The organism is Pseudomonas sp. MF4836 (assembly GCF_002018875.1).
GTDB lineage: Bacteria > Pseudomonadota > Gammaproteobacteria > Pseudomonadales > Pseudomonadaceae > Aquipseudomonas.
In genome coordinates this window covers 339,161-522,340 of sequence record NZ_MVOL01000004.1, presented here as the reverse complement: position 1 = coordinate 522,340, position 183,180 = coordinate 339,161, and the positions used below count along the sequence as shown (strand labels likewise).

Annotated in this window: 175 protein-coding genes, 1 other RNA gene and 6 pseudogenes (1 of these 182 running past the window's edge); 71 read left to right on the top strand and 111 right to left on the bottom strand. The window is 59.9% G+C overall.

Translation table 11 applies throughout. From position 1 onward, the window contains the following. Positions 1 to 127 (top strand): annotated as a pseudogene (locus tag MF4836_RS34720) (IS5/IS1182 family transposase); the annotation flags it as partial. Positions 128 to 694: 567 nt separating this feature from the next. On the opposite strand, the gene MF4836_RS36130 reads toward MF4836_RS34720, so the two are convergent. From MF4836_RS36130 to MF4836_RS12605, 5 genes are all read right to left on the bottom strand, one after another. Then, positions 695 to 961, bottom strand: coding sequence for an antitoxin Xre/MbcA/ParS toxin-binding domain-containing protein (locus MF4836_RS36130; RefSeq protein ID WP_076964232.1), 267 nt, complete (start codon positions 959 to 961; stop codon positions 695 to 697). A 134-nt stretch (positions 962 to 1,095) separates the two neighbouring features. Then, on the bottom strand, positions 1,096 to 1,725 hold the full coding sequence (locus MF4836_RS12620) for an HAD family hydrolase (RefSeq protein WP_033901918.1): 630 nt from the start codon (positions 1,723 to 1,725) through the stop codon (positions 1,096 to 1,098). Between the two features lie 81 nt (positions 1,726 to 1,806). Continuing rightward, positions 1,807 to 2,304, bottom strand: coding sequence for a hypothetical protein (locus MF4836_RS12615; RefSeq protein WP_033901917.1), 498 nt, complete (start codon positions 2,302 to 2,304; stop codon positions 1,807 to 1,809). 98 nt (positions 2,305 to 2,402) lie between these two features. Then, positions 2,403 to 2,720 carry a hypothetical protein gene (locus tag MF4836_RS12610; protein WP_033901845.1) on the bottom strand — a complete coding sequence of 106 codons (318 nt, stop codon included), beginning with the start codon at positions 2,718 to 2,720 and terminating at the stop codon, positions 2,403 to 2,405. Positions 2,721 to 2,796: 76 nt separating this feature from the next. After that, positions 2,797 to 3,531 carry a metallophosphoesterase gene (locus MF4836_RS12605; protein WP_060548093.1) on the bottom strand — a complete coding sequence of 245 codons (735 nt, stop codon included), beginning with the start codon at positions 3,529 to 3,531 and terminating at the stop codon, positions 2,797 to 2,799. Positions 3,532 to 3,707: 176 nt separating this feature from the next. Here MF4836_RS12605 and MF4836_RS12600 point away from each other — a divergent pair, with 176 nt between their 5' ends. Continuing rightward, the gene (locus tag MF4836_RS12600) at positions 3,708 to 4,184 is read left to right on the top strand and encodes a helix-turn-helix domain-containing protein (protein WP_033901843.1); all 477 of its coding nucleotides are present in this window, start codon (positions 3,708 to 3,710) and stop codon (positions 4,182 to 4,184) included. A gap of 52 nt (positions 4,185 to 4,236) precedes the next feature. On the opposite strand, the gene MF4836_RS35800 is transcribed toward MF4836_RS12600, so the two are convergent. Next, positions 4,237 to 5,433, bottom strand: coding sequence for a hypothetical protein (locus MF4836_RS35800; RefSeq protein WP_228386024.1), 1,197 nt, complete (start codon positions 5,431 to 5,433; stop codon positions 4,237 to 4,239). A 124-nt stretch (positions 5,434 to 5,557) separates the two neighbouring features. On the opposite strand from MF4836_RS35800, the pseudogene MF4836_RS12590 reads away from it, so the two are divergent. Then, positions 5,558 to 5,650, top strand: a pseudogene (locus MF4836_RS12590) (transposase domain-containing protein); the annotation flags it as partial. A gap of 37 nt (positions 5,651 to 5,687) precedes the next feature. Here MF4836_RS12590 and MF4836_RS12585 read toward each other — a convergent pair. Then, positions 5,688 to 6,650: an arsenic resistance protein gene (locus MF4836_RS12585; protein ID WP_033901842.1), complete on the bottom strand. Its 963-nt coding sequence runs from the start codon at positions 6,648 to 6,650 to the stop codon at positions 5,688 to 5,690. 93 nt (positions 6,651 to 6,743) lie between these two features. On the opposite strand from MF4836_RS12585, the gene MF4836_RS35960 reads away from it, so the two are divergent. Beyond that, positions 6,744 to 7,178, top strand: coding sequence for a MerR family transcriptional regulator (locus MF4836_RS35960; protein WP_078470575.1), 435 nt, complete (start codon positions 6,744 to 6,746; stop codon positions 7,176 to 7,178). 223 nt (positions 7,179 to 7,401) lie between these two features. On the opposite strand, the gene MF4836_RS12575 is transcribed toward MF4836_RS35960, so the two are convergent. The 8 genes from MF4836_RS12575 to MF4836_RS12540 all read right to left on the bottom strand — a co-directional run bounded on the left by MF4836_RS12575 (position 7,402) and on the right by MF4836_RS12540 (position 16,915). Then, complete coding sequence (locus MF4836_RS12575) at positions 7,402 to 8,235, bottom strand: thymidylate synthase (RefSeq protein ID WP_033897590.1); 834 nt, start codon at positions 8,233 to 8,235, stop codon at positions 7,402 to 7,404. After that, entirely contained in the window at positions 8,232 to 8,738 is a 507-nt protein-coding gene (locus MF4836_RS12570) for a hypothetical protein (RefSeq protein ID WP_078470574.1), read from the bottom strand. Before MF4836_RS12570 ends, MF4836_RS12575 begins: the two co-directional genes overlap by 4 nt. After that, on the bottom strand, positions 8,735 to 10,804 hold the full coding sequence (locus MF4836_RS12565; RefSeq protein ID WP_078470573.1) for a tyrosine-type recombinase/integrase: 2,070 nt from the start codon (positions 10,802 to 10,804) through the stop codon (positions 8,735 to 8,737). The genes MF4836_RS12570 and MF4836_RS12565 overlap by 4 nt, the downstream gene beginning before the upstream one ends. Then, positions 10,801 to 13,149, bottom strand: coding sequence for a site-specific integrase (locus tag MF4836_RS12560; RefSeq protein WP_033897587.1), 2,349 nt, complete (start codon positions 13,147 to 13,149; stop codon positions 10,801 to 10,803). The genes MF4836_RS12565 and MF4836_RS12560 overlap by 4 nt, the downstream gene beginning before the upstream one ends. After that, on the bottom strand, positions 13,146 to 14,252 hold the full coding sequence (locus MF4836_RS12555; protein ID WP_178102935.1) for a tyrosine-type recombinase/integrase: 1,107 nt from the start codon (positions 14,250 to 14,252) through the stop codon (positions 13,146 to 13,148). The genes MF4836_RS12560 and MF4836_RS12555 overlap by 4 nt, the downstream gene beginning before the upstream one ends. A 231-nt stretch (positions 14,253 to 14,483) precedes the next feature. Next, positions 14,484 to 15,188: a thymidylate synthase gene (thyA, locus tag MF4836_RS12550; RefSeq protein ID WP_078470571.1), complete on the bottom strand. Its 705-nt coding sequence runs from the start codon at positions 15,186 to 15,188 to the stop codon at positions 14,484 to 14,486. A 48-nt stretch (positions 15,189 to 15,236) separates the two neighbouring features. Then, positions 15,237 to 16,049 (bottom strand): prolipoprotein diacylglyceryl transferase, encoded by an 813-nt coding sequence (lgt, locus tag MF4836_RS12545; RefSeq protein WP_020295863.1) that lies wholly within the window; start codon positions 16,047 to 16,049, stop codon positions 15,237 to 15,239. An 83-nt stretch (positions 16,050 to 16,132) separates the two neighbouring features. Continuing rightward, complete coding sequence (locus MF4836_RS12540) at positions 16,133 to 16,915, bottom strand: sulfite exporter TauE/SafE family protein (protein ID WP_078470570.1); 783 nt, start codon at positions 16,913 to 16,915, stop codon at positions 16,133 to 16,135. Between the two features lie 123 nt (positions 16,916 to 17,038). On the opposite strand from MF4836_RS12540, the gene MF4836_RS12535 reads away from it, so the two are divergent. After that, the gene (locus tag MF4836_RS12535) at positions 17,039 to 17,785 is read left to right on the top strand and encodes an NRDE family protein (protein WP_078470569.1); all 747 of its coding nucleotides are present in this window, start codon (positions 17,039 to 17,041) and stop codon (positions 17,783 to 17,785) included. A 61-nt stretch (positions 17,786 to 17,846) separates the two neighbouring features. Here MF4836_RS12535 and ptsP read toward each other — a convergent pair whose 3' ends face one another. Both ptsP and MF4836_RS12525 read right to left on the bottom strand, forming a co-directional pair. Further along, positions 17,847 to 20,126: a phosphoenolpyruvate--protein phosphotransferase gene (gene ptsP, locus MF4836_RS12530; RefSeq protein ID WP_020295866.1), complete on the bottom strand. Its 2,280-nt coding sequence runs from the start codon at positions 20,124 to 20,126 to the stop codon at positions 17,847 to 17,849. Positions 20,127 to 20,148: 22 nt separating this feature from the next. Further along, positions 20,149 to 20,628 (bottom strand): RNA pyrophosphohydrolase, encoded by a 480-nt coding sequence (locus MF4836_RS12525; protein ID WP_007927344.1) that lies wholly within the window; start codon positions 20,626 to 20,628, stop codon positions 20,149 to 20,151. Positions 20,629 to 20,772: 144 nt separating this feature from the next. Here MF4836_RS12525 and MF4836_RS12520 point away from each other — a divergent pair, with 144 nt between their 5' ends. Continuing rightward, positions 20,773 to 21,429, top strand: a complete 657-nt coding sequence (locus tag MF4836_RS12520; RefSeq protein ID WP_078470568.1) for an HAD family hydrolase — start codon at positions 20,773 to 20,775, stop codon at positions 21,427 to 21,429. 55 nt (positions 21,430 to 21,484) lie between these two features. Here the strand turns inward: MF4836_RS12520 and MF4836_RS12515 are convergent, their stop codons facing one another. Genes MF4836_RS12515 through ilvA form a run of 4 tightly spaced genes read right to left on the bottom strand, consistent with a single transcriptional unit; the run spans position 21,485 to position 25,200 of the window. After that, complete coding sequence (locus MF4836_RS12515) at positions 21,485 to 21,952, bottom strand: DUF2269 family protein (RefSeq protein WP_078470567.1); 468 nt, start codon at positions 21,950 to 21,952, stop codon at positions 21,485 to 21,487. After that, positions 21,949 to 23,205 (bottom strand): SDR family oxidoreductase, encoded by a 1,257-nt coding sequence (locus MF4836_RS12510; RefSeq protein ID WP_078470566.1) that lies wholly within the window; start codon positions 23,203 to 23,205, stop codon positions 21,949 to 21,951. Before MF4836_RS12510 ends, MF4836_RS12515 begins: the two co-directional genes overlap by 4 nt. Before the next feature lie 18 nt (positions 23,206 to 23,223). Further along, entirely contained in the window at positions 23,224 to 23,646 is a 423-nt protein-coding gene (locus MF4836_RS12505) for a DUF2269 family protein (RefSeq protein ID WP_078470565.1), read from the bottom strand. Positions 23,647 to 23,685: 39 nt separating this feature from the next. Further along, positions 23,686 to 25,200, bottom strand: a complete 1,515-nt coding sequence (ilvA, locus tag MF4836_RS12500; protein WP_020295871.1) for a threonine ammonia-lyase, biosynthetic — start codon at positions 25,198 to 25,200, stop codon at positions 23,686 to 23,688. Positions 25,201 to 25,336: 136 nt separating this feature from the next. On the opposite strand from ilvA, the gene rpiA reads away from it, so the two are divergent. After that, complete coding sequence (gene rpiA, locus MF4836_RS12495) at positions 25,337 to 26,008, top strand: ribose-5-phosphate isomerase RpiA (RefSeq protein ID WP_078470564.1); 672 nt, start codon at positions 25,337 to 25,339, stop codon at positions 26,006 to 26,008. 58 nt (positions 26,009 to 26,066) lie between these two features. On the opposite strand, the gene MF4836_RS12490 is transcribed toward rpiA, so the two are convergent. The 4 genes from MF4836_RS12490 to MF4836_RS12475 form a co-directional block, all read right to left on the bottom strand. Then, positions 26,067 to 26,981, bottom strand: a complete 915-nt coding sequence (locus MF4836_RS12490; RefSeq protein ID WP_078470563.1) for an SdiA-regulated domain-containing protein — start codon at positions 26,979 to 26,981, stop codon at positions 26,067 to 26,069. 117 nt (positions 26,982 to 27,098) lie between these two features. Continuing rightward, positions 27,099 to 28,025 carry an SdiA-regulated domain-containing protein gene (locus tag MF4836_RS12485; protein ID WP_078470562.1) on the bottom strand — a complete coding sequence of 309 codons (927 nt, stop codon included), beginning with the start codon at positions 28,023 to 28,025 and terminating at the stop codon, positions 27,099 to 27,101. Positions 28,026 to 28,203: 178 nt separating this feature from the next. Next, entirely contained in the window at positions 28,204 to 28,869 is a 666-nt protein-coding gene (locus MF4836_RS12480) for a fumarylacetoacetate hydrolase family protein (protein WP_078470561.1), read from the bottom strand. A 40-nt stretch (positions 28,870 to 28,909) separates the two neighbouring features. Next, complete coding sequence (locus MF4836_RS12475; protein WP_078470560.1) at positions 28,910 to 30,304, bottom strand: FAD-binding oxidoreductase; 1,395 nt, start codon at positions 30,302 to 30,304, stop codon at positions 28,910 to 28,912. A gap of 204 nt (positions 30,305 to 30,508) precedes the next feature. On the opposite strand from MF4836_RS12475, the gene serA reads away from it, so the two are divergent. Beyond that, positions 30,509 to 31,738: a phosphoglycerate dehydrogenase gene (gene serA, locus MF4836_RS12465; RefSeq protein ID WP_020295877.1), complete on the top strand. Its 1,230-nt coding sequence runs from the start codon at positions 30,509 to 30,511 to the stop codon at positions 31,736 to 31,738. 60 nt (positions 31,739 to 31,798) lie between these two features. On the opposite strand, the gene MF4836_RS35005 is transcribed toward serA, so the two are convergent. Further along, positions 31,799 to 32,092: a hypothetical protein gene (locus MF4836_RS35005; protein ID WP_153050232.1), complete on the bottom strand. Its 294-nt coding sequence runs from the start codon at positions 32,090 to 32,092 to the stop codon at positions 31,799 to 31,801. A 22-nt stretch (positions 32,093 to 32,114) separates the two neighbouring features. Next, positions 32,115 to 32,552, bottom strand: a complete 438-nt coding sequence (locus MF4836_RS12455; RefSeq protein WP_020295879.1) for a DUF4399 domain-containing protein — start codon at positions 32,550 to 32,552, stop codon at positions 32,115 to 32,117. Between the two features lie 132 nt (positions 32,553 to 32,684). Between MF4836_RS12455 and MF4836_RS12450 the strand changes: the two genes are divergently transcribed. Then, the gene (locus tag MF4836_RS12450; RefSeq protein ID WP_078470558.1) at positions 32,685 to 33,458 is read left to right on the top strand and encodes a transporter substrate-binding domain-containing protein; all 774 of its coding nucleotides are present in this window, start codon (positions 32,685 to 32,687) and stop codon (positions 33,456 to 33,458) included. A 122-nt stretch (positions 33,459 to 33,580) separates the two neighbouring features. Here the strand turns inward: MF4836_RS12450 and MF4836_RS12445 are convergent, their stop codons facing one another. Together MF4836_RS12445 and MF4836_RS12440 are read right to left on the bottom strand one after the other, a co-directional pair. Beyond that, positions 33,581 to 34,069: a DUF523 domain-containing protein gene (locus MF4836_RS12445; RefSeq protein ID WP_078470557.1), complete on the bottom strand. Its 489-nt coding sequence runs from the start codon at positions 34,067 to 34,069 to the stop codon at positions 33,581 to 33,583. A gap of 2 nt (positions 34,070 to 34,071) precedes the next feature. Beyond that, the gene (locus MF4836_RS12440) at positions 34,072 to 34,704 is read right to left on the bottom strand and encodes a 2OG-Fe(II) oxygenase (protein WP_020295882.1); all 633 of its coding nucleotides are present in this window, start codon (positions 34,702 to 34,704) and stop codon (positions 34,072 to 34,074) included. A gap of 159 nt (positions 34,705 to 34,863) precedes the next feature. Here MF4836_RS12440 and MF4836_RS12435 point away from each other — a divergent pair, with 159 nt between their 5' ends. Further along, the gene (locus tag MF4836_RS12435; protein ID WP_020295883.1) at positions 34,864 to 35,616 is read left to right on the top strand and encodes a DUF2059 domain-containing protein; all 753 of its coding nucleotides are present in this window, start codon (positions 34,864 to 34,866) and stop codon (positions 35,614 to 35,616) included. A gap of 174 nt (positions 35,617 to 35,790) precedes the next feature. Here MF4836_RS12435 and MF4836_RS12430 read toward each other — a convergent pair whose 3' ends face one another. Next, positions 35,791 to 36,729 (bottom strand): alpha/beta hydrolase, encoded by a 939-nt coding sequence (locus MF4836_RS12430; protein ID WP_078470556.1) that lies wholly within the window; start codon positions 36,727 to 36,729, stop codon positions 35,791 to 35,793. A 107-nt stretch (positions 36,730 to 36,836) separates the two neighbouring features. Between MF4836_RS12430 and MF4836_RS12425 the strand changes: the two genes are divergently transcribed. Next, complete coding sequence (locus MF4836_RS12425; protein WP_078470555.1) at positions 36,837 to 37,418, top strand: DUF6436 domain-containing protein; 582 nt, start codon at positions 36,837 to 36,839, stop codon at positions 37,416 to 37,418. 105 nt (positions 37,419 to 37,523) lie between these two features. After that, positions 37,524 to 39,935 (top strand): penicillin acylase family protein, encoded by a 2,412-nt coding sequence (locus tag MF4836_RS12420; RefSeq protein WP_078470554.1) that lies wholly within the window; start codon positions 37,524 to 37,526, stop codon positions 39,933 to 39,935. A 17-nt stretch (positions 39,936 to 39,952) separates the two neighbouring features. Here MF4836_RS12420 and MF4836_RS12415 read toward each other — a convergent pair whose 3' ends face one another. Beyond that, a complete protein-coding gene (locus MF4836_RS12415) occupies positions 39,953 to 40,918 on the bottom strand; it encodes a GlxA family transcriptional regulator (protein ID WP_078470553.1) in 966 nt (321 codons plus the stop codon). A gap of 223 nt (positions 40,919 to 41,141) precedes the next feature. Between MF4836_RS12415 and MF4836_RS12410 the strand changes: the two genes are divergently transcribed. Beyond that, a complete protein-coding gene (locus MF4836_RS12410; RefSeq protein ID WP_078470552.1) occupies positions 41,142 to 41,783 on the top strand; it encodes an HD domain-containing protein in 642 nt (213 codons plus the stop codon). Positions 41,784 to 41,847: 64 nt separating this feature from the next. Here MF4836_RS12410 and MF4836_RS12405 read toward each other — a convergent pair whose 3' ends face one another. The 8 genes from MF4836_RS12405 to MF4836_RS12370 all read right to left on the bottom strand — a co-directional run bounded on the left by MF4836_RS12405 (position 41,848) and on the right by MF4836_RS12370 (position 51,102). Next, a complete protein-coding gene (locus MF4836_RS12405; protein ID WP_020295889.1) occupies positions 41,848 to 42,738 on the bottom strand; it encodes an ABC transporter permease subunit in 891 nt (296 codons plus the stop codon). Next, positions 42,735 to 43,616 carry an ABC transporter permease subunit gene (locus MF4836_RS12400; protein ID WP_177326759.1) on the bottom strand — a complete coding sequence of 294 codons (882 nt, stop codon included), beginning with the start codon at positions 43,614 to 43,616 and terminating at the stop codon, positions 42,735 to 42,737. The genes MF4836_RS12405 and MF4836_RS12400 overlap by 4 nt, the downstream gene beginning before the upstream one ends. Positions 43,617 to 43,651: 35 nt before the next feature. Continuing rightward, a complete protein-coding gene (locus MF4836_RS12395) occupies positions 43,652 to 44,794 on the bottom strand; it encodes an ABC transporter ATP-binding protein (RefSeq protein ID WP_020295891.1) in 1,143 nt (380 codons plus the stop codon). Between the two features lie 71 nt (positions 44,795 to 44,865). Beyond that, positions 44,866 to 45,960, bottom strand: a complete 1,095-nt coding sequence (locus MF4836_RS12390; protein ID WP_078470551.1) for a polyamine ABC transporter substrate-binding protein — start codon at positions 45,958 to 45,960, stop codon at positions 44,866 to 44,868. A 254-nt stretch (positions 45,961 to 46,214) separates the two neighbouring features. Then, on the bottom strand, positions 46,215 to 47,312 hold the full coding sequence (locus MF4836_RS12385; RefSeq protein WP_078470550.1) for a polyamine ABC transporter substrate-binding protein: 1,098 nt from the start codon (positions 47,310 to 47,312) through the stop codon (positions 46,215 to 46,217). A gap of 200 nt (positions 47,313 to 47,512) precedes the next feature. Next, positions 47,513 to 48,877, bottom strand: coding sequence for an aspartate aminotransferase family protein (locus tag MF4836_RS12380; protein WP_078470549.1), 1,365 nt, complete (start codon positions 48,875 to 48,877; stop codon positions 47,513 to 47,515). Positions 48,878 to 48,930: 53 nt separating this feature from the next. Then, the gene (locus MF4836_RS12375; RefSeq protein WP_078470548.1) at positions 48,931 to 50,289 is read right to left on the bottom strand and encodes a glutamine synthetase family protein; all 1,359 of its coding nucleotides are present in this window, start codon (positions 50,287 to 50,289) and stop codon (positions 48,931 to 48,933) included. 36 nt (positions 50,290 to 50,325) lie between these two features. Further along, positions 50,326 to 51,102, bottom strand: coding sequence for a gamma-glutamyl-gamma-aminobutyrate hydrolase family protein (locus MF4836_RS12370; RefSeq protein WP_078470547.1), 777 nt, complete (start codon positions 51,100 to 51,102; stop codon positions 50,326 to 50,328). A 278-nt stretch (positions 51,103 to 51,380) separates the two neighbouring features. Between MF4836_RS12370 and MF4836_RS12365 the strand changes: the two genes are divergently transcribed. Beyond that, complete coding sequence (locus tag MF4836_RS12365) at positions 51,381 to 52,757, top strand: glutamine synthetase family protein (protein ID WP_020295897.1); 1,377 nt, start codon at positions 51,381 to 51,383, stop codon at positions 52,755 to 52,757. Between the two features lie 159 nt (positions 52,758 to 52,916). Continuing rightward, on the top strand, positions 52,917 to 53,549 hold the full coding sequence (locus tag MF4836_RS12360) for a TetR/AcrR family transcriptional regulator (RefSeq protein ID WP_020295898.1): 633 nt from the start codon (positions 52,917 to 52,919) through the stop codon (positions 53,547 to 53,549). A 74-nt stretch (positions 53,550 to 53,623) separates the two neighbouring features. Here the strand turns inward: MF4836_RS12360 and MF4836_RS12355 are convergent, their stop codons facing one another. The 10 genes from MF4836_RS12355 to argE form a co-directional block, all read right to left on the bottom strand. Then, positions 53,624 to 53,839, bottom strand: a complete 216-nt coding sequence (locus tag MF4836_RS12355; protein WP_003213899.1) for a TOBE domain-containing protein — start codon at positions 53,837 to 53,839, stop codon at positions 53,624 to 53,626. A 108-nt stretch (positions 53,840 to 53,947) separates the two neighbouring features. Next, a complete protein-coding gene (gene ssuB, locus MF4836_RS12350; protein WP_078470546.1) occupies positions 53,948 to 54,754 on the bottom strand; it encodes an aliphatic sulfonates ABC transporter ATP-binding protein in 807 nt (268 codons plus the stop codon). Next, positions 54,751 to 55,539: an aliphatic sulfonate ABC transporter permease SsuC gene (gene ssuC, locus MF4836_RS12345; RefSeq protein ID WP_020295900.1), complete on the bottom strand. Its 789-nt coding sequence runs from the start codon at positions 55,537 to 55,539 to the stop codon at positions 54,751 to 54,753. The genes ssuB and ssuC overlap by 4 nt, the downstream gene beginning before the upstream one ends. 8 nt (positions 55,540 to 55,547) lie before the next feature. Next, positions 55,548 to 56,696 (bottom strand): FMNH2-dependent alkanesulfonate monooxygenase, encoded by a 1,149-nt coding sequence (ssuD, locus tag MF4836_RS12340; protein ID WP_078470545.1) that lies wholly within the window; start codon positions 56,694 to 56,696, stop codon positions 55,548 to 55,550. Positions 56,697 to 56,721: 25 nt separating this feature from the next. Beyond that, positions 56,722 to 57,687, bottom strand: a complete 966-nt coding sequence (locus tag MF4836_RS12335) for a sulfonate ABC transporter substrate-binding protein (RefSeq protein ID WP_078470544.1) — start codon at positions 57,685 to 57,687, stop codon at positions 56,722 to 56,724. A gap of 99 nt (positions 57,688 to 57,786) precedes the next feature. Beyond that, the gene (ssuE, locus tag MF4836_RS12330) at positions 57,787 to 58,380 is read right to left on the bottom strand and encodes an NADPH-dependent FMN reductase (RefSeq protein ID WP_020295903.1); all 594 of its coding nucleotides are present in this window, start codon (positions 58,378 to 58,380) and stop codon (positions 57,787 to 57,789) included. Between the two features lie 267 nt (positions 58,381 to 58,647). Next, positions 58,648 to 59,286: a peroxiredoxin gene (locus MF4836_RS12325; protein ID WP_020295904.1), complete on the bottom strand. Its 639-nt coding sequence runs from the start codon at positions 59,284 to 59,286 to the stop codon at positions 58,648 to 58,650. A 270-nt stretch (positions 59,287 to 59,556) separates the two neighbouring features. Then, complete coding sequence (locus MF4836_RS12320) at positions 59,557 to 60,948, bottom strand: OprD family porin (RefSeq protein WP_078470543.1); 1,392 nt, start codon at positions 60,946 to 60,948, stop codon at positions 59,557 to 59,559. A 514-nt stretch (positions 60,949 to 61,462) separates the two neighbouring features. Beyond that, the gene (gene argA, locus MF4836_RS12315; protein WP_020295906.1) at positions 61,463 to 62,761 is read right to left on the bottom strand and encodes an amino-acid N-acetyltransferase; all 1,299 of its coding nucleotides are present in this window, start codon (positions 62,759 to 62,761) and stop codon (positions 61,463 to 61,465) included. 134 nt (positions 62,762 to 62,895) lie between these two features. After that, positions 62,896 to 64,053, bottom strand: coding sequence for an acetylornithine deacetylase (gene argE, locus MF4836_RS12310; RefSeq protein WP_020295907.1), 1,158 nt, complete (start codon positions 64,051 to 64,053; stop codon positions 62,896 to 62,898). A 158-nt stretch (positions 64,054 to 64,211) separates the two neighbouring features. On the opposite strand from argE, the gene MF4836_RS12305 reads away from it, so the two are divergent. Continuing rightward, complete coding sequence (locus MF4836_RS12305) at positions 64,212 to 65,579, top strand: CYTH domain-containing protein (protein ID WP_078470542.1); 1,368 nt, start codon at positions 64,212 to 64,214, stop codon at positions 65,577 to 65,579. Between the two features lie 56 nt (positions 65,580 to 65,635). Here MF4836_RS12305 and MF4836_RS12300 read toward each other — a convergent pair whose 3' ends face one another. Further along, entirely contained in the window at positions 65,636 to 66,106 is a 471-nt protein-coding gene (locus tag MF4836_RS12300; RefSeq protein WP_020295909.1) for an Lrp/AsnC family transcriptional regulator, read from the bottom strand. Positions 66,107 to 66,230: 124 nt separating this feature from the next. Here MF4836_RS12300 and MF4836_RS12295 point away from each other — a divergent pair, with 124 nt between their 5' ends. Together MF4836_RS12295 and MF4836_RS12290 are read left to right on the top strand one after the other, a co-directional pair. After that, positions 66,231 to 66,560, top strand: coding sequence for a hypothetical protein (locus MF4836_RS12295; protein ID WP_078470541.1), 330 nt, complete (start codon positions 66,231 to 66,233; stop codon positions 66,558 to 66,560). Positions 66,561 to 66,691: 131 nt separating this feature from the next. Continuing rightward, positions 66,692 to 68,470, top strand: a complete 1,779-nt coding sequence (locus tag MF4836_RS12290) for a GspE/PulE family protein (protein ID WP_078470540.1) — start codon at positions 66,692 to 66,694, stop codon at positions 68,468 to 68,470. On the opposite strand, the gene MF4836_RS12285 is transcribed toward MF4836_RS12290, so the two are convergent. After that, on the bottom strand, positions 68,467 to 69,489 hold the full coding sequence (locus MF4836_RS12285) for a hypothetical protein (protein WP_078470539.1): 1,023 nt from the start codon (positions 69,487 to 69,489) through the stop codon (positions 68,467 to 68,469). The two genes, MF4836_RS12290 and MF4836_RS12285, sit on opposite strands and share 4 nt — an antisense overlap. A 209-nt stretch (positions 69,490 to 69,698) precedes the next feature. Here MF4836_RS12285 and MF4836_RS12280 point away from each other — a divergent pair, with 209 nt between their 5' ends. Next, entirely contained in the window at positions 69,699 to 70,016 is a 318-nt protein-coding gene (locus tag MF4836_RS12280) for a DUF2388 domain-containing protein (RefSeq protein WP_020295913.1), read from the top strand. Positions 70,017 to 70,102: 86 nt separating this feature from the next. Here MF4836_RS12280 and gcvP read toward each other — a convergent pair whose 3' ends face one another. After that, positions 70,103 to 72,976, bottom strand: coding sequence for an aminomethyl-transferring glycine dehydrogenase (gcvP, locus tag MF4836_RS12275; RefSeq protein WP_078470538.1), 2,874 nt, complete (start codon positions 72,974 to 72,976; stop codon positions 70,103 to 70,105). A gap of 187 nt (positions 72,977 to 73,163) precedes the next feature. On the opposite strand from gcvP, the gene MF4836_RS12270 reads away from it, so the two are divergent. Then, the gene (locus MF4836_RS12270) at positions 73,164 to 74,306 is read left to right on the top strand and encodes a DegT/DnrJ/EryC1/StrS family aminotransferase (protein WP_078470537.1); all 1,143 of its coding nucleotides are present in this window, start codon (positions 73,164 to 73,166) and stop codon (positions 74,304 to 74,306) included. 53 nt (positions 74,307 to 74,359) lie between these two features. Here the strand turns inward: MF4836_RS12270 and gcvH are convergent, their stop codons facing one another. The 9 genes from gcvH to MF4836_RS12225 all read right to left on the bottom strand — a co-directional run bounded on the left by gcvH (position 74,360) and on the right by MF4836_RS12225 (position 83,724). Continuing rightward, positions 74,360 to 74,743, bottom strand: coding sequence for a glycine cleavage system protein GcvH (gene gcvH / locus MF4836_RS12265; RefSeq protein WP_020295916.1), 384 nt, complete (start codon positions 74,741 to 74,743; stop codon positions 74,360 to 74,362). A 52-nt stretch (positions 74,744 to 74,795) separates the two neighbouring features. Continuing rightward, on the bottom strand, positions 74,796 to 75,878 hold the full coding sequence (gcvT, locus tag MF4836_RS12260; RefSeq protein WP_078470536.1) for a glycine cleavage system aminomethyltransferase GcvT: 1,083 nt from the start codon (positions 75,876 to 75,878) through the stop codon (positions 74,796 to 74,798). Between the two features lie 154 nt (positions 75,879 to 76,032). Further along, positions 76,033 to 77,649: an ABC transporter permease gene (locus tag MF4836_RS12255; protein ID WP_078470535.1), complete on the bottom strand. Its 1,617-nt coding sequence runs from the start codon at positions 77,647 to 77,649 to the stop codon at positions 76,033 to 76,035. A 136-nt stretch (positions 77,650 to 77,785) separates the two neighbouring features. Beyond that, the gene (locus MF4836_RS12250) at positions 77,786 to 78,787 is read right to left on the bottom strand and encodes an extracellular solute-binding protein (protein WP_078470534.1); all 1,002 of its coding nucleotides are present in this window, start codon (positions 78,785 to 78,787) and stop codon (positions 77,786 to 77,788) included. A 128-nt stretch (positions 78,788 to 78,915) separates the two neighbouring features. Next, entirely contained in the window at positions 78,916 to 80,133 is a 1,218-nt protein-coding gene (locus tag MF4836_RS12245; protein WP_178102938.1) for a 2-octaprenyl-3-methyl-6-methoxy-1,4-benzoquinol hydroxylase, read from the bottom strand. A gap of 9 nt (positions 80,134 to 80,142) precedes the next feature. Next, positions 80,143 to 80,628, bottom strand: coding sequence for a DUF4442 domain-containing protein (locus MF4836_RS12240; RefSeq protein WP_078470532.1), 486 nt, complete (start codon positions 80,626 to 80,628; stop codon positions 80,143 to 80,145). Continuing rightward, positions 80,621 to 81,808 (bottom strand): 2-octaprenyl-6-methoxyphenyl hydroxylase, encoded by a 1,188-nt coding sequence (ubiH, locus tag MF4836_RS12235; protein WP_078470531.1) that lies wholly within the window; start codon positions 81,806 to 81,808, stop codon positions 80,621 to 80,623. Before ubiH ends, MF4836_RS12240 begins: the two co-directional genes overlap by 8 nt. Beyond that, positions 81,805 to 83,139 carry a Xaa-Pro aminopeptidase gene (gene pepP, locus MF4836_RS12230; protein ID WP_078470530.1) on the bottom strand — a complete coding sequence of 445 codons (1,335 nt, stop codon included), beginning with the start codon at positions 83,137 to 83,139 and terminating at the stop codon, positions 81,805 to 81,807. Before pepP ends, ubiH begins: the two co-directional genes overlap by 4 nt. Positions 83,140 to 83,166: 27 nt before the next feature. After that, positions 83,167 to 83,724 (bottom strand): YecA/YgfB family protein, encoded by a 558-nt coding sequence (locus tag MF4836_RS12225; RefSeq protein WP_078470529.1) that lies wholly within the window; start codon positions 83,722 to 83,724, stop codon positions 83,167 to 83,169. Between the two features lie 140 nt (positions 83,725 to 83,864). Here MF4836_RS12225 and MF4836_RS12220 point away from each other — a divergent pair, with 140 nt between their 5' ends. The 4 genes from MF4836_RS12220 (at position 83,865) to MF4836_RS12205 (ending at position 85,331) form a co-directional block, all read left to right on the top strand. After that, on the top strand, positions 83,865 to 84,074 hold the full coding sequence (locus tag MF4836_RS12220) for a TIGR02449 family protein (protein ID WP_007940359.1): 210 nt from the start codon (positions 83,865 to 83,867) through the stop codon (positions 84,072 to 84,074). After that, positions 84,071 to 84,394, top strand: a complete 324-nt coding sequence (locus tag MF4836_RS12215) for a cell division protein ZapA (RefSeq protein ID WP_020295926.1) — start codon at positions 84,071 to 84,073, stop codon at positions 84,392 to 84,394. Before MF4836_RS12220 ends, MF4836_RS12215 begins: the two co-directional genes overlap by 4 nt. Before the next feature lie 23 nt (positions 84,395 to 84,417). Continuing rightward, positions 84,418 to 84,596, top strand: a non-coding RNA gene (gene ssrS / locus MF4836_RS12210) — 6S RNA. A gap of 105 nt (positions 84,597 to 84,701) precedes the next feature. Then, positions 84,702 to 85,331: a 5-formyltetrahydrofolate cyclo-ligase gene (locus tag MF4836_RS12205; protein WP_078470528.1), complete on the top strand. Its 630-nt coding sequence runs from the start codon at positions 84,702 to 84,704 to the stop codon at positions 85,329 to 85,331. A gap of 7 nt (positions 85,332 to 85,338) precedes the next feature. On the opposite strand, the gene MF4836_RS35510 is transcribed toward MF4836_RS12205, so the two are convergent. Then, positions 85,339 to 85,485 (bottom strand): hypothetical protein, encoded by a 147-nt coding sequence (locus MF4836_RS35510; protein ID WP_178102934.1) that lies wholly within the window; start codon positions 85,483 to 85,485, stop codon positions 85,339 to 85,341. Positions 85,486 to 85,679: 194 nt separating this feature from the next. Here MF4836_RS35510 and MF4836_RS12200 point away from each other — a divergent pair, with 194 nt between their 5' ends. From MF4836_RS12200 to MF4836_RS12185, 4 genes are all read left to right on the top strand, one after another. Continuing rightward, on the top strand, positions 85,680 to 86,129 hold the full coding sequence (locus MF4836_RS12200; RefSeq protein ID WP_078470527.1) for an EVE domain-containing protein: 450 nt from the start codon (positions 85,680 to 85,682) through the stop codon (positions 86,127 to 86,129). Positions 86,130 to 86,324: 195 nt separating this feature from the next. Then, entirely contained in the window at positions 86,325 to 87,290 is a 966-nt protein-coding gene (locus MF4836_RS12195; protein ID WP_078470526.1) for an HlyD family secretion protein, read from the top strand. Next, on the top strand, positions 87,287 to 90,016 hold the full coding sequence (gene rbbA / locus MF4836_RS12190; RefSeq protein ID WP_078470525.1) for a ribosome-associated ATPase/putative transporter RbbA: 2,730 nt from the start codon (positions 87,287 to 87,289) through the stop codon (positions 90,014 to 90,016). Before MF4836_RS12195 ends, rbbA begins: the two co-directional genes overlap by 4 nt. Further along, positions 90,016 to 91,134: an ABC transporter permease gene (locus MF4836_RS12185; protein WP_078470524.1), complete on the top strand. Its 1,119-nt coding sequence runs from the start codon at positions 90,016 to 90,018 to the stop codon at positions 91,132 to 91,134. Before rbbA ends, MF4836_RS12185 begins: the two co-directional genes overlap by 1 nt. Before the next feature lie 131 nt (positions 91,135 to 91,265). On the opposite strand, the gene MF4836_RS12180 is transcribed toward MF4836_RS12185, so the two are convergent. Next, a complete protein-coding gene (locus MF4836_RS12180; protein ID WP_020295933.1) occupies positions 91,266 to 91,673 on the bottom strand; it encodes a flagellar basal body-associated protein FliL in 408 nt (135 codons plus the stop codon). 158 nt (positions 91,674 to 91,831) lie between these two features. Between MF4836_RS12180 and MF4836_RS12175 the strand changes: the two genes are divergently transcribed. Continuing rightward, complete coding sequence (locus MF4836_RS12175; protein WP_078470523.1) at positions 91,832 to 92,809, top strand: NADPH:quinone oxidoreductase family protein; 978 nt, start codon at positions 91,832 to 91,834, stop codon at positions 92,807 to 92,809. 17 nt (positions 92,810 to 92,826) lie between these two features. On the opposite strand, the gene MF4836_RS12170 is transcribed toward MF4836_RS12175, so the two are convergent. Then, positions 92,827 to 93,474 (bottom strand): gamma-glutamylcyclotransferase, encoded by a 648-nt coding sequence (locus tag MF4836_RS12170; RefSeq protein WP_078470522.1) that lies wholly within the window; start codon positions 93,472 to 93,474, stop codon positions 92,827 to 92,829. Positions 93,475 to 93,779: 305 nt separating this feature from the next. On the opposite strand from MF4836_RS12170, the gene MF4836_RS12165 reads away from it, so the two are divergent. Continuing rightward, entirely contained in the window at positions 93,780 to 94,259 is a 480-nt protein-coding gene (locus MF4836_RS12165) for a sn-glycerol-3-phosphate transporter (protein ID WP_078470521.1), read from the top strand. Positions 94,260 to 94,289: 30 nt separating this feature from the next. Here MF4836_RS12165 and MF4836_RS12160 read toward each other — a convergent pair whose 3' ends face one another. The 5 genes from MF4836_RS12160 to MF4836_RS12140 form a co-directional block, all read right to left on the bottom strand. Then, entirely contained in the window at positions 94,290 to 95,258 is a 969-nt protein-coding gene (locus tag MF4836_RS12160; RefSeq protein WP_078470520.1) for a CDP-6-deoxy-delta-3,4-glucoseen reductase, read from the bottom strand. After that, the gene (ubiD, locus tag MF4836_RS12155; protein WP_020295938.1) at positions 95,258 to 96,724 is read right to left on the bottom strand and encodes a 4-hydroxy-3-polyprenylbenzoate decarboxylase; all 1,467 of its coding nucleotides are present in this window, start codon (positions 96,722 to 96,724) and stop codon (positions 95,258 to 95,260) included. The genes MF4836_RS12160 and ubiD overlap by 1 nt, the downstream gene beginning before the upstream one ends. A gap of 141 nt (positions 96,725 to 96,865) precedes the next feature. Then, positions 96,866 to 98,125: a transcription termination factor Rho gene (gene rho / locus MF4836_RS12150; RefSeq protein WP_020295939.1), complete on the bottom strand. Its 1,260-nt coding sequence runs from the start codon at positions 98,123 to 98,125 to the stop codon at positions 96,866 to 96,868. A gap of 249 nt (positions 98,126 to 98,374) precedes the next feature. Further along, entirely contained in the window at positions 98,375 to 98,704 is a 330-nt protein-coding gene (gene trxA, locus MF4836_RS12145) for a thioredoxin TrxA (RefSeq protein ID WP_003206727.1), read from the bottom strand. A 120-nt stretch (positions 98,705 to 98,824) separates the two neighbouring features. After that, a complete protein-coding gene (locus MF4836_RS12140) occupies positions 98,825 to 99,529 on the bottom strand; it encodes a FadR/GntR family transcriptional regulator (RefSeq protein ID WP_078470519.1) in 705 nt (234 codons plus the stop codon). A 254-nt stretch (positions 99,530 to 99,783) separates the two neighbouring features. On the opposite strand from MF4836_RS12140, the gene MF4836_RS12135 reads away from it, so the two are divergent. The 5 genes from MF4836_RS12135 (at position 99,784) to ppx (ending at position 104,251) form a co-directional block, all read left to right on the top strand. Continuing rightward, positions 99,784 to 100,569, top strand: a complete 786-nt coding sequence (locus MF4836_RS12135) for a transporter substrate-binding domain-containing protein (RefSeq protein ID WP_020295941.1) — start codon at positions 99,784 to 99,786, stop codon at positions 100,567 to 100,569. Positions 100,570 to 100,590: 21 nt separating this feature from the next. Beyond that, positions 100,591 to 101,259 (top strand): amino acid ABC transporter permease, encoded by a 669-nt coding sequence (locus tag MF4836_RS12130; protein WP_020295942.1) that lies wholly within the window; start codon positions 100,591 to 100,593, stop codon positions 101,257 to 101,259. Further along, the gene (locus MF4836_RS12125; protein ID WP_078470518.1) at positions 101,256 to 101,906 is read left to right on the top strand and encodes an amino acid ABC transporter permease; all 651 of its coding nucleotides are present in this window, start codon (positions 101,256 to 101,258) and stop codon (positions 101,904 to 101,906) included. Before MF4836_RS12130 ends, MF4836_RS12125 begins: the two co-directional genes overlap by 4 nt. Beyond that, positions 101,893 to 102,630 carry an amino acid ABC transporter ATP-binding protein gene (locus MF4836_RS12120; RefSeq protein WP_078470517.1) on the top strand — a complete coding sequence of 246 codons (738 nt, stop codon included), beginning with the start codon at positions 101,893 to 101,895 and terminating at the stop codon, positions 102,628 to 102,630. The genes MF4836_RS12125 and MF4836_RS12120 overlap by 14 nt, the downstream gene beginning before the upstream one ends. Positions 102,631 to 102,748: 118 nt before the next feature. Then, positions 102,749 to 104,251, top strand: coding sequence for an exopolyphosphatase (gene ppx, locus MF4836_RS12115; protein ID WP_078470516.1), 1,503 nt, complete (start codon positions 102,749 to 102,751; stop codon positions 104,249 to 104,251). A gap of 45 nt (positions 104,252 to 104,296) precedes the next feature. Here the strand turns inward: ppx and ppk1 are convergent, their stop codons facing one another. Both ppk1 and hemB read right to left on the bottom strand, forming a co-directional pair. Next, the gene (gene ppk1, locus MF4836_RS12110; RefSeq protein ID WP_078470515.1) at positions 104,297 to 106,525 is read right to left on the bottom strand and encodes a polyphosphate kinase 1; all 2,229 of its coding nucleotides are present in this window, start codon (positions 106,523 to 106,525) and stop codon (positions 104,297 to 104,299) included. An 18-nt stretch (positions 106,526 to 106,543) separates the two neighbouring features. Beyond that, on the bottom strand, positions 106,544 to 107,557 hold the full coding sequence (gene hemB / locus MF4836_RS12105) for a porphobilinogen synthase (RefSeq protein WP_020295947.1): 1,014 nt from the start codon (positions 107,555 to 107,557) through the stop codon (positions 106,544 to 106,546). 207 nt (positions 107,558 to 107,764) lie between these two features. Here hemB and MF4836_RS12100 point away from each other — a divergent pair, with 207 nt between their 5' ends. Then, entirely contained in the window at positions 107,765 to 108,379 is a 615-nt protein-coding gene (locus tag MF4836_RS12100; protein ID WP_020295948.1) for a DedA family protein, read from the top strand. Here MF4836_RS12100 and MF4836_RS12095 read toward each other — a convergent pair. Next, a complete protein-coding gene (locus MF4836_RS12095) occupies positions 108,360 to 109,595 on the bottom strand; it encodes a sterol desaturase family protein (protein WP_078470514.1) in 1,236 nt (411 codons plus the stop codon). The genes MF4836_RS12100 and MF4836_RS12095 overlap by 20 nt on opposite strands. A 113-nt stretch (positions 109,596 to 109,708) precedes the next feature. On the opposite strand from MF4836_RS12095, the gene elbB reads away from it, so the two are divergent. Continuing rightward, the gene (elbB, locus tag MF4836_RS12090; protein WP_078470513.1) at positions 109,709 to 110,374 is read left to right on the top strand and encodes an isoprenoid biosynthesis glyoxalase ElbB; all 666 of its coding nucleotides are present in this window, start codon (positions 109,709 to 109,711) and stop codon (positions 110,372 to 110,374) included. Positions 110,375 to 110,420: 46 nt separating this feature from the next. Here the strand turns inward: elbB and MF4836_RS12085 are convergent, their stop codons facing one another. Continuing rightward, positions 110,421 to 110,876: a YaiI/YqxD family protein gene (locus MF4836_RS12085; RefSeq protein WP_020295951.1), complete on the bottom strand. Its 456-nt coding sequence runs from the start codon at positions 110,874 to 110,876 to the stop codon at positions 110,421 to 110,423. A 92-nt stretch (positions 110,877 to 110,968) separates the two neighbouring features. Further along, positions 110,969 to 112,867 (bottom strand): cytochrome c/FTR1 family iron permease, encoded by a 1,899-nt coding sequence (locus tag MF4836_RS12080; protein ID WP_078470512.1) that lies wholly within the window; start codon positions 112,865 to 112,867, stop codon positions 110,969 to 110,971. A 467-nt stretch (positions 112,868 to 113,334) separates the two neighbouring features. Here MF4836_RS12080 and MF4836_RS12075 point away from each other — a divergent pair, with 467 nt between their 5' ends. The 4 genes from MF4836_RS12075 to MF4836_RS12060 are packed head-to-tail and all read left to right on the top strand — an operon-like array spanning position 113,335 to position 116,565. Beyond that, positions 113,335 to 114,813, top strand: coding sequence for a COG3014 family protein (locus tag MF4836_RS12075; protein ID WP_078470511.1), 1,479 nt, complete (start codon positions 113,335 to 113,337; stop codon positions 114,811 to 114,813). A gap of 12 nt (positions 114,814 to 114,825) precedes the next feature. Further along, on the top strand, positions 114,826 to 115,197 hold the full coding sequence (locus tag MF4836_RS12070) for a YcfL family protein (RefSeq protein WP_078470510.1): 372 nt from the start codon (positions 114,826 to 114,828) through the stop codon (positions 115,195 to 115,197). A gap of 33 nt (positions 115,198 to 115,230) precedes the next feature. Then, positions 115,231 to 115,818: a penicillin-binding protein activator LpoB gene (gene lpoB, locus MF4836_RS12065; RefSeq protein WP_078470509.1), complete on the top strand. Its 588-nt coding sequence runs from the start codon at positions 115,231 to 115,233 to the stop codon at positions 115,816 to 115,818. A 3-nt stretch (positions 115,819 to 115,821) separates the two neighbouring features. After that, entirely contained in the window at positions 115,822 to 116,565 is a 744-nt protein-coding gene (locus MF4836_RS12060; protein ID WP_020295957.1) for a hypothetical protein, read from the top strand. A 57-nt stretch (positions 116,566 to 116,622) separates the two neighbouring features. On the opposite strand, the gene MF4836_RS12055 is transcribed toward MF4836_RS12060, so the two are convergent. The 3 genes from MF4836_RS12055 to MF4836_RS12045 form a co-directional block, all read right to left on the bottom strand. Continuing rightward, positions 116,623 to 117,255, bottom strand: coding sequence for a LysE family transporter (locus MF4836_RS12055; RefSeq protein ID WP_078470508.1), 633 nt, complete (start codon positions 117,253 to 117,255; stop codon positions 116,623 to 116,625). A gap of 195 nt (positions 117,256 to 117,450) precedes the next feature. Next, entirely contained in the window at positions 117,451 to 118,032 is a 582-nt protein-coding gene (locus MF4836_RS12050; protein WP_078470507.1) for a mechanosensitive ion channel family protein, read from the bottom strand. Further along, positions 118,032 to 119,942 (bottom strand): ATP-binding cassette domain-containing protein, encoded by a 1,911-nt coding sequence (locus tag MF4836_RS12045; protein ID WP_078470506.1) that lies wholly within the window; start codon positions 119,940 to 119,942, stop codon positions 118,032 to 118,034. The genes MF4836_RS12050 and MF4836_RS12045 overlap by 1 nt, the downstream gene beginning before the upstream one ends. A 50-nt stretch (positions 119,943 to 119,992) precedes the next feature. Here MF4836_RS12045 and MF4836_RS12040 point away from each other — a divergent pair, with 50 nt between their 5' ends. Continuing rightward, on the top strand, positions 119,993 to 120,457 hold the full coding sequence (locus MF4836_RS12040) for a TIGR02444 family protein (RefSeq protein ID WP_078470505.1): 465 nt from the start codon (positions 119,993 to 119,995) through the stop codon (positions 120,455 to 120,457). On the opposite strand, the gene MF4836_RS12035 is transcribed toward MF4836_RS12040, so the two are convergent. Then, positions 120,454 to 121,626, bottom strand: coding sequence for an AlgP family protein (locus tag MF4836_RS12035; protein WP_078470504.1), 1,173 nt, complete (start codon positions 121,624 to 121,626; stop codon positions 120,454 to 120,456). The two genes, MF4836_RS12040 and MF4836_RS12035, sit on opposite strands and share 4 nt — an antisense overlap. Positions 121,627 to 121,819: 193 nt before the next feature. Between MF4836_RS12035 and MF4836_RS12030 the strand changes: the two genes are divergently transcribed. Continuing rightward, complete coding sequence (locus MF4836_RS12030) at positions 121,820 to 122,485, top strand: FKBP-type peptidyl-prolyl cis-trans isomerase (RefSeq protein WP_078470503.1); 666 nt, start codon at positions 121,820 to 121,822, stop codon at positions 122,483 to 122,485. Between the two features lie 60 nt (positions 122,486 to 122,545). On the opposite strand, the gene MF4836_RS12025 is transcribed toward MF4836_RS12030, so the two are convergent. The 8 genes and pseudogenes from MF4836_RS12025 to MF4836_RS36125 form a co-directional block, all read right to left on the bottom strand. Further along, complete coding sequence (locus MF4836_RS12025) at positions 122,546 to 123,004, bottom strand: Rsd/AlgQ family anti-sigma factor (RefSeq protein WP_078470502.1); 459 nt, start codon at positions 123,002 to 123,004, stop codon at positions 122,546 to 122,548. A 208-nt stretch (positions 123,005 to 123,212) separates the two neighbouring features. After that, complete coding sequence (locus MF4836_RS12020) at positions 123,213 to 123,725, bottom strand: disulfide bond formation protein B (protein ID WP_078470501.1); 513 nt, start codon at positions 123,723 to 123,725, stop codon at positions 123,213 to 123,215. Between the two features lie 159 nt (positions 123,726 to 123,884). Then, on the bottom strand, positions 123,885 to 125,123 hold the full coding sequence (locus MF4836_RS12015; protein WP_078470500.1) for a heme biosynthesis protein HemY: 1,239 nt from the start codon (positions 125,121 to 125,123) through the stop codon (positions 123,885 to 123,887). After that, on the bottom strand, positions 125,120 to 126,256 hold the full coding sequence (locus tag MF4836_RS12010; RefSeq protein ID WP_078470499.1) for a uroporphyrinogen-III C-methyltransferase: 1,137 nt from the start codon (positions 126,254 to 126,256) through the stop codon (positions 125,120 to 125,122). Before MF4836_RS12010 ends, MF4836_RS12015 begins: the two co-directional genes overlap by 4 nt. Before the next feature lie 16 nt (positions 126,257 to 126,272). Continuing rightward, the gene (locus MF4836_RS12005; RefSeq protein WP_078470498.1) at positions 126,273 to 127,040 is read right to left on the bottom strand and encodes a uroporphyrinogen-III synthase; all 768 of its coding nucleotides are present in this window, start codon (positions 127,038 to 127,040) and stop codon (positions 126,273 to 126,275) included. Beyond that, the gene (hemC, locus tag MF4836_RS12000; protein WP_078470497.1) at positions 127,037 to 127,978 is read right to left on the bottom strand and encodes a hydroxymethylbilane synthase; all 942 of its coding nucleotides are present in this window, start codon (positions 127,976 to 127,978) and stop codon (positions 127,037 to 127,039) included. The genes MF4836_RS12005 and hemC overlap by 4 nt, the downstream gene beginning before the upstream one ends. Positions 127,979 to 128,104: 126 nt before the next feature. After that, positions 128,105 to 128,851, bottom strand: a complete 747-nt coding sequence (locus MF4836_RS11995; protein ID WP_078470496.1) for a LytR/AlgR family response regulator transcription factor — start codon at positions 128,849 to 128,851, stop codon at positions 128,105 to 128,107. Next, positions 128,848 to 128,979, bottom strand: a pseudogene (locus MF4836_RS36125) (sensor histidine kinase); the annotation flags it as partial. The pseudogene MF4836_RS36125 and the gene MF4836_RS11995, both read right to left, overlap by 4 nt. Before the next feature lie 499 nt (positions 128,980 to 129,478). On the opposite strand from MF4836_RS36125, the gene argH reads away from it, so the two are divergent. After that, complete coding sequence (gene argH / locus MF4836_RS11990) at positions 129,479 to 130,873, top strand: argininosuccinate lyase (RefSeq protein ID WP_020295971.1); 1,395 nt, start codon at positions 129,479 to 129,481, stop codon at positions 130,871 to 130,873. A 69-nt stretch (positions 130,874 to 130,942) separates the two neighbouring features. Here the strand turns inward: argH and MF4836_RS11985 are convergent, their stop codons facing one another. Next, positions 130,943 to 131,602 (bottom strand): glutathione S-transferase family protein, encoded by a 660-nt coding sequence (locus MF4836_RS11985; RefSeq protein ID WP_078470495.1) that lies wholly within the window; start codon positions 131,600 to 131,602, stop codon positions 130,943 to 130,945. Positions 131,603 to 131,728: 126 nt separating this feature from the next. On the opposite strand from MF4836_RS11985, the gene MF4836_RS11980 reads away from it, so the two are divergent. The 3 genes from MF4836_RS11980 to MF4836_RS11970 all read left to right on the top strand — a co-directional run bounded on the left by MF4836_RS11980 (position 131,729) and on the right by MF4836_RS11970 (position 135,534). Then, positions 131,729 to 132,013 carry a hypothetical protein gene (locus MF4836_RS11980; RefSeq protein ID WP_020295973.1) on the top strand — a complete coding sequence of 95 codons (285 nt, stop codon included), beginning with the start codon at positions 131,729 to 131,731 and terminating at the stop codon, positions 132,011 to 132,013. 254 nt (positions 132,014 to 132,267) lie between these two features. Next, positions 132,268 to 132,513: a TIGR02647 family protein gene (locus MF4836_RS11975; protein WP_020295974.1), complete on the top strand. Its 246-nt coding sequence runs from the start codon at positions 132,268 to 132,270 to the stop codon at positions 132,511 to 132,513. Between the two features lie 174 nt (positions 132,514 to 132,687). Next, positions 132,688 to 135,534 carry a class I adenylate cyclase gene (locus MF4836_RS11970; protein ID WP_078470494.1) on the top strand — a complete coding sequence of 949 codons (2,847 nt, stop codon included), beginning with the start codon at positions 132,688 to 132,690 and terminating at the stop codon, positions 135,532 to 135,534. 6 nt (positions 135,535 to 135,540) lie between these two features. On the opposite strand, the gene rnk is transcribed toward MF4836_RS11970, so the two are convergent. The 3 genes from rnk to cyaY form a co-directional block, all read right to left on the bottom strand. Next, positions 135,541 to 135,954 (bottom strand): nucleoside diphosphate kinase regulator, encoded by a 414-nt coding sequence (rnk, locus tag MF4836_RS11965; protein WP_020295976.1) that lies wholly within the window; start codon positions 135,952 to 135,954, stop codon positions 135,541 to 135,543. A 140-nt stretch (positions 135,955 to 136,094) separates the two neighbouring features. Continuing rightward, a complete protein-coding gene (locus MF4836_RS11960) occupies positions 136,095 to 136,325 on the bottom strand; it encodes a DUF1289 domain-containing protein (RefSeq protein WP_078470493.1) in 231 nt (76 codons plus the stop codon). A gap of 4 nt (positions 136,326 to 136,329) precedes the next feature. Further along, positions 136,330 to 136,662 (bottom strand): iron donor protein CyaY, encoded by a 333-nt coding sequence (gene cyaY, locus MF4836_RS11955; RefSeq protein ID WP_020295978.1) that lies wholly within the window; start codon positions 136,660 to 136,662, stop codon positions 136,330 to 136,332. Between the two features lie 239 nt (positions 136,663 to 136,901). On the opposite strand from cyaY, the gene lptM reads away from it, so the two are divergent. From lptM to MF4836_RS11920, 6 genes are read left to right on the top strand one after another with little or no spacing between them, the layout of a single operon-like run. Next, entirely contained in the window at positions 136,902 to 137,060 is a 159-nt protein-coding gene (lptM, locus tag MF4836_RS11945) for an LPS translocon maturation chaperone LptM (RefSeq protein ID WP_020295979.1), read from the top strand. Positions 137,061 to 137,069: 9 nt separating this feature from the next. Beyond that, positions 137,070 to 138,317 carry a diaminopimelate decarboxylase gene (gene lysA, locus MF4836_RS11940; RefSeq protein WP_078470492.1) on the top strand — a complete coding sequence of 416 codons (1,248 nt, stop codon included), beginning with the start codon at positions 137,070 to 137,072 and terminating at the stop codon, positions 138,315 to 138,317. 3 nt (positions 138,318 to 138,320) lie between these two features. Then, positions 138,321 to 139,151 (top strand): diaminopimelate epimerase, encoded by an 831-nt coding sequence (dapF, locus tag MF4836_RS11935; protein WP_078470491.1) that lies wholly within the window; start codon positions 138,321 to 138,323, stop codon positions 139,149 to 139,151. A 13-nt stretch (positions 139,152 to 139,164) separates the two neighbouring features. After that, entirely contained in the window at positions 139,165 to 139,890 is a 726-nt protein-coding gene (locus MF4836_RS11930) for a DUF484 family protein (protein ID WP_020295982.1), read from the top strand. Positions 139,891 to 139,892: 2 nt separating this feature from the next. Further along, positions 139,893 to 140,792, top strand: coding sequence for a tyrosine recombinase XerC (gene xerC / locus MF4836_RS11925; protein WP_078470490.1), 900 nt, complete (start codon positions 139,893 to 139,895; stop codon positions 140,790 to 140,792). Next, a complete protein-coding gene (locus MF4836_RS11920; RefSeq protein WP_078470489.1) occupies positions 140,789 to 141,484 on the top strand; it encodes an HAD family hydrolase in 696 nt (231 codons plus the stop codon). Before xerC ends, MF4836_RS11920 begins: the two co-directional genes overlap by 4 nt. Before the next feature lie 144 nt (positions 141,485 to 141,628). Here MF4836_RS11920 and sutA read toward each other — a convergent pair whose 3' ends face one another. The 4 genes from sutA to glnK form a co-directional block, all read right to left on the bottom strand. Further along, positions 141,629 to 141,952: a transcriptional regulator SutA gene (gene sutA / locus MF4836_RS11915; protein ID WP_078470488.1), complete on the bottom strand. Its 324-nt coding sequence runs from the start codon at positions 141,950 to 141,952 to the stop codon at positions 141,629 to 141,631. Between the two features lie 102 nt (positions 141,953 to 142,054). Beyond that, positions 142,055 to 142,480, bottom strand: a complete 426-nt coding sequence (locus MF4836_RS11910; protein WP_020295986.1) for a secondary thiamine-phosphate synthase enzyme YjbQ — start codon at positions 142,478 to 142,480, stop codon at positions 142,055 to 142,057. Between the two features lie 210 nt (positions 142,481 to 142,690). Next, on the bottom strand, positions 142,691 to 144,028 hold the full coding sequence (locus MF4836_RS11905) for an ammonium transporter (RefSeq protein WP_078470487.1): 1,338 nt from the start codon (positions 144,026 to 144,028) through the stop codon (positions 142,691 to 142,693). A gap of 34 nt (positions 144,029 to 144,062) precedes the next feature. Further along, positions 144,063 to 144,401: a P-II family nitrogen regulator gene (gene glnK / locus MF4836_RS11900; RefSeq protein ID WP_002555808.1), complete on the bottom strand. Its 339-nt coding sequence runs from the start codon at positions 144,399 to 144,401 to the stop codon at positions 144,063 to 144,065. 417 nt (positions 144,402 to 144,818) lie between these two features. Between glnK and MF4836_RS11895 the strand changes: the two genes are divergently transcribed. The 4 genes and pseudogenes from MF4836_RS11895 (at position 144,819) to MF4836_RS11885 (ending at position 148,468) form a co-directional block, all read left to right on the top strand. Further along, complete coding sequence (locus MF4836_RS11895; RefSeq protein ID WP_078470486.1) at positions 144,819 to 145,079, top strand: accessory factor UbiK family protein; 261 nt, start codon at positions 144,819 to 144,821, stop codon at positions 145,077 to 145,079. 159 nt (positions 145,080 to 145,238) lie between these two features. Continuing rightward, positions 145,239 to 145,442 (top strand): annotated as a pseudogene (locus MF4836_RS11890) (magnesium chelatase domain-containing protein); the annotation flags it as partial. A gap of 169 nt (positions 145,443 to 145,611) precedes the next feature. Continuing rightward, positions 145,612 to 146,913 (top strand): HEPN domain-containing protein, encoded by a 1,302-nt coding sequence (locus MF4836_RS35000; protein WP_153050231.1) that lies wholly within the window; start codon positions 145,612 to 145,614, stop codon positions 146,911 to 146,913. A gap of 640 nt (positions 146,914 to 147,553) precedes the next feature. Then, the gene (locus MF4836_RS11885; RefSeq protein ID WP_078470485.1) at positions 147,554 to 148,468 is read left to right on the top strand and encodes a hypothetical protein; all 915 of its coding nucleotides are present in this window, start codon (positions 147,554 to 147,556) and stop codon (positions 148,466 to 148,468) included. 81 nt (positions 148,469 to 148,549) lie between these two features. On the opposite strand, the gene MF4836_RS11880 is transcribed toward MF4836_RS11885, so the two are convergent. Beyond that, positions 148,550 to 150,160 (bottom strand): hypothetical protein, encoded by a 1,611-nt coding sequence (locus MF4836_RS11880; protein ID WP_238596143.1) that lies wholly within the window; start codon positions 150,158 to 150,160, stop codon positions 148,550 to 148,552. 235 nt (positions 150,161 to 150,395) lie between these two features. Beyond that, a complete protein-coding gene (locus MF4836_RS11875; RefSeq protein WP_078470483.1) occupies positions 150,396 to 152,087 on the bottom strand; it encodes a recombinase family protein in 1,692 nt (563 codons plus the stop codon). Here MF4836_RS11875 and MF4836_RS11870 point away from each other — a divergent pair. From MF4836_RS11870 to MF4836_RS11845, 6 genes and pseudogenes are all read left to right on the top strand, one after another. Beyond that, positions 152,088 to 152,897: pseudogene (locus MF4836_RS11870) on the top strand (YifB family Mg chelatase-like AAA ATPase); the annotation flags it as partial. A 45-nt stretch (positions 152,898 to 152,942) separates the two neighbouring features. Then, positions 152,943 to 154,697, top strand: coding sequence for a recombinase family protein (locus tag MF4836_RS11865; protein WP_078470482.1), 1,755 nt, complete (start codon positions 152,943 to 152,945; stop codon positions 154,695 to 154,697). Between the two features lie 157 nt (positions 154,698 to 154,854). Continuing rightward, entirely contained in the window at positions 154,855 to 155,400 is a 546-nt protein-coding gene (locus MF4836_RS34995; RefSeq protein WP_048402102.1) for a hypothetical protein, read from the top strand. Between the two features lie 94 nt (positions 155,401 to 155,494). Further along, positions 155,495 to 156,040 carry a hypothetical protein gene (locus MF4836_RS11855; RefSeq protein ID WP_078470480.1) on the top strand — a complete coding sequence of 182 codons (546 nt, stop codon included), beginning with the start codon at positions 155,495 to 155,497 and terminating at the stop codon, positions 156,038 to 156,040. Between the two features lie 435 nt (positions 156,041 to 156,475). Continuing rightward, positions 156,476 to 156,841, top strand: a complete 366-nt coding sequence (locus MF4836_RS11850; protein ID WP_078470479.1) for a plasmid mobilization protein — start codon at positions 156,476 to 156,478, stop codon at positions 156,839 to 156,841. A gap of 7 nt (positions 156,842 to 156,848) precedes the next feature. Beyond that, on the top strand, positions 156,849 to 158,717 hold the full coding sequence (locus tag MF4836_RS11845; RefSeq protein ID WP_078470478.1) for a relaxase/mobilization nuclease domain-containing protein: 1,869 nt from the start codon (positions 156,849 to 156,851) through the stop codon (positions 158,715 to 158,717). A gap of 14 nt (positions 158,718 to 158,731) precedes the next feature. On the opposite strand, the gene MF4836_RS34990 is transcribed toward MF4836_RS11845, so the two are convergent. From MF4836_RS34990 to MF4836_RS11835, 3 genes are all read right to left on the bottom strand, one after another. Continuing rightward, a complete protein-coding gene (locus MF4836_RS34990) occupies positions 158,732 to 158,956 on the bottom strand; it encodes a hypothetical protein (protein ID WP_048402097.1) in 225 nt (74 codons plus the stop codon). Between the two features lie 133 nt (positions 158,957 to 159,089). Continuing rightward, positions 159,090 to 159,299, bottom strand: a complete 210-nt coding sequence (locus MF4836_RS11840; RefSeq protein ID WP_078470477.1) for a hypothetical protein — start codon at positions 159,297 to 159,299, stop codon at positions 159,090 to 159,092. A gap of 74 nt (positions 159,300 to 159,373) precedes the next feature. Then, entirely contained in the window at positions 159,374 to 160,954 is a 1,581-nt protein-coding gene (locus tag MF4836_RS11835) for a replication endonuclease (RefSeq protein WP_048402095.1), read from the bottom strand. A 724-nt stretch (positions 160,955 to 161,678) separates the two neighbouring features. Here MF4836_RS11835 and MF4836_RS34985 point away from each other — a divergent pair. Both MF4836_RS34985 and MF4836_RS11825 read left to right on the top strand, forming a co-directional pair. Beyond that, positions 161,679 to 162,140, top strand: a complete 462-nt coding sequence (locus tag MF4836_RS34985; protein WP_153050230.1) for a hypothetical protein — start codon at positions 161,679 to 161,681, stop codon at positions 162,138 to 162,140. Positions 162,141 to 162,232: 92 nt separating this feature from the next. Next, positions 162,233 to 162,784, top strand: a pseudogene (locus MF4836_RS11825) (ATP-binding protein); the annotation flags it as partial. Here MF4836_RS11825 and MF4836_RS11820 read toward each other — a convergent pair. Together MF4836_RS11820 and MF4836_RS11815 are read right to left on the bottom strand one after the other, a co-directional pair. After that, complete coding sequence (locus MF4836_RS11820; protein ID WP_078470474.1) at positions 162,785 to 163,999, bottom strand: aldose 1-epimerase family protein; 1,215 nt, start codon at positions 163,997 to 163,999, stop codon at positions 162,785 to 162,787. A gap of 105 nt (positions 164,000 to 164,104) precedes the next feature. After that, on the bottom strand, positions 164,105 to 164,689 hold the full coding sequence (locus tag MF4836_RS11815) for a TetR/AcrR family transcriptional regulator (RefSeq protein WP_078470473.1): 585 nt from the start codon (positions 164,687 to 164,689) through the stop codon (positions 164,105 to 164,107). Between the two features lie 112 nt (positions 164,690 to 164,801). Here MF4836_RS11815 and MF4836_RS11810 point away from each other — a divergent pair, with 112 nt between their 5' ends. After that, positions 164,802 to 165,707 carry an ABC transporter six-transmembrane domain-containing protein gene (locus tag MF4836_RS11810; RefSeq protein WP_178102933.1) on the top strand — a complete coding sequence of 302 codons (906 nt, stop codon included), beginning with the start codon at positions 164,802 to 164,804 and terminating at the stop codon, positions 165,705 to 165,707. Between the two features lie 93 nt (positions 165,708 to 165,800). Here MF4836_RS11810 and MF4836_RS11805 read toward each other — a convergent pair whose 3' ends face one another. Continuing rightward, positions 165,801 to 167,777 carry a methyl-accepting chemotaxis protein gene (locus tag MF4836_RS11805; RefSeq protein ID WP_078470471.1) on the bottom strand — a complete coding sequence of 659 codons (1,977 nt, stop codon included), beginning with the start codon at positions 167,775 to 167,777 and terminating at the stop codon, positions 165,801 to 165,803. Between the two features lie 190 nt (positions 167,778 to 167,967). Further along, complete coding sequence (locus MF4836_RS11795; RefSeq protein WP_078470470.1) at positions 167,968 to 168,888, bottom strand: LysR substrate-binding domain-containing protein; 921 nt, start codon at positions 168,886 to 168,888, stop codon at positions 167,968 to 167,970. Positions 168,889 to 169,038: 150 nt separating this feature from the next. Here MF4836_RS11795 and MF4836_RS11790 point away from each other — a divergent pair, with 150 nt between their 5' ends. Beyond that, positions 169,039 to 170,448: a NorM family multidrug efflux MATE transporter gene (locus MF4836_RS11790; RefSeq protein ID WP_078470584.1), complete on the top strand. Its 1,410-nt coding sequence runs from the start codon at positions 169,039 to 169,041 to the stop codon at positions 170,446 to 170,448. 45 nt (positions 170,449 to 170,493) lie between these two features. On the opposite strand, the gene MF4836_RS11785 is transcribed toward MF4836_RS11790, so the two are convergent. Next, complete coding sequence (locus MF4836_RS11785) at positions 170,494 to 172,167, bottom strand: putative bifunctional diguanylate cyclase/phosphodiesterase (RefSeq protein WP_078470469.1); 1,674 nt, start codon at positions 172,165 to 172,167, stop codon at positions 170,494 to 170,496. A 267-nt stretch (positions 172,168 to 172,434) separates the two neighbouring features. On the opposite strand from MF4836_RS11785, the gene rep reads away from it, so the two are divergent. After that, positions 172,435 to 174,444: a DNA helicase Rep gene (rep, locus tag MF4836_RS11780; RefSeq protein WP_020295997.1), complete on the top strand. Its 2,010-nt coding sequence runs from the start codon at positions 172,435 to 172,437 to the stop codon at positions 174,442 to 174,444. 71 nt (positions 174,445 to 174,515) lie between these two features. Further along, positions 174,516 to 175,088, top strand: a complete 573-nt coding sequence (locus MF4836_RS11775) for a xanthine phosphoribosyltransferase (protein WP_020295998.1) — start codon at positions 174,516 to 174,518, stop codon at positions 175,086 to 175,088. Between the two features lie 48 nt (positions 175,089 to 175,136). Here the strand turns inward: MF4836_RS11775 and MF4836_RS11770 are convergent, their stop codons facing one another. From MF4836_RS11770 to dadA, 6 genes are all read right to left on the bottom strand, one after another. Then, a complete protein-coding gene (locus MF4836_RS11770) occupies positions 175,137 to 177,059 on the bottom strand; it encodes an acetyl-CoA hydrolase/transferase C-terminal domain-containing protein (protein WP_078470468.1) in 1,923 nt (640 codons plus the stop codon). A gap of 134 nt (positions 177,060 to 177,193) precedes the next feature. Then, complete coding sequence (locus tag MF4836_RS11765) at positions 177,194 to 177,607, bottom strand: c-type cytochrome (protein WP_078470467.1); 414 nt, start codon at positions 177,605 to 177,607, stop codon at positions 177,194 to 177,196. Positions 177,608 to 177,789: 182 nt separating this feature from the next. Further along, positions 177,790 to 178,338 carry a cupin domain-containing protein gene (locus MF4836_RS11760; RefSeq protein WP_020296001.1) on the bottom strand — a complete coding sequence of 183 codons (549 nt, stop codon included), beginning with the start codon at positions 178,336 to 178,338 and terminating at the stop codon, positions 177,790 to 177,792. 127 nt (positions 178,339 to 178,465) lie between these two features. Continuing rightward, entirely contained in the window at positions 178,466 to 179,539 is a 1,074-nt protein-coding gene (alr, locus tag MF4836_RS11755) for an alanine racemase (RefSeq protein ID WP_078470466.1), read from the bottom strand. Positions 179,540 to 179,631: 92 nt separating this feature from the next. Beyond that, positions 179,632 to 179,985: a RidA family protein gene (locus MF4836_RS11750; RefSeq protein WP_020296003.1), complete on the bottom strand. Its 354-nt coding sequence runs from the start codon at positions 179,983 to 179,985 to the stop codon at positions 179,632 to 179,634. After that, a complete protein-coding gene (dadA, locus tag MF4836_RS11745; protein WP_078470583.1) occupies positions 179,957 to 181,258 on the bottom strand; it encodes a D-amino acid dehydrogenase in 1,302 nt (433 codons plus the stop codon). Before dadA ends, MF4836_RS11750 begins: the two co-directional genes overlap by 29 nt. A 157-nt stretch (positions 181,259 to 181,415) precedes the next feature. Here dadA and MF4836_RS11740 point away from each other — a divergent pair, with 157 nt between their 5' ends. After that, positions 181,416 to 181,904, top strand: a complete 489-nt coding sequence (locus MF4836_RS11740; protein WP_007932443.1) for an Lrp/AsnC ligand binding domain-containing protein — start codon at positions 181,416 to 181,418, stop codon at positions 181,902 to 181,904. 49 nt (positions 181,905 to 181,953) lie between these two features. Here MF4836_RS11740 and MF4836_RS11735 read toward each other — a convergent pair whose 3' ends face one another. Continuing rightward, on the bottom strand, positions 181,954 to 182,307 hold the full coding sequence (locus tag MF4836_RS11735; protein ID WP_020296005.1) for a YkgJ family cysteine cluster protein: 354 nt from the start codon (positions 182,305 to 182,307) through the stop codon (positions 181,954 to 181,956). A gap of 147 nt (positions 182,308 to 182,454) precedes the next feature. Between MF4836_RS11735 and MF4836_RS11730 the strand changes: the two genes are divergently transcribed. Next, positions 182,455 to 183,180 carry the 5' portion of an NAD(P)/FAD-dependent oxidoreductase gene (locus MF4836_RS11730; RefSeq protein WP_078470465.1) on the top strand. The gene runs 588 nt beyond the window's last position, so the window shows 726 of its 1,314 coding nt (coding positions 1-726); it begins with the start codon at positions 182,455 to 182,457; its stop codon lies beyond the right edge, outside the window.

Genomic DNA, 183,180 nt, shown 5'->3' with positions numbered 1-183,180 from the left:
TGGCTGGCTGAAAGAAAATCGCAGGATCGGCACTCGCTATGACAAGCTGGCCAAGAGCTTTGCAGCCATGGTCACCTTGGCCTGCAGCCTACGTTGCATGCGGCAATACTTTTCGTACAAAGCCTAGTTCCAGCAAACTAACCAATCGCATATTCATCCTGCTGGCAGCGCTGCTGACATTCCAGTCGCTGGTTATTTCTTCCGTCTCAGTCCACCTACTTGATGTGCTAAAACTGCTTGGCATCGCAACTTCAACAGCACTGGCCATAGGAATGATGATTGGGCCATCTCAAGTCATGGCACGCCTTGCAGAGTTTTCGATTGGGCGAAACCTACACCCTACCTGGTCGGCTCGTATCGCCATCCTGCTATGCGGGGTGGGTATTGCGCTGCTGTTACCGGCCATCCCGTGGCTGGCCTTCGTAGCCTTGGCGCTTTACGGAGCAGGTAATGGAATTCTAACCATTGCTCGCGGAACATTACCCTTGGCTCTATTCGGCGCGGATGGCTACGGAGCACGTATGGGGCTGCTGGCTCGCCCGATGCTGATTGCCCAGGCTGTAGGCCCCATAGCAGCAGCACTTGCTCTAGAAAGATTTGGATCAATTCCGCTGTTAGTTGGAATGTGCATTCTAGTAGCAATAAGCTTTATTACGAGCCTTGCTCTCCCTGCCAAATGACTGGCTAAATGGGATTAGGCACGTATGCCGTGATCAAGCCGCATAATCTCGTCATGGATAATTGTGAATCCCATAGGTGTGCACAGCACCCTGCAGGGTGTCTGACGGCCTACACCTGCTACAGATCTTACAAGCCATCGCTGCGCCTTCTTTCGGCTTCCAAACACTTCAAGTGCGATTGAGAAGACTTGCTCGTAACGCGTCTGAAAACAGCGATGCCTAGCACTCCAGCAGCCAATCGGGGAGCGAACACATCGCCCGACAATCCTAAGCTCATTCATGCTTCACCCTCTGGTGATACTGGTCTGGTCGCCCCTCGTACTCTGTGCAGGGGGCATCCCGGCAGGGCCACCTCGTGGCGCGGCCCTTTAGCTCAGACGCAACGCTTACCATCGAATTGAAGATCTGCTCGCAGCTACCTATCACTCAGCACTGATCGTGCAAAGTGGGAAAGATTGGAAGCCCCGTCTCCATTCCTGCGCAACAGGTAACCCTTGATACCAACCTGGCCAGGCCCATCCCGATCACACCTTTCTGAGTCGCCAATCATGACGATCCGCCTCTGACCACTGAGCTCATTTTCTGGCCGGACATTAAGCAGATCGCAGGTGTGCTGATAGATGCCGGCTTGCGGTTTCATAACACCAATGCGATAGCTGAAACCATAGGCCCCAAGGTGCGGGAAAATCCTTTCCACTACGGGGCCGTAGGCCATTGCCAGGTTTGAACATACGGCCAGTCTCACCCCTGCAGCTTGCAGTAGCCCAACGGCCTCAACCGCGTCTGGATAAGGCTGAATGCTTGCCAGCTCTTCCTCCAAGCATTGATCAAGAAATGCGAGTTGGGAGGGCGAGATCTTGATACCAAAGGCCAGCGCAGCCTCGCTTAGAGAAAGGCAATGGGTCATGATCGTTCGGATGTCATCAGCGCGAGGCAAGCGGCCTTGGCGTCGCCCCTCTCGAAGCAACTGTCGAAACGGATGTGTCGGCTGCTGTATCTCTACCAGCGTTCCGAAGGCGTCAAAGATTACGGCACTGGTCTTCATCTGAGTTTCCTTCGCTGGTCACCGCCCGCAAGACAGCCAGCCACTCTAACGAGAATCAAGCTCAACAACCAAATAACCAATCTACCGAAGAGTAACGCCAAATTTTGAAAAATCATCCACCAGCGTTTTTCGACCCAGCATTTTCGGAAGCTTGAAGACGTTCCTGTACCCATACCACAAAAACATAGGAATAATGACAAGCCCAACTCCAAAGGTGGCCGTTGCAGCAATAATCCCAGCTGGAACCGCTGCTAGCGAAATAACCACACCCTTTACCAAAGTCGACCTTGCAATAATTCGCAGATCATCCAAGTCGCACTCAACTTTCCCACCAGCCTTCTCAAAAGCGACAACAATTATCGATTTCTTTGAGGCATGTTTATAGTACCAAGTTCGCGGAACATCAGTCGCCAAAGCACCATGCTTCGCAAGATACTTCAGCATCACAACCTCCTTGAAATAGAGCGTAGCGCCGTGTTCATCTTCATATCTAACACGTCGATAGAGAGCGTCTAGATCACCGCTCGCTTGAGCATCATAGTTCTTAACAGTCAATGTCAATTTCTTTAACTCGGACATGCTTCTTCCCTTAAACACACATTAACTATTAATGGATTAGATGACGGTGGGGCCTACTGAAGCAGGCTGAGACAGCGGCCTCGACGACGCGGGGGCACTCAAGCGGCGGCAGGCAATCGGCTGACCATGACGTAATGATCGTTGCCTGACACTGTCCGCAATAACGCCATGCCTTCGACCTCCGCTATCACCTCACTAGGGGGTGTGACAATTGTCATCCCATCAACCAGTTGCCCTGAAAGATCGCCATACACATACGCAACGAAACGATCGCCAACTTCAGCTGCATCTACCAGATACGCGTCCACTAGTGCACCCCAATCATGGGCCTGCGCAATCGCCAACTTAGCTGACACCAGACTGGGCAGTCGTATTCCGCCCTCAGCCGTCCAGTCCTGGGAATTCAGACAACTCATGGATTCTCCATCACGTTCGAATTTGAAACCTACTCACTTACTGAAAAAAGCTAAACGCCGGCAGCCCTGTCAGGCTTCATACACTGACAACTAGGTCTGGCCGAAAGCCAGTTTCTTCGGTGGGATAACCACGAGGATTACTCACAAACCGGACGCCATTAACAACCTCATCCACAGCTTCGTGGGTATGGCCAAAGATCCATAGATCGATCTTGAAATCCATCAGGCCATCCCAATTGTTTCCATAGGCTGCTCGCAAGTGAGGATCGGCTCCTTGGTCACTCACGAACTTCATAAGAGGCGGATGGTGAGTCACAACTACACGTTTACCGTTGAATGGCAGAGACAGCTGAGCCTCTAACCACTCCTTCGTCTCTCGATTTCTCGCGATCAGGTCGTCAGGGCGCAAACGCCGATACTGTTCACCGACACGGATAGCGCGAAAGTCATTCAGTGAGTCACGAGCACACCAAGAAGCAGCTACTGGGTCTCCGGTCGCGGCCAGGCTTGTCCAAGCCGTAGCACAGAGAAACTGCACATCACCGTACTCTAAAACCTGATTTTCCAAGACGTGGACGTGCGCCTCAGCAGCGTCAAGCAGCTTGCTGTGAGTTCGATCTATATTCCCGCTGTAGTGCTCATGATTGCCCATGGCGTAGACGACAGGCGTGCTGAAGGCCAGGCTGGCCCATCTGGCCCCCCTGGACTTCACGTGGATGTCGCCGGCTAATACGACCACGTCACAGTCCACCACAGGGGGGACGAAATCGGCGAACTCACAATGTAAATCAGACAGTATGTGAAGCTTCATCCCTAGCCTGCTGACGTCGACTTTCTAATAAATTGATCACTCCCTGGCCGGTCGCCCGGACGCGGCGAGGCTGTCATCTGTAGGCCCACGATAAACGATGGGCGCCATTATTGCCAGCTTTCGATATTTATCGACGCATGACGCTGTGGCCCTATTCTTCGTTTTGAGCGCTCAGCATGCAGAACGAGATAGCAGCAATAGTCCGAGCTCTGCGCGACCTTAGAGGATCGGCCCAGGAGGAGCTCGCCGAGATCAGTTCCCAAGCCAATCTGTCGCGATTGGAGCAAGGGAAAACGCAGGTCTCTTTGGTCAAGCTGAGCAAGATCGCGCGCACCCTAGATTTCGACCTCGTGGCTCTCGTCGCGCTATGCCAGGCTCTCCAGAATGGGTCATCACCTATCGATGTCATGGCGAAGGCTTCGCAGGATTTGGAGGGCTTCATAGCCCTGGGAGGCTTGCAGGGCCTGAAGAAGCACTGGGACGCAGGTGAAGGGCTGGTAAAGCGCACGCGAGGCAAACCCAGCAGCCCAGATCGAATCCGAGCTGTGCTAGAGCTCAAGGCCAGTGGCATGTCGAAGGCGGAGGTGAGTCGAGCGCTGGGTTTGCCTGAAGCGACTGTCAGGCGTTACTGGCTCAAAGAACTGCCTGGTTAGAAAGGGAGTCGTGGGGCACGAGCAAAGAAGCTCTCCACTTGTCCGATTCGATTTAGCGCGGCGGCAGATCCTTGAAGCGCAGCCTGGGATAGATCCGCCTTTCCTCAGCGCATTTGGAAATCTGGAAGAACGCTGACAGCAGTGCATCTTCCGAAGGGCAGTGGCGGGTCATCACCTCGAACTCGTTGTAATCGAAGGCTAGGACGCGGACACCAACCTCATCCATGAACTTCAAAATCATGGTGCTGTATTCATCGTAGTTGTCGATAAAAAACTCTCTGACCACGACAACTCCCACCAGGGGTCGTGCAGCAAGATCAATGTCCAAGGGCGTGCCGCCCACAAGCGCCAAGGCTGGATTGCCTTCTCGCTTGATCGTTGAAATAGCGCCACGTAGTTGCTGAAGACCGTTCTTCAACTGACTTGTAGCCTTCTTTCGCTTTCTCTCAAGCGTTGTGTTCAACGTCGCTGGGGTATTGGGACTGTCCTTCGCCTGCAGCAGTAAAGTCACTTCATCGCCCATTACCACTACGTCAGCCAGCTCCTCGCCATCGGAGACCTTCAAGGGGCCATGGATGATCCGCTCGGAGGTATATGCCCGCTGGAGCAGATAGATGATATCCAGTTCCTGAAACGTACCCGGCTCAGTGCGCTCCAACTGTGTATTGGAAAAGCCTTTGGAGCCTCGAAAGTCCTGGCGGGTCAGGTCGGTGATCAAATAGTCCGAGGGGAACAAATCCTCCCCTAGTAACACCGTTGCGGCACGAGCGTCGTCCTCATAGGTCGTGAGGCTGAACCACCTGTCCGCCTGCTCATACATCTTGGGCCAGTGATCTGCTCCAATTGGGCTGAGTGTACCGAGCTCCTTGCGGAGCTGACCAAGCTTCGCCTGGGCCTTACAACTGAACAGCTCACGGTTGTGCTCGTCGAAAAAGCACACACTGAACTCGTCAGGGAAGCTCTGCAGTGCCTCGGTGAGAGGGTCACCTGGGATGAGTGGGGTTTTGATCAATAGCGGGCTTTGTGGGTCATCAAAGCAGGCAGTGAGAAGCGTAAATCCCGTCGTTTCGTCTACCTTGTATGGCGCCAGGTAAAGCTTCAATTCGCGCCTTTGCTGAGCGGCCAGGATCAGCTCTTTCCCTGCCTTGATTACCAGCACGGAGCCCTCAGGGCCTTCAACGATCCATAATCCACGGGCTAATACAGCGATTTGCTGAAGCGATTGTGGCTTCATGATCGTGAGGTACATGTGAACTCCTTGGTGCCTGATTGCGTCCTGCATAACCTGAAGCCTACGCTGGAGGTCGCCCGAGAGATAGCCGCTCACTGGTATATCAAGATCGAAGTATTCACCTGGAGCAGGCCTGCCCGGCTATGCCTACCTGAAGGATGTGTTGACGCGCCTGCCTACGCAGCGAGCTAGTGAGATTGCCGAGCTGTTACCACACAGGTGGGTGACCGTTTAATCACGCAGGGTGTCTTGGACTTGTGCTTACCAAGCTTCTACATTTTGCGCCAGACCAAAGCAGGAATTGCTCGGATGTAAATTAGCTCGCTGACCAACTCAATCAGCGTTTGAGTGATAACTGCTGCCGCAGCGAGCCCTCTGATTTCTTCGGGCAAAGCCAGTGCCAGGGGCAGAACCACCAATGAATTTCGTGTCGAGCTACTGAACGCCACTGATCTTGCAGTGATGGCCGGCAATTTAAATGCCCGCGCAACCAGCGCACCGACCAGTGGTGCCAAGAGCATGAAACCGAGGTAGACGGGAATAACGGGCAGTAGCTTGTCCATGTCCCTGACCACTGCTGAGATCTGAGAGCCGACCACTACGACCAACACAGCCGCCATAGCTGGCACAGGCATCCAAGCCCATGCATTGTTCCAGCCCTCAACGACGCGTGACCTCTTTGCCCCGGCAGCTGTTGCTACTGCCAAGACCAAGGGTAAAGCGATCAGCACTACGAAGGCCTCAACAAATGGGCCGACCGATATAACCACCGCCGAGTCATTACCCACCATGAAGGCTAGATAGAGGGGCAGTAGCACAAGCTGAAGCAAGAGTAGTAATGGCGTTGCCGCCAGAGTCAGTTTGGAGTCGCCCTTACCGATATGGGTAAACACCACCACATAATCGATACAAGGCGTCAGCAAGACCAATAGTGCGCCCACCAAAATCGCCGGGTGGTCGGCTAGGCCCATCGTCAACGCCCAAACCAACAGGGGGATGGCGACGAAATTGGCGGTCAGCAGCGCGGTCATGAAACGCTTGTTTGCAAGCCCTTCGCGGAGATCCAGGAATGGGATCTGTAGAAACATGGCGTACATCAGCACAGCGATAGCTGGTGTCACCAACGCACCTAACGCTTGAGAGGCATCAGGTGCGAGCAGGCCTCCGATAGCCGCGACAATGACCGCGACGAAGTAAACGGGAATCTGGTTCTTCTCTAGCTGTTCTCTGTCCACGGAATGCCCTTAAAACGCGTGAAATCATTTTTCGATTGAGCAGGTTAATATCTGTAGCTACTACAGGTTCAAGAAAATGCTTGGGGAGTTTGGATGTCAGGAATCGGAGCGCTGTCGAAATCAACGGGTTGCCACATTGAAACGATTCGCTACTACGAGAAAATAGGCCTTCTCCCTCCGGCCCTACGGTCGACAGGGGGGCATCGAATCTATACCGAAAAGCATCGGTCACGACTCATCTTCATCCGGCAGAATCGTGAACTGGGCTTTCCACTCGACGATATCCGCGAACTCATTGCGCTCGCGGCAGATGCTGATCGTCCGTGTGCTGATGCGTTGTCGGTGGTCAAGAAGCACTTGGCAGAAGTGGAATCTAAGGTAGCTAAGCTCCAGCAGATCCGGATAGAGCTGCTCTCAATGGCAGGCACGTGTGAGTCAACATGCCTAGGCTCGAACACTCCAGACTGTACGATTGTTGAGTCACTGTTCGAACCCGCTGCTGGGGCTCGCTCTGGTTGCTGCTCCTAGACGAGTCAAGAGCATAGGGGGAGCAAGCTGCCATCGAAACCGAATAGCGCGATAGTCTCGACAGGGTGTTTCGAGCGTCCGTCTACACCAAGCGGGCTGGTGCAAGATGTGTTGGGCAGACGCTTGCAGGAGAGACGTCTAAAACGATGAGGCTAGGCCTAGACTTGCCATTCGACACCCGCATCCTGGCCAACCAAGATTGGCTAGCCAGGCATCGACTCAGTTAGATCGATACAGGAGCGGGGATATGAGGATGTGGGTCATAGCCCACAACCTCAAAGTCTTCAAATTTGTAGTCGTAGATGCTCTCTGGCTTACGCTTGAACACCAATTTTGGAAGAGGGCGCGGATCACGAGTCAGTTGCAGCTTAACTTGCTCAATATGGTTCAAGTAAATATGCGCATCACCCATGGTAACTACAACTTCGCCAACTCCCAAATCGCACTGCTGTGCGAGCATATGAGTTAGAAAACTAACTCCAGCCAAATTGTAGGGATTGCCAAGCAATAGGTCACTAGACCGAATATATAAGTGCGCGGACAACTTATTATTTGCCACATAGAATTGATAGAGCAAATGGCATGGTGGCAGTGCCATTTTCCCGTTCCGCGCATTCTCTTGTGGGCTTACCGACTCATCCGGAAGGTACTCAACATTCCACCCGTGGAAGAGAATGCGACGACTATTTGGGTTCGTTTTGAGCGTGTTGATGACATAGTCAATCTGATTGATGGTCTTGCCGTCCTGGGTAGGCCAGGCCGTCCACTGCTTGCCGTAGATCGGGCCCAGGTCACCGTCTTCAGTCGCCCACTCATCCCAGATGCTGACACCGTGCTCTTTGAGCCATTTGGTGTTGGTGTCACCGTTCAGGAACCAAATCATCTCGTTGATGATGCTCTTGAAATGCAGCTTCTTGGTGGTGAGCAGCGGGAAGCCATCTTCCAGGTTGTGGCGGAATTGGCGACCAAAGACACTCAGCGTGCCTGTGCCGGTGCGATCGCCTTTCTCGACGCCATTCTCTAGCACGTCGGCCAGCAAATCGTGGTACATCTTCATTTCGGTTCCTCAAGGTTCGCGCTGACCAAATCCAGCGCGTCACGCAATTTCAAAATTTCAGTCTCTTGCTCTTTGATCTTCTGACGCAGCTCATCTGCGACCTGGACGAAGTAGTCCCTAGACTCGCGGACAGTATCCAATCTCTTATCGAGCGTTGCACAAGAGTTCTCAGAGTCCTGATATCTATTGAACCAATAAAGCACTTCCACTCGACTCTTTTCAAGGCGTTGCATCAGAATCGTCTTGGGATCCTGCTTTTTCTCAGCCTTGACCCTCTGAGCAAGCACTGCAATGCGACGGTTGTCCTTGATCGCCTCAAGCCGCTGCGCCGGGAAGTCACGTTGCCGGATAGTGTTGCGATGAATGCCTGTGATGCGGCTCAGCTCCGCCATCGTCGGCTTCAGTTTCGGATCAGAGGCAATCTGCATAAGCCCCTGAGCCAGCAGCTCAGTGTTCCGGTCGTAGTCGAGCTTATTCTTGGCATCAAAGGCCTGGACTGTCATACCTCAACCTCCTCACCCAGATGTTCCAACACACCCTTGGCTTCCTCCATCGCCGCTCGCAATTCCTCCTCCGCGCCTGCTGAGTTCGGAGAGCTCAAGGCCAAGCTGTTCTGCACATAGATCTCCCGCCATTTAGGGGCATGAGCCTTTGTGACAACGGCGTTTTTGCACCGATTCGGATTGCAACGCAGCGATCCGATGCAGGGAAGAGACTCGTCAAATAGCTCGCGCTGACCGCCATAGCAGAAGCCTTGTCCCACATTGATGATCGCCATGCGCTTCTTGGCCATCTGGGCGATGATTTGCTCTTTGGTGTAGCCAGCCGCCATGTACCCGCTGAACACCTTCTTCATCCGCGCCTTGTGGCTCTCTGCATTGGGGCCGGCGTAGTTACCGTCAGGATCGCAGTAGCTCAGGATGTACTCCTCCTCCGCCATTTGTGTCGGCGCCTTACTAGAAGAACGCCCACCCTTGGACAAGATCTCAGCGATTGCTCCGTACCCAAGCGTCACCGCACTGAACGCCTTGTTCTGGCCAGCACTACCGATGAGGTCACCGAAATGCTTCAGCTGGTGAGAGATAAACGGAAGACCAAGCTCTGCCCTGGCCATCTGATAGGCCAGGGTGTGCCGCAACGTGTAAGGTGAGAACTCCAGGCTCTCGAACTCCTCGTCCGTCAGAATCTCCTCAAAAAACGTGCTGAACTGGCGAGTGATGCCGACGGAGGACATCGAGTTCGGTTCAGCCTCCTGATCGACGGTGTCCACACTGGAGAACAGGTAAGGGTTTTGCTTCACCTTAGCGATGAAGCAAGCAGCACGAATCGCGTCACGCACGATCGGAATCGCGATCCATTTGTCGTCGAACAGCTTGGCCAAGCCTTGGCGATGTTTGATCACGTTGCTGATCAGCAACCAGTAATCGCTCTCCTGCTCCATGCACGACTCAACCAGGATCTCTGAAAGCTCTGAAGGCCGCATGCCGGTGTACTGCGCCACAAGATAGCAGGCACTGTACGAGACGAAATTGATGTACCGACGAAACTCATCGTCCAATCTCGCACTGGTGAGCTTGACCAGGGTTTCAGGTGCCTTGAAATCATGCTGACCGATTTGCGACAGGTACTCAGGTCGAACCTCATCCAATGCTTCAGCCATCGCGTCGGACTCGTAGCCTTTCCTGCGGAGCCGCAGAGCCACGTAGAGATCGAAGTTATACCGCGACAGCTCCTGGGCCCTTGCCAACGAATAGCCACTGGCATTTTGGCGGGTCAGGGCAACCAGATCATCTACAGGCTCCCCTAGAGTGCTTAGGAAATCGACGACTGCGAACGACGCCTCGCGGGAAGCCTTCTCGAACACATCGTTCGGCAGAATACGGTATGTGCGCTCGGAATCAGGGACGTGCTTGAGTACCTTGGCCCAGGCCAGCGACTCCAGCTGAACGTACGGCAGTGGCTCTTCGAAAATCTGCTCCTCGAAAAATGGCGACCTGACCAAGGTAAAGAACTTCTTGAGATCAGGGCCAAAGGCGTAGGAGTGAATGGGCGCTGCCTCCCGGTACATACCCGCGTCGAAGTACGTAAGGCCATGGTGCCCAACCTCGAAGAACTCATCCGTCATCAGCTGGCGCGCCTGCCCTGACATCGTATCCAGGAAGCTCAGTCCAGCCTTCATGCATGAAATGGCGGTGTTGGCCTTGATGTTCCTTGGCGAGGCAAACGAGCGCGTTGCCGCCGGCATCTTCAGCCAGCAATACAGGGCCACCTTGACCTCCAAGACCGCCGACTGATTGAGCAATGGGTAGGATTCAAAATTAAGCCGTAGCTTGGCTCCTTGGACGTTCCTGGCGGCGTTCGGATGATCATCGTTGAAGTCCCAGACAGCGTCGCCCAAGACGGATGTCTTACTGACAGGCAACGCCATCAGCGCCTGGTACCAAGAGAGTGCTTCCAGCGACACAGGAGTCGGATCGGCGATGTTCTTGCGCAACTCAAGCAGCAGGGTGTGAGCAGCTGTACGCCACTGTTTGTACGCCGCGAGTTCAGGGATCAGAGCATGGTTCACAGCGTTACCCCCTCGGTCAAAATACTGACCTGCAGGTTTTCAGAGAGGCGCTCAGCCTTCGTCAACTCTTCTACGGAAAAGTCCGATGTCTCAGGATCTAGAAGGTTGTTCAGCACATCAAGGTTGTCCAGGATGACGGCTCCGTAAGGCGTATCGAGCACCCGGTTGACCTCAATCATTCTTTGGTAGTCGCGCCGCATGGCGAAGAGCTCCGGCAGGTGCGATACCGTGATGATGCTGTTGCTGCATGAAAGGCACTTGTTAAACAGCGTGCAGGGCTTGCTGGGGTCGTAGCTTGCCAAAGCCTTGATGAATGCTGGTGGATCAAAGACGTTCATGCAGGTCGCCAGGCCAGAACGCAGCGGCATAGCTTCAGGCGCGGACTCGATAGTCGTGGTCGGGATGAGCTTCGGGGCCTCCTCCAGCGTGTCTTGCTGCATTTCATGGAGAACCTTGTTCAGCATCCGGCGCGCCATGGGGTTGAAGTCCATCTGATCCAGATAGGCCATGGTGGTGCTGAGGCTCTTATGTCCCAGGAGCACCTGAATCTCACGCGGAGAGACGCCGCGCTCGATCAGCTCGCTCACGAAACTTGGTCGGAAACGTGACGGTGATAGTTTGAGAGGATTGCCATCTTCGTCAAGCAGCCCGTGATCCTGAGAGAACTTATCCAGGGTCTTATTGAGCTGGTTGCCACCAGAGTTCTCAAAGGAATCTACAACACCGTATTTCCTGGGAGAGCTTGAACGGTAGATGAAGAGCTTGTTCTGAGCCTCGACAGGCGCATTCAAGCGGATCTCACGGGTCAGATGCTTCACATCGTCAAAGATTTTCTTGACCACACGGCCTTGAGACGTCGTCAGCCAAGAAATTTCCGCATGGAAAATATCGAGATGAAGCATCTTCGCGCCTTCAGAACGCTCTTTCCAATACAGCAAGCAAGGCCGATCGGTTAAGTCATGGCGTTCAATGAAATCATCCAGCTCCAGTCCAAGCAAAGAGTCAGCGTTCATGCCGGTGACCTGGGCAAGCCGAGCGATGTATGGCGCAATGACTCGACCATCGATCTGATACTGCACGCCCCAGCTTTTATAAACCTCGAAGATCGAAATTGACGAAGTCGAAATAATCGACATAAACGCCCGTTGATAGGGGTCGTTTTTATCTACGGATTCGAAGCTCAGGGGCTTGCAGTCGAGTTTGTTCTCAAAAATCCACCGCGCATTATCGAGAGTGTTAAAGCCTCGGCGTACTTTTCCGTCAGGGTTCAGCGGATTTTCCCCTACCTGGCTTGGAACGTAAGGCTGGGCCAAGCGATTGGTTTCCTCAATCTCTTGCTCAATGACTTTCGAGATTCGGTTTCGCACAGCCTGGGGATAAGGCTTGTACTGGTCAGTCTCACGTTCAGTATCAAACCCTGCAGCACCGACGAAACTGGTCAGCCCCAGGCCCTCAATCTGGATAGCGCGTGCCATCATTTTCCGAGCAGAGCTCATAAGGGTACTGCTGTGGCTGGTCGACAGTGAACGCTCAAGGATCTTGTCCTGGAGATATCCCCTGAGCTTAGGAAGGGAGTACGGCGTTACCAGCTCCCGGATATCCTCCTGGCCTGTGTAGTTGGCCTCCATGAGATAGGCTCGGAAGTATTTAAAAGCCTCGATGAAGTTGTTTTGACCAGACGTACTACTGCTCTTCATTGATGAAGCGCTGAATAGGTGCAGCAAGTGCTGGAAGGGATGCTCCGCTTCCGGGCTTGCGAGGTCAGACAGGCGATGGATGTGGACTGAGCGCAAAGCGCTGAAGACGTCTCGCAAAGATTTAGTGGGTTTGCTCTCTGTTTTCGAGGCAACCCGTTGCTCAACAGTTTGGTAGCTGGAATCAAGTACGCCGAGCTTTCGGAGGTCATCGACGATCTCCTCGAATGTCATCCTCACGAGTTCATATCTCGTCCTCGCGCCATTGAAGCCTGATAACTCAGGAATCTCGCTCAAGAAGCCTCGATCCTTGATGCTATTGCCAAACACCGGGATGGCCAACTTCTCCTCCATAGGCATGCCTTCATACCAAGCAAGCAACCTACGGCGCCAATCGCAAGCGTTCGACGAGTGACCTGGGACAATGATGCCTTCGGAGCGCATCGCATCGAAGATCGGCTCAAAGTATGAAGTGCGCTTAGAGATCGCCATTGGGCTGAGGTTGGTCTGTTCAATGACGTAGTTAGGGGCTACGGCCAAGTCCTCCCCCCTACTGAGGCATACCCTAAGCAACGATTCACGATCATCAGTGACGCGGGCCACAAACGATTCAATGACAGCATCTACCTGAGCGCTAGTCAGCCGACTCATTTCATATCTCCCGCATCAATTTTCAGGCGCGTCTGTTGGGAAAGCTCGGCCATCTCGCCTGCTTTCGTCTTGGTTTCAGTTCCGGGGCGTACGAGCTTCTGGTAGAGGTCGTAGGGGATCTGGGTATAGGTTTCCGACGTGCTGAGGCGCGAGTGACCCAGCGTCTTTTGCACGGTCACTAGCCGGTCAAGGTAATCACTACCAATGTCTGGCGTCCTCAACAGGGCATAGGCGTTCCCGTGCCTCAATTTGTGGGGGGAGATCATCCTGTCGATTTTCAGCAGATTCAGCGCTCGCTCGGATGTGCGCTCCAAGAGCTTGGAGATCGAGCGAGGGGTGTACTCACCCCCCTCCGCATTCAGGAAAGCAGGGGTGTTCTCAGCCCCCTTAAATTGACGCTTAGTCATTTTGTACAGCGGCGAAGCATGGTACTTCTTGATGCGCAGCAGCGTGGCGCGGCTGACCAACGTCTGGCGGGGCTTGAAGGAGTCCGCAGGGCCTTTGCTTCCATCAATATGCAGCGGGCAGTAGTCCGCGTTCACCGGTTCTGAGACACCAGGCGAGATGAACAACGTGTCCTGAAATTGAAGGGCATCATCGATGGCCTTGAGGGTCACTCGCGGGACTTCTGAGCGGCGCACGCCTGCGTCGTACATGAACTGGAGCAAGCAACGCTCACGCTCACTCTGCGTGGCCAGGATGAGCTCTCTGAGATTATTCAGGGAACAGGCCACCACCAGGCCCTTGTTAGGACGGGGAGATAGGTACCCGGCAGTGTAAGGGTTAGGCGCGGTACGAGGCGCGGGTACGTCGTCCACTCCCCGGCATAGAGAATCGTTGAAAAACGCCATCAAAGACGAATCCCGGTTGCGCACCGTCTTCTTGGAAAGGCCTTCTGCCTCGCGCAGGTGAGCGAAGTACTCCTCGATCACGTGGGTGCGGATTTCCAAGAACGCTGAGTCACGCTCGCAATCACGGAACTCACGGCGGTTCATCAGGTACTCGCAGGTGTACCCGAGGTTGCGACCATAGGTGATGGCCGTCTGCTGGGATATATCGGCTTCCCGGAGCGCGTAGGATAGGTAACCCGATATCAAGGGCATCAGGCGCTCATCGTCATCAAAGACGGCTGTCCCTGTGACGTTTACGGCTTCCTGAATTGGGGATTCTTCGGATGGGTCGTCCCGCCTGGTTGGGGACTCTCTGAAATCTAGGGGGGCGCCCCTAACTGCGATGACCTTCACGACTTCCTCTCTCTTCAAAGCGGCCCGTACTATACACAATGTGCATTTCGTACTGGGGCACAATAAATGAGCTTGGAAGGTAGAGCCGTACTACGCAGCCATTGCGTACTGTGCTGGTTCTTCGAGGGGGTATAAAAGGCCCAGGTCATTGGAACGGATATAGAGGGTCAGGGAGATTTCCCGAGTCTCGACATTCGGGTGGAACTGATACAGCAGATGGCACGGCGGCAAGGCCATTTCATCGAGCTGAGCGCAGTTCCAGCCGTGGAACAGGATCCGGCGGCTGCCCGGGTCCTTGATGATGGTGTCGACACACTGGCGGATCTGGTCGATGGCCTTGTACAGCACCACATAGGCCTGACCGTTTTCCTCGCCTTCGGCGATCTGCCGATAGCCCTGGGCCAGGGTCTGCTCGATGGCGGCCGGGTTGCTCAGGGCGATCTGCTTGTAGGCCGGCCATTTGCGCCATTGCACGCCATAGATTTCACCCAGGTCGTCTTCGCCCTGGCGGAACGGGTTGGCCAGCCACTGCGCGTTTTCGTTGGCGTTCTGGTCCCAGACCTTGCAGCCCAGGGCACGGAACTCGGCGGCGTTGTTCACGCCACGCAGAAAACCGCACATCTCGCCGATGGCCGACTTGAAGGCCATCTTGCGGGTGGTGATGGCTGGAAAGCCTTCCTTGAGGTCATAGCGCAGCATGGCACCGGGAAAACTGATGGTGTTCACACCGGTGCGGTTGGCCTGCTTGGTGCCGTTGTTGATGACGTGGGCGACCAGATCGAGATATTGCTTCATGAATTACCTGCATCCTTGAACCCGGGGCCAGGGCCCCGGTATTCGAATTTAAAGCGCGGCGCTCGTGTTCGCCGGAGCGCGGTGATAAGCCAGCCAGATCAGGAACAGGCCACCGATGATCATCGGCAGGCACAGTACCTGGCCCATGGTCAGCCAGTTCCACGCCAGGTAGCCGAGCTGGGCATCCGGCACCCGGACGAACTCGACGATAAACCGGAAAATCCCGTAGAACAGGGCAAACATGCCGGAGACCGCCATGGTCGGCCGCGGCTTGCGCGAGAACAGCCACAGGATCACGAACAGCGCCACGCCTTCCAACGCGAACTGGTACAGCTGCGACGGATGCCGCGGCAACTGCGAAGGGTCACTGAACGGCGGGAAAATCATTGCCCAGGGCAGGTCGGTCGGCTTGCCCCACAATTCGGCGTTGATGAAGTTGCCGATCCGCCCGGCGCCCAGGCCGATCGGCACCATCGGCGCGACGAAATCCATCAGCTCGAAGAATGACTTGTTGTTGCGCTTGCCGAACCACAAGGCCGCCAGCATCACCCCGATAAAGCCGCCATGGAACGACATGCCGCCCTTCCACACCTCGAAGATCAGGGTCGGGTTGGCCAGGTACGCGTTCAGGTCGTAGAACAGCACATACCCCAGACGGCCACCGACAATGACCCCCATCGACATCCAGAACACCATGTCGGAGAGCTTCTCCTTGTTCCAGGTCGGGTCGAAACGGTTCAGCCGGCGCGATGCCAGCAGCCAGGCACCGCCGATGCCGATCAGGTACATCAGCCCGTACCAGTGGATTTTCAGCGGACCGATGGCCAGGGCCACCGGATCGATCTGCGGGTAAGGCAGCATTGCGACTCCTCGTAAGAGTAGAAAACTCAAGATTGCGGGCGTGACAGTGGCACGCCGGGATTAAGCCAGGATTGCGGCCCCTTTCAGAGCAGGAAACTCAGCCCTACACCAAACAGCAGCGCGGCGAACAGACGCTTGAGCAGGCGCGGCGACAGGCTGTGGGCCAGGCGCGCGCCAAAGCGGGCGAATACCATGCTGGTCAGCGCAATGCCCAGCAGCGCCGGCAAATACACAAAACCCAGACTATGGGCCGGCAGCAACGGATCATGCCAGCCCAGAATCATGAAACTTAAGGCACTGGCCAGGGCAATCGGCAGGCCGCAGGCCGATGACGTGGCCACCGCCTGTTGCATGGGCACGCTGCGCCAGGTCAGGAACGGCACGGTGAGCGAGCCGCCACCGATGCCGAAAATCGCCGAAGCCCAGCCAATCACGGTGCCGGCCAGGGTCAGACCCACTTTGCCGGGAACCGTTCGGCTGGCCTTGGGCTTGAGTTCAAGGACCATCTGCAGGGCGATCACCAGGGCGAATACACCAATGATCTTTTGCAGGTGGGGACCGGAAATCGCCTCCGCCGTCAGCGCACCAAAGCCGGCGCCGATCAGAATCCCTACGGTCATCCAGACAAAGATCGGCCAGCGCACCGCGCCCCTGCGCTGATGCTCGCGAATCGCATTGACCGAAGTGAAGATGATGGTCGCCAGCGAGGTGCCCACCGCCAGGTGGGTCAACACCAGCGGGTCGAAGCCCTGCGCCTTGAAACTGAACACCAGCACCGGAACGATGATGATCCCGCCACCCACGCCAAACAGCCCGGCCAGCACGCCCGCACAGGCGCCCAACAGCAGATAGAGCAGAAATTCCATGGGTGCACCCCAAAATAAGACCGGCATGGTAACGGATGCACGGCCTTCGGCTCCACTGGATGGCGATGGATACCCGCTTCATCTGTGCGTAGAGTGGGCAAAAACACAAAAGGGATTAGCCCGATGTGCTTGATCGTTTTCGCTTGGCGGCCGGGCCACGCCCAACCGCTGATCGTCGCGGCCAACCGCGACGAATTCTATGCCCGCCCCAGCCTGCCCCTCGCCCAATGGCCTGAAACCCCGGAAATTCACGCCGGACGCGACCTGGAAGCCGGGGGCACCTGGCTGGGGGTCGGCGCCGATGGCCGCTTCGCCGCACTGACCAATATCCGCGACCCTCATCAACCCCCGGCGCGCCGTTCCCGGGGCGAACTGGTGGCACGCTTTCTCGCCGGAAAAATCCCGCTGGATGACTATTTGACCGACGTTGTCGGCCGATCGGTGGAATATGCCGGCTTTAACCTGCTGCTCGGCACCGCCGAAGCGCTGTGGCATCACAACGCCAATGACCTGCAACCCCAGCGCCTGGGAAGCGGCGTGTATGGCTTGTCCAACGCCGGCCTGGATACGCCCTGGCCGAAACTGCTCAAGGCCCGTGCCGCCCTCGGTGAACTGCTGGACGATCCGCAGCCCCAGGCGCTGCTTGCCTTGCTCAGTGATCCGCAGACCGCGCCCTTTGCCGACTTGCCGGACACCGGCGTCGGCCTGGCCACCGAGAGTCTGCTGTCCAGCGTGTTTATCGCCAGCCCCAGCTACGGCACCCGCGCCAGCACCGCACTGATCGTCCACGCCGATGGCACCCGGCACCTGGTGGAGCGCAGTTTCGGGCCCTATGGCGGGCATTTGGGAGAGGTCGAGCTGAAGGTTTAAAACGCCCAGGCCGGATGCTGCGGAGCAGGATCCGGCCGGGTGGTGAGTAGAACCGCGCGGTTTAAAGCGTCTTGGCCGAAGCGGGATTGATCATCCGCGCCAGGCCGAGCTTTTTCAGCGCCAGTTGCAGCGAGCTGTGGATAACTTGCGGGTTGTCGATGGTCATCAGCTCGGCCAGCAGTTCCTTGGCCTTGGTCAGGTTGATCTGACGCAGCATCCACTTCACTTTCGGCAGGTTGGTGGCGTTCATCGACAGACTGTCGAACCCCATCGCCATCAGCAGCACCGCTGCCGCCGGATCACCGGCCATCTCACCGCAAATGCTCACCGGCTTGCCTTCGGCATGGGCGTCGCGCACTACGTTTTGCAGGGCTTGCAGCACCGCCGGGTGCAGGTAGTCGTATAGATCGGCGACCCGCGGGTTGTTGCGGTCCACGGCCAGCAGGTATTGGGTCAGGTCGTTGGAGCCGACCGACAGGAAGTCCACCTGACGCGCCAGCTCCTTGGTCTGGTAGACCGCAGCCGGAATTTCGATCATGACCCCAATCGGCGGCATCGGCACATCAGTGCCTTCGTCACGCACTTCACCCCATGCACGGTGGATCAGGTGCAGGGCTTCTTCCAGCTCGTGGGTGCCGGAGATCATCGGCAGCAGAATGCGCAGGTTGTTCAGGCCTTCGCTGGCCTTGAGCATGGCCCGGGTCTGGACCAGGAAGATTTCCGGGTGGTCGAGGGTGACGCGAATGCCGCGCCAGCCGAGGAAGGGGTTGTCTTCCTTGATCGGGAAATAAGACAGTGACTTGTCGCCGCCGATGTCCAGGCTGCGCATCGTCACCGGCTGCGGATGGAAGGCCGCCAGTTGCTCGCGATAAATCGCCAGCTGCTCCTTTTCACTCGGGAAACGCTGATTGATCATGAACGGCACTTCGGTGCGGTACAGGCCCACACCTTCGGCGCCGCGCTTCTGCGCCCGCGCCACATCGGCCAGCAGGCCGGTGTTGACCCACAGCGGCATGCGGTGGCCATCCAGGGTCACGCACGGCAGGTCGCGCAGCGCATCCAGGCCCTGGGCCAGTTGCCGCTCTTCCTCGACCACCTCGGCGAACTGCTTGCGCAGCACATCGCTAGGGTTGGTGTAGACCTCGCCGTGGTAGCCATCGACGATCATCTGGATGCCGTCGACCTTGGAGTAAGGCAGGTCGACCAGGCCCATCACCGTCGGAATCCCCATGGCTCGCGCCAGGATCGCAACGTGGGAGTTGCCCGAACCCAATACCGACACCAGGCCGACCAGCTTGCCTTCCGGCACCTCGCCGAGCATGGCCGGCGTCAGTTCTTCGCTGATCAGGATGGTGTTGTCGGGGTAGACCAGGGTTTGCTGGCGCTCTTCCTGCAGGTAGGCCAGCAGTCGGCGGCCCAGGTCCTTGACGTCGGACGCCCGCTCGCGCAGGTAGGCATCGTCCATCAGCTCAAAGCGGTTGACGTGATCGGTGACCACCTGACGCAGTGCGCCCTGGGCCCACTGACCGGTCTTGATAATGGTGGTGACTTCACTGCCCAGCGAGGCATCGTCGAGCATCATCAGGTAGACGTCGAACAGGGCGCGCTCTTCCGGGCGCAGCTGGGTCGCGAGTTTTGCCGACAGTGCGCGCATATCGGCACGCACGCCTTCAATGGCGGTCTTGAACAGCCCGAGCTCGGCATCGATATCGCTGATGGTTTTATCCGGCACCACGTCCAGGTCGGCCGGCGGCAGCATGACCACCGCCGTACCCACTGCGGCACCCGGCGAACCCGGGACGCCGACGAACTTGGCTTCCTGAATCCCCTTGCCCTGGCGCCCCAGGCCGCGGATCGAGCCGGTGGCTTCGGCGTGGGCGATAACCCCCGCCAGCTGCGCGCTCATGGTCACCAGGAAGGCTTCTTCGCCCTCGTCGAACTGGCGACGCTCCTTTTGCTGGATGACCAGCACGCCCACGACCCGGCGGTGGTGGATGATCGGTGCGCCGAGGAAAGAGGCGTAACGCTCCTCGCCGGTTTCGGCGAAGTAGCGATAGCGCGGGTGATCGGCGGCATTTTCGAGGTTGAGCGGTTCTTCGCGCGTGCCGACCAGGCCGACCAGACCTTCATTGGGTGCCATGCTGACCTTGCCGATCGAGCGCTTGTTCAAGCCCTCGGTGGCCATCAGGACAAAACGGTTGGTCTCGGGGTCCAGCAGATAGACCGAGCAGACCTGACTGCCCATGGCCTCTTTGACGCGCAATACAATAATCCCTAACGCCGCCTTGAGATCCTTGGCGGAGTTAACTTCCTGGACGATCTTGCGCAGCGTATTGAGCATGGCTCGGGGTCGAACTCCGTCGTCAGTCGCGCGCTAATAGGCGCGGGGCAAGCTCTTTGAGAGCGCGGCGATAAACCTCGCGCTTGAATGTCACCACCTGGCCCAACGGATACCAATAACTGACCCAGCGCCAGCCATCGAATTCCGGTTTACCGGTCAAATCCATCCGCACCCGCTGCTCGTTGGAGATCAGGCGCAGGAGAAACCATTTCTGTTTCTGGCCGATGCACAGCGGTTGGCTGTGTGTCCTGACCAGACGTTGCGGCAAACGATAGCGCAACCAGCCCCGGGTGCAGGCGAGAATTTGCACATCTTCGCGCTCCAGGCCCACTTCTTCGTTCAACTCGCGGTACAAGGCGTCTTCCGGAGTCTCCTCGGGGTTGATCCCCCCTTGAGGAAACTGCCAGGCATCTTGATTGATACGGCGAGCCCATAGCACCTGGCCGGCATCATTCGTCAGAATAATCCCGACATTGGGGCGGAAACCATCGGGGTCGATCACGGCAACAACCTCGCAAACGCATGTCGCCGCATTGTTCCACAAAGGTTGTTAAAGCAGCAACGAGGCGGCTTACCTTATGTGCACTCTTGTGAAAAGACCGTATTCTGGACGCCTTTTTCAGCCTTCTGTGAGCGAGTAACTGCAATGCGCCTGGCTTTATTCGACTTGGACAACACGCTTCTGGGCGGTGACAGCGATCACGCCTGGGGCGATTACCTGTGCGAAAGAGGCTTCCTCGACGCCGTCACCTACAAGGCCCGCAACGACGAGTTCTACCAGGATTACCTGGCAGGCAAGCTCGATAACGCCGCCTACCTGAACTTCTGCCTGGAAATTCTCGGCCGCACCGAGATGAGCGTGCTCGATCAATGGCACCGCGACTATATGCGCGACTGCATCGAGCCGATCCTGTTGCCCAAGGCCCTGGCGCTGCTGGCCAAGCACCGCGAGGCCGGCGACAAGCTGGTGATCATCACCGCCACCAACCGCTTCGTCACCGCGCCGATCGCCGAGCGCCTGGGCGTGGAACACCTGATCGCCACCGAATGCGAGATGGTCGACGGCCGCTACAGCGGGCGCAGCACCGATGTACCCTGCTTCCGTGAAGGCAAAGTGACACGCCTGAACCGCTGGCTGGAAGAAACCGGCCACACCCTGGACGACAGCTACTTCTACAGCGACTCGATGAACGACCTGCCGCTGCTGGAGCAGGTGGCGAACCCGGTGGCGGTCGACCCCGACCCGAACCTGCTGGCCGAAGCCCAGAAACGTGGCTGGCCCGTGCTCAGCCTGCGAGGCTGATGCCGCTGCCCGGTCCGCTTGAGCACGCGGACCGGGGCCCAGGCCACGCCAGCCATCACGCCGGCTTGGCCACCATCAAATAGAAAATCGCCATGAACGCCAGGAACGCCGGCCAGCCCAGGGCAAACCACCAGCGCATGTAGGTGGCGGCCTTGAGCGGCATCGGCGTGCCGTCGCGCAACGCCTGCTCGGCCATGCGGTGGACCCGGATCTGCAACCAGACCACCGGCAACCAGCAAATACCCGCCAGCACATACAAACCCAGGCTCCACATCAGCCAGCTCTGCCCGATCGACCAACCCGCCAGGTGAATCAGCCCCAGGCCACTCAGCGGCTGGAACACCGCCGTGGTCGCGGTAAACGCCCAGTCGGCGAACACCAGGTGCTTGAAGGTCACGGCGATCACTTCGACCTTGCCGCTGCGCCAGGCACGCAGGGCGTAATAGGCCGAGCCGGCGCCCAGCCCGAACAGAATGGTCGAAGACAGGATGTGCAGGGTTTTAAGCAGCAGGTAAACACTCATCGACGCGGTTCGGTCCAGAGAAGCCAAAGGGTCGCCACCATCAGCACCAGGTTCTTGGCGACGGCGGCATAAGGGTCAAACCAGTAGTGCGGCAGTACCAGGCTGATAAACAGGGTGTAACCCAGCATCAACAGCAGCTGCACCTGCAGGGTTCGTCGCCGCCAGCGCTTGAGCAGCAGCCCGACGCCCAACAGCGCATCGCACAGCGAGCCGCCGACCACCGCCAGCATGGCCATGACGCCGTGGACCCCGGCCTCGCCCATGATCCGCAGCCCCCAGTCGTAACCGGGGCCGATGCACACGGCTGCCGTGCCCAGCCAAATCAACACCATCACTGCCAGCATCAGCGGGCGCAGCGCCAGCTGGCTGCTCTGGCTCGCCGTCGGCCAGTCGTGCAAACGCGTCGGCAACGGCGCCGCACGGTAGCCGCAGACCGACTCCAGCACCTGCGGATCGGCCAGGTTGTCGCGCTGCGCCATGCGCAGGCTTTGTCGATTCAGGGCACGCCAGCCCAGGCGCTCCCCCAGCCAGGCGCCAACCGCCAGCAGCCCGGACGGCACTTTGATGTAGCGCCCCGGCGCCCAACCCTGGGCCGCACGCAACTGGTCCAGGACCTGGGCCAAAGTCAGGCACTGCGGGCCCACCAGCGGCAAGACCATGGCCTGCGCCGGCCATTGGCGCAGCAATGCCAGGACCGCGCCACTCAGGTCGTCCACATGCAATGGCTGCGACTGCGCCTTCAGGTCGAGCAGGGCAATCAGCGGCCAGGGCGAGAGCCGGGCCAGCCAGCCACTGCTGGCGCCGCCCTGCCCCAGCACCAGCGAAGGGCGCAGCACCACCGCGTCGATACCCAGTTGCAGCAGATAGTCATCCGCCGCGCCCTTGCTGGCGAGAAAGGCCACGTCCGATTGCGCCGCCGCGCCGAGGGCCGAGATCTGCAATACCCGCACGCCTCGTTGGGCCGCCAGATCAAACAGCGCGCGGGCGCCCCGATCCTGGGTCAGCGCCAGCGCCGCGGTGTCGGTAGTCAGCAGCCCGGCTGCGTTGATCAGCAGGTCGACCTGCTCGGGAAAGGCAAAATAAGTCGGGTCCCGGGCCAGCAGGTCGAGGTCCAGGCAGCGCCACTCAACCCCGGGCAACCCAGGCGCCTGGGGCTGGCGACTGGTGGCGATCAATTGATGGCCAGCGGCGTGCAGCGCCGTCAGCAGATGGCGACCGATAAACCCCGTGGCCCCCACCAGAAGGATTTTCATCAGATTCCCCAGTGCGGCTCAGACCGGCTTGGCGCCCATCAACCCGGCGATGGCGAAAAAACACACAAAGCTGAATATCGCCAACGCCAGGGTGAATTTCAGGCCGCTGGCCGCCTTGGCCAGCCGCAGGCGGTTGAGCCGCACCAGCAACCACAACCAGGCCAGCGCGCCCAGGGTGTAGAGCACGCTGGAGGCGAGGATCCAGGTCTGGCCCAGCGGCCAGCCCACCAGGTGCACCATCCACCAGCCGCTGAAGGGCAGGCTCAGGACGCCCAGCGCCATCAGCAACCAGCCGAACAGCCCCGGCCGACGCAGCACCCGGCTGTAAAAGGTGGCGTCACCCCGGTTGCGCCAGACCCAGACCGCCAGGCCCAGGACGCTGCCCAACAGCAGCACCGTGGCCAGCACATGCAGCAACTTCAGCGTGGTCAATATTTCCATGTCATCTCTTCCTTAGGCCGTGCCCATCAGCGTAGCCGTTCAGCCCAGGAACAGCTGATACGCCGGGTTGTCGCTTTCATCCCAGTACGGGTAGCCGATTTGCGCCAGTGCCGCCGGCACCAGATGACGCTCGGCAGCCGGGACTTGCAGGCCGGCAACCACCCGGCCATCGGCTGCGCCGTGGTTGCGGTAGTGGAACATCGAGATGTTCCAGCGCCCGCCCAGCTTGTGCAGGAAGTTGAACAAGGCGCCCGGGCGCTCCGGAAACTCGAAGCGAAACACCACTTCGTCACTGACCTTTTCCGCATGGCCACCGACCATGTAGCGGATATGCAGCTTGGCCAGCTCGTTGTCGGTCAGGTCGATGACCGGGAAGCCCTGCTCGGTCAGGCTGGCAATCAAGGCGCTGCGCGGGTCGTTTTCCGGGTGAGTCTGCACCCCGACGAAAATGTGCGCTTCGCTGCCTGTGTTGTAGCGGTAGTTGAATTCGGTGATCTGGCGCTTGCCGATGGCTTCGCAGAACGCCTTGAAGCTGCCCGGCTTCTCGGGAATGGTCACGGCGATGATGGCTTCACGGCCCTCGCCCAACTCGGCGCGCTCGGCCACGTGGCGCAGGCGGTCGAAGTTGACGTTGGCGCCGGAATCGATGGCCACCAGGGTCTGGCCGGTGATGCCGCGCTGCTCGACGTACTTCTTGATCCCGGCCACGCCTAGGGCGCCGGCAGGTTCGGTGATCGAGCGGGTATCGTCGTAGATATCCTTGATTGCCGCACAGATCTCGTCGGTGCTGACGGTGATGACTTCGTCGACGTAGTCTTTGCAGATATCGAAGGTGTGCTGGCCGATCTGCGCCACCGCCACGCCATCGGCAAAGATGCCCACGGTCGGCAGCACCACTCGCTCACCGGCGGCCATGGCGGCTTGCAGGCAGTTGGAGTCGTCCGGTTCGACGCCGATGATCTTGATTTCCGGGCGCAGGTACTTCACGTACGCCGCGATGCCGGCGATCAGGCCGCCGCCGCCCACCGGGACAAAGATCGCATCCAGGCGCCCGGGGTGCTGGCGCAGGATTTCCATCGCCACCGTGCCCTGCCCGGCAATGGTGTGCGGATCATCGTAGGGGTGGATGTAGACGTAGCCTTTTTCGTCGACCAGCTTCAGCGAGTAGGCCAGGGCTTCCGGGAAGGAGTCACCGTGCAGCACCACCTTGCCACCGCGCGAACGCACACCTTCGACCTTGATCTCCGGGGTGGTCTTGGGCATCACGATGGTCGCCTTGACCCCCAGGACCTTGGCCGCCAGGGCCAGGCCCTGGGCGTGGTTACCCGCAGAGGCCGTGACCACGCCCCGCGCGCGCTCTGCCTCGCTGAGCTGGGTGAGCTTGTTGTAGGCGCCGCGAATCTTGAACGAGAACACCGGCTGCAAGTCTTCACGCTTGAGCCAGACCTGATTGCCCAGCCGCTCGGAAAGCTGGCGGGCGGTCTGCAGGGGGGTTTCTACGGCAACGTCGTAAACGCGCGAGGTGAGGATCTTTTTGACGTACTGTTCAAGCATCGGAAAGCATCACTGAGCGGGTTGGGCAGGGCCAGGGAGTCTAACCCAGCGTTTGGGCGGGCGACCACACGAAAACAGAGGTTTTGTTGGGTTATACTCGCGCCCCTCTTTACTCCCCGCCCGCTCCGGAGCCCGCATGACCCAGGATCAACTCAAACAGGCAGTGGCCCAGGCCGCCGTCGATTTAATCCTTCCGAAACTCGATGACAAAAGCATCGTCGGGGTCGGCACCGGCTCTACCGCCAACTGCTTTATCGATGCCCTGGCCCAGCACAAGGGCGCCTTCGACGGCGCGGTCGCCAGCTCCGAAGCCACCGCCGCGCGCCTCAAGGGCCACGGGATTCCGGTGTATGAGCTCAACACCGTCAGCGATCTGGAGTTCTACGTCGACGGCGCCGACGAAAGCGACGCGCACCTGAACCTGATCAAGGGCGGTGGCGCGGCCCTGACGCGCGAGAAGATCGTGGCCGCCGTGGCCAAGACTTTCATCTGCATCGCCGACGCCAGCAAGCTGGTCTCGGTGCTGGGCGCCTTCCCGCTGCCGGTGGAAGTGATCCCCATGGCCCGCAGCCACGTGGCCCGCGAGCTGGTCAAGCTCGGCGGCGACCCGGTGTACCGCGAGGGCGTGCTGACCGATAACGGCAACATCATCCTCGACGTGTTCAATATGCAGATCACCAACCCGGTGGAGCTGGAGCGCCAGATCAACGCCATCGTCGGCGTGGTCACCAACGGCCTGTTCGCCGCGCGCCCGGCCGACGTACTGCTGCTGGGCACCAGCGAAGGCGTGAAAACCCTCAAGGCCTGATCCCGCAGTCGCCTGCCGGCGCTGATCCTTGAATGGGACCCGCGTCGGCAGGCTCGCCTTACAATGCGGGTTTCTTGAACACGTAGAACAGGTTCGGCTCGCTCACCAGGTACAGGCTGCCATCGTCATCCATGGCGATCCCTTCCGCCTGCGGCACTGTCGCCCGCAACCCCTGCTGGCCCTTGGTCAGGGACAGGGTGCTCAGCGGTCGCCCGTCGACATCCAGCTCCAGCACCAACCGCGACTCATCCGACAGCGCCAGCAAATGCCCGGTGCGTTCGTCGTACTGCAGGCTGGACAGGTCACGGACAAACATCCCGGCATCGCGCTTGGGGTTGTTGACCACGTGCACCGCGTAGGACTTTTCCGGGTTGTAGTGAGGAAAGCCCTGCACCTCATAGATCAACATCGGATCACGTTCCTTGGCGACGAACAGGCGCTTGCCCACCGAGTCGTACGCCAACCCTTCAAACCCCTTGTTGCTGCTCATGTGCACACCCAGGGTCATTTGCTCGGCATCGGCCGCATCGAGAAACTGCGTATCGTCCTCAAGGTGGATCTTGATCAGGCGCTGCCGGCGCTCGTCCGTCAGCACGTAAGTGTCGGCGCTGATGAACTCCACCGCCTCCGGATCGCCAAAGCCGACCAGGGCCACCCGGCGCAGGATCTGCCCCTCGAGCGACAGCTCGATCAGTTCGGCATTCTTGTTGGTGACGGTAAACAGGCTCTTGCGCACCGGGTCGTAGGTCAGTGCCGACACGTCGTCGTCCAGGCCCGGGATCTGTTGCGCCTCGATCTCCACCCGATAATCGCCCAGGCCGATGGAACGGGCATCGGCCGGTTGCCACAGGCCTTGCACATTGAACCAGGCGCGCTCGAACAATCGGTACTGCTGGGCGGCGACCCCGACCAGCAACAGAGCGACCAGGCACAGCATCAGGGAAAGGGCTTTGGGACGGGCAAGTCGGCGCATTCAGGCAAGCTCGGGATCAGGACGGACGGATGAAATATCACGTCTGACTGAATTTAAACTTAATTGCCCGGGGTGTCTGGCCCGCCTTGCCATCACCGCAGGGCGCAGCCGTGTGACTCAGCGCTTCTCGAAGCGGTAAAAAAGGTCGGGCTCGCTGACCATGTACAACACACCGGCGTCGTCCATGGCCACGCCCTCGGCGCGGGGAATGGTGCTCTTCAAACCGTTGAAACCGCCCAGCAGGGTCATGAAGCTGACCTGCTCACCGGCTTCGTCCAGCTCCAGCAACAGATGGGAATCGGCGGACAGGACCAGGGTGTGACCGGTGCGCGGGTCGATGCCCAGGGCCGACAGGTTGCGCAGGTCCAGCTCGTCACTGGCCAGCTTCTGCTTGTCCCCCTTGAGCACCTGGCTGCCGTCGCTGCTCCAGGTGAACAGCGCCGGCGGCCGCTCCTCGCCCAGCAGCAGCTGCTGCTTGCGCGGGTTCCAGGCGATGGCTTCAAAGGCTTTGTTCTGGTCTTTCGAAGGGCCCAGGTCGTATTTGGGGAAGTCGGCGATGTTCAGTTCGCGGGTGCTGGCGTCGACCTTGACGATGGTCAACAGGTGCTGGCGTTCGTCGACGATGGCCAACAGCCCGTTTTCCAACGCCGCCACGCCTTCCGGATTGCCCCAGCCCACCAGCGGCATCTTGCGCAGCACATCGCCCTGCAGGCTCAACTCCACCAGGAACGGGTTCTTGCCCATCACCGAAAACAGGGTCTTGGTCTGCGGGTTATAGGTCAGGTCGGAGGCCTCGTCCTTCTCCATACCCGGCAGCACCTTGGCATCGATCACCGCACGGTAGTCGGGCAGCCACACGCTTTCCTGGCGCTCCACCGGCGTTTCAAACCCCTCCTGGACCCACAACCAGCCGCGATCATCCCAATGCATGGCGTACGCCAAGCCGTAGACGATCACGCCTACCAGCAGCAACCAAGAATACCAGCGCATGACGAAGCGCGAGCGGTGAGCGGTTTTGAGTTTGGGAAGGGGATGCACGGCCATCAATGACATTCCAGAAAATCAGCCATTTGTAATAGCACACGCAATAACGATTCGCGCACTTTGAGCCGGCATTTATCCAGACAAGATGTGAAAAAAATGCCAAACACCCAGGGCGAGTGCTTGCAGGCTGGCGCGACCCGATCAGGATCGGCCAGCCCGGACGGTTGGCAGCGAAGGCTCAGCGAACGCTGCTGCTGAAGGAGCTGGCACCCGGAAGCTCCAGGACCAACTCGTCACCGACATTCAGCGGACCGACGCCCACCGGCGTGCCGGTCAGGATCACATCGCCGGCCTGCAGCGAGAAGCAACCGGCCATGTGCTGGATCATCGGCACGATGGGGTTGAGCATCGCGCTGCTGTTACCGTCCTGGCGAACTTCACCGTTGATGGTCAGGCGGATGCCGATGTCGGTCAGGTCGGCGAAGGTGCTGCTGACCACGAACGGTGCCAGGACCGCCGCGCCGTCGAACGACTTGGCGATTTCCCAGGGCAGGCCCTTGGCCTTGAGCTCGGACTGCTTGTCACGCAGGGTCAGGTCCAGGGCCGGGGCGAAACCGGAAATCGCATCCAGCACCTCTTCGCGGCTGGGCTTGGTCGACAGCGGTTTGCCGATCAACACGGCGATTTCCGCCTCGTAGTGCACCGAGCCACGCTCGGTCGGAATGCTGAACCCGCCTTCCAGCGCCACCACACAACTGCCCGGCTTGATAAACAGCAGCGGTTCGGTGGGCACCGGGTTGTCCAGTTCCTTGGCGTGCTCGGCGTAGTTGCGGCCGATACACACCACTTTGCCTACCGGGAAGTGGATTTTCGTACCGTCGACGTATTGGTGCTGATAGCTCATTACCGACTCCTGCTCGTTGGATTCTTCAGGGACTGCGGCTTCAAACGGCGAAAATCTTGCCCGGGTTCATGATCCCGTTCGGATCGAACACGGCCTTGACTGCTTTCATGTACTCGATCTCGACCGCCGAGCGGCTGTAGGTCAGGTAATCGCGCTTGGTCATGCCCACGCCGTGTTCGGCGGAAATCGAACCGTTGTACTTCTCGACGGTTTCGAACACCCACTTGTTGACCGTGGCGCACTTGGCGAAAAACTCGTCCTTGCTCAAGTTGTCCGGCTTGAGGATGTTCAAGTGCAGGTTGCCGTCGCCGATATGGCCAAACCAGACGATTTCGAAGTCCGGGTAGTGTTCGCCGACGATCGCATCGATTTCCTTCAGGAAAGCCGGCACTTTCGACACAGTGACCGAAATGTCGTTTTTGTACGGGGTCCAGTGGGAAATGGTCTCGGAGATGTACTCACGCAGCTTCCACAGGTTGTGCAGCTGGGTTTCGCTCTGGCTCATCACGCCATCCAGCACCCAGCCCTGCTCAACGCAGTGCTCGAAGGTTTCCAGGGCGTGGTTGGCCACTTCTTCAGTGGTCGCTTCGAATTCCAGCAGGGCGTAGAAGGGGCAGTCGGATTCGAACGGCGCCGGTACATCACCCCGGGCCATGACCTTGGCCAGGGCCTTGTCGGAGAAGAACTCGAACGCGGTCAGATCGAGCTTGCTCTGGAAGGCGTGCAGCACCGGCATGATCGAGTCGAAATCGGCGGTGCCCAGCACCATCGCGGTGAGGTTCTTCGGCGCACGATCCAGGCGCATGGTGGCCTCGACCACAAAACCCAGGGTGCCTTCAGCGCCGATGAACAGCTGACGCAGGTCGTAGCCCGTGGCGTTCTTGATCAGGTCCTTGTTCAGCTCCAGCAGGTCGCCCTTGCCGGTGACGACTTTCATGCCGGCAACCCAGTTACGGGTCATGCCGTAGCGAATAACCTTGATCCCGCCGGCATTGGTGCCGATATTGCCGCCAATCTGGCTGGAACCGGCAGAGGCGAAGTCCACGGGGTAGTACAGGCCCTTGTCGCTGGCCAGGTTCTGCAACTGTTCGGTGACCACGCCGGGCTGGCAGACTGCCGTACGGTCGGTGAGGTTCACGTCGAGGATCTGGTTCATGTAGTCGAAGGACACCACCACTTCACCATTGGCCGCCACTGCAGCAGCGGAAAGCCCGGTGCGTCCGCCCGACGGCACCAGCGCGATCTTGTGCTGATTGGCCCAGCGCACGATGGCCTGAACCTGCTCGGTGGTCTTGGGAAACACGATGGCCGTGGGGGCCGGAGCGAAATGCTTGGTCCAATCCTTGCCATAAGCATTCAGGGAGTCGGCATCGGTCAGCACTTTGCCAGGCTCAACCAGGGTCTTCAGCTCATCAATCAGGGCAGGATTGGTCATCGACAGAACTCTCGAACAATTCATGGTCATCCTGAGAACGCTTCACGTCGCAGGAATGAGTGTTTAGCGGGGTGCGTATGCTAGCATACCGCCCCCGCAGGGTAGTGCCCAAAGGCGCTCTGCGGTGACGGCTTTCCTGCCGTCCGGGTCAGCTATCGCTGTCCGATTCCCTGCCATTTTTCTCCGGGACACAGGTTTACGCAGATGAGCAAGACTTCTCTCGATAAGAGCAAGATCAAGTTCCTTCTTCTCGAAGGCGTCCACCAATCCGCTGTCGACGTCCTCAAGGCCGCCGGCTACACCAGCATCGAGTACCTCACGGGCTCCTTGCCGGAAGCCCAGCTCAAGGAAAAGATCGCTGACGCTCACTTCATCGGCATCCGTTCCCGCACGCAACTGACTGAAGAGATCTTCGACCACGCGAAGAAACTGGTCGCGGTCGGCTGTTTCTGCATCGGCACCAACCAGGTTGACCTCAACGCCGCTCGCGAGCGCGGGATTGCGGTGTTCAACGCGCCGTACTCCAACACCCGTTCGGTTGCCGAGCTGGTATTGGCCGAGGCGATCCTGCTGCTGCGCGGCATCCCGGAGAAGAACGCTTCCTGCCACCGTGGTGGCTGGATCAAAAGCGCTGCCAACTCGTTCGAGATCCGCGGCAAGAAGCTGGGCATCGTCGGCTACGGTTCGATCGGTACGCAGTTGTCGGTCCTGGCCGAAGGCCTGGGCATGCAGGTGTTCTTCTACGACACCGTGACCAAGCTGCCGCTGGGTAACGCGACCCAGGTTGGCAAGCTGCACGACCTGCTGGCCATGTCCGACATCGTGACCCTGCACGTTCCGGAAACCGCTGCGACCCAGTGGATGATCGGCGAGAAGGAAATCCGCGCCATCAAGAAGGGCGGGATCCTGATCAACGCAGCACGCGGCACCGTGGTCGAGCTGGACCACCTGGCCGCCGCGATCAAGGACAAGCACCTGATCGGCGCCGCCATCGACGTATTCCCGGTGGAGCCGCGCTCCAACGATGAAGAGTTCGAAAGCCCGCTGCGTGGCCTGGACAACGTGATCCTGACCCCGCACATCGGTGGCTCCACTGCTGAAGCCCAGGCCAACATTGGCCTGGAAGTGGCAGAGAAACTGGTCAAGTACAGCGACAACGGTACGTCGGTGTCCTCGGTCAACTTCCCGGAAGTGGCCCTGCCGGCTCACCCGGGCAAGCACCGCCTGCTGCACATCCACGAGAACATCCCGGGTGTGATGAGCGAGATCAACAAGGTCTTCGCCGAAAACGGCATCAACATCTCCGGTCAGTTCCTGCAGACCAACGAGAAAGTCGGTTACGTGGTAATCGACGTCGACGCCGAGTACTCGGACCTGGCGCAAGAGAAGCTGCAACACATCAACGGCACCATCCGTTGCCGCGTGTTGTTCTAAGCGTTCAGCGCTGGACTAAAAAGGAGCCCTTCGGGGCTCCTTTTTTATGGGGCCTGTTTTTTATGGGGCCTGTTTCGGGGATTTTTCCCTGGGCCAGAACACCACGGCCAGGTTGGCGAACAGGCTCAGGAAGAACAGCGGCAGGACCAGATACATGGGCGCCCAAAACACCTCGGGCGCCGTTCCGAACATAATCGCGCCGACGATGACCGATACGAGCGGCAGGACCGCACACAGCGCACACCACCAGAAGAGCCTGGAGCCGATCCTTGCAAGCTTTCTACGCATCCCTGCCCTCTTCAATCGGTCCACAAAAAAGGAAGGCACATTGGCCTCCCCCGTTTCAATTGTCATTACCCAAAGCTGGGAATAACGATTATTTCACCGTCACTGTGATCTTCTTCGACACAATCACTGGCTTGAACGGCACGTGGTTCTTGTCCGCAAGCTCCAGTTGCAAGGTGTGCTTGCCCGGCGCCAGGGTAACTTCGGTTTCAGTCTGGGCCTTGCCGAAATGCAGGTGGTTGGCGTCCATCGGAATCGGCAGGTTTTCCGCCGGCAGTTGGTCGACATCGATCAGCAGGTGATGGTGGCCGGTGTTCGGGGTCTGGTCGCCGGCAGGTGCCAGGGCCATGCCTTCGACACCGAACTTGACCTTGAAGGTCTTGTCCACGGTTGCCCCGTCTTCCGGGGACACGATGCTCACCTGGGCACCGGCAGGCGCTGGCGTACGAGGAATTTCCGCGGCACCGGCGAACATCGAAGCACCCAGCAACAGGCTGGCCAGTGCAGTACGAGAGATGAAGCTTTTCATTATTTTCTCCAGTTTTTCGGCAAAATCTTTACGTTTGTGACAACTTCGGAGCGATTCGTTGTCGAAGGCACTCAACACCATAGCAAAGCGAGCCTGAACGGCGAACCGCACCTATAAATTCAAGGAGTGACCATGCGCTTTCTGCCTGGCCTGATACTTTTGCTACCCCTTGTGAGCACTTACGCTCAAGCCGAACTGATTGATGACATCAATGATCGTGGGGAGCTGCGCATTGCCCTCGAGGCCAACAGCCCGCCCTTCAACTTCAAGGACGACGGCAAACTCAGCGGGTTCGAGGTTGAACTGGGCCAACTGCTGGCCGGCGAGCTCGATGTGCGCGCCGACTTCGTGGTCACCGATGCCGCCGACTTGCTGCCAGGCGTCGAAAGCGGCAAATACGATGTGGCCATCAACCACATAGCAGTGACCCCGGAACTCAAGGATCGTTTCGATTTCAGCGAGCCCTACAGCTACTCCAGCGCACAATTGATCGTGCGCCAGGAAGAACAGCGCCCGCTGGGTACGCTGCAGGCCCTGCAAGGCCAGGCTTTGGGCGTGGCCCAGGGCAGCCAGTTCGTGGACCAGGCGCGGACCGTCGAAGGCATCAACCTGCGCAGCTACCCGGACGCGCAACAGCCCCTCAAGGACGTGGCGGACAAGCAGATCGACGCCGCCATCAGCGACCGCCTGCTGATTCCCTATGCCATTCGCGACAGCCGCCTGCCGGTCAAGGAAGGCGCCAAGGTCGGCCCCACGCTGAGCCTGGCGATTCCGTTTCAGAAAGGTAACCCGGCCTTTCAGGCCAGCCTGGATGGCGCCCTGCAGCGCATCAAGAGTGACGGGCGCCTGATGGCGCTGTCGGAGAAATGGTTCGGCATGGATGCGAGCAAGCCGCCAAAGCCTTGAGCCTGTAGCGGCTGGGCTGCGTTCTAGCCGAAGCGGTGGCTGTCTGGTGTCTTTGCAGTGTTGCAGAGGGCCAGCGCAGCCTCGCCCGCTCGGCAGCGGCTACGGCTTACGGGTGTGCTGTCTTATTCTGCGAGGCTGGCCAGGGCGGCGGCCGCTTCGGGCAACTGCAACTCGCTGAACACCTGCACCCCGTGGCGCGTCAACAGCGCGGCGGTGACGCCCGCGCCCTGGACCTTGACCCCGCTGAACGAGCCATCGTACGTCAGCACATTGCCGCAGGACGGGCTGTGGGCCTTGAGCACCGCGATGCGAATGCCATGGCGCTGCACCAGCGCCAGGGCCTGCCGGGCGCCGTCCAGAAACTCGCCACTGACGTCTTCACCGTCGCTGGTCAGTACCTGCGCACGACCATCGAGCACCTCGCTCCCCTGCCCGCCAGGAATCTCGGCCGCCGCTCGCGGTGTCGGCAAGCCGCCGGCCACTTCCGGGCACAAGGCAACCACCCGCCCCTCGGCCTGCCAATGGGCCAATTGATCGAATGGCCCGCTGGCTCCCCCGTCATAACGTACGCGGTGGCCTAACAGGCAGCGGCTTACCAGAATCTTGTGCATGATCAGAACGGCTCGTTACCGCGCCGCCGGAACCAGCCGGTCAACGACAGGCGATCGCGGGTTGCGGGCATGACTTCATGAGGCACCTCGCCGGATAGAAACACCACCAGCCGGCCTCCCGTGGGGACCACATCGTATTCGACGTCGCCCTTCAGATACATCCGCAGCTGACCACCGTATTCAGGCAGCCACCCCGGGTTGAGGTAGATCACCGCCGACACCATGCGCCGATCATCGTCGCGAAAACGGTCGAGGTGCTTCAGGTAGAACGCTCCCGGCGGGTACAGGGCGAAATGGCTTTCGAAATCCTCCAGCCCCAGGTACAGGCCGCGATTGAGCGCCACGCGCAGGCTGTCCATCAACCCCAGATAAGTGTCGCAAGCCTCGGCCTGGCCGGGTTCGAGCCACTGGATATGATCCCCCCGGATCCCCTCGCGGATCTCCTGGAATGGCCCGCGCCCTACTGCCGCCGGAGCCAGTTCACCTTCGGCTGCACGTTTACGGCACTCAGCCGCCAACTCCAGGGTCAGAGCCTCTGGCAGAAAGATATTCTGCTGCGACCAGCCACAGGCGGCCAAGTCGTCGACGATACGTAACAACAATGGGTGATCAGAGGGTATTTGCATGGCGCGCATAGTATCCAGCCTCAGATGAATCTGACAGAGCCGTGTAGCGGAGGACCGCGCAAAAATTCAACGCACCGGTATCGGACACTTTGCACCCTGATCCTGATACGAATTCTCGACAACCATCGCCTCGCCCCGGAGAATAGTGGGCTGCTGACAGGAGTCCTTATGCGCCGTTTGCTTTTTTCACTGTTGATGTTCTGCGTTTTGCCCGCGTGGGCAGACAGCCTCGACCAGCTGTACAAGGTCGCCGGCTGGCCAGAACAACGCGCGCATTTCAACGATGCCCTCACCGCGGCTCAGCAACGCTACCAGAACAGCCTGCCACCGGCGGTCTACCAGGCGTTGGTGAACAACAGCAACCAACGCTTCGCCCCCCAGGCGATGGATCGGCGCGCCCAGGCGCAGCTGAGGCAGAACCTCGCCGACCCGCAGCCGGCGCTGGCGTTTTTCCAGTCGCCCCTGGGACGCAAAATCACTGCCGCCGAACTGCTGGCGACGCGTCGCGACCAATTGGCCAAGAACGCCCAGGGCCTGCCGAAGATGCAGGCCAGTGACAATCGTCAATTGATCATCGGCCACCTGGCCCAGGCCCTGCCCGCCCGCGAGGCCGGTGCCGAAGTCAGCCTGGCGATTGCCGGGGTGGCCGCCGACAGCCTGAGCCAGATGATTCCCGGGCTGTTGGGCGGTGGCCAGGCCCAGGGCATGCTCAACGGCCAGCGCCAGCGGCTGATGGAGCAGATCGGCGCCGATTTGAACAACACCTTGCTGTACGTCTATCGCGACCTGTCGGATACCGAACTGGAAGAGTTCGCGACCTTCGCCGAATCCACCGAAGGCAAGGCCTACTACCAGGCCGCCCTCGCCGCCATCCGCGCGGGTCTGGCCGTCGGCCAAAGCAGCTCCAGCCTCGCCCCATAGCCCTGTCGCCGCTCTGCCGAAATACATCCGTTACAGGTGCATCGCTTCACAGGGCCTGCGGCAGCGGCTACAGCACGGATGTGTAGCCGCTGCCGACAGGCTGCGTTGTCCCGCACAGACGCCGCAAATTTCCCCCACTGAAACTGCCTCGCCCCAAAGGACCTGCCGCAGCGCCTACAGGTGCTGGTCGAGGAAGGCGAAATACTGCTCGCGAAATTCAGGGGTTTCATTGGCCAGGTGATGTCGCGCACGCGGCAGCATCAGTACCTGGGGCTGATCGAATTTGCCGCAGATCACCTGCAGGTTGTGTCGCCAATCCACCGTCATGTCCTGTTCGCCCTGCACGATCAACGGGCGCCGGGGGCTGCGGGGCGCGGCTTCCAGGCGTTTGATCCAGCGCGACAAGGCGCCGACCCAGGCCGTTGGCAGGCGCTGCGGCTGCAAGGGGTCGGCCTGCAGGAACGGCATGAAATCGGGATCGTTGGTGTTCTCGCTGAAGCGCCGGGCAATCCCGCTGACGAAGGGTTTGAGCAGGTAATAGCTGAGCATCGACCAACCCCAGGAGCGCGGCCGCACCAAGGGTGACAGCAGGATCACCCGGCCCTGGGCAGGACTCTGCTCACCCTGATGCAGCAAATGATCAACCACGATTGCGCCACCGGTACTCTGCCCGAACAGATGCCAGGGTTGGGGCAAATCCAGGGACCGCGCCTCGGCAAACAACCCTTGCACCACCGCCTGGTACACCGCGAAATCATCGATGCTGGCGCGCTCGCCGCTGGACAGCCCGTGCCCCGGCAAATCGCAGGCAATCACCACGAACTGATGCTCCAGGGCCCACTCGATCACGTGCCGGTACAGGCCCATGTGGTCGTAATAGCCGTGGTACAGAAACAGGGTCGCCACCGGATTTTCCGGCCACCAGACCTGACTGACCACTTCAAACCCCGGCACTTCAAACCGCCCCAAGCGGCAACGGAACGGCGTCGCACGCTGGGCAAAATCCAGCCCGTAGAAGCGCTGATAGGCCCGCGCCTGCGCCGACAGTGGCTGCGCGGCAGCCAACGGTTGCAGGCTGGCACGCAATTGATCGGGGTCGAACGTCGCAGGCATAGGGCTTTCCAAAGGTGGCGCGAAGCGCAAAACAGGCTTTATGGGCCTGCGATATTCATCTGTCGCGGCAAGCATGGCAAGCTACGCGACCTCGAGGACCGATCCGCATGCCCAAGCCTTACCGCACGACACTCCTTGCCAGCCTGCTTGCACTCATCTGCGCCGGGGTGCTGTGGGCAGCCTACGACTGGTTCCAGGGCCGCTACCTGCGCGCCTTCAGCGAACACACCGCGGTGTTTTCCGGCGACCCGCTGCAACTGCCCGCCGAACTGGCCGGCCCCGGCGCGATCCGCCTGGTGCACTTCTGGGACCCGGCCTGCCCATGCAATGTCGGCAACCAGCAGCACCTGGGCGAATTGATCGAACACTTCGGCCCCCTGGGCGTGGAGTTCTACGCCGTGCAAAAGCCCGGCAGCCATGGCCAGCTCCCCGCCACCCTGAGCGCACTCAAGCCCATCGCCGCGCTGCCCGGCGCCGAGCAGATCCCCGCCAGCCCGGCCGTGGCGATCTGGGACCGCAACGGCAAGCTGGCGTACTTCGGCCCCTACAGCGAAGGCCTGACCTGCAACTCCAGCAACAGCTTTATCGAACCCATCCTGCAGGCCCTGCATCAAGGACGCGCGGTCGACGCGACCCACACCCTGGCGGTGGGCTGCTATTGTCCATGGCCGGTGAACCCTCTGAACTAGGGCATTCCCGACTTTTCAAGGACAGGGCTGCCCAGCCGTCGACGGGCCGTGCTAAATGTCTGCGGTCCAGCCGGACGGCATTCGAAGATCGAACCAGGAGCCTCCATGAAACGCAGCTTGCGCGTACTCGCCGTGTTGATCCTCGCCCTTGCCGCCGGGGCCGGCGGGTACCTGTACAGCAAGCAGCCTTCACGCCAGGGCCAGGTCGAACTGGCAGGCCTCCAGGGCTCGGTCACCGTGCGCTATGACGAGCGCGGCATACCGCATATCCGCGCCGAGAACGAAACCGACCTGTACCGCGCCCTCGGCTATGTCCACGCCCAGGACCGCCTGTTCCAGATGGAAGCCATGCGCCGCCTGGCCCGCGGCGAACTGGCCGAGGTGCTCGGGCCCAAGCTGCTGGACACCGACAAACTGTTTCGCAGCCTGCGCATTCGCGAACGGGCAGCCAGCTATGTGGCGGCGCTGGATCGGGAGTCGCCGGCCTGGAAGGCGCTGCAAGCCTATCTGGACGGCATCAACCACTATCAGGACAGCCACGCCAGCCCGATCGAGTTCGACGTGCTGGGCATCCCCAAGCGGCCCTTCACCGCCGAAGACACCATCAGCGTCGCCGGCTACATGGCCTACAGCTTTGCCGCTGCCTTTCGCACCGAGCCGGTGCTGACCTATGTGCGCGATCAACTGGGCAGTGACTACCTGAAAGTCTTCGACCTCGACTGGCAGCCCAAAGGCGTGCTGGCAAGCCACAAGAACCCACCGGCCCCAGCCCTTTCCGCCCGCGACTGGCAAGGCCTGGGCGCCCTCGCCCAACTCAGCCGCCAGGCCCTGGAAGAGGCCGGCCTGCCGCAGTTCGAGGGCAGCAATGCCTGGGCGATCGCCGGCAACCGCACCAAAAGCGGCAAGCCATTGCTCGCCGGAGACCCGCACATCCGCTTCTCGGTGCCTGCGGTGTGGTATGAGGCGCAGCTTTCGGCGCCGGGCTTCGAGCTCTATGGCCACCACCAGGCCCTGGTGCCCTTCGCGTTCCTCGGGCACAACCTGGATTTCGGCTGGAGCCTGACCATGTTCCAGAACGACGACCTCGATCTGATCGCGGAGAAGGTCAACCCGGACAACCCCAACCAGGTGCGCTACCACGATCAGTGGGTCGACCTCATCAGCAGCGAGCAACAGATCGCGGTCAAGGGCCAGGCCCCGGTGACCCTGGTGCTGCGCCAGTCGCCCCATGGTCCGATCGTCAACGACGCCCTTGGCGCCAACGCCGGCCAGACACCGATCGCCATGTGGTGGGCGTTTCTGGAAACCCCCAACCCGATCCTCGAAGGTTTCTACCAGCTCAACCGCGCCGACACCCTGGCCAAGGCCCGCAACGCCGCGAGCAAGGTCCAGGCGCCCGGCCTGAATATCGTCTGGGCCAACGCCCGTGGCGATATCGGCTGGTGGGCCGCGGCCCTGCTGCCCAAGCGTCCGCTGGGGGCCACCCCGGGTTTTATCCTCGACGGCAGCAGCGTGCAGGCCGACAAGGACGGCTTCTACCCGTTCAGCGCCAACCCCCAGGAGGAGAACCCGGCACGCGGCTACATCGTGTCGGCCAACTTCCAGCCGGTGTCGCCCAGCGGGATGGAGATCCCCGGGTACTACAACCTGTCCGACCGTGGCCAGCAGCTGGATCGGCAACTCAGTGACAAAACCGTGAAGTGGGACATCGACGCCAGCCAGAAGCTGCAACTGGGCACCACCACCGCCTACGGTCCGCGTTTACTGGCTCCGCTGCTGCCGGAGCTGCGCAGCCTGGTCAGCGATCCCCAGGAACTGAAACTGGTGGAGCAACTGGCGCAATGGCCGGGCGACTACCCGCTGCAGTCCACCAGCGCCACCCTGTTCAACCAGTTGCTGTTCGAGCTGACCAATGCGGTCTTCCATGAAAAATTGGGTGACTCGCTGTTCGACACCCTGCTCACCACCCGCGTCATCGATGCCGCCCTGCCGCGCCTGACCGCCGACGCCAACTCGCCGTGGTGGGACAACCGCCTGACGCCGCAACGGGAAACCCGCGCCCACACCCTCAAGCTGGCCTGGCGCGCCAGCATCGACCACCTCAAGCGCACCCTGGGCGACGATCCGGCGCAATGGCGCTGGGGCGATGCCCACACCTTGACCCACGGCCACCCGCTGGGCACGCAGAAGCCCCTGGAGCGGGTGCTCAATGTCGGCCCGTTTGCCGCGCCCGGTGCCCACGAAGTGCCGAACAACCAGACCTCGAAAATTGGCCCGGCGCCCTGGCCGGTGACTTACGGCCCGTCGACCCGCCGCATCATCGACTTCGCCGACGCGGCCCACAGCCTGACCATCAACCCGGTCGGGCAAAGCGGCGTGCCCTTCGACAAGCACTACCAGGACCAGGCCGAAGCCTATATCGAAGGGGTCTACCAGCAGGCGCACTTCAGCGAAGAAGAAGTCGTCGCCAATACCCGCAGCACCCTGAAACTGCTGCCAGCACGTCCGGCACACTGAAGCCCGGCGCCGGTCACTCAGGCCGGCGCGGCGAAGTTCAGGCGAAACTGCTGCGGCGTTACCCCCAGGCGGCGGTTGAAAACGCTGCGCATGTGCTGGGCATCGCGGAAGCCGCACTGATAGGCCACGGTCTTGAGCGGCGCGCGGGTGCTTTCGAGCATCACCCGTGCCGCGTCCAGCCGTGCGCGCTCGACGAACTCCGCCGGAGTGACCTTGGCCTCCCGGGCAAAGACTCGGGAAAAGTTGCGCGCGCTCATGTTGGCCGCTCGCGCCAGGTCGGCGATGTTCAGGTCGCCATTGAGGTTGGCCAGCACGTAGTGCTGCACCAGCGCCACTGCCGAGGTCGCTTCGGCATGGGGCGTGAGGAACGGACTGAACTGCGACTGCCCGCCCGCGCGCTGGGTGAACACCACCAGGCGCTTGGCCACGCTCAGGGCCACTTCGGCGCCGTGATCACGGGCCAGCAGGTACAGCGACAAATCGATCCCGGCCGTCACCCCGGCCGAGGTGAACAGCTCGCCGTCCTGCACATATAGCCGATCGGCCTCGACCCGGGCCGAGGGACAGAGCGCCGCCAGGGCCGTGGCATCGTTCCAGTGGGTGGTGACCGTGCGCCCCTCCAGCAGACCGGCCCGAGCCAGCATGAACGCGCCATTGCAGATCGAGCCAAAGCCGCCGGCGCCCAGGCTCGCCTGCCGCAGCCAGGCATCGAACTGCGGGCCGAAATCCAGAAACGGCAACTGCGGCCCGCCCGCCGCCAGCAGCAGGTCGTAGTGAGCGTCGGCTTCGCTGAAATGCCGGTGCGCCTGCAGCGTCAACCCATTGGAACAAGCCAGCAGGCCGCGCTCGACGCCGATGACCTGCAACCGGTAGTGGGCCTCGGGGGCCAGGAAACGATTGGCCTCGGCAAACACATCCATGGGGCCGGTGACGTCCAGGGACTGCACCCCGGGAAATACGATGATGGCAACGCTTTTGCCCATGGGATCGATCACCTGCCGGGAGTTGAAGGGCGGACCAGAGGCTGGATGCCAGCCTGGGGCGAAGGGGCATAACCCTAGCGAATCACCGGCCAGTAAGCGAGCTGGCACGAAATGCACGCCGATTGGCCGGGATCGCAGCCATGGCTCGATTGTCGGCCCTGGGGCTCGGGAACAGACTGGATCGATCAGCGCCACACCGGCGCCCGCCCCCGAGGACCACCCCATGAGCAACCGCATCGCCGGCATCCCGATCCCCGACAGCGCCCTGGCCCGGGCCACCACCGAATACATCCGCGACCTCGAGCCCGACCTGCTGTACCACCACTCGCGGCGGGTGTTCCTGTTCGGCGCCCTGAGTGGCGAACGCCGACAACTGGCCTACAACCCGGAGTTGCTGTACGTCGGCGCGATGTTCCACGACCTGGGCCTGGTCCAAGGCCAGCGCAGTGCCGACCAACGTTTTGAAGTGGACGGCGCCAATGCAGCCAAGGCCTTCCTCCAGCCTTACGGCCTGAACGACGATGATCTCGAGCAGGTCTGGCTGTCCATCGCCCTGCACACCACGCCAGGGGTCACCCAGCATTTGCGGCCGAACGTGGCGCTGGTCACCGCCGGTGTGGAGATGGACGTGCTGGGCATCGACTACGCGGCCTTTCCTGCCGCGCAACGCGAGGCCGTGGTTCACGCGCACCCACGGGGCGAAGGCTTCAAGGAATGCATCCTCTGTGCGTTCGCCGAGGGCTTCAAACACAAGCCCTTGACCACCTTCGGCACGGTGAACGCCGATGTGTTGGTGGACAGCGAGCCCGGTTTCAAGCCGCTGAATTTTGTCGAGGTGATCCGCCAGTCGCCCTGGAGCTCTTGAGCAGGGGCTAACGGCAGAAACAAAAACGCCCCTTCGACAGGGGCGTTTATTGCATCGCTGGGGCTTAAACGGCTTCCGGCGCCTGGGCCCGACGGACGTCAGGCTGTTTCCAGGAATCGGCCGCGCTTTCTTCGATGGCCTGCTGGATCGCACGTTTGCGCGCTTCTTCGGCGCGGCGGCTGAAGAACCAGACCAGGAAGGTCACCAGGGACACCGCCAGCAGAATCAGGCTGGCCACGGCGTTGATTTCCGGTTTGACCCCCAGGCGCACCGCCGAGAACACTTCCATCGGCAAGGTGGTGGAACCCGGGCCGGAAACGAAGCTGGCCAGTACCAGGTCATCCAGGGACAGGGCGAACGACATCATGCCGCCGGCTGCCAGCGAGGGCGCGATCATCGGGATGGTGATCAGGAAGAACACCTTCCACGGCCGTGCCCCAAGGTCCATGGCCGCCTCTTCGATGGACAGGTCCAGCTCCCGCAGGCGCGCCGACACCACCACCGCCACATAGGCCGAGCAGAAGGTGGTGTGGGCGATCCAGATGGTCACCAGGCCACGTTCCTGGGGCCAGCCGATCATCTGTGCCATGGCCACGAACAGCAGCAACAGCGACAGACCGGTGATCACTTCGGGCATCACCAGCGGCGCGGTCACCAGGCCGCCGAACAGCGTGCGACCCTTGAAGTGGGTGATCCGAGTCAGCACGAACGCCGCCAGGGTCCCCAGCGCCACCGCAGCGATCGCCGTATAGCAGGCGATCTCCAGGGAGCGCAGGACCGAGCCCATCAGTTGGGTGTTGTCCAGCAGGCCGACGTACCACTTGATCGACCAGCCGCCCCAGACCGTCACCAGCTTCGAGGCGTTGAACGAGTAGATCACCAGGATCAGCATCGGCAGGTAGATGAACAGCAAGCCGAGCACCAGCATCAGGGTAGAAAAACTGAAGCGCTTCATTCTTTGCCCTCCATCTCTTTGGCCTGACTACGGTTGAAGAGGATGATCGGCACAATCAGGATCGCCAGCATCACCACCGCCAGGGCCGACGCCACCGGCCAGTCACGGTTGTTGAAGAACTCTTGCCAGAGCACTTTACCGATCATCAGGGTTTCCGGGCCGCCCAGCAGTTCCGGGATCACGAACTCGCCCACCACCGGGATGAACACCAGCATGCAGCCGGCGATGATGCCGTTCTTGGACAGTGGGATGGTGATCTTCCAGAAGCTGTTGAAGGTGCTTGAACCCAGGTCCGACGCGGCTTCCAGCAGGCTGTGGTCATGCTTCACCAGGTTCGCGTACAGCGGCAGGATCATGAACGGCAGGTAGGAATAGACCACGCCGATGTACACCGCGATGTTGGTGTTGAGGATCTGCAGCGGTTCGTTGATCCAGCCCATGCCCATCAGGATGCCGTTGAGCAGGCCGTTGTTGCTGAGGATGCCCATCCAGGCATAGACGCGGATCAGGATCGCGGTCCAGGTCGGCATCATGATCAGCAACACCAGCACGGTCTGGATCTCTTTGCGTGCCGTGGCGATGCCGTAGGCCATCGGGTAGCCAATCAGCAGGCAGAGGATGGTGCTGAAAAACGCCATCTTCAGCGAGCCGAGGTAGGCGGCGATGTACAGCTCGTCGTCGCCCAGCATCGAGTAGTTGCCCAGGTTCAGCAGCAGCTGCACCTTCTGGTCGACGTAGCTGTAGATCTCGGTGTACGGCGGGATGGCCACATCGGCTTCAGCGAAGCTGATCTTCAGGACGATGAAGAACGGCAGCATGAAAAACAGGAACAGCCAGATGAACGGGACCCCGATGACCAATTGACGGCCACCGGGAATTATTCGATTGAGTCGGCGCTTGAGCTTTCGCATGTTCATGAGCGAAGTACCACGCCGCTGTCGTCTTCCCACCAGACGTAGACCTGGTCACCCCAGGTCGGACGGGCGCCGCGGCGCTCGGCGTTGGCCACGAACGACTGCACCAGCTTGCCGCTCGGCAGTTCGACGTAGAACACCGAGTGTCCGCCCAGGTAGGCGATGTCGTGCACCTTGCCGCTGGACCAGTTGTATTCGCAGGTCGGCATTTCGGCAGTGACCAGCAGTTTTTCCGGGCGAATCGCGTAGGTCACCGACTTGTCCTGCACCGAGGTGCTGATGCCGTGGCCGACGTAGATCTGGCGATCCAGGTCTTTGCAGGTGATGGTTGCGTGGCCTTCGGCGTCGTCGATCACTTCGCCTTCGAAGATGTTGACGTTGCCGATGAACTCGCAGACCAGGCGGCTGACCGGGGTTTCGTAGATGTCGATCGGGCTGCCGATCTGCGCGATCCAGCCCAGGTGCATGATGGCGATGCGTTCGGCCATGGTCATGGCCTCTTCCTGGTCGTGGGTCACCATCACGCAGGTCACGCCGACGCGCTCGATGATCTCCACCAGCTCCAGTTGCATCTGCGAGCGCAGTTTCTTGTCCAGGGCGCCCATCGGCTCATCGAGCAGCAGCAGTTTCGGACGCTTGGCCAGGGAGCGAGCCAGGGCCACGCGCTGGCGCTGGCCACCGGAAAGCTGGTGCGGCTTGCGCTTGGCGTATTGGCTCATCTGCACCAGCTTGAGCATTTCCGCGACCCGGGCGTCGACTTCCGCCGCCGGGATCTTGTCCTGCTTGAGGCCGAAGGCAATGTTCTGGGCCACGGTCATGTGCGGGAACAACGCATAGGACTGGAACATCATGTTGATCGGCCGCTCGTAGGGCGGCATGTCGGTGATGTCCACGCCATCGAGGAAGATTCGCCCCTCGGTCGGCCGCTCGAAGCCTGCGAGCATGCGCAGCAAGGTGGATTTGCCCGAACCCGATCCGCCGAGCAAGGCGAAGATTTCGCCTTTCTTGATTTCCAGGGACACGTCGTCCACGGCAATCGTCTCGTCGAACTTCTTCGTGACCCGGTCGATTTTGACCAACACCTGCTTAGGTGTCTGGTCGCCCTCGAGGGCTTTCTTGTAGGCGCCGGAGGCAACAGCCATTTGCGAAACTCCCAACAAAATTTGCAGCTCGCCCGATACAGGCGAGCCTTGGATAGTTTGAGCCTTTGAAGCTACTTACCCGACTTGACCTTGGTCCAGCTACGGGTCATGAGACGTTGAATCTTGGGCGGCAACTCGGAGTTGACGTACAGCTTGTCGACGATGGCTTGCGCTGGGTAAACCGCCTCGTCGGTTCGTACTGCCTGGTCCATCAGCTCGCCCGCCTTGGGGTTGGGGTTGGCGTAACCGACGGCGTCGCTGACCTGAGCGATGACCTCAGGCTTGAGCAGGTAATTGATAAAGGCATGGGCTTCCTTGACGTTGCCGGCATCCCGCGGGATGGCCAGCATGTCGAACCAGAGGTTGCCGCCTTCCTTGGGGATCACGTAGGCGATTTCCACGCCCTTGCCGGCCTCTGCCGCACGGGCCTTGGCCTGAAATACATCACCGGAGAAACCGGCGGCGACGCAGATCTCGCCATTGGCCAGGTCGGAGATGTACTTGGATGAGTTGAAGTACGTCACGTAAGGGCGCACGGCCAGCAACTTGGCTTCGGCCTTCTTGTAGTCTTCGGGGTTCTGGCTGTTGGGCGACAGACCCATGTAGTTGAGCACCGCCGGCAGCATTTCATCTGCCGAATCGAGGAAGGCCACGCCGCAGCTGGACAGCTTCTTGATGTTTTCCGGCTCGAACAGCATGGCCCAGGAATCGATCTTGTCGACGCCCAGTGCGGCCTTGACCTTCTCCACGTTGTAGCCGATGCCGTTAGTGCCCCACAGGTAAGGCACGGCGTACTGGTTGCCCGGGTCGTTCTTCTCCAGGCGCTTGAGCAGCACCGGGTCGAGGTTGGAATAGTTGCTCAACTGCGCCTTGTCGAGCTTTTGAAAAGCCCCGGCCTTGATCTGCTTGCCCAGGAAGTGATTGGACGGCACCACCACGTCATAGCCGGTATGCCCGGCCAGCAACTTGCCTTCCAGGGTTTCATTGGAGTCGAACACGTCATAGACCGGCTTGATGCCCGTGGCTTTTTCAAAGTCCGCCAGAGTGCTCTGACCGATATAGTCGGACCAGTTATAAATATGCACGGTAGGTGCTGCCTGGACACTGACGGCCAGCGTCAGCCCGGCGCCGACCAGCAAGGCTTTGCGAAATAAAGAAATAGGCAAGTGGAGGTCCTCTAAATAGTTGGGCCCAAGTTGCCCCGTGTCACATGACAGCCCGAAGCTGCCCGGCAACAAAACCGGCGCGCAACTTACCCTCGATAAACCGTTCCAGCAAAACTTTCTGTCATTTAATTACGGCAAAACCGATGTAGCCGCTGCTGGCAGGCTGCCAGCGCTGACGAAGAAAACCCTGCTTTCATCAGCGCCAGGCCCCTTTCGGGGCCATCGCGGCCTTGGGCAGCGGCTACAGGTTTGCGTTATTTACCGGATTTGATCTTGGTCCAGCTGCGCGTCAGGATCCGCTGGGTCGCGGCTGGCAAGTCGGCAATCGCATACAACTTGGCCTGCACGTCCGCTGGCGGGTAGATGCCTGGATCGCTGGTGATGTCTTTATCGACCAGGGCGGTTGCAGCCGCGTTACCGTTGGGGAAACGCACGGCGTTGGTGATCTCGGCCATGATTTCCGGCTTCTGCAGGAAGGTCATGAACTTGTAGGCGCCTTCGACGTTTTCCGCATCTTTCGGGATGGCGACCATGTCGTAGAAGCTGCCAGCACCTTCTTTCGGAATGTTGTAGCTGACTTTCACCTTGTCACCGGCTTCGGCAGCACGGGACTTGGCCTGGTAGATATCGCCCGAGTAACCGACCGCGACGCAGATGTTGCCGTTGGCCAGGTCAGAGATGTACTTGGAAGAGTGGAAGTAGCCGATCGAAGGACGGATCTTCAGGAACAGTGCTTCAGCTTCGGCCAGTTGTTTCTTGTCCTGGCTGTCGGTTGGATAGCCCAGGTAGTGCAGTGCCACCGGAATCATCTCGGTTGGCGAATCGAGGAAGCTGATGCCGCACGATTTCAACTTGGCTGCGTTCTCAGGCTTGAACAGCAGGTCCCAGGAGTTGGTCGGTGCATCGGCGCCCAATGCAGCCTTGACCTTCTCGGCATTGAAGCCGATACCGATCGAGCCCCACATGTAAGGGAATGCGTGTTTGTTGCCCGGGTCGCTGACGGACACGGCCTTGAGCAGGGATTCGTTGAGGTTTTTCCAATTAGGCAGTTTGGAGCGGTCCAACTCTTGGTAGACACCGGCCTTGATCTGTTTGGCCAGGAAGTTGTTGGACGGCACCACGATGTCGTAACCGGACTTGCCGGCCAACAACTTGGCTTCCAGGGTTTCGTTACTGTCGAACACGTCGTACACGACTTTGATACCGGATTCGGTTTCAAACTTCTTGATGGTGTCCGGCGCGATGTAGTCGGACCAGTTGTAAACGTGCAGAACCTTGTCATCGGCCTGGGCTGCGCCAGCGAATGCGCCCATCAGGGAGATCGCGAGGAGGGTCTTGCCAGCTATCTTCATACCTAATGCCTTCATGCGTAATGCTCCAATTATTCTTTTTAACCACATTCTTGTTAACCAAGAGCCGGCGGCCGATTCCCGAGCAACTAAAAACAGCGGGTAGTCTGGCAAGATCCAAGGCAGGCTTTCAAGGAAAGACCCATCCTTTATAACTGCTCAGGGCGAAAGTACCGCTAGATACTCCGCCCAGAGCCTAGCACTTAGCCTTGCAGCGCACTCAAGGTCAGATCCAGGCACTTGCGTGCCTTGGCCACCAGTTCATCGATCTCCGCGTGGCTGATCACCAGCGGTGGAGCGATGATCATGGTGTCGCCCACGGCGCGCATGATCAGGCCATTGTCGAAGCAGAACTGACGGCAGATCATGCCGACGCCCTTGCCCACATACCGCGCCCGTGTCGCCTTGTCCTGAACCAGCTCGATGGCGCCCAGCAGACCCACTCCACGAACTTCGCCCACCAGGGGGTGATCGTTGAGTTCGCGCAGACGTTTCTGCAAATAGGGTGCCGTTTCTGCATGAACGCGTTCGATAATTTTTTCATCGCGCATGATGCGAATGTTTTCCAGGGCCACGGCCGCCGCCACCGGGTGCCCGGAATAGGTGAAGCCGTGGTTGAAATCACCGCCTTCATTCAACACCGCGACCACTTCGTCGCGCACGATCAGGCCACCCATCGGGATGTAGCCCGAGGTCAGGCCCTTGGCGATGGTCATCATGTCCGGCTTGAGGTCGTAGAAGTCGCTGCCGAACCATTCGCCGGTACGCCCGAAACCGCAGATCACCTCGTCGGCGACGAACAGGATGTCGTACTTGGCGAGGATTTCCTTGATGCGCGGCCAGTAGCTTTCCGGTGGAACGATCACGCCACCGGCGCCCTGGATCGGCTCGGCAATAAAGGCACCGACGTTATCCACGCCGATTTCCAGAATCTTCTCTTCCAGCTGGTTGGCGGCCCAGACCCCGAACTCTTCGGGGCTCATGTCGCCACCCTCGCCGAACCAGTAGGGTTGCGGGATGTGGACAATGCCCGGGATCGGCAGGTCGCCCTGTTCGTGCATGTAAGTCATGCCGCCCAGGCTCGCGCCGGCCACGGTGGAACCGTGATAGCCGTTGACCCGGCTGATGATGGTTTTCTTGTTCGGCTGGCCCTTGATCGCCCAGTAGTGGCGGACCATACGCAGCATGGTGTCGTTGCCTTCGGAGCCGGAACCGGTGAAGAACACGTGGTTCATGCCTTCAGGGGCAATGTCGGCGATGGCCTTGGACAGCTCCAGCACCGGCGGGTGGGCGGTCTGGAAGAACAGGTTGTAGTACGGCAGTTCTTTCATCTGCTTCGCGGCAGCATCCGCCAGTTCATCGCGACCGTAACCGATGGCCACGCACCACAGGCCGGCCATGCCGTCGAGGATCTTGTTGCCTTCGCTGTCCCACAGGTACACGCCCTTGGCGGTGGTGATAATCCGCGGGCCTTTCTCTTTCAGCTGCTTGAAATCGCTGAAGGGGGCCAGGTGGTGATCGTTGCTGAGGGCTTGCCATTCACGGGTTTGCGGGTTGTTGCTGGTCATACGGCTCTCCTAGAGTCAGTTGGGCGCCGCTTGCGGCCGCGGCGCCCGGTGTGTCAGACGGCGAACAGCAGGAATTCCCGCTCCCATGAGCTGATCACGCGCTTGAAGTTTTCATGCTCGGCCCGCTTGACCGCGACGTAGCCAGTGATGAATTTTTTACCCAGGTATTTTTCGACGGTGGCGCTGTTTTCCATACGCTCCAGCGCGTCTTCGATGGTCAGCGGCAGGCGCAGGTTGCGGCGCTCGTAACCACGACCGACCACCGGCGCGCTCGGATTGATCCCCTCGACCATGCCGATAAAACCGCAGAGCAGGCTCGCGGCAATCGCCAGGTAAGGGTTGGCGTCAGCCCCCGGCAGGCGGTTTTCCACACGACGGTTCTGCGGGCCGGCATCCGGTACGCGCAGGCCGACGGTGCGGTTCTCTTCGCCCCACTCCACGTTCACCGGCGCCGACGTATCGGGCAGGAAGCGGCGGAACGAATTGACGTTCGGTGCGAACAGCGGCAACAGCTCGGGAATCAGCTTCTGCAAACCACCGATGTGGTGCAGGAACAGCTGGCTCATGGTCCCGTCTTCATTGGAGAAGACGTTCTTGCCGGTCTCGATGTCGATGATGCTCTGGTGCAGGTGCATGGCGCTGCCGGGTTCGCCGGTCATGGGCTTGGCCATGAAGGTCGCCGCTACATTGTGCTTGAGCGCGGCCTCGCGCATGGTGCGTTTGAACACCAGGATCTGGTCGGCCAGGGACAGGGCATCGCCGTGACGGAAGTTGATTTCCATCTGCGCCGTGCCGTCTTCGTGAATCAGGGTATCGAGGTCCAGTTCCTGCAGCTCGCACCAGTCGTAGACGTCTTCGAACAACGGGTCGAATTCGTTGGCGGCTTCAATGGAGAACGACTGGCGGCCGGTTTCCGGGCGACCGGAGCGGCCGATGGGCGGCTGCAACGGGAAGTCCGGGTCTTCGCAGCGCTTGGTCAGGTAGAACTCCATCTCCGGAGCGACGATGGGCTGCCAGCCGCGATCGGAGTAGAGCTTCAGGACTTTCTTCAAGACGTTGCGCGGCGACAGCTCGATCGGGTTGCCTTGCTTGTCGTAGGTGTCGTGGATCACCTGCGCCGTGGGCTCGATGGCCCAGGGCACGAGGAATACGGCGTTCTGGTCAGGGCGGCAGATCATGTCGATGTCGGCAGGATCGAGCAGCTCGTAATAGATGTCGTCTTCGACATAGTCGCCGGTGACCGTCTGCAAAAGCACGCTCTCGGGCAGGCGCATGCCTTTTTCGGCGATGAACTTGTTGGTCGGCGAGATCTTGCCCCGGGTGATACCGGTCAGATCGCCAATCATGCATTCGACTTCTGTGATCTTGTGGTCTTTCAACCAATCGGTGAGCTGGTCGAGGTTGTTACTCATAAATGCCTCTAGGCTGAGTTTCCTGACTCTTATAAGTCAGGCGTTTTGTGACGCATCGGCGTCGCGTTGTGTTGCCCGCTTGCGGCAGGCCTCACCAAAGGCCCGGAAAATGGCCAGGTAGTGAGGGTTGGAGCTTACCTGCCATTCGGGATGCCATTGCACGCCTAAAGCAAAAGCCTTGCCCGCCGTCACGGAAATCGCCTCGATCAAGCCGTCGGGCGCTACCGCCTCGACCCGCAGGCCGGGGGCCGGGCGATCGACGCCCTGGGCGTGGATCGAGTTGACCTGGATCTCGCTCGGCAAGCCCAGGCCGGCCAGCACGCCGCCGGCCTGGATATGCACGGCATGAGCCGGGGCATACTGCACCTCCAGCGGCTGGCTGGGATCTTCGCGGTGGTCCATATAGGGGCCGACCAGATGAACGTTCTGATGCAGGCTGCCGCCGAAGGCGACGTTCATTTCCTGAAAGCCGCGGCAGATGCCGAGCACTGGAATTCCGGCCGCAACGGCGGCACGAATCAACGGGAGGGTGGTGGCGTCGCGTGCAGAATCATGAGCAGTACCCGGCGCACTGGCCTGGCCCTGGTAATGAAAAGGTTCGATATTGGAGGGGGAGCCGGTAAAGAGAATGCCGTCCAGACCGTCAATAATATCGTTCGGGTCGAGCAGCTCTGCCAGGGCTGGCAGAATCAATGGCAAGCCCTTGGCAGCAACAGCAACTGCGCGGACGTACTTATCGCCACTGATATGATAAGCATGCAGACCGACCTGCTTGGTGCAGGCGGTGACGCCGATTAACGGCAGGCGAGACATGAAGCACCCCGGTATTATTGCTGTTATGGGTTTGAATCGAGCTTAGCCTTGTTCATTTTTTTACACAACACCCCCGTAAAAAATACAACACGGCCCGCTCAAGCCTGCGGTACCGGAGGTAGCTGAAGACGGAAAAACGCCCTGTTTTGCCGCGAAAGTGCCGTGCAAGCGCTTTATTAGGGCGTAAAAGGCCTCACTTGACTTCGGCATGCCGTTCGGGTTGACTGAAACCAGAAAAGATCAATGATTGATATTTTTAACAACAAAGGTGTTGCATCATGTCGGTACCCCCGCGTGCCGTTCAGCTTAACGAAGCGAACGCGTTCCTTAAGGAACATCCTGAGGTTCTGTACGTTGACCTTCTGATTGCGGATATGAATGGTGTGGTGCGCGGCAAGCGCATCGAACGCACCAGCCTCCACAAGGTTTACGAGAAAGGCATCAACCTGCCGGCCTCTCTATTTGCTCTGGATATCAATGGCTCGACGGTGGAAAGCACCGGCCTGGGTCTGGACATCGGCGATGCTGACCGAATCTGTTATCCGATCCCCGATACCCTGTGCAACGAGCCGTGGCAGAAGCGCCCCACCGCGCAACTGTTAATGACCATGCACGAACTCGAAGGCGAACCTTTCTTCGCCGACCCGCGTGAAGTGTTGCGCCAAGTCGTTACAAAATTCGATGACCTGGGCCTGACCATCTGCGCCGCGTTCGAGCTGGAGTTCTACCTGATCGACCAGGAGAACGTGAATGGCCGCCCTCAACCGCCGCGCTCGCCGATCTCCGGCAAACGCCCGCACTCGACACAGGTCTACCTGATCGACGACCTCGACGAATACGTCGACTGCCTCCAGGACATTCTGGAAGGTGCGAAAGAGCAAGGCATCCCGGCTGACGCCATCGTCAAGGAAAGTGCCCCGGCGCAGTTCGAAGTGAACCTGCACCACGTCGCCGACCCGATCAAGGCCTGCGACTACGCAGTACTGCTCAAGCGCCTGATCAAGAACATCGCCTACGACCATGAGATGGACACCACCTTCATGGCCAAGCCTTACCCGGGCCAGGCGGGCAACGGTCTGCACGTGCACATTTCGATTCTGGACAAAGACGGCAAGAATATTTTTGCCAGTGAGGATCCCGAGCAGAACGCCGCATTGCGTCACGCGATCGGCGGTGTGCTCGAGACCCTACCGGCGCAGATGGCTTTCCTCTGCCCGAACGTCAACTCGTACCGTCGTTTCGGCGCTCAGTTCTACGTGCCGAACTCGCCGTGCTGGGGCCTGGACAACCGCACCGTGGCGATCCGCGTGCCGACCGGTTCGTCCGATGCCGTGCGCATCGAACACCGCGTAGCCGGCGCCGACGCCAACCCGTACCTGCTGATGGCTTCGGTCCTCGCAGGCGTGCACCACGGCCTGACCAACAAGATCGAGCCGGGGGCGCCGGTTGAAGGCAACTCCTACGAGCAGAACGAGCAAAGCCTGCCGAACAACCTGCGCGATGCACTGCGCGAGTTGGACGACAGCGAAGTCATGGCCAAGTACATCGACCCGAAATACATCGATATCTTTGTCGCCTGTAAAGAGAGCGAGCTGGAGGAGTTCGAACACTCCATCTCCGACCTCGAATACAACTGGTACCTGCATACCGTGTAAACGGTTGCGATAAAAACAACGCCGCAGGCTTCAGCGCCTGCGGCGTTTTTTTATGGGTCGCCACTAGGCGCTTTCATCAGCGGCGGTGCGCGACGGTGTCCTGGCAGACAACACTCCACCCTGCTCGTACAATGCCCGCTGCCCAGTGAGGAGACTTCGATGACCCGCCCCGCCCCCCTTCGCAAACCCCGCGCTCGCAGCCAGGCCCGCATCGACTCGATCCTCGATGCCGCCCGCACCCTGCTGGCCGCCGAGGGCGTGGCCAGCCTGTCGATCTACAGCGTGGCGGAACGGGCGCAGATCCCGCCGTCGTCGGTCTACCACTTCTTCGCCAGCGTCCCGGCGCTGCTGGAGGCCCTCACCGCCGATGTCCACGCCGCCTTTCGCGCCTGCCTGCAAGAACCCATCGAAACCACCCGCCTGCACAGCTGGCGCGATCTCTCGCGCCTGGTGGAGCAACGCATGCTCGCCATCTACAGCGAGGATGCCGCGGCCCGTCAGTTGATCCTCGCCCAGCACGGCCTGACCGAAGTCACCCAGGCCGACCGCCAGCACGACCTTGAGCTGGGCGACCTGATGCACACTCTGTTCGATCAGCATTTCCAGTTGCCGGCGCTGCCGACCGATGTCGACGTGTTCGCCCTGGCCATGGAGCTGGGCGATCGGGTCTATGCGCGCTCGGTGCAACAGCACGGCCAGATCACCCCGCGCATGGCCGAGGAAGGCATGCGCGTGTTCGACGCCTATCTGGGGCTGTACCTGCCGCCGTACCTGGCCAAACGCGAGGCGTGACCCGCCGCTTGCCCGGGCGCCCATAAAAAAGCCCCGAAGGGCTCACACCCGTCGAGGCTGTCTCAACACCGCGATCACAACTTGGCGATCGACACCTCGGTGGATTTCACGAACGCGATCACTTCGCTGCCGATCACCAGCTCCAGCTCCTTGACCGAACGGGTGGTGATCACCGACGTGACGATGCCGGAGGCCGTCTGCACGTCGATTTCCGACAGCACGTCGCCTTCGACGATTTCCTTGATGGTGCCTTTGAACTGGTTACGGACGTTGATGGCTTTGATAGTCATGCGATTTCTCCTAGGGTCGAAAATAAGCGGCAAGTGGCGAGCTTCAAGCAGCAAGTAAAAGCGCCGTGCTCTTGCTTGCTGCTGGACGCTTGCAACGTGCAGCTGCTCTTACTGTGCCCAGCGTAATTGCGTGGGCAAGGGTGAAACAGGTTCCGGCTCCGGGGGTGACCCGGGCAGCGACAGCACACGATTCAGGACTTCGGTTTCCAGCGCCGCCAGGCGATGCGAACCACGGGCCCGAGGGCGCGGCAGGTCCACCAGCAGGTCGAGGCCGACTTCACCGTCTTCGATCAGGATCACGCGGTCGGCAATGGCCACCGCTTCGCTGACGTCATGGGTGACCAGCAACACCGTGAAGCCATGTTTTTGCCACAGGCCTTCGATCAGCTGCTGCATCTCGATCCGGGTCAAGGCGTCCAGGGCACCCAGGGGCTCATCCAGCAACAGCAGGCGCGGCTGGTGGATCAAGGCGCGGGCCAGGGCCACGCGCTGCTTCTGCCCACCGGAAAGCGCCGCTGGCCATTCCTGAGCCCGGTCCGCCAGGCCGACCGCCTCCAGGGCCTGCAACGCCTGCGGACGCCAGTTGCCCTTGAGGCCAAGGCCGACGTTGTCGATGACTTTTTTCCAGGGCAGCAGGCGCGCCTCCTGGAACATCAGCCGGGTGTCTTCAATCGCCTCACTGAGCGCTGCCGACCCCGCCAGCAGCTCGCCGGCCGTGGGCTTGTCGAGACCGGCCAGGAGGCGCAGCAAGGTGCTCTTGCCGCAGCCGCTGCGACCGACCACGGCCACGAACTGCCCGGCCGGAATATGCAGGTCGACCTCGCGCAACACCTGGCGCGAGCCAAAAGTCTTTTGCAGCTTGCGCACTGCCAGCGGAATGCCGCGCAGCAGGCGTGCAGGTTGTTGAGCCGTCATTGCGCACCGCCTTTAGCCACTTGATAGGCCGGATGCCAACGCAACCAGACACGTTCCAGGCCCCGGGCGGCCAGGTCGGCCAGCTTGCCGAGCACGGCGTACAGGACGATCGCCAGTACCACCACGTCGGTCTGCAGGAATTCCCGGGCGTTCATTGCCAGGTAACCGATGCCGGAGCTGGCAGAGATGGTTTCCGCCACGATCAGGGTCAGCCACATAAAGCCAAGGGCAAACCTCACCCCCACCAGAATCGATGGCAACGCACCCGGCAGGATCACCTGGCGGAACAGGCTGAAGCCGGACAGGCCGTAGCTGCGGGCCATTTCCACCAGCGCCGGATCGACGTTGCGGATGCCGTGATAGGTGTTGAGGTAGATCGGGAACAACGTTCCCAAGGCCACCAGGAAGATTTTTGCCGACTCATCGATGCCGAACCACAGGATCACCAGCGGGATCAGCGCCAGGTGCGGCACGTTGCGAATCATCTGCACCGAGCTGTCCAGCAGGCGCTCGCCCCACTTCGACAGGCCGGTGATAAAGCCCAGGGCCAGGCCGATGCCGCCGCCGATCAGGAAGCCGATCGCCGCGCGCCAGCCGCTGATGGCCAGGTGGGTCCAGATTTCGCCGCTGCGAATCAGGCTGACCCCGGCTTCAATCACGGCGCTCGGTGCCGGCAGGATCCGCGTCGATAACCAGCCCGCCGACACCGACAGCTGCCACACCGCCAGCAGCAATACCGGCAAGGCCCACGGCGCCAGCCGATGGAATACGTTTTGACTGTTCATGGCCGCGCTCAGCTCTGGGACACAGCTTTGGGAAGGATGTCGTTGGCCACCATCTCGCCGAACGGGCTCACGTAACCGCTGCTTTTGGGCAATTCGGGACGCTCGATATCCAGGTGCGGGAACAGCAGTTCGGCAACCCGATAAGCCTCTTCCAGGTGTGGGTAACCGGAGAAGATAAAGGTGTCGATGCCCAGGTCCGCGTACTCCTGCATGCGCGCTGCCACCGTCGGCCCGTCGCCGACCAGGGCGGTGCCGGCACCACCGCGCACCAGGCCGACGCCGGCCCAGAGGTTGGGGCTGACTTCCAGCTGGTCGCGGTTGCCGCCATGCAAGGCTGCCATGCGCTGCTGGCCAACCGAATCAAAGCGCGCCAGCGAGGCCTGGGCCCGGGCGATGGTGTCGTCGTCCAGGTGGGAAATCAGGCGCTCGGCGGCTTGCCAGGCTTCGTCGTTGGTTTCACGCACGATCACATGCAGGCGAATACCAAAGCGCACGGTGCGCCCCAGCTTGGCCGCCTTGGCCCGCACCTGTTCGATCTTCTCGGCCACCGCCGCCGGGGGCTCGCCCCAGGTCAGGACCATCTCCACCTGCTCGGCCGCGAGATCCTGGGCCGCTTCCGACGAACCGCCAAAGTACAGCGGCGGGCGCGGTTGCTGGATGGGCGGGTACAGCAGCTTGGCGCCCTTCACACTGATGTGCTGGCCGTCGTAGTCGACGGTTTCACCTTCCAGTACCCGGCGCCAGATGCGGGTGAACTCCACGGAAGCCTGGTAACGCTCTTCATGGCTCAGGAACAACCCATCGCCGGCCAATTCATCCGGATCGCCACCCGTCACCAGGTTGAACAACGCCCGGCCACCGGACAGGCGATCCAGGGTCGCTGCCTGACGCGCCGCCACCGTCGGGGAAATGATCCCGGGGTGCAGGGCTACCAGGAATTTCAGGCGCTGGGTCACGGGGATCAACGAGGCGGCCACCAGCCAGGAGTCCTCGCAGGAACGTCCGGTAGGGATCAGCACCCCGCCAAAGCCAAGACGATCGGCGGCCTGGGCAATCTGCTGCAGGTAACCGTGATCGACGGCCCGTGCGCCTTCGGCGGTGCCAAGGTAATGGCCGTCACCGTGGGTAGGCAGGAACCAGAAAATATTGAGGCTCATGGAGTTGTCTCCTAAGGGGTTCGAGTTACGGCGCTTTGGCAACGGCGGCAGGTGGGGTCCAGATCACATCCTTGATGCTCAACGGCTTGGGAATCAGCTTGAGCTGGTAGAAGCTGTCGGCGATTTTCTGCTGCGCGGCCACCACCTCGGGGGTCAGGAACAACGCGCCGTAGCCCTGGCGCTTGACCGACGTCAGGGTGATGTCGGCGGGCAGGCCCAGCAGCGGCGACACCTGTTTGGTCACCTCCTCGGGGTTGGCCTTGGACCATTCACCGACTGCGCGCACTTCTTCCACCAGGGCCTTGATCACCTCAGGGTGTTGCTCGGCGTAGGGCTTGGTTGCCAGGTAGAACTGGTGGTTGTCGACGATGCCGCTGCCATCGCGCAGGGTGCGCGCTTGCAACTGCTGCTCGGCGGCGGCCTGGTACGGGTCCCAGATCACCCAGGCATCGACACTGCCGCGCTCGAAAGCGGCACGGGCATCGGCGGGTGGCAGGAAAATGGTCTGGATATCGCTGTATTTCAGGCCTGCATCTTCCAGGGCCCGCACCAGCAGGTAATGCACGTTGGAGCCTTTGTTGAGCACCACCTTCTTGCCCTTGAGGTCCTGCACCGACTTGATCGGCGAGCCCTTGGGCACCAGGATCGCTTCGCTGGTCGGTGCCGGCGGCTCGTAAGCCACGTAGAGCAGATCGGCACCGGCGGCTTGGGCGAACACCGGCGGGGTTTCACCGGTCACACCGAAGTCGATCGAACCGACATTGAGCCCTTCAAGCAGCTGCGGGCCACCGGGGAACTCGGTCCACTGCACGTCGACGCCTTGCGCCGCCAGGCGTTTCTCCAGGGAACCCTTGGCCTTGAGCAGCACCAGGGTGCCGTATTTCTGATAACCGATACGCAGGCTTTCAGCCTGGGCTTGGGTGATGGCGCCGAAGGACACAGCCGCAACAAACAGAGCGACCAGACCGCGACGCAAAACTACAGGGCGCATGGCGCTCTCCTTTTGCTGTGGGGTTTTTGGCTGCACCTGCTTGGCCGTTAGCGGCTGAGTAAGGTGAGTACTGCAAAATTCGGGTAAGGCGGTTGCGGCTCAAATGCTCCAGCGAGCACTCAACAAACGTTCATTCAAGATATGCGGATCCAGCGGCTTGGGACGGCGTGCCATGGCGCTGTGGAACTGCTCCAGGGCCTCGCTCAGACGCTGCTCCAGAGCCGGCGCCAGTTGCGCCTGGGCACTGCCTTCGCCGTAGGCGATCTGGCTGTCCTCGGCAAAAATGCCGTGCAGCATTTCCTGGGCCTTGAGCGCCGACAGCACCGGCTTGAGCGCGTAATCCACTGCCAGCATGTGGGCGATGCTGCCACCCGTGGCCATTGGCAATACCACCTTGTGACTCAGGGCGCGTTCGGGCAGCAGATCGAGTACGGTCTTCAACGCGCCGGAGAACGACGCCTTGTACACCGGCGTGGCGATCAGCAAGCCGTCGGCCTGGTCGATCTGTTGCAACAGGTCGATCACTTTCGGGCTGTCGAAGCGGGCGTGCAGCAGATCTTCGGCCGGGAAGTCCCGTACCTGATAGCTGACAACTTCCACACCGTGCTGCTGCAACCAGCGCCTGGAGTGATCCAGCAGCACCCCGGAACGGGAGCGTTGGCTGGGACTTCCACCGAGTGAGACGACCAGCATGCAGAGGTTTCCTTGAGGGCTGAAAGCGATTCGCGGTTTGCGATCTCGCTGAATGGGACAGACCTTAACAGTCAATTTATATATCTATAAATCTTATTTTTTCATTTGTTTATTCTTAAAAAGAATATAAGAAGCAAAATCTTCCAGGCAAAAAAATAGGCCGTCGAGACGGCCTTAAACCCCTGCTTCATGATTCTGCAAAGCCCAGGGGGAGCGGGCATGGCAGCCCATAGTCGGTGGCCGGCGCCGCGGCTCCCCCAGGCGCGATTAACGATTGGGCTGTGGCGTCAGGCGCAGGTAGGGCTTCACTGCGCGGTAACCTTTAGGGAAGCGTTTCTTGATTTCGTCTTCGTCCTTGAGGGACGGCACGATCACCACTTCATCACCGTCTTGCCAGTTGGCGGGGGTCGCCACCTTGTAGTTGTCGGTGAGCTGCAGCGAGTCGATCACCCGCAGGATCTCGTGGAAATTGCGCCCGGTGCTGGCCGGGTAGGTGATGGTCAGGCGGATTTTCTTGTTCGGATCGATCACGAACAGCGAACGCACGGTCAGCGTGTCGTTGGCATTGGGGTGGATCAGGTCGTAGAGGTCGGACACCTTGCGATCGGCGTCGGCCAGGATCGGGAAGTTGACGATAGTGTTCTGGGTTTCGTTGATGTCCTCGATCCACTTGTGGTGCGAGTCCACCGGGTCCACCGACAGGGCAATGGCCTTGACCCCACGCTGGGCGAATTCGTCCTTGAGCTTGGCGGTAAAGCCCAGCTCCGTGGTGCACACCGGGGTGAAGTCCGCCGGGTGGGAAAACAGCACGCCCCAGCTGTCGCCGAGCCATTCGTGAAAACGGATCTTGCCAGCGCTGGAATCCTGCTCGAAATCGGGGGCGATGTCGCCCAGTCTTAGGCTCATGGGTGCTGCTCCTGTGAGTGCGGTATGCAGCTACTCTGCCTGCACTGGAGCTTATTTAAAAAGAATAAATATCGATTTATTCAGATCATAAAGGAATATTAAAAATCTATTCACTGGACCCACAGGCAGGCGAAGACCACCATTCTCATCAGGGTTCGAGAAGGCCTTGAGTGGTTGCAAAGAGGGGATTCGGGAAGGGCTCGCGGGGGTGGGCCCGACTTGAAACAGCACCACGCCCGGCATTGCGCCGGGCGTGGTTTTAACGCGGTATTACAACAGCGGCAGCGAGTAGCTGACGATCAGACGGTTTTCGTCCTGATCGCGCTGGCCCGGTACATCGTTGCGCCACATGGCGTTTTTCCAGGTCAGACCCAGGTTTTTCAGCGGGCCTTCCGGAATAACGTAGGCAACGGTCAGGTCGCGTTCCCACTCGGAGCGGCCAGTCGCATTGATCGTTGGCTGAGGAGTGATCGAACCCACTTTCCCGGAGGTATCAATGTTATCGCCGCGCAGATAAATCACGCCTGCAGTCAGACCTGGCAAGCCAAGTTTCGCAAAATCGTACGAGTAACGAGCCTGCCAGGTGCGCTCACCGGCACGGTTGAACTTGGCGATCTGCATATCGGTGGTCAGGTAAGCCGAAGCGCCATCACCCTGGTTCAGGAACGGGAAATCACTGTTGCCATTGCTGACCTGATAACCGCCACCGAAGGTGTGACCAGACACCGAGTACAGGAACAAGCCGCTGTACAGGTTGTTATCAACCTTACCTTTGGTGATGCCAGTACCGTAATCACCAGTGGTGTAGTAGTTGCTGTCATGACCGTTTGCACCGTCATTACGGCTGTTGAAGTAACGCAGATCGGACTTCAATACACCCGGGCCGATCGACCAGTTATGGGTCAGACCCAGGAAGTGCTGCTTGTAGAAGTCTTCCAGGTTGCCGTAGTAGTACTGGGCAGTAAGGTCTTTGGTAAGTTTGTAGTCACCACCGGCGTAGTAGAACTTGTTGCTGTCACGCCCGGCTGGAGTACGACCGTTGGCGCCCGCAATGGACAGGTTCTCATTGTTGCTGGAGTTACGACCTTTGGCGTGTTCGATCTGACCACCGACCAGGGTCAGGTCCTTGATATCGTTCGAGGTGACCTGACCGCCCTGGAAGGTTTGCGGCAGCATACGACCATCGTTGGTCACGATAACCGGCAGCTTTGGCTGCAGGGTGCCGAGCTTGAGCTCGGTCTGGGAAATCTTGGCTTTGGCAGTCAGGCCCAGGCTGGAGTAGTTATCAACCGCTTCGCCGTTGGACTTGCTAGGGAAAACAGTACCGCCGTAGGAACCGGAGTTTGTACCGGCACGAGCAGTTGCACCATTAGTGCCGCCACCGGAATCCAGTTTGACGCCCAGCAGACCGATGGCATCAATACCAAAACCCACGGTGCCTTGGGTGTAACCGGAAGTGAAGTTGAGCTGGAAGCCTTGGCCCCACTCTTCTGCCTTGCTCTGTGCACCAGCAGCCTTGGTGGCGGAGTCACGGTTATCGTTGTTGATATAGAAGTTACGCAGACCCAAGGTTGCCTTGCTGTCTTCGATAAAACCAGCGGCGCCTGCTTGCTGCGCCAAAACCCCTACGGCCACAGCCAGGGCCAAGGTGGACTTATTCATGTTTCGCTCCTCGTTTCTAATTTTTGTGGTTCTTTGGCCCTGGGTCGTACGCCCGGATCCACAGATGCGCGATTAGCGCCAGACCGTGACTGATAAGTCAATCGCAACTATCGGCGTCTACGACCATGGTCTAATCGTGCTGATTTGGTCCCTGCAGGGTAATGAATTCCTCATAAACCCAAAAAGAATTATTTCATTCTTTTTCATACCATTCAGGAATATGCCTTGGCATGCCGTAAGCCAGCCGAATCATCCACATCGGCTACCGAGCCAATTCCTTAATGGTATTTCCCATAAATGCTTAAGACCGATCTGATTTGGCGCAAGTAAATACGTCAAACCAGGTCAGAAAAGCGACGCCATCATGGCGAAGAGCTCATCCTCCCGTCAATTTGTTACAGTTTATGTGTCGAACAGACTTTTTTTTGCAACATTGCCGCTATACGCCTGACACATGCCGCTGCAGGACAGCGGCGGGTGCGCCCCCGCCGATACGGCGGGGACAAGCAGGGTTTCAGAGTGCTTTTTCGAAGATTTTCGAGTTGCGCTGGTAGTTGTACAGCGAGGCCCGCGCCGATGGCAGGCGCTCGACACTGCTGGGCACAAAGCCGCGCTCGCGAAACCAGTGGGCGGTGCGCGTGGTCAGTACGAACAGGGTTTTCAGCCCTTGAGCCCGGGCCCGGGTTTCAATCCTTTCCAACAGTTCATCGCCGCGACGGCCGTGGCGGTACTCGGGGTTCACCGCCAGGCACGCCAACTCGCCGGCATCGGAGTCGGCGATCTGATACAGCGCCGCGCAGGCAATGATCATCCCTTCGCGCTCGACCACGCTGAACTGCTCGATTTCACGCTCCAGCACTTCCCGCGAGCGGCGCACCAGAATCCCCTGTTCTTCCAGCGGGCTGATCAGATCCAGCAAACCGCCGACATCCTCGATGGCCGCCTCGCGCACCAGCTCGAACTGCTCCTGGGCCACCAGGGTGCCGCCGCCGTCGCGGGTGAAAAGCTCGGTCAGCAGCGCACCATCTTCGGCGTAGCTGACGATATGGCTGCGCCCCACGCCGCCGCGACAGGCTTCGGCAGCGGCATCCAGCAGTTCGGCCTGGTAATTGGCCCCCAGGCGCTGCAAGTGCGCGGGCACCTGTTGCGGCCGCAGCTCGCGCACCAGCTTGCCGTTTTCGTCGATCAGCCCGCGGTCGGCGCCAAACAGCAGCAACTTGTCGGCCGCCAGGTCGATGGCGGCGCGTGTGGCGACGTCTTCGCAGGCGAGGTTGAAGATCTCCCCGGTCGGCGAGTAACCCAGGGGCGACAGCAGCACGATCGAGCGCTCGTCCAGCAGGCGGTTGATGCCCTTGCGGTCGACCCGCCGCACTTCACCGGTGTGGTGGAAGTCCACGCCTTCGAGCACGCCGATCGGCCGCGCCGTCACCAGATTGCCGCTGGCGACCCGCAGGCGCGAGCCCTGCATCGGCGACGAGGCCATGTCCATGGACAAGCGCGCCTCGATGGCAATCCGCAGATGGCCGACCGCATCGATCACGCACTCCAGGGTCGCGGCATCGGTAATGCGCAGGCCGTGGTGGTAATGGGGGGTCAGGCCTCGCGCAGCCAGGCGGGTTTCAATCTGCGGCCGCGAACCGTGCACCAGCACCAGGCGCACGCCCAGGCTGTGCAACAGCACCAGGTCGTGGACGATATTGCCGAAGTTGGGATGATCAACCCCATCGCCGGGCAACATGACGACGAAGGTGCAATCGCGGTGGGCGTTGATGTAAGGAGAAGCGTGACGAAGCCAATTGACGTATTCGGGCATGAACCTGAGCCTTAATAAAAAGCAGCCTATAAAAGGGTGAAACAGAGAACGCACATCGGGCTGATGGTTATCGTCGGAACAGGCTTGGCGACACGCTGACTCTCCTTATAGGTACGGACCTGGGCACCGGCGCTTTACTGGGGTTGGGCCGGCGTCAGGCAATAATGTTCGATCAGTTCACGTAATAGATGCACGGTAGGCTGCAAGCGTGACATTTCGAGGTACTCCCCCGGTTGATGCGCACAGGCGATGTCGCCAGGGCCTAGTACCAGGGTCTCGCAGCCAAGGCGCTGAAGATAAGGCGCTTCGGTGCCAAACGCCACCGCTTCGGCGCGATGCCCGGTCAGTCGTTCGGCCACCCGCACCAGTTCGGCATCTTCTGCCTGTTCAAAGGGCGGCACTTCAGGGAAGAGTGGCGCGTAGTCGATCTTCACCTGATGGCGCTCGGCCAGTGGTTCCAGTTTCTGCCGGATGGCCGCGCGCAGCATCTGCGGGTCCATGCCCGGCAAAGGCCGCAGGTCGAATTCCAGGGAACACTGGCCGCAAATCCGATTGGGGTTGTCGCCGCCGTGGATGCAACCGAAGTTCATGGTTGGCTGCGGCACACTGAATTGCGGGTTGCGAAATTCGCGCTGCCAGGCCAGCCGCAGGCCGCGCAGCTCGCCGATGGCGTCATGCATCGCCTCCAGCGCGCTGTGGCCCAGGCGCGGGTCAGAGGAGTGCCCGCTCTGCCCGAGGATGTCGATGCGTTCCATCATCACCCCCTTGTGCAGGCGGATCGGCTTGAGCCCGGTGGGCTCACCGATCACCGCAGCGCGGCCCAGTGGCCGACCGGCTTCGGCCAGGGCGCGGGCCCCGGCCATGGAGCTTTCCTCGTCACAGGTGGCCAGAATCAGCAGCGGTTGCTTGAACGGCTGGTCCAGCAGCGGCTGGACCGCCTCGATCACCAGGGCAAAAAAGCCCTTCATGTCACAGCTGCCCAGGCCGATCCAGCGCCCGTCGACTTCGGTCAGTTTCAAGGGGTCGGTCTGCCACAAGGCTTCGTCGAATGGCACGGTATCGCTATGACCTGCCAGGACCAGCCCGCCCGGGCCGCTGCCGAAGCTGGCCAGCAGGTTGAACTTGCCGGGGCTGACCTGCTGGATATCACAGGCAAACCCCAGGTCACCGAGCCAGGCGGCAAGCAGGTCGATCACTGCACGATTGGATTGATCCAGCGCCGCCTGGGTGCAGCTGACGGACGGTGCGGCAATCAGCGCGGCGAACTGGTCTTTCATGGACGGCAATGGCATGCGCTGGCTCCCGACGGCAAAGATGAGGCTCATCATAGAGCCATCTTGCGACAGGAATAAACCGGCGCGGCACCTCCAGGCGCCTTGTCCTGTACACTGCACGGCCTTGGCAGCCACACATTCCCCTGGCTGCGCTCCCGATTCTGGATTTTCCGGCCATGCAGAAAGAAACTGAAATCAAACTCCGCGTCAGCCGCGAAACCCTCGCCGCCTTGCGCGAGCACCCGCTGCTGAAAAAACGCAACAAAAGTGGCTGGGAACGCCGTGAGCTGATGAACCAGTACTTCGACACCCCAGAGCGTGACCTGGCCCAGGCCAAGGTCGCTCTGCGCCTGCGTCGCGATGGCGAAGAAGTGATTCAGACCCTCAAGACCCGTGGCCACAGCGTTGCCGGTCTGTCCGAGCGCAATGAATACGACTGGCACCTGGCCAAACCCAAGCTCGACGTGAAAAAGCTCGACGGCGAATGCTGGCCCGAAGAACTGGCCGAGCTGGACAAAAAGACCCTCAAGCCAATCTTCACCACCGATTTCGTCCGCGAACGCGCGGAAATCGCCTGGGGCCGCGGCAAGGCCAAAGTAGTGATCGAGGCCGCCCTGGACCTGGGCCACGTGGTTGCTGGCAAGCAGAAGGAAGAAATCTGCGAGCTGGAACTGGAACTGCGCGAAGGTGAACCGGCCGCGCTGCTGGAGCTGGCCGCAGAACTGGCGGCGACCCTGGCCCTGATGCCGTGCGATATCAGCAAGGCCGAGCGCGGCTATCGCCTGTTCGATGCCAACAGCTACACGCTGAGCCTGCCGGCACCGGAGTTAAGCGCCGAAACCGCACTGGATGACGCCTTTGCCGCCCTGACCTGGCACCTGCTGGGCAGCAGCCAGCGCCTGGCCGAACAGTATCGCTTCAACGGCCACTGGCGCCTGCTGCAGGACTGGGTGGAAAACCTCGCCGAACTGCGCGCCCTGCTCAGCAGCCTGGGCCAGGCCGCACCGCGCCAGTCCACCGCCGAACTGCGCAGCGCCCTCGACGCCCTGCTTGAAGACTGGCGCCCACTGGTGCAAGCCGGCCTGGAAGACGAAGACGTGCGCAAGGCAGCGCCGGAGCAGTTCATCGAAGAACTGGAAGACGTGCGCTGGGGCCTGTTCTCGCTGAACACTTCGCGCTGGTTGCTGGCCCGCAGTTGGACCACCGAGCGCAACACCCGTGGCAACCGCCAGGGCGCCGCGCAACTGGGCAACTGGCTGCCGCGCCTGCTGGCCGACGAGGCCGTGGCCCTGCAACTGCCGCGCTATCAGCAACAGCCTGAAGACCTGGCTGAACAGTTGCCGCGTATCGAACGGATCCAGGCCTGGCTGCACCACGCCCGCAACATCCTGGACATCCCGGAGCTGGACCGCCTGTACGGCGAACTGAACAAGCTGGTGCAACTGGCCAACGAGCCCATCAGCGATGAAGTGCTCGACGCGCGCAAACAGCAAGCCATCACCGTGTTCCAGAGCCGTGCCTGGAAAACCCTGCTGCGCCTGTAACCTGCTCCTCACCGGCAAGCCTGCGGGCCTGTCGGTGAGCGCCCCGCCCTAGAGTTTCAGCGCAGCACCGGCAAACTCGTCGTCGACTTGATTTCGGACAAGGCGACGATCGAGTTCACCTCCTGGATTCCCGGCACCATCGACAGCTTCTCGAAGAAAAACCGCTCATAGGCTTCAATATCGGCGGTGACGATGCGCAGCAGGAAATCCACCGCCCCCATCAGCACATAACACTCCAGCACTTCGGGAAAGCCGCGAATCGCCTCGGTGAACTCCGTAAAGTTGGAGCGCCCGTGGGCGTTGAGTTTGACCTCGGCGAAGATCTGCGTGTTGAGGCCGATTTTCTTGCGATCGAGCAAGGTCACCTGGGCGCGAATCACCCCCTCCTCTTTCATCCGCTGAATCCTGCGCCAGCATGGCGACTGGGACAGCCCGACCTGCTCGGCGATCTGCGCGCTGGACAGCGAGGCGTCCTCCTGCAGCAAGGCGAGAATCCGGCGGTCATAAGCGTCAAGCTCGCTGTGCATAGATATTCCTTAAATAGGCATATACAAGAAATGAATAATTCATTATTCGCCCAATCACGCTCATCTTAGATAAGAAATACCCGGGACCCCATGTAAAAATTTCTCCACTGATCTGGAGAACGCCATGCCCTACCTCGAAGCCGTAAACCGTGAACCTTGCCGTGCCGATGTGTGGAGCCGCGCCAACAGCCACTGCCAGGTGCGCTATCAATTGAGCGCGGAAGCCGAAGCCGACGTGCTGTGCCGGGTGCTCAACCATTTCGCCTTGCAGAGCCTGGTGCCGCAGCAGGTTGCAGTGCTGCAACGGGATGGCCAGTTACACATCGAGGTGGCGCTCGACGGTCTGAGCTGGCACCGGGCCGGAGTGATTGCGGAAAAACTTCGTAACCTGATCAGCGTGGAATCGGTAACGCTCGAGCCCATCGAGCTTTCCCGCCTGCACGCGGCGGGCTGACAGGCTGCCGGCAAAACCCTGCAACCCTTGGACGACGGGCCGTCGGTTACCCGGGACTATTCTTGGCAATTCGCGGTCAGAGGCGCACACCTTGAAACCGCTTGGTGCCCGAATACCCCCAAGGAGCCCGAATGTCTGTTTCCCGCGTTACCCAGGACCGCTGGCTGGACCTCAATGATGTGCTGCGCGACCTGCTCAGCCAGGGCCTGCTCAACCAGGACTCGGCCGAACGCGCACTGAGCAGCCGGCGCAACGCCGCCAACAGCCAGCTGCACCCTCTGGAATTTCTGGCCGGCCAGCAACTCGATGATCAGCGTCGCCCCGGACGCAGCCTGGACCTGGAAAGCCTGACCCTGTGGCTGGCACAACGCGCGGGCCAGCCCTACCTGCGAATTGACCCGCTGAAAATCGATGTCGCCAGCATCACGCCGCTGATGTCCTACGCCTTTGCCCAGCGCCACCAGATTCTCGCGGTGGCCATCGACCCCCATGGGGTCACCGTGGCCAGCGCACAGCCTGATGTGAACGCCTGGGAAGCCGACCTGGCCCATGTCCTGAAACTGCCCATCAAGCGTGTCGTGGCCAACCCGGCGGATATCCAGCGATTCACCCAGGAGTTCTACCGCCTGGCCAAGTCGGTCAGCGGCGCCAACACCGAACGCAAGATGCACAGCCTGGGCAACTTCGAACAACTGCTCAACCTCGGCGCCAGTGACCAGCAGCCCGACGCCAACGACGCCCATATCGTCAATATTGTCGACTGGCTGTTCCAGTACGCCTTCCAGCAGCGCGCCAGCGATATCCATATCGAGCCCCGCCGCGAGCAGGGCACGGTGCGCTTTCGCATCGACGGGATACTGCACAACGTCTACCAGTTCCCGCCCCACGTCACCGTGGCCATCGTCAGCCGCCTGAAGAGCCTGGGGCGAATGAACGTCGCGGAAAAACGCAAACCCCAGGATGGCCGGGTCAAGACCAAGACCCCGGATGGCGCTGAAGTGGAACTGCGCCTGTCGACCCTGCCCACCGCGTTTGGCGAAAAAATGGTGATGCGCATCTTCGACCCGCAGGTGTTGCTCAAGGACTTCGACCAGCTCGGCTTCGGCGCCGAGGACCTGCTGCGCTGGCAGGACATGACCCGCCAGCCCAACGGCATCATCCTGGTCACCGGCCCCACCGGCTCGGGCAAGACCACCACCCTGTACACCACCCTCAAGCAACTGGCGACGCCCGAGGTCAACCTGTGCACCATCGAGGACCCGATCGAGATGGTCGAGCCGGCGTTCAACCAGATGCAGGTCCAGCACAATATCGACCTGACCTTTGCCAGCGGCGTGCGCGCCCTGATGCGCCAGGACCCGGACATCATCATGATTGGCGAAATTCGCGATCTGGAAACAGCGGAAATGGCGATCCAGGCCGCGCTCACCGGGCACCTGGTGCTGTCCACGGCACACACCAACGATGCCCCTGGCGCCATCAACCGGCTGCTGGAACTCGGCGTGCCCCATTACCTGATCAAGGCCACGGTGTTGGGGGTCATGGCCCAACGCCTGGTACGCACCCTGTGCCCGCACTGCAAGGCACCGCAGGAGCTGGGCGCAGATGACTGGCAGGCCCTGACCCACCCCCGGCAATTGCCCCTGCCCGAACATGCCTGCCGCGCCGTTGGCTGTGCGGAATGCCGGGACACCGGCTACCACGGGCGGGCCGGGGTGTACGAGATCATGCAGATGAGCGACAGCCTCAAGGCCCTGATCAGCCGCGACACCGACCTCCTGGCCTTGCGCCGCCAGGCGGCCAGGGACGGCATGCGCAGCTTGCGCCTATCGGGCGCGCAGAAGGTCGCTGCCGGCCTGACCACCCTGGAGGAGGTGTTGCGCGTCACGCCGCAAAGCGAGCAGCCCTAGCCCCCGAACTCCTCCCAGTCGATGACCCCGACCTTGTCATTGGGCTGGATATCCAGCACCGCGCCATCGGCACGCTGCTGCAGAATGGAACGCCCCACGGACAGCTTCTTGCGGGTCTGATGGTTAACCGCGGTGGACTCGCGGGTCGGGCTGAACAGCAGGCGGTCCGGCGCTTCCTGGCGCACCCGCATGCCTGCCGGGTAATGCCATTCCCCGAGGCGCACCGGCTGGGCCAGGACACCCGACCATTGGCGTAACTGTTGGTTTTCATCCAGGTCCAGGGTCAGCGACAGGAACTGCATGCCCTGGTAGGCCACGGGACGCGGCACCTCGCCGTCGGTGCGCACGATAAAGCCGGAGGACTCGTGGAACACCTGGCTGCCCGCGGGCCAGGTGACATCGGCCAAGCGGGCATCCGGGCTCATGTGGCATTCATCGAAGCGCCAGCGGCTGGGAAAGGTCCGGTCTTCGACGGTGCGGTCAAAGCTGACCCAGCCGCCACCCTTGCAGGGCCAGCCGGCGATCTGTTGGTCGCCCACCAGCAACAGTTTTGAAAAGTAGTAATGCGGCGGCATGTCTATGTCGCTGACCTGCAGGCCCAGCACCGACTGCGGCGTCTTGAACGTCGCATAAGCGACGCTTTGCAGGCCCGACAGCTGCGACTCCCCCTTCCAGTCCACCGGGTCCAGGGTATCGAGCTTGACCAGGGTCCCGGCCGGGAAGTGCAGTTCGTCCAGTTGCAGATCCGCTTGCAACCGCGGGTTCAGCGCCTGGGTCCGCTCTTGTTGCGCGACGGAAAGGGCCACCATACCCCACACAAACTTGAGCCCCAGGCCGACGAAAAACAGCATGGCCAGGGTCAGGGGCACGTGCAGCCACAGGCGCTTGCGCAGTCGCTGGCGTTTTTCCGGGTGGCGCAGCGCCATGACCAGGGACACCAACCCTGCCGCGCTGGCGCCGCAGAGGATCAGCAACAGGTACAGGTACATGAACGCGATGGGGCTGGGGCCGAAAATCAAAGGTGAACATCCGTGCTCTGGCAGAAGCCGCGCATCGTGCCAAATTTTCCCCGGCGGGCATACCGCTGGATCACACGCCGGGCAGTTGAAACACGCACTCGCCGGCCAAACACCCACCACAGGTCGAAAACCTTCTTCCCATGCCACGGAACTCCTTCAGGTCGTCTGTAATCAAATTGTTCAGATACCCCCAGTCGGAGTCACCCACCATGCGTCTAAAAATAGCTGTCGCGACACTTGCCTTGCTCTCCCTTCCTGTCGGTTCGGCAATGGCCGACAGCTTCTGGCGTAACGTCATTTCCTCCGGTGCCACCACCGGTTCCACCTACCTGACCTTCAAGGATCACAAACTGATCGTTGCGGCGCAGGACGACGCGGGCAGTTTCGTTGCCAGCGACGGCGGGATCCGTGGCCCGTACCTGGAAGCCGCCATGCAGAAAGTCCGGGCCGATAACCCGGGCCTGCAGGCGACGGACATGGAACTGGCCAACGCCATCCTGGCCAAAAACGCGGTCGCGCAAGAGTGATCGCGGTTGTGAGATAAAAGTTGTGAGATAAAAAATGCCGCTCCCATGAGCGGCATTTTTTTGCCTGTTTTTTGATCAGTCCGCCCTCAGCGATAGGCATCCACCGGCACGCAAGCGCAAAACAGGTTGCGATCGCCATAGACGTTATCGACCCGATTCACTGTCGGCCAGTACTTGTGGCTACGGGTATGGGCGCTGGGCAGCACCGCCTGTTGAATGCTGTAGGGCCGCTCCCAGACTCCGGTGATATCGGCCAGGGTATGGGGCGCACCCTTGAGCGGGTTGTCGTCGGCTGGCCAGTGGCCGTCCTGGACCAGGGCGATCTCCGCGCGAATGCTCAGCATCGCCTCGATAAACCGATCCAGCTCGGCCTTGGACTCGCTCTCCGTGGGTTCGACCATCAGGGTTCCCGGCACCGGAAAGGACATGGTCGGCGCATGAAAGCCGTAATCCATCAGGCGCTTGGCCACGTCCTCCTCGCTGATTCCGGTCTGGGCCTTGAGCGGTCGCAGGTCGAGGATGCATTCATGGGCCACCCGCCCATTGCGCCCGCTGTAGAGCACCGCAAAGGCCCCGCTCAACTGCTCCGCCAGGTAATTGGCCGCCAGGATCGCCACCTCGCTGGCATCCACCAATTGCGGGCCCATCATCGCGATGTACATCCAACTGATGGGCAAGATGCTCGCGCTGCCCCACGGCGCCGCGCTGACCGCATCGTTGCCTGGCAACGGCCCCTCCAGCGGCACCACCGGATGATTGGCGACAAACGGCGCCAAGTGCGCCCGCACGCCGATCGGCCCCATGCCCGGGCCACCGCCGCCATGGGGAATGCAAAAGGTTTTGTGCAGATTCATGTGGGAGACATCGGCGCCGATATCCGCCGGCCGGGCCAGGCCGACCTGGGCATTGAGGTTGGCTCCGTCCATGTACACCTGGCCGCCATGGCTGTGGATAACTTCGCAGATTTCGCGCATGCCCTCCTCGTACACGCCATGGGTCGATGGATAGGTCGCCATCAGGCAGGCCAGGTGCTCGCCGGCGGCCTGGGCCTTGGCCTTGAGGTCTTCAAGGTCGACGTTGCCCGCAGCGTCGCATTCGACAATCACCACCTGCATCCCGGCCATCTGCGCCGAAGCCGGGTTGGTGCCGTGGGCCGAGGCTGGAATCAGGCAGATATCACGCCCCGCCTGCTGCCGGCTGGCGTGGTACTTACTGATCGCCAACAACCCGGCGTACTCGCCCTGGGCCCCGGAATTGGGTTGCATGCAGATCGCATCGAAACCGGTGATCGCACACAGCCAGCGCTGCAATTCGTCGATCATCAGCCCATAGCCCACCGCCTGCTCCAGGGGAGCAAAGGGATGCAGGTTGGCAAATTGCGGCCAGGTGATGGGGATCATCTCGCTGCTGGCGTTGAGCTTCATGGTGCAGGAGCCGAGCGGGATCATCGACTGGTTGAGCGCCAGGTCCTTGTTTTCCAGCTGCTTGAGGTAGCGCAGCATCCGGGTTTCGCTGTGGTGCGCGTTAAACACCGGGTGGGTCAGGTAGCGGCTGCTGCGCAGCAGCTCGGGGGGGATTCCACCGGGCAGCGCCTGGGCATCGAGTTCGGCCACCTGCAACCCGTGGTCGGCCCCCAGGAACAGGTCGAACAAGCGAGCCACGGTGCTTTCGTCGCAGCCCTCATCCAGGCTCAGGCCCAATTGCCCGCGCCCGAGAATCCGCAGGTTGATCTGCGCCGCCTTGGCGCTTTCGATGATCGCCGTCTGGCTCCCGCCCACCTCCAGGGTCAGGGTGTCGAAAAAATGCCGATTGAGCCGGGTGGTGCCATGGCGCTCCAGCCCGGCGGCCAGGATGCAGGTCAGCCGGTGCACCCGTTGGGCAATGCGCTTGAGGCCCTCGGGCCCGTGATACACCGCGTAGAAACCGGCGATATTGGCCAGCAGCACCTGGGCCGTGCAGATATTGGAATTGGCCTTCTCGCGACGGATATGTTGCTCGCGGGTTTGCAGGGCCATGCGCAGGGCCACATTGCCCCGGGCGTCCCGCGACACGCCGATGATCCGGCCCGGCATGGCTCGCTTGTACTCGTCACGGCAGGCAAAAAAGGCCGCATGGGGACCGCCGTAACCCATAGGCACGCCAAAGCGCTGGGATGAGCCGAGCACCACGTCGGCCCCCTGCTCGCCCGGCGGCGTCAACAGCAGCAGGCTGAGCAGGTCGGTGGCGACACAGGCCAGGGCATGCTGCCCATGCAGGTGGTCGATCAGCGGACGCAGGTCGCGTATCTCGCCATGGGTGTCCGGGTATTGCAGCAAGGCCCCGAACACCTGCTGCCCCGGCAAGTTATCCACAGCGTCGACCACCAGCTCGAAGCCAAACCCTTCGGCCCGGGTGCGAACCACGGAAATCGTCTGCGGGTGGCAGTTATGGTCGACAAAGAAGCGGTTGCTGGTGGATTTGGCCACCCGCCGGGCCAGGGCCATGGCCTCGGCCGCCGCAGTGGCTTCATCCAGCAGCGAGGCATTGGCCAGCTCCAGGCCGGTCAGGTCGATGGTCAGTTGCTGAAAATTGAGCAGGGCCTCGAGCCGGCCCTGGGCGATTTCCGGTTGGTAGGGGGTGTAAGCGGTGTACCAGCCGGGGTTCTCCAGCACGTTACGCAGAATCACCCCCGGGGTCAGAGTGGCGTGGTAGCCCATGCCGATCAGGCTGGTCCAGACCTGGTTCTGCTCGGCGTAGCCACGCAACTTGGCCAGGGCCGCCTCTTCGTCCAGGGCTGGCGGCAGTGCCAGCGCTCCCTTGAAGCGAATTCCCGGCGGCACTGTCTGCTCGATCAGCTCGGTCCGGCTGCCCAGCCCCAGGCTCTCGAGCATCGCCTGCTGCTCGGCGGCATCGGGCCCCAGGTGGCGGCGTAAAAAAGCGTTCGGATCGCGCAATTGGCTCAAGGACGGCAACTGGGACATGACGGGCTCTCTCTTAAGTGGCGCTCAACGTCGATGCAACACGGTCAAGCCAGCATAGCAGCCGCTTTCGGGCGTCGACGCGCTGGCGCCGTCGCCGAATCGGTACCATTATGCTGGGCGTCAGCGCGCCAGCCTCGGCGCGCACCCTGCCTGTTTCTACCCTCTGCTTACCGGGTGCACCCTCGTCATGAGCCAACTGCCTTTCCTGCCGTTTTCCAAACCCACCATCGATGAAGCCACCATCGCCGCTGTCGGCGACGTCCTGCGCTCGGGCTGGATCACCAGCGGGCCCAAGGTCCAGGCGTTCGAAGCCCAGCTCTCGGAGTTCTTCGGCGGACGCCCGGTGCGCACCTTCAACTCCGGCACCTGCACCATGGAGATCGCCCTGCGCATCGCCGGCATCGGCCCCGGCGACGAAGTCATCACCACCCCGATCTCCTGGGTGGCCACGGCCAACGTGATTCTGGAAGTCGGCGCCACTCCGGTATTTGCCGATATCGACCCGATCACCCGCAACCTCGACCTGGCCCAGGTGGAGGCGGCGATCACCCCCCGCACCAAAGCCATCATCCCGGTGTATCTGGCCGGGTTACCGGTGGACATGACGCGCCTCTACGCCCTGGCGCGCAAGCACGGCCTGCGGGTGGTGGAAGACGCCGCCCAGGCCCTGGGTTCGAGCTGGGACGGCCAGCGCATCGGCGCCAGCGGTGACTTTGTGTCATTCAGCTTCCAGGCCAACAAAAACGTCACCTCGTCCGAGGGCGGCTGCCTGGTGCTGAACACCCCCGAAGAAGTGCGCCTGGCCGAGAAGTACCGCCTGCAAGGCGTCACCCGCAACGGTTTCGACGGGCTGGATGTGGATGTCCTGGGCGGCAAGTTCAATATGACCGACGTCGCCGCCGCCATCGGCCTGGGGCAGTTCGCCCATATCGAACACATCACCACCCATCGCCGTGAACTGGCCCGCTACTACTTCGACTGCTTCGGCAGCGATTTCGAGGCCACCTACGGCGCCCAACTGCCGCCGGCGGACTTCAGCAACAGCAATTGGCACCTGTTCCAACTGGTGCTGCCTGAACGCCGGGACGGCAAGCCCGCCCGCGCCAGTTTTATGGAGCAGATGCAGGAACGCGGCATCGGGATCGGCTATCACTACCCGCCCATCCACCTGCTGAGCCTGTACCGCAAACTCGGCTTCAAGGAGGGCATGTTCCCGGTGGCGGAACGGGTCGGGCGCCTGATCGTTTCGCTGCCGATGTTCACCAGCATGAGCAAAAGCGACGTCGAGCGCTCGGTGGCGGCGGTCAAGGCCGTGCTGAAAGACGCCTGATACGGCGCCCATAAAAAAGCCTCGAATGATCGAGGCTTTTTCTTTCCAAGGGCTTACTCGCCGATGGCGGCCTTGTAGCCGGCAGCGTCCAGCAGCTTATCCAGATCTGCGGCATTGCTTGGCTTGAGCTTGAAGATCCAGGCGCCATACGGGTCGCTGTTGAGCAGCTCGGGGCTGGCGCTCAACTCTTCGTTGATGGCAATCACTTCGCCCGCCACCGGTGCGTAGATATCGGAAGCCGCCTTGACCGACTCCACCACGCCCGCCTGATCCCCTGCACCGAACACGGTGCCGACTTCGGTCAGCTCGACGAATACCACGTCGCCCAAGGCTTCCTGAGCGTGGTCGCTAATACCCACGGTCACGCTGCCATCGGCTTCCACACGGGCCCATTCATGACTTTCGGCAAAACGCAGGTCGGCAGGGATATCGCTCATATTCTGTGTCCTCAAGAAGAAATGTCAGCGGCTGACTGCCCGCCGGAAAAAGTTAGATCAGGGTTTTGCCATGGCGCACGAAGGTCGGCTTGACCACTCGAACCGGGTACCACTTGCCACGGATTTCCACTTCTGCACGGTCGGCGGTGGCCATCGGCACCCGCGCCAGTGCGATCGATTTGCTCAGCGTAGGGGAGAAACTACCACTGGTGATCTCACCTTCGCCAACATCTGTGATGCGAACCACCTGATGCGCTCGCAAAACACCGCGTTCTTCCAGGACCAGGCCCACCAGCTTCTGCTTCACTCCGCTCGCCCGCTCGGCTTCCAGTGCAGTGCGACCGATGAATTTGCGTGAGGCCGGCTCCCAGGCAATGCTCCAGGCCATGTTGGCCGCCAGGGGCGAAACATCCTGGTGAATGTCCTGGCCGTACAGGTTCATCCCGGCCTCGAGACGCAAGGTATCGCGGGCGCCAAGGCCGATAGGGGAAATGCCTGCGCCCACCAGGTCGTTGAAGAATGCCGGGGCCTGATCGGCCGGAAACATGATTTCCAGACCATCCTCGCCGGTATAGCCGGTACGGGCGATAAACCAGTCACCGTCGAAACGGCCTTCGAATGGCTTGAGCTGGTGGATCAACGCGCCACGGGCCTGGGTCACCAGTTCGGCGATCTTGTGCCGCGCCTGGGGGCCCTGGATGGCGAGCAACGCCAGGTCCGAGCGTTCGCGCAACTGCACCTGGAACGCCCCCAGCTGCGCCTGCATCCAGGCGATGTCCTGGTCGCGAGTGGCGGCGTTGACCACCAGCCGGTAACCGTCTTCGGTGCGGTAGACCAGCATATCGTCGACGATGCCGCCACGTTCGTTGAGCATGGTGCTGTACAAAGCCTGCCCGGGGCTTTGCAGGCGCTCGACATCATTGGCCAGCAGATACTGGAGCCAGGCCTTGGCCTGGGGGCCGCTGATGTCGATCACGGTCATATGGGATACATCGAAAACACCGCAGTCACGGCGCACCTCATGGTGCTCCTCGACTTGCGAGCCGTAATGCAGAGGCATGTCCCAACCGCCAAAATCGACCATCTTCGCGCCAAGGGCGAGGTGAAAGTCATACAGAGGCGTGCGCTGTCCCATGGGTTTCTCCTTCCGGGCGTGGCGAAGGTGCGGACCGCCGCTGCACGAGTGAAAGCCTTGAAATAGATGGCTTTCAGCCGATTCCAGCCAGCAGATCCGAAGATGGACCGCACCGAATGCCGCGCATTGTAGCCGCAAGGTTGAGGACTGGCACCTAACCGATTCGATGAGCCGAGCGGCGGATCAAGCCAATGACCGGCAACAACCCGACCAGAACCAGGGTCAAGGCCGGCAGCGAAGCACGCGCCCACTCCCCTTCGCTGGTCATCTCGAAGATCCGTACCGCCAGCGTGTCCCAGCCGAACGGGCGCATCAGCAGGGTGGCGGGCATTTCCTTGAGCACATCGACGAACACCAGCAACGCGGCGCTGAGGGTTCCGGGCAGCAGCAACGGCAGATACACCTTGCAAAACAGTCGTGGCCCGCTGACCCCCAGGCTGCGGGCAGCTTCCGGCAAGGACGGACGGATCCGCGCCAGGCTGTTTTCCAGCGGCCCATAGGCCACCGCGATGAAGCGCACCAGATACGCCAGCAACAGCGCACAGAGGCTGCCCAGCAGCAGCGGCTTGCCGGCGCCGCCGAGCCAGCTCGACAGCGGGATCACCAGCTCGCGGTCCAGGTAACTGAACGCCAGCATGATTGACACCGCCAGCACCGAGCCCGGCAGCGCATAGCCGAGGTTGGCCAGGCTGACCCCGGTACGGATCGCCCGGGTCGGCGCGAGGCGCCGGGCAAACGCCAGCAGCAGGGCCACGCTCACCGTGATCAGCGCCGCCATGGCCCCCAGGTAAAGGGTGTGCACGATCAACCCGGCATAGCGCTCGTCGAGGTCGAAGCGTCCACGCTGCCAGAACCACACCACCAGTTGCAGCAGCGGAATCACGAAGGCGCAGGCGAAGACCAGCAGGCACCAACTGCTGGCTGCCAGGGCCCTGAGCCCGCGCAGGTGGTACAACGCCTTGCCCCGCGGCCGCTCATTGCCTGCACGGCTGGCGCCACGGGCGCGACGCTCGCCGTACAGCACCAGCATCACCGCCAGCAGCAACAGACTGGCCAGTTGCGCGGCGCTGGACAGGCTGAAGAAGCCATACCAGGTCTTGTAGATAGCGGTGGTGAACGTGTCGAAATTGAACACGGCGACTGCGCCGAAATCGGCCAGGGTCTCCATCAATGCCAAGGCCACGCCGGCGCCGATGGCCGGGCGCGCCATGGGCAGTGCCACGCGCCAGAACGCCTGCCACGGCGACTGGCCCAATACCCGCGCGGCCTCCATCAGGCCCTTGCCCTGGGCCAGGAATGCGGTGCGCGCCAGCAGGTAGACATAGGGGTAGAACACCAGCACCAGCACCAGGATCACCCCGCCGGTGGAACGCACCCGGGGCAGGCGCAACCCGCTGCCGAACCACTCACGCAGCAGGCTTTGCACCGGGCCGGAAAAATCCAGCAGGCCGACAAAGACAAAGGCCAGCACATAAGCCGGAATCGCGAACGGCAGCATCAGCGCCCAATCCAGCCAACGCCGACCGGGAAACTCACAGAGGCTGGTCAACCACGCCAGGCTGACCCCGAGCAGGGTCACGCCGACACCCACCCCCAACACCAGGACCAAGGTGTTGCCCAGCAGCCTCGGCATCTGGGTTTGCCACAGGTGCGACCAGATCTGCTGGTCGACCACCTGCCAGGACAGCAGCAGGACGCTCAGCGGCAGCAGGACCAGGGCGGCAATGGCGAAGACCAGGGGATACCAGCGGCGTTGGGCGGGATGGGCCACAAAAAACTCTCGGGCAGGTGGGACAGGCAAAAAGGCTTGCGGATCTCCGGGGCGAGGAGCGTGCTCGCGCTGGGCGGTATCGCCGCCCCTTTAAAGCAAACGCCCCGCATAGGCGGGGCGCAGTATAACGGCAGGCTCAGTTCCAGCCAGCGCGGTCCATCAGGCGAATGGCTTCGGCCTGGCGCTTGCCGGCCACTTCCACCGGCAGGGTATCGGCGACGAACTTGCCCCAACTGGCCACTTCAGCCGACGGCTGCACTGCCGGGTTGGCCGGAAATTCCTGGTTCACGTCGGCGAAGATCTTCTGCGCTTCCGGGGTGGTCATCCACTCCACCAGGGCCTTGGCGGCTTCCGGGTGCGGCGCATGCTTGGTCAGGCCGATGCCCGACAGGTTGACGTGCACCCCACGGTCGCCCTGGTTCGGCCAGAACAGCTTCACCGCCAGATCCGGCTTCTGCTTGTGCAGGCGGCCGTAGTAGTAGGTGTTGACGATACCGACGTCGCATTGCCCGGCGTTGATCGCTTCCAGCACCGCGATGTCGTCGGAGAACACATCGGTGGACAGGTTGTTGACCCAGCCCTTGACGATCTCTTCGGTTTTCTCCGCGCCATGGGTTTCGATCAGCGTGGCCGTCAGCGACTGGTTGTAGACCTTTTTCGCCGTGCGCAGGCACAGTCGGCCTTCCCATTGCTTGCCCGCCAGGGCTTCGTAAGTGGTCAAGTCACCCGGTTTAACGCGGTCGGTGGAGTAGGCGAGGGTCCGCGCGCGCAGGCTCAGGCCCGTCCAGGCGTGGGCCGAGGAGCGGTATTGCAGGGGGATATTGGCGTCGATCACCTTGGAGGTGAACGGTTGCAGAATGCCCATCTGCTCGGCTTGCCAGAGGTTGCCGGCATCCACGGTGAGCAGCAGGTCGGCGGTGGCGTTTTCACCCTCGGCCTTGATCCGCTGCATCAGGGGCGCTTCCTTGTCGGTGATGAACTTGACCTGTACCCCGGTTTTTTTGGTGTAGGCATCAAACACCGGCTTGATCAGCTCGTCGATACGCGAGGAGTAGACCACCACCTCATCGGCCGCCTGGGCGGTTCCGCCGATAAGGGTGAGTGCCAGGGCAGTCAGTAGACGCTTCGGTGCCAACATGGGAGCGGTCTCTCGATATCAAAGTGAGGCCAAATGATAAGGACTCACATTTACCTTCTCAAACCGAACGTGTCCTTGAGGCGTTACCAGATGTTGCACCGAACGCAATGGGCGCAGAGCCGAGGGGTTCAGGCCTTGGCCAATGCCGGCAGATCGCCGCTCAACCCCAGCGCCTGACGTACAAACAGCGCCTTGGCTTCGGGCATCTGGTCGACGATTTTCAACCCGGTGTTGCGCAGCCAGCGCAACGGCAGCGGGTCTGCCTGGAACAAACGTTCAAAGCCTTCCATCGCCGCCATCAACGCCAGGTTGTGCGGCATGCGCCGGCGTTCGAAACGGCTGAGCACCTTCACATCGGCCAGGCGCTCGCCACGGCTGTGCGCGCGCAGCAGTTCTTCGGCCAGCACCGCCGCATCGAGAAAGCCCAGGTTGACGCCTTGCCCGGCCAGCGGGTGGATGGTGTGCGCGGCGTCGCCGATCAGCGCCAGGCCCTCGGCTACGTAGCGCTTGGCATGGCGCTGGCGCAGCGGCACACAGAGCCGTGGGTCGGCGCTCAGCACCGTGCCCAGGCGACCCTCGAAGGCGCGCTCCAGCTCGCGGCAGAACACCTCGTCGTCCAGCGCCATGAGGCGCTCGGCCTCGCCTGGCGTGGTTGACCAGACAATCGAGCACCAGTCCTGCTGCCCATCGCGCTCCAGTGGCAGAAACGCCAAGGGGCCGTTGTCGGTGAAACGCTGCCAGGCGGTCAGTTGGTGCGGCTGGCTGCTGCGCACGCTGGTGACGATGGCGTAGTGCAGGTAATCCCATTCGCGGGTGGCGCAACCGGTCAGGCGCCGCACCGCCGAGTTGGCGCCATCGGCCGCGATCACCAGGGGCGCGCGCAGCACCCGGCCATCGGCCAGGGTCAGCAGCCAGTCATCCCCGGAGCGCCGCATCTGCTCCAGGCGCGCATTGGCCAGCAGGCCCAGGTCGCATTCGTGCAAACGCTCGAGCAAGGCGTCCTGGACCACGCGGTTCTCGACGATATGCCCCAGCACCTCGGCATGCACGCTGGCCGCCGAAAAGTGGATCTGCCCGGTGCCACTGCCATCCCAGACCTGCATCTGCGCGTAAGGGCTGGTGCGGCGTCGGGCAATCCCCTCCCAGACGCCCAGGCGTTGCAGGATCCGCTGGCTGGCCGCCGACAAGGCACTCACACGCGGCTCGAAGGGCGCCTCGGCAGCGAAGGGTTTGACCGTCAGCGGGCTGCCATCGAGCAGCAGGACTTCCAGCCCACTGTCCTGCAAGGCCAGCGCCAGGGCGCTACCGACCATTCCGGCACCGACAATCAGCAGATCTGCGCGCATTTCCATGCTTTAAGCCTGTCTCGCTTGCGGCTTGAGCCGCACGTAAAGGGTTTTATCGACCCGCGCCACCAAAGTGCCGTCGCCGTCGTGGATATCCACCTGCAACAACGGCAGGTACTTCTCGCCACTGGCGGTGTGCTGACGGATCTGCTCGAGCAGGGCCTGGTCGATCGTGAACCGGGCGAACACCGGGCCTTTGCCCGGGGCGATGAAATCAATGGTGGCGGCCTTGTCCCAGACGATGTACTCGCGGCCGAGGTTTTCCATCAGCATCAACATGAAAAACGGGTCGACCATGGCGTACAGGCTGCCGCCGAACTGGGTGCCGACATAGTTGCGGTTGTACCAGCCCAGGCCCATGGACACCCGGACCTCACGAAAATCCGCGCTGATGTGGCGGACCCGCACCCCGGCACCGAGGTACGGCGGATACAGGCACATGATCCAGCGCAGCAGGCGCGCCTTGCCCAGGCGCTGGTTCAGCCACTTAAGCATCCGGGCGCGTACCCAGGCCCATGGCCTGACGGGCAAACCAGCGCTTGGCCGGAGGCAAGAGATCCAGCCCCAGCAGGCCCATATTGCGCCCCAGGGACACCAGCGGCTGCTTGCTGCCAAACAGGCGGGTGACCTGGTCGGAGAAGCCCACGGTCAGGGTCTGATCCTGGCGCTGGCGTTCGCGATAAGCCTGCAAGGTGGCGAAATCCCCTGGCGAATCCTGGCTGGCCAGCAACGCATCGGCCAGGGCCTGGGCATCGCGCAGAGACAGGTTGAAGCCCTGGCCGGCAATCGGATGCAGGCTGTGGGCGGCGTTGCCGAGGACGGCCAGGTGCGGGCGCACCTGTTCTTCGGCCTCCACCAGTGACAGCGGATAAAGATGCCGCGCGCCCACTTGCTTGAGGGTGCCCAGGCGATAACCGAAGACGCCCTGCAGCTCGCTGAGGAAGCTGCGGTCATCCAGGCTGGCCAGGCGCTGCGCATCCATCCCCAGGCGGGTCCAGACCAGGGCGCAGCGATTTTCCGGCAGGGGCAGCAAGGCCATCGGCCCGTCATCGGTAAAACGCTCGAAGGCCATGCCGTTGTGGGCTTCGCTGGGGGTGATGTTGGCGATCAGCGCGCTCTGGTTGTAAGGGCGATTCTTGACCCCGATCCCCAGCTGCTCGCGCAACCCGGAGCGGCCGCCATCGGCCAATACCGCCAGCTCGCATTCCAGGGTGGTCTCGTCATTCAGGGTCAGGCGGTAGCCGTCCGGCAACGGCTCCATGCGCGTGACTTCAGCCGGGCAGCGCCAATTGATCACGTCCTTGTCCAGGGCCTGCCACAGGCACTGGCCAAGCCAGGCGTTCTCCACCACATAACCGAGGGCCGGAACCCCCTCCTCCATGGCCGACAGGCGCGCGGTGGAAAACCGCCCACGGTCGGAGACATGAATCTGCTTGATCGGCTCGGCGCGACGGGAAATTTCCTGCCACACACCCAGCCGCTGATAAATCTGTCGCGCGCCAAAGGACAGTGCCGAGGAGCGGGCGTCATAGCTGGGCTGGTAACTGTCGCCGGGGGCGAAGGGTTCGATCAGCACGATCTTCCAGCCCCGGGCCTTGGCCCCGGCCTGCAACGCCAACGCCAGGCTGGCGCCGACCAGGCCGCCACCGATGATCGCCAGATTGACCCGGGTCATGCGACCTGGGCCCGTGCGGCGGCCATCAGTGCTTCGATCTCGGCGACCGTCTTCGGCACGCCACCGGTGAGAATCTCACAACCTTGCTTGGTCACAACCACGTCATCCTCGATGCGCACGCCAATGCCGCGCCACTTCTTCGCCACGTTCTGATTGTCCGGGGCAATGTAAATCCCCGGCTCCACCGTCAGCGCCATGCCGACCTCCAGCACCCGCCATTCGCCGCCGACCTTGTACTCGCCGACGTCGTGCACATCCATGCCCAGCCAGTGCCCGGCGCGGTGCATGTAAAACGCCTTGTAGGCTTCGCTGGCGATCAGTTCGTCGACATCGCCTTCGAGCAAACCCAACTGCACCAGGCCCTGGGTGATCACTTGCACCGTGGCCTCATGGGCCTGGTTCCAGTGCTTGTTCGGTGCAATCTCGGCAAACGCCGCTTCCTGGGAAGCCAGGACCAATTCGTAGATCGCCTTCTGCTCCGTCGAAAACCGACCGTTGACCGGCCAGGTACGGGTGATGTCGCTGGCGTAGCAGTCGATCTCGCAACCGGCATCGATCAGCACCAGATCACCGTCCTTGAGCAGCGCGTCATTCTGCTGGTAATGCAGGATGCAGCTGTTGCGCCCGGCGGCGACGATGGAACCGTAGGCCGGCATCTTCGCCCCGCCCTTGCGGAACTCGTAGTCCAACTCGGCTTCCAGACTGAACTCATGCAGACCGGCTCGGCTGGCCTGCATGGCGCGGATATGGGCCTGGGCGGAAATCCGCGCGGCTTCACGCATGACCTTCACTTCTGCCGCCGATTTATACAGGCGCATGTCGTGCAGCAGATGATCCAGGGCAACGAATTCGTTCGGCGGCTGGGCGCCGAGGTGCGCTTTAGAGCGGATGACGTTGATCCAGTCCATCAGGTGCCGGTCGAATTCCGGATTGCTGCCCATGGCCGAATAGACCCGGTCACGCCCTTCGATCAGGCCCGGCAGGATGTCGTCGATGTCGGTGATGGGGAAGGCATCGTCAGCGCCGTAGTCGCGCATCGCGCCTTCCTGGCCAGCCCGCAGGCCGTCCCAGAGTTCACGCTCGGCGTTGCGCTCACGGCAGAACAGCACGTACTCGCCATGCTCGCGGCCCGGCATCAGGACGATGACCGCCTGGGGCTCGGGGAAACCGCTGAGGTATTGGAAGTCGCTGTCCTGGCGGTACACGTGCTCGACATCGCGATTGCGGATCGCCACGGCGGCGGCCGGCAGAATCGCGATGCTGTTGGGTTCCATCTGCGCCATGAGCGCCTTGCGGCGGCGGGTGTATTCCGATTTCGGGATATGGATCATGGGCAGACGGACTTCCCTATCAAGCAGTTAGTGCAAAGACGGCTTGGCAGCCGGTTCAACTTTCTTGTTGGTCTCGGTGAACAACAGCAAGGGGGCGACCCGCAGGTACTCCATCACTTCCATATAGTCGCTTTCGCCGTCATCGGATTCTTCCAGGGCATCTTGCACCTGGGCGATCGCGGCAAGGTCTTGCAACACTTCGGTGGCTTCGGTGCTCAGGGCGCTGCTGTCGCGGGAGTTCAAGCCGAAACCGCTGAGGAAGCCCTGGCACCACTGGCCCAGTGCCGCGGCACGTTCGGTCAGGGGCGCATCGTCGCTGGGCAACAGCAGAACCACGGTCATGTCATCGCTGGTCAGCTCGCCCTTGACCATTTCCTGCAGGCCGATCAAGGCGTTGCGCACGTTGTCTTGTGGTTCGCCTTCGAGCAGTTCGGCGGCGTCGATCAACCAGCCGTCGACATCAAAGCCGGCGCCGGCGCAACTGCGACCGAGCAACAGGCCGTGCAATTCGGCTGGCGAGACAGGGTGACCGCTGCTGGTGAGCAGGGTGGCGAAGGCGTTGTACGGAGAATTCTGAATGGGCATGGGCAGCTAGGCGCCAAGCGGCGCAATGTCTAGAATGGAGGCCTTGTATCGTAGCATCGGCGGACGCGCCAAGACCATCAAGGCCGTCAACTCGTTTGCCCAGCCTGTTGCCACTCATCAGACAAATCCAGTGGGATCCAATGGAAGACACCGACCTGCAAGCGCTGATGGCCAGACTCGAATTGCTAATTACCAGGGTCGAGCAACTAAAGAGTCAAAACGCACTCTTATTAGCTCAGGAAAAGACCTGGCGCGAGGAACGCGCGCACCTCATTGAAAAAAATGAAATCGCCCGGCGTAAGGTCGAATCGATGATTTCGCGCCTCAAGGCCCTGGAGCAAGACTCATGAGTTCAAGCAATAGCGTAACCGTGCAGATCCTCGACAAAGAGTATTCGATCATCTGCCCCCAGGAAGAGCGCAGCAACCTGGTGAGCGCCGCCCGTTACCTGGACGGCAAGATGCGCGAGATTCGCAGCAGCGGCAAAGTCATAGGCGCCGATCGCATCGCCGTCATGGCCGCCCTCAACATTACCCACGATTTGCTGCACAAGCAGGAGCGCCCCGATATACAGGCCAGCGGTTCGACCCGCGAGCAAGTACGCGACCTGCTGGAGCGCGTCGATCTGGTCCTGGCGACCGATCCGGAACAACCCAAAGCTGATTCCTGAAGGCGGTTGCGGTATACTCCCGCCACTCCCTGGGGTGCTTGCCAGTTGACGATGTCCCTGAGCCGATTCGCACTACCCTGGAGGTTGCACGTTGGGCTGGTGTGCATGTCCGCTAGACGGAAAGCCTTAAAGCCTACTGCATCTTCCACCTTGAACTTTCGGGTTCAAGGGCTAAGTCGACAGCGGTTCATCCGGGGAGCCTGAATTGCAAACCAATGCCAGCCATCGTGCTGGCATTGTTGTTTCTGGCGCCGGCCGTTTAGCGGTAGGCTGGGCCATCCGAACCCAGCTCCCACGGCCTGCCCCCATGACCGACGCCCCCCTCTCCCGCCCGCAACTTCGTCGCCTGCTGCGCCGCGCGCGGCGTGCCCTCAGCCCCAGCGAGCAGCGCCAGGCCGCACGCGGGCTGTATCGACAGCTGGCGCAAAACCCGCTGTTCCGCCGGGCGCGGCATATTTCCCTGTACCTACCCACCGACGGTGAAATCGACCCGCGCCTGCTGCTGCGCGCCGCCCAGCGTCGGGGCAAGGCCACCTACCTGCCGGTGCTCAGCGCCTGGCCCAGGACCAAGATGGTGTTCCAGCGGGTACGTCCGGGAGAGAAGCTGCGGCCCAATCGTTTCCGGATTCTTGAACCACGGGTGAATGTCGCACGCCAGCGCAAGGTCTGGGCCCTGGACCTGGTGCTATTGCCGTTGGTCGGTTTCGACGATATGGGGGGGCGCCTGGGGATGGGCGGCGGCTTCTATGACCGCAGCCTGGCGTACCTGGCCCGGCGCCAGAATTGGCGCAAGCCGACGCTATTGGGCCTGGCGCATGAGTGTCAGAAGGTCGAGCGACTGGATCAGGCGAGCTGGGATGTGCCGTTGCAGGCTACGGTGACAGACGGGCGGTGGTATTTTGCAGAGCAGGCGCCACTTGAAGGCAGCGGCGCCTGAGACGGGATCAACGCTTGAAGGGTTGCTGCTGTTGCGCGAGCTCGATCGGGGCATCGGCTTTACTGGCCCACAGGCTCTGCGCATAGCCAGTGGTCACCACACCCAAACCGAACAAAATAACCAAAATCCATAGTAAATCCGGTTTGCGTTTCATCGATTGCCCCCCTAAGGCCTATCACACACGATGACAGCAACGGCTTGCGTAATAGTCCGTGCAGCAGCGTCAAGCTTAAAATCCCGGCATTCTGCGATAACGTGAACCGACACGCAAATGCTGACGTCAACCGACTGTCGGTTTGTCATAAAATTGCCAGACAACTTGCCCACAGCCCTCGAGGAGCGCAAAAAATGGCCTATTGGCTGATGAAGTCCGAGCCCGAAGAACTCTCGATCAAGGGCCTGGAAAAGCTCGGCGAAGCCCGTTGGGACGGGGTGCGCAATTACCAGGCACGCAACTTCCTGCGGGCCATGGCGGTGGGCGACCTATTCTTCTTCTATCACTCCAGTTGCCCGGAGCCCGGGATCGCCGGCATCGGGCAGATCATCGAAGCCGCCTACCCGGACCCAACGGCCCTGGACCCGCAAAGTCCCTACTTCGACGCCAAGGCCACGCCGGAAAAAAATGCCTGGAGTGCAATCACCGTTGCCCATGTCGAGACTTTCTCCCAGGTGTTGCGCCTGGACTATTTGAAACAACAGGCCGCCCTCGACGAAATGCCGCTGGTACAAAAAGGCAGCCGCCTCTCGGTGATGCCGGTGACCGCCGAGCAATGGGCCGCGGTACTGGCCCTGCGCTGATCCACGGCAAGCCGTGCCGCGCACCGCTCGTGGCACGCGCCCACGGCTTTTATCTCGAGAACCCGGCAGTCACTTCGCACAACCATGCATCGTCTGGCCAATAGGGTTAGGCTTACGGCTTTCATTTGACGGGTATCAAGTCGCCTAACGGCGTCTACCGTCAGACTTGGACGCTATAAGCCGCAGGATGCACCTATGTCGACGAACCATCGTTCTTCCCGCCTTTTCGCCATTTCTTTATTGGTCCTGCTGCTCGCTGCCGGCGGCTTCGGTTATTGGAAGTCGCTCAGCGATCGCCTGCCCGAAGGCCTGAGCATGGGCAACGGTCGGCTCGAAGCCACAGAAGTGCAGATCGCCAGCAAGATCCCCGGGCGCCTGGCGGAAGTGCGGGTCAACGAAGGTGACAAAGTCCTGCAAGGCCAACTCCTCGCGCGCATGGACACCCGCACCCTGGAGGCCCAGCGCACCCAGGCGGAAGCGGAAGTGCTGCGGGCGCGGGAAAACTTCGCGGCCGCCGAAGCCAACGTGCAGCTGCGCCAGAGCGAGTTGTTGCTGGCCAACCAGGAATTCAAGCGCTCCCAGGAGCTGTTCAAGCGCGGCTTCGCCAGCCAGCAGATCATCGACCAGCAACAGGCCCGCCTGAACACCGGGAACGCGGCCGTGCTGGCCGCCAGGTCCCAGGTCGCGGCGGTCCAGGCCGCCATCGGCGCCGCCCAGGCCCAGGTTGCCCAGCTCACCAGCGAGATCGACGACAGCAGCCTGCGTGCGCCCATCGACGGCATTATCCAGCTGCGCCTGGCCGAGCCGGGCGAAGTCCTGGGTGCCGGCGGCCGGGTCCTGCTGCTGATTGACCCCAATGACCAGTACATGAACCTCTACCTGCCCGCCTCGGTCACCGGTCGCCTGACCGTTGGCTCGGACGCGCGGATCCTGCTCGACGCCCTGCCCGATCAGCCGCTGCCGGCAAAAATCACCTTTGTCGCGGCCAAGTCCCAGTTCACCCCGAAAGAAGTCGAGACCCGTGACGAGCGGCAGAAGCTGGTGTTCCGGGTAAAACTGCGGCTGACCGAGCCGAGTGCCGTGCCTCAGGCCAAACCGGGCATGCCCGGCGCCGGCTATGTGCGCACCGCGACCGTGGACTGGCCGGCTAACCTGCAATGACCGCCCTGGCGCTGCAAGCCACGGGGATCAACCATCGCTATGGGCAACAGCAGGCCCTGATCGACATTGCCTTCAACCTGCCGGCGGGCACCCGCTGCGGGCTGATCGGCCCGGATGGCGCCGGCAAGTCGAGCCTGCTGGGCCTGATCGCCGGGGTCAAAAAGCTGCAACAGGGCCAGCTCGAAGTACTGGGCGGCCCCATCGAGCAGCGCCGGCACCGCAACAGCCTGTATCCCCGCATCGCCTTCATGCCCCAGGGCCTGGGCGGCAACCTGTACCCCGAACTGTCGATCAGCGAAAACATCCGCTTCTTTGCCACCCTGTTCGGCCTGTCGAAAGCCGAATGCGAGCAGCGCATGCATGGCCTGCTGCTGGCCACCGACCTGCTGCGCTTCGCCGAGCGGCCGGCGGGCAAGTTGTCCGGCGGCATGAAGCAGAAGCTCGGACTGTGTTGCGCCCTGATCCACGAGCCGGACCTGCTGATCCTCGATGAGCCGACCACCGGCGTCGACCCCCTGTCCCGCCGGCGCTTCTGGGAGTTGGTGGAAGACGTGCGCAGCCAGCGCCCGCAGCTGACCCTGCTGGTCGCCACGGCGTATATGGAAGAAGCCGAACAGTTCGAACACTGCCTGATGCTCGATCGCGGCAAGCTGATCGCCCAGGGCCTGAGCTGCGAGCTGGCGGCGGCAACCCCCAGCGGCAAGCTCGACGAAGCCTTTACCCATTTCCAGGGTGACAGCGGCCATAACAATGAGCCGCTGGTGATCCCGCCGCGCGCCGGCGACAACCACGACATCGCCATCGAAGCCCACGAGCTGACCCTGCGTTTCGGCGATTTCACGGCGGTGAACAAAGTCAGCTTCGCCATCGGCCGCGGCGAGATTTTTGGCTTCCTGGGCTCCAATGGCTGTGGCAAGACCACCACCATGAAAGTCCTGACCGGGCTGATGCCGGCCACTGAAGGCAGCGCCAAACTGCTGGGCAACCCGGTCAACGCCAAGGACCTGGCAACCCGCAAACGCGTGGGTTTCATGTCCCAGAGCTTCTCGCTGTACGGCGAACTCAGCGTGCGCCAGAACCTGGTGCTGCACGCCCGGCTATTCGACCTGCCGGCCAGTGAAAGCGCGCCGCGTATCGAAGAACTGATCCAGCGTTTCGACCTCGGCGCCATCGCCGAGCAGCAGTCCGGCGCCCTGCCCCTGGGCCTGCGCCAACGCCTGTCGCTCGCGGTGGCAGTGCTGCATCGTCCGGAAGTGCTGATCCTCGATGAACCGACCTCGGGCGTCGACCCCGCGGCACGCGATGACTTCTGGCGCCTGCTGATCGAGTTGTCGCGCGAGCAGGGGGTGACGATTTTCCTGTCCACCCATTTCATGAACGAAGCCCAGCGCTGCGACCGCATTTCCCTGATGCACGCCGGCAAGGTACTGGCCTGCGACACCCCCGCCGCGCTGCAACAGCAGTTCGCCGGCGATACCCTGGAAGCCGCCTTCGTGACCTGCCTGGAGCAGGCCCAAGGTGCCGCCGACGCCGCACCGACGCCAGCCCCTGCGGCAGAAACCACCCAGGCCCCGAGCAGCGTACCGCCAAGCAAACCCGGTTTCAGCCTGGCTCGCCTGCTGGCCGTGGCCACCCGCGAGGGTAAGGAATTGCTGCGCGACAAGGTGCGCCTGGGCTTTGCCCTGCTGGGGGCGATTTTCATGATGGTGATCTTCGGCTACGGCATTTCCCTGGATGTGGAGAAGCTGGCTTTCGCCGTCTACGACCAAGACCAGACGCCGCAAAGCCGCGCCTACCTGGAGGCGTTTCGCAGCTCGCGGTACTTTCAGGAACAGCCGCCGATCCGCGATTCGGCCGAACTGCACCGACGCCTGCAGCGCTCGGAAATCAAGCTGGCACTGGAAATCCCCCCCGGTTTCGGCCGCGATCTGTACGCCGGGCGCCAACCTGCGGTGGCGGCCTGGCTGGATGGCGGTATGCCGTTTCGCGCCGAAACCAGTCGCAACTATGTCGAGGCCGTGCACCAGGCCAACCTGGAGCAACTGGCCGAACAAAGCAGCCCGGCCTACAACCCGCGCCCTGCGGCCCGGCTGGAAACACGCTTTCGCTACAACCAGGACGTGGTCAGCGTGAACGCCATCGGCCCCGGGGTGATGGCGCTGATCCTGGCGTTTATCCCGGCGATGCTGACGGCGCTCGGGATTGTCCGCGAGAAGGAACTGGGCTCGATCACCAACTTCTACGCCACACCCCTGACGCGCCTGGAGTTTCTCCTGGGCAAGCAGGCGCCGTACCTGGCGGTCAGCCTGATCAACCTCGGCCTGCTGGTGGCGATGAATCGCTGGCTGTTTGGCGTGCCTTTCAAGGGTAGCGGCCTGACCCTGGCCTTCGGCGGCATGCTTTATGTGCTGGCCACCACCAGCATGGGCTTGCTGATCTCGGCATTCACCCGGACCCAGATCGCGGCGATCCTCGGCACCATGATCATCACCAGCCTGCCGACAATCCAGTTCTCCGGGCTGATCGTGCCGCGCTCGTCCCTTGAAGGCGCGGCGGCCTTTATGGGGCAGATGTTCCCTGCCGGCTATTTCCTCGATATCGCCGTCGGCACCTTCACCAAAGCCCTGGACCTGCGCCAGCTGTGGCCGCAGTGCCTGGCGCTGTTCGGGTTCTTCCTCGGCTTCACCGGGCTCAGCCTGGCCATGCTGAAAAAGCAGGAGGTCTGATGCACCAGCTCACCCACATCCTGCGCCTGGGCCTCAAGGAACTCACCAGCCTGCGCCACGACAGCGTACTGCTGCTGTTCCTGCTGTACGCCTTCACGGTGGCGATCTACATGCCTGCGGCCGGCTCGGTCATCGGCGTGCACAACGCCAGCGTAGCCCTGGTGGACGAGGACCACAGCCACCTCTCCCGACAGTTGGCCGAAGCCCTGCAGCCGCCCGAATTCCAGAGCGCGGTGGCGCTGCCCTACGACCAGTTGGACAGGGTCATGGACAGTGGCCAGTACACGTTCGTGATCAACGTACCGGCCAACTTCCAGAGCGATCTGCTGGCCGGGCGCGAGCCCGCGGTGCAGGTCAACGTCGATGCCACGGCCATGAGCCAGGCGTTCATGGGCGCCGGCTATATAGGACGGATCTTCCAGCGCGAACTGCTGACCTACGGCGGCCAGAACGAAGCGACCAGCAAGGCGCCCGCCCTGCTGACCACGCGCGCGCTGTTCAACACCAACCTCGAAGGGGGCTGGTTCCTGGCGGTGATCCAGATCGTCAATAACATCACCATCCTCGCCATCGTCCTCACCGGCACCGCCCTGCTGCGCGAACGCGAGCACGGCACCCTGGACCACTTGCTGGTGCTGCCGCTGACGGCACTGGAAATCATGCTGGCAAAAATCTGGAGCAACATGCTGGTGGTGGTGCTCTGCACCTGGATCTCGCTGGAGGTGATCGTCAAAGGTGCCCTGGGGGTGCCGCTGGCGGGCTCGATGACTTTGTTTTTGCTGGTGACCGCGCTGTACCTGTTCGCCAGCACCGCCCTGGGGATTTTCCTCGCGACCCTGGCCCGTTCCACGCCGCAGTTTGGCCTGCTGGCGATTCCGGTAATCATCCCGATGCTGCTGTTATCGGGCGGCAGCACGCCGCTGGACAGCATGCCGCAGTGGCTGCAATGGGTGATGCAGGGCTCGCCGTCGACGCATTTCGTCAGCCTGAGCGCGGCGATCCTGTTTCGCGACGCCGGGGTCAGCGTGGTGTGGCCGGACCTGTTGGCCCTGGCGGGGATCGGCCTGTTGTTCTTCGCCATTGCCCTGGCGCGCTTTCGCAAAAGCCTGGCCTCATAGCCGCCGGGGTTTAGCCGACGCCGAAAACGACACAGCGCCGGCCCGCCGATTCCTGGAGAGTCATGCCCAGGGGTCGACGTGCAGGCGCTGGAGGCAGGTGCGGCACCTCGCTCGAGATGCCGAGCCGCGGCTTACTGGATGATCAGGTTGTTGAACAGCAGGTCTTCCACCACCGGCTTGCCGGTTTCGTCGTTCATCACCTGCTGGGTCTGCTTCAGGGCTTCCTGGCGCAGTTTTTCCTTGGCTTCGACGTTGTTCATGGTCTCGGTGGTCTGCTGGGCGAACAGCGCCACCAACTGGTTGCGGATCAACGGCTCATTGGCCTTGACCGCCTTGGCCGCTTCATCGCCCGTGACCCGCAGGGCGACGTCGGCCTTGTAGACCTTGAGCTTCTGGGTGCCATCGAGGCCGTAGTTACCCACGAACGGCGGGCTCAGGCTGATGTAGCTGACTTTCGGTGCTTCGCCTTCTTTGGCTTCTTCAGCCATGGCTGCCATGGGCAGAGTCAGGGCCAGCATCAACATGATCCACGCTTTCACAGTTCGCTCCTTATCCGGTTTGCGGCCTAGCATAAAGGCCCCACTGCCTGAGCCCAAGCACAAAGCTTATGGGCGGCTATCAGGACGGGGCATGCTCGTTGACCGCGTTATTCACACACCTACACTTATCGGCCACCACTCCCAAAGGAATAGCCCTGATGAAAGCCGTGCTGTGCAAAGCCTTCGGCCCCGCCGAAACGCTGGTGCTGGAAGACGTCGCGAGTCCTGTGCCGAAGAAGAACGAAATCCTGCTTGAGGTGCACGCGGCCGGGGTCAACTTCCCGGACACCCTGATCATCGAGGGCAAATACCAGTTCAAGCCGCCCTTCCCGTTTTCGCCGGGCGGTGAGGCAGCCGGGGTGGTCAGCGCGGTTGGGGAGAAAGTCAGCCACCTCAAGGTCCGCGACCGGGTCATGGCCCTGACCGGCTGGGGTAGCTTTGCCGAGCAGGTGGCGGTGCCGGGCTACAACGTGCTGCCAATCCCGCCGAGCATGGACTTCAATACCGCCGCTGCCTTCAGCATGACCTACGGCACGTCGATGCACGCGCTCAAGCAGCGCGGCCACCTGCAACCGGGCGAGACCCTGCTGGTGCTCGGCGCCTCGGGCGGCGTGGGACTGGCGGCAGTGGAAATCGGCAAGGCCATGGGCGCCCGGGTGATTGCCGCCGCCAGCAGCGCAGAGAAACTCGCGGTGGCCAAGGCCGCCGGAGCCGATGAGCTGATCAACTACAGCGAAAGCAACCTCAAGGACGAGATCAAGCGCCTGACCGACGGCAACGGCGCCGACGTGATCTACGACCCGGTAGGCGGCGATCTGTTCGACCAGGCCGTGCGCTCCATTGCCTGGAACGGCCGCCTGCTGGTGGTGGGCTTCGCCAGCGGACGCATCCCCGAGCTGCCGGTGAATCTGGCGCTGCTCAAAGGCGCAGCCGTGGTCGGGGTGTTCTGGGGCTCATTCGCCCAGCGCCAGCCTCAGGACAACGCGGCCAACTTCCAGCAGCTGTTCGGCTGGTTTGCCGAAGGCAAGCTCAAGCCGCTGGTATCCCAGGTCTACCCCCTGGCACAGGCCGCACGGGCGATCGACGATCTGGGCCAGCGCAAGGCCGTGGGCAAGGTGGTGGTGCAGGTGCGCTGAGGCGCAGCAAACCGGGCTTAATGCGCTGCGGACTTGCAGCGCTTGAGCCGCGCTTCCAGGTTGCGATCCGGCATCGCGTGGCTACGCAAGGCGTGCACGGTCTGTTCGACGTAATCACGCGTGGTGCCGTAGCGCCCGCTGGCGCTTTCAAACACCTGGCTCAGCACATGGTCCGGCAGATTGCCGGCATAGCTGGGCAGGTGCCGTTCCAACACAAAACCCAGGGCCTGGACCTGACTGCCATCTTCGAGTCGACAATTGAGCCAGTGCGGGCGATAGGACGGATAAGGCATCTCACGCTGCCACAGCGCAAACAGCGAAGCGTCGAGCTGTTCTTGGGGCAGGCGATAAGCAAAGCCGCTGCAGGAGCCGCCGCGATCCAGGCCGAAGACCAGCCCGGGCAATTCCGGCGTGCCGCGATGCTCGTGGGACCACAGGTACAAACCCCGATGGTAGCCGTGCACCCGGCCACGCATGCGCTCGACAGCAGAGCATTCCGGGCGCCAGATCAGCGACCCGTAGGCAAACAACCACACAGGGCCGCCCTTGTGGCGAGCCATGGTCGATTGCATTGAGCTGAGCAATTGTTCGTGAGTCAGCTGCGGCCCCAGATCGAGCTGCGGAGGATAAGCAGGATTCAAACAAGCAGATTCAATGGCGGTCATAACGGATGATGTTCGGCCCCGCAAGTATTACGAGATGCAATCGAGATTAACGCCCTGAAACATATCGCAATAAGAATAAAACGAAAAGTGCTTAAAGACGTATGACTCAATTACCTGGCAACAATGGCCAAACTCGGTGCCGCAGGCCACTTGCATATAGCTTAATACTACTTAGGAAATGTCTTAAATATCAGAATGAAATATGCATAAGCCTAATGTTTGACTAGGATGTGCCCTCATCTCTCTGAAGTACCGCCACTCTTGGCCGTCCCCAGGCATATACAGCACGCCTAAAGAGGCCCCTCATGAAAAAACTTCGACTCAGCGGCCTGCTATTACTGGCCCACGCCGGTGCAGCACTGGCAAGCGGCGACACTCAGGCAACAGACCAGGGTTTCTGGTACCTGCAAACCAGTGTCTTTACCAAACACTATTCCCCCGACCCGGATCACAATAACAACCAGGACTTATTGGGCCTGGAACGCAATGAAGCGTCGGGCTGGGTATATGGCGCGGCAACTTTTCGCAACTCGTTCAGCCAGCGCTCCTATTACGCCTACGCCGGCAAACGTTATCAAAGTGCCAACTATCCGCTGTACCTGAAACTCACGGGGGGATTACTGGAAGGCTACCGCGGCAAATACCAGAACAAGATCCCGCTCAACCGCTTCGGTGTAGCGCCGGTGATTATCCCGTCGCTGGGCACTTACTACGGCCCGGTGGCGGCGGAGCTGGTGCTGTTGGGCGCCAACGCCGCAATGATCACCACCGGCGTGCGTTTCTAGAGCCGACGCCCTGCGCAGCCTGGGCCCGACTCAGGGCCGCGGGGCATAGGCGAAGACATCGGCGCGCATCTGGTGCGCATCCATCCCCGCATTGACCAGCGCATCGAGCGTCGCATAAATCATCGCCGGCGAGCCGCTGGCGTAGACGTACACCGCGGACAGGTCAGCAATGTCTTCGCAGACCGCTTCGTGCAGCATGCCGCAGCGCCCCTCCCAACCGCACAGATCACTGACGACCTGATGCAGGTAGAGATTGGGCAGTTGCTGCCACTGTTCCCATTCGTCGATGCGGTAGAAATCTTCAGGCCGGCGTACGCCCCAATACAGGTGTACCGGGTGCTTGAAGCCGCTGGCCCGACAATGCTCGATCAGACTGTGCATCTGCGCCATGCCGGTACCGGCCGCGATCAGCACCAGCGGCCCATCGGGCAACTCGGCCAGGTGGGTATCGCCAAACGGCAGCTCGACCCGCACGACGCGGTTGCGTTGCAGCTGTTCGATCAGGCTCTGGGCGCTGCTTTCGCGGACCAGCACATGCAGTTCGATATCACGCCCGGAATGGGGCGCCGAAGCCAGGGAAAAAGCCGATTTCTCGCCGTTTTCCCGCTCCAGCATCAGATATTGGCCAGCGTGGTAACGCGGCGGCTTGCCGGCGGGCGCACGCAAGCTCACCCGCCAGACATCACCGCCGACTTCCACGCACTCACTGACCTGACACGACAGACTGCGCACCGGCAGCTCTCCCAGGGCAAGCACGCCATCCCACAACACAATGCAGTCTTCCAGCGGCTCTGCAATGCAAGTGTAGAACTCGCCATGGTCACGCACATCGCCGGCTTGGCGGACGCTGCCTTCGACCAGCAAGGCGCCACACACGTGGCAATTGCCATTGCGGCAGCTTTGCGGGCACTCATAGCCCAGGCGTCGCGCCGCATCGAGAATCCGCTCGCCGGGCAGTGTCTCAAGCACGGCTCCGGAGGGCTGCAAGGTTACACGCATCAATCTATTCCTAACTGATTCCAGATGGCATCGATCCGGCGGGTCACCGCCTCATCCTTGACGATCACCCGGCCCCACTCGCGCGTGGTTTCACCGGGCCATTTATGCGTGGCATCGAGCCCCATCTTCGACCCCAGGCCGGAAACCGGCGAGGCAAAATCCAGGTAGTCGATCGGCGTGTTATCGATCATCACCGTGTCGCGCTTGGGGTCCATGCGCGTGGTAATGGCCCAGATCACGTCGTTCCAGTCGCGTGCGTTGATATCGTCATCAGTGACAATAACGAACTTGGTGTACATGAATTGTCGTAAAAACGACCACACACCCAGCATCACGCGCTTGGCATGGCCGGGGTACTGCTTCTTCATGGTCACCACCGCCATGCGGTACGAGCAGCCTTCGGGCGGCAGGTAGAAGTCGGTGATTTCCGGGAACTGCTTCTGCAGGATCGGCACAAACACTTCATTGAGCGCCACGCCGAGAATGGCCGGCTCATCCGGCGGGCGGCCGGTGTAAGTGCTGTGGTAGATCGGCTTGATGCGATGGGTGATGCGCTCCACGGTGAACACCGGGAAGCTGTCGACCTCGTTGTAATAACCGGTGTGATCGCCGTAAGGGCCTTCATCGGCCATCTCGCCCGGGTGAATCACCCCCTCAAGGATGATTTCGGCGGTGGCCGGCACTTGCAGGTCATTGCCCCGGCACTTCACCAACTCGGTGCGGTTGCCCCGCAGCAGGCCGGCGAAGGCGTACTCGGAAAGGCTGTCCGGCACCGGGGTCACGGCGCCAAGGATGGTCGCAGGGTCCGCGCCCAGGGCCACGGCCACCGGGAATGGCTGCCCCGGGTTCTTCTCGCACCACTCGCGGTAATCCAGCGCGCCGCCACGATGGCTCAACCAGCGCATGATCACTTTGTTGCGGCCGATCACCTGCTGGCGATAGATGCCCAGGTTCTGCCGGTCCTTGTTCGGGCCTTTGGTGACCGTCAGGCCCCAGGTGATCAGGGGGCCGACATCGCCCGGCCAGCAGGTCTGCACCGGCAGCATCGCCAGGTCGACGTCGTCGCCTTCGATGACCACCTCCTGGCACACCGCGTCCTTCACCACCTTGGGCGCCATGGCGATGATCTTGCGGAAGATCGGCAGCTTGGACCAGGCGTCTTTCAGGCCTTTGGGCGGCTCGGGCTCCTTGAGGAAAGCCAGCAGCTTGCCGATTTCCCGCAGCTCGCTGACGGCTTCCGCGCCCATGCCCAGGGCGACACGCTCGGGCGTGCCGAACAGGTTGCCGAGCACCGGAATGTCATAACCCGTGGGGTTTTCAAACAACAGGGCCGGACCTTTGGCACGCAGGGTGCGATCGCAGACCTCGGTCATTTCCAGCACTGGGGACACCGGAACCTGAATGCGCTTGAGTTCACCGCGCTGTTCCAGGCCGCTGATAAAATCGCGCAAGTCGCGATACTGCATGCGTGAGCCTCGTTTTGGCCGTGGCGTTCGGGGCAGGCAGTTTAGCGCCGAACCCAGCTGTTCAGAACAGCGAACTGCCCGTTGATCAATAATCAGATAGCAAAAAGCCGGGTTTCCCCGGCTTTTGCGGTCCCGCTCGACTTACTTGCGTTTCATCGACAGGAAGAACTCATCGTTGGTCTTGGTCTGTTTCAGCTTGTCGATCAAGAACTCGATGGCGGCGACTTCATCCATAGGATGCAGCAGCTTGCGCAGGATCCACATGCGCTGCAGCTCGTCGTCGGCGGTCAGCAACTCTTCGCGGCGGGTGCCGGAACGGTTGATGTTGATGGCCGGGAACACGCGCTTCTCAGCGATGCGACGGTCCAGAGGCAGCTCCATGTTGCCGGTGCCCTTGAACTCTTCGTAGATCACTTCATCCATCTTCGAGCCGGTTTCAACCAGCGCGGTAGCGATGATGGTCAGCGAGCCGCCTTCTTCGATGTTGCGCGCGGCGCCGAAGAAACGTTTCGGTTTCTCCAGGGCGTGGGCATCGACACCACCGGTGAGCACTTTGCCGGAGCTCGGGATCACGGTGTTGTAGGCACGGGCCAGACGGGTGATGGAGTCCAGCAGGATCACCACGTCCTTCTTGTGCTCAACCAGGCGCTTGGCCTTCTCGATGACCATTTCGGCAACCTGCACGTGGCGGGTTGGTGGCTCGTCGAAGGTCGAGGCAACCACTTCGCCGCGCACGGTGCGCTGCATTTCGGTTACTTCTTCCGGGCGCTCGTCGATCAGCAGAACGATCAGGTGCACTTCCGGGTTGTTACGGGTGATGTTGGCTGCGATGTTCTGCAACATGATCGTCTTGCCCGCTTTTGGCGGTGCCACGATCAGACCACGCTGGCCTTTGCCGATCGGGGCGCAGAGGTCGATCACACGACCGGTCAAGTCTTCGGTGGAACCGTTGCCGGCTTCCATCTTCATGCGCACGGTCGGGAACAGCGGAGTCAGGTTTTCAAACAGAATCTTGTTCTTGGCGTTCTCGGGACGATCGTAGTTGATCGTGTCGACCTTGAGCAGCGCGAAGTAACGCTCGCCTTCCTTTGGAGGGCGGATCTTGCCAACGATGGTGTCACCGGTGCGCAAGTTGAAACGACGGATCTGGCTTGGCGAGACGTAGATATCGTCTGGGCCGGCCAGGTAGGAGGCGTCGGAAGAACGGAGGAAGCCGAAGCCGTCCTGGAGGATCTCCAGCACGCCATCACCGGAGATTTCCTCGCCGCTTTTCGCGTGCTTTTTCAGCAGGGAGAAAATCACGTCCTGCTTGCGCGAACGGGCCATATTTTCTATGCCCATCTGTTCGGCCAATTCGAGCAGTTCGGTAATCGGCTTTTGCTTGAGTTCAGTCAGATTCATATAGGAATGACGTAATCATTTATGGAGGGGGGGAAATTAAGCTTTTGGCTTAATGAGGCCGCGCCGCGGAGAAGGCGACAGGATCGCGTACTTGTTCGAAAGGAGAGCGTCGGCGACGGCTTGCAGGGGGCAGTGGAGAAACCAGTGCGGGGCCGAATGTAACACCTGAGTTTCTGAGCGTCTAGCCCTCAATCATGAAAAAGCCCCGCAATTTGCGGGGCTTTTTTTGACCGGATCTGACAACGCCGCTTAGATGTTGGCGTCGAGGAAAGCAGCCAGTTGCGACTTCGACAGAGCACCTACTTTGGTGGCTTCAACGTTACCGTTCTTGAACAGCATCAGTGTCGGGATACCACGTACGCCGTGCTTGGCAGGGGTTTCCTGGTTCTCGTCGATGTTCAGCTTGGCAACGGTCAGCTTGCCTTTGTAGGTCTCGGCGATTTCGTCCAGAACCGGAGCGATCATTTTGCAAGGGCCGCACCATTCAGCCCAGTAGTCGACCAGTACAGCGCCTTCGGCCTTGAGTACGTCGGCCTCGAAGCTAGCGTCGCTAACGTGTTTGATAAGATCGCTGCTCATGGAAGTCTCCAGGTTGTAAGCAAAAAAACGTGGCCCATCATAGCCGCCCTTCCCGCGTTCAGGAAGCCGGAGATGATTGACTCTCGCTATGGTGAGGCATGAGTTTGGGTATAGCTCAACTCAGGACGAGCCAGGGGTCACAAAGGCGATTCCGGTGCGCAGCGCGGCACCCCGAACATGTTCCTGCATGGCCTTCTGCGCCGCGCCGGACGCGTGCCGGGCCAGGCCGCGCAGGATCTTGCGGTGCTCCTGCCAGGTTTCCATGGCTCGCTCGGGTCGGATGAACGGTAGTTTCTGGCTCTCCAGAAACACCTCGGCACTGGCACTGAGGATGCTCAGCATCGCCTGGTTGCCGCTGGCCAGGAGGATCTTCTGGTGAAACTCGAAGTCCAGCCGCGCCGCCGCTTCGAAGTCCCCGGCCCGCAGCTCGCGGCGCATGGCCTCGACGTTATCTTCCAGGGCATCCAGCTCGTCGGCGGTCAGGGTCACGGCCGCAAGGCCGGCGGCAAACCCCTCCAGCGCATAACGCAGTTGGAAGATATCCACCGGCGAGGCCTGGGCCGCGAACGGCCAGCTCAGGCCTGCGGCATTCGCCAACGGCTCCGGCGCCTGGACGAACACCCCCTTGCCCGGCTGCACGCTGATCACCCCCAGTGCACTCAGGGACGACAGCGCCTCACGCAATGAGGCCCGGCTGACGCCCAATTGCAGTGCCAGGTCCCTTTGCGAGGGCAAGGCATCGCCCGGGCCGAAGCCCTGTTCGGTAATCAATTGACGAATGGCTTGCAACGCCACTTCGGGCACGGCGCGGGAGATCGAGTTCATAGATTTCAGCTGGGTCGGGCCACGAAAGCGGTAGTTGTAAAGCTATTCGCCGAGCCCGGCAAGTCGTGCCCCAAGCGGGTTCGGGCGTTTGGGCCGACGCTCGATAAGGGTGCGAAAACCGGCACAACTGTTCAGACCAGTAAGACCGATCAAGCCCAGTAAAACCCTGCCCTGCAAGGCTTTTGCCGTGATCTGGCATGGGCTGTGCTGTGTCGCAACCCTGAAATCACTCGCCGCCGTTCCGGAGAATTGCCATGACCCAGCGTTTCAGCGCCCTGCTCTGCGCCCTGTTTGCCAGCCTGATGCTGAGCCAGGCCCCCGCCCACGCCAATGGCCTGGACGATGTCGTCGCCCGCGGCACGCTCAAGGTCGCCGTGCCCCAGGACTTCCCGCCCTTCGGCTCGGTGGGCCCGGACATGAAACCCCGCGGCCTGGATATCGACACCGCCAAGCTGCTGGCCGAGCAACTCAAGGTCAAACTCGAACTGACCCCGGTCAACAGCACCAACCGCATCCCGTTCCTCACCACCGGCAAGGTCGACCTGGTGATCTCCAGCCTGGGCAAGAACCCCGAGCGCGAGAAGGTCATCGACTTCTCCCGCGCCTACGCTCCCTTCTACCTCGCCGTGTTCGGCCCGCCGGATGCCGCCATCAGCAGCCTCGACGACCTCAAGGGCAAGACCATCAGCGTCACCCGTGGCGCCATCGAAGACATCGAACTGACCGCCGTGGCACCCCAGGGCGTGACCATCAAGCGCTTCGAGGACAACAACTCGACCATCGCCGCCTACCTCGCCGGGCAAGTCGACCTGATCGCCAGCGGCAACGTGGTAATGGTGGCCATCAGCGAACGCAACCCGAAACGCATCCCGGCCATGAAGGTCAAGCTCAAGGACTCTCCGGTCTATGTCGGCGTGAACAAGAACCAGCCGGAGCTGCTGGACAAGGTCAACCAGATCCTGGCCACCGCCAAGAGCGACGGCAGCCTGGAAAAGAACGCACAGCTGTGGCTCAAACAGCCACTGCCGGCTGATCTCTGATCGCACCGACGGAGGTTAGCCATGGCCTATCAGTTCGACTTTCTACCGGTGCTGGAAAACACCGGCCTGCTGTTGCGTGGCGCCCTGTTCACCCTTGAGCTGACCGCCATCGGCACCCTGCTCGGGGTCAGCCTGGGGATCGTCGGCGCGTTGGTGCGGGCCTGGAAGATCCAGCCCTTCTCGGCGATCTTCGGCGTCTACGTCGAGCTGATCCGCAACACGCCGTTCCTGGTGCAGTTGTTCTTTATCTTCTTCGGGCTGCCGTCCCTGGGGCTGCAGATTTCCGAATGGCAGGCCGCCGTGCTGGCGATGGTGATCAACCTGGGCGCCTATTCCACCGAGATCATCCGCGCCGGCATCCAGGCCATCCCCAAGGGGCAGCTGGAGGCGGCCGCGGCCCTGGCCATGAGCCGCATGGAAGCCTTCCGCCACGTGGTGCTGCTACCGGCCCTGGGCAAGGTGTGGCCGGCCCTGAGCAGCCAGATCATCATCGTCATGCTCGGCTCGGCGGTGTGCTCGCAGATCGCAACGGAGGAGCTGAGCTTTGCCGCCAACTTTATCCAGTCGCGCAACTTCCGCGCCTTCGAGACCTACGCCCTGACCACCCTGGTCTACCTGTGCATGGCCTTGCTGATCCGCCAATTGCTGAACTGGGTCGGCCGGCGCTATATCGCGAGGAGCAGCCAATGAGCGACTTCACCTTCTGGGACATCCTGCGCAACCTGCTGGGCGGCCTGCAATGGACCCTGGCCCTGTCCCTGGTGGCTTTTATCGGTGGCGGCCTGATCGGCTTGCTGATCATGACCCTGCGCATTTCCGCCAAGGCCTTCCCACGGGGCTTCGCCCGCCTCTATATCGAGCTGTTCCAGGGCACGCCGCTGTTGATGCAACTGTTCCTGGTGTTCTTCGGCATTGCCCTGCTCGGGATCGACATCTCCGCCTGGCTGGCGGCGGCGATCGCCCTGACCCTGTTCACCAGCGCCTACCTGGCGGAGATCTGGCGCGGCTGCGTCGAGTCGATCCCCCATGGCCAGTGGGAGGCGTCGTCGAGCCTGGCCCTGAGCCCGCTGGAGCAATTGCGCCATGTGATCCTGCCGCAAGCCCTGCGCATTGCCGTGGCGCCCACCGTGGGCTTCTCGGTGCAGGTGGTCAAAGGCACGGCGGTGACCTCGATCATCGGCTTCACCGAACTGACCAAGACCGGCGGCATGCTCGCCAACGCCACCTTCGAACCCTTCATGGTCTACGGCCTGGTAGCGCTCGGATATTTCCTGCTCTGCTACCCCCTGTCCCTCAGCGCGCGCTACCTGGAAAGGAGACTGCATGCCTCTGCTTAGAATTTCCGCCCTGCATAAATATTACGGCGACCACCATGTGCTCAAAGGCATCGACCTGAGCATCGAAGAGGGCCAGGTGGTGGCGATCATCGGCCGCAGCGGCTCGGGCAAAAGCACCCTGCTGCGCACCCTCAACGGCCTGGAATCGATCAACGATGGGGTCATCGAGGTCGATGGCGAATACCTCGATGCGGCGCGAGCCGACCTGCGCAGCCTGCGACAGAAGGTCGGCATGGTGTTCCAGCAGTTCAACCTGTTCCCGCACCTGAGCGTCGGCGAGAACGTGATGCTCGCGCCCCAGGTGGTGCAGAAAGTGCCCAAGGCCAAGGCCGCCGAGCTGGCACGGCAGATGCTGGAACGGGTCGGCCTGGCGGAGAAGTTCGACGCCTTTCCCGACCGCCTGTCCGGCGGCCAGCAGCAGCGGGTGGCGATCGCCCGGGCCCTGGCGATGTCGCCCAAGGTACTGCTGTGCGACGAGATCACCTCGGCGCTGGACCCGGAACTGGTCAACGAAGTGCTCAGCGTGGTGCGCCAGCTGGCGAGGGATGGCATGACCCTGATCATGGTCACCCATGAAATGCGCTTCGCCCGCGAGGTGGGGGACAAACTGGTGTTCATGCATCAGGGCAAAGTGCATGAAGTGGGCGACCCCAAAGTGCTGTTCGCCAACCCGCAAACCCAGGAGCTGGCCAACTTCATCGGCAACCAGGAGGCCGTAGGCTGAGCCTCTGGCCGCCAGCGCCCGCTTTTATGCGCTGAATCAACGCATTAAACACTGCGCGTTGGCGGCAGCGGTTGATCGTGGCAGGATGTTCAGGTTATCGACCGAGATCCCCCCAACCATGCCGCAATCCCAAGCCAAGAATCTGTCCCTGATCGCCGCCATCGACCTGGGCTCCAACAGCTTTCACATGGTCGTGGCCAAGGCCCAGAACGGTGAAATTCGCATTCTCGAGCGGCTAGGTGAAAAGGTTCAACTGGCCGCCGGGATCAACGACGAGCGCCAGCTCAACGAAGAGTCCATGCAGCGCGGGCTCGATTGCCTGAAGCGCTTTGCCCAACTGATCAATGGCATGCCCCTGGGTGCCGTGCGTATCGTCGGCACCAACGCCCTGCGCGAAGCGCGCAACCGTGGCGAATTCATCCGCCGCGCCGAAGAGATCCTCGGCCACCCGGTTGAAGTCATTTCCGGCCGTGAAGAAGCCCGCCTGATTTACCTCGGCGTGTCCCACACCCTCGCCGACACCCCGGGCAAGCGCCTGGTGGCCGACATCGGCGGCGGCAGTACCGAATTCATCATCGGCCAGCGTTTCGAGCCACTGCTGCGCGAAAGCCTGCAGATGGGCTGCGTCAGCTTTACCCAGCGTTATTTCAAGGACGGCAAGATCACCCCGGCGCGCTATGCCCAGGCCTACACCGCGGCACGCCTGGAAATCATGAGCATCGAACACGCCCTGCACCGCCTGACCTGGGATGAAGCCATCGGCTCCTCGGGCACCATCCGCGCCATCGGCCTGGCGCTGAAGGCCGGCGGGCATGGCACCGGCGAGGTCAACGCCGAAGGCCTGGCGTGGCTCAAGCGCAAGCTGTTCAAGCTGGGCGATGCGGAAAAAATCGACTTCGAAGGAATCAAGCCCGATCGCCGGACCATCTTCCCGGCAGGCCTGGCGATTCTCGAAGCCATCTTCGATGCCCTCGAACTGCAACGCATGGACCACTGTGAAGGCGCGCTGCGTGAAGGCGTGCTCTACGACCTGCTGGGCCGTCATCATCACGAAGACGTGCGCGAACGCACCCTCAGCTCGCTGATGGAGCGCTACCACGTCGACCTGGAACAAGCTGCCCGGGTCGAGCGCAAGGCGCTGCATGCCTTCGACCAGGTGGCCGAGGACTGGGACCTGGAAGACGGCGTGTGGCGCGAGCTGCTGGGCTGGGCGGCCAAGGTGCATGAAGTGGGGCTGGACATCGCCCACTATCACTACCACAAGCACGGCGCCTACCTGATCGAGCACTCGGACCTTGCCGGCTTCTCCCGCGAAGACCAGCAAATGCTCGCACTACTGGTGCGTGGCCACCGGCGCAATATTCCCAAGGACAAGTTCGCCGAGTTCGGCGATGAAGGCACCAAGCTGATTCGCCTGTGCGTGTTGCTGCGCTTTGCGATTCTGTTCCATCACATCCGCGGCACCCAGGAAATGCCCCAGGTCAAACTGCACGCCGCGGGCGACAGCCTGGATGTAGTGTTCCCGGAAAACTGGCTGGATGAAAACCAGCTGACTCAAGCCGACTTCGCCCTGGAAGCGGAGTGGCTGACCCGGGTCGGCATCAGCCTCAACGTGCATTGAGGCCCGCGGCGGCCCTTGCGGGCCGCCGCTTCGCTGTCACTTCTCCTAGCGAACGCTCAACACTGGATTGCTCAGGCGCTCCAGCAGAATCGCCTGGGCGCTGCGCGGGTTCTGGTTGCCGGTCGGCGTGTTGCGGATGTAGCGCCCGTCCGACTGCAGGCTCCAGCTGTGGGTGTTGTCGGTGAGGTAACTCTCCAACTCTTTCTTGACCCGCAGGATCAGCTTCTTGCCCTCGACCGGGAAGCAGGTCTCGACCCGCTTGTCGAGGTTGCGCTCCATCCAGTCGGCACTGGAGAGGAACATCTGCTCCTCGCCGCCGTTGAGGAAGTAGAACACCCGGGTGTGCTCCAGGAAGCGGCCAATGATCGAGCGCACATGAATGTTGTGCGAGACCCCGGCGATGCCCGGACGCAGACAGCACATGCCGCGCACCACCAGGTCGATGCGCACGCCGGACTGGCTGGCCTTGTACAGCGCGCGGATGATCTTCGGATCGGTCAGCGAGTTGAACTTGGCGATGATGTGCGCCGGCTTGCCGTCGAGGGCGAACTGAGTCTCCCGGGCAATCATGTCGAGCATGCCCTTCTTCAGGGTGAACGGCGCGTGCAGCAGCTTCTTCATGCGCAGGGTCTTGCCCATGCCGATCAACTGGCTGAACAGCTTGCCCACGTCTTCGCACAGGGCGTCGTCGGAGGTCAGCAGGCTGTAGTCGGTGTAGAGACGGGCGTTGGCCGCGTGATAGTTGCCGGTGCCCAAGTGCGCGTAACGCACGATCTCGCCGGCTTCACGGCGCAGGATCAGCATCATCTTGGCGTGGGTCTTGAAGCCGACCACACCGTAGATCACCACCGCACCGGCCGCTTGCAGGCGGCTGGCCAGTTGCAGGTTGGACTCTTCGTCGAACCGCGCGCGCAATTCGATCACCGCCGTGACTTCCTTGCCGTTACGCGCCGCATCCACCAGCGCATCGACGATTTCCGAGTTGGCGCCGCTGCGGTACAGGGTCTGCCGGACGGCCAGCACGTGGGGGTCCTTGGCGGCCTGGCGCAGCAGGTCGACCACCGGGGTAAAGGACTCGAAGGGGTGCAGCAACAGGATGTCCTGCTTGCTGATCACGCTGAAGATGTTCTCGCTGTTCTGCAGCAGCTTGGGGATCTGCGGGGTGAACGGCGTGTATTGCAGCTCCGGATGGCTGTCCAGGCCGGTGATGCTGAACAGGCGCGTCAGGTTCACCGGGCCATTGACCTGATACAGCTCGGTCTCGTGCAGGTTGAACTGCTTGAGCAGGTAGTCCGACAGGTGTTTCGGGCAGGTGTCGGCCACTTCCAGACGCACCGCGTCGCCGTAGCGACGGGAGAACAGCTCGCCGCGCAGGGCGCGGGCCAGGTCTTCGACGTCCTCGGTGTCCACGGCCAGGTCGGCGTTACGGGTCAGGCGGAACTGATAGCAGCCTTTTACCTTCATGCCCTGGAACAGGTCATCGGCATGGGCGTGGATCATCGACGACAGGAACACATAGTTGTCGCCCGGGCCGCCGACTTCTTCCGGGACCTTGATGATGCGCGGCAGCAGGCGCGGCGCCGGGATGATCGCCAGGCCGGAATCACGGCCAAAGGCATCGATCCCTTCCAGCTCGACGATAAAGTTCAGGCTCTTGTTCACCAGCAACGGGAACGGGTGCGTCGGGTCGAGGCCGATCGGGGTGATGATCGGCGCGATTTCGTCGCGGAAATAGCGGCGGACCCAGGTCTTGAGCTTGGTGGTCCAGTTGCGGCGACGGATAAAGCGGACCTGATGTTTCTCCAGCTCCGGCAACAGGATGTCGTTGAGGATCGCGTACTGGCGGTCGACGTGGCCGTGCACCAGTTCGCTGATGCGCGCCAGCGCCTGGTGCGGCTGCAGGCCGTCGGCCCCGGCTTGTTCACGGGCGAAGGTGATCTGCTTTTTCAGGCCGGCAACGCGGATCTCGAAGAATTCGTCGAGGTTGCTGGAGAAGATCAGCAGGAACTTGAGCCGTTCCAGCAGGGGGTAGGACTCATCCAGCGCCTGCTCCAGGACCCGGATGTTGAACTGCAGTTGCGACAATTCGCGGTGGATGTACAGGCTGCTGTCATCCAGGCTGGGAATCGCGATCGCCGGGGCCGCCTGCGGCGACTCGACCGCGGCCGCGACCACCGCAGGCGGGGTCTCCAGCTCGGGCGGGGTTTCGGCAACTTGCTCAATCACAGGCTGAGCGTCTTTTACGGCAACTTCAGTAAGTCCTTCGGTATTCATCGCGTGTTCCTGGGAGGGCTATTTTTGCTCTCGTAACAATTGAGCAGCACGAACGGCAAAGTAAGTCAGGATGCCATCGGCACCTGCACGTTTAAAAGCGGTCAGGGATTCAAGAATAACCCCTTCACCCAACCATCCATTCTGAATCGCCGCCATATGCATGGCGTACTCGCCGCTGACTTGGTAGACAAAGGTCGGCACCTTGAATTCATCCTTGACCCTATAAAGGATGTCCAGATAAGGCATGCCGGGCTTGACCATCACCATGTCCGCGCCTTCCGCCAGGTCGGCGGCCACCTCATGCAGCGCTTCATTGCTGTTGGCCGGGTCCATCTGGTACGAGGCCTTGTTGGCCTTGCCCAGGTTCAGCGCCGAGCCCACCGCATCGCGGAACGGGCCGTAATAGGCGCTGGCGTATTTGGCCGAGTAGGCCATGATCCGCACATTGACGTGACCGGCCAGCTCCAGGGCCTCGCGGATCGCCTGGATCCGCCCGTCCATCATGTCCGATGGCGCCACCACCTGGGCACCGGCCGCGGCATGGGACAACGCCTGGCGGACCAGGGCGTCAACGGTGATGTCGTTCTGCACATAACCGTCTGCGTCGAGAATCCCGTCCTGGCCATGGGTGGTGAACGGGTCCAGCGCCACATCGGTGATGACCCCAAGCTCCGGAAAGCGCTCGCGCAAGGCGCGGGTTGCGCGCTGGGCAATACCTTCCGGGTTCCAGGCTTCGGCCGCGTCCAGGGACTTGAGCGCCGCCGGAGTCACCGGAAACAGGGCCAGCGCCGGAATCCCGAGCTCGACCCAGGTCGCTGCCTCTTCGAGCAGCAGGTCAATGGTCAGGCGCTCCACCCCCGGCATCGAAGCCACCGCTTCCCGACGGTTCTCGCCCTCGAGCACGAACACCGGCAGGATCAGATCGTCGACGCTCAGGACGTTTTCACGAACCAGGCGGCGAGAGAAATCATCACGACGGTTGCGGCGCAGGCGGGTGGCGGGGAACAGGCGGTTGGCAGGGGTAAAGCTCACGGCAGACTCCTGAGCCCGCGCTGACGGGCGAGCGTGACAGTTATAAGCGGCCATTATGACGAACGAATGACAGTTGTGCTTAACCCTGTGACCTGTAGTCGCAGTGATTGTCATTGCTGGATTTGTTCACGTCGAGACACATTTCGATACTTTCCTCTATGTCCTCGAAGGGGTAGGCTGCGCGTTCATTTCGCCAGCACCCAGACAATGCTCCAACAATTTCTGCATGACTTCGGCTACTTCGCCCTTTTTCTCGGCACGTTCTTCGAAGGCGAAACCATTCTGGTGCTCGCGGGCTTCCTCGCGTTTCGCGGATACATGGATATCAATCTGGTGGTGGTAGTAGCCTTCTTCGGCAGCTACGCCGGCGACCAGCTTTGGTATTTCCTGGGGCGCAAGCACGGGCGCAAATTGCTTGCGCGCAAACCCCGCTGGCAATTGATGGGTGACCGGGCGCTGGAGCATATCCGCAAGCATCCGGATATCTGGGTACTGACTTTCCGCTTCGTCTACGGCCTGCGCACGGTCATGCCCGTGGCCATTGGCCTGTCCGGCTATCCGCCGGGACGCTACCTGCTGCTCAACGGTATCGGCGCGGCCATCTGGGCCACCGCCCTGGCCGCTGCCGCCTACCACTTCGGTGCAGTGCTCGAGGGCATGCTCGGCAGCATCAAGAAGTACGAGCTGTGGGTGCTGGGCGCCCTGCTGATCCTGGGCCTGGGCCTGTGGTTGCGCCGGCGCCTGAAGAACGCGCGGCTGGCCAAGGAGATCTACCAGGCCGAGCAGGACAAGAAGGCCGAAATCAAGACGCCAGTCGAGTAACCCGGCCTCTGACGTAATACAGACCGATCACACTGAGCAGGCTGTAGCTCAGCAGGCCGATCCAGCCCAACGGGCTGGCCGGCCACAGCCCGACCAGCGGCGCCAGCCACACCAGCGGCAGGTTCGACAGCAGCCGCACAGCCTCCAGCTTCAACGCCCACGGCCGATTCTCCAGCGCCGCGCCCAGCACGAACAACCCGAACGCTATGGCGCCCCAGCCCAGTACCAGGGCACCGGTCGGCAAGCTGTTCTCCAGGTTCATCAGGTAGCTGCCCAGCGCCACATACACCGAGAACTGCAGCACCACGTACACCTGCTGGCGCACATCCAGCTCCACCTCGAACTTGCGGAACTGGCTCAGGTCCGGCTTGGCCAGCGGGTACTTGGCCCGCACATCCGCCGGGCGCCAGCCGGTGCGCATGAACCAGATCCGCAGCTTGTCCCAGTAGCTTTCGGTACGCCGCGCGTCCTCCCACAGCTGTGCATAAAACTGCAGGTTGGCCCAGATCGGGTTCCAGCTGGCCAAGGGCGTGGTCACCCCAAATATCACGGGCTCGTTATCGTCTTCTTCCTGGAACGAGCCAAATAGACGGTCCCAAATAATGAACACGCCGCCGTAGTTGCGATCCATGTAGAGAGCGTTCTGTGCATGGTGGGCCCGATGATTGGACGGCGACACGAAGAACCATTCGAACCAGCCGAGCTTGGGGATATGCCGGGTATGCACCCAGAACTGGTAGAGCAGGTTCAGCGCCGCAACGCTGACAAACACCAGCAGTGGCACGCCGGCCACGGCCAGCGGCAGGTAGAAGATCCAGCTCAGCAGGAAGCCGGTGCTGGTCTGGCGCAGGGCTGTGGAGAGGTTGTAATCCTCGCTCTGGTGGTGCACCGAATGGGCGGCCCAGAGGATGTTGCGTTCATGGCCGAAGCGATGCAGCCAGTAGTAGCAGAAGTCATAGAGCACAAAGGCGAATACCCAGACCCAGACGCTGTCGGCCGGCAACTCGAACAGCGCCAGGTGCTTCAGGGCAAAGGCATAGGTCACCAGGCCCACACCCTTGGTCAGAAGCCCCGTGGTGGTCGACAGCATACCGGTGCTGATGCTGTTGACGGCATCGGCGACGCGGTAGTTGTTCACCCCGCGCCAGCGATCGACCAACAGTTCGACAACAATCAATACGAAGAAAAACGGCACCGCATAGAGGATGAAGTTCATGACGCGACCTGACCGGAATCGATACGCGAGATTAGGGCCCGCGGTGAAATAACCCTATGGCAACCCATGACAATTTAGTGGACATTTAGCGCCATGAATCTGGAGAAAAACCCATGAGCAAAAAAGTTGCAGTGATCCTTTCCGGTTGTGGCGTATACGACGGCGCCGAGATCCATGAAAGTGTGATCACCTTGCTGCGCCTCGACCAACGCGGCGCCAAGGTCCAGTGCTTCGCCCCTGACATCGCGCAGATGCACGTGATCAACCACCTGACCGGTGAAACCATGGACGAGTCGCGCAACGTGCTGGTGGAATCGGCGCGCATTGCCCGTGGCGAGGTCAAGAACCTGCGCGAAGCCAACGCCGAAGACTTCGACGCGCTGATCGTGCCCGGCGGTTTTGGCGCGGCCAAGAACCTCTCCAACTTTGCCGTCGAAGGCGCGGGCTGCAAGGTCCAGGAAGATGTACTGGCGCTGGCCGAAGCCTTTGCCGAGGCTGGCAAGCCGGTGGGCCTGATCTGCATTTCGCCGGCACTGGCGGCGAAGATCTACGGCCCGGGAGTGATCTGCACCATCGGCAACGATGCCGACACCGCCGCCGCCATGGGCAAGATGGGTGCCACCCACACCGACTGCGAAGTCAGTGAAATCATCGAGGACAAAGCCCGCAAACTGGTGAGCACCCCAGCCTACATGCTCGCCCAGTCCATCAGCGAAGCCGCATCCGGCATCAACAAGCTGGTGGACCGAGTGCTGGAACTGACCCACGAAAACGACTGACCGCCCTCGCTGCCTCAGCACCTGTTCGCGATCTGGGGAGCGACGCTCAGGCCTGACGCGCCAGCCGCGTCAGGATACGGTCCAGTGAGTTGGCGAACGCCTGCTTCTCGCGATCACCGTAAGGCCCCTGCCCGCCGCCGACCTGCCCCTGTTCGCGCAGGTCGGTGAACAGGTTGCGCACTGCCAGGCGCTCTCCCATGTTCTGCGCGTCGAACTCCTTGCCGCGAGGATCAAGGGCCGCCACGCCTTTCTTCACCAACCGGTCCGCCAGTGGCACATCACTGCAGATCACCAGCTCGCCCGGTACGGCGTGTTCCACCAGATAATCGTCGGCGGCATCCGGCCCGCTGGGCACCACGATCAGCTTGACGCAGGTAAACGCCGGCTTGATCTGGCTTTGCCCGGCCACCAGCACCACCTCGAATTGACGCTTCAAGGCGAAGCGCACCAACTGATCCTTGGCCGCCTTGGGGCAAGCGTCGGCATCGACCCAGACACGCATAATCCTTCCTCCTGAATGCACTGCGGGCAAACCCGCCCCCTGCACTTTAGCCGCAGGGGCGGGCTTGCCCGCTATAAACCCGCTATCGAGGCCTAGGAAGCCTGTACCCGACGCTTCTCGGCGTTGCGGCTGCGGCTGTAAAGCACCACGATCGCCACGATCGCCACGGCCTGGGCCGCCAGCGAGTAGGCATCGGCGTGGATCCCCAGCCAGTCGAAGTCGAAGAACGGCACCGGACGGGTGCCAAAAATCCCGGCCTCCTGCAATGCCTTGACCCCGTGCCCGGCGAACACCACCGACAACGCGCACAGCAGCGCGGCGTTGATGCCGAAGAACAGCGCCAGGGGCAGTTTCGCCGAGCCCCGCAGAATCACCCAGGCCAGGCCCACCAGCAGTACCAGCGCGGTAGCGCCACCGGCCAGCACCGCGTTATGCCCGGCCGGGCCGGCCTGCAGCCAGAGGGTTTCATAAAACAGGATGACTTCGAACAGTTCGCGGTAGACCGAGAAAAACGCCAGCATCGCAAAACCAAACCGCCCACCGCCGCCCACCAGACTGCTCTTGATGTAGTCCTGCCAGGCCGCCGCGTGCCGCCGGTCGTGCATCCACACCCCCAGCCACAGCACCATCACACTGGCAAACAGCGCCGTGGCGCCTTCCAGCAGTTCACGCTGCGAGCCGCTGACATCGATCACATAGGCCGCCAGGGCCCAGGTCGCCAAGCCCGCCAGCAAGGCCAGGCCCCAGCCGACGTTGACGCTGCGCACCGCCGACTGCTGGCCGGTGTTGCGCAGGAAGGCGAGGATCGCCGCCAGCACCAGGATCGCTTCCAGGCCCTCGCGCAGCAGGATCAGCAACCCGGAGATGTAGCTCAGGGACCAGCTCAAGCCATCGGAACCCAACAGGTCCGCGGACTCCTTGAGCTTGGCCTTGGCCGCCGCCAGGCGCTGCTCGGCCTGCTCCGCCGGCAAGCCGTCCTGCAGCGACTGACGGTAAGCCATCAGGGATTTCTCGGTGTCTTTGCGCACAGTGGCATCGACGTTGTCGAGGGAGCTTTCCACCAGCTCGAAGCCCTCGAGGTAAGCCGCCACCGACAGGTCATACGCCTGCTCGCGATCCCCGGCGCGGTAGGCGGCCAGGCTCTTGTCGAGGGTCGAGGCGGTGTAGTCCAGCAATTGCGCCGGACCGCGCTTGACCTGCGGCGGTTGCGCGCGCTGGGCACGGAAGGTCGCGGCGGCCGCCGGGCCCTGGGCGGAAAGGACTTCGCCGGGGGTTTGCCGGGCCAGGTCAGCAAGGTTGAACACCTCGGCCCCCTTGGCCGCTGCCGGGTCCGCACTGAAGCTGGCGATGTAAGTCGCCAGGTCCCAGCGCTGGCGGTCGTCCAACTGGTCGGCGAACGACGGCATGTCGGTGCCTTCGACTCCCAGCCCCAGGGTGTTGTAGATCGCGTACAGGCTCAGGCGATCCAGGCGCGCGGCATCGCGCAGGTTGGCCGGTGGTGGCGTCAGGCCAACACCCGCCGGGCCATCGCCCGCCCCCGTGTCGCCATGGCACACCGAGCAATGCTGGGCATACAGGGGCGCGCCGCGAGTCGGGTCCGGGGTAATGATCGGCGCCTGGCTGACCTCATAGGCCACCGCCAGCTTCGCCCCCAGTTGCCGGGCCTGGCGGGCGACCGCCGCCCCGTCTTCACGGGCGCCGATGGCACTGCGCAGGCTGCTGACACCGGTTTCCAGCTCGGCCTTCTCCGGTTTGGACGGCAGATCGGCGATCAACCCCTGCAGCACCCCCAGAAATTCCAGCTGTTCGCTGTACTCGGCGTCGTCGATGATCTTGCCCGCCTCGACCGTGGACGGGTAATCCGCGCCGATGTAATCGAGCAAATGCAGGGCCTTGGGCGCGCCTTCAACGGTATCGGCCAGCAGATTGGAGCTGCACAGGGCCAATAGCGGCAGCACAAGCCACGCCAGGAAACGGGAAGGGGCAATCATCAATCAATCTCAATTGGTAATACGAAGTTACATATTGTTCACTTCCAATGAGCTTCACTCAAGCGCCATGACGCCGCGCCTGCGCCATCAGCCCCGCAAAACCGGGCGCAAGCCTTGCCGGCAGGGTGTTACGGGCCATTGGCCCGACTTGCGCAAATTTGCCCTCGACGCCAAAAAGCCACGCCCGCTGACCGCAGCCGCTGTTGAACACCAGCGTAAATGCCCGAAGCAGACATCCGCCCCCAGCTCCCCCCTGATTCCGCGTACTGGCACCCACTTAATAAATGAAATTAAAAAGCCAGTACAAGGCCATCATCCGTCGCTATAATGCCGCGCCCTCGTTATCGCGATAGGGCATTTAAGCTCCTCTTTTTATGAGGAATTGGCAGGATAGCCAGTTGTCCTGCCAGTGGGTCCGTCCAGCCCTACCCGCGCGCCAGGCTGCCCAATTCAGGGAAGAAGTACCCATGGCCTCCCGCGCCCTCACCTTGTTCGCCCTCAGTGCGGCCACCCTGCTGGCTGGCTGTTCGGCCTTTCGCAGCTACGATAACGAGCTTCAGGAAACCAACCAGCAACTGGGCGCCGGCCACGTCGATGCTGCCCTGGCCCTGCTGGAAAAGAACAACCAGAGCGAAGACAAAGACCTGCTCTATTACTTCGAAAAAGGCGAGTTGCTGCGGGCCAAGGGCGACCTCAACGGTAGCCAGACGGCCTGGCGCCATGCCGACCAGGTGGTGGGCAACTGGGAAGACTCGGTCAAGCTCGACACCGACAAGTACCTGGCCCAATTCGGCAGTTTCCTGATCAACGACAAGGTGCGGCGCTACGAAGGCTACGACTACGAAAAAGTCATGCTGACCACTCAGATGGCCCTGAACCTGCTGGCTCAGAACGACTTCGACGGCGCCCGTACCGAAATCAAGAAAACCCACGAACGTGAAGCGGTGATCGCCGAGCTGCGCGACAAGGAATACCTCAAGCGCGAGGACGAAGCCGAAAAACAGGGCGTCAAGACCGAGTACAAGGACCTCAAGGGTTACCCGATCGAGTCCCTTGATGCGCCCGATGTGGTCAGCCTGAAAAACAGCTACCAGAGCGCGTTCAGCCACTACCTGGCCGGCTTCGTCTACGAAGCCCTGGGTGAAAAAGACATGGCGGCGCCGGGCTACCGCAAGGCCGCCGAACTGCGCCCCAACACCCCGCTGCTGGAACAGGCGCTGCTGAACCTGGACGAGCCAGCCGCCGTGCCGACCGTCAAGGTATCGGGCAAATCCAAGAAGTCTTCGGCCAAGGCTGCGGCCAAGCCCGTTGCCAAGCCCGAGCTCGCCGCTGACGAAAGCGACATCCTGATCGTGGTGCAAAGCGGCCTGGCGCCGGCCCGCGACTCGATCCGCATTCCACTGCCGCTGCCCATCAGCGGCAACCTGGTGATCACCCCGCTGTCGTTCCCGGTGATCAAGCCGGACACCACGACCCCAGCCTTCACCCAGATCGCCGTGGATGGCCAGCAACAGTCCCTGACCCAGCTCAACAGCACCACCGCCATGTCCCGCCGCGCCCTGCGTGACGACATGCCGGGGATCATCCTGCGCACCACCGTGCGTGCCGTGACCCGTGGCGTGGCGCAAAAACAACTGAACGACGTCAACCCGCTGGCCGGCCTGGCCGTGGGCATTGCTTCGGCCGTGACCGAAGGTGCGGACACCCGCACCTGGCGCACCCTGCCAGACAACACCCTGGTGACGCGCCTGCGGGTCAAGCAGGGCGAGCACCAGATCACCCTGCCTAGCGCCCAGGGTGGCTCCCAGGTGCAGGTCAAGATCGACCGGCGCTATCAGGTCGTAACCCTGCGCGTGGTCGGCAACCAGGTATTCAGCAGCGGCTTGGCTGCTCAGGTAATGCCCAGCGCCAATAGCCAGGCTGTGATCAGCCTCAAACAACCTTAAGCGGAGACTCTCATGCGCTTCAAAATCATTGCTGTCGCCGCGCTGGCCCTTCTGGGCGGCTGCGCAACCCCTCCACCACCGGCTCCCGGCAGCGCCGCGAGCAAGGTGGTGGTGATGAACAAGTTCAACAACATTGCCATCGGCGCAATGCGGGTCGCCCGTGAAAACGGCTTCCTGACGGTCAAGGTGGCGCTGAACAACACCAGCCACACCAACATGACCATGTACTACCGCTTCGTCTGGCTGGGCAACGACGGTTTCCCGGTGGCTGATGAAGAAAGCTGGAAGGTGTTCAACCTGTACGCGGCACAAGCCACCTTCCTGCCGGCCATTGCTCCGGTCCCCCAGGCCACTGACTTTCGCATGGAAGTCAAAACCCAATAAATCGCCACCCCATCAGATTTAGAGAGCACACCCATGTTTGCACGCTTTTCTTTCCTCGCCATTGCCGCCCTGCTGGCCAGTGGCTGCGCCAATAACTCCCCCGTCCTGGGCGGCAAGAACATCGGCTACGGCGACAGCAAGGCCGTGGAACTGGTGACCAACGAGTTCGGTTCCACCGACCTGCAGATGATCGCCGAGTCCATGACCCGCTCCCTGGCCCAGTCCGGGATCCTGCAGGGTCGCCCTGTGGTCCAGGTCTACGACGTGAAGAACAAGACCAGCGAGTACATCGATACCCGCGAGATCACCACCTCGATCAAGACCCAGCTGATGAAGTCCGGCACCGCCCGCTTCGCCAGCGACAACACCGCGATGCAGAGCCAGGTCGACCAGCTCAAGCTGCAGAACCAGAGCGGCCTGTACAAGAAAGGCACCGTGGCCAAGACCGGCAACATGATCGCCGCCAAATACCGTCTTGAAGGTTCGATCAGCTCGATCGTCAAGCGCAGCAGCGACTACAAGGACGTCTTCTACAAATTCAGCCTGCAATTGATCGACGTCGAGAGCGGTCTGGCCGAGTGGATGGACGAGAAAGAGATCCGCAAAACCACGGAGCGCTAAGCAATGCGTGCATGGATTGGCATCATGGCCCTGGCTTGCGCGTTTGGCGCGCAGGCGGCCCCTAAAGTTGCAGTCATGGACCTGGCGTACCAGGAACGTGTGCAGGAATACATCCACATCGTGTCGTCGCAGAACAGCTACCGCGAGGGCTATGCCAGCGCCAGCGGTTCGTCGAGCTACAACGAGATGGAGTCGAGCACCAGCTACATCGAGGAAGGTGAGCTGCGCAAGTTCACCGGTGACATCAAGGGCGAGATCCTCAAGTCCGGGATGTTCCAACTGATGCAGGGCACGCCCCACACCAGCGCGTCCACCGCCAACGTGTACGACGTGATCAAGCGCATCAAGGCCGGCAACTTCAAGGGCGCCGACTACGTGCTGTTCGGCACCCTGTCGGATATCGACTTCAACCGCGATATCAACGAGCTGGCCAACACCGACAGCTACTCGGCGGTGCTGGCACTGACCCTGGTAGCCGACTTCAGCCTGATCAACACCAAGACCTTCGAAATCACCTCGGCCTTTACCGCCATGGGTGAAGGTCAGGACACCAAGCTGGTGAACAACCGTGATGTGCGGATCTCGCTGAACCGCCCACGGGTGGTGCGCGAAGTGTCCAAGTCCCTGGGCGAAGACGTTGCCCGGCAGATGGCCGAGCAACTGGGCCGCGGCGGTTATCAGCAGCCCGGACAAGCGCCGACGCGCAACAACCTGCCGCCTGACACCCAGCCGGTAATCCTGCGCTAAACCCTCGGGCAATGAAAAAGGCGACCTTCGAGGTCGCCTTTTTTATGCCCGCCAGGTTTAGATCGCGGCTTTGCGAATGGTCGCCAATAGCCCTGCGGCCCCGATGAACAGCCCGGCAAAGGTGCGGTTCATCCGCCGCTGCTGGGTCGGCGTGCGCAACAGGCGCAGCACTTTGGAGGCCAGGCCGGTGTAGCCGGCCATGACGATCAGGTCGACCACAATCATGGTGCCGCCCAGGATCAGGTATTGCTTGATCAGCGGCGCATGGGGATCGATGAACTGCGGCAGCACCGCCAGCATGAACACCAGGGCCTTGGGGTTGCTGACATTGACCAGGAAGCCGCGAAACACCAGGGCCAGGGGCTTGCCGATGGGGCGGATCGCCGCGTCATCGCTCATGTCGCTGGGCAGTGCGCGCCATTGCTTGACCGCGAGGTACACCAGGTACGCCACGCCAAACCACTTGATGGCGTAGAAGGCGGTGGCGGACGCCGCGAGGATCGCCCCCACGCCCGCGGCGACGATCGCAATCTGCAACGCCAGGCCCAGTTGCAGGCCCAGGGCATTCCAGTAGCCACGCCAGAAACCGTATTGCAGACCGCAGGACATCGACGCAATGGCGCCGGCACCCGGGGAAAGACTGATCACCCAGCAGGCGGCAAAAAACGCCAGCCATGTCTCAAGAACCATCGCGCACCTCGGATCGAATCAATCGTGGCTGCCTAAGCTAATCCTCCGACTCGCGGCTGACCATGTTTTTTTCTAGGGCGCGCAAGGTGTCAGGAGAAGATGAGGTGTGCGTCCGGTAGCCGCTGCCGCAGGCTCGGGCCGCGTTTGGACGCTGCCCCAGCCGCTACCGAAGAACCCTCGGCAGATTGCAGAGCCCTACTTCCCACCCGTCCCGATAGGCAGCACATCATTCCCGCGCCAACGCCGCACCGAGCGCTGGAAGAACAGGCTGTTGGGCACCTGCACCATGGCGCTGCCGGTACCGGCTTCTTCCGCCTCGACCAGGGTGGTGTACAGGAGGTTGATCGCCACTACCCGGCCCTTGACCCCGGGCTTGTCGACGGTATCGACCAACTCGACGATATCCCCCAGGCGAAACGGCCCGACGGTGAAAATCAGAATCGCGCAGAGCAGGTTGGAGAGCACGCTCCACATGGCAAAGAACGCCACCGCCGCCACCGCGACAAACCCCGACAGGGCTGTCCACAGCACCGTCGCCGAAACCCCCAGGCGCTCCAGGACAAAGATCAGCGCGCTGCCCATGATCAGCCAGCGCAGGCCTCCGCGCAGCGGCATCAGCAACTGCGGCGGAAACGGATAGCGCTCTCCCAATCGGGTCAGGCAACGCGCCACGAAGCGCTGCGCCAGGTACCCGGCCAGCAGGATCAGGACAATTTGCAGGGCAATCCACAAGGGGCCGACCCACTGCGCCGGCAGTGGCAATTGAAGGGTCTCCATCAGGACAGCGCCTCCAGCTCCGCCTGCATGCTTTCCAGCAGCTCCAGGGCTTCCATCCAGGCTTCTTCAAGCTCGGCTTCGCGCACCTTGAGTTTGGCCTGTTCGGCCAGCAGGTCCCGCAGGTCGTTCTTGCGCGCAGGTTCGTAGATATCGCTGTCGCCGAGGCTGGCATCGATCTTCGCCAGTTTCTCGTGCAGCTTGCCCAACTCGGCTTCGAGCTTGTCGGCCTCACGCTTGTGCGGCGCCAGTTGCTGGCGCAACGCAGCAGCGGCCTGGCGCTGGGCCTTCTTGTCGGTCTTGTCCGGGTTGACCGGCGTCGTGCTGACCGGGGCGTTGCGCTGTCGGTAATCCACCAGCCAGCGGGTGTAGTCGTCGAGGTCGCCATCGAACTCTTCGACCTTGCCGTCGGCCACCAGGTAGAAGTTGTCGGTGGTGCTCTTGAGCAGGTGGCGATCGTGGGAGACCACCAGTACCGCACCGCTGAACTCCTGCAACGCCATGGTTAGTGCCAGGCGCATTTCCAGGTCCAGGTGGTTGGTCGGTTCGTCGAGCAGCAGCAGGTTCGGCCGCTCCCAGGCGATCAGGGCCAGGGCCAGGCGGGCTTTTTCGCCGCCGGAGAAATTCAGCACAGGCTCGTCGATCCGCGCGCCACGGAAATCGAAACCGCCAAGGAAGTCGCGCAGGGTCTGCTCGCGCTCGGTGGGCGCCAGGCGCTGCAGGTGCAGCAGCGGGCTGGCCTTGGCGTCGAGGGAGTCCAGTTGGTGCTGGGCGAAATAGCCAACCACGGTGTTTTCACCCCGGGTCAGGCGCCCGGCCAGCGGCTCGAGTTCACCGGCGAGGTTTTTGATCAGGGTCGACTTGCCGGCACCGTTGGGGCCCAGCAGGCCGATACGCGCACCCGGGGTCAGTTGCAGCTTGACCTTCTCCAGCACGGTCTTGTCGCCATAACCCAGGCGAGCATCAGACAGGTCGATCAAGGGGCTGGAGATCTTCGTCGACTCGCGGAACACGAAGTCGAACGGCGAATCGACGTGGGCGGCAGACAACTCTTCCATCCGCTCCAGGGCCTTGATCCGGCTCTGGGCCTGGCGCGCCTTGGTGGCCTGGGCCTTGAACCGGGCGATGTAGCTTTCCATGTGCGCGCGCTGCGCCTGCTGCTTCTCGTAGGCCTGCTGTTGCTGGGCCAGACGCTCGGCACGGGCGCGTTCGAACGCGGTGTAACCACCACGGTACAGGGTGATCTTGCGCTGATCGACGTGGGCCACGTGATCGACCACGGCATCCAGGAAGTCGCGGTCGTGGGAAATCAGCAGCAAGGTTCCCGGGTAGCTCTTGAGCCACTCTTCGAGCCAGATAATGGCGTCGAGGTCCAAGTGGTTGGTCGGCTCATCGAGCAACAACAGGTCCGACGGGCACATCAGCGCCTGCGCCAGGTTCAGGCGCATCCGCCAGCCCCCGGAGAAGTCGCCGACCGGGCGGTCCATCTGCTCGTTGGTGAACCCCAGGCCGGCCAGCAGCTTGCGCGCCCGGGCATCGGCGGTGTAGCCGTCGGCGCTGTCCAGTTCGGAGTGCAGGCGGGCCTGGGCGGCACCGTCATGGGCCGCCTCGGCGTCGGCCAGCTCACGCTGTACCTGGCGCAGGCGCAGGTCGCCATCGAGCACGTAGTCGACCGCCAGGCGCTCCAGCGTGTCGATCTCCTGCCGCATATGGGCGATGCGCCAGTCGGCAGGCAGGAAGCAGTCACCGGAATCCGGGTGCAGCTCCCCGCGCAGCAGGGCGAACAGGCTGGATTTGCCGGCGCCGTTGGCACCGATCAGGCCGGCTTTGTGGCCGGCGTGCAGGGTCAGCTCGGCGTCTTCTAGCAGACGTTGCGGACCACGCTGTAAAGTCAGGTTCTGAAGTCGAATCATAATGGCGGCGGAGTCTACCAGCTTCGCTCGCAACTGGCGCGAGTAGCAATATGTCCCCTGACCTGTGGAGCTACACCCTCAAGACCTACGCCCGCCCGGGCGTGGAACCGGCCTGCCTGCAATTGCAGGCGGCAGGGGCCAACGTGTGCCTGCTGCTGTGTGCTGCCTGGCTGGGTGGGCGTGGGGTTGCCTGCAACAGCTCGCGCCTGTCACAGCTGCACGCGCTGGCTGCGCCCTGGCATGAAGAGGTGGTGCAGCCGCTGCGCCAGTTGCGCACAGGGTGGCGCCAGGCGGCCAATGACGACCACGAGTTGAAAGCGTTGCGTGAGCAAGTGAAGGCCCTGGAGCTGCAAGCAGAACGGCAGTTGCTACTGCGCCTGGAAGCACTGGCGAGGGATTGGCCGCAGGCTGAGGCCGAAGATTTATGGCCCTGGGTGCAAGGTCTGGCGGCCGAAGCCGCCAACCTTGACCGCGATGCGCTGCAGGCGCTGCGCGTCGCGGTGACCGGCGCTTAAGAGGCGCTGGTTGGCGTGGTGCTGCCGGTAGGGGCGCTGGCAGGAGTTGCCGATGTTGGCGCAGCTACTGGAGCAGGTGCCGCCGGTTTGGCTGCTGGAGTTGCCGGAGTCGCAGGCTTGGCGGCCGCTGGAGCGGTGGCCGGCTTTGCAGCGGCTGGCTTGGCTGCGGGCTTGGCAGCAACAGGTTTTTTCGCGGCAGGTTTTGCAGCAGGCTTGGCCGCTGGTTTGGCTGCGGCCGGTTTGGCAGCAACAGGTTTTGCAGCGGGTTTTGCAGCAGCGGAAGCAGCAGGTTTGGCCGCTGGTTTAGCCGGTGCCTTTGCTGCAGCGGGTTTGGCCGCTGCTTTAGCCGGTGCCTTTGCCGCAGCAGGTTTAGCCGCTGGCTTGGCCGCGGTCTTGGCTGCTACTGGTTTGGCTGCAGGCTTGGTCGCTGCGGGTTTGGCTGCGGCAGTCTTGGCGACTGGTTTAGCGGCAGGCTTGGCAGCGGGTTTAGCGGCAGGTTTTGCAGCAGCGGTTTTGGCAGCCGGCTTGGCGGCAGGTTTTGCGGCAACCGGTTTAGCGGCAGCAGGCTTGGCAGCCGGTTTGGCAGCCGCGGTTTTAACAGCCGGTTTCGCGGCGCTGGCGGCGACTGGTTTTTTTGCGGCGGGCTTGGCTGCTGGCTTGCTCGCAGCTTTGGCCGCGGGTTTTGCTGCAGGCTTGGCGGCTGCCTTGGCCGGCGCCTTGGCTGCAGCTTTGGCAGCAGGTTTCTGCGCAGGAGCAGCAGGTTTGGCTGCACGCGAGGTCAGCGCCTTGGCCACGGCCTCTTTCACACGACCAACACCCTGAGCCAGTTTCAGGCTTTCCTGGGCATCGCGTTTAAGTTGCAGAATGTAGGTGCGGGTTTCGGATTGACGCGCCTTCAGCGCATCCAGCAGGTCTTCAAGTTCTTTCACTGCGTCCTTGGCTTTGGCTTGTGCCTTGGCCTTGCCGGCCGCCGCGGCGTCCTGCAATTTGGTGCGCGATTTGTGCAGTTTTTCTTGCGCCTTGCCCCGTTGCTTTTCCAGCTTGGCGAGCAGTTTTTCAGCATCAGCCAAGGCTTGCGAACAAGCGTTTTCCAAATGTTCGAGCAAGCTGCCCGAAAGCTGTTGGAGCAAATGCAACGGAGTGTTTACAGGCTTCTTATTCGCCGACATGGGTTACCTCCTGGCTGACGTGAGTTGCGGCTCATACTAGACCTCTGCTGCTACCGCCGCTAGGTCATGTTGACAGTATCGAAAGCCCGGCGTTGCAGCCGATTGAAAATGTTGTTCCGCCTCTGCAAAGTTGCCCTGCAGCCGCCTCCCTCACACTGGCATAATCCACACCCTCTCAGGCCGGAGAACGCCCATGTCGCGTTACCTTTTTTTATCGTTGAGTCTGCTCTTGCCCCTGGCCCAGGCTGGCGAAAAAGCACCGCAAAACGACACCCGCGATCTCGCCTACAGCCTCGGCGCCAGCCTGGGCGAACGGCTGCGTCAGGAAGTGCCCGACCTTGAACTGCAAGCCCTGGTGGACGGCTTGAAACAAGCCTACCAAGGCAAGCCGCTGGCCCTTACCGATGAGCGTATCGAGCAGGTGCTCGCGCAGCACGAGGCCCAGGTCAGCGCGCAATCGGCCAAGCCCCAGAGCGAAATCGCCCTGGAGAAAGAACAGCGCTTTCTCAGCGAAGAAAAAGCCAAGCCAGGCGTTCGCCCATTGGCAGATGGCATCCTGCTCACCGAACTCGTCCCCGGCAGCGGCGTCAAGGCCGGGCCCAACGGATCGGTGCAGGTCAAGTATGTCGGGCGCTTGCCCGATGGGACGGTGTTCGACCAGAGCAACCAGCCTCAATGGTTTCGTCTCGACAGCGTGATTGCCGGCTGGCGCAGCGCCTTGCAGCAGATGCCGACGGGCGCCAAATGGCGCTTGGTCATCCCCTCGGCCCAGGCCTACGGCGCCGACGGTGCCGGGGATCTGATCGAGCCTTACACACCGCTGGTGTTCGAGATCGAATTGCTCGGCGTCAGCGGCTGAGGCACAGAAACGAAAAACGGCGCGCCATGCGCACCGTTTCTTTAAAACCCTGGCCGGGAATCAAGCCTGGGCGACAACCTCTTCCTTGTGCGCGTTGTGCAGCACTTCAATCAGGCAGTCTTCCAATTCGAAGCGCTCATGCAACAGGCCGCCGAGCTCCTTGAATTTCTCGGCAACACACTTGCCCTGGTCACACAGATCATTGAACGTCAGGAGCTTTTCAGTGATCACGTCAATCCGTGGGTAAATGGTCTCGGCCAACTCCAGCCCGCGCTTGTCACCAAAGGCCTTGGCTTCGCTGGTCAGTTGCTCGTAGATTTCGAAGTGTCCGGCCGAGACGTAATCAACCAGGATTCCGCAAAACTCCTGCAGCAGCGTGCGATTCTCAGCCAGCGCTTCGGGCTCTGCGCCGAGAGCATCATAGGCCCGAACCAGTTCGTGACGTGCCTGCAACCAGCGATCGATCAGCAGATGCACTCCACCCCAGCGTTCCTGAGCATTCTGACAACTTTCGAGCATGGTGATCTCTCTTCCCTTATGGGTCATGCCGCCCCTGCTCCTGACCCATGACTTGAAAGCTCAAGCCCCAGCAGGCGGAACGGCATCGAACAACAGATAGCTTTGACACGTGCGGGCCAGATTATGCCCGCGCGACAACTGCTTCAAGGTACGCAGGAGATAAAGTTCATACAAGTGTTTAATCCGCCGCAGTTACCCAAAACCTGACTTAGGGCAAGACTGGCCGCCGCCGAGCCAGGCGCAGCAAGCGGTAGACGCTCAAAACCAGCATTGCAGCGAATACCAGCAGGCTCCACTCCGGCGCGCTCATGTCGACCAGGGTCCAGGTCACATCAGCGCAGTCCGAGGTGCCCTGGAAGACCAATTGCAGCGTGCGCACCGCGCTCATGTTCCTGAGCATGAAAGGAATGTCCGGCAAGCACGCCAGCAACTGATCCGAGGCGACATTCTGCAGCAAGACATGCCGCCCGGCGGTCAGCACCCCGCCCAGGCTGCTCAGTAGATTCAACAACCAGTAGCCACGACTGCCCTGGCGCCCGGGACCGTGCACGGCGGCAACCAGACTGACGACGGTGAACAGCAGGATGAAAAAGCGTTGCACGCTCCACAGCGAGCACGGCTCGAGGCCCACCCCGTATTGCAGGTGCCACCCGGCCCAGGAGGCCAAGGCGCCTACCGCAAATACCAGGAAAAAAAGCGAGCGTGAGCCGGCCAGCGACATGACGTATCCGTTACGCAAGAAACAGGCAGTCACGGTAGAGAAAGCGCACGCACCTTTCAAGAAGCGCCATGCGTCAGCTCCAAGCGAATCGGCCCAAAGTGATTGAACCGTTGATTGAAAGCGTCCGGCCGGCTCCTCGCAGAGTCGGCCGGCAGGCCGTCAAACCCGAGCAGGAACGGGCAAGGGTGCGGCGAGCAAGCGCTCGTCGAGCATGCCCAGACCTTCCTGGAACAGCTGATTACTGCGCTCGGTATCACCCAGTTGGGCCAGCAACCGCGCCAACTCGGCACAGGCTTCAGGATTGCGCTGCACTCGCAGGCTGCTTTCCAGATAATCCCGTGCCTTGCCCCACAGGCTGTTCTGCAGGCACAAACGCCCCAGGGTCAGCAGCAGGCTCGGGTCATCCGGATGATCCTTGAGCCAGTGCTCGGCCGCTTGCAGCTGACGCGCAGGGTCAGCCCCGCGCAACAGACCATAGAGGCGTGCCAGATGGCTGTCGTACTTGCGTTTGAGCGCGCCGCGCAAGACTTCCTCGGCCTGAACCTCGGCGCCCAGCTGGCGCAGTTGGTCGGCATAGGCCAGCACCAGTTGCGGCTCCTGGCGCTGAGCGGAGGTGAGTTGCTGCCAGGCTCGGTCCAGGGACTGCAGGCCCACCGCGCCGTCTTCTTCACGGCGCCCGGCCAGGGTCAGGTTCTCACCCCAGGCCCGACGCTCCAGTTCGACCAGTTCGGCGGGCGGCAGGACCTTGTCCTTGCGCAACTCGGGCAGCAGGCGGATAAGCGCCGACCAGTCCCCGCGCTGCTGATGCAAACGCTGCAATTGACGCAGCACTTGCACGCTGTGGGGATGCCGCTCGTGCATGGCCTGCAGGGTGGTCAGCGCACCGTCGGTGTCGCCACGGTCGGTCTGCAACTGCGCGTGACTCAGGGCCACTGCCAGCTCGGCCTGGGGCTGACGCTCCAGGGCACGCTCCAGCAGGCTGTCGCACTCCTCATAGTGCCCCAGTTCATTGGCCGCCCGCGCCGCGCCAAGGTAGTACAGCAGCGGTTGGCGCTCGGCTTCGGCCGCCCGGTGCAGGTGCCGCTGGGCACTGGCCCAGCGTCCTTCGGCCAGATCCATCTGGCCCTGCTCGATGGCGATCTGCACCCGACGGCTGCGATTGCGGCGCGACCAGGGGTTGACCACACCACTGGAGGCGGTCACCAGCTCGATCAGCACTTTGATGCCCCACACAGCCAGCCAGATCAGCGCCACCACTGCCAGGGCAGCCCAAAAGCTCGATTGATAACGGAAGCTGCTGTAGGCGATCAGTACGTAACCCGGATGCTCGGCAATCGCCAACCCCAGCAAGCCGATGGCCGCGACCACCAGCAGTACAATCACATACACGCGCTTCATGGGCTGGTCTCCTGCGCCGGGTTGGCGGCAGGTTTGGCCGCTGGCTTCAGCGACTCGTCGACCCGCAGGTTACGTCGTTCCAGATACGCCTGGACGGTGTTCAGAGTCTCGGTCAGGTCGGGCGTCACCACCTTCACCGGTTGTTTGCCGACCTCGATTATCTGCTCCAGCATCAGTTTGCTTTGCGGATTGTCCAGGCTGAAATTGCTGGTGAGCACGTCGCGGGCCTCGGCCAGGGCCTGGGCATAAACCTCTGCCTCGCCATTGAGCGCCGCCCACTGCGCCTGCTCCAATGCCAGGCTGAGTGCCAGGCGCACCTGGGTCAGGCTTTGCCCGGCCAGCAGCGGCTGGATGTTCTTGTCGGCGTCGAAGTCGATGCGAATGTAGCGCGAGATCTGATCCCACCAGCGTGCCCAGCGGCTGGCGCCATCGCCATCAGCCGGCAGGTTCGACGATTCGGTACTTGGGTGAAACTCCGGCGCCAGAGCGGTGAGCTGCAGGACCTGGCCGCGCAAGGCGCCCAATTGCAGGAACAACCCGGTACGGTCCGGCTGCTTGACGCTGCGCAAGTCGACCAGGCTCTTGGCCAATGCGTCGCGGGCGGCGAAGGCGCCCGAGTCGTCCTGCTCGCCGAGGATCTGATCGGCGCCCTGGACCAGGGCCCGCGCGCTGTTGACGTCCTGCAATGCCGAAAGGCGCAAGCTGGCCAGGCGCAGCAGATGCTCGGCCTCGGCCAGGCGCCAGTCTTTACGGCTGGCACTGAGCACGGTCTCCAGGCGTTGACTAAGGTGTTGTTGATCGCGCTGCAATTGCGCCACCAGGTTGCGGCTGGCTTCCAGCTCATTGGCCGGCGGCATTTGATCCAGGCGCGTGCCCATGCGCTGCTCGCTGAGCTTCAGGCCCTGCGCCTGGTCACCCAGGGTTTGCAGTTGTGCCAATTGCTGCTGGTTGAGGGCTTGCAGGTTGCGCACCTGCCACACGCCCCAACCACCGGCAGCGACACCCGCCGCGCCCAGCAACAGGGCCAGAATCGCCAACCCGTTACCGCGACGCTGGGCGACTGGGGTTGCGGGTTCAGTCGGGGCGTTGAGCGCCGGCTGGACTTGATCTTCAGGCAAGGTCGTTTCGCTCACGTATCCATCCTTTGCATTAGAGAACGGGCACGGGTTGCTCCCGTAACGCCGTTAGCAAGGCCGCGGCACTGGCGCCACGACAATCCACAACTGTTTGGGCCCCGGCAGCACGCGCCATCTCGGCGACCCGTGGGCTTGGAACAAACAACGGTAACTGCGCCAATTCGTCCCAGGCCGCGCCCGCCATTTGATGCAGGTGCGTAAAACCCTGTCCACTGCTGACCACCAGCCCGTTCAAGCGTTCCGCTCGAATACGTCGTACCAGGCTGCCATCGGCATAAGCGGGCAGGCAACGACGATACAGTTCCAAGTAATCGACACTAGCACCTTGATTGCCCAAGCGCTCAGCCAGCAGCTCGCGCCCGCCTTCGCCACGCACGATCAGGACGCGCGGCTCGGGGCGGGCAATAGCCTCGCGCAACTGGGGAAGCTCAAGCAAGGCTTCGCTGTCATCGCCCTGTTCCGGGTAGAACACATCAAGGCCGTGGTCAGCGAGAATCTGTGCGGTGGCCGCACCCACGCTGAACCAGCGCTGGCGAGGCGGATGTGGCCAGAACTGCTGGAGCAATTCAATTGCCAGGCGTGCGGCCGGCTTGCTGACCACGATCACGGCGCAGTAGCGCTCCAGTTGCAGCAACGTCGCCCGCTGCGCCTCGCCCAGCACCAGGGGCTCGATCTCCAACAGCGGCAGGCTGCTGCTGAAACAACCCGCATCTGCCAGAGTCGCGGCCAACGCCGCCGACTCCTCTGTCGGCCGGGTCAGCAGCAGACGCCAGCCGGTCACTCTTCGCCAGCCTCGCCATAGACTGCGCGCAGAATATCGTCGGCGCCCTGGGCCAGCAGGTCTTCCGCCACCTGCACACCCAACTCGGATGCCGCAGCACGCGGGCCACGGGCTTGCGCGCTGAGCAGCAGGCCCCCACTCGGCTCGCCGACCAGGCCACGCAGCCAGATCTGTTCGCCTTCAAGCACGGCGTAGCATGCGATCGGCACCTGGCAGCCGCCATTCAAGTGTTTGTTGAGGGCACGCTCGGCGGTCACGCGGGTGGCGGTGTCGGCGTGGTGCAGCGGTGCGAGCAGCTTGTGGATCTCGCTGTCGGCGGTGCGGCATTCGATGCCGACCGCGCCCTGGCCGCCGGCCGGCAGGCTGTCATCGACACTGAGCGAGGAGCTGATGCGATCTTCAAAACCCAGGCGGATCAGGCCGGCAGCAGCCAGGATGATCGCGTCGTACTCGCCGGCATCCAGCTTGGCCAGCCGGGTGTTGACGTTGCCACGCAGAAAGCGGATCTGCAGGTCAGGGCGGCGGGTCAGCAACTGCGCCTGACGACGCAGGCTGGAGGTGCCGACGATACTGCCCTCGGGCAATTGCTCAAGGCTGGCGTAGGTATTGGAAACAAAGGCGTCGCGCGGGTCTTCGCGTTCGCAGATGCAGAACAGGCCCAGGCCTTCGGGGAAGTCCATGGGCACGTCTTTCATCGAGTGCACGGCGATGTCGGCCTGGTTCTCCAGCAGCGCGGTTTCCAGTTCCTTGACGAACAGGCCCTTGCCACCGATTTTCGACAGTGGCGAATCAAGCAGCTTGTCGCCGCGACTGACCATGGGCACCAGCGTCACCACGAGACCCGGATGGGCCTCTTCGAGACGGGCTTTGACGTATTCGGCCTGCCACAAGGCCAGGGCACTTTTGCGGGTAGCGATGCGGATCTCGCGAGAGGACATGGATCAATCCGTACTGAATAGATACGGCAGATAATAACAGCTCAGCCAAATCCGCTTTGACTTGTATCAGAAACAGCGCCGCCTGCCCGGCCTCGGGGCCCAGCTCGGCGACGTCCCATGGGCGTCCTAAAGCTGCTGCATCATTTTGCGCACGCCCGCGACATGCCGTCGGCTGACGATCAGGGCGTCGCCATTGAGGCCTTTGAGAAACAACTGGAAGTGCCCCAGGGGTGTTCGCTGCAAACGCTCGATGCGCTCGCGGGCCACCAGGGCATTGCGGTGGATGCGCACAAAACGATCGCCGAATTCGTCTTCAAGCGCTTTGAGCGGCTCGTCCAGCAGCACTTCTCCGCCCTCGTGGCGCAAGGTCACGTATTTGTGATCGGCGATAAAATAGATCACCTGGGCCAGGGGGATCAGCTCAATCCCCTTGCGGGTACGGGCGCTGATATGACTGCGCGGCCCATTGCCGCTTTCGGCGGCAGGACGGGTCAAGGCTGCCAGTTGCACGCGATTGGGTCGTTCGGCATGCTTGAGGGCTTCGAGCAAGGATTCGGGGCGCACCGGCTTGACCAGATGGCCCACGGCGCTGGCGTCGAATGCTTCGAGCGCGAATTCATCCTGGGCCGCGCAAAACACCACGGCGGGTGGAGTTTCCCGCTCGCATAACCTGGCGGCGACCTGCAAACCGTCCAGGCCGGGCATGCGGATATCAAGCAAGACGATATCCGGCTTCAGGCTGTCGATCAGGGTCAACGCCTCATCGCCATTGGTGGCGCTGGGCTCCAGGACACTGTATCCCTCGAGTTCACTGACCATACGGCTCAGACGCTCGCGGGCTTGGGGTTCGTCATCAACGATCAGGACATTCATATAGCGCTGGATTCCTGCGTGAGTCTCGCACAAGGATAGCGTAGACAGGTGAAGTGACGTCCGTCACGGCGATCCACGCTAAGACTAGTGCGAAGGCCAAAAAGTGCCGCAAGCCGGTTACCAATATTTGCCCGGACCTGCCCGATACCGCTCCACAACCTTGGAAGCACGACGCCGTCGCAGGGTCTGCTGATACCCGACATACCTGCCCCCTCTTCTACCGTCGCCCCAGGTTATGCCCGTGCACCCTCGCTGTACCGGGGGCTCCATGGCCGGGAGCGATCGCCACATTCGATTGCCAGGCCCGGCCCGAGACCACAAGGGTCTGCGCCAGTGCGCTGGTACTACAGTCCAACTGTAGACGGTTGCTAAGACGATATTGCTCAATCGAAAAATATCGTTTCAACATAATCGCTACCACGCCCAGCCATTGCCGCTTGCTGTCCCCTGCGCGATGCAGGGCACGACCCTAGTCTCTGCGCGCCCGAGGCCGGCGACAAGCCGTCAACCCGGCCCCATGACAAATAAAAATCCTGCCGACCAGCGCCAACGACAGTCCGGGCAACCCTGTTATTATCCGCGACAACTTTTCACGCCATTTCCATTCAGCAGATCACGAGCGATTTCATGAGCACTGACAAGACCAATCAGTCCTGGGGCGGCCGCTTCAGTGAACCCGTCGACGCCTTCGTCGCCCGCTTCACCGCCTCTGTCACTTTCGACCAGCGCCTGTATCGCCACGACATCATGGGCTCGATCGCCCACGCTACGATGCTGGCCAAGGTCGGCGTGCTGACCGATGCCGAGCGCGACACCATCATCGAAGGCTTGAACACCATCCAGGGCGAAATCGAGGCGGGCAGTTTCGACTGGCGCATCGACCTGGAAGACGTGCACATGAACATCGAGGCGCGCCTGACCGACCGCATCGGCATCACCGGCAAGAAGCTGCACACCGGGCGTAGCCGTAACGACCAGGTCGCCACCGATATCCGCCTGTGGCTGCGCGACGAAATCGACCTGATCCTGGCTGAGATCACCCGTCTGCAAAAAGGTCTGCTGGAACAGGCCGAGCGCGAAGCCGGCAGCATCATGCCCGGCTTCACTCACCTGCAAACCGCGCAGCCGGTGACCTTCGGGCACCACATGCTGGCCTGGTTCGAAATGCTGAGCCGCGACTACGAGCGCCTGGTCGACTGCCGCAAGCGCACCAACCGCATGCCCCTGGGCAGCGCCGCACTGGCCGGCACCACCTACCCCATCGACCGTGAATACACCGCACAGCTGCTGGGTTTCGACGCCGTCGGCGGCAACTCCCTGGACAACGTTTCCGATCGCGACTTCGCCATCGAATTCTGCGCCGCAGCGAGCATCGCGATGATGCACTTGTCGCGGTTCTCCGAAGAGTTGGTGCTGTGGACCAGCGCGCAGTTCCAGTTCATCGACCTTCCGGACCGCTTCTGCACCGGCAGCTCGATCATGCCGCAAAAGAAAAACCCCGACGTGCCGGAGCTGGTTCGCGGCAAGAGCGGCCGGGTATTCGGCGCCCTGATGGGCCTGCTGACCCTGATGAAAGGCCAGCCCCTGGCCTACAACAAGGACAACCAGGAAGACAAGGAGCCGCTGTTCGACGCTGCCGATACCCTGCGCGATTCGCTGCGGGCCTTCGCCGACATGATCCCGGCCATCAAGCCCAAGCACGCCATCATGCGCGAAGCAGCGCTGCGCGGCTTCTCCACCGCCACCGACCTCGCCGACTACCTGGTGCGTCGCGGCCTGCCATTCCGTGATTGCCACGAAATCGTCGGCCACGCCGTGAAGTACGGTGTGGAAAGCGGCAAGGACCTGGCGGAAATGAGCCTGGAAGAGCTGCGCAAATTCAGCGATCAGATCGAGCAGGACGTGTTCGCCGTGCTGACCCTGGAAGGCTCGGTGAATGCCCGTGACCACATCGGCGGCACCGCGCCGGCCCAGGTCAAGGCTGCCGTGGTTCGCGGCCAGGCGCTCCTGGCCAGCCGCTAAACCGCTCGCCGACCAGCCCGCTCCAGCCATTGGCGCTGGAGCGGGCCGGCTGGCGCCCCCCCTGATGTTCTATTTCTTGCTGGCGACCATCGCCAGGAACTGCGGCATCGCCGCATCCTTGTCAGCCGCCACGCGCCTGGCATGGGGACGTTGCTCGAGTTGTTCGAGCAGCGCCTTGGCTGCCGGCATCTGCGCCAGATAATCCACGCCGAACAGCTTCTGGCCCACCGCGCAGGCCAGGCTCACGCTGTACATGAAATACAGATCCGCCACGCTCAGACTGTCGCCCGCCACATAGGGCGCGAACTTGGCGTGTCGGTCCAGGGCGGCGAACCCCTGCAGCAGGTCGGCATGGGATTTTTCCTTGATCACAGCTGGCAACGGCATGCCGAAGAACGCCTCGGGGTAGCAGGCGCGGGCCGGCAACTCGATGTACAGCTCGATCTCCTTGGCCAGGGCCAGCACCTGCGCTCGCAGGTAAGGATCCGTGGGCAGCAGTTTCGGGCCAGCCTGGGTCTGCTCGATGTATTCGAGGATCACGCTGGTTTCGTTGATAAAGCCCTGCTCCACGTGCAGCACCGGCACCTTGCCCCGTGGGCTGATGGCCAGCGCTTCCGGGCTTTGGCCGGCGTAGAACGGGACTTCCTCGAAGGGCAGCCCCTTCTCCAGCAACGCCAGTTTCACCATGTTGTAGTAGTTGCTGACACTGAATCCATAGAGCTTGAGCATCACATAGCCTCCGGGCCGTGCAGGGGGTTGGCAGCGCCTCTTTATAGATCCTGGGGTCCACTCTCGCCAGCAGCATCAGCGCTCTGAATGCAGGTAAACTGGCGACCTTTCCTTGAGGAGCCTGCCATGAGCGAGCCGACCGACATCGACCACGACGAAGAAGAATTCACCGAAAATACCTTGATCGAAGCGATCGAAAACCAGATCGAAAGCGACAACCCGCCAGCGGCCAAGGCCACGTTCAACAAGCTGACCCTGGTCGGCTACGAACGCGAGGAAATCCTCAGCCTGATGGCCCACGTGCTGGCCGTGGAGATCGACGCCATCCTCGAAGAAGACCGGGCGTTCGACACCCAATGGTATGAAACAGCCCTGCGCGCCCTGCCCGAGCTGCCGCCAGAGAAGAAGTAAACCCGGACTGAACCCAGAAAGCCGGACCTGCCTGCATCCAAGCAACCGGCGCTACCCCTGCTCGCCCCCCTGTCGCCGGTGGCGTGCCGGCATTTGCCCGGCGCGACCGACGCCACCACTGCACCGACAAGCCGCCTGCGGCCATACACCGCTGCCCCGCACTGAAAAAGCCCACCGCGAATACTGGACAGGCCGCACAACTGCGTTCACCTTAGGAACGCTGTCGTCTAATTCCTAGAAAGTCTGGAGTCCTTATGTCGTATACCCCTGAGCTGGTTGCCGAACTGGAAATCCTTGCACTCTTCAACCTGGACAGTTCCCAGGAAGGCCTGAAAATTCATCAGACCGCTGCCCCGAAAGCTATCGCTGCCGCACAACGCCTATTCGACAAAGACCTGATTACCCAGCCCGATGGCGGCTACCTGACCAGCCTGGGTCGGGATGCTGCCGAGCACGCCCAAGGCCTGCTGACCATTCTGGCGGTCAACGAAACCGCTTAAACGCTCGCGTCCGGCCCCCGGGATCCCCGTCTGTCGGATTCCGCGGGCGCACCCCTTCCGGGTGATGGAAATCTGACGTCAAAAATCAAAATTCGACTTAAGGCCTGCCCCGTCTGGCTGTAAACTGCCGAGCGACCGATACCTCCCACGTTCGAGCTGCGCGAGCCGTTAGCAATGACCCGCACCCATGAAATCCGCCCCGATCTGGACGAGGGAATCGACCGCAAGGTTCTCAGCCAACTGCGTGCGCGTTTTCTCAAGCTCAATGAAGGCCGCATGGCCCGGGCCATGGAGGGGTTGTCGCCACGCCAGCAGGGCGTGCTCAACCTGCTGCCGCTGTTCTTCCACGTCAATCATCCGCTGCTGCCAGGTTATGTTTCCGGCAGCACCCCGGCCGGGCTGTCCAATTACGAACCCGACGCCCAGGCCCTGGCCGAAGCCCAGCGCCTGACCCGCTCGTTTTCCTACAAGGCACGCCACGGCAATCCGCCGCGACCGATCCATGGTCTGTTCCTGATGGGCAGCCTGGGCACCCTGGCCCAGGCCGACCAGAGCGACATGGATGTCTGGGTCTGCCACGCACCGGACCTGAGCGACAGCGAGCTCGCCGAGCTACGCAAGAAATGCCAGCTGCTGGAAGCCTGGGCCGACAGCCAGGGCGCCGAGGCGCACTTCTTCCTGATCGATCCGAGCCGCTTCGTGCGCGGCGAGCGCGATACCCAGCTGAGTTCCGACGACTGCGGCACCACCCAGCACTACCTGCTGCTCGACGAGTTCTATCGCACCGCGATCTGGCTGGCCGGGCGCACCCCGTTGTGGTGGCTGGTGCCGGTGTATGAGGAAACCCGCTACGCCCAGTACACCCAAACCTTGCTGTCCAAGCGCTTTGTGCCGGCTGAGGAGAACCTCGACCTCGGCCACCTGGCGCGTATCCCCCCAGGGGAATTCATTGGCGCCGGGCTGTGGCAGTTGTTCAAGGGCATCGAGTCACCGTACAAGTCGGTCCTCAAGCTGCTGTTGACCGAGGTCTATGCCAGCGAGCACCCCAAGGTCGAGTGCCTGAGCCTGCGTTTCAAGCAGGCGGTGTTCGCCAACCGCCTGGACCTGGACGAGCTGGACCCCTACATCGTGGTCTACCGGCGTATCGAGGAATACCTCAAGGCCCGCGCCGAACCCGAACGCCTGGAGCTGGTGCGACGCAGCCTGTACCTAAAGGTCAATCGCAAGCTCAGCAGCGGCAGCGGCGCACGCAACCCAAGCTGGCAACGCTTGCTGCTCGAACGCCTGGCCAATGAATGGGGCTGGGACCAGCGCCAGCTGGCCATGCTCGACAGCCGCAGCCAGTGGAAGGTGCGCCAGGTCAGCGCCGAGCGCTGGGCGCTGGTCAACGAGCTGAACTACAGCTACCGCTTCCTGACCCAGTTCGCCCGCACCGAGCAGACCGTCAGCCTGATCAACAAGCGCGACCTCAATGTGCTCGGGCGCAGGCTGTACGCGGCCTTCGAGCGCAAGGCCGGGAAGATCGAATTCATCAACCCGGGGATCGCCCCGGACCTGGCCGAAGACACCCTGACCCTGGTCCAGTCGCCGAACCGCAAGGAACCCGGGCAATCCCATTGGGGTTTGTACAACGGCAGCCTGAGCGCCCTGGAATGGGAAAATTTCGCGCCGATCAAGCGCAGCCGCGAGCTGCTGGAGCTGCTGACCTGGTGCCATCGCAACGGCGTGATCGACAGCACTACACGCTTGGCCCTGCACCCCGGCACCAGCGACCTCAGCGAATTCGAGCTGTTCAACCTGCTGGGCAGCCTGCAACAGACCATCGCCCTGCCCCTGACCACGGTCAGCGAAGAGCAGTTGCTGCATGCCAGCGTGCCCAGCGAGGTGCTGGTGCTGGTGAATATCGGCGTCGACCCGCTCAAGCATCACCGCGACTTGAATATCCTGATGACCACCGAACGTACCGACTCCCTGAGTTATGCCGGGGTCCGGGAAAACCTGGTGCTGACCCTCGACCAGGTCACGCTCAATAGCTGGAACGAGGTGATGGTCAGCCGCTACGACGGCGCCCACGCCCTGCTCGACTGCCTGCGCGACTACCTCAACAACCTGCCGCGCGGCACCCAGCCACGGCTGCGGGTGCGTTGCTTCTGTCATAACCGCGCCCAGTTCATCGCCCAGCGCGTCGAAGAAATCTTCGACATGGCGCAGAACCTGTTGCTCAGCCAGCTCAACCATCGCTACCTGATCCAGGTGCAGCAGCACTACCACGTGCTGGAGCTGGTGCCGGGGCAGGTCAACCATGTGGCCCTGGCAAGCCTGCCGGCGCTGTTGGCCTACCTCGGCGAAGAACAGCTGAGCTACAGCCCGCTGCACCTGGACCCGATGGCCCTGGAGGATCAGGACCTGGCGCTGGTCCTGCCCATGGGCCAGCCCGAGTGCATCCAGGTGTTCTATCGGATCATCGACAGCGAAGCCGAACTCTACGTGCTCGATGAATTCAATGCCCTCTGGCAGCAGCGCCTGCCTTACCACGACGAGCAAAGCCTGCTGGTGCCGTTGCAACGCTTCCTGCAGTCGATTCTGTATCGCCGGGACGCGCTGTTGCCGATGGATGCCAGCCAGCCGGTAGCGCCACTGGAAGCCTTGTACTGCCAGATCCTGCCGTCGGGCAGCGGCCGGGCGCGCCGCGTGGAACCGCGCCCGGCGCCGCTGACCCCGGTGGACAAGCCGTTTTATGACGTGCAGGCAATCATCGGCAAGGCTGCACCGGGCCAGGTGCAGGTCACCCTGTATTGCAATCAGCGGGAGTTCTCCGAACTGGAGCATGGCGACCAGCTGTTCAGCGTGGTCGCCCGGGAAATCGTCGAGCAGCGGCACGAGACGCAGCGTTATCGCTGCTACATCACCGATCTGGATCTGTCGGGCCTGCTGGGCGATGCACAAAGCCCGAGCAATCTGTACCTGCGCTACAAGTCTGACCTGGAGCGCGCACTGAACGACGCGCTCGAGCAGGTCTAGGGGGCTTCAGAGATGGAAGTCGCCGGCCGCTTCAGGCTGGTATTCCACTTCCAGCAGTGCCAGCTTCAGAGTCTTGCCGCCCGGCGCCGGCCAGTCGATGTGCTGACCCACCTGCAAACCCAGCAGCGCACTGCCGACCGGGGCCAGGATTGAAATCTTGCCTTCGTCGGCATTGGCGTCCTGCGGGTACACCAGGGTCAGGTGGTAATCCTTGCCACTGCCTTCTTCACGGCAATGCACACGCGAGTTCATAGTCACGACACCCGCTGGGACTTCATCGTGACCAACCAGTGTTTCGGCGCGATCCAGCTCGGTTTGCAGCGCGATAACGCCAGGCAGCGAGTCGTCCAGGCTGTCGATCAGGCGCTCCAGACGTTGCACGTCAAGGCGGGTGAGGATGATGGTAGGTGCGGTGCTCATGATCCAGGCAGACTCCTTTTTTCTGCACAAAAAAGCAAAACCCCGCCAAATAAGACGGGGTTCTCACAGACCTCGATGTGGCGAGGCGTAACCGGACACTACCACAGCACAATAAATAAACAAGCCGCCGGCCACAGACCCTAGCCGAGGTCGGCTGCCGCATTTCGGCGTGTCAGCGCCTGGGCGCAGATATCGCGCCGCCGCTGGTCATCGGCCGAGCGCCATTCGCGGATGTCTTCGACATGGCGAAAGCAGCCGCGGCATACTTTCTCTTCGTCCAGGCGGCACAGGCTGATGCACGGCGAGGCCACCGCCGGGCTGATATTGCTGTACAGCGGCTTGGGGGCACGCACCGGCGCGGTCTGGGTCACGGTCTCAGAGCCCTTCGAACTCAAGCTTGATATCTGCCTGCTCTTCGACGATCCGCTCGAGCATTTCGCCCAGTTGCTCTTCGCTCTTGTCGCACATCCAGCGCTCGCTTTCTTCGTCGTAGTCGAAGTGGAACCCACCGGAGCGCGCCGCCAGCCACAGCTGACGCAAAGGCTCCTGGCGACTGAAGATCACCTGGCTGCCGTTTTCGAACTTGACGGTGAGGACACCGGCCGAGCTCTCCAGATCGATGTCCAGGTCACTCTCGTCGAAAATATCCTCCAGCATCTGCTGGGTCGTATCGACCAGATCGTGGAAACGGGCTTCAGTCAAACTCATTGTGGCAACCTCAAAAAGTGTCTACTCACGCTCAAGCGCCGCAAGATACGGAGGCATCCAGGCGAATGCAAAGGATACCGATCAAGGGCACAAAGGCCATGCAAATTATTTCCGTGCCCGCCCGCCGACACCCGGGCGCCGCGGGCAAAGGCCCGCCGGACGGGAGCCGCGCCGCATAGGCAAGCTGCAAGGTGGCCGGTATACTCGGGCGCAATTAACGCATTCTCAAGGATTTCGCCATGAAGCGCCTGATCTCTTCCCTTGCTGCGCTCGTCGCGGTTGCCTGCCTCGTTACTGCCTGTGGTCAAAAAGGTCCGCTGTATCTCCCCGATGACAGCAAGTCCCCTGAAGAACAAGCGAAGTCGCAATCGCAGTCGCACAAGCACGACTCCTACTAAGGGCAAAACATGGACGCTTTTAACTACCGCGACGGTGAGCTGTTCGCGGAAGGTGTAGCGTTGTCCGCCATTGCCCAACGCTTTGGCACGCCAACCTATGTCTATTCCCGAGCGCATATCGAAGCCCAATACCTCGCGTACGCCGATGCCCTTGCCGGCACGCCGCACCTGGTGTGCTTTGCGGTAAAAGCCAACTCCAACCTTGGTGTTCTGAACGTCCTGGCTCGCCTGGGCGCCGGTTTCGACATTGTTTCCCGTGGCGAGCTGGAACGGGTTCTGGCCGCCGGTGGCAGCGCCGACAAAATCGTCTTCTCCGGTGTCGGCAAAAGCCGCGAAGACATGCGCCGCGCCCTGGAAGTCGGGGTGCACTGCTTCAACGTCGAATCCACCGACGAGCTGGAGCGCCTGCAGGTCGTGGCCGCCGAGCTGGGTGTGCGGGCCCCGGTATCGTTGCGGGTCAACCCGGATGTGGATGCCGGCACCCACCCGTACATCTCCACCGGTCTCAAGGAAAACAAGTTCGGCATCGCCATCGCCGACGCCGAAGACGTGTATGTCCGCGCCGCACAACTGCCGAACCTGGAAGTGGTGGGGGTCGACTGCCATATCGGTTCGCAACTGACGACCCTCGCGCCCTTCATCGATGCCCTCGACCGCCTGCTGGACCTGGTGGATCGCCTCGGCGATTGCGGGATCTACCTGCGCCACATCGATCTCGGTGGCGGCCTGGGCGTGCGTTATCGCGATGAAGAGCCTCCGCTGGCTGCCGACTACGTCAAGGCCGTGCGCGAGCGCCTCGACGGCCGCGACCTGGCCCTGGTGTTCGAACCCGGACGCTTCATTGTCGCCAACGCCGGGGTCCTGCTGACCCAGGTCGAGTACCTCAAGCACACCGAACACAAAGACTTCGCCATCGTCGATGCCGCCATGAACGACCTGATCCGCCCGGCGCTGTACCAGGCCTGGATGGACGTCACGGCCGTGCGCCCTCGGGATGCCGAGCCACGGACCTACGACATCGTCGGCCCGATCTGCGAGACCGGGGACTTCCTGGCCAAGGAACGCCAGTTGGCGCTGGAGGAAGGCGACCTGCTGGCCGTGCATTCCGCCGGTGCCTACGGTTTCGTCATGAGCTCCAACTACAACACCCGCGGCCGCGCCGCCGAAGTGTTGGTCGATGGTGACCAGGCTGTTGAAGTGCGTCGCCGCGAGACGGTAGCCGAGTTGTTTGCTGGCGAAAGCCTGCTGCCGGAGTAAGCCATGCTGCTGCGTTTTACCAAGATGCACGGCCTGGGCAATGACTTCATGGTTCTCGACCTGGTCAGCCAGCACGCGCACATTCTGCCCAAACACGCCAAGCAATGGGGCGACCGCCACACCGGTGTCGGTTTTGACCAGTTGCTGATTGTCGAAGCACCAAGCAACCCGGATGTGGACTTCCGCTACCGGATCTTCAACTCCGACGGCTCCGAAGTGGAGCAGTGCGGCAACGGTGCCCGCTGCTTTGCGCGCTTTGTCCTGGACAAGCGCCTGACCACCAAGCGCCAGATCCGGGTCGAGACCAAGAGCGGCATCATCGAGCTGGATATACGCAACGACGGGCAGATCAGCGTCAACATGGGCGCCCCGCGCCTGGTTCCGGCCGAGATCCCGTTTGACGCGCCGGCCCAGGCCTTGAGCTACCCGCTTGATGTCGACGGCCAACAGATCGAGCTGGCCGCCGTGTCCATGGGCAACCCCCACGCGGTGCTGCGAGTCGACGATATCAACAACGCGCCGGTGCACGAGCTGGGCCCGAAAATCGAACATCACCCGCGCTTTCCGGCCCGGGTCAATGTCGGTTTTCTCCAGGTCATCGACCGCCAGCGCGCGCAGCTGCGGGTCTGGGAACGTGGGGCCGGGGAAACCCAGGCTTGCGGTACCGGAGCTTGCGCAGCCGCAGTGGCCGCGATCAGCCAGGGGTGGATGGATTCGCCGCTATTGATCGACCTGCCAGGCGGGCGCCTGTCCATCGAATGGGCAGGCCCAGGCCAACCGGTGATGATGACCGGCCCGGCAGTACGCGTATACGAAGGACAAGTGCGTCTATGAGTGAGCGAACCCCATGACCGACCAGCCTCAGGTTCCAGCCGAAAAGCCCGACGAATCCCCTTCCGAAAGCCTGGAGGCAGCGGCCATTGCCGCCTACCTTGAGGCTCATCCGGATTTCTTCGTCGAACACGAAGAACTGCTCCCGGCCCTGCGTATTCCCCACCAGCGTGGCGACACCATCTCGCTGGTGGAGCGGCAGATGAAGATCCTGCGCGAACGCAACATCGAGATGCGCCACCGCCTCTCGCAATTGATGGATGTGGCGCGCGACAACGACCGGCTGTTCGAAAAGACCCGCCGCCTGATTCTGGCGCTGATGGATGCTACCAGCCTCGAAGACCTGGTGATGAGTGTCGAAGACAGCCTGCGCCAGGATTTTCAGGTGCCCTTTGTCAGCCTGATCCTGTTTGGCGACAACGCCATGCCGGTGGGTCGCTGGGTCAGTGCCGGCGAGGCCCAGACCGCCATTGGCGGCCTGCTCACCGAGGGCAAGAGCGTCAGCGGCAGCCTGCGCGAGCATGAGCTGGACTTCCTGTTCGGCGAAGAACAGCGCAAGCAGATCGGCTCCACCGCCGTGGTCGCCATTGCCCATCAGGGCGTGCACGGCGTACTGGCCATCGCCAGCCGTGACCCGCAGCACTACAAGAGCTCGGTGGGCACGCTGTTTCTGAGTTATATCGCCGAAGTCCTGGGTCGACTCCTGCCGCGCTTCACCCACTCGCTGCGCTCGGTACGCTGAGCATGGAACGGCAGTTGGACGCCTACTGCGAGCACCTGCGCAGTGAGCGCCAGGTGTCGCCCCATACCCTGGAAGCCTACCGCCGTGACCTGAACAAAGTGCTGGCCCTGTGTGCCAAGCAGCAGGTCGCCAGTTGGGCGACTCTCGACATCCAGGCCCTGCGCAGCATGGTCGCCCGCCTGCATCAGCAGGGACAATCATCCCGCAGCCTGGCGCGTCTGCTGTCGGCGGTGCGCGGCCTCTACCACTATCTGAACCGTGAAGGCCTGTGCAACCACGACCCGGCCAACGGCCTGGCGCCGCCCAAGGGTGAACGCCGCCTGCCCAAGACCCTGGACACCGACCGCGCCCTGCAACTGCTGGACGGCGCCGTGGAGGACGATTTCCTGGCCCATCGCGACCAGGCGATCCTGGAGCTGTTCTACTCCTCGGGCCTGCGCCTGTCGGAGCTGACCGGGCTCAACCTGGACCAACTGGACCTGGCGGACGGCCTGGTCCAGGTGCATGGCAAGGGCAGCAAGACCCGGGTCCTGCCGGTGGGCAAGAAGGCCCGCGAGGCGCTGCAGTTGTGGTTGCCCCTGCGGGCCCTTAGCAATCCGGCGGACGATGCCATGTTCGTCAGCCAGAAGGGCCGGCGTCTTGGCCCGCGGGCGATCCAGCTACGGGTAAAGGCTGCGGGCGAGCGCGAACTGGGGCAAAACCTGCACCCGCACATGCTGCGTCACTCGTTCGCCAGCCATATGCTGGAGTCTTCCCAGGACCTGCGCGCGGTGCAGGAGCTGCTGGGCCACTCGGACATCAAGACCACGCAGATCTACACCCACCTGGATTTCCAGCACCTGGCGTCGGTCTACGACAGCGCCCATCCTCGGGCCAAACGCACCAAAGGCGGTGAGCAATGACCATCAAGCTGATCACCTTCGACCTCGACGACACCCTGTGGGATACCGCGCCGGTGATCGTCAGCGCCGAAGCCACCCTGCGCCAGTGGCTGACCGAACACGCGCCCAACCTGGGCGGTGTGCCGGTGGAGCATCTGTGGGCCATTCGCGAACGGGTGCTGGGCCAGGATCCGAGCCTCAAGCACCGCATCAGCGCCCTGCGCCGCCGCGTGCTGTTTCATGCCCTGGAAGAAGCCGGGTACGACCAGGTCCAGGCCAATCAACTGGCCGATCAGAGCTTTGAGGTGTTCCTGCACGCCCGGCACCAATTACAGATATTTCCCGAAGTCGTGCCGACCCTGGAAGCCCTGGCCAACCATTTCGCCCTGGGCGTGGTCACCAACGGCAATGCCGACGTGCGCCGCCTGGGCCTGGCGGACTACTTCACGTTCGCCTTGTGCGCTGAAGACATCGGCATCGCCAAGCCCGATGCGCGCCTGTTCCACGAGGCCCTGCAGCGGGGCGGGGCGACAGCGGACAGCGCCGTGCATATCGGCGACCACCCCGGCGACGACATCGCCGGCGCCCAACAGGCAGGCTTGCGGGCCATCTGGTTCAATCCCGGCGGCAAAACCTGGGAGGCCGAGCGCGCACCCGACGCCGAGATCCGCAGCCTGATCGAGCTCCCCGCCCTCCTCGGCCGCTGGAGATAGGGCTAAGCCGCAAGCTCCAAGCTCCAAGCTCCAAGCTCCAAGCTGACGGCTTACAGCTTGCGGCGGCCTCTCGCTGCTTCTCTCCACTTTTTTGCGCGCCAAAAAAAACCCGCAGCGACGGCGGGCTTTTTCGGGGCAGGCGCCTTAGATAGGGCGGCTGCCGTACTTGTTGTCAGGCTTCTTGGGCGGGTCAGCGACCACATTGGCCTCGACTTCCTGCACTTTACCGCCACGGGCCAGGAACTCTTCCATGGCACGCGCCAGTGCATCACGCTCTTTGTTCTTGGCCTCGACGCTCGGCAGCTCGTCTACCGATACGGCAGCCTTGGTCTTGCCTTTGGCGGTCGGCGCGGGAGCATCGCCACCATCGTCTTCGACCACGTCATCGGCGGCCGCTTCAAGACCTTCTTCGGTTTCGTCTTCGTCGCCTACTTCGAGGTCGTCGTTTTCCAGATCATCGTCGCTCATGTTCTACCTCATGACTTGCGAAAAGCAGATTAGTTATAGCCCAGCTGAGCCGACTGTCGAAGGTCGCTGGAAAAAAATCAACATCCGCTGGTAACCAGCGGCTTATGCCTTATCACCGTGCAAGGTGGCAAGGACTTTACGGGCACCGCCATGATCTCGATGCTCGCCCAGATAAACACCTTGCCAGCTGCCTAGCGCCAAGCGCCCTGCCGATACCGGCAAGCTCAGTTGGCAGCCCAGCAGGCTGGCCTTGAAGTGCGCCGGGAGGTCGTCCGCGCCTTCGTCGTTATGTTCATACCCGGCCATACCTTGCGGCACCAGCCCGTTGAAAAAACGCTCGAAGTCACGTCGAACCGCCGGATCGGCGTTCTCGTTGATGGTCAACGAGGCCGAGGTATGCTGCAGCCACAGATGCAACAGACCGACCCGACAGGCCTTCAACTCAGGCAAGCCGGCGAGCAATTCGTCCGTTACCAGGTGAAAGCCTCGGGGCCTTGCCCGCAGGGTAATCAGAGTCTGTTGCCACATACAGTTCTCCGCACATTCGGCGCGCATTCTAGCGCGCTCTGGGAAAAAACAAAGCGCCTAATACTCGCCCTGCGCTGTAAGCAATTGGCCAGGGAAAAATAGCGACGGCAAACCCCTGGACTCGCCGGGGAAAAAACCTTTCAGCCTTGCGTTAGTGACAAACGCCGGGCAAAAAAATGCCCGGCAAGCCGGGCATTTTTTTTCGCGAACCTACAAGTTGTAGCCGCGCTCGTTGTGTTGCGCCAGGTCGAGGCCGACCGCTTCTTCTTCCTCGGTCACGCGCAGGCCCATGACGGCATCCAGCACCTTGAGAATGATGAAGGTGACGATCGCGGTGTAGATCACCGTGAAGCCCACGCCTTTGCACTGGATCCAGACCTGTGCGGCGATGTCGGTCACGGTGCCGAAGCCACCCAGCGACGGAGCAGCGAACACGCCGGTGAGGATCGCGCCGAGGATACCGCCGATACCATGCACGCCGAAGGCGTCCAGGGAGTCGTCGTAGCCCAGTTTGCGTTTCAGGCTGGTGGCGCAGAAGAAGCACACGACGCCAGCGGCCAGGCCGATCACCAGGGCGCCCATCGGGCCCACGGTGCCAGCGGCCGGAGTGATGGCCACCAGGCCTGCAACCACACCCGAAGCGATACCCAGGGCGCTTGGCTTACCGTGGGTCAGCCACTCGGCGAACATCCAGCCCAGGGCCGCGGCAGCGGTTGCGATCTGAGTCACGAGCATCGCCATGCCGGCGGTGCCGTTGGCGGCGGCAGCGGAGCCGGCGTTGAAGCCGAACCAGCCGACCCACAGCATGGCCGCGCCCATCAGGGTGTAACCCAGGTTGTGCGGAGCCATCGGCGTGGTCGGGAAGCCTTTGCGCTTGCCCAGTACCAGGCAGGCGATCAGGCCGGCCACACCGGCGTTGATGTGCACCACGGTGCCGCCAGCGAAGTCGAGTACGCCCCAGTCCCACATCAGGCCGCCGTTACCGGACCAGACCATGTGCGCGATCGGTGCATAAACCAGGGTGAACCAGACGCCCATGAAGATCAGCATCGCGGAGAACTTCATGCGCTCGGCGAAAGCACCGACGATCAGCGCCGGAGTGATAATCGCAAAGGTCATCTGAAAGGTGATGAACACCGCTTCGGGGAACAGCGCCGCAGGCCCGGTGATGCTGGACGGAGTGACACCGGCGAGGAACGCCTTGCCCATGCCGCCGAAGAACGAGTTGAAGTTGACGACGCCTTGTTCCATGCCCGTGGTATCGAAGGCAATGCTGTAGCCGTAGATGACCCACAGAATGCTGATCAAGCCGGTAATGGCAAAGCACTGCATCAGCACCGACAGAATGTTTTTCGAACGCACCATGCCGCCGTAGAACAGCGCGAGGCCGGGAATGGTCATGAACAGCACCAGGGCCGTCGAGGTGAGCATCCAGGCGGTGTCGCCGGAGTTGAGGACTGGAGCCGCCACTTCGTCTGCCGCCATGGCCAGGCTGGGCATTACGAGGGACAACAGGGCTCCTAGCCCTGCGAATTTACGCAGAGTCATATTGTTTTCTCCTGGGGCGTTGGGGTTTGGCGGCTTAGATTGCGTCGGTATCGGTTTCGCCGGTACGGATGCGAATAGCCTGTTCCAGATTGACCACGAAGATCTTGCCGTCACCGATCTTGCCGGTGTTGGCCGCCTTGGTTATCGCCTCGATAACCCGGTCAAGATCCTTGTCGTCAATGGCGACATCAATCTTCACCTTGGGCAGGAAATCGACCACGTATTCCGCGCCGCGATACAGCTCGGTGTGGCCCTTCTGCCGACCGAAGCCTTTGACCTCAGTAACGGTAATGCCCTGCACGCCGATCTCGGACAGCGACTCGCGCACGTCGTCCAACTTGAACGGCTTGATGATGGCAGTGACTAGCTTCATGAAAACTCTCTCCCGAATTGGTGGACTTGCCCCAGGAAAACAAACCCGACTCAAGTCTAAGCGCAGTGCCTGGCTTTGTAACGCATCGTCGGCCTTCCGCTGCCAGACCGACACCAGCTAACCGCTCCTGACGAAACACTTCCCGCTACGTCTGCCGCACTGCATTCGTCACAGCGACTGCATCAGTGCATGGGTCATCAGCTCCTAAGCAGAAACCTTGCCAGCTCCTGAAAAGCCCCTGATTTCAACCCCTTGCCGACGATCGCCAGTATCAGCTCGCCATCACCGCCGCAGATACGCACAAAAACGGTGCGTCGCCGCGCAGCGCCATGCGCGAAAAACGTGCGTCCCTGCCCTCGTCCGTGCCTGCGAATGCTGCGTGATACACTGCGCGCCATCAGTTTTCAGGACCTTCCCATGCTCGCGCCCAAAGACCTTCTCGACGCCCTGAGCGGCCACGCCTCCCGCCTGTTCAGCGGCGACACCCCGCTGCCTCGCAATGAAATCGAAAGCCAGTTCAAGGCCCTGCTGCAAAGCGGCTTCAGCAAACTGGACCTGGTCAGCCGCGAAGAATTCGACAGCCAAATGGTGGTGCTGGCCCGCACCCGCGCCCGCCTGGAAAGCCTTGAAGCCAAGGTCAGCGAACTCGAAGCCCGGCTCAACCCGCCAACCGAATGACCGGCTGCGCGGGAATCTAGGGCCAGGCCCAGGTCAGGGGCGACCACTCACCGGGATGACACATCCTGTGAGCATTGCCCGGCTGCCGCCGGCGCCACGCCAACTATCCTTGTAACGCCCGCCGCAGGACGCGGCATGGGCCTCACCAAGGAAGGGCTCATGTCTCTGGCGATCATCCACAGCCGCGCTCAAGTCGGCGTACAGGCACCGGCGGTCAGCGTCGAAGTGCACCTGGCCAACGGCCTGCCCGCGCTGACCCTGGTGGGGCTACCGGAAGCAGCGGTCAAGGAAAGCAAAGACCGGGTGCGCAGCGCGATCATCAACTCGGGTTTCAACTTTCCGGCACGGCGCATCACGCTAAGCTGTACACTTTTGGGAAACTATTGGATGCGCTGGAGCAGCTTCATGCTCCACTGGAGCAGACCAGCAACACGGATTTAGGGAACCGGAAGCGTGGCTTTCTCCGCTAGCCCCGACAATCCAACGAATGACTATGGCAAGCTAAGGGACCAAATTGGATTGGAGGCTCCCGATGGATCGACTACAGACTCAGGTAGCAAGGCTGACGCGTTCAATTCTCTTGAGTCCGGTAGCCGAGGACAAAATGCCATCTGCCCGGTTTTTAGCAGGCCGACGAGACCCGTATTCTTTCTCAGGTTTTGGACTCGACTGGTGGTATAGCCCAGATACCTTCAACGCCATTGATACGGTAACTTCTCTTATCATCGAAACAGAACAAGAGTTCAAGGATTGCGATACAGAGTCTGTTAACAACATCGTTATCTCAACACTACAGAAAATTTGCTTGGACAAACCGCTTTTCAATGGCGACGACGTGGTTTTTAGAGGCAAACCCAACCTCTTTGAATGCAAAGGCAATATATCAGTTATTGAGTTCACCAAGTTAATTTCGGAAGAAATAAAAGAAGAACTTAGAAGTATTATAGGAAAAAGGTGTACAACTTACCCTTTAACCAGATTCAGAGGCCCATCACTTTCCTTGCCTGAAGAAGGGTTGCATTTAATTTCATGCAGTGATGAGTCAACTTGGAACAAGTTTAGCGCGGAAGGGTATATTTTTGACAGCTGGACCCCAAGCTCTCCGTTCACAGTAGATACTAGATTTTCCTTCAATGGTGGGTTTGAGTTTCATTATATTTTATTAGCAGAGGAATACGGTACTCAGAAGGGTGCAAAATTTGCAAGCAGCTTAAAATTCAGAATGTTCATTACTGTGCTCTTCGCATATGCCTCGGAGGAATCCGAGTACAGCTTTCAAAAGTCGATGGCGCAACCCTATACTAATTGTATTCAGTTCCCCCATAAAACCGCACCTGACAGATCAATTACACTTAGTGACTGCGGGGCACTTTCTCCATTTTACATATCTGATATTATAGTTAGCGACGATACAACCAAGAAAATAGCAAAGTGGTATGAATCGCTCAATAGTTGCCCAAATGAGTACAAACAACGTATAAAAAAAGCAGCTAACTTTTTAAACCGTGCTATGAATTCCGACGATATAGAATCATATGTTAACTATTTTATTTCACTTGATGCTCTATTTGGTAAACGTGGTTCTGTTGAAAGCTCTATTGTCGCAGGTGTAAGCAGTCTCGGACTGGACGAAAAATCAGCGGAAAAAACACGATGGCTTTTCGAACTAAGAAATGAGCTTGTTCACGGTGGAAGCCGTTATATTTCCGAGTGGCCTAAATACCAACAATATGTAAAGCACTTTAAGAGCAAGCCACTGAATGACTTGAAAAATATTGCCCAAAAGGCAATATTAAAAGCGCCCTCAATATTACCAGCTTCAGCAACTGGCTAAGCGCTCGAACAATCCTTGAGATATAGCTGAGCACTCCATTCATCTGCTGATAATCGCTTTCAGCTTTTGATAAAGGCGCTGAAAGGCGCGGGGACTTGTACCCGTGTCTTTATGGGCCGAGCAAAATCTTTAAGCATAGCAGATCGTTCTGGGCGGCATAAATGCCGTTTGTATGGTTCAGTTTTTAAAAACAGAAATAGGGTTTTTAGGCTGTTATTTTTGTCGTTCATGCAATTTAACGTCAGAGCAGATTTAATCGTCCTAAAGGACCTTTAGAACGTCAAACCTGACGTTCTGCCCTACCCTTCTGCCTTTCAAGCGCGAAGCGCACCAGAATGGTGTGTGCTTTTGCCATTTGCCTTAACATCTCTAAGTCATTGGAAGTAAAGTGAAATTTCAATTTCACCTTACTTAAGATTTTATTTATTTATAATACTTATTTATATATAGGAAAGTCGTGGTTTAGTCCTATCAAGGTCGTGTCTTAGTCCTATCGATGGTCGTGGTTTAGTCCTAAAAACTCCGCACCTTTGAGGAACCTTCTTTATCAAACAATGACACTCTCAGATATTTAAGGTCGGAAAACTTGACAAGGCATTTTAAAATGCAACAATGAATATACACAATAAAAAAACATGCCATGCAAGAATACTCAAAAGAAAAGGATTATGGATTAACTCATATCTACACCGCTGGCGGTGTAATTCCAATCGTAAAGACCTTTATGAACTTAGCTCTTTTCAGCAAAACTAGAGGTGAAACAAGAACTAAAACGAGAAAAATACAGCTAGGCGACATGAAAGACTTTCATATAGAAATGGTTAGGCTTTCATATTTTGACTACAAGGTTTTCCTAGCAATTCTCAAACTTATAGACAACAACCAAGATATAAACACAGACCAGTTTGGAGACTACATTCAAACTTTCTCTGTGGACGAAGTATATAAACTTATAGGGCTAAAGCCCGGACTCCATAGAAAAACCGAAAAGAGAAGAACGCTTGTATCTACACTAAATACCATATCTGAAATGACGTTCGTAAAAACAAAAGACGGGGCCGTAATAAAAACAAGACCTTTTTACGAGTTAACAATACACAACCAAGACCATGAAGAAAATTACAACTTTGAATTCAAAAACTTCACACTCAAAGTTGGATTTGAATTTGTATACTCCGTGAGAAAAGAAAGTAAAGAATTAAATTTTATTGGCATGATTGCAATGGCAAAGCTCAATTTGCTTGGCCCTGTTTCTGCAAACGCTTATATACAAATGCTAGCTAACAGCGGCTATACAAAAATGTATTTCAACGCAATGATTGAACGCTTTGGCTTAGAATCATATAGTGAAAGAAAGCACCAAAATGAGCAGATTTACATAGCATTTAAAAAGCTTGAGGAGGCGGCGCTAATAAAAAAAGGCTGGCAAGTACACAAGAAAGGAAATCGCCCTGAGTACATAGAATATGAGTTAATAAAAGAAAGAAAATCAACCACAGAAAAAAAGTCAGAAGAAGCGGAAAATTCAAAAGCATTCGCTATCATTTTCGGATAAGCCTCGAATTCAAATTAACCGCCTACAAGGCGGTCTTTTCATATACTTGGCATTTATAGAATGCCGTCTGCATAACGAATATCAATTTTTTGGCTTTGACTCTTTGACTGCTGGCTTTCTTTTTGAGACAAACCTCTTCAAGCTATTGTAAGCGTCAGAAGCACTAAGTTTAAGACTATCAGTTCGGTTGAGTATTTTCCCGGCAGAAACATCAACACCCTCACGAGCTAAGCGCTCACGTATGTTATACATATAATAAACTCGCTCGCTTGGTGATAGAGACTTAAGCATATTAAAGTTAGACTCTTTAAATTCTGCAAAAACACGCTTCATATCTTGTTGTTCCCGAGCTGTATGAGCCAACAGTGCAATAGCTTTTTCTACAGAATGTACGCGCGCCCCTAGAACTTTTTCGTTTGATTTAATATTATCTAGCAAAGAGTTATTTTGTTCTTCTAGCTGGCGCTTCTGATCTTTTAAGATATCCACGGCTGCTTTAGCATCGCTAAACACCGCCTTAATCTGGTTGGCTTGCTGTGCAAGCTGATTGTTCTTTTTCACAAGCCTCAGCCTGAGCTTATCAATAGAGAGTATCTTGTATTTAATTGAACGCTGTTGATCTGCTAGATCATTTTTTTCTTGCTCTGCTTTTTTCAGCTCGTTCTCCGACATACTCAAAAGATTAAAGCCCCTCATGACTTTAGCTTTATGGGCGTCTTTTGCTATTGCCTTAAGCTTTTCTTTGTGCTCTTTTGTTTTTTCATGTATGGACGCCTCTATACTATATCCAAACTCCTTCAATCGTTTATTTACATACTCATAAACAAGACACTGGTAAGTTTCGCCTATTTTTTGCGATGCAGTGAATGAGTTATTCTGTATAACTGGCTCACCCTTACTTTTGAGATACCTATTAATCAAATCAAGTTGGGCTTGCACCAAATCATATTGACCAGACTTTGTGTTTTTCCCGGAGATAAATATATGAGGATGCACAGCATTGTTTATTTGCTCTTGACTTAACACCTCGTCCCCGTGAAATACGCAGGTTTTGATTTCGTAGTCCGGTAGATATTTCTTGTGAAAATCATAAATAATGCGGAGATAATCTACTGGCTTAACTTCGTTAACTTTGTTTCTTGCTGGAAATTTAAAAAAACACTCCTGAAGTACGGTTTTACTTTTGTGTAACGAGTTATTGCCCGCCGCAACAATCTCGTTGTGCAATTTTATATATGTGCCTATGGCCTTCTTTTTGTCATTTACACGCTTAACGTTCATCGAATCGACTTGATCGACAAGGGAAGTGGAAAGGGTGCTGCTCTGAGCGTCTAAAAGGCCGTTTATGAGCGTTTTTAGCGATTCCGGCTCATCAGCCTTGGATAGCAATTTCTTGAGCTTATAAGCGTATTTTGAGCGGTCATCTTTGAGCTTTGATAGACCCTCATGAGTGCCTACGTCACTCTGCACAGATGATAATATTTCATTGACAAGGCTCTGCCTGTCCTCAAGTGTTAGGCTGTCCAGCCTAATCATCTTATTATTGCGAATAATAAAATTACGATGAGCCAGATCTTGGTTGAATTCAAGTTCCTTTTTCATCACAGTGCGTAGACTGTGATCAAGTGAACTTTTCAATTGAGATATTCCCGGTGTATTTTTTACTCTGCCCTGCTGGGCGGAGTAGTTCATTCTTTTCCATAGCATTGTAGTACTTTTTAGTCCATTCATTTAGCCCTCATAGGATTTTTATTTTGATTTGTTGCTTCTGCCCTTCTGGCAGGAACCCGTGAAATACTCTCAAGCGAAGCGTCTTTTGCGAAGCAAAAGTGTGAGGATTTCATCCACGGGTTGATAAAAATTCACACTTTTTAATACAACCCTATTTTATCCTATCATGCGTTCTAATATTTTCAAGCCCCCATAGTTAGTCTGACCAATGCCTAAGTGCATCGAATATTTTTTTGAGCTTTGCATCGCCTGAGCCTGATTCAAGTTTCTGTTTGAGATCTTTTGCGTATCTGGCAAAGTAACTAAAGGCTTTCATATCAGTTTTCGCTCTTGCAATAGCGTCTATCGATTGCACATTCCCGTTTTTAAACAACAAGAACCCCATAGACTCAGCTGGATAAACTATTATTGCCGCTAGAATTCTTTTTAACTGTGCCTTGGCCTTGTCTCTATCAGAAGCGTTTGTAAGATCAAACTCCAAAGGCTCAGCTACAGAACCTGCAAAAAAACTAATCTGAGTGATGATGCTGTCAAGCTCTCGCTGCTTCGCAGCAATTTTTCTTGAGATTGAGGACGTCGTTTTAAGAAAAAAATCGGCATCATAGTCTTCGGACGCTTCAAATGCTGCCGTAAGGCTTTCCAAGCGCTCTTTGTTCATTGAAAGTTCGCCCTCTATACTTAACCGATCACGACCAAGTGCAGAAATTTTTGCTTGTGTGTGAGCACTTCCTTTTTCGGCGTCATAAGCATAAGACCAAGGAAAAACACTCTCGAAGTTATCGTATTTTAATTTTCCTTTGTCACATAGCTTGTGCAGATATCCGATGCATTTTAGATGGCGATAGTATTTTCGGCCACTCTTGAGCATTTTATCATCTTCATCGAAGTACATTCGCTCACCACAATACCCACAATACACCAAACCTGAAAATAAGTTCTTTGATGTACTTCGTCCGTAATCTTTAATCGTGTTTATTTCTTTGAGCTTTTCTCTAGCCGACATGAATAGCTCCCGGCTGATTACAGCAGGATAGTAACTATCAAATCGGCCTAACTCTGTGACTTCGCTACGATTGCCTGATAGTGTTTTTATCTTGGTCGTTTGCTTGACTATAAGAACGCCATAAGTGGATTCGGCTTTCAGTAAGTTTGAGAGTGCTCCAGTCGTCCAAAGCTTAGATCCGTCAGATTTATTTCTGAGCCTGCTAACCCCTCTAGAATTGAGATCGTCTGCTATTTTTTTCAGGCTCTCATCGTTCGATTTTCGTGTGAAAATCTCTCTCACCACATTAGCCTTGGCTTCATCAATTTCAAATACGCCGCTAACTTTAGTCTTTTTCAGCCACCCCGGAATTTGGCCCGCGTACTGTATTTTTTCTCCTCGCTCTAGCTTCGCCAAACGACCATTGAAGACGCTTTTTATACGACTTGCTTTTTTGGCGCTCTCTTGGTGTGCCTGCTCCATCAAGAACAAACTGTAGACAATTTCCATAAATGAATTGAGGGATTCCTTTGTGTAGACCCTAGAATCCATCATCGTGATGATATTGACATTTGCGCGAAGAATTTTTTTAAACAGCTCATTCGCTTGATCGATTGACTGACGACTTAGCCGATCTAATTGCTCGATACAAAGATATGAAGTTCCATCCAACGGAATCAAGCCACTCTCAATTGCCAAGAGGAAGCGGCCTAAGCCTGCGTCAGCTTCCATATGCTCTGCATGGTAGGCCGACAGGCCAAGATCTTGGAGGTCAAGTGTTTCGTTCAATTGATACCCATTAGACACTGCGTAGTGCCTGATTTTTTCAATCTGTCGGCGTTGGCTGTCTCCTTTCATCTGCTCGGGGGAGCTGAATCTGACGTAGGGAAAAATCGTTTTACTCATGACAGTGCTCTCCTTAATATTCCCCAAAGGGTAGCACTCATCACCCTCAACCTGGCACCGGCCGACCTGCCCAAGGACGGCGGACGCTTCGATCTGGCGATTGCCCTGGGCATTCTCGCCGCCAGCGTGCAGGTGCCCAGCCTGGCGCTGGATGAAGTCGAATGCCTGGGTGAGCTGGCGTTATCCGGCGCCGTGCGCGCGGTGCGCGGCGTGCTTCCGGCGGCCCTGGCCGCGCGCAGCGCCGGACGCACGCTGGTGGTACCGCGGGCGAATGCCGAAGAAGCCTGCCTGGCATCGGGCCTGAAAGTGATCGCGGTCGACCATCTGCTGGAGGCGGTGGCGCATTTCAATGGCCATGCGCCGATCGAGCCGTTTGTTTCCAATGGTTTGCTGCAAGCGGACCGCCCTTACCCCGACCTGAATGAAGTCCAGGGCCAGCTGGCGGCCAAAAGGGCGCTGCTGGTGGCGGCGGCAGGTGCCCATAACCTGCTGTTCAGCGGCCCGCCAGGCACCGGCAAGACCCTGCTTGCCAGCCGCTTGCCCGGCCTGCTGCCGCCATTGCAGGAACAGGAAGCACTGGAAGTGGCAGCGATTCAGTCGGTCGCCAGCCACATCCCCTTGTGCCACTGGCCACAACGACCGTTTCGCCAGCCCCACCACTCCGCGTCCGGGCCGGCACTGGTGGGTGGAGGCTCGAAACCGCAACCCGGAGAAATCACCCTGGCCCATCACGGGGTGCTGTTTCTCGATGAGCTGCCGGAATTCGACCGCAAGGTGTTGGAGGTGCTGCGAGAACCGCTGGAGAGTGGTAGGTGGTATTCTCATACTTTCTGACACGGACACAGGAAGCTCGGAATGCCTACCGCTTACGCATACATACGCTACTCATCAAAAGCCCAAGGTGAAGCTGGTAGGGACTCCGTAGACCGTCAAATGGCTTCAATCCAAGCCATTACAAAGCAACAAGGTATTGAGTTGCCGCCCGAGAATATCTACTCGGATACGGGCATATCTGCACACGATGGAAGCAACAAACGAAAAGGAAAACTAAAAGAACTCATTGATATGATTAGCGATATGCATATCAAAGAGGGCGATTATATATTCGTTGAAAGTATTGACCGGCTCAGTCGTCAAAGGCTTCTACAAGCAAAGGAGCTGGTCAATGGCATCCTTGAAAAAGGGGTTATTTTAATAACCACCATTGATGGTCAACGATATGAAAAACCAAACGAAACAAACCGTATTGATGACTTACAGCAAGATATTCTTTTAAGTGTTATCGCAAAGCGAGCATACGAAGAAAGTAAGACAAAATCAGTTCGTAGAAAATCTGCATGGAATAGGGCCAAGAAGTTAGCCGAAGAAGAAAAGGTCATTTTTAACGCTCATAATCCACCATATGGAATTCGATATAATACAGAACTTAACTGCTTTGAAATCGAGGAAGAAGAAGCTCAGGAAATAAGAGATTTCTTTGAGAGCTTGAAATATGTTGGCGTCTCATTATCAATTAAAAAGCTCAACGCTTACTCAAAACGAAAGTGGTCAAGCAGAAATATAAAGCACTTGATAGACACAAAATATGTTTTAGGTGCGTATATGGCTCAAAGAAGAGACGAAAATAAAAAGAAAGTATTTGAGCGATACATTGAAAATTATTATCCGCAAATCGTTTCATATGAACTATTTAATGAAGCAATAGCGGCAATGAAAAACAGAGCACAAAGAAAAAACTATGGCAACCAAAGTGTTGGAAGCCTGAACATTTTTCGTCACTGCATCAAATGTGATTGCTGTGATGCATCTATGCTTTTTGAAAAACAAACAAACCCCAAGGGCGTCGTTTATCCATATTTTCAATGCTACACACGCAAAGAGTTAAAAAATGGATGTGACCAGCCACGCTTCCGTTTTGACTTGGCTTTTGGGTTATTTCTTGAACTCATATATCAATCCACGACACATGAAGACTTCGACGTTCATCCGTGGCAAAACGAAATCGAAGACACTGGAATTCAGTATGAATGGATAACTCGCGAAAGCGGTATGAAGTATCGCCTTCCGACACAGGAAGATATTGACGAGGAAGAACGAACAGAAAACTTTAAAGAGTTACTAATCAAGCTCCTGTCAAACAGAGAAACCCAAACCAAAGACAACAAGAAAATTGTTGAACTGAACAACCTTTTGCTTGAACAAAAAAGTTACAGAGACAACCTAATGAAATCTTTTGCTGGCTTCACCAGCGGCGTTATCCCAAAAGAATTCTTAGAGGTAGTTAGCAAAACAGAAGCAAATATCAACGATATTGAACAAAACCTTGCAGAGCTACAAACACAAATAAACATCAAGAAAACGACTATAAATATTTACTCAGAAAACGACATAATTGATTTATACAAAACAGAAAATGGACGTTTGAAAATAAATCAATTTTTTGTTGCTAACGACATCACCTTCAAGTTCAACTTCGATAAAACCACAAGGACTTTGTTTGCTAAGATTTTCCAGAACGGTTTTGAAATTGACCGCATAGCTAAGCAGTTCAGCCTACATAATCCACTTAAAGAATTCGGCATCAACAACCTCAACGAATACTTTAATTGACGCCATCATAATAAAAGTAGGCCGCCTAATGAGGTGGCCTTTATTCCTATACCTTCCACTCTATAAAGCAATAAATCATGCGTGCTGGCGTTTTAATATTATTTTGTGATAGTATTTCTATGTTTTGATTGATTTTTATAAATGGCAAGGAAGACAAATGAAAAAAACTATCGGATTGTGTTTTGCGGTAGCATTGGCCGCTTCATCTTTTGTTACTAATGCAGAAACCTTTGAGCGAGTTGAACTTGATAACGATAGAACCAGTGTTCAATATGCTGGCCCCATTAAGTCAATAACTAAGGCTCTTGAAGGTTACAGATGGCTTGGTCAAACAAAAGATATGAATGGCGGAGTAGTTTTTGAACCTTATGTAAATACTCGTTTCGGTAAAAATGAAACTGAAACTGGTGGGGCTATAATGGTAAAAGCCACTTATTACCTTTATGACGAGCCAGTTAAAGAGGCTCTGATGATTGCTCGTCAAAGCGAGATTCCGGGTTTTGTTGAGTTTTACGGGTACGAATCAAGAGAGCTTCAGCTGCACATAAGAATGGTGAATGATGATACGTTCCAAGCCTTTTCAAGTGCAGACGAATATCGCAAGCCGGACAAGTTGATGGCGTATAAAAAAGTAGATAATTTTAATAAAAGTAACTATAAGAGTGAAATGAAAGACGCAGAAGAAAGCGGTATGATTTTCTAATAAAGTTTAAAATAATAAGGCCATGTGGATAGTGTTCTTCATGTCGTGATGGATCGGCATTTTAATAAATTTAGTAATAAAATGGAGATTGAATATGGGCTGGATTATAAACTTTGTATTTGCTTCGCTTATTGCAGCTTTTTCGTTCACTGCATCAGCAGAAACCTTTGAGCGGATAGAGCTAGATAAAGATAGAACCAGCGTTCAGTATGCGGGCCCTATTAAGTCAATCACTAAGGCTCTCGAAGGTTACAGATGGCTTGGTCAAACAGAAGACATGAATGGTGGAGTGGTTTTTGAACCTTATGTAAATACTCGTTTCGGTAAAAATGACACTGAAACGGGTGGGGCTATAATGGTAAAAGCTACTTACTATCTTTATGATGAGCCGGTTAAAGAAGCTTTGATGATTGCACGCCAAAGTGAAATTCCGGGTTTTGTTGAGTTTTATGGTTACGATTCGAGAGAGCTTCAACTGCATATTCGGATGGTTGATGACAACACCTTCCAAGCATTTGCAAGCGATGACGAATATCGTAAACCCGAAAAGTTGATGACTTATAAAAAAGTAGAACAGTTTAATAAAAGCAATTATAAAAGCCAATTGAAAACCCCTGAAGAAGATGGAACTTGGTTCTAGGTAGGTGTTAAAAATACTACGTATGTATAAATCTTATGTTTGAAAAAGCCAAGTTTCAACTTGCTCACATGTTTTCTATTTAAGGCTGCCTAATCAGGTGGCCTTTTTTATTTCTATAACTTTCCTATACCAGTCCTAGGCAGTCTCCTAGTTTGCTTCCTAGGCACGTCATCAATAACTATTACTCCTATACACTATTGAAATCTTTTAAACTTGAGTTAGCATAATAATATGAAGTCAAGAAAAAGAAGGCGAGCAATGGGAATGTATAGGAAAAAACTTCGTTTTTATCCTACCGCTCAAAAGTCTTCGACATTTTTCACTTACTTCCCTACTCGATTTTCTGCACTTCGTTTGAAAATATAAAAGCAAAATCAGGTAGCTGCAATGCCTTCGGTCATTCCAGAAAAACACAAACCAACCACGAGGATAACTATGAGTAAGAAAAAAAGAAATGGTGAGCAATTCAATATTAGGATTTCAGCAGAAGCAAAAGAACAGATTGTAGAAAATGCGAAACGTCTAGATATTAGCCAAGCAAAGTATATTGAACAGCTAGCATTAAACGGCTGCAAGATTATAGAAATTAGGAATGATGAGTTTGTTCGATACATGGAACAGCAAGAAACAAATTTGAGAATGCTTGGCAATAACTTAAATCAAATAGCTGCCGCAATAAACTCTGGAAAAGCCAATATGGCAAATGAGAATATATCGGTTTTCGAGAAAGCTAAAAAAGCATTTGATAGATATTATTTGATGATTGAACAGAATACGCAAAAAATCAAACTAACAAAATAAGGACAATATGATAAGGAAGAAACTCAGCACGCAGAAAAGTAAAGGAGAGACACAGAACACACTCGGGTATGGTTTAAAAAAATCTATTCTCATAGATAGCAACAGACTCCAAACCGGAACAACGCAAGAGTTCATTGAGTTCTTAGCGAAAAAAATTGATAAATCTTGTAAAGGAAAACAGAAAAATACCAGCTTTCACGAAATGGTATCTTTTGACCCATCCGACAAAATCACACCCGAACAAGCCCTTGCCATAGCAAAAGAACTTTATTCAGATACTCACGGCTTAAACCGTGAGCACGCTTTTGCTGTTCACACAGATACTAAACAAATCCACGTTCACTTTATTTGGGCACCCAGAGATTTCAACAATAAAATATATAATCAGGTTGATGATTATCTCATTATCGAGCATAAGCTAACCGAGCTCGAAAAGAAACACGGACTATTCCAAGTCACTAACAGAAAATCTTTAAACCCTGACTTAGAAACAAAACCACCAGAGAGCCGCAACGAAAAAGCTCTTGAAGTCAGAGGCATAAAATCTCACAAGAAAGCATTCAAAGAAGAAATTGAAATTGCTTTTAAAGACGCAGCCACAACTACTGCTTTCCTTGCTAACCTTCACAAGCAAGGCTTTGACATTATTCCGAATGGACAAAACGCCTATTCATTAGAAAAAGAAGGCCAAATATTCAAGGCCAGTGAGTTAGGTATTCAATACTCGAAACTAAAAAACAAGCTTCAAGAAAAGCATCAATTTAGTGAACTGATGGAGCACTATTCAAAAAAAGCTAGTAGATACAATGAGGAATTAAACCTTACTACAAGCGAAGATGTTGAATTCCTTAAAAAGAATAAATTCAAAACGGTTCTAGATAAGAAGTTCACACACCAAGAAGTCGGCGGCAACGTTGAGCATTTCTTTAAAAACTTCACCAGCCAGAAAGCTTTTGAATACTATAAAGACCCTTCAAAGGTTACATTTCAAGACTTATCAAGAGATAGTATCAAAGCTGGACTTCAACGTTTAACAACTGACATGAAGAAGCCGGGGCCGCTCTATGTGAATGGGCCAGACTATGCAAAGAAAAAAATGTGGATGGAGTTCAAAATGATGAACCTTGAAGCAAAGGGATTCACATTGTCGGGCTATGAACCTACTCAACAAGACTTGAAAGAGCTTGAACAAAGAAAAGCGGACTATGAATTACAAGCTCAGAAATGGAAGGCCAAGAAAGCCGTAGAAGAGCCAAAACCAGCCGAACCTGTCATTGTTCCACCTGTCATGCCTACACCCGCTCAAAACGCACCAGAGAAGCCAGCAGAGCCTACAAAGCAGATTGAGCAAGAAAAGGTTACGTCAGCCAATGAAGGCTTGATTGATGACTTGCACGATATGTTTGGGCCAGCCATAGCTATCCCAGTCGCACAAACTCCTACGGAAGCCATAGAACCATTTAAACCAGTAGGTTCTGCCATAGATGAGCTTTACATGCCGATGGCACCGGAGTCGCTTCCAGAGCCTGAAAATGGCAAGATTGATGGCGATTATTCCACTTACGACACCAGCGAGCTATGTGATGAGATGGCAGATATAGTGAGCCGCATCGAAAGAAAACACTTTATTGGTAACAGCAGCAATGATATTGCAGGCCATAGAATATGGGACGCTAAACACCGTGATTATGTTCACTTAAAGCCTGCCGTTGAACAAACACAATACTATATAAGGCAGGAGCTATATAAAGTTCACGATGAGATAAAAGAGAGAAGTCAAAAGCTAGCCAACGAGCTTGATAGTGAGTTTAAAAAATCAATGAAATACAATACAAGATTTAAGCCAGAGATACAAATCCAACCGGATAAAAAATAAAGCCCTATGGGCTTTTATTTGTCTTGGGTTTGAAAATTCCTAATTCCTACCTGCAGTGTTACATCTTTATTGAATCCGCTAACCTTGCTTACATTCAAATATTCTTTCATGCAGTCATTTATAAAGCGTGACAACGGAAATTTATGAGCATTGGCAATTTCTCTAAATTGATTATGTGTTTCAGCGTCGAGTGTGATGGTGCAAACTTTAAGATTTGCTTTTGCTTTTGGTTTTTTCATTGGTGTCTCTTTCTTATTTATATATATTTATTAGAGCACAAATAAAAGCAAAGTCAAATAAACACATATTTTTCTTGAGAGAATTCAGGCACAAAAAAACCAGCATTCGCTGGCTGATAGACTATCCGACCGATTACATCTTCAAGCAGTTATCCCAATACTCATACGGAACCTTACTTTGGTCTACTAATGCTTTGAATTCGCCGTCTACGGTATCATAAAATAAATCACACTCACTATTTTTGTGTATGCTTCTAATGTTTTCATACATCCCATCGAGGCCCATTTTTTTAATGAATTTTAAAACTTCTTTTTTTCCGCTAGCCACTCTTATTAATTTCATATTGATTATCCTCCCATGCCTTAGTTACAATATAACATGGCATTCTAGTAAATCAATAGATAAATATGTATTTATTAGATTGCCGCAGTATCAAGCGATGAAGCTTCGACAATCTTGCAGGTGGATTTAATATCAATCACTTCGTTCGTTTCCAAGTCAATTATGTATTTACCTATTAGGCTTTTGCCAAATACATCGCCGAGCAAATCATCTTTCATAATTTGTATTTCATTAAAGACCCTCATTATTTTGAGCTTCCCATTAACAAACATCGAAAAGCCTATAAAGTCGTTTCTTTCAACAAACATGAATGCTTTATCAAGAGCTTCATTTTTGCCTTTCAAGAAGGATTTTCTTTTCAGCTCTCTCCACAATGAAAGCGTATTCTTAACGCCGAACATTGCGTATCTACGAACAGACCATAAAGCTTGAACGGCTCTCACTTTCTTATGATTTGAAATTTCCAGCTTGTCCATATTTAACACGCCGTCTTTCAGCTCAAAGTCCATGTTGAATGACTTTGTTAGATACTTCATCACGTATGATGTTGCCTTGCTTTTCTTTGTGTCAATTTCTTCAATTCTTACGGCGTTTTCCGAGTGTCTAAAATGCTTATTAATCAAGATTACTAATTCATCATAATGCTTCTTATTAACATACATTAAAGCGTGCTTGTGAAAGCATTGGTCTTTGTGTGGCTCAACAGCCCAAAAACCATTCATCTCAATCTTATGTCTATGAATATCTTTTCTAAAAGCATTCCACAGACCTTTTAAGTAATCATTGCTTTCCTTTGGGGTTGAACCGTCCCAAGAGCTAACCCCTTTCGACGGCTTTGGGTGAAATCTTGCCGGAGCGGTGAAAGTGATAAAAAGAGGCTTGTAGTCAAGTTTCTTGGCGTAGGTGTCCAATGATGAAACTTGAATATATATCTCGGCAAATCTTTGTTTTTCAGTGCTTACTACTTTTGATAGTGGGGTTTTCCTATGGTCTGCATAAACAACGTATTTGCTCAATATGTATTCATATTGTTTTTGCTCGGCAGCTTCTCTATCTTGAACAACTTCATCACTACAAATCTCAAATGCTCGACCTAAACCAATTAATCCAGAGTGGAGCTTTAAAAGTTCGCTTCTTTGTTTTTGTATTCTTTTTATTTGTGATTTAAGTCTTTTCTCATCAGCAATGTTGATGAGTTTGTCTTTCATGGCTGACCCTTTGATATCCTTGATTTTGATACCATAACCAATATCCCAGTCATTCTTTATATGCGAAAAAATACTCTCGCCGGAGTCATCGTTTTTAAGATTTCTTTGCTTTATTATTAGTTGCTCTTGAATTTTCTTGAAAACAAACGTGATGTTTTTGACGATTTCGTCCAAATCGCCAGCTAGCATGTATTTATGTCGTATCTTCCAACATTTATATTCACTACAAGTGGCAACCCAAGTGAATTTATTTTTGAGGCTTCTTATTTCTTTGGCCAACTTTGAACATTTTCTTTTTGATGAGTTACTTAACTTATTTTCAAAATATTCCTTTGAAGTCATCTTTTTTTCGATAGCTCGCTCAAAAAAATATTGCCTTTCACATTCTGCAAAGAAGAATTCAGGGGTAAGATTTTTAAGGGTTATGCGTTGCGGAATAAATATCATGTAAGTTATTATTGTTTGTTACTAATACAAATACCATGCCGTGCATAATTGTCAAATAAATAAATATTCTTACTTTTTAACCTTTAAAAAAAGCTGATTTTTTTAAAATCAAAAACGTCCAAAAAAACCTATAAAATCAACTTGCGACACTTATTTAAGAGTTATCCAAGAAGAACAAAATCAAAAGCATCTGGGTATTGCGAACAAAGTTCGCTAATAAGGCGAAAGGCGTCGATGGCCAGTAATTTTTCGAAAAATTAACATCCATAAAATAGCCGTTTTTAGAGCCTGAAATATCTTTCACGTATATAAATACATAGAATTAAAAGACAAGTTATTTTGCCCTATTCTGTTAGTTCATTGAAAATAGAGTTGGATATTATTTTAAGTTTTCCATGAGCTTTTTTTGGTTTTTAATTTCGATGACAGTCAATTAATGGCTTAAATTCAACGAAATATCGTGTCAATAGGGAATTGAAAATATATTTAAGGTTGGACAATAATTCTCAAACCTTTAAATTTAAGGTTAGACCCTAATCGGGGCTTTTATATAAAACTTATATGTGCTCAATTTTCATGCCTGAACAAGTTCAACCATAAAAATCGACCTAGACGAAAGCATTAATAAACTTAAATAATTCTCGCAAATACATATAGAACGCTTGATAGCCCCACTAATACATAATACCATTTAAGGTCATTATTATTTTTGGGGGTTTTCATTGTGAATATTGAAGCTGCTCGCGATTACTATGAAGTCGTCGTTAAGCCCACTATTGCGGAGTTCCTTGTTAGTAGTTATGACGTGCGTAGGGGGCGGGTAACAGCTATCGTTCTCTTCCATACTTGGGACTATCTTAAAGGCCTTGCCGTCAAACCAAATACAGCAGACGGAAGATTGATGTATCAAACTATCCGGGCAGCAGCGAACGCAAGTAAGCACTTTGAATTAACAGACCCCAAAAATCCTCACATTGCCAGTAAGGCGGACCAAGTAGTAGCAGAAAAAAATGAGGGGATTTTTGGTTCGCCTTTCGGTGAGGCTTGTTTTGGAGAGTCAAATTACGTTTATCTAGTTTTAGATGAAACGGCACAAAAAAAATACGGATGTAAAATTGTCGTGTTAGCTGATGCCGTGAAATATATGCAAGACTATTTGGACCAGCAGTTCGAAAACTTGGCCTGATTTTGATATGAAACATCACAGGTTAAACGCTTCCGACTTGATAAGGCCAGCACTCCCAATATCCATATGCTGATGTGTGAGATTTACCCCTACCATTCGAATCGGGCGAGATCGTGATCGCCCGCGCCCGGGATCGGGTGCATTTTCCGGCGCGCTTCCAGCTGGTGGCGGCGATGAACCCCTGCCCCTGCGGCTACCTGGGCGAACCCAGCGGCCGCTGTCGCTGTACCCCGGAGCAGATCCAGCGCTATCGCAACAAGCTCTCGGGCCCGCTGCTCGACCGAATCGACCTGCACCTGACCGTCGCCCGGGAAACCACCGCCTTGAACCCCACCCCGCAGCCCGGGGCAGACACGGCCCACGCCGCCGCCCTGGTGGCACAGGCCCGGGAATGCCAGCAGCAACGCCAGGGTTGCGCCAACGCCTTTCTCGATTTGCCGGGGCTGCGCGCGCATTGCAGGTTATCCACAGCCGACGAGCATTGGCTGGAGAACGCCTGCGAACGTTTGACCCTGTCGCTGCGAGCCGCGCATCGCCTGCTCAAGGTCGCCCGGACCCTGGCCGACCTCGAGCAACGCGAACAGATCAGTCGCGAGCACCTGGCGGAAGCACTGCAATACCGCCCCAGCGCCAGCAGTGTCTGATCACTCCTTGGACAGGTCGACCAGGGGCGTTGGCCGCACTTCAGTCTGGCGTCCGTCCTGGATTTGGGTGATCCGGGCCAGGGACTTATCCACAGCCGGCTTGTCCGCCAGCAGGCTGTAGCGAATCTGGAACTGCCGCTGCTCCTTGGCGCCGATGGTCGGCACCAGGTTCAGCGGCCGCTGGTAGCGACGGTTGTAGGAGAAGCTGGTGCCCGGCTCCAGGCCGGTGACATAACCCTGGCCCTGGGTGTCGGTATTTTTCCACAGCGAGAACACTGGCAACTGTTGCGTGTTGAAGCCCAGGGAGACGCCAAGGTTGCCGGCCTTGTTGTGCAGCACGGCCAGGGTCTCGCCCTTGGCATCGGCATAAGGCACCACGTTGTAGACGGTTTCGTCGTAGTCGCGGGTTGGGCCGCGATAAGTCTGCCACTGCCCCAGGTCCGCCTTGGCCTTGTCGTTGAACGGCGAGACCTGCTTCACCGGTGCGGCAAAACGTGCGCCCTCTTCAAGGAACGGTGTGCTGAAGTTGCTGTGGTACAGCGCCTGGTATTCCTTCGGGTAATCGCCGTTGTTGGTCAGGGTGTCGTTGAGGGCAAAGCTCACGCTGCCGGGTTCAGTCAGCAGTTCGGTGACCACCGTGAAGTCGACCTTCTTGAACGCCTGCTCCTTGAGCTCGCCACGCAGGCTGATGGCATAGGGCGGCTTTTCGTCGATGTGCAGGGTGACTCTGTTCGCCGGAATATTCGCCGCCCGGCCATGCAGGGTCAGCAGCTCGCCGTTATCCATCCCCGGATGGCCGACCCATTCGTAGCCGCAGCGGGTGACCAGCTCGTTGAAGCCTTCGAGCCAACCCAGGCCACCGCGGCCGTTGAGCTCGATAAAGGCCGGATTGACCACTTCCTTGACCGGAGAATCCCACCCCAGGCGCACCGAGCCTACGGAAGCCTGAAGGACGTTCATGCCACGGGTGGGGACGACCGAGAGTTTCATCGCGCCGTTATCGATGTCGACAATGCTCACCCCTTCCTGGCGCCCGCCGTGCAGGGTGCGCAGGGTGACAGAGAAGGGTTTGTCGATTTTGAGCCCCAGCTGTTGGCTGGTGATGTGCAGGTTTTGCGCGGCCTTGTCGGTGTCGAGCAGTACATAGTCCCAGGCCATGGCGTGGGAGGCGGCCGTCAACGCGCCGAGGGTGACAAACAGTTTAAGCGGAGTCATGGAAGTTGCCTTTCTTGGAGTTGTGCAATTTTTATAGCGCTGAAGAAACGTTTCAGCAAGCATAAAAAACGGCATCAGGCAGACAAGATCAGGCGAACCCCAGCATCAGTCGACTAGTCGGATCTTCAGCAGCAGCCGCGCCACCTCCATGACTTCGTCCAAAGCCGCTGCCGCCGCCGCATACGAGGGCTGCAACAACAGGTCATCGGCATAGCCCATGGTCTGGGCGAACAATTGGCGCGCTGCGCGTTCGGCGTTCTGGCAGCAAAACACTTGATCGGCCACTCCCTGCTCGATGATGTGCGCCAGCATCGCCTGCCATTCGCCGTTGATCTTCAGGTACGCCTCGGCCATGGGCGCGTCGTGCATGGCCTCGTCCCAGGCGTCCAGCCAGAGCGCCCAGCCGGCGTCCGCCGAGTCGGGCAGGCAGTCGCGCAGGAAGCCTTGCAGCGCTTCCAGCGGCGCGGCACCAGCCAGGGATTGGCGCGCAGTTTCAAGCTGCTCGTCGGCAAAGCGCACGAAGGCCTCACGGCGCAGCTCATTCCAGTCGCTGAAGTAGTGGTAGACGTGGCTGCGGGATAAACCGGCATGTTCTGCCAGATCCCGGGTGGACACATCGGCGAAACCCTTGCTGCGAAACAGCTCCAGGGCGGCGGCGATGATCTGGTCTTTACGGTCGATACGCGACATGGGGCTTGCCTCCGGACGCCGCTGGATGGACGGCGCTTGCTTTTTGAGCGATCGCTCAAAGATAATTGAGCAGTCGCTCAATATTAGCGTTTATCTTCCCTTCGGTGCACCCATGTCAGCCGTTACGTCGCAAATTCTTGTGGATGAAAGCAAAAAGATCGGTCAGCAATCCGCTGGCCAAACCCTCAAGGCCATCGCCCGGGCGTACCCCGGCAAACTGTTTTTCACCCTGAGCCTGGTGGCCCTGGAAAATGCCCTGCTCCTGGCCTACCCGCTGTTCGCCGGCTTTGCGGTGGACTCGATCATTCGCGGCGACACCGGCAGCGCACTGGTGTATGCGGTGGTGGTGCTGGCGTTCTGGGTGGTCGGTGCCGCGCGCCGCGCCGTGGACACCCGGACCTTCACCCGCATCTACACCGACCTCGCGGTGCCGGTGATCCTCAACCAGCGCCTGCTGAATCAGGACACGTCCACCGCCGCGGCACGGGTGGTGCTGGCGCGGGAGTTCGTCGACTTCTTCGAGAAACACATTCCGACCATCGCCACCGCCCTGGTCTCGATTGTCGGCGCAGCGGCGATGCTGGCGCTGATCGAGCCGTGGATCGGCCTGGCGTGCCTGCTGGCGCTGATCCTGTGCTGCGCCTTGTTGCCACGCTTTGCCCGGCGCAACCAGGCACTGCATGAGCGGCTCAATGACCGGCTGGAAAAAGAGATCGGCATGGTCGCCCGGGTCGGCGCGGCGTCGTTGCAGCGCCATTACCGGGTGTTGTCGCGCCTGCGTATCCGGCTCTCGGACCGCGAAGCGGTGGCCTACCTGTTTCTCGGCACGGTGGCGGCGGCGCTGTTTGTGGTCGCCATCAGCCAGTTGGCCCTGTCGCCAGCGGTCAAGGCCGGCCATGTGTATGCGGTGATGACCTACCTGTGGACCTTTGTCAGCAGCCTGGACGAGGCGCCGACCATGGTCGACCAACTGGCCCGCCTGCGCGATATCGGCAAGCGGGTAGACCCCGGCCTGTAGCCGCCGAGCGCCGTTCAGCGCGCGGCCACTGCCCGGTGTTCGATCAGGCCAGCGCAGTCAGGCCCGATAGCGGCTACAGGTGTGCGACGCGCTTTAGCGGAAGCGGTCGACTTCGTGGCGCAGGTCGGCGGCGAGAGCTTCCAGTTCCTTGGCGGTGATCGCCAGGTTGGACACCACTTCACGCTGCTCGCTGTTGGCCTGGGCAATGCTTTGCAGGTTGCTGCTGAGCAGGGTCGCGGTGCTGCTCTGCTCCTGGGTCGCGGTGGTGATGGCGGCGAACTGCTGGCCGGCACTGCGGCTCTGTTCATCGATCCGGGCCAGGGCCGAAGCCACATTGGCGTTGCGCGACAGGCCCTCCTGCATCAACCGGTTGCCCTGCTCCATGGTGCTGATGGCGTTGCCGGTTTCCTGCTGGATGCTGCCGATCATCACCGAGATTTCATCGGTTGCCTCACGGGTGCGCGAGGCCAGGTTGCGCACCTCATCGGCCACCACTGCAAATCCGCGCCCCTGCTCACCAGCCCGGGCGGCTTCAATGGCCGCATTGAGCGCCAGCAGGTTGGTCTGGTCGGCAATGGCGGTGATCACCCCGACAATGCCGCCGATTTCCTGGGAGCGCTGGCCCAGGGTGTTGATCACCGTGGCGGTGCTGTTCAGGGCGCTGGCGATCTGCTCCAGGGAGGATGAAGCCTCTTCCATCGAGGTGCGGCCGATGCGCGTCTGCTGGGCGTTTTCCTGAGCCAGGCGCTCGGTGTTGCCCATGTTGTCAGCGATGTTCAGCGAGGTGGCGCTGAACTCTTCCACGGCGCCCGCCATGCTGGTGATTTCGCCGGACTGCTGCTCCATGCCCTCGTAGGCGCCACCGGACAATCCGGACAACGCCTGGGCCCGGCCGTTGACCTCCTGGGCCGCCCGGCGGATGTGCTCGACCATAGTCGACAGGGCTTCGCCCATCTGGTTGAAACTGCGCGCCAACTGGCCGATCTCATCCTGGCTGGACACATTCAGCCGTACGCTCAAGTCGCCGGCGCCCAGGGCCTCGGCCTGACACACCAGGTCTGCCAGGGGCGCCAGTTTGCTGCGCAACAGCCAGACCGCCGCGCCAACCGCCAGCAGCATCGCCAGCAGACTGCCGATGACCAGGCGCAGGCCGACACTCCAGGTCACCGCGCGGATTTCCGCTTTCGGCATGCTCGCCACCACCGCCCAGGGGCCACCCTCGAACGGCACCGCCAGGCTGTAGAAGTCTTCGGCCTTGTCACTCCAGAAGCGGCCCTTGCCCGGTTGGCGAATCAGCTCGGCCATGGTCGGCAGCGCCTGATCCAGCGCCTGCACGCCGGCAGGCGGAACCAGCCATTTGTTTTGCTCATCCAGCAAGGCCAGAGAACCGGTCTGGCCGATGCGGAAGCGCCTGAGATTGTCGAACTGGGCGTTCTGCGCATCGGTGTAGTCGAAACCGACGAACAACACCGCAATTACCTTGCCGCTGCTGTCGCGCACCGGCGTGTATTGGGTCATGTAGGAGCGGTCGAACAGCAGCGCGCGGCCGACGTAACCCTGCCCCGCCATGAGCTTCTGGTAGGCCGGGTGGACATGGTCGAGCAAGGTGCCGATGGCGCGGCTGCCGTCCTGTTTGCTCAGCGAGGTGCTGACGCGGACAAAATCATCGCCGCTGCGGACAAACACGGTCGCCACGCCAGCCGTCATCTGCTTGAACTCGTCGACCTCCTCGAAGTTGTTGTTCAACACCTGGCCGCCCAGGTGCAGGCCCGGCGTGGAGGTGCCGGCCACTGTCACCGGCTGCTCGGGGTGCAGGCTCAGGCCGCCGCTGAAGCGTTTTTCGAACAGCCCGCTCAGGCGCTGGGTGCTTTCGCGCAGGGTGCTGTGGAACGTGTTGAGCTGATCGGCCAGCAGCCGCGCTTCGCTGGCCAGGTGCTCTTCCCGCGTGTCGAGGTTGGCGGAATCCAGCGAACGCAGGGCAAAAACGGCACTGCCGCTGATCACGATCGCCAAGATCACAGCCAGGGCAAGGCCCAGCTGTGAGGCAATCCGGGCACGGGGTTGAGGCATGACGGCTCCTGACCGAGAGCCCGGATCATCCTGATCAGGTTGCGTGCTCGGCAAAATTTTCCAGTAATGGGGGACGGGGGGAACGCTGCAGGACGCAAGTTCCACTTTCTAGGATTCGGCGGCAACGATGAATACTTGAGCAATTCGCACGGTTATCGCTCAAGGCCGTTCCCACGGGCGCTACATCGTTTCAGCCGAGGCGCTCTACCTCAGGCAATTGCATGGCCTGGACCTCGCCCTGGAGAAAATCGCTGAGGCGGCGCAAACGTTCACCTCCGGGCCGGGTTTTCGGCCAGACCAGGTAATAGTTCTCGCCACTGGCCACCGCAGTCGGCCACGGCAGGCTCAGCCGACCCTGGGCCACATCTTCGGCGACCATCAGCAAATCGCCCATGGACACGCCGTAGCCCCGGGCCGCGGCAATCATCCCCAGTTCCAGGGTATCGAAGACCTGCCCGCCCTTGAGCGAGACCTGATCGGACAAACCCATGCGCTCCAGCCAGCTGCGCCAGTCGCGGCGATCCGGGGTCGGGTGCAGCAATTCGGTGACGGCCAGGCGCGCCACATCCCATGGCTGGTCATTGAGCAGATTCGGCGCACCAACCGGGATCAGCAGCTCGGGAAACAGGTAGCTGGCCTCCCAGTCCGCCGGAAAGTGGCCGTTGCTCAGCAGCACCGCGCAATCGAAGGGTTCCTGGTTGAAGTCCACCGAATCGATGTCCATCCAGGCGCTGGTCAGTTGCACCTCGTTGCCCGGCTGCAGGTGGCGAAAACGGCTGAGCCGCGCCAGCAGCCAACGCATGGTCAGGGTCGACGGCGCCTTCATCCGCAGAATGTCATCCTCGGCGCGCAAGGTATTGCAGGCCCGCTCCAGGGCGCTGAAGCCTTCGCGAACGCCCGGCAACAGCAGGCGCGCGGCTTCCGTGAGTTGCAGGTTACGCCCGCTGCGCTTGAACAGCCGGCAGGCGAAGTGCTCCTCCAGGGTGCGGATATGCCGGCTGACCGCGCTCTGGGTAATCGACAACTCTTCGGCCGCGCGGGTGAACGAACTGTGCCGGGCCGCAGCTTCAAAGGCGCGCAAGGCATACAGGGCAGGAAGACGACGAGACATATAACGCTCTCCGTGGGCGGTGCGGCCACGCTACCAGAAACCGGTTCGCATGAGTTTTAATCATGCCAGCAATCGTTTTTATCCTTTTGTGCAATGCGCCACGAGCGCCGAGAATCAGCGCTCTTGACCCATTGCCCATTGCCGAGCCTGATGACCATGCAGCATCCAGCACGTACCGAACTCCGGGCCATCCTGCGGCTGGCGGGGCCGCTGATCGCCTCACAGTTGGCGCACATGTTGATGGTCCTCACCGACACCCTGATGATGGCCCGGCTCAGCCCCGAGGCCCTGGCCGGTGGCGGGCTGGGCGCGGCCAGCTATTCGTTCGTGTCGATTTTCTGCATCGGGGTGATTGCCGCGGTCGGCACCCTGGTGGCGATTCGTCAGGGTGCCGGCGACATCGAAGGCGCCACGCGCCTGACCCAGGCCGGGCTCTGGCTGGCCTGGCTGATGGCGCTGGTGGCAGGGCTGCTGCTGTGGAACCTGAAGCCGGTGCTGCTGCTGTTCGGCCAGACCGAAACCAACGTCGACTCCGCCGCGCAGTTCCTGCTGATTCTGCCCTTCGCCCTGCCCGGCTACCTGAGCTTCATGGCCTTGCGCGGCTTTACCAGCGCTATCGGCCGCGCCACGCCGGTGATGGTCATCAGCCTGGGCGGCACCGTGGCCAACTTCCTGCTCAACTACGCACTGATTACCGGCATGTTCGGCCTGCCGAAACTGGGCCTGATGGGCATCGGCCTGGTGACCGCCATCGTCGCCAACTGCATGGCCCTGGCTCTGGCCTGGCACATCCGGCAGCACCCGGCGTACGCCGCTTATCCGTTGCGCCAGGGCCTGTCGCGGCTCAACCGCCACTACCTGCGGGAGCTGTGGCGCCTGGGCCTGCCCATCGGCGGCACCTATGCGGTCGAGGTCGGATTGTTTGCCTTCGCCGCGCTGTGCATGGGCACCATGGGCAGCACCCAATTGGCAGCGCACCAGATCGCGTTGCAGATCGTCTCGGTGGCGTTCATGGTGCCGGCGGGGATTTCCTATGCGATCACCATGCGCATCGGCCAGCACTACGGCGCTGGGCAATTGCTCGACGCGCGCCTGGCGGGACGGGTGGGGATCGCCTTCGGTGCGGTAGCGATGCTGTGTTTTGCCATGGTGTTCTGGCTGCTGCCGAATCAGTTGATCGGGCTGTTCCTGGACCACAATGACCCGGCCTTCCGCGAAGTGATCAACCTGGCCGTGAGCCTGTTGGCGGTAGCGGCCTGGTTCGAACTGTTCGACGGCACGCAAACCATCGCCATGGGCGCGATTCGCGGGCTCAAGGACGCCAAGACCACCTTCCTCGTCGGCCTCGGCTGCTACTGGTTGATCGGGGCCCCGGCGGCCTGGTTGATGGCCTTCACCCTGGGCTGGGGGCCGACCGGCGTGTGGTGGGGCCTGGCCCTGGGCTTGGCGTGCGCCGCCATCAGCCTGACCCTGGCCTTCGAATGGCGGATGAAACGCATGCTGCGCCTGGAGCCCCAGGTGCAGCCATCGGCCTATGCCTCGGCCCAGGTGGATTCGTAAAGATCGGTTGAACTGGCGAGCGGGATTGCCCCCTCGCCAGGCGGGTTAGCTCACCACGTCCGCCATGGATCGCTGGCTGCTGCCAAAGGTCAGGTACTCCACCAACTCCGCCAGGGGCAGCGGTTTGCTGATCAGGTAACCCTGCGCCTGGTCGCAGCCGAAGCCGCGCAGCAGGGCCAGTTGCTCCGGGGTTTCGACCCCCTCGGCCACCACTTCCAGATTGAGGTTGTGCGCCAGGTTGATCATGGCGTGCACCAGCTTGCGGTTCTCCTCGCGCAGCTCCATGCCGCCGACAAAACTCTTGTCGATCTTGAGCAGGGCGATCGGCAGGCTGTTGAGGTGCACGAAGGACGAGAAGCCAGTGCCGAAGTCGTCCAGGGAAAAGCGCACGCCCAGGCGCCCCAGGGCGTCCATGGTCTGCTTGACCAGGTCACTGCGGCGCATCACTGCGGTTTCAGTCAGTTCGAACTCCAGCCACTGCGCTTCGACGCCGCGCTCGGCAATCAGCCGGCTCAGGGTCGACAGCAACTGGCTGTCCTGGAACTGCCGGAACGACAGGTTGACCGCCATGTGCAGCGGCGGCAGGCCGCGCTCACGCAGGGCCTGCATGTCCCGCAGGGCACGGGAAATCACCCAGTAGCCCAGGGGCACGATCAGCCCGCTCTGCTCGGCCAGGGGCACGAACTCGCTGGGCGGCAGCAGGCCCCGTTCGCCGTGACGCCAGCGCACCAGGGCCTCGAGGCCGACGATTTGTCCGTCATGCAAGTTCAGGCGCGGCTGGTAATGCAGCTCCAGCTCGTCGCGGCGCAAGGCTCGGCGCAGTTCGCTTTCCAGGTCGGCGAGGCTGCGGGCATTGCGATTGATGCGTTCGTTGAAGATATGAAAGGTGCAGCCCTGGGTGCTCTTGGCCTGCTGCATGGCGATGTGCGCATGCCACATCAGCGGGTCCGCCCCGGCATTGGCCCGGGCATGGGCCACGCCCAGGCTGCAGCCGATCAGCAGGCTTTCGCCGTCGATCCAGTAAGGCTCGGCCATGGCCTCGGTAATGCGCTCGGCCATCCATTCGGCCCGCTGCGGCGCACGGCGTGTATCGATCAGCAAGGCAAACTCGTCGCTGCCCAGGCGCGCCATCTGATCGCCGGCCTCAAGCTGGCTCTTGAGCCGCGAGACCACCTGCAGGATCAAGCGGTCGCCGGCCTGGTGGCCGAGGGCGTCGTTGGCATGCCGGAAGTTGTCGAGGTCCAGGTGCCCCAGTGCCAGCCCGCGTCCTTCGTTTTCAACCAGGCGCGCGGCAAGCAGGGTCTGGAATCCCTGGCGGTTGGCGATACCGGTCAGCGGGTCCTGTTCGGCCAGGCGCTGCAGGGTGGTTTCCAGCACGCCGCGCTCACGCACATGGCGCAGGCAACGCCGCAGGATATCGGGGTTCAGGGCGCTGCGAATCAGCCAGTCACTGACACCCACCGGGGTCACCGAGGGTTCGTGGTCCAGCAGCAGGACGGTGGGCAAACTGCAGCGACCGGGGGCCGGTTGCAAGGAGGCAATGGTCAACAAGACCGCGCTGCGATCGTCATTGAACAGACGGCTGACAGAATCCCAGGTCGGGGCACTGATCAGCACAACCGAGTCTCCCAACGGAGCGAGACACTCGCGCAACAACGCTGCCCATGCCGGCTCTTCGGCCAGTAGCAGCAAACGCAAGGGTTCGACAGGCTTAGACAAGCTAGCTCCCTAGACTCTGCAAAAGAAGTTGGCGGTGGGCATTATGACGCGCGAATAAACAATGACAAATGATATTGATTATCAAACGCAATTTCTTATACCGCTCTAACTCGAACATTAGACGCATATTCAGCGCGCATCCTGCGGGAAAGTATCAAAACCGGCAAATTTAGATCGCGTGTTGCGTCACAAGTCGGAGAGAGGCAGCAGAATCTGTCCAGCCTGTTAAAATGCCCGCCCATTTCGCAACAGACTCCCTTTTCCGTCATGTCCCGACTCAATCCCCGGCAGCAAGAAGCCGTGAACTACGTCGGCGGCCCTCTTTTGGTGCTCGCCGGTGCTGGCTCCGGCAAGACCAGCGTGATCACCCGCAAAATCGCGCACCTGATCCAGAACTGCGGCATCCGCGCCCAGTACATCGTGGCCATGACCTTTACCAACAAGGCGGCGCGGGAGATGAAGGAGCGTGTCGGCACCCTGCTCAAGGGCGGCGAGGGCCGTGGGCTGACCGTGTGCACCTTCCACAACCTGGGCCTGAACATCATCCGCAAGGAACATGTGCGGCTGGGCTACAAACCGGGCTTCTCGATCTTCGACGAGACCGACGTCAAGGCCCTGATGACCGACATCATGCAGAAGGAATACTCGGGCGACGACGGCGTCGACGAGATCAAGAACATGATCGGCGCCTGGAAAAACGACCTGATCCTGCCGCCCGAAGCCCTGGAAAACGCACGCAACCCCAAGGAACAGACCGCCGCCATCGTCTACACCCACTACCAGCGCACGCTCAAGGCGTTCAACGCGGTGGACTTCGACGACCTGATCCTGCTCCCGGTGAAGCTGTTCCAGGAGCACACCGACATCCTGGAAAAATGGCAGAACAAGGTCCGCTACCTGCTGGTGGACGAATACCAGGACACCAACGCCAGCCAGTACCTGCTGGTGAAGCTGCTGATCGGCACGCGCAACCAGTTCACCGTGGTCGGCGACGACGACCAGTCGATCTACGCCTGGCGCGGCGCCCGCCCGGAAAACCTGATGCTGCTCAAGGACGACTACCCGTCCCTAAAAGTGGTGATGCTGGAGCAGAACTACCGCTCCACCAGCCGTATCCTGCGTTGCGCCAACGTGCTGATCTCGAACAACCCCCACGAGTTTGAAAAACAACTGTGGAGCGAGATGGGCCACGGCGACGAGATCCGCGTGATCCGCTGCCGCAACGAAGACGCCGAGGCTGAGCGGGTAGCGGTGGAGATTCTCACCCTGCACCTGCGCACCGATCGCCCGTACAGCGATTTCGCGATCCTGTATCGCGGTAACTATCAGGCCAAGCTGATCGAGCTGAAGCTGCAGCACCATCAGATTCCTTACCGGCTTTCCGGCGGCAACAGCTTTTTCGGACGCCAGGAAGTGAAAGACCTGATGGCCTACTTCCGCCTGATCGTGAACCCGGATGACGACAACGCCTTCCTGCGGGTGATTAACGTGCCGCGCCGGGAAATCGGCTCGACGACCCTGGAAAAACTCGGCAACTACGCCACCGAACGCAAGATTTCGATGTACGCCGCCACCGATGAAATCGGTCTCGGCGAGCACCTGGACAGCCGCTTCACCGACCGCCTGGCGCGCTTCAAGCGCTTTATGGACCGGGTGCGCGAGCAGTGCGCCGGCGAAGACCCGATCTCTGCCCTGCGCAGCATGGTCATGGACATCGACTACGAGAACTGGCTGCGCACCAACAGCTCCAGCGACAAGGCCGCCGACTACCGCATGGGCAACGTGTGGTTCCTGATCGAAGCCCTGAAAAACACCCTGGAAAAAGACGAAGACGGCGACATGACCGTCGAAGACGCCATCGGCAAGCTGGTCCTGCGCGACATGCTGGAACGTCAGCAGGAAGAGGAAGACGGCGCCGAAGGCGTGCAGATGATGACCTTGCATGCCTCCAAGGGCCTGGAATTCCCCTACGTGTTCATCATGGGCATGGAAGAGGAAATCCTCCCGCACCGCTCCAGTATCGAAGCCGACACCATCGAGGAAGAGCGGCGCCTGGCCTACGTGGGCATTACCCGCGCACGCCAGACCCTGGCCTTTACCTTTGCCGCCAAGCGCAAGCAGTACGGCGAGATCATCGATTGCGCGCCCAGCCGCTTCCTCGATGAGCTGCCACCGGACGACCTGGCCTGGGAAGGCAATGACGACACGCCGACCGAAGTCAAAGCCGTTCGCGGAAACACCGCACTGGCGGATATACGCGCGATGTTAAAGCGCTAGAATTGCCGACTTTTTACCGCACACTATTTATCAGCGCTTAGGCGCACAAGGCGCCCAAAGAGGAAAGCTTCATGGAAGCACTGCACAAGAAAATTCGCGAAGAAGGCATCGTGCTTTCCGATCAGGTCCTGAAAGTCGACGCCTTTCTCAACCATCAGATCGACCCGCAACTGATGAAGCTGATCGGCGACGAATTCGCCACGCTGTTCAAGGACTCGGGCATTACCAAGATCGTCACCATCGAAGCCTCGGGCATTGCCCCGGCGATCATGACCGGCCTGAACCTCGGTGTGCCGGTGATCTTCGCCCGCAAGCACCAGTCCCTGACCCTGACCGAGAACCTGTTGTCGGCCACCGTCTACTCCTTCACCAAGCAGACGGAAAGCACCGTGGCCATCTCGCCACGGCACCTGACCAGCAGCGACCGGGTGCTGATCATCGATGACTTCCTGGCCAACGGTAAGGCCTCCCAGGCGCTGATTTCGATCATCAAGCAGGCCGGCGCCACCGTTGCCGGCCTGGGTATCGTCATCGAAAAGTCGTTCCAGGGCGGGCGTGCCGAACTGGATGCCCAGGGCTACCGCGTGGAGTCTCTGGCCCGCGTGCAATCCCTGGCCGGCGGCGTGGTCAGCTTCATCGAGTAAAGTGCGCGACGGCGCCGGCGGCGTGCCGGCGCCACGGGTAATCCGCCGTTACAGGCGGGTTTCCTGCAAGGCTGCCAGCAGCAGCCGCTGATACAGATCCTCACGCAAGCCTTCGGGTTTCTCCAGCTGCATGCGCGCCAGGTGCAAGGGAAAAGCCTCGGCCTCCGGCGCGTCCAGCGCGGCCTTGCCCAGCTCCAGAATCTCGGTGAGCTTGAACTTGCTCTTGAGCCAGTTGAGGGCCCGTAGCAGATCCCGCTCTTGCGCACTGAAATCAGTGCCCAACGGATACTCCGGGAACAAGTGCGGGTGCCGTGCGCGAATCGCCTGCAAACGCTGTGGGCTGTTGTCGGTAAATCGCGGTTCCAGCTGAAAGTCCTTGGGCAGCTTACCGACTTTCTGCGCTTGCTCGATCAACCCGGGCTGGAAGCGTGAGTCGCTGATATTGAGCAGGGTCTCGATCACCTTGGCGTCGGTCTTGCCCCGCAGGTCGGCAATGCCGTACTCGGTGACCACGATATCGCGCAGATGGCGCGGGATGGTGCAGTGCCCGTATTCCCAGACCACGTTCGAACTGACCTCGCCGCCCGACTCACGCCAGCTGCGCAGGATCAGCACCGAACGCGCGCCTTCCAGCGCATGGCCCTGGGCGACGAAGTTGTACTGCCCGCCGACCCCACTCAGCACACGGCCGTCTTCCAACTGATCGGCGACACCGGCACCGAGCAAGGTGACCATGATCGAGCTGTTGATAAACCGCGCATCCCGACGTTGCAGGCGCTTGAGCTCTTCCTGGCCATACAGCTCGTTGATGTAGCTGATGCGCGTCATGTTGAATTCGAGGCGCTTGCTTTGCGGCAGCTCCCGCAGGCGCTGATAAAAACTGCGCGGCCCCAGGAAGAACCCGCCATGCACCGAGATGCCGTCGGTTTGCGCCGCTTCATCCAGGGTGCCGTCATTGGCCTGCTGCTGGGTCTTGATATCCGGGTAGACCTTGCGCCGCACGATCCCGGCGTCCGCCAGCACCAGCAGGCCGTTGACGAACATTTCGCTGCAACCGTAGAGGCCCTTGGCAAAGGGCTCGACTCCGCCTTCGCGGCCAATCAGCGGCGCCCAGTAATAGGCATCGATATCGGTCAGCAGTGAACGATAGGCGTCGTTGTCCGCCTGCCGGGCCAGCAGTGCGGCGGTCAGGGCGTCGCCCATGGAGCCGATGCCGATCTGCAAGGTGCCGCCGTCGCGCACCAACGTGCTGGCGTGCAAACCGATGAAATGGTCCTGGAACCCCACCGGCATGTTCGGCGTGGAAAACAGCGTAGTGCGGTCCTTTTCATCGATCAGCAGATCGAAGCCGTCCATGTCGAGTTCGGCGTCACCCGGCATGTATGGCAGCTCGTCGTGAACCTGGCCGACCATGAGGATGGTCTCGCCGGCAGCGCGGCGCTTGGCAATCATCGGCAGCAGATCAAGGGTGATGTCCGGGTTGCAGCTCAGGCTCAGCCGATCCGGATGATCAGGGTGGCTGGCCACCAACTGCGCCACCAGGTTCAGGCCACTGGCGTTGATGTCGCGGGCGGCGTGGCTGTAGTTGCTGCTGACATAGTCCTGCTGCGCGGGGGCACTGTTGAGCAGGCTCCCGGGCTGCATGAAGAACTGCTCGACATGGATGTTGCGGGGCAGGCTGTCGTGTTGCAGGTCCGCGAGGAAATCCAGCTCGGGATAGTCGCCGAATATGCGTTCGACAAAGGGTTCGAGAAAGCGCTTCTGCAAGCCATCGCCCAGGGTCGGACGGCCCAGGCTCAAGGCGGTGTAGATGGTCAGCTGCCGTTCGGGCAGTTGCTTGATGCGGCGGTACAGCGCATTGGCAAACTGGTTAGGCTTGCCCAGGCCCAGGGGCATGCCCATGTGAATATGCGCCGGCAGACGCGCCAGCACGTCATCGACCGCCTGCTCGATTGAACACAACTGCACCATACGACTCTCCCGAACGTTCCATGAATTGGGGTTGGACCGAGCTTGCCGGGTCTTTACTGCATTGACCAGTGTGGTGGCCGAATCGCGGGCACAAAAAAGCCGCTCGTAAGCGGCTTTTTCGCTGAAGATTGACCTTATTTCAGGCCAGACATCTTCTCGATGGCACCTTTGAGCTCGTCATCGGAGCAATCGGCACAAGTGCCTTTTGGCGGCATGGCGTTGATCCCGGTAATGGCCTTGGCCAGGATGCCGTCGAGGCCGCCCTGGTGATCGGCACGCTCTTTCCAGGCTGCGGTGTCACCGATTTTCGGTGCGCCGAGCAGACCGGTGCCATGGCAAGCGTTGCAATGCTTGGCAATCACTTCATCAGGGGTTTTCGCCCCTCCACCACCGACAGAGGCGGCGACTTCCATGCCCTTGCATTCCTGCCCCTGAACACAGACCTGACCGACCGGTGCAAGGCGTTGGGCAATATCATCATTAGTCGCAGCTTGAGCGCTGACTGCCCATAGGGCCAATACGGTTGCTGGTGCGGCCAGCATTTTCATAATTAGGTTCACGCGTACACCCTCAATGGTGGCTAGTCACGCCCACGGCCACGGTTTCGCAGGCGGGCGCAAGTATAACGGTTAGCCCGCCACACTGAAACAACCCTAAAGTCGATGGGGTCTTAAAGGTGGCGAAATGGCACTTCGGGCGTCGCCGCAAGCCTTGCAGGACGCCTCTTCTATTAGAAATTCGCTGGCGTGGCTGCGCTGATTAGTCGCGCCGGTACATCGAAAGGATTTCGGAAACGGTGCGGCTTGGTACTTTCAAAGTAGTAGCTGTCGCCCGCTTCGAGCACAAATGTTTCAAGCCCGACCACCAGTTCAAGGCGGCCTTCCACGAGAATTCCGGTTTCTTCGCCTTCGTGGGTGAGCATTTCCTCACCGGTGTCGGCGCCCGGCGGGTAGATCTCGTTGAGAAAGGCGATGGCACGGCTGGGATGGGCGCGCCCCACGAGTTTCATGGTCACGGCGCCATCGGAAATATCGATCAGTTCATGGGCTTTGTAGACGATCTGGCTCGGGGTTTCCTGGAGGATTTCCTCGGAAAAGAACTCGACCATGGACATGGGGATGCCGCCAAGAACCTTCCTCAGCGAGCTGATCGAGGGGCTGACACTGTTCTTCTCGATCATCGAAATGGTGCTGTTGGTGACGCCCGCGCGCTTGGCAAGTTCACGCTGGGAAAGACCTTTCAGTTTACGGATGGATTGCAGTCGTTCACCGACGTCCAATGCGGCAGTCTCCTAGGGAATCAGGCGTTGTTGTAATTGAGCATTATCATGGCGATAGCGTTCAGTATTTACAACACTTGCCTCCAATCCACCCAGGAGCGGCCTGTCAGGTTCCGACCACTGGCCGTCAGCCCTCGGAATAGAGCCTTGGCACTCGGCGCAGGTTGCAGAAAATCTGGTACGGAATAGTGTCCGCAGCCATCGCCACGTCGCTGGCGAGGATGTTTTTACCCCATAGCTCCACGGTCGAGCCCAGGCCGGCCTGCGGCACATCGGTGAGGTCGATGCACAGCATGTCCATGGACACCCGACCCAGCAATTGGCTGCGCTGGCCAGCCACCAGAACCGGCGTGCCGGTCGGCGCCTGGCGTGGGTAACCGTCGGCATACCCCATGGCAACCACACCAATGCGCATCGGCCGCGTGGTGACGAACTTGGCGCCGTAGCCCACCGGCTCGCCGGCTGGCAACTCACGCACGCAAATCACTTTCGATTCCAGGGTCATGACCGGTTGCAGGCGCGCGGCCACCGGGTTGTTTTCTTCGAACGGGGTTGCGCCATACAGCATGATGCCGGGGCGCACCCAGTCACTGGGAATACTCGGCCAACCCAGGACCGCCGGCGAGTTGCGCAGGCTGACCTCGGCCGCCAGCCCCTCGCGGGCAGCCTGAAACACGGCCACCTGCTCGTCGCTGCGCACGCAATCGAGCTCATCGGCCCGGGCGAAGTGGCTCATCAACACCACTTTCGCCACTTTGCCACTGGCCAGCAGTCGCTGATGGGCAGCCTGATAATCCTTGGGATGCAGGCCAACCCGGTGCATGCCCGAGTCGAGCTTGAGCCAGACCGTCAGCGGCTTGGCCAGGGTTGCCTTCTCGATGGCCTCGAGTTGCCACAGCGAATGCACCACACACCAGAAGTCATGCTCGATGATCAGCGCCAACTCATCGGCCTCGAAAAAGCCTTCGAGCAGCAGCACCGACGCACGAATCCCCGCCGCACGCAGCTCCAGGGCTTCTTCAATGCAGGCCACGGCAAAACCGTCGGCCTCGCCTTCCAGTGCCTGGGCACAGCGCACCGCGCCATGGCCATAGGCATCGGCCTTGATCACGGCAAGGGCACGGACGCCCGACAACTCGCGGGCCAGTTGGTAGTTGTGACGCAGGGCTTGAAGGTCGATCAGGGCACGGGCAGGACGCATGGCGGCAGACTTCTAGGCGGTCATGGGGGAAGAAAAAACCGGTGCTGGCCGAAGGCGTGAACCGCCGACAGCACCGGCAGAGGGATCGGTGTTTAAGGCAAAGCGGCGACTACGGACAGCTCGATCAGGATCTCGGGCTCGCACAGCTTGGCTTCGACTGTGGCACGGGCAGGAGCGACGCCTTTTGGCAGCCATTTGTCCCAGACAGCGTTCATGCCCTCGAAGTGGGCGTCGATGTCTTTCAGGTAAATGGTCACTGACAGCAACTTGCTCTTGTCGGTACCAGCCAGGTCCAGCAAACGCTCGATGTTGGCGAGGGTTTCGCTGGTCTGTTGTTCAATTCCGGCGGTCATGTCGTCGCCGACCTGCCCCGCCAGATAGACGGTGCCGCTGTGAACGACAATCTGGCTCATGCGTTCATTGGTGAGCTGGCGCTGGATTGACATGCTTGGCTGTCTCCTGAGAATTACCGTAACGAGAAATATCGAGGCCTTCAGCGCTGATCTGCGGCGTTTTCTTCGCCATCAGGTCAGCCAGCAAGCGACCGGAACCGCACGCCATGGTCCAACCCAGGGTGCCGTGACCGGTGTTCAAGAACAGGTTGCGGAACGGTGTGGCACCCACAATCGGCGTGCCGTCCGGGGTGGTCGGCCGCAGGCCGGTCCAGAAGCTGGCTTGCGCCAGATCGCCGCCCTGAGGATAGAGGTCGTTGACGATCATCTCCAGGGTTTCGCGCCGGCGCGGGTTCAGCGACAGGTCGAAGCCCGCGATCTCGGCCATGCCGCCGACCCGGATACGGTTGTCGAAGCGAGTGATCGCGACCTTGTAGGTCTCGTCGAGAATGGTCGAGGTCGGGGCCATCGCCGGGTTGGTGATCGGCACGGTCAGGGAGTAACCCTTGAGCGGATACACCGGGGCCTTGATCCCCAACGGCTTGAGCAGTTGCGGCGAGTAGCTGCCCAGCGCCAGCACGTAGCGATCGGCGGTTTCCAGCTTGCCGTCGATCCATACGCCATTGATCCGGTCGCCGGCGAAGTCGAGGCGCTGGATGTCCTGGCCAAAACGGAACTCCACACCCAGCTGGGTGGCCATTTCCACCAGGCGCGTGGTGAACATCTGGCAATCGCCGGTCTGGTCGTTCGGCAGGCGCAGGGCGCCGGCGAGGATATCGGTGACGTTGGCCAGGGCGGGCTCGACGCGGGCGATGCCCTCGCGGTCGAGCAGTTCGAAAGGCACACCGGACTCCTTGAGCACGGCGATGTCTTTCGCCGCGCCATCGAGCTGGGCCTGGGTCCGGAACAGCTGGGTGGTGCCCAGGCTGCGGCCTTCATAGGCAATGCCGGTCTCGGCGCGCAGTTCGTCGAGGCAGTCGCGGCTGTACTCGGACAGGCGGACCATGCGCTCCTTGTTCACGGCGTAGCGGCTGGCGGTGCAGTTGCGCAGCATCTGCGCCATCCACAGGTACTGGTCGATATCGGCGGTGGCCTTGATCGCCAACGGCGCGTGGCGCTGCAGCAGCCACTTGATGGCCTTGAGCGGCACGCCCGGTGCGGCCCATGGCGAGGCATAGCCCGGCGACACCTGACCGGCGTTGGCGAAACTGGTTTCCATGGCAGCGGCCGGCTGACGGTCGACCACCACCACTTCAAAACCTGCTCGGGCCAGATAGTAGGCACTGGTGGTACCGATTACGCCGCTACCCAAGACCATAACGCGCATTTTCATATCCCTCATCGCGGCTAAACCGCTGACGTTTGTTATTCAGAGCGAAGATGTGCGCAGTATAAAAAGCAATGGGCAGTGCATTTCACTATATAACTGCCTATATTTGGCGACAATTCTCGGCAAAAACCCTTTTGACGGAGGTGCATCCCCTATGCGCACCAATCACCAGACAAAACGCGAGCTGGACAAGATAGATCGCAACATCCTGCGCATCCTCCAGGCCGATGGGCGTATCTCGTTTACCGAGCTGGGAGAGAAGGTCGGCCTGTCGACCACTCCCTGCACCGAACGGGTCCGGCGCCTGGAGCGCGAAGGGATCATCATGGGCTACAACGCGCGCCTCAATCCGCAGCACCTCAAGGGCAGCCTGCTGGTGTTCGTCGAAATCAGCCTGGACTACAAGTCCGGCGACACCTTCGAAGAGTTCCGCCGCGCCGTGCTCAAGCTGCCCCACGTACTGGAGTGCCACCTGGTCTCGGGCGACTTCGACTACCTGGTGAAAGCCCGTATTTCCGAAATGGCGTCCTACCGCAAACTGCTGGGCGACATCCTGCTCAAGCTGCCCCACGTGCGCGAATCCAAGAGCTATATCGTGATGGAAGAGGTGAAGGAGAGCCTGAGCCTGCCGATTCCGGACTGAAATCCGGCGCAGGCCGACTCGAGAGTGCCGGGGTGACCCAAGTAAAGCGCTAGACCAGAACCTGGCGGGTGCTCGCCATGTACTCGTGGATCTGCTTTTCGACCCGTGGATGGATCATCTCCACCGGGCGCCGGCCATTGGGGCACGGCAGGCTCGGGGTGGTGCCGAACAGGCGACAGATCAGCGGCCGCTCGTCGTACACGGTGCAGCCGTTGGGCCCCAGATGCACGCAGTTCAGCTCGTCCATGGCCGCGTCCTGCTCGGCCGCGGTCTTGCGTGGCAGGCGCGACATCTCCTCGGTTGAAGTGGTCACCGGGCCGCAGCAGTCATGGCAGCCGGGGACACACTCGAACGAGGGAATCTGCTGACGCAGCAGGCGGACTTTCTGGCTGTTGCAGCTCATTGGCAAGGTTACCGGGCAAATACAGCCGGGGATTTTGCCCTAAAAGCCCACCAACAGACAGCGCACCCCGACCGCTGTTGCCGCCGACGAAAGGTCAGGCTTATGCTCCGTCAAATTTTCCAAACACCCCAATCAGGATTCACGCACATGAACCCCGGTGTTCAGCAACCTGCCCCGAGCGACCGTCACGCCGCCTCCTATTACGCCGCCAGCAGCCTGCCCCAGCCCGATCATCCGGCGCTTGCCGGCGAGTTGCAGGCCGATGTCTGCGTGGTCGGCGGCGGCTTCTCCGGGCTGAATACCGCATTGGAACTGGCCCAGCGCGGCTTCAGTGTGGTGCTGCTGGAAGCGCGCAAGATCGGCTGGGGCGCCAGCGGGCGCAATGGCGGCCAGCTGATTCGCGGCGTCGGCCATGGCCTGGAGCAGTTCAGCAAGGTGCTGGGCGACGACGGCGTTCGGCAGATGAAGCTGATGGGCCTGGAAGCGGTGGACATCGTGCGCCAGCGGGTCGAACAGTTCCAGATCGCCTGCGACCTGACCTGGGGCTACTGCGACCTGGCCAACAAGCCCAAGGACCTGGAGGGTTTCGCCGAAGACGCCGAAGAACTGCGCGAGCTGGGCTATCGCCACGAAACCCGCCTGCTGCAAGCCCATGAAATGCACAGCGTGGTCGGCTCCGAGCGCTATGTCGGCGGTTTGATCGACATGGGCTCCGGGCACCTGCACCCCTTGAACCTGGCACTGGGCGAGGCCGCCGCGGCGCAGCGGCTGGGGGTGCAAGTGTTCGAACATTCAGCCGTGACCCGCATCGATTACGGCAGCCAGGTCAGGGTGCACACCGCCCGCGGCCTGGTCCGCGCCAAGACCCTGGTG

Bases quoted from the DNA above. Each gene is read 5' to 3' on its own strand.
- MF4836_RS36130 (WP_076964232.1), bottom strand. From the start codon at position 961: ATGAATGAGCTTAGGATTGTCGGGCGATGTGTTCGCTCCCCGATTGGC.
- MF4836_RS12620 (WP_033901918.1), bottom strand. From the start codon at position 1,725: ATGAAGACCAGTGCCGTAATCTTTGACGCCTTCGGAACGCTGGTAGAG.
- MF4836_RS12615 (WP_033901917.1), bottom strand. From the start codon at position 2,304: ATGTCCGAGTTAAAGAAATTGACATTGACTGTTAAGAACTATGATGCT.
- MF4836_RS12610 (WP_033901845.1), bottom strand. From the start codon at position 2,720: ATGAGTTGTCTGAATTCCCAGGACTGGACGGCTGAGGGCGGAATACGA.
- MF4836_RS12605 (WP_060548093.1), bottom strand. From the start codon at position 3,531: ATGAAGCTTCACATACTGTCTGATTTACATTGTGAGTTCGCCGATTTC.
- MF4836_RS12600 (WP_033901843.1), top strand. From the start codon at position 3,708: ATGCAGAACGAGATAGCAGCAATAGTCCGAGCTCTGCGCGACCTTAGA.
- MF4836_RS35800 (WP_228386024.1), bottom strand. From the start codon at position 5,433: ATGTACCTCACGATCATGAAGCCACAATCGCTTCAGCAAATCGCTGTA.
- MF4836_RS35960 (WP_078470575.1), top strand. From the start codon at position 6,744: ATGTCAGGAATCGGAGCGCTGTCGAAATCAACGGGTTGCCACATTGAA.
- MF4836_RS12575 (WP_033897590.1), bottom strand. From the start codon at position 8,235: ATGAAGATGTACCACGATTTGCTGGCCGACGTGCTAGAGAATGGCGTC.
- MF4836_RS12570 (WP_078470574.1), bottom strand. From the start codon at position 8,738: ATGACAGTCCAGGCCTTTGATGCCAAGAATAAGCTCGACTACGACCGG.
- MF4836_RS12560 (WP_033897587.1), bottom strand. From the start codon at position 13,149: ATGAGTCGGCTGACTAGCGCTCAGGTAGATGCTGTCATTGAATCGTTT.
- MF4836_RS12555 (WP_178102935.1), bottom strand. From the start codon at position 14,252: ATGCCCTTGATATCGGGTTACCTATCCTACGCGCTCCGGGAAGCCGAT.
- thyA (WP_078470571.1), bottom strand. From the start codon at position 15,188: ATGAAGCAATATCTCGATCTGGTCGCCCACGTCATCAACAACGGCACC.
- lgt (WP_020295863.1), bottom strand. From the start codon at position 16,049: ATGCTGCCTTACCCGCAGATCGATCCGGTGGCCCTGGCCATCGGTCCG.
- MF4836_RS12540 (WP_078470570.1), bottom strand. From the start codon at position 16,915: ATGGAATTTCTGCTCTATCTGCTGTTGGGCGCCTGTGCGGGCGTGCTG.
- MF4836_RS12535 (WP_078470569.1), top strand. From the start codon at position 17,039: ATGTGCTTGATCGTTTTCGCTTGGCGGCCGGGCCACGCCCAACCGCTG.
- ptsP (WP_020295866.1), bottom strand. From the start codon at position 20,126: ATGCTCAATACGCTGCGCAAGATCGTCCAGGAAGTTAACTCCGCCAAG.
- MF4836_RS12520 (WP_078470568.1), top strand. From the start codon at position 20,773: ATGCGCCTGGCTTTATTCGACTTGGACAACACGCTTCTGGGCGGTGAC.
- MF4836_RS12515 (WP_078470567.1), bottom strand. From the start codon at position 21,952: ATGAGTGTTTACCTGCTGCTTAAAACCCTGCACATCCTGTCTTCGACC.
- MF4836_RS12510 (WP_078470566.1), bottom strand. From the start codon at position 23,205: ATGAAAATCCTTCTGGTGGGGGCCACGGGGTTTATCGGTCGCCATCTG.
- MF4836_RS12505 (WP_078470565.1), bottom strand. From the start codon at position 23,646: ATGGAAATATTGACCACGCTGAAGTTGCTGCATGTGCTGGCCACGGTG.
- ilvA (WP_020295871.1), bottom strand. From the start codon at position 25,200: ATGCTTGAACAGTACGTCAAAAAGATCCTCACCTCGCGCGTTTACGAC.
- rpiA (WP_078470564.1), top strand. From the start codon at position 25,337: ATGACCCAGGATCAACTCAAACAGGCAGTGGCCCAGGCCGCCGTCGAT.
- MF4836_RS12490 (WP_078470563.1), bottom strand. From the start codon at position 26,981: ATGCGCCGACTTGCCCGTCCCAAAGCCCTTTCCCTGATGCTGTGCCTG.
- MF4836_RS12485 (WP_078470562.1), bottom strand. From the start codon at position 28,025: ATGGCCGTGCATCCCCTTCCCAAACTCAAAACCGCTCACCGCTCGCGC.
- MF4836_RS12480 (WP_078470561.1), bottom strand. From the start codon at position 28,869: ATGAGCTATCAGCACCAATACGTCGACGGTACGAAAATCCACTTCCCG.
- MF4836_RS12475 (WP_078470560.1), bottom strand. From the start codon at position 30,304: ATGACCAATCCTGCCCTGATTGATGAGCTGAAGACCCTGGTTGAGCCT.
- serA (WP_020295877.1), top strand. From the start codon at position 30,509: ATGAGCAAGACTTCTCTCGATAAGAGCAAGATCAAGTTCCTTCTTCTC.
- MF4836_RS35005 (WP_153050232.1), bottom strand. From the start codon at position 32,092: ATGACAATTGAAACGGGGGAGGCCAATGTGCCTTCCTTTTTTGTGGAC.
- MF4836_RS12455 (WP_020295879.1), bottom strand. From the start codon at position 32,552: ATGAAAAGCTTCATCTCTCGTACTGCACTGGCCAGCCTGTTGCTGGGT.
- MF4836_RS12450 (WP_078470558.1), top strand. From the start codon at position 32,685: ATGCGCTTTCTGCCTGGCCTGATACTTTTGCTACCCCTTGTGAGCACT.
- MF4836_RS12445 (WP_078470557.1), bottom strand. From the start codon at position 34,069: ATGCACAAGATTCTGGTAAGCCGCTGCCTGTTAGGCCACCGCGTACGT.
- MF4836_RS12440 (WP_020295882.1), bottom strand. From the start codon at position 34,704: ATGCGCGCCATGCAAATACCCTCTGATCACCCATTGTTGTTACGTATC.
- MF4836_RS12435 (WP_020295883.1), top strand. From the start codon at position 34,864: ATGCGCCGTTTGCTTTTTTCACTGTTGATGTTCTGCGTTTTGCCCGCG.
- MF4836_RS12430 (WP_078470556.1), bottom strand. From the start codon at position 36,729: ATGCCTGCGACGTTCGACCCCGATCAATTGCGTGCCAGCCTGCAACCG.
- MF4836_RS12425 (WP_078470555.1), top strand. From the start codon at position 36,837: ATGCCCAAGCCTTACCGCACGACACTCCTTGCCAGCCTGCTTGCACTC.
- MF4836_RS12420 (WP_078470554.1), top strand. From the start codon at position 37,524: ATGAAACGCAGCTTGCGCGTACTCGCCGTGTTGATCCTCGCCCTTGCC.
- MF4836_RS12415 (WP_078470553.1), bottom strand. From the start codon at position 40,918: ATGGGCAAAAGCGTTGCCATCATCGTATTTCCCGGGGTGCAGTCCCTG.
- MF4836_RS12410 (WP_078470552.1), top strand. From the start codon at position 41,142: ATGAGCAACCGCATCGCCGGCATCCCGATCCCCGACAGCGCCCTGGCC.
- MF4836_RS12405 (WP_020295889.1), bottom strand. From the start codon at position 42,738: ATGAAGCGCTTCAGTTTTTCTACCCTGATGCTGGTGCTCGGCTTGCTG.
- MF4836_RS12395 (WP_020295891.1), bottom strand. From the start codon at position 44,794: ATGGCTGTTGCCTCCGGCGCCTACAAGAAAGCCCTCGAGGGCGACCAG.
- MF4836_RS12385 (WP_078470550.1), bottom strand. From the start codon at position 47,312: ATGAAGATAGCTGGCAAGACCCTCCTCGCGATCTCCCTGATGGGCGCA.
- MF4836_RS12380 (WP_078470549.1), bottom strand. From the start codon at position 48,877: ATGACCAGCAACAACCCGCAAACCCGTGAATGGCAAGCCCTCAGCAAC.
- MF4836_RS12375 (WP_078470548.1), bottom strand. From the start codon at position 50,289: ATGAGTAACAACCTCGACCAGCTCACCGATTGGTTGAAAGACCACAAG.
- MF4836_RS12370 (WP_078470547.1), bottom strand. From the start codon at position 51,102: ATGTCTCGCCTGCCGTTAATCGGCGTCACCGCCTGCACCAAGCAGGTC.
- MF4836_RS12365 (WP_020295897.1), top strand. From the start codon at position 51,381: ATGTCGGTACCCCCGCGTGCCGTTCAGCTTAACGAAGCGAACGCGTTC.
- MF4836_RS12360 (WP_020295898.1), top strand. From the start codon at position 52,917: ATGACCCGCCCCGCCCCCCTTCGCAAACCCCGCGCTCGCAGCCAGGCC.
- MF4836_RS12355 (WP_003213899.1), bottom strand. From the start codon at position 53,839: ATGACTATCAAAGCCATCAACGTCCGTAACCAGTTCAAAGGCACCATC.
- ssuB (WP_078470546.1), bottom strand. From the start codon at position 54,754: ATGACGGCTCAACAACCTGCACGCCTGCTGCGCGGCATTCCGCTGGCA.
- ssuC (WP_020295900.1), bottom strand. From the start codon at position 55,539: ATGAACAGTCAAAACGTATTCCATCGGCTGGCGCCGTGGGCCTTGCCG.
- ssuD (WP_078470545.1), bottom strand. From the start codon at position 56,696: ATGAGCCTCAATATTTTCTGGTTCCTGCCTACCCACGGTGACGGCCAT.
- MF4836_RS12335 (WP_078470544.1), bottom strand. From the start codon at position 57,687: ATGCGCCCTGTAGTTTTGCGTCGCGGTCTGGTCGCTCTGTTTGTTGCG.
- ssuE (WP_020295903.1), bottom strand. From the start codon at position 58,380: ATGCTGGTCGTCTCACTCGGTGGAAGTCCCAGCCAACGCTCCCGTTCC.
- MF4836_RS12325 (WP_020295904.1), bottom strand. From the start codon at position 59,286: ATGAGCCTAAGACTGGGCGACATCGCCCCCGATTTCGAGCAGGATTCC.
- MF4836_RS12320 (WP_078470543.1), bottom strand. From the start codon at position 60,948: ATGAATAAGTCCACCTTGGCCCTGGCTGTGGCCGTAGGGGTTTTGGCG.
- argA (WP_020295906.1), bottom strand. From the start codon at position 62,761: ATGCCCGAATACGTCAATTGGCTTCGTCACGCTTCTCCTTACATCAAC.
- argE (WP_020295907.1), bottom strand. From the start codon at position 64,053: ATGCCATTGCCGTCCATGAAAGACCAGTTCGCCGCGCTGATTGCCGCA.
- MF4836_RS12305 (WP_078470542.1), top strand. From the start codon at position 64,212: ATGCAGAAAGAAACTGAAATCAAACTCCGCGTCAGCCGCGAAACCCTC.
- MF4836_RS12300 (WP_020295909.1), bottom strand. From the start codon at position 66,106: ATGCACAGCGAGCTTGACGCTTATGACCGCCGGATTCTCGCCTTGCTG.
- MF4836_RS12295 (WP_078470541.1), top strand. From the start codon at position 66,231: ATGCCCTACCTCGAAGCCGTAAACCGTGAACCTTGCCGTGCCGATGTG.
- MF4836_RS12290 (WP_078470540.1), top strand. From the start codon at position 66,692: ATGTCTGTTTCCCGCGTTACCCAGGACCGCTGGCTGGACCTCAATGAT.
- MF4836_RS12280 (WP_020295913.1), top strand. From the start codon at position 69,699: ATGCGTCTAAAAATAGCTGTCGCGACACTTGCCTTGCTCTCCCTTCCT.
- gcvP (WP_078470538.1), bottom strand. From the start codon at position 72,976: ATGTCCCAGTTGCCGTCCTTGAGCCAATTGCGCGATCCGAACGCTTTT.
- MF4836_RS12270 (WP_078470537.1), top strand. From the start codon at position 73,164: ATGAGCCAACTGCCTTTCCTGCCGTTTTCCAAACCCACCATCGATGAA.
- gcvH (WP_020295916.1), bottom strand. From the start codon at position 74,743: ATGAGCGATATCCCTGCCGACCTGCGTTTTGCCGAAAGTCATGAATGG.
- gcvT (WP_078470536.1), bottom strand. From the start codon at position 75,878: ATGGGACAGCGCACGCCTCTGTATGACTTTCACCTCGCCCTTGGCGCG.
- MF4836_RS12250 (WP_078470534.1), bottom strand. From the start codon at position 78,787: ATGTTGGCACCGAAGCGTCTACTGACTGCCCTGGCACTCACCCTTATC.
- MF4836_RS12245 (WP_178102938.1), bottom strand. From the start codon at position 80,133: ATGCGCGCAGATCTGCTGATTGTCGGTGCCGGAATGGTCGGTAGCGCC.
- MF4836_RS12240 (WP_078470532.1), bottom strand. From the start codon at position 80,628: ATGCTTAAGTGGCTGAACCAGCGCCTGGGCAAGGCGCGCCTGCTGCGC.
- ubiH (WP_078470531.1), bottom strand. From the start codon at position 81,808: ATGACCCGGGTCAATCTGGCGATCATCGGTGGCGGCCTGGTCGGCGCC.
- pepP (WP_078470530.1), bottom strand. From the start codon at position 83,139: ATGATCCATATCCCGAAATCGGAATACACCCGCCGCCGCAAGGCGCTC.
- MF4836_RS12225 (WP_078470529.1), bottom strand. From the start codon at position 83,724: ATGCCCATTCAGAATTCTCCGTACAACGCCTTCGCCACCCTGCTCACC.
- MF4836_RS12220 (WP_007940359.1), top strand. From the start codon at position 83,865: ATGGAAGACACCGACCTGCAAGCGCTGATGGCCAGACTCGAATTGCTA.
- MF4836_RS12215 (WP_020295926.1), top strand. From the start codon at position 84,071: ATGAGTTCAAGCAATAGCGTAACCGTGCAGATCCTCGACAAAGAGTAT.
- MF4836_RS12205 (WP_078470528.1), top strand. From the start codon at position 84,702: ATGACCGACGCCCCCCTCTCCCGCCCGCAACTTCGTCGCCTGCTGCGC.
- MF4836_RS35510 (WP_178102934.1), bottom strand. From the start codon at position 85,485: ATGAAACGCAAACCGGATTTACTATGGATTTTGGTTATTTTGTTCGGT.
- MF4836_RS12200 (WP_078470527.1), top strand. From the start codon at position 85,680: ATGGCCTATTGGCTGATGAAGTCCGAGCCCGAAGAACTCTCGATCAAG.
- MF4836_RS12195 (WP_078470526.1), top strand. From the start codon at position 86,325: ATGTCGACGAACCATCGTTCTTCCCGCCTTTTCGCCATTTCTTTATTG.
- rbbA (WP_078470525.1), top strand. From the start codon at position 87,287: ATGACCGCCCTGGCGCTGCAAGCCACGGGGATCAACCATCGCTATGGG.
- MF4836_RS12185 (WP_078470524.1), top strand. From the start codon at position 90,016: ATGCACCAGCTCACCCACATCCTGCGCCTGGGCCTCAAGGAACTCACC.
- MF4836_RS12175 (WP_078470523.1), top strand. From the start codon at position 91,832: ATGAAAGCCGTGCTGTGCAAAGCCTTCGGCCCCGCCGAAACGCTGGTG.
- MF4836_RS12170 (WP_078470522.1), bottom strand. From the start codon at position 93,474: ATGACCGCCATTGAATCTGCTTGTTTGAATCCTGCTTATCCTCCGCAG.
- MF4836_RS12165 (WP_078470521.1), top strand. From the start codon at position 93,780: ATGAAAAAACTTCGACTCAGCGGCCTGCTATTACTGGCCCACGCCGGT.
- MF4836_RS12160 (WP_078470520.1), bottom strand. From the start codon at position 95,258: ATGCGTGTAACCTTGCAGCCCTCCGGAGCCGTGCTTGAGACACTGCCC.
- ubiD (WP_020295938.1), bottom strand. From the start codon at position 96,724: ATGCAGTATCGCGACTTGCGCGATTTTATCAGCGGCCTGGAACAGCGC.
- rho (WP_020295939.1), bottom strand. From the start codon at position 98,125: ATGAATCTGACTGAACTCAAGCAAAAGCCGATTACCGAACTGCTCGAA.
- trxA (WP_003206727.1), bottom strand. From the start codon at position 98,704: ATGAGCAGCGATCTTATCAAACACGTTAGCGACGCTAGCTTCGAGGCC.
- MF4836_RS12140 (WP_078470519.1), bottom strand. From the start codon at position 99,529: ATGAACTCGATCTCCCGCGCCGTGCCCGAAGTGGCGTTGCAAGCCATT.
- MF4836_RS12135 (WP_020295941.1), top strand. From the start codon at position 99,784: ATGACCCAGCGTTTCAGCGCCCTGCTCTGCGCCCTGTTTGCCAGCCTG.
- MF4836_RS12130 (WP_020295942.1), top strand. From the start codon at position 100,591: ATGGCCTATCAGTTCGACTTTCTACCGGTGCTGGAAAACACCGGCCTG.
- MF4836_RS12125 (WP_078470518.1), top strand. From the start codon at position 101,256: ATGAGCGACTTCACCTTCTGGGACATCCTGCGCAACCTGCTGGGCGGC.
- MF4836_RS12120 (WP_078470517.1), top strand. From the start codon at position 101,893: ATGCCTCTGCTTAGAATTTCCGCCCTGCATAAATATTACGGCGACCAC.
- ppx (WP_078470516.1), top strand. From the start codon at position 102,749: ATGCCGCAATCCCAAGCCAAGAATCTGTCCCTGATCGCCGCCATCGAC.
- ppk1 (WP_078470515.1), bottom strand. From the start codon at position 106,525: ATGAATACCGAAGGACTTACTGAAGTTGCCGTAAAAGACGCTCAGCCT.
- MF4836_RS12100 (WP_020295948.1), top strand. From the start codon at position 107,765: ATGCTCCAACAATTTCTGCATGACTTCGGCTACTTCGCCCTTTTTCTC.
- MF4836_RS12095 (WP_078470514.1), bottom strand. From the start codon at position 109,595: ATGAACTTCATCCTCTATGCGGTGCCGTTTTTCTTCGTATTGATTGTT.
- elbB (WP_078470513.1), top strand. From the start codon at position 109,709: ATGAGCAAAAAAGTTGCAGTGATCCTTTCCGGTTGTGGCGTATACGAC.
- MF4836_RS12085 (WP_020295951.1), bottom strand. From the start codon at position 110,876: ATGCGTGTCTGGGTCGATGCCGACGCTTGCCCCAAGGCGGCCAAGGAT.
- MF4836_RS12080 (WP_078470512.1), bottom strand. From the start codon at position 112,867: ATGATTGCCCCTTCCCGTTTCCTGGCGTGGCTTGTGCTGCCGCTATTG.
- MF4836_RS12075 (WP_078470511.1), top strand. From the start codon at position 113,335: ATGGCCTCCCGCGCCCTCACCTTGTTCGCCCTCAGTGCGGCCACCCTG.
- MF4836_RS12070 (WP_078470510.1), top strand. From the start codon at position 114,826: ATGCGCTTCAAAATCATTGCTGTCGCCGCGCTGGCCCTTCTGGGCGGC.
- lpoB (WP_078470509.1), top strand. From the start codon at position 115,231: ATGTTTGCACGCTTTTCTTTCCTCGCCATTGCCGCCCTGCTGGCCAGT.
- MF4836_RS12060 (WP_020295957.1), top strand. From the start codon at position 115,822: ATGCGTGCATGGATTGGCATCATGGCCCTGGCTTGCGCGTTTGGCGCG.
- MF4836_RS12055 (WP_078470508.1), bottom strand. From the start codon at position 117,255: ATGGTTCTTGAGACATGGCTGGCGTTTTTTGCCGCCTGCTGGGTGATC.
- MF4836_RS12050 (WP_078470507.1), bottom strand. From the start codon at position 118,032: ATGGAGACCCTTCAATTGCCACTGCCGGCGCAGTGGGTCGGCCCCTTG.
- MF4836_RS12045 (WP_078470506.1), bottom strand. From the start codon at position 119,942: ATGATTCGACTTCAGAACCTGACTTTACAGCGTGGTCCGCAACGTCTG.
- MF4836_RS12040 (WP_078470505.1), top strand. From the start codon at position 119,993: ATGTCCCCTGACCTGTGGAGCTACACCCTCAAGACCTACGCCCGCCCG.
- MF4836_RS12035 (WP_078470504.1), bottom strand. From the start codon at position 121,626: ATGTCGGCGAATAAGAAGCCTGTAAACACTCCGTTGCATTTGCTCCAA.
- MF4836_RS12030 (WP_078470503.1), top strand. From the start codon at position 121,820: ATGTCGCGTTACCTTTTTTTATCGTTGAGTCTGCTCTTGCCCCTGGCC.
- MF4836_RS12025 (WP_078470502.1), bottom strand. From the start codon at position 123,004: ATGCTCGAAAGTTGTCAGAATGCTCAGGAACGCTGGGGTGGAGTGCAT.
- MF4836_RS12020 (WP_078470501.1), bottom strand. From the start codon at position 123,725: ATGTCGCTGGCCGGCTCACGCTCGCTTTTTTTCCTGGTATTTGCGGTA.
- MF4836_RS12015 (WP_078470500.1), bottom strand. From the start codon at position 125,123: ATGAAGCGCGTGTATGTGATTGTACTGCTGGTGGTCGCGGCCATCGGC.
- hemC (WP_078470497.1), bottom strand. From the start codon at position 127,978: ATGTCCTCTCGCGAGATCCGCATCGCTACCCGCAAAAGTGCCCTGGCC.
- MF4836_RS11995 (WP_078470496.1), bottom strand. From the start codon at position 128,851: ATGAATGTCCTGATCGTTGATGACGAACCCCAAGCCCGCGAGCGTCTG.
- argH (WP_020295971.1), top strand. From the start codon at position 129,479: ATGAGCACTGACAAGACCAATCAGTCCTGGGGCGGCCGCTTCAGTGAA.
- MF4836_RS11985 (WP_078470495.1), bottom strand. From the start codon at position 131,602: ATGCTCAAGCTCTATGGATTCAGTGTCAGCAACTACTACAACATGGTG.
- MF4836_RS11980 (WP_020295973.1), top strand. From the start codon at position 131,729: ATGAGCGAGCCGACCGACATCGACCACGACGAAGAAGAATTCACCGAA.
- MF4836_RS11975 (WP_020295974.1), top strand. From the start codon at position 132,268: ATGTCGTATACCCCTGAGCTGGTTGCCGAACTGGAAATCCTTGCACTC.
- MF4836_RS11970 (WP_078470494.1), top strand. From the start codon at position 132,688: ATGACCCGCACCCATGAAATCCGCCCCGATCTGGACGAGGGAATCGAC.
- rnk (WP_020295976.1), bottom strand. From the start codon at position 135,954: ATGAGCACCGCACCTACCATCATCCTCACCCGCCTTGACGTGCAACGT.
- cyaY (WP_020295978.1), bottom strand. From the start codon at position 136,662: ATGAGTTTGACTGAAGCCCGTTTCCACGATCTGGTCGATACGACCCAG.
- lptM (WP_020295979.1), top strand. From the start codon at position 136,902: ATGAAGCGCCTGATCTCTTCCCTTGCTGCGCTCGTCGCGGTTGCCTGC.
- lysA (WP_078470492.1), top strand. From the start codon at position 137,070: ATGGACGCTTTTAACTACCGCGACGGTGAGCTGTTCGCGGAAGGTGTA.
- dapF (WP_078470491.1), top strand. From the start codon at position 138,321: ATGCTGCTGCGTTTTACCAAGATGCACGGCCTGGGCAATGACTTCATG.
- MF4836_RS11930 (WP_020295982.1), top strand. From the start codon at position 139,165: ATGACCGACCAGCCTCAGGTTCCAGCCGAAAAGCCCGACGAATCCCCT.
- xerC (WP_078470490.1), top strand. From the start codon at position 139,893: ATGGAACGGCAGTTGGACGCCTACTGCGAGCACCTGCGCAGTGAGCGC.
- MF4836_RS11920 (WP_078470489.1), top strand. From the start codon at position 140,789: ATGACCATCAAGCTGATCACCTTCGACCTCGACGACACCCTGTGGGAT.
- sutA (WP_078470488.1), bottom strand. From the start codon at position 141,952: ATGAGCGACGATGATCTGGAAAACGACGACCTCGAAGTAGGCGACGAA.
- MF4836_RS11910 (WP_020295986.1), bottom strand. From the start codon at position 142,480: ATGTGGCAACAGACTCTGATTACCCTGCGGGCAAGGCCCCGAGGCTTT.
- MF4836_RS11905 (WP_078470487.1), bottom strand. From the start codon at position 144,028: ATGACTCTGCGTAAATTCGCAGGGCTAGGAGCCCTGTTGTCCCTCGTA.
- glnK (WP_002555808.1), bottom strand. From the start codon at position 144,401: ATGAAGCTAGTCACTGCCATCATCAAGCCGTTCAAGTTGGACGACGTG.
- MF4836_RS11895 (WP_078470486.1), top strand. From the start codon at position 144,819: ATGCTCGCGCCCAAAGACCTTCTCGACGCCCTGAGCGGCCACGCCTCC.
- MF4836_RS35000 (WP_153050231.1), top strand. From the start codon at position 145,612: ATGGATCGACTACAGACTCAGGTAGCAAGGCTGACGCGTTCAATTCTC.
- MF4836_RS11885 (WP_078470485.1), top strand. From the start codon at position 147,554: ATGCAAGAATACTCAAAAGAAAAGGATTATGGATTAACTCATATCTAC.
- MF4836_RS11880 (WP_238596143.1), bottom strand. From the start codon at position 150,160: ATGAACTACTCCGCCCAGCAGGGCAGAGTAAAAAATACACCGGGAATA.
- MF4836_RS11875 (WP_078470483.1), bottom strand. From the start codon at position 152,087: ATGAGTAAAACGATTTTTCCCTACGTCAGATTCAGCTCCCCCGAGCAG.
- MF4836_RS11865 (WP_078470482.1), top strand. From the start codon at position 152,943: ATGCCTACCGCTTACGCATACATACGCTACTCATCAAAAGCCCAAGGT.
- MF4836_RS34995 (WP_048402102.1), top strand. From the start codon at position 154,855: ATGAAAAAAACTATCGGATTGTGTTTTGCGGTAGCATTGGCCGCTTCA.
- MF4836_RS11855 (WP_078470480.1), top strand. From the start codon at position 155,495: ATGGGCTGGATTATAAACTTTGTATTTGCTTCGCTTATTGCAGCTTTT.
- MF4836_RS11850 (WP_078470479.1), top strand. From the start codon at position 156,476: ATGAGTAAGAAAAAAAGAAATGGTGAGCAATTCAATATTAGGATTTCA.
- MF4836_RS11845 (WP_078470478.1), top strand. From the start codon at position 156,849: ATGATAAGGAAGAAACTCAGCACGCAGAAAAGTAAAGGAGAGACACAG.
- MF4836_RS34990 (WP_048402097.1), bottom strand. From the start codon at position 158,956: ATGAAAAAACCAAAAGCAAAAGCAAATCTTAAAGTTTGCACCATCACA.
- MF4836_RS11840 (WP_078470477.1), bottom strand. From the start codon at position 159,299: ATGAAATTAATAAGAGTGGCTAGCGGAAAAAAAGAAGTTTTAAAATTC.
- MF4836_RS11835 (WP_048402095.1), bottom strand. From the start codon at position 160,954: ATGATATTTATTCCGCAACGCATAACCCTTAAAAATCTTACCCCTGAA.
- MF4836_RS11820 (WP_078470474.1), bottom strand. From the start codon at position 163,999: ATGACTCCGCTTAAACTGTTTGTCACCCTCGGCGCGTTGACGGCCGCC.
- MF4836_RS11815 (WP_078470473.1), bottom strand. From the start codon at position 164,689: ATGTCGCGTATCGACCGTAAAGACCAGATCATCGCCGCCGCCCTGGAG.
- MF4836_RS11810 (WP_178102933.1), top strand. From the start codon at position 164,802: ATGTCAGCCGTTACGTCGCAAATTCTTGTGGATGAAAGCAAAAAGATC.
- MF4836_RS11805 (WP_078470471.1), bottom strand. From the start codon at position 167,777: ATGCCTCAACCCCGTGCCCGGATTGCCTCACAGCTGGGCCTTGCCCTG.
- MF4836_RS11795 (WP_078470470.1), bottom strand. From the start codon at position 168,888: ATGTCTCGTCGTCTTCCTGCCCTGTATGCCTTGCGCGCCTTTGAAGCT.
- MF4836_RS11790 (WP_078470584.1), top strand. From the start codon at position 169,039: ATGACCATGCAGCATCCAGCACGTACCGAACTCCGGGCCATCCTGCGG.
- rep (WP_020295997.1), top strand. From the start codon at position 172,435: ATGTCCCGACTCAATCCCCGGCAGCAAGAAGCCGTGAACTACGTCGGC.
- MF4836_RS11775 (WP_020295998.1), top strand. From the start codon at position 174,516: ATGGAAGCACTGCACAAGAAAATTCGCGAAGAAGGCATCGTGCTTTCC.
- MF4836_RS11770 (WP_078470468.1), bottom strand. From the start codon at position 177,059: ATGGTGCAGTTGTGTTCAATCGAGCAGGCGGTCGATGACGTGCTGGCG.
- MF4836_RS11765 (WP_078470467.1), bottom strand. From the start codon at position 177,607: ATGAAAATGCTGGCCGCACCAGCAACCGTATTGGCCCTATGGGCAGTC.
- alr (WP_078470466.1), bottom strand. From the start codon at position 179,539: ATGCGTCCTGCCCGTGCCCTGATCGACCTTCAAGCCCTGCGTCACAAC.
- MF4836_RS11750 (WP_020296003.1), bottom strand. From the start codon at position 179,985: ATGTCAATCCAGCGCCAGCTCACCAATGAACGCATGAGCCAGATTGTC.
- dadA (WP_078470583.1), bottom strand. From the start codon at position 181,258: ATGCGCGTTATGGTCTTGGGTAGCGGCGTAATCGGTACCACCAGTGCC.
- MF4836_RS11740 (WP_007932443.1), top strand. From the start codon at position 181,416: ATGCGCACCAATCACCAGACAAAACGCGAGCTGGACAAGATAGATCGC.
- MF4836_RS11735 (WP_020296005.1), bottom strand. From the start codon at position 182,307: ATGAGCTGCAACAGCCAGAAAGTCCGCCTGCTGCGTCAGCAGATTCCC.